This is a genomic window from Devosia sp. P2_G7, assembly GCF_056403495.1.
Genome location: NZ_JBFUFI010000007.1, coordinates 1 through 227,200 on the forward strand (window position 1 = coordinate 1; position 227,200 = coordinate 227,200).

Annotated in this window: 207 protein-coding genes, 4 tRNA genes, 2 pseudogenes and 1 riboswitch (1 of these 214 cut by a window edge); of the genes and pseudogenes, 109 read left to right on the plus strand and 104 right to left on the minus strand. The window is 65.4% G+C overall.

The annotated features are described in order from the left end of the window. Window positions 1-319: 319 nt before the first annotated feature. Window positions 320-1,531 (minus strand): O-succinylhomoserine sulfhydrylase, encoded by a 1,212-nt coding sequence (gene metZ, locus AC1DWU_RS12715; RefSeq protein ID WP_477150359.1) that lies wholly within the window; start codon window positions 1,529-1,531, stop codon window positions 320-322. Window positions 1,532-1,570: 39 nt separating this feature from the next. Further along, window positions 1,571-1,649, minus strand: a riboswitch (SAM riboswitch). A gap of 118 nt (window positions 1,650-1,767) precedes the next feature. On the opposite strand from metZ, the gene AC1DWU_RS12720 reads away from it, so the two are divergent. Beyond that, window positions 1,768-2,877, plus strand: a complete 1,110-nt coding sequence (locus tag AC1DWU_RS12720; RefSeq protein ID WP_477150360.1) for a 2'-deoxycytidine 5'-triphosphate deaminase — start codon at window positions 1,768-1,770, stop codon at window positions 2,875-2,877. On the opposite strand, the gene AC1DWU_RS12725 is transcribed toward AC1DWU_RS12720, so the two are convergent. From AC1DWU_RS12725 to AC1DWU_RS12745, 5 genes and pseudogenes are all read right to left on the minus strand, one after another. Continuing rightward, a complete protein-coding gene (locus AC1DWU_RS12725) occupies window positions 2,874-3,179 on the minus strand; it encodes a UBP-type zinc finger domain-containing protein (protein WP_477150361.1) in 306 nt (101 codons plus the stop codon). The genes AC1DWU_RS12720 and AC1DWU_RS12725 overlap by 4 nt on opposite strands. Beyond that, window positions 3,172-4,614 (minus strand): sensor histidine kinase, encoded by a 1,443-nt coding sequence (locus AC1DWU_RS12730; protein WP_477150362.1) that lies wholly within the window; start codon window positions 4,612-4,614, stop codon window positions 3,172-3,174. Before AC1DWU_RS12730 ends, AC1DWU_RS12725 begins: the two co-directional genes overlap by 8 nt. 3 nt (window positions 4,615-4,617) lie before the next feature. Continuing rightward, window positions 4,618-6,309 (minus strand): FAD-dependent oxidoreductase, encoded by a 1,692-nt coding sequence (locus AC1DWU_RS12735; protein ID WP_477150363.1) that lies wholly within the window; start codon window positions 6,307-6,309, stop codon window positions 4,618-4,620. Window positions 6,310-6,312: 3 nt separating this feature from the next. Then, on the minus strand, window positions 6,313-9,429 hold the full coding sequence (locus AC1DWU_RS12740) for an ATP-binding protein (protein ID WP_477150601.1): 3,117 nt from the start codon (window positions 9,427-9,429) through the stop codon (window positions 6,313-6,315). Between the two features lie 51 nt (window positions 9,430-9,480). Beyond that, window positions 9,481-9,555 (minus strand): annotated as a pseudogene (locus AC1DWU_RS12745) (zinc-ribbon domain-containing protein); the annotation flags it as partial. A 364-nt stretch (window positions 9,556-9,919) separates the two neighbouring features. On the opposite strand from AC1DWU_RS12745, the gene AC1DWU_RS12750 reads away from it, so the two are divergent. Genes AC1DWU_RS12750 through AC1DWU_RS12770 form a run of 5 tightly spaced genes read left to right on the plus strand, consistent with a single transcriptional unit; the run spans window position 9,920 to window position 14,398 of the window. Continuing rightward, complete coding sequence (locus AC1DWU_RS12750) at window positions 9,920-10,741, plus strand: cytochrome c oxidase subunit II (protein WP_477150364.1); 822 nt, start codon at window positions 9,920-9,922, stop codon at window positions 10,739-10,741. 55 nt (window positions 10,742-10,796) lie between these two features. Then, window positions 10,797-12,566, plus strand: a complete 1,770-nt coding sequence (locus AC1DWU_RS12755) for a cytochrome c oxidase subunit I (RefSeq protein ID WP_477150365.1) — start codon at window positions 10,797-10,799, stop codon at window positions 12,564-12,566. After that, on the plus strand, window positions 12,563-13,267 hold the full coding sequence (locus tag AC1DWU_RS12760; RefSeq protein ID WP_477150366.1) for a cytochrome c oxidase subunit 3: 705 nt from the start codon (window positions 12,563-12,565) through the stop codon (window positions 13,265-13,267). Before AC1DWU_RS12755 ends, AC1DWU_RS12760 begins: the two co-directional genes overlap by 4 nt. Before the next feature lie 18 nt (window positions 13,268-13,285). Continuing rightward, window positions 13,286-13,999 carry a heme-copper oxidase subunit III family protein gene (locus AC1DWU_RS12765; protein ID WP_477150367.1) on the plus strand — a complete coding sequence of 238 codons (714 nt, stop codon included), beginning with the start codon at window positions 13,286-13,288 and terminating at the stop codon, window positions 13,997-13,999. A 9-nt stretch (window positions 14,000-14,008) separates the two neighbouring features. Further along, entirely contained in the window at window positions 14,009-14,398 is a 390-nt protein-coding gene (locus tag AC1DWU_RS12770) for a cytochrome C oxidase subunit IV family protein (protein ID WP_477150368.1), read from the plus strand. A 16-nt stretch (window positions 14,399-14,414) separates the two neighbouring features. Here AC1DWU_RS12770 and AC1DWU_RS12775 read toward each other — a convergent pair whose 3' ends face one another. Continuing rightward, window positions 14,415-14,822, minus strand: coding sequence for a c-type cytochrome (locus AC1DWU_RS12775; RefSeq protein WP_477150369.1), 408 nt, complete (start codon window positions 14,820-14,822; stop codon window positions 14,415-14,417). A gap of 191 nt (window positions 14,823-15,013) precedes the next feature. Between AC1DWU_RS12775 and AC1DWU_RS12780 the strand changes: the two genes are divergently transcribed. Both AC1DWU_RS12780 and AC1DWU_RS12785 read left to right on the plus strand, forming a co-directional pair. Beyond that, window positions 15,014-15,087: transfer RNA gene (locus tag AC1DWU_RS12780), tRNA-Gly, on the plus strand. Between the two features lie 198 nt (window positions 15,088-15,285). Further along, window positions 15,286-16,581, plus strand: a complete 1,296-nt coding sequence (locus AC1DWU_RS12785) for a glycosyltransferase (RefSeq protein WP_477150370.1) — start codon at window positions 15,286-15,288, stop codon at window positions 16,579-16,581. On the opposite strand, the gene AC1DWU_RS12790 is transcribed toward AC1DWU_RS12785, so the two are convergent. The 3 genes from AC1DWU_RS12790 to AC1DWU_RS12800 form a co-directional block, all read right to left on the minus strand. After that, window positions 16,578-17,669: a glycosyltransferase family 4 protein gene (locus tag AC1DWU_RS12790; RefSeq protein ID WP_477150371.1), complete on the minus strand. Its 1,092-nt coding sequence runs from the start codon at window positions 17,667-17,669 to the stop codon at window positions 16,578-16,580. The two genes, AC1DWU_RS12785 and AC1DWU_RS12790, sit on opposite strands and share 4 nt — an antisense overlap. Window positions 17,670-17,735: 66 nt before the next feature. Next, on the minus strand, window positions 17,736-18,728 hold the full coding sequence (locus AC1DWU_RS12795) for a GHMP family kinase ATP-binding protein (RefSeq protein WP_477150372.1): 993 nt from the start codon (window positions 18,726-18,728) through the stop codon (window positions 17,736-17,738). Between the two features lie 9 nt (window positions 18,729-18,737). Further along, window positions 18,738-19,676 carry an NAD-dependent epimerase/dehydratase family protein gene (locus AC1DWU_RS12800; protein ID WP_477150373.1) on the minus strand — a complete coding sequence of 313 codons (939 nt, stop codon included), beginning with the start codon at window positions 19,674-19,676 and terminating at the stop codon, window positions 18,738-18,740. Window positions 19,677-19,850: 174 nt separating this feature from the next. On the opposite strand from AC1DWU_RS12800, the gene AC1DWU_RS12805 reads away from it, so the two are divergent. Beyond that, window positions 19,851-20,423 carry a D-sedoheptulose-7-phosphate isomerase gene (locus tag AC1DWU_RS12805; RefSeq protein WP_477150374.1) on the plus strand — a complete coding sequence of 191 codons (573 nt, stop codon included), beginning with the start codon at window positions 19,851-19,853 and terminating at the stop codon, window positions 20,421-20,423. Next, window positions 20,420-21,142 carry a sugar phosphate nucleotidyltransferase gene (locus AC1DWU_RS12810; protein ID WP_477150375.1) on the plus strand — a complete coding sequence of 241 codons (723 nt, stop codon included), beginning with the start codon at window positions 20,420-20,422 and terminating at the stop codon, window positions 21,140-21,142. The genes AC1DWU_RS12805 and AC1DWU_RS12810 overlap by 4 nt, the downstream gene beginning before the upstream one ends. On the opposite strand, the gene AC1DWU_RS12815 is transcribed toward AC1DWU_RS12810, so the two are convergent. Further along, on the minus strand, window positions 21,126-21,791 hold the full coding sequence (locus tag AC1DWU_RS12815) for a D-glycero-alpha-D-manno-heptose-1,7-bisphosphate 7-phosphatase (RefSeq protein ID WP_477150376.1): 666 nt from the start codon (window positions 21,789-21,791) through the stop codon (window positions 21,126-21,128). The genes AC1DWU_RS12810 and AC1DWU_RS12815 overlap by 17 nt on opposite strands. Further along, complete coding sequence (gene lhgO, locus AC1DWU_RS12820) at window positions 21,791-22,987, minus strand: L-2-hydroxyglutarate oxidase (RefSeq protein ID WP_477150377.1); 1,197 nt, start codon at window positions 22,985-22,987, stop codon at window positions 21,791-21,793. Before lhgO ends, AC1DWU_RS12815 begins: the two co-directional genes overlap by 1 nt. A 100-nt stretch (window positions 22,988-23,087) precedes the next feature. On the opposite strand from lhgO, the gene AC1DWU_RS12825 reads away from it, so the two are divergent. Next, complete coding sequence (locus tag AC1DWU_RS12825; RefSeq protein WP_477150378.1) at window positions 23,088-24,209, plus strand: glycosyltransferase family 4 protein; 1,122 nt, start codon at window positions 23,088-23,090, stop codon at window positions 24,207-24,209. A 137-nt stretch (window positions 24,210-24,346) separates the two neighbouring features. Here AC1DWU_RS12825 and AC1DWU_RS12830 read toward each other — a convergent pair whose 3' ends face one another. The 7 genes from AC1DWU_RS12830 to AC1DWU_RS12860 all read right to left on the minus strand — a co-directional run bounded on the left by AC1DWU_RS12830 (window position 24,347) and on the right by AC1DWU_RS12860 (window position 34,395). Further along, window positions 24,347-25,510, minus strand: coding sequence for a polysaccharide pyruvyl transferase family protein (locus AC1DWU_RS12830; protein ID WP_477150379.1), 1,164 nt, complete (start codon window positions 25,508-25,510; stop codon window positions 24,347-24,349). 36 nt (window positions 25,511-25,546) lie between these two features. Next, a complete protein-coding gene (locus AC1DWU_RS12835) occupies window positions 25,547-27,991 on the minus strand; it encodes a glycosyltransferase (RefSeq protein WP_477150380.1) in 2,445 nt (814 codons plus the stop codon). An 85-nt stretch (window positions 27,992-28,076) separates the two neighbouring features. Continuing rightward, window positions 28,077-29,048, minus strand: coding sequence for an NAD-dependent epimerase/dehydratase family protein (locus AC1DWU_RS12840; RefSeq protein ID WP_477150381.1), 972 nt, complete (start codon window positions 29,046-29,048; stop codon window positions 28,077-28,079). Continuing rightward, window positions 29,048-30,037, minus strand: a complete 990-nt coding sequence (gene gmd, locus AC1DWU_RS12845; protein ID WP_477150382.1) for a GDP-mannose 4,6-dehydratase — start codon at window positions 30,035-30,037, stop codon at window positions 29,048-29,050. Before gmd ends, AC1DWU_RS12840 begins: the two co-directional genes overlap by 1 nt. Window positions 30,038-30,061: 24 nt before the next feature. After that, the gene (locus tag AC1DWU_RS12850; RefSeq protein WP_477150383.1) at window positions 30,062-30,970 is read right to left on the minus strand and encodes an NAD-dependent epimerase/dehydratase family protein; all 909 of its coding nucleotides are present in this window, start codon (window positions 30,968-30,970) and stop codon (window positions 30,062-30,064) included. After that, window positions 30,967-32,172 carry a methyltransferase domain-containing protein gene (locus AC1DWU_RS12855; RefSeq protein WP_477150384.1) on the minus strand — a complete coding sequence of 402 codons (1,206 nt, stop codon included), beginning with the start codon at window positions 32,170-32,172 and terminating at the stop codon, window positions 30,967-30,969. Before AC1DWU_RS12855 ends, AC1DWU_RS12850 begins: the two co-directional genes overlap by 4 nt. A 690-nt stretch (window positions 32,173-32,862) precedes the next feature. Continuing rightward, window positions 32,863-34,395 carry a hypothetical protein gene (locus AC1DWU_RS12860; protein WP_477150385.1) on the minus strand — a complete coding sequence of 511 codons (1,533 nt, stop codon included), beginning with the start codon at window positions 34,393-34,395 and terminating at the stop codon, window positions 32,863-32,865. 147 nt (window positions 34,396-34,542) lie between these two features. Between AC1DWU_RS12860 and AC1DWU_RS12865 the strand changes: the two genes are divergently transcribed. After that, window positions 34,543-35,799, plus strand: coding sequence for a D-amino acid dehydrogenase (locus AC1DWU_RS12865; protein ID WP_477150386.1), 1,257 nt, complete (start codon window positions 34,543-34,545; stop codon window positions 35,797-35,799). Here the strand turns inward: AC1DWU_RS12865 and AC1DWU_RS12870 are convergent. Beyond that, window positions 35,787-37,556, minus strand: a complete 1,770-nt coding sequence (locus AC1DWU_RS12870) for a glycosyltransferase family 2 protein (protein ID WP_477150387.1) — start codon at window positions 37,554-37,556, stop codon at window positions 35,787-35,789. The two genes, AC1DWU_RS12865 and AC1DWU_RS12870, sit on opposite strands and share 13 nt — an antisense overlap. A 232-nt stretch (window positions 37,557-37,788) precedes the next feature. Between AC1DWU_RS12870 and AC1DWU_RS12875 the strand changes: the two genes are divergently transcribed. Continuing rightward, the gene (locus AC1DWU_RS12875) at window positions 37,789-38,601 is read left to right on the plus strand and encodes a transporter substrate-binding domain-containing protein (RefSeq protein WP_477150388.1); all 813 of its coding nucleotides are present in this window, start codon (window positions 37,789-37,791) and stop codon (window positions 38,599-38,601) included. Here AC1DWU_RS12875 and AC1DWU_RS12880 read toward each other — a convergent pair. Further along, window positions 38,598-39,002, minus strand: coding sequence for a tellurite resistance TerB family protein (locus tag AC1DWU_RS12880; RefSeq protein ID WP_477150389.1), 405 nt, complete (start codon window positions 39,000-39,002; stop codon window positions 38,598-38,600). The two genes, AC1DWU_RS12875 and AC1DWU_RS12880, sit on opposite strands and share 4 nt — an antisense overlap. Before the next feature lie 201 nt (window positions 39,003-39,203). Between AC1DWU_RS12880 and AC1DWU_RS12885 the strand changes: the two genes are divergently transcribed. Then, window positions 39,204-40,814, plus strand: a complete 1,611-nt coding sequence (locus tag AC1DWU_RS12885) for a lysine--tRNA ligase (RefSeq protein WP_477150390.1) — start codon at window positions 39,204-39,206, stop codon at window positions 40,812-40,814. 61 nt (window positions 40,815-40,875) lie between these two features. On the opposite strand, the gene AC1DWU_RS12890 is transcribed toward AC1DWU_RS12885, so the two are convergent. After that, on the minus strand, window positions 40,876-41,520 hold the full coding sequence (locus AC1DWU_RS12890) for a S24 family peptidase (RefSeq protein WP_477150391.1): 645 nt from the start codon (window positions 41,518-41,520) through the stop codon (window positions 40,876-40,878). 110 nt (window positions 41,521-41,630) lie between these two features. Here AC1DWU_RS12890 and AC1DWU_RS12895 point away from each other — a divergent pair, with 110 nt between their 5' ends. The 3 genes from AC1DWU_RS12895 to AC1DWU_RS12905 are packed head-to-tail and all read left to right on the plus strand — an operon-like array spanning window position 41,631 to window position 44,387. Then, complete coding sequence (locus AC1DWU_RS12895; RefSeq protein WP_477150392.1) at window positions 41,631-42,878, plus strand: MgtC/SapB family protein; 1,248 nt, start codon at window positions 41,631-41,633, stop codon at window positions 42,876-42,878. 49 nt (window positions 42,879-42,927) lie between these two features. Further along, a complete protein-coding gene (locus AC1DWU_RS12900; RefSeq protein WP_477150393.1) occupies window positions 42,928-43,281 on the plus strand; it encodes a DUF952 domain-containing protein in 354 nt (117 codons plus the stop codon). 29 nt (window positions 43,282-43,310) lie between these two features. Then, window positions 43,311-44,387, plus strand: a complete 1,077-nt coding sequence (locus tag AC1DWU_RS12905) for a quinone-dependent dihydroorotate dehydrogenase (protein ID WP_477150602.1) — start codon at window positions 43,311-43,313, stop codon at window positions 44,385-44,387. A 143-nt stretch (window positions 44,388-44,530) separates the two neighbouring features. On the opposite strand, the gene AC1DWU_RS12910 is transcribed toward AC1DWU_RS12905, so the two are convergent. Together AC1DWU_RS12910 and AC1DWU_RS12915 are read right to left on the minus strand one after the other, a co-directional pair. Next, a complete protein-coding gene (locus tag AC1DWU_RS12910; RefSeq protein ID WP_477150394.1) occupies window positions 44,531-45,871 on the minus strand; it encodes an MATE family efflux transporter in 1,341 nt (446 codons plus the stop codon). A gap of 2 nt (window positions 45,872-45,873) precedes the next feature. Continuing rightward, window positions 45,874-46,554, minus strand: a complete 681-nt coding sequence (locus AC1DWU_RS12915; RefSeq protein ID WP_477150395.1) for a nucleoside/nucleotide kinase family protein — start codon at window positions 46,552-46,554, stop codon at window positions 45,874-45,876. Window positions 46,555-46,634: 80 nt separating this feature from the next. Here AC1DWU_RS12915 and AC1DWU_RS12920 point away from each other — a divergent pair, with 80 nt between their 5' ends. From AC1DWU_RS12920 to AC1DWU_RS12930, 3 genes are all read left to right on the plus strand, one after another. Next, a complete protein-coding gene (locus AC1DWU_RS12920; protein ID WP_477150603.1) occupies window positions 46,635-49,169 on the plus strand; it encodes a ligase-associated DNA damage response DEXH box helicase in 2,535 nt (844 codons plus the stop codon). After that, window positions 49,166-49,897 carry a ligase-associated DNA damage response endonuclease PdeM gene (gene pdeM, locus AC1DWU_RS12925; RefSeq protein WP_477150396.1) on the plus strand — a complete coding sequence of 244 codons (732 nt, stop codon included), beginning with the start codon at window positions 49,166-49,168 and terminating at the stop codon, window positions 49,895-49,897. Before AC1DWU_RS12920 ends, pdeM begins: the two co-directional genes overlap by 4 nt. 137 nt (window positions 49,898-50,034) lie before the next feature. Continuing rightward, on the plus strand, window positions 50,035-50,745 hold the full coding sequence (locus AC1DWU_RS12930; protein ID WP_477150397.1) for a head GIN domain-containing protein: 711 nt from the start codon (window positions 50,035-50,037) through the stop codon (window positions 50,743-50,745). Window positions 50,746-50,754: 9 nt separating this feature from the next. Here the strand turns inward: AC1DWU_RS12930 and AC1DWU_RS12935 are convergent, their stop codons facing one another. The 3 genes from AC1DWU_RS12935 to AC1DWU_RS12945 all read right to left on the minus strand — a co-directional run bounded on the left by AC1DWU_RS12935 (window position 50,755) and on the right by AC1DWU_RS12945 (window position 53,571). Further along, window positions 50,755-51,513 (minus strand): TIGR02186 family protein, encoded by a 759-nt coding sequence (locus tag AC1DWU_RS12935; RefSeq protein WP_477150398.1) that lies wholly within the window; start codon window positions 51,511-51,513, stop codon window positions 50,755-50,757. Beyond that, entirely contained in the window at window positions 51,513-52,445 is a 933-nt protein-coding gene (locus AC1DWU_RS12940) for a sulfite exporter TauE/SafE family protein (protein WP_477150399.1), read from the minus strand. Before AC1DWU_RS12940 ends, AC1DWU_RS12935 begins: the two co-directional genes overlap by 1 nt. A gap of 154 nt (window positions 52,446-52,599) precedes the next feature. Next, the gene (locus AC1DWU_RS12945) at window positions 52,600-53,571 is read right to left on the minus strand and encodes a GlxA family transcriptional regulator (RefSeq protein WP_477150400.1); all 972 of its coding nucleotides are present in this window, start codon (window positions 53,569-53,571) and stop codon (window positions 52,600-52,602) included. A 120-nt stretch (window positions 53,572-53,691) separates the two neighbouring features. On the opposite strand from AC1DWU_RS12945, the gene AC1DWU_RS12950 reads away from it, so the two are divergent. Beyond that, complete coding sequence (locus AC1DWU_RS12950) at window positions 53,692-54,489, plus strand: alpha/beta hydrolase (RefSeq protein WP_477150401.1); 798 nt, start codon at window positions 53,692-53,694, stop codon at window positions 54,487-54,489. A gap of 129 nt (window positions 54,490-54,618) precedes the next feature. Here AC1DWU_RS12950 and AC1DWU_RS12955 read toward each other — a convergent pair whose 3' ends face one another. Then, complete coding sequence (locus tag AC1DWU_RS12955) at window positions 54,619-58,434, minus strand: peptidoglycan-binding protein (protein ID WP_477150402.1); 3,816 nt, start codon at window positions 58,432-58,434, stop codon at window positions 54,619-54,621. A gap of 262 nt (window positions 58,435-58,696) precedes the next feature. On the opposite strand from AC1DWU_RS12955, the gene AC1DWU_RS12960 reads away from it, so the two are divergent. Next, on the plus strand, window positions 58,697-59,356 hold the full coding sequence (locus AC1DWU_RS12960) for a response regulator (RefSeq protein WP_477150403.1): 660 nt from the start codon (window positions 58,697-58,699) through the stop codon (window positions 59,354-59,356). Window positions 59,357-59,457: 101 nt separating this feature from the next. Here the strand turns inward: AC1DWU_RS12960 and AC1DWU_RS12965 are convergent, their stop codons facing one another. After that, entirely contained in the window at window positions 59,458-59,985 is a 528-nt protein-coding gene (locus AC1DWU_RS12965) for a hypothetical protein (protein WP_477150404.1), read from the minus strand. A 334-nt stretch (window positions 59,986-60,319) separates the two neighbouring features. Continuing rightward, window positions 60,320-61,936 (minus strand): hybrid sensor histidine kinase/response regulator, encoded by a 1,617-nt coding sequence (locus AC1DWU_RS12970; RefSeq protein WP_477150405.1) that lies wholly within the window; start codon window positions 61,934-61,936, stop codon window positions 60,320-60,322. A 416-nt stretch (window positions 61,937-62,352) separates the two neighbouring features. Here AC1DWU_RS12970 and mscL point away from each other — a divergent pair, with 416 nt between their 5' ends. Further along, window positions 62,353-62,781, plus strand: a complete 429-nt coding sequence (mscL, locus tag AC1DWU_RS12975) for a large conductance mechanosensitive channel protein MscL (protein ID WP_477150406.1) — start codon at window positions 62,353-62,355, stop codon at window positions 62,779-62,781. A gap of 295 nt (window positions 62,782-63,076) precedes the next feature. Further along, complete coding sequence (locus AC1DWU_RS12980; protein WP_477150407.1) at window positions 63,077-63,715, plus strand: response regulator transcription factor; 639 nt, start codon at window positions 63,077-63,079, stop codon at window positions 63,713-63,715. A gap of 184 nt (window positions 63,716-63,899) precedes the next feature. Here the strand turns inward: AC1DWU_RS12980 and maiA are convergent, their stop codons facing one another. Next, on the minus strand, window positions 63,900-64,535 hold the full coding sequence (gene maiA, locus AC1DWU_RS12985) for a maleylacetoacetate isomerase (RefSeq protein WP_477150408.1): 636 nt from the start codon (window positions 64,533-64,535) through the stop codon (window positions 63,900-63,902). 213 nt (window positions 64,536-64,748) lie between these two features. Between maiA and AC1DWU_RS12990 the strand changes: the two genes are divergently transcribed. Both AC1DWU_RS12990 and AC1DWU_RS12995 read left to right on the plus strand, forming a co-directional pair. Next, entirely contained in the window at window positions 64,749-65,465 is a 717-nt protein-coding gene (locus AC1DWU_RS12990; RefSeq protein WP_477150409.1) for a glyoxalase superfamily protein, read from the plus strand. A gap of 175 nt (window positions 65,466-65,640) precedes the next feature. Further along, window positions 65,641-66,240, plus strand: coding sequence for a glyoxalase superfamily protein (locus AC1DWU_RS12995; protein WP_477150410.1), 600 nt, complete (start codon window positions 65,641-65,643; stop codon window positions 66,238-66,240). Window positions 66,241-66,291: 51 nt separating this feature from the next. Here AC1DWU_RS12995 and hemA read toward each other — a convergent pair whose 3' ends face one another. Then, window positions 66,292-67,572 (minus strand): 5-aminolevulinate synthase, encoded by a 1,281-nt coding sequence (gene hemA / locus AC1DWU_RS13000; RefSeq protein WP_477150411.1) that lies wholly within the window; start codon window positions 67,570-67,572, stop codon window positions 66,292-66,294. 382 nt (window positions 67,573-67,954) lie between these two features. Between hemA and AC1DWU_RS13005 the strand changes: the two genes are divergently transcribed. Next, window positions 67,955-69,280, plus strand: a complete 1,326-nt coding sequence (locus tag AC1DWU_RS13005; RefSeq protein WP_477150412.1) for a WS/DGAT domain-containing protein — start codon at window positions 67,955-67,957, stop codon at window positions 69,278-69,280. 215 nt (window positions 69,281-69,495) lie between these two features. Here the strand turns inward: AC1DWU_RS13005 and AC1DWU_RS13010 are convergent, their stop codons facing one another. Then, complete coding sequence (locus tag AC1DWU_RS13010; RefSeq protein WP_477150413.1) at window positions 69,496-70,503, minus strand: endonuclease/exonuclease/phosphatase family protein; 1,008 nt, start codon at window positions 70,501-70,503, stop codon at window positions 69,496-69,498. A 164-nt stretch (window positions 70,504-70,667) separates the two neighbouring features. On the opposite strand from AC1DWU_RS13010, the gene AC1DWU_RS13015 reads away from it, so the two are divergent. Together AC1DWU_RS13015 and AC1DWU_RS13020 are read left to right on the plus strand one after the other, a co-directional pair. Further along, window positions 70,668-71,438 (plus strand): SDR family NAD(P)-dependent oxidoreductase, encoded by a 771-nt coding sequence (locus tag AC1DWU_RS13015; RefSeq protein ID WP_477150414.1) that lies wholly within the window; start codon window positions 70,668-70,670, stop codon window positions 71,436-71,438. A gap of 132 nt (window positions 71,439-71,570) precedes the next feature. Beyond that, window positions 71,571-72,236 carry a YiaD family glycine zipper/OmpA-like lipoprotein gene (locus tag AC1DWU_RS13020; RefSeq protein WP_477150415.1) on the plus strand — a complete coding sequence of 222 codons (666 nt, stop codon included), beginning with the start codon at window positions 71,571-71,573 and terminating at the stop codon, window positions 72,234-72,236. 48 nt (window positions 72,237-72,284) lie between these two features. Here AC1DWU_RS13020 and AC1DWU_RS13025 read toward each other — a convergent pair whose 3' ends face one another. After that, on the minus strand, window positions 72,285-72,560 hold the full coding sequence (locus AC1DWU_RS13025; protein WP_477150416.1) for a hypothetical protein: 276 nt from the start codon (window positions 72,558-72,560) through the stop codon (window positions 72,285-72,287). A gap of 134 nt (window positions 72,561-72,694) precedes the next feature. Between AC1DWU_RS13025 and AC1DWU_RS13030 the strand changes: the two genes are divergently transcribed. Further along, on the plus strand, window positions 72,695-72,919 hold the full coding sequence (locus AC1DWU_RS13030) for a hypothetical protein (protein ID WP_477150417.1): 225 nt from the start codon (window positions 72,695-72,697) through the stop codon (window positions 72,917-72,919). Here the strand turns inward: AC1DWU_RS13030 and AC1DWU_RS13035 are convergent, their stop codons facing one another. From AC1DWU_RS13035 to AC1DWU_RS13050, 4 genes are all read right to left on the minus strand, one after another. After that, window positions 72,920-73,615: a L,D-transpeptidase gene (locus AC1DWU_RS13035; protein WP_477150418.1), complete on the minus strand. Its 696-nt coding sequence runs from the start codon at window positions 73,613-73,615 to the stop codon at window positions 72,920-72,922. 88 nt (window positions 73,616-73,703) lie between these two features. Beyond that, window positions 73,704-74,537, minus strand: coding sequence for a sugar phosphate isomerase/epimerase (locus AC1DWU_RS13040; protein ID WP_477150419.1), 834 nt, complete (start codon window positions 74,535-74,537; stop codon window positions 73,704-73,706). An 11-nt stretch (window positions 74,538-74,548) separates the two neighbouring features. Further along, on the minus strand, window positions 74,549-74,923 hold the full coding sequence (locus tag AC1DWU_RS13045) for a cupin domain-containing protein (protein WP_477150420.1): 375 nt from the start codon (window positions 74,921-74,923) through the stop codon (window positions 74,549-74,551). 208 nt (window positions 74,924-75,131) lie between these two features. Then, complete coding sequence (locus AC1DWU_RS13050; protein WP_477150421.1) at window positions 75,132-76,091, minus strand: S1C family serine protease; 960 nt, start codon at window positions 76,089-76,091, stop codon at window positions 75,132-75,134. Between the two features lie 132 nt (window positions 76,092-76,223). Here AC1DWU_RS13050 and AC1DWU_RS13055 point away from each other — a divergent pair, with 132 nt between their 5' ends. Next, entirely contained in the window at window positions 76,224-77,087 is an 864-nt protein-coding gene (locus AC1DWU_RS13055) for a S1C family serine protease (protein WP_477150422.1), read from the plus strand. Continuing rightward, complete coding sequence (locus tag AC1DWU_RS13060) at window positions 77,035-77,640, plus strand: helix-turn-helix transcriptional regulator (RefSeq protein ID WP_477150423.1); 606 nt, start codon at window positions 77,035-77,037, stop codon at window positions 77,638-77,640. Before AC1DWU_RS13055 ends, AC1DWU_RS13060 begins: the two co-directional genes overlap by 53 nt. Before the next feature lie 10 nt (window positions 77,641-77,650). On the opposite strand, the gene AC1DWU_RS13065 is transcribed toward AC1DWU_RS13060, so the two are convergent. The 3 genes from AC1DWU_RS13065 to coaBC form a co-directional block, all read right to left on the minus strand. Continuing rightward, entirely contained in the window at window positions 77,651-78,097 is a 447-nt protein-coding gene (locus AC1DWU_RS13065; RefSeq protein WP_477150424.1) for a cyclic nucleotide-binding domain-containing protein, read from the minus strand. Window positions 78,098-78,169: 72 nt separating this feature from the next. Next, a complete protein-coding gene (gene coaA, locus AC1DWU_RS13070; protein WP_477150425.1) occupies window positions 78,170-79,117 on the minus strand; it encodes a type I pantothenate kinase in 948 nt (315 codons plus the stop codon). Next, window positions 79,114-80,325: a bifunctional phosphopantothenoylcysteine decarboxylase/phosphopantothenate--cysteine ligase CoaBC gene (coaBC, locus tag AC1DWU_RS13075; protein WP_477150426.1), complete on the minus strand. Its 1,212-nt coding sequence runs from the start codon at window positions 80,323-80,325 to the stop codon at window positions 79,114-79,116. The genes coaA and coaBC overlap by 4 nt, the downstream gene beginning before the upstream one ends. A 215-nt stretch (window positions 80,326-80,540) precedes the next feature. On the opposite strand from coaBC, the gene AC1DWU_RS13080 reads away from it, so the two are divergent. Further along, entirely contained in the window at window positions 80,541-80,741 is a 201-nt protein-coding gene (locus AC1DWU_RS13080) for a hypothetical protein (RefSeq protein WP_477150427.1), read from the plus strand. Between the two features lie 227 nt (window positions 80,742-80,968). Here AC1DWU_RS13080 and AC1DWU_RS13085 read toward each other — a convergent pair. Together AC1DWU_RS13085 and AC1DWU_RS13090 are read right to left on the minus strand one after the other, a co-directional pair. Continuing rightward, window positions 80,969-81,044, minus strand: a tRNA-Phe gene (locus tag AC1DWU_RS13085). Window positions 81,045-81,176: 132 nt separating this feature from the next. Then, complete coding sequence (locus tag AC1DWU_RS13090; RefSeq protein WP_477150428.1) at window positions 81,177-83,012, minus strand: MFS transporter; 1,836 nt, start codon at window positions 83,010-83,012, stop codon at window positions 81,177-81,179. 192 nt (window positions 83,013-83,204) lie between these two features. On the opposite strand from AC1DWU_RS13090, the gene AC1DWU_RS13095 reads away from it, so the two are divergent. After that, window positions 83,205-83,966: an SDR family NAD(P)-dependent oxidoreductase gene (locus tag AC1DWU_RS13095; RefSeq protein ID WP_477150429.1), complete on the plus strand. Its 762-nt coding sequence runs from the start codon at window positions 83,205-83,207 to the stop codon at window positions 83,964-83,966. A 115-nt stretch (window positions 83,967-84,081) separates the two neighbouring features. Beyond that, window positions 84,082-84,438: an endonuclease domain-containing protein gene (locus AC1DWU_RS13100; RefSeq protein ID WP_477150430.1), complete on the plus strand. Its 357-nt coding sequence runs from the start codon at window positions 84,082-84,084 to the stop codon at window positions 84,436-84,438. Between the two features lie 224 nt (window positions 84,439-84,662). Here AC1DWU_RS13100 and yacG read toward each other — a convergent pair whose 3' ends face one another. The 8 genes from yacG to murA form a co-directional block, all read right to left on the minus strand. Continuing rightward, window positions 84,663-84,875 (minus strand): DNA gyrase inhibitor YacG, encoded by a 213-nt coding sequence (yacG, locus tag AC1DWU_RS13105; protein ID WP_477150431.1) that lies wholly within the window; start codon window positions 84,873-84,875, stop codon window positions 84,663-84,665. Between the two features lies 1 nt (window position 84,876). Further along, window positions 84,877-85,515 carry a Maf-like protein gene (locus tag AC1DWU_RS13110; RefSeq protein ID WP_477150432.1) on the minus strand — a complete coding sequence of 213 codons (639 nt, stop codon included), beginning with the start codon at window positions 85,513-85,515 and terminating at the stop codon, window positions 84,877-84,879. Between the two features lie 8 nt (window positions 85,516-85,523). Continuing rightward, complete coding sequence (gene infA, locus AC1DWU_RS13115) at window positions 85,524-85,742, minus strand: translation initiation factor IF-1 (protein ID WP_035082742.1); 219 nt, start codon at window positions 85,740-85,742, stop codon at window positions 85,524-85,526. Window positions 85,743-85,791: 49 nt separating this feature from the next. Then, window positions 85,792-86,010, minus strand: coding sequence for a translation initiation factor IF-1 (infA, locus tag AC1DWU_RS13120; protein WP_055048078.1), 219 nt, complete (start codon window positions 86,008-86,010; stop codon window positions 85,792-85,794). Between the two features lie 200 nt (window positions 86,011-86,210). Next, complete coding sequence (locus tag AC1DWU_RS13125) at window positions 86,211-87,176, minus strand: UPF0262 family protein (RefSeq protein WP_477150433.1); 966 nt, start codon at window positions 87,174-87,176, stop codon at window positions 86,211-86,213. Further along, a complete protein-coding gene (gene hisD / locus AC1DWU_RS13130; RefSeq protein WP_477150434.1) occupies window positions 87,177-88,469 on the minus strand; it encodes a histidinol dehydrogenase in 1,293 nt (430 codons plus the stop codon). It lies immediately after the preceding gene. Further along, window positions 88,469-88,897: a DUF2948 family protein gene (locus tag AC1DWU_RS13135; protein ID WP_477150435.1), complete on the minus strand. Its 429-nt coding sequence runs from the start codon at window positions 88,895-88,897 to the stop codon at window positions 88,469-88,471. The genes hisD and AC1DWU_RS13135 overlap by 1 nt, the downstream gene beginning before the upstream one ends. 119 nt (window positions 88,898-89,016) lie before the next feature. Beyond that, entirely contained in the window at window positions 89,017-90,303 is a 1,287-nt protein-coding gene (gene murA, locus AC1DWU_RS13140; RefSeq protein WP_477150436.1) for a UDP-N-acetylglucosamine 1-carboxyvinyltransferase, read from the minus strand. A gap of 428 nt (window positions 90,304-90,731) precedes the next feature. Between murA and AC1DWU_RS13145 the strand changes: the two genes are divergently transcribed. Continuing rightward, a tRNA-Thr gene (locus AC1DWU_RS13145) sits at window positions 90,732-90,806 on the plus strand. Window positions 90,807-90,928: 122 nt separating this feature from the next. On the opposite strand, the gene AC1DWU_RS13150 is transcribed toward AC1DWU_RS13145, so the two are convergent. Then, window positions 90,929-91,897 (minus strand): response regulator, encoded by a 969-nt coding sequence (locus AC1DWU_RS13150; protein WP_477150437.1) that lies wholly within the window; start codon window positions 91,895-91,897, stop codon window positions 90,929-90,931. Between the two features lie 404 nt (window positions 91,898-92,301). Between AC1DWU_RS13150 and AC1DWU_RS13155 the strand changes: the two genes are divergently transcribed. The 5 genes from AC1DWU_RS13155 (at window position 92,302) to AC1DWU_RS13175 (ending at window position 98,594) form a co-directional block, all read left to right on the plus strand. Beyond that, window positions 92,302-94,350, plus strand: a complete 2,049-nt coding sequence (locus tag AC1DWU_RS13155; RefSeq protein WP_477150438.1) for a hypothetical protein — start codon at window positions 92,302-92,304, stop codon at window positions 94,348-94,350. A 68-nt stretch (window positions 94,351-94,418) separates the two neighbouring features. Continuing rightward, window positions 94,419-96,137, plus strand: a complete 1,719-nt coding sequence (locus tag AC1DWU_RS13160; RefSeq protein ID WP_477150439.1) for a type I secretion system permease/ATPase — start codon at window positions 94,419-94,421, stop codon at window positions 96,135-96,137. Next, a complete protein-coding gene (locus AC1DWU_RS13165) occupies window positions 96,137-97,471 on the plus strand; it encodes an HlyD family type I secretion periplasmic adaptor subunit (protein ID WP_477150440.1) in 1,335 nt (444 codons plus the stop codon). Before AC1DWU_RS13160 ends, AC1DWU_RS13165 begins: the two co-directional genes overlap by 1 nt. Before the next feature lie 300 nt (window positions 97,472-97,771). Next, window positions 97,772-98,233, plus strand: a complete 462-nt coding sequence (locus AC1DWU_RS13170; protein WP_477150441.1) for a YbhB/YbcL family Raf kinase inhibitor-like protein — start codon at window positions 97,772-97,774, stop codon at window positions 98,231-98,233. Window positions 98,234-98,342: 109 nt separating this feature from the next. Then, window positions 98,343-98,594, plus strand: coding sequence for a hypothetical protein (locus tag AC1DWU_RS13175; RefSeq protein ID WP_477150442.1), 252 nt, complete (start codon window positions 98,343-98,345; stop codon window positions 98,592-98,594). Window positions 98,595-98,611: 17 nt separating this feature from the next. Here the strand turns inward: AC1DWU_RS13175 and AC1DWU_RS13180 are convergent, their stop codons facing one another. Then, window positions 98,612-99,619: an N-acetylglucosamine kinase gene (locus AC1DWU_RS13180; RefSeq protein ID WP_477150443.1), complete on the minus strand. Its 1,008-nt coding sequence runs from the start codon at window positions 99,617-99,619 to the stop codon at window positions 98,612-98,614. A 109-nt stretch (window positions 99,620-99,728) separates the two neighbouring features. Between AC1DWU_RS13180 and AC1DWU_RS13185 the strand changes: the two genes are divergently transcribed. From AC1DWU_RS13185 to AC1DWU_RS13200, 4 genes are all read left to right on the plus strand, one after another. Continuing rightward, a complete protein-coding gene (locus tag AC1DWU_RS13185; protein WP_477150444.1) occupies window positions 99,729-100,667 on the plus strand; it encodes a MurR/RpiR family transcriptional regulator in 939 nt (312 codons plus the stop codon). A 13-nt stretch (window positions 100,668-100,680) separates the two neighbouring features. Further along, entirely contained in the window at window positions 100,681-101,430 is a 750-nt protein-coding gene (locus AC1DWU_RS13190) for a sugar isomerase domain-containing protein (RefSeq protein WP_477150445.1), read from the plus strand. A gap of 64 nt (window positions 101,431-101,494) precedes the next feature. Further along, window positions 101,495-102,868 carry an N-acetylglucosamine/diacetylchitobiose ABC transporter substrate-binding protein gene (gene ngcE / locus AC1DWU_RS13195; RefSeq protein ID WP_477150446.1) on the plus strand — a complete coding sequence of 458 codons (1,374 nt, stop codon included), beginning with the start codon at window positions 101,495-101,497 and terminating at the stop codon, window positions 102,866-102,868. Between the two features lie 11 nt (window positions 102,869-102,879). After that, a complete protein-coding gene (locus tag AC1DWU_RS13200; RefSeq protein WP_477150447.1) occupies window positions 102,880-104,772 on the plus strand; it encodes an ABC transporter permease in 1,893 nt (630 codons plus the stop codon). A 69-nt stretch (window positions 104,773-104,841) separates the two neighbouring features. Here the strand turns inward: AC1DWU_RS13200 and AC1DWU_RS13205 are convergent, their stop codons facing one another. Continuing rightward, window positions 104,842-105,846 carry a LacI family DNA-binding transcriptional regulator gene (locus AC1DWU_RS13205; protein WP_477150448.1) on the minus strand — a complete coding sequence of 335 codons (1,005 nt, stop codon included), beginning with the start codon at window positions 105,844-105,846 and terminating at the stop codon, window positions 104,842-104,844. Between the two features lie 225 nt (window positions 105,847-106,071). On the opposite strand from AC1DWU_RS13205, the gene AC1DWU_RS13210 reads away from it, so the two are divergent. From AC1DWU_RS13210 to AC1DWU_RS13230, 5 genes are all read left to right on the plus strand, one after another. Next, the gene (locus tag AC1DWU_RS13210) at window positions 106,072-107,394 is read left to right on the plus strand and encodes an alpha-L-fucosidase (protein WP_477150449.1); all 1,323 of its coding nucleotides are present in this window, start codon (window positions 106,072-106,074) and stop codon (window positions 107,392-107,394) included. Window positions 107,395-107,404: 10 nt separating this feature from the next. Beyond that, on the plus strand, window positions 107,405-108,181 hold the full coding sequence (locus AC1DWU_RS13215) for a DUF4037 domain-containing protein (protein ID WP_477150450.1): 777 nt from the start codon (window positions 107,405-107,407) through the stop codon (window positions 108,179-108,181). 101 nt (window positions 108,182-108,282) lie between these two features. Next, a complete protein-coding gene (locus AC1DWU_RS13220; RefSeq protein WP_477150451.1) occupies window positions 108,283-109,500 on the plus strand; it encodes an ABC transporter substrate-binding protein in 1,218 nt (405 codons plus the stop codon). An 86-nt stretch (window positions 109,501-109,586) separates the two neighbouring features. Beyond that, complete coding sequence (locus AC1DWU_RS13225) at window positions 109,587-110,522, plus strand: carbohydrate ABC transporter permease (RefSeq protein WP_477150452.1); 936 nt, start codon at window positions 109,587-109,589, stop codon at window positions 110,520-110,522. After that, window positions 110,512-111,360 (plus strand): carbohydrate ABC transporter permease, encoded by an 849-nt coding sequence (locus tag AC1DWU_RS13230; RefSeq protein ID WP_477150453.1) that lies wholly within the window; start codon window positions 110,512-110,514, stop codon window positions 111,358-111,360. The genes AC1DWU_RS13225 and AC1DWU_RS13230 overlap by 11 nt, the downstream gene beginning before the upstream one ends. Window positions 111,361-111,375: 15 nt before the next feature. On the opposite strand, the gene AC1DWU_RS13235 is transcribed toward AC1DWU_RS13230, so the two are convergent. Next, a complete protein-coding gene (locus AC1DWU_RS13235) occupies window positions 111,376-112,257 on the minus strand; it encodes an SMP-30/gluconolactonase/LRE family protein (protein WP_477150454.1) in 882 nt (293 codons plus the stop codon). Further along, on the minus strand, window positions 112,254-112,979 hold the full coding sequence (locus AC1DWU_RS13240; protein ID WP_477150455.1) for a FadR/GntR family transcriptional regulator: 726 nt from the start codon (window positions 112,977-112,979) through the stop codon (window positions 112,254-112,256). Before AC1DWU_RS13240 ends, AC1DWU_RS13235 begins: the two co-directional genes overlap by 4 nt. A gap of 150 nt (window positions 112,980-113,129) precedes the next feature. Here AC1DWU_RS13240 and AC1DWU_RS13245 point away from each other — a divergent pair, with 150 nt between their 5' ends. Further along, window positions 113,130-114,140 carry a mannonate dehydratase gene (locus tag AC1DWU_RS13245; protein ID WP_477150456.1) on the plus strand — a complete coding sequence of 337 codons (1,011 nt, stop codon included), beginning with the start codon at window positions 113,130-113,132 and terminating at the stop codon, window positions 114,138-114,140. Window positions 114,141-114,211: 71 nt separating this feature from the next. Here the strand turns inward: AC1DWU_RS13245 and kdgD are convergent, their stop codons facing one another. After that, complete coding sequence (gene kdgD, locus AC1DWU_RS13250) at window positions 114,212-115,117, minus strand: 5-dehydro-4-deoxyglucarate dehydratase (RefSeq protein ID WP_477150457.1); 906 nt, start codon at window positions 115,115-115,117, stop codon at window positions 114,212-114,214. A gap of 220 nt (window positions 115,118-115,337) precedes the next feature. Between kdgD and AC1DWU_RS13255 the strand changes: the two genes are divergently transcribed. From AC1DWU_RS13255 to AC1DWU_RS13275, 5 genes are read left to right on the plus strand one after another with little or no spacing between them, the layout of a single operon-like run. Beyond that, window positions 115,338-117,248 carry an ABC transporter substrate-binding protein gene (locus AC1DWU_RS13255; protein ID WP_477150458.1) on the plus strand — a complete coding sequence of 637 codons (1,911 nt, stop codon included), beginning with the start codon at window positions 115,338-115,340 and terminating at the stop codon, window positions 117,246-117,248. A gap of 60 nt (window positions 117,249-117,308) precedes the next feature. Beyond that, a complete protein-coding gene (locus AC1DWU_RS13260; RefSeq protein WP_477150459.1) occupies window positions 117,309-118,295 on the plus strand; it encodes an ABC transporter permease in 987 nt (328 codons plus the stop codon). Continuing rightward, on the plus strand, window positions 118,292-119,449 hold the full coding sequence (locus tag AC1DWU_RS13265; RefSeq protein WP_477150460.1) for an ABC transporter permease: 1,158 nt from the start codon (window positions 118,292-118,294) through the stop codon (window positions 119,447-119,449). The genes AC1DWU_RS13260 and AC1DWU_RS13265 overlap by 4 nt, the downstream gene beginning before the upstream one ends. After that, on the plus strand, window positions 119,439-121,130 hold the full coding sequence (locus AC1DWU_RS13270; RefSeq protein ID WP_477150461.1) for an ABC transporter ATP-binding protein: 1,692 nt from the start codon (window positions 119,439-119,441) through the stop codon (window positions 121,128-121,130). Before AC1DWU_RS13265 ends, AC1DWU_RS13270 begins: the two co-directional genes overlap by 11 nt. A gap of 8 nt (window positions 121,131-121,138) precedes the next feature. Next, the gene (locus AC1DWU_RS13275) at window positions 121,139-121,924 is read left to right on the plus strand and encodes an NAD-dependent epimerase/dehydratase family protein (protein ID WP_477150462.1); all 786 of its coding nucleotides are present in this window, start codon (window positions 121,139-121,141) and stop codon (window positions 121,922-121,924) included. A gap of 3 nt (window positions 121,925-121,927) precedes the next feature. Here AC1DWU_RS13275 and AC1DWU_RS13280 read toward each other — a convergent pair whose 3' ends face one another. The 14 genes from AC1DWU_RS13280 to AC1DWU_RS13345 form a co-directional block, all read right to left on the minus strand. Next, complete coding sequence (locus AC1DWU_RS13280; protein ID WP_477150463.1) at window positions 121,928-122,770, minus strand: carbohydrate ABC transporter permease; 843 nt, start codon at window positions 122,768-122,770, stop codon at window positions 121,928-121,930. Continuing rightward, complete coding sequence (locus AC1DWU_RS13285; RefSeq protein ID WP_477150464.1) at window positions 122,760-123,686, minus strand: carbohydrate ABC transporter permease; 927 nt, start codon at window positions 123,684-123,686, stop codon at window positions 122,760-122,762. Before AC1DWU_RS13285 ends, AC1DWU_RS13280 begins: the two co-directional genes overlap by 11 nt. A 48-nt stretch (window positions 123,687-123,734) precedes the next feature. Beyond that, the gene (locus AC1DWU_RS13290) at window positions 123,735-124,988 is read right to left on the minus strand and encodes an ABC transporter substrate-binding protein (protein ID WP_477150465.1); all 1,254 of its coding nucleotides are present in this window, start codon (window positions 124,986-124,988) and stop codon (window positions 123,735-123,737) included. Window positions 124,989-125,035: 47 nt separating this feature from the next. Further along, the gene (locus tag AC1DWU_RS13295) at window positions 125,036-126,646 is read right to left on the minus strand and encodes an FAD-dependent oxidoreductase (RefSeq protein ID WP_477150466.1); all 1,611 of its coding nucleotides are present in this window, start codon (window positions 126,644-126,646) and stop codon (window positions 125,036-125,038) included. Further along, window positions 126,643-127,683 (minus strand): LacI family DNA-binding transcriptional regulator, encoded by a 1,041-nt coding sequence (locus tag AC1DWU_RS13300; protein WP_477150467.1) that lies wholly within the window; start codon window positions 127,681-127,683, stop codon window positions 126,643-126,645. The genes AC1DWU_RS13295 and AC1DWU_RS13300 overlap by 4 nt, the downstream gene beginning before the upstream one ends. Before the next feature lie 109 nt (window positions 127,684-127,792). Next, on the minus strand, window positions 127,793-128,512 hold the full coding sequence (locus AC1DWU_RS13305; protein ID WP_477150468.1) for an ABC transporter ATP-binding protein: 720 nt from the start codon (window positions 128,510-128,512) through the stop codon (window positions 127,793-127,795). Between the two features lie 3 nt (window positions 128,513-128,515). Beyond that, window positions 128,516-129,358, minus strand: coding sequence for an ABC transporter ATP-binding protein (locus AC1DWU_RS13310; protein ID WP_477150469.1), 843 nt, complete (start codon window positions 129,356-129,358; stop codon window positions 128,516-128,518). After that, the gene (locus AC1DWU_RS13315) at window positions 129,355-130,257 is read right to left on the minus strand and encodes an ABC transporter permease (RefSeq protein WP_477150470.1); all 903 of its coding nucleotides are present in this window, start codon (window positions 130,255-130,257) and stop codon (window positions 129,355-129,357) included. The genes AC1DWU_RS13310 and AC1DWU_RS13315 overlap by 4 nt, the downstream gene beginning before the upstream one ends. Beyond that, the gene (locus tag AC1DWU_RS13320; protein ID WP_477150471.1) at window positions 130,254-131,288 is read right to left on the minus strand and encodes an ABC transporter permease; all 1,035 of its coding nucleotides are present in this window, start codon (window positions 131,286-131,288) and stop codon (window positions 130,254-130,256) included. Before AC1DWU_RS13320 ends, AC1DWU_RS13315 begins: the two co-directional genes overlap by 4 nt. Before the next feature lie 113 nt (window positions 131,289-131,401). After that, complete coding sequence (locus AC1DWU_RS13325) at window positions 131,402-133,012, minus strand: ABC transporter substrate-binding protein (RefSeq protein ID WP_477150472.1); 1,611 nt, start codon at window positions 133,010-133,012, stop codon at window positions 131,402-131,404. Window positions 133,013-133,097: 85 nt separating this feature from the next. Then, window positions 133,098-133,613, minus strand: coding sequence for a GAF domain-containing protein (locus tag AC1DWU_RS13330; protein WP_477150473.1), 516 nt, complete (start codon window positions 133,611-133,613; stop codon window positions 133,098-133,100). Beyond that, complete coding sequence (locus tag AC1DWU_RS13335) at window positions 133,610-134,218, minus strand: helix-turn-helix domain-containing protein (RefSeq protein WP_477150474.1); 609 nt, start codon at window positions 134,216-134,218, stop codon at window positions 133,610-133,612. Before AC1DWU_RS13335 ends, AC1DWU_RS13330 begins: the two co-directional genes overlap by 4 nt. An 82-nt stretch (window positions 134,219-134,300) precedes the next feature. Further along, window positions 134,301-135,269 (minus strand): NAD-dependent epimerase/dehydratase family protein, encoded by a 969-nt coding sequence (locus AC1DWU_RS13340; RefSeq protein WP_477150475.1) that lies wholly within the window; start codon window positions 135,267-135,269, stop codon window positions 134,301-134,303. A 97-nt stretch (window positions 135,270-135,366) separates the two neighbouring features. Then, entirely contained in the window at window positions 135,367-136,566 is a 1,200-nt protein-coding gene (locus AC1DWU_RS13345; RefSeq protein ID WP_477150476.1) for an ROK family protein, read from the minus strand. A 166-nt stretch (window positions 136,567-136,732) separates the two neighbouring features. Here AC1DWU_RS13345 and AC1DWU_RS13350 point away from each other — a divergent pair, with 166 nt between their 5' ends. From AC1DWU_RS13350 to AC1DWU_RS13385, 8 genes are all read left to right on the plus strand, one after another. After that, window positions 136,733-138,007: an ABC transporter substrate-binding protein gene (locus AC1DWU_RS13350; protein WP_477150477.1), complete on the plus strand. Its 1,275-nt coding sequence runs from the start codon at window positions 136,733-136,735 to the stop codon at window positions 138,005-138,007. A 118-nt stretch (window positions 138,008-138,125) separates the two neighbouring features. Beyond that, the gene (locus AC1DWU_RS13355; protein ID WP_477150478.1) at window positions 138,126-139,013 is read left to right on the plus strand and encodes a carbohydrate ABC transporter permease; all 888 of its coding nucleotides are present in this window, start codon (window positions 138,126-138,128) and stop codon (window positions 139,011-139,013) included. Next, on the plus strand, window positions 139,006-139,914 hold the full coding sequence (locus AC1DWU_RS13360; RefSeq protein WP_477150479.1) for a carbohydrate ABC transporter permease: 909 nt from the start codon (window positions 139,006-139,008) through the stop codon (window positions 139,912-139,914). Before AC1DWU_RS13355 ends, AC1DWU_RS13360 begins: the two co-directional genes overlap by 8 nt. Next, on the plus strand, window positions 139,915-141,021 hold the full coding sequence (locus tag AC1DWU_RS13365) for an ABC transporter ATP-binding protein (RefSeq protein ID WP_477150480.1): 1,107 nt from the start codon (window positions 139,915-139,917) through the stop codon (window positions 141,019-141,021). Between the two features lie 215 nt (window positions 141,022-141,236). Continuing rightward, a complete protein-coding gene (locus AC1DWU_RS13370; RefSeq protein WP_477150481.1) occupies window positions 141,237-141,947 on the plus strand; it encodes an SDR family NAD(P)-dependent oxidoreductase in 711 nt (236 codons plus the stop codon). Between the two features lie 110 nt (window positions 141,948-142,057). Continuing rightward, window positions 142,058-143,041, plus strand: a complete 984-nt coding sequence (locus tag AC1DWU_RS13375; protein WP_477150482.1) for a sugar phosphate isomerase/epimerase family protein — start codon at window positions 142,058-142,060, stop codon at window positions 143,039-143,041. A 12-nt stretch (window positions 143,042-143,053) separates the two neighbouring features. Next, the gene (locus AC1DWU_RS13380) at window positions 143,054-143,866 is read left to right on the plus strand and encodes an SDR family NAD(P)-dependent oxidoreductase (RefSeq protein ID WP_477150483.1); all 813 of its coding nucleotides are present in this window, start codon (window positions 143,054-143,056) and stop codon (window positions 143,864-143,866) included. A 217-nt stretch (window positions 143,867-144,083) separates the two neighbouring features. Then, a complete protein-coding gene (locus tag AC1DWU_RS13385; RefSeq protein ID WP_477150484.1) occupies window positions 144,084-145,121 on the plus strand; it encodes an MraY family glycosyltransferase in 1,038 nt (345 codons plus the stop codon). Here the strand turns inward: AC1DWU_RS13385 and AC1DWU_RS13390 are convergent. Continuing rightward, entirely contained in the window at window positions 145,083-145,241 is a 159-nt protein-coding gene (locus tag AC1DWU_RS13390) for a hypothetical protein (RefSeq protein WP_477150485.1), read from the minus strand. The genes AC1DWU_RS13385 and AC1DWU_RS13390 overlap by 39 nt on opposite strands. Window positions 145,242-145,442: 201 nt before the next feature. Here AC1DWU_RS13390 and AC1DWU_RS13395 point away from each other — a divergent pair, with 201 nt between their 5' ends. From AC1DWU_RS13395 to AC1DWU_RS13405, 3 genes are all read left to right on the plus strand, one after another. After that, complete coding sequence (locus AC1DWU_RS13395; RefSeq protein ID WP_477150486.1) at window positions 145,443-145,970, plus strand: CAP domain-containing protein; 528 nt, start codon at window positions 145,443-145,445, stop codon at window positions 145,968-145,970. Between the two features lie 329 nt (window positions 145,971-146,299). Continuing rightward, window positions 146,300-147,418: an epoxide hydrolase family protein gene (locus AC1DWU_RS13400; RefSeq protein WP_477150487.1), complete on the plus strand. Its 1,119-nt coding sequence runs from the start codon at window positions 146,300-146,302 to the stop codon at window positions 147,416-147,418. A gap of 284 nt (window positions 147,419-147,702) precedes the next feature. Continuing rightward, window positions 147,703-148,398, plus strand: coding sequence for a L,D-transpeptidase (locus AC1DWU_RS13405; RefSeq protein ID WP_477150488.1), 696 nt, complete (start codon window positions 147,703-147,705; stop codon window positions 148,396-148,398). 28 nt (window positions 148,399-148,426) lie between these two features. On the opposite strand, the gene glpK is transcribed toward AC1DWU_RS13405, so the two are convergent. The 4 genes from glpK to AC1DWU_RS13425 form a co-directional block, all read right to left on the minus strand. Then, window positions 148,427-149,917 (minus strand): glycerol kinase GlpK, encoded by a 1,491-nt coding sequence (gene glpK / locus AC1DWU_RS13410; RefSeq protein ID WP_477150489.1) that lies wholly within the window; start codon window positions 149,915-149,917, stop codon window positions 148,427-148,429. After that, a complete protein-coding gene (glpD, locus tag AC1DWU_RS13415; RefSeq protein WP_477150490.1) occupies window positions 149,914-151,443 on the minus strand; it encodes a glycerol-3-phosphate dehydrogenase in 1,530 nt (509 codons plus the stop codon). The genes glpK and glpD overlap by 4 nt, the downstream gene beginning before the upstream one ends. Further along, window positions 151,440-152,222: a DeoR/GlpR family DNA-binding transcription regulator gene (locus AC1DWU_RS13420; RefSeq protein WP_477150491.1), complete on the minus strand. Its 783-nt coding sequence runs from the start codon at window positions 152,220-152,222 to the stop codon at window positions 151,440-151,442. Before AC1DWU_RS13420 ends, glpD begins: the two co-directional genes overlap by 4 nt. Window positions 152,223-152,372: 150 nt before the next feature. After that, a complete protein-coding gene (locus AC1DWU_RS13425) occupies window positions 152,373-153,029 on the minus strand; it encodes an outer membrane protein (protein WP_477150492.1) in 657 nt (218 codons plus the stop codon). A gap of 176 nt (window positions 153,030-153,205) precedes the next feature. Between AC1DWU_RS13425 and AC1DWU_RS13430 the strand changes: the two genes are divergently transcribed. Further along, window positions 153,206-154,141, plus strand: a complete 936-nt coding sequence (locus AC1DWU_RS13430) for an AEC family transporter (protein WP_477150493.1) — start codon at window positions 153,206-153,208, stop codon at window positions 154,139-154,141. A gap of 156 nt (window positions 154,142-154,297) precedes the next feature. On the opposite strand, the gene AC1DWU_RS13435 is transcribed toward AC1DWU_RS13430, so the two are convergent. From AC1DWU_RS13435 to AC1DWU_RS13445, 3 genes are read right to left on the minus strand one after another with little or no spacing between them, the layout of a single operon-like run. Next, window positions 154,298-155,110 (minus strand): transglutaminase family protein, encoded by an 813-nt coding sequence (locus tag AC1DWU_RS13435; protein WP_477150494.1) that lies wholly within the window; start codon window positions 155,108-155,110, stop codon window positions 154,298-154,300. Further along, window positions 155,110-156,054, minus strand: a complete 945-nt coding sequence (locus tag AC1DWU_RS13440) for an alpha-E domain-containing protein (protein ID WP_477150495.1) — start codon at window positions 156,052-156,054, stop codon at window positions 155,110-155,112. The genes AC1DWU_RS13435 and AC1DWU_RS13440 overlap by 1 nt, the downstream gene beginning before the upstream one ends. A gap of 2 nt (window positions 156,055-156,056) precedes the next feature. After that, entirely contained in the window at window positions 156,057-157,475 is a 1,419-nt protein-coding gene (locus AC1DWU_RS13445; RefSeq protein ID WP_477150496.1) for a circularly permuted type 2 ATP-grasp protein, read from the minus strand. 329 nt (window positions 157,476-157,804) lie between these two features. On the opposite strand from AC1DWU_RS13445, the gene AC1DWU_RS13450 reads away from it, so the two are divergent. Together AC1DWU_RS13450 and AC1DWU_RS13455 are read left to right on the plus strand one after the other, a co-directional pair. Further along, window positions 157,805-158,734 (plus strand): 2-hydroxyacid dehydrogenase, encoded by a 930-nt coding sequence (locus tag AC1DWU_RS13450; RefSeq protein WP_477150497.1) that lies wholly within the window; start codon window positions 157,805-157,807, stop codon window positions 158,732-158,734. 2 nt (window positions 158,735-158,736) lie between these two features. Next, complete coding sequence (locus AC1DWU_RS13455) at window positions 158,737-159,519, plus strand: SDR family NAD(P)-dependent oxidoreductase (protein ID WP_477150498.1); 783 nt, start codon at window positions 158,737-158,739, stop codon at window positions 159,517-159,519. A gap of 56 nt (window positions 159,520-159,575) precedes the next feature. On the opposite strand, the gene AC1DWU_RS13460 is transcribed toward AC1DWU_RS13455, so the two are convergent. Both AC1DWU_RS13460 and AC1DWU_RS13465 read right to left on the minus strand, forming a co-directional pair. Continuing rightward, window positions 159,576-159,878, minus strand: a complete 303-nt coding sequence (locus AC1DWU_RS13460; protein WP_477150499.1) for a DUF4242 domain-containing protein — start codon at window positions 159,876-159,878, stop codon at window positions 159,576-159,578. A 118-nt stretch (window positions 159,879-159,996) separates the two neighbouring features. Beyond that, complete coding sequence (locus tag AC1DWU_RS13465; RefSeq protein ID WP_477150500.1) at window positions 159,997-160,971, minus strand: LuxR family transcriptional regulator; 975 nt, start codon at window positions 160,969-160,971, stop codon at window positions 159,997-159,999. 139 nt (window positions 160,972-161,110) lie between these two features. Here AC1DWU_RS13465 and AC1DWU_RS13470 point away from each other — a divergent pair, with 139 nt between their 5' ends. Then, window positions 161,111-161,518: a cyclic nucleotide-binding domain-containing protein gene (locus tag AC1DWU_RS13470; protein ID WP_477150501.1), complete on the plus strand. Its 408-nt coding sequence runs from the start codon at window positions 161,111-161,113 to the stop codon at window positions 161,516-161,518. Window positions 161,519-161,730: 212 nt separating this feature from the next. Here the strand turns inward: AC1DWU_RS13470 and AC1DWU_RS13475 are convergent, their stop codons facing one another. Further along, the gene (locus AC1DWU_RS13475; RefSeq protein WP_477150502.1) at window positions 161,731-162,132 is read right to left on the minus strand and encodes a DUF1761 domain-containing protein; all 402 of its coding nucleotides are present in this window, start codon (window positions 162,130-162,132) and stop codon (window positions 161,731-161,733) included. Window positions 162,133-162,287: 155 nt separating this feature from the next. On the opposite strand from AC1DWU_RS13475, the gene AC1DWU_RS13480 reads away from it, so the two are divergent. Continuing rightward, window positions 162,288-163,934: an alpha-amylase family glycosyl hydrolase gene (locus tag AC1DWU_RS13480; RefSeq protein ID WP_477150503.1), complete on the plus strand. Its 1,647-nt coding sequence runs from the start codon at window positions 162,288-162,290 to the stop codon at window positions 163,932-163,934. A 219-nt stretch (window positions 163,935-164,153) separates the two neighbouring features. Here AC1DWU_RS13480 and AC1DWU_RS13485 read toward each other — a convergent pair whose 3' ends face one another. The 3 genes from AC1DWU_RS13485 to AC1DWU_RS13495 form a co-directional block, all read right to left on the minus strand. Further along, entirely contained in the window at window positions 164,154-164,468 is a 315-nt protein-coding gene (locus tag AC1DWU_RS13485) for a hypothetical protein (RefSeq protein ID WP_477150504.1), read from the minus strand. Window positions 164,469-164,521: 53 nt separating this feature from the next. Beyond that, window positions 164,522-165,574: an AbrB family transcriptional regulator gene (locus AC1DWU_RS13490; RefSeq protein ID WP_477150505.1), complete on the minus strand. Its 1,053-nt coding sequence runs from the start codon at window positions 165,572-165,574 to the stop codon at window positions 164,522-164,524. Between the two features lie 104 nt (window positions 165,575-165,678). Beyond that, window positions 165,679-166,839 carry a M20 aminoacylase family protein gene (locus tag AC1DWU_RS13495; RefSeq protein WP_477150506.1) on the minus strand — a complete coding sequence of 387 codons (1,161 nt, stop codon included), beginning with the start codon at window positions 166,837-166,839 and terminating at the stop codon, window positions 165,679-165,681. 353 nt (window positions 166,840-167,192) lie between these two features. On the opposite strand from AC1DWU_RS13495, the gene AC1DWU_RS13500 reads away from it, so the two are divergent. The 7 genes from AC1DWU_RS13500 to AC1DWU_RS13530 all read left to right on the plus strand — a co-directional run bounded on the left by AC1DWU_RS13500 (window position 167,193) and on the right by AC1DWU_RS13530 (window position 174,225). Further along, entirely contained in the window at window positions 167,193-167,951 is a 759-nt protein-coding gene (locus AC1DWU_RS13500) for an electron transfer flavoprotein subunit beta/FixA family protein (protein ID WP_477150507.1), read from the plus strand. Continuing rightward, window positions 167,951-168,877 carry an electron transfer flavoprotein subunit alpha/FixB family protein gene (locus AC1DWU_RS13505; protein WP_477150508.1) on the plus strand — a complete coding sequence of 309 codons (927 nt, stop codon included), beginning with the start codon at window positions 167,951-167,953 and terminating at the stop codon, window positions 168,875-168,877. The genes AC1DWU_RS13500 and AC1DWU_RS13505 overlap by 1 nt, the downstream gene beginning before the upstream one ends. 216 nt (window positions 168,878-169,093) lie before the next feature. Further along, window positions 169,094-170,278, plus strand: coding sequence for an amino acid aminotransferase (locus tag AC1DWU_RS13510; protein ID WP_477150509.1), 1,185 nt, complete (start codon window positions 169,094-169,096; stop codon window positions 170,276-170,278). 82 nt (window positions 170,279-170,360) lie between these two features. Further along, window positions 170,361-171,014: a fructose-6-phosphate aldolase gene (gene fsa, locus AC1DWU_RS13515; protein WP_477150510.1), complete on the plus strand. Its 654-nt coding sequence runs from the start codon at window positions 170,361-170,363 to the stop codon at window positions 171,012-171,014. 222 nt (window positions 171,015-171,236) lie between these two features. Next, window positions 171,237-172,316: an Mrp/NBP35 family ATP-binding protein gene (locus AC1DWU_RS13520; protein WP_477150511.1), complete on the plus strand. Its 1,080-nt coding sequence runs from the start codon at window positions 171,237-171,239 to the stop codon at window positions 172,314-172,316. Between the two features lie 3 nt (window positions 172,317-172,319). Further along, entirely contained in the window at window positions 172,320-172,745 is a 426-nt protein-coding gene (locus AC1DWU_RS13525; protein ID WP_477150512.1) for a GNAT family N-acetyltransferase, read from the plus strand. Window positions 172,746-172,920: 175 nt separating this feature from the next. Next, window positions 172,921-174,225 (plus strand): GH1 family beta-glucosidase, encoded by a 1,305-nt coding sequence (locus AC1DWU_RS13530; protein WP_477150513.1) that lies wholly within the window; start codon window positions 172,921-172,923, stop codon window positions 174,223-174,225. Between the two features lie 544 nt (window positions 174,226-174,769). Here AC1DWU_RS13530 and AC1DWU_RS13535 read toward each other — a convergent pair. Then, complete coding sequence (locus AC1DWU_RS13535; protein ID WP_477150514.1) at window positions 174,770-175,576, minus strand: lysozyme inhibitor LprI family protein; 807 nt, start codon at window positions 175,574-175,576, stop codon at window positions 174,770-174,772. A gap of 174 nt (window positions 175,577-175,750) precedes the next feature. Between AC1DWU_RS13535 and AC1DWU_RS13540 the strand changes: the two genes are divergently transcribed. Next, window positions 175,751-176,527, plus strand: coding sequence for a glycosyltransferase family 25 protein (locus tag AC1DWU_RS13540; protein WP_477150515.1), 777 nt, complete (start codon window positions 175,751-175,753; stop codon window positions 176,525-176,527). Here the strand turns inward: AC1DWU_RS13540 and AC1DWU_RS13545 are convergent. Genes AC1DWU_RS13545 through hisS form a run of 4 tightly spaced genes read right to left on the minus strand, consistent with a single transcriptional unit; the run spans window position 176,524 to window position 180,606 of the window. After that, a complete protein-coding gene (locus AC1DWU_RS13545; protein ID WP_477150516.1) occupies window positions 176,524-177,276 on the minus strand; it encodes a TSUP family transporter in 753 nt (250 codons plus the stop codon). The genes AC1DWU_RS13540 and AC1DWU_RS13545 overlap by 4 nt on opposite strands. Continuing rightward, window positions 177,273-178,007 (minus strand): ATP phosphoribosyltransferase, encoded by a 735-nt coding sequence (gene hisG / locus AC1DWU_RS13550; protein ID WP_055884785.1) that lies wholly within the window; start codon window positions 178,005-178,007, stop codon window positions 177,273-177,275. Before hisG ends, AC1DWU_RS13545 begins: the two co-directional genes overlap by 4 nt. Then, window positions 178,004-179,089, minus strand: coding sequence for an ATP phosphoribosyltransferase regulatory subunit (locus AC1DWU_RS13555; protein WP_477150517.1), 1,086 nt, complete (start codon window positions 179,087-179,089; stop codon window positions 178,004-178,006). The genes hisG and AC1DWU_RS13555 overlap by 4 nt, the downstream gene beginning before the upstream one ends. After that, a complete protein-coding gene (gene hisS, locus AC1DWU_RS13560; protein ID WP_477150518.1) occupies window positions 179,086-180,606 on the minus strand; it encodes a histidine--tRNA ligase in 1,521 nt (506 codons plus the stop codon). The genes AC1DWU_RS13555 and hisS overlap by 4 nt, the downstream gene beginning before the upstream one ends. A gap of 423 nt (window positions 180,607-181,029) precedes the next feature. On the opposite strand from hisS, the gene AC1DWU_RS13565 reads away from it, so the two are divergent. Further along, window positions 181,030-181,272, plus strand: coding sequence for a hypothetical protein (locus AC1DWU_RS13565; RefSeq protein ID WP_477150519.1), 243 nt, complete (start codon window positions 181,030-181,032; stop codon window positions 181,270-181,272). 92 nt (window positions 181,273-181,364) lie between these two features. Next, the gene (locus tag AC1DWU_RS13570; RefSeq protein ID WP_477150520.1) at window positions 181,365-181,589 is read left to right on the plus strand and encodes a hypothetical protein; all 225 of its coding nucleotides are present in this window, start codon (window positions 181,365-181,367) and stop codon (window positions 181,587-181,589) included. A gap of 388 nt (window positions 181,590-181,977) precedes the next feature. On the opposite strand, the gene AC1DWU_RS13575 is transcribed toward AC1DWU_RS13570, so the two are convergent. Next, window positions 181,978-182,580, minus strand: a complete 603-nt coding sequence (locus AC1DWU_RS13575; RefSeq protein WP_477150521.1) for a DNA-3-methyladenine glycosylase I — start codon at window positions 182,578-182,580, stop codon at window positions 181,978-181,980. A 57-nt stretch (window positions 182,581-182,637) separates the two neighbouring features. On the opposite strand from AC1DWU_RS13575, the gene AC1DWU_RS13580 reads away from it, so the two are divergent. From AC1DWU_RS13580 to AC1DWU_RS13595, 4 genes are all read left to right on the plus strand, one after another. Next, on the plus strand, window positions 182,638-183,072 hold the full coding sequence (locus AC1DWU_RS13580; RefSeq protein WP_477150522.1) for a response regulator: 435 nt from the start codon (window positions 182,638-182,640) through the stop codon (window positions 183,070-183,072). A 94-nt stretch (window positions 183,073-183,166) separates the two neighbouring features. Next, on the plus strand, window positions 183,167-183,646 hold the full coding sequence (locus AC1DWU_RS13585; RefSeq protein WP_477150523.1) for an SRPBCC family protein: 480 nt from the start codon (window positions 183,167-183,169) through the stop codon (window positions 183,644-183,646). A 365-nt stretch (window positions 183,647-184,011) separates the two neighbouring features. Next, on the plus strand, window positions 184,012-184,635 hold the full coding sequence (locus AC1DWU_RS13590) for a L,D-transpeptidase (protein ID WP_477150524.1): 624 nt from the start codon (window positions 184,012-184,014) through the stop codon (window positions 184,633-184,635). Between the two features lie 51 nt (window positions 184,636-184,686). Continuing rightward, a complete protein-coding gene (locus tag AC1DWU_RS13595) occupies window positions 184,687-186,570 on the plus strand; it encodes a ubiquitin-activating E1 FCCH domain-containing protein (protein ID WP_477150525.1) in 1,884 nt (627 codons plus the stop codon). Between the two features lie 3 nt (window positions 186,571-186,573). Here AC1DWU_RS13595 and AC1DWU_RS13600 read toward each other — a convergent pair whose 3' ends face one another. The 4 genes from AC1DWU_RS13600 to AC1DWU_RS13615 all read right to left on the minus strand — a co-directional run bounded on the left by AC1DWU_RS13600 (window position 186,574) and on the right by AC1DWU_RS13615 (window position 188,090). Further along, the gene (locus AC1DWU_RS13600) at window positions 186,574-186,873 is read right to left on the minus strand and encodes a hypothetical protein (RefSeq protein WP_477150526.1); all 300 of its coding nucleotides are present in this window, start codon (window positions 186,871-186,873) and stop codon (window positions 186,574-186,576) included. A gap of 7 nt (window positions 186,874-186,880) precedes the next feature. Continuing rightward, window positions 186,881-187,270, minus strand: coding sequence for a DUF2147 domain-containing protein (locus tag AC1DWU_RS13605; protein WP_477150527.1), 390 nt, complete (start codon window positions 187,268-187,270; stop codon window positions 186,881-186,883). 81 nt (window positions 187,271-187,351) lie between these two features. Continuing rightward, complete coding sequence (locus AC1DWU_RS13610; protein ID WP_477150604.1) at window positions 187,352-187,915, minus strand: AAA family ATPase; 564 nt, start codon at window positions 187,913-187,915, stop codon at window positions 187,352-187,354. A gap of 98 nt (window positions 187,916-188,013) precedes the next feature. After that, window positions 188,014-188,090, minus strand: a tRNA-His gene (locus AC1DWU_RS13615). A 226-nt stretch (window positions 188,091-188,316) separates the two neighbouring features. On the opposite strand from AC1DWU_RS13615, the gene AC1DWU_RS13620 reads away from it, so the two are divergent. The 8 genes and pseudogenes from AC1DWU_RS13620 to AC1DWU_RS13655 all read left to right on the plus strand — a co-directional run. Next, complete coding sequence (locus AC1DWU_RS13620; RefSeq protein ID WP_477150528.1) at window positions 188,317-191,136, plus strand: sensor histidine kinase; 2,820 nt, start codon at window positions 188,317-188,319, stop codon at window positions 191,134-191,136. After that, entirely contained in the window at window positions 191,133-191,825 is a 693-nt protein-coding gene (locus tag AC1DWU_RS13625; protein WP_477150529.1) for a molybdate ABC transporter substrate-binding protein, read from the plus strand. Before AC1DWU_RS13620 ends, AC1DWU_RS13625 begins: the two co-directional genes overlap by 4 nt. Before the next feature lie 85 nt (window positions 191,826-191,910). Next, window positions 191,911-192,951, plus strand: coding sequence for an extracellular solute-binding protein (locus AC1DWU_RS13630; protein ID WP_477150530.1), 1,041 nt, complete (start codon window positions 191,911-191,913; stop codon window positions 192,949-192,951). 208 nt (window positions 192,952-193,159) lie between these two features. Next, window positions 193,160-194,206 carry an extracellular solute-binding protein gene (locus AC1DWU_RS13635; RefSeq protein ID WP_477150531.1) on the plus strand — a complete coding sequence of 349 codons (1,047 nt, stop codon included), beginning with the start codon at window positions 193,160-193,162 and terminating at the stop codon, window positions 194,204-194,206. A 43-nt stretch (window positions 194,207-194,249) separates the two neighbouring features. Next, the gene (locus tag AC1DWU_RS13640; protein ID WP_477150532.1) at window positions 194,250-195,869 is read left to right on the plus strand and encodes an ABC transporter permease; all 1,620 of its coding nucleotides are present in this window, start codon (window positions 194,250-194,252) and stop codon (window positions 195,867-195,869) included. Window positions 195,870-195,958: 89 nt separating this feature from the next. Then, window positions 195,959-196,813 carry an ABC transporter permease subunit gene (locus AC1DWU_RS13645; RefSeq protein WP_477150533.1) on the plus strand — a complete coding sequence of 285 codons (855 nt, stop codon included), beginning with the start codon at window positions 195,959-195,961 and terminating at the stop codon, window positions 196,811-196,813. Further along, window positions 196,810-197,628 (plus strand): ABC transporter permease, encoded by an 819-nt coding sequence (locus tag AC1DWU_RS13650; protein ID WP_477150534.1) that lies wholly within the window; start codon window positions 196,810-196,812, stop codon window positions 197,626-197,628. Before AC1DWU_RS13645 ends, AC1DWU_RS13650 begins: the two co-directional genes overlap by 4 nt. 526 nt (window positions 197,629-198,154) lie before the next feature. After that, window positions 198,155-198,703, plus strand: a pseudogene (locus AC1DWU_RS13655) (ATP-binding cassette domain-containing protein); the annotation flags it as partial. Window positions 198,704-199,033: 330 nt separating this feature from the next. Here the strand turns inward: AC1DWU_RS13655 and bglA are convergent. From bglA to AC1DWU_RS13670, 3 genes are all read right to left on the minus strand, one after another. Beyond that, window positions 199,034-200,692 carry a beta-galactosidase BglA gene (bglA, locus tag AC1DWU_RS13660; protein WP_477150605.1) on the minus strand — a complete coding sequence of 553 codons (1,659 nt, stop codon included), beginning with the start codon at window positions 200,690-200,692 and terminating at the stop codon, window positions 199,034-199,036. A gap of 211 nt (window positions 200,693-200,903) precedes the next feature. Continuing rightward, window positions 200,904-202,544 carry a chaperonin GroEL gene (groL, locus tag AC1DWU_RS13665; protein ID WP_477150535.1) on the minus strand — a complete coding sequence of 547 codons (1,641 nt, stop codon included), beginning with the start codon at window positions 202,542-202,544 and terminating at the stop codon, window positions 200,904-200,906. Between the two features lie 56 nt (window positions 202,545-202,600). Further along, window positions 202,601-202,888 (minus strand): co-chaperone GroES, encoded by a 288-nt coding sequence (locus tag AC1DWU_RS13670; protein WP_055884854.1) that lies wholly within the window; start codon window positions 202,886-202,888, stop codon window positions 202,601-202,603. 274 nt (window positions 202,889-203,162) lie between these two features. Between AC1DWU_RS13670 and AC1DWU_RS13675 the strand changes: the two genes are divergently transcribed. After that, complete coding sequence (locus tag AC1DWU_RS13675; RefSeq protein ID WP_477150536.1) at window positions 203,163-204,314, plus strand: glycosyltransferase; 1,152 nt, start codon at window positions 203,163-203,165, stop codon at window positions 204,312-204,314. Beyond that, the gene (locus tag AC1DWU_RS13680) at window positions 204,305-204,490 is read left to right on the plus strand and encodes a hypothetical protein (RefSeq protein WP_477150537.1); all 186 of its coding nucleotides are present in this window, start codon (window positions 204,305-204,307) and stop codon (window positions 204,488-204,490) included. The genes AC1DWU_RS13675 and AC1DWU_RS13680 overlap by 10 nt, the downstream gene beginning before the upstream one ends. Before the next feature lie 6 nt (window positions 204,491-204,496). Here AC1DWU_RS13680 and AC1DWU_RS13685 read toward each other — a convergent pair whose 3' ends face one another. Beyond that, the gene (locus AC1DWU_RS13685; protein WP_477150538.1) at window positions 204,497-205,927 is read right to left on the minus strand and encodes a sigma-54-dependent transcriptional regulator; all 1,431 of its coding nucleotides are present in this window, start codon (window positions 205,925-205,927) and stop codon (window positions 204,497-204,499) included. Window positions 205,928-206,133: 206 nt separating this feature from the next. Here AC1DWU_RS13685 and AC1DWU_RS13690 point away from each other — a divergent pair, with 206 nt between their 5' ends. The 9 genes from AC1DWU_RS13690 (at window position 206,134) to AC1DWU_RS13730 (ending at window position 217,184) form a co-directional block, all read left to right on the plus strand. Then, window positions 206,134-207,366, plus strand: a complete 1,233-nt coding sequence (locus tag AC1DWU_RS13690) for an EAL domain-containing protein (RefSeq protein ID WP_477150539.1) — start codon at window positions 206,134-206,136, stop codon at window positions 207,364-207,366. 15 nt (window positions 207,367-207,381) lie between these two features. Next, the gene (locus tag AC1DWU_RS13695; protein WP_477150540.1) at window positions 207,382-208,236 is read left to right on the plus strand and encodes a TIGR01459 family HAD-type hydrolase; all 855 of its coding nucleotides are present in this window, start codon (window positions 207,382-207,384) and stop codon (window positions 208,234-208,236) included. 146 nt (window positions 208,237-208,382) lie between these two features. Further along, the gene (locus AC1DWU_RS13700) at window positions 208,383-209,357 is read left to right on the plus strand and encodes a bifunctional riboflavin kinase/FAD synthetase (RefSeq protein WP_477150541.1); all 975 of its coding nucleotides are present in this window, start codon (window positions 208,383-208,385) and stop codon (window positions 209,355-209,357) included. A gap of 207 nt (window positions 209,358-209,564) precedes the next feature. Then, complete coding sequence (gene ileS, locus AC1DWU_RS13705; RefSeq protein ID WP_477150542.1) at window positions 209,565-212,570, plus strand: isoleucine--tRNA ligase; 3,006 nt, start codon at window positions 209,565-209,567, stop codon at window positions 212,568-212,570. Window positions 212,571-212,766: 196 nt separating this feature from the next. Next, window positions 212,767-213,312, plus strand: a complete 546-nt coding sequence (gene lspA / locus AC1DWU_RS13710) for a signal peptidase II (protein ID WP_477150543.1) — start codon at window positions 212,767-212,769, stop codon at window positions 213,310-213,312. A gap of 144 nt (window positions 213,313-213,456) precedes the next feature. Continuing rightward, window positions 213,457-214,083, plus strand: a complete 627-nt coding sequence (locus AC1DWU_RS13715; RefSeq protein WP_477150544.1) for a hypothetical protein — start codon at window positions 213,457-213,459, stop codon at window positions 214,081-214,083. A gap of 87 nt (window positions 214,084-214,170) precedes the next feature. Further along, window positions 214,171-216,183: a pseudouridine synthase gene (locus AC1DWU_RS13720; protein WP_477150545.1), complete on the plus strand. Its 2,013-nt coding sequence runs from the start codon at window positions 214,171-214,173 to the stop codon at window positions 216,181-216,183. A 3-nt stretch (window positions 216,184-216,186) separates the two neighbouring features. Continuing rightward, on the plus strand, window positions 216,187-216,741 hold the full coding sequence (gene rsmD, locus AC1DWU_RS13725; protein WP_477150546.1) for a 16S rRNA (guanine(966)-N(2))-methyltransferase RsmD: 555 nt from the start codon (window positions 216,187-216,189) through the stop codon (window positions 216,739-216,741). An 8-nt stretch (window positions 216,742-216,749) separates the two neighbouring features. Next, entirely contained in the window at window positions 216,750-217,184 is a 435-nt protein-coding gene (locus tag AC1DWU_RS13730; RefSeq protein ID WP_477150547.1) for a YdeI/OmpD-associated family protein, read from the plus strand. A 2-nt stretch (window positions 217,185-217,186) separates the two neighbouring features. Here the strand turns inward: AC1DWU_RS13730 and mutL are convergent, their stop codons facing one another. Next, window positions 217,187-218,992, minus strand: coding sequence for a DNA mismatch repair endonuclease MutL (gene mutL / locus AC1DWU_RS13735; RefSeq protein WP_477150548.1), 1,806 nt, complete (start codon window positions 218,990-218,992; stop codon window positions 217,187-217,189). A gap of 290 nt (window positions 218,993-219,282) precedes the next feature. Between mutL and AC1DWU_RS13740 the strand changes: the two genes are divergently transcribed. After that, complete coding sequence (locus AC1DWU_RS13740; protein WP_477150549.1) at window positions 219,283-219,711, plus strand: nucleoside deaminase; 429 nt, start codon at window positions 219,283-219,285, stop codon at window positions 219,709-219,711. Window positions 219,712-219,740: 29 nt separating this feature from the next. Here AC1DWU_RS13740 and AC1DWU_RS13745 read toward each other — a convergent pair whose 3' ends face one another. Both AC1DWU_RS13745 and purD read right to left on the minus strand, forming a co-directional pair. Further along, the gene (locus tag AC1DWU_RS13745; protein ID WP_477150550.1) at window positions 219,741-220,715 is read right to left on the minus strand and encodes a patatin-like phospholipase family protein; all 975 of its coding nucleotides are present in this window, start codon (window positions 220,713-220,715) and stop codon (window positions 219,741-219,743) included. A gap of 52 nt (window positions 220,716-220,767) precedes the next feature. Continuing rightward, window positions 220,768-222,048 carry a phosphoribosylamine--glycine ligase gene (gene purD / locus AC1DWU_RS13750; RefSeq protein ID WP_477150551.1) on the minus strand — a complete coding sequence of 427 codons (1,281 nt, stop codon included), beginning with the start codon at window positions 222,046-222,048 and terminating at the stop codon, window positions 220,768-220,770. Window positions 222,049-222,230: 182 nt separating this feature from the next. On the opposite strand from purD, the gene xseA reads away from it, so the two are divergent. Continuing rightward, entirely contained in the window at window positions 222,231-223,643 is a 1,413-nt protein-coding gene (gene xseA / locus AC1DWU_RS13755) for an exodeoxyribonuclease VII large subunit (protein ID WP_477150552.1), read from the plus strand. 162 nt (window positions 223,644-223,805) lie between these two features. Here the strand turns inward: xseA and AC1DWU_RS13760 are convergent, their stop codons facing one another. Beyond that, a complete protein-coding gene (locus AC1DWU_RS13760) occupies window positions 223,806-224,723 on the minus strand; it encodes a DUF8189 domain-containing protein (RefSeq protein WP_477150553.1) in 918 nt (305 codons plus the stop codon). 172 nt (window positions 224,724-224,895) lie between these two features. Between AC1DWU_RS13760 and AC1DWU_RS13765 the strand changes: the two genes are divergently transcribed. Continuing rightward, window positions 224,896-225,120: a DUF2093 domain-containing protein gene (locus AC1DWU_RS13765; RefSeq protein ID WP_477150554.1), complete on the plus strand. Its 225-nt coding sequence runs from the start codon at window positions 224,896-224,898 to the stop codon at window positions 225,118-225,120. Here the strand turns inward: AC1DWU_RS13765 and AC1DWU_RS13770 are convergent. Further along, the gene (locus AC1DWU_RS13770) at window positions 225,117-226,649 is read right to left on the minus strand and encodes an ArnT family glycosyltransferase (RefSeq protein ID WP_477150555.1); all 1,533 of its coding nucleotides are present in this window, start codon (window positions 226,647-226,649) and stop codon (window positions 225,117-225,119) included. The genes AC1DWU_RS13765 and AC1DWU_RS13770 overlap by 4 nt on opposite strands. 312 nt (window positions 226,650-226,961) lie before the next feature. Here AC1DWU_RS13770 and AC1DWU_RS13775 point away from each other — a divergent pair, with 312 nt between their 5' ends. Continuing rightward, window positions 226,962-227,200: the beginning of an ArnT family glycosyltransferase gene (locus AC1DWU_RS13775; RefSeq protein WP_477150556.1), read on the plus strand. It continues 1,309 nt past the right edge of the window; the window shows 239 of its 1,548 coding nt (coding positions 1-239); it begins with the start codon at window positions 226,962-226,964; the stop codon falls past the right edge of the window.

The following is a 227,200-nucleotide window of genomic DNA, read 5'->3' on the forward strand; positions in this document are numbered from 1 at the left end:
AGCGGCTTGACCGGCGAACCGGTCCTTGCCGTGATGGTTTCCGCCTGAACTGCAGCGACCCGCAGCCCACCCGGTCTCCCCCGCACCAACCACTCGTCATGATCTCGCTTCGGTGCAGCGGATGGGGGGAGAATCGCATGGGTGGGGAGTGAGGGGGATAGGTCGGCGCAAGATTCTCGCAACGCCTTGCCCGGCCTCGTGATTGTGGCTCCGCTCACCCCCTCCCATCCTCCCCCGTCAGAGGGGGAGGTGCCGCATCGAGTTTGGAGGACCATCGAGCCAACCTCGGTGGGTGGGCACCATTCGTGCAGGGCCCCCGCTAGACCTGGCTGAGGCCGTAGTCCAGGTCTCTGATCAGGTCGTCCGCGTCCTCGAGACCGATCGACAGCCTGAGCAGCCCCGGCGTGATACCGGATTCCAGCCGCACTTCCTCGGTGAAGCGGGCATGTGTGGTCGTGCCCGGGTGGGTGATCAGCGATTTGGCGTCGCCGAGGTTGTTCGAGATCAGGATCACCGCCAGCGAATCCGACAGCGTGAATGCCGCATCGCGCCCGCCCTTCACGGTGAATGCGACCAGGGTCGAGCCGCTCTTCATCTGGCGCTTCGCCAGCTCATGCTGGGGATGCGACGGATGGAACGGATAGGAGATCTGCTCGATCTTGGGATGGTTGGCGAGGAAGTCGGCTACCTTGGCGGCGCTTTCGGTCATCTGCTTGACGCGGAGAGGCAGCGTTTCGATGCCTTTGAGCAGCACCCAGGCATTGAACGGCGACAGCGATGGGCCGGTCTGACGGAGCAGCGTGTGGACGTCCCCCTCGATCAACGCCTTGCTGCCGAGCACGATCCCACCAAGCGTGCGACCTTGTCCGTCGATGTGCTTGGTCGCCGAGTAGGTGACGAGGTCGGCCCCGAGCTGCAGCGGCTTCTGGAACATGGGCGTGGCGAACACGTTATCGACGATCAGCTTGGCGCCATGCGCCTTGGCGATCTTGGCCACCGCCGCGATATCGACCAGCTCGAGCGTCGGGTTCGTCGGCGTCTCGATGAACACCACCTTGGTGTTCTTCTGCATCGCCCGCTCGAAATTCTCGGGGTCGCGGCCATCGACCAGCGTCGAAGGCACGCCGAACCGTGGCATCAGATCCTCGACCACATAACGGCAGCCGCCGAACAGCGCCCGCGCTGCGACGATATGGTCACCGGCCCGCACTTGGCTCATCACTGCATTGGTGACTGCCGACATGCCGGTGGAAAACGCGCGAGCCGCCTCGGCGCCTTCGAGCAGCGCCATCCGGTCCTGGAACATCTCCATGGTCGGGTTGGAGAAGCGCGAGTAGTTGTGCGCCGGCTTGTTGATCTTGTTGAGGAACAGGTCCTCGGCATATTGCGAGCTCGGGTAGGAGTAACCCGAGTTCATGAAGATCGCTTCCGAGGTCTCGTTGAACTGGCTGCGCTGCGTGCCGCCATGAACGAGCATCGTAGCCGCCGCGCGGCTCTTGGGGTCATTCAGCGGGTTCTTCGATTTCGACATATCTCGCCTCGAAAACAACAAAGCCGGCACGCGTTCGGGCGGCCGGCTCAACGGGTCTCTTTAGCGACTTGTTTTAGGTGGCTGCAATCAGACCGGCCAAATCACCACCATGTGCCTGAGCGTCACCGCAAAGGCGCATAGCGTCGATATACGACCCGAAGGTAGCGTGCGTCAATTCGGCTTGGCGTCAATCGCTGAGGTTGATAGGGGATGTGCCTAGGGTACGGGGTAGACCATTGGATAGCGAGCTTTGGGCCAAGGGCGTGTTTCCCGCCCGTTTCATCGAGCGACTGGCGGCACGCGGCGGCATCGTCAGCGATCGCCCGTTCGACGCTGACCAGGTCCAGCCGGCGAGTCTCGACCTGCGCCTCGGCAAGGTCGCCTACCGCATTCGCTCGAGCTTCTTGCCCGGTCCCGAGCACACCGTCGCCGAGCGCATCGAGACACTGAAGCTGCACGAGCTCGACCTGACCAACAGCGCCGTGCTCGAGCGCGGCTGCGTCTACCTGGTTCCGCTGCAGGAAAGCCTCAGCCTCCCCGACACCGTCTCCGCCGGCGCCAACCCCAAGAGCTCCACCGGTCGGCTCGACGTGTTCACCCGCGTCATCGGCGACCATGCTCGCGGCTTCGACACGCTGCCGCACGGCTACAAGGGCCCGCTCTATCTCGAGATCAGCCCGCGCACCTTCCCGGTCCGCGTACGCACCGGCTCGCGCCTGAGCCAGATGCGGTTCCGCGTCGGCGACAGCCGGCTGACCGTGTTCGAGCACAAGTCGCTGCACAATGTCGAAACCCTGGTGTTCGACGCCAATGCTGAAGTCGGAGAGGGCGTGCTGCTGTCGATCGACCTGAAGGGCGAGGATCGTAACGGCCTCATCGGCTTCCGCTCGAAGCGCCATACGCCGGTCATCGACATGGACATCAAGGACAACCTCGATGTGCTCGATTACTGGGAGCCGCTGGTCAAGCGCGGCACCGACGAGTTCATCCTCGATCCCGATGAGTTCTACATCCTCGTGAGCCGCGAGAGCGTCCACGTGCCGCCCGCCTATGCCGCCGAGATGGTGCCGTTCGATCCGCTGGTCGGCGAGTTCCGCGTCCATTATGCCGGCTTCTTCGACCCTGGCTTCGGCCACTCCGCTGCCGGCGGCACCGGCAGCCGCGCCGTGCTCGAAGTCCGCAGCCGCGAAGTGCCGTTCCTGCTCGGCCACGGCCAGACCATCGGGCGGCTGATCTACGAGCGCCTCGCCGAGTCGCCCGACAGGCTCTACGGCACCGGCCTCGGCTCGAACTACCAGGCCCAGACGCTGAAGCTGAGCAAGCACTTCAAGCCCTTCGCGCTCTAGCGCAGGCGCATCGGCTTGCCGGGCGGCAACTCGGTGTCGTCGATGAAGCAGTAGCGCCAGTTCTCGCCGATCTCGTAGGACTGGATCACCGGGTGACCGGTGGCGTGGAAGTGGCGGCGGGCGTGGCGGTTCGGCGATTCGTCGCAGCAGCCGACATGACCGCAGACGAGGCACACCCGCAGGTGCACCCAGCCGTCGCCGCGCGCGACGCATTCGGGGCAGCTGTCGCGGGAGCTCGGCACGATGTCGCGGATCAGGCTGGCGTGAGCGCAGCCCCAGCTTTCATCGACACTGTCACTCATCGTGGGCCGGCTCCGTCACTGCCGGGCGGCTGAGCCGTAGCGGCAGCACGATGCGGAACTCCGTCCGCCCAGGCCGCGAAACGTAGCTGATGCGGCCGTGGTGGCGGTTGACCACGATGTTATGTGCGATGTGGAGGCCCAGCCCAGTGCCGACGCCCTGCGCCTTGGTGGTGAAGAACGGCTCGAAGATGCGCCGCCCGACGTCGTCGGGGATGCCCGGTCCGCTATCGGCGATAAGCACTTCGACCTCCTCGCCCAGCCGCTTGGCGCCCACCTCCAGCCGGCCCTCGCCGCCCATCGCCTGCACCGCGTTGTCGATGAGGTTGGTCCACACCTGGTTGAGCTCGCCGGCATAGGCCTCGATGCGGGGCAGGGCCGGCTCGTACATCCTCGTGACCGCAACGCCGTGCTTCAGCTTGTGGTTGAGGATCATCAGCGTGTCGTCGAGGCTCATGGCGAGGTCGACGTCCTGCACCGGCGCCTGGTCGAGATAGGCGTAGGATTTCACCGAGCGCACGATGCCGGAAATGGCCTTCGATGCAACTTCGATCTCCTCCATCAGCAGTTGTGCGGCGAGGCCCGACCCCAGCCATTGCAGCACCGGGGCCGCATGCGGCTGGGTGAAGGTGGCGAGCAGCGGCTCCAGTCGCTCGACCGACCAGCCATAGGCCGCCATCGCCGGCGCGATCTCCCAGGCGTCGGCGATACCAAGCGCCTCGAGCCGGTGGCTGAGCCGGGACTCCTGCTTCCGCGCTTCCGCGTCCGAACAGCGGGTCGCGCGGCAATCGGCGATGCTCCCCTCGAGCTCGACCAGCCCCTGCCGTTCTTCCGGCGTCATCTCCAGCATGGAGAGCTCGACCGTGCGGCGGCGCCAGGCCTCGAACGCCTCGCTGAGATATCCGGTCGAGCGCTGGATGGCGGCCGCTGGATTGTTGAGTTCGTGCGCCAGCCCGGCGGCAAGCGTGCCGAGTGCGGCGAGCTTGTCCGACTGCACCAGGGAGGCCTCGGTGCTCCGCAGCCGCGACGTGACGGTGCGCAGCAGCGTCGCCGCCGCCTCGGGCCGGCGCGCCAGGAGCTGGCGGAAAGCCTCCTGGCCGATGGCCAAGAGTTCGCTCGGCTCGGTGGCGCGCACCGATGCCGTGCGCGGCGCCTGTTCGAGCAGCGACATCTCCCCCAGGAACTCTCCTGGTCCACGCGTCGCCAGGGTAACGTCGTGTTCGCCCTCGCGCTTGGTCACCTCCACGGCGCCCTTGAGGATGATGAACAGCGTGTCCCCATACGCGCCTTCCTCGATGAACACCTCACCGGGCCCCACGCCGACGCGGTGCCCCGCGTTCCAAAGTTCGCCCGCTTCCGCGTCGGTCAGCTCCGCGAATAGTGGCACCTGCCGGATCAGGTCGTTGGAACGCTCCGCGGTGGCGGCATCGGCGGGCATCGGTCAGCCGCCTTTCGGTCGCTGCGCCGGGGCAGGGCCGCGCAGATGCTGGTGCACGAAGGTCACCGCCATGGCGCCTTCGCCGACCGCCGAAGCGATGCGCTTGGTCGATTGCCGCCGCACGTCGCCGGCGACGAAGATGCCGGGCACGCTGGTCTCGAGCCAGAACGGTTCGCGCTCCGCCAGCCAGCCATTCGGCTTGCGGCCGGGTTCGCGCATCAGGTCCGCTCCGGAGAGGATGAAGCCCTGCTGGTCGAGCTGCAGCTTGTCCTTCAGCCAGTCGGTGCGCGGCGAGGCGCCGATGAACACGAATACGGCCCGCGCCGGCACCTCGGTCACCGCGCCGCTCGCACTATCGAGGACGGCCACTGCCTCGAGGCTCTCCTCTCCGATCAGCGCGTTGATCGAGGCGCCGGTCTGCACCGCCACGTTCTCGGCCTCGTCGATGCGCTCGACCAGGTATTGCGACATGCTCTCGGCCAGCGATTTGCCGCGCACCAGCAGCGTCACCGACCGGGCGTAGCGCGCGAGGTGCAGCGCCGCCTGGCCGGCGGAGTTGCCGGCCCCGACCACGAACACGTCCTGGTCCTTCACCCCCATCGCCTCAGTCATCGCCGCGCCATAGTAGAGCCCCGCGCCCGAGAGGCGCTCCGCGCCCGGGACGTCCAGCAGTCGGTACGAGACGCCGGTCGCGACAATCAGCGCCTGTGCGGCGACCTTGCTGCCGTCGCTCAGCGTCAGGATGTGGTAGCCGTCCTGCGTTTCGAGGTTGACCGCCTCCACCGGGGTCAGGATTTCCGCCCCGAAGCGCCGGGCCTGTTGCACCCCGCGACGCGTCAGGTCGGCGCCGCTGAGCCCGACCGGAAAGCCTAGATAGTTCTCGATCCGCGAACTGGTGCCCGCCTGGCCCCCCGGCGCCTCGCGCTCGATCAACAGTGTCCGCAACCCTTCCGACGCGCCATACACGGCTGCCGCCAACCCAGCCGGCCCGGTGCCGACTACCACCAGATCGTACGTCTCGGACACCGCATGGGTGTGCAGCCCGACCTTCTCGGCAAGTGCGGCGATGGTCGGCCGCGACAGCGCTGTGCCGTCTGCGAGGATCACCAGCGGCAAAGGCTCCGCCGCGGCGCCCGCGAGTTCGCGCAGCGTCGTCGCTTCCGCGTCGGTCTCGATATCGAGCCAGCGATAGGGGATAAGGTTGCGGGCAAGGAAATCGCGCACCCGGTGTCCGTCCGCCAGCCAGCGGTGGCCCACCACGCGCACCCCCTCGAACACCGGCTGGTAGTTGGCGCGCCAGTCGTCGAGCAGGTCGTCGAGCACGGGATAGAGCTGATCCTCCGGCGGGTGCCACGGTTTCATCAGGTAGTGGTCAAGCTTCACCTCGTTGATGGCCTTGATCGCCGCGTCGGTGTCGGCATAGGCGGTGAGCAGCACTCGCCGCGCGTCGGGGTAGAGCTCCATCGCCTTGGCGAGGAACTCGACGCCGCTCATTTCCGGCATCCGCTGGTCGGCCACGAACAGCGCCACCACCCGGTTGGCGAGCTTCAGTTCGCCGAGCAACTCCATCGCCTCGGCCCCGGATGCGGCGCGCTCCACGTCATAGGTCGCGGCGTAGTGCCGCCGCAGGTCACGCGTCACCGCGGCGAGAACCGAAGGCTCGTCGTCGACTGCAAGGATCACCGGTTTTTCCATCGGCTACGCCTGCATGACGTGCGGCTGGGGCGCAGTGGGCGGTGGTAGCCGGATCTCGTCGCGCAGGCTCGCCGCCTCTTCGCGTGCCTCCGCTGCTGCAGCTTGGTCGTGCAGCGCCTCGGCGATGTCGCCGAGAACGCTCAGCGCGTTGGCGAGGTAAGGTTTGAGATCCATGCGGCGGAAATAGACGATCGCGGCGTCGATCGCCTCGCGCGCCTCTTGCGGCCGGTCGAGCCGCAGCAGCGCCCGGCCGAACGGCATGGCGAGGGCCGCCACGACGAAATCGTCGTCGGTCAACCGGGCATTGTCGATCGCGTTGCGGATCTTGTCGACGGACTCCGCTGAACTGCCCTTCTCGAACTCGGCCTCGGCGACGCCGGCGCGGATCAGGTTGATGTAGTAGTCCATGCCCACGGCGTCGGCGATCTTCAGCGAGCGGCGGAACTGCGTCAGCGCATCGTCGATCCGGTGCTTGTCGAGTTCGCCGCGGCCGACCCCGAAATAGCCGGCGCAGGCGCATTCGAGCCCGTTGGCCGACATCGCCAGGTCCGCCCCGATCTTGGCGTGCTCGAGCCCCTTCTCGACCTCGCCCATGTCGTAGTAGGCCATGCTTGCGCCGATATGGACGTCCGCCCGCTTCACCGGCGAGCCGATAGTCGACACCATCGCCAGCGCCTCGTCGATCAGTGCGTTGGCTTCGTCGAACTCTCCCAGCCGCGCCAGCGCCATCGCCCGATAGGTGAGAGCGTGGCCCAGCACGTCCGGCGCATCCTGCTTGCGCGCCATGTCGATCACCTCGGCAAGCTTCTCCTCGCCCGACCGGGCGTCGCGCTCGACCAGCGACCACGTGGCGATGAACAGCGGCAACAGCAGCACCTGGTCGTCGCCGGTCTCCGCTGCCAGGTCCTGTGCCTCCTGCAGGTACGGAAAGCCCTTGGACGGGAAGCCCGTGACCATGTGGACGTTGCCGTTCCAGGCCAGCGCCAGTCCCAGCCGCCGCTTGTCGCCCAGTTCCCGGGCGATCTGCACGGCCTGTTCGATCTTTTCCAGCACCCCCTCGAACTGGCCGCGCCGATTGCGCACCCAGGCCCATTCGAGGATCGCGTCGACGATGTCGGCCGGCATGGCGCCCGGCATCTTTTCGAGCGTGGCGAGAATCCGGTCGCGATGCTCCAGCTCCTCTCGCACGGCATATAGGCGCCGGGCTGTTTCCGCGGCGATCCGCGCGTATTTCAGCGTTCGCTCGAGATCGCCCGCCTCTTCGAAATGGTGCGCCAGCATCGCGGCGAACTCATCGCGCCGCTCGGCAAACAGCAATTCCAGCGCGCCGCCGCAGCGCGCGTGCAGGTCCTTCCGGCGCGACCGCAACAGCAGATCGTAGGCCGCCTCGCAGGTCAGCGCGTGCTTGAAGATGTACTCCCGCTCGGGCTCGCGCGCCTTCTCGCGCACCAGTTGCTCGTAGGAGAGGGTGGCGAGGTGCGGCTCGACATGCTCGATCCGCTCCGCTTCCGGACCGCCATGCAGCACCGTCTCCAGCACCCGGTGCTGGAACACCCTGCCGATCACCGCCGCTGTCTGCGCCACCCGCTTGGTGGCATCGGGCAGCCGGTCGATGCGCGAGCTGAGCACACCCGCGAGCGTGTCCGGGATCGTCGCCTCGAGGATCGCCCGCGTCGCCCGCCAGTGCTCGCCCTCGTGCACCACCTGACCGCCGTCGATCAGCGAGCGCAGCACCTCCTCGAGATAGAAGGGGTTCCCCTCCGACCGCTCGAGGATCTGCAGCCGGATGCTCTCCGGAAGGTCTTCGATATGGAGGAGGTTCCCCAGCAGTTCGCCCGACGCCGAGGCATCGAGCGGTTCGAGGTCGATGCGCGCAAAGCTCGAGCCCAGGCTCCCCTGCAGCCGGTCGACCAATTGCCAGCTCGCCGCCTTTCGGTCGGGCCGGAGGATGACGACGAGCAGCATCGGCTCGAACGCGGTGAGCGTTGCCACCTGCGCGATCAGTTCCAGCGTCGCGCTGTCCGACCAGTGGAGGTCGTCCAGCACCATGATGTAGGGGTGCATGCCGCCATCGGCGCGCATCACCGTTTTGATGGCGTTGACGATCGCCGCGGCCACCCCGTTCACCACCTGGTCGCCACTCATCGCCGAGAGTGCGATACGGCTCGCCTCGCTTTCGACCGCCAGCATGGTCTCGTAGAACGGCACATCGCTCTGCCGGAGCCCCAGTCGCTCGGCCCAGCCGGCGATCTTCTCGCGCACCTTGGGCGCCGCATCCATGTCGTCCGCGCCAACGATCTGACGACCCAGCTGTCGCCAAGGGTAATAGGGGATCGACTGCCCGTAGGAGATCGCGCGGGTTTCGCGCCAGATCGGCTGCGGCTCGGGCTTGGCGTCACGCAAATGCCTGAGCTCGGCGATGAGCCGCGATTTGCCGAGCCCCGCCTCGCCCAGCACTGCGACGACCCCGCCGATGCCCCTGTCCAGGTCATCCAGCTTGTCCTTGAGCAACCCGAGCTCGTGCTCGCGTCCCACCAGCGGTGAGCTCAGGCCCTCGAGCCCGCGCGTCGGCCCCGGCGCTGCCTTTACGCCCGTTACCTCGAAGCTCTCGACCGCCGCGGTCTTCCCCTTCATCTCGATCAGCCCGCGCGGACGGAAATCGAACAGAGCATGCACCAGCTTGTGCGTATCGACGCTGATCAGCACCGTGCCCGGCTCGGCTGCCGATTGCAGGCGCGCCGCGACATTCGCCGCGTCGCCCAGCGCCGTGTACTCGGTCTTGATCGCATCGCCGACAAAGGCCAGCACCGCCATGCCGGTATTGATCCCGACGCGCAGGTCGAAGTCGATGCCGTAGCGCTGCTTGATCCCCTCCGCGTAGCTCATCGCCGCATTCTGGATTTCGAGCCCGGCCCGCACGGCGCGCTCGGCATCGTCCTCATGCGCAACGGGAGCGCCGAACAGCGCCAGCACGGCATCGCCCATCAGTCGCGAGACCGTGCCGCCATAGCGCGAGACCGCCGCGTTCATGAAGCCGAAGGCGCCGTTCATGATCTGCGCCCAGTCTTCCGGGTCGAGCTGTTCGGCGATCGAAGTCGAGCGCGCCACGTCGGCGAACAACACTGTCGCAAAGCGGCGCTCGCCTTCAATCGGCCGCGCCGCCTCCAGGGGGGATCCACAGTTGCTGCAGAAGCGTGCGCCTTCGGGATTACCGAATCCGCATTTCGAGCAAGTCAGCATTGCCATCTCGTTTCGGGCTCGAGATGTGTCACAGCGGCCGGAATTCTCGAGCGCAACCGGCCGAGATACTTGCGAGCATGATGCTAGCGCTCAACACCGGGCGGCACAAGCGGTGCGGGAATTCGCCGCAATTGACAAGACCGTGTTCGGGTGTATCGTTGCAGGCTAAGTATCGGTGGCTAAAGCAAATATGCCGCCGAATCGCGCTGACGTCTGACTATTCGGGCTATATTCGGTCCTGCGGAATGCAGGGCGTGTGGCCGGAGACGGACAAGACACACGCCGCCGCATCTCTCGGTACATGGCCCGGACGCATGGGTTGTTGCCTTCTGTTTCATCGACGACCCAACCGGGTGAGGATGAACAAGAGATGGTCATAGCAGTCGTTCTCGTCCTGATCGTCGTCGGCTCGGTGGTGTTCCACTTCCTGAGCCCCTGGTGGTGGACGCCGATCGCCTCGAACTGGGGCTACATCGACAACACCATCATCATCACCTTCTGGATCACCGGCGCAGTGTTCGCCGCCGTCGTTCTGTTCGTTGCCTACTGTGTCTGGCGCTTCCGCCACAAGGAAGGGCAGAAGGCCGATTACGAACCCGAGAACAAGCGGCTCGAGAACTGGCTGATGGGCCTGACCGCAGTCGGCGTCGCGGCCATGCTGATCCCCGGCCTCTTCGTTTGGGGCCAGTTCATCAGCGTGCCCAAGGACGCCACCGAGGCCGAGGTGATGGGCGCACAATGGCAGTGGGCCTATCGGCTGCCGGGTGCGGACGGCAAGCTGGGGCTTTCCGATACCCGCCTGGTCGCCGCCGACAATCCCTATGGCATCAAGCCCGACGACCCCAACGGGCAGGACGACGTGCTGATCGAGGCCGACTACCTGCATCTGCCGATCGACAAGCCGGTGAAGATCCTGCTGCGCTCGGTCGATACCCTGCACGATTTCTACGTCGCCGAGTTCCGCTCCAAGATGGACATGATCCCCGGCGCCGTCACCTATTTCTGGTTCACCCCCACCCGAACCGGCCAGTTCGAAGTGCTCTGCGCCGAGCTCTGCGGCACGGGCCATCCCTACATGCGCGGCGGCGTGGTGGTCGACACCCAGGAAGACTACGACGCCTGGCTCGCCGGCCAGCAGACCTACGCCCAACTTTACGCTCCGGAGGTGCTCAAGACGGCCAATCTAGACTAAGGCCGCCGGCCTCCCGGGCGTTCCCCACATCAGACAAGTGCGAGGAGGCACTCTGATGGTCGACGCCACTCACGGGCCCGATGCCCACGCTGCCGAGTTTCCGGATGTCGAACTCTATCATCCGCGAAGCTGGTGGACGAAGTACGTCTTCTCGCAGGACGCCAAGATCATCGCGATCCAGTATGCGAGCACCGCGCTGGCCATCGGCATGCTGGCGCTGGTGCTGTCGTGGCTGATGCGGATGCAGCTGGCCTTCCCCGGCTTCCTCGAGTTCATCGACGCCGCGGCCTACTACCAGTTCATCACGATGCACGGCATGATCATGGTGATCTACCTGATCACCGCGCTGTTCCTCGGCGGCTTCGGCAACTACCTGATCCCGCTGATGCTGGGCGCCAGGGACATGGTGTTCCCCTACGTCAACATGCTGAGCTACTGGACCTACCTGCTCGCGGTGCTGGTGCTGGTGGCCAGCTGGTTCGCCCCCGGCGGACCGACCGGGGCAGGCTGGACGCTCTATCCACCGCAGGCAATCCTCTCCAACACGCCGGGGCAGGAGGCGGGCATCGTCCTGATGCTGGTGTCGCTCATCCTGTTCGTCATCGGCTTCACCATGGGTGGGCTCAACTACATCGTCACGGTGCTGCAGGGCCGCACGCGTGGCATGACGCTGATGCGCATGCCGCTGACGGTCTGGGGCATTTTCGTCGCCACCGTGATGGCCATGCTGGCCTTCCCGGCGCTGTTCGTCGCCTGCGTGATGATGCTGTTCGACAAGCTGCTCGGCACCAGCTTCTTCATGCCCGCGCTGGTCGAGATGGGCGCGCTGCTGCCGCACAATGGCGGCAGTCCGATCCTCTTCCAGCACCTGTTCTGGTTCTTCGGCCATCCCGAGGTCTACATCGTGGCGCTGCCCGCCTTCGGCATCGTCTCCGACCTGATCAGCACCCATGCGCGCAAGAACATCTTCGGCTATCGCATGATGGTCTGGGCCATCGTCATCATCGGTGCGCTGAGCTTCGTGGTCTGGGCCCACCACATGTATGTGAGCGGCATGAACCCCTATTTCGGGTTCTTCTTCGCCATCACCACGCTGATCATCGCGGTGCCCACCGCCATCAAGGTCTACAACTGGGTGCTGACCCTGTGGCGCGGTGACATCCACCTCAATCCGCCCATGCTGTTCGCGCTGGCCTTCATCGTCACCTTCGTCAATGGCGGGCTCACCGGGCTGTTCCTCGGCAACGTGGTGGTCGATGTGCCGCTGTCGGACACTATGTTCGTCGTGGCGCACTTCCACATGGTGATGGGCGTCGCGCCGATCCTCGTGATCTTTGGCGCCATCTACCACTGGTACCCCAAGATCACCGGCCGCATGCTCGACGACACGCTGGCCAAGCTCCATTTCTGGGTCACCTTCCTCGGCGCCTACCTGATCTTCTTCCCCATGCACTATCTGGGCATCATGGGCGTGCCGCGGCGCTACTTCGAGTCGGGCGACATCTCGTTCCAGCCGCCATCGGCGCACGATCTCAACGTCTTCATCACAGTGATGGCGCTGATCGTCGGGGCGGCGCAGCTGGTGTTCGTCTTCAACCTGATCTGGTCGATCCGGCACGGCAAACCCGCCGGCAGCAACCCCTGGCGGGCCACGACACTCGAGTGGCAGACGGCCGAGACACCTCCGACCCACGGTAATTTCGGGCGCGAACTGCCTGTCGTCTATCGCTGGGCCTATGACTACAGCGTGCCGGACGCGCCCGAGGATTTCATCCCGCAGAACCAGCCCGGCCCGACGCCCGCGCATCACGAGGGCAACAAATGACCGTGGTCATCATGCTGTTCGCGGGGTTTGCCGCGTTCGCCGGCTGGTGGCTGGCGCGGCAGCGGCTCACCGCCAAACCCTGGCTGGAGCATGGCGTCCTCGAAGGCGTGCCCGATTTTGAGGCCTCGCACGATCCGGCCAAGCGCGCCGGCCTCGGCTTCTTCCTCGCGATCGTGGGCTCGCTGTTCGCACTGCTGACTGGCGCTTACTTCATGCGCCGCGAGCTCGGCGACTGGCAGCCGCTGCCGGTGCCGGGCATCCTGTGGTTCAACACCGGGGCGCTGGTGCTGTCGAGCCTCGCGCTCGAATGGTGCCAGCGGGCGGTGCGTCGCGGCGATCAGTCTCAGCTTCGCACTGGACTCGCCGTGGCGGCGGCCTTTGCCGTGCTCTTCCTCGGTGGCCAGCTCATTGCGTGGCAGGAGCTTTCCGCCGCCGGCTACTACGTGTCCGGCAACCCCGCCAATAGCTTCTTCTACCTCGTCACCGGCCTCCACGGCCTCCACATCGTCGGCGGGCTGGTGGCGCTTGGCTGGGCCACGTTCAAGGCCTGGGGCAGGGGCCCCATCGCCAGCGTTCGCCTCAACGTCGAACTCTGCGCCACCTACTGGCTGTTCATGCTGTTCGTCTGGATGGTGCTGTTCAGCCTGCTGGCCGGTTGGGCCAGCGATTTCATCGAACTATGCCGCCAGCTGCTGAGCTGATCGAGGGGAATGTCGACCATGTCTGATCCAGCCCTGACCCAACACCCCGACCCGCAGCCCGGGCTCGCCGGCTTCGTCTCCGATTGGTCGTCGGACAAGACCGCCTTCAAGACCGCGTCTTGGGGCAAGGCGATGATCTGGATATTCCTGCTCTCGGACACCTTCATCTTCAGCTGTTTTCTCCTCGCCTACATGACCGTTCGCATGTCGACGGCGGAGCCGTGGCCCAATCCCAGCGAGGTGTTCGCGCTCGAGATCTTCGGGGTGCATATCCCGCTGATCCTGATCGCCATCATGACCTTCGTCCTCATCTCCTCGAGCGGCACCATGGCGATGGCCGTCAACTTCGCCTATCGCCGCGATCGCAAGAAGACCGCCATCCTGATGCTGGTGACTGCCGCCTTCGGCGCCACCTTCGTCGGCATGCAGGCCTTCGAGTGGACCAAGCTGATCAGCGAGGGTGTTCGGCCCTGGGAGAACCCGTGGGGTGCGCCGCAGTTCGGCTCGGTGTTCTTCATGATCACCGGCTTTCACGGCACCCACGTCACCATCGGCGTGATCTTCCTCCTGATCATCGCGCGAAAAGTCTGGCGCGGGGATTTCGACACCGAGAAGAAGGGCTTCTTCACCTCGCGCAAGGGCCGCTACGAGATCGTCGAGATCACCGGCCTCTACTGGCACTTCGTCGATCTGGTCTGGGTGTTCATCTTCGCGCTGTTCTATCTGTGGTGAGATCCAATCATGGCTGAAGCACACATGAGCTCGGAAACCCTCGCTGCCCCCGCGGCCCATGCCGAGGGCCAGCAGCATCCCATCCGCCTCTATCTCATCGTCTGGTTCTGGCTGTTCGTCCTCAGCGCCTGCTCGTACCTGGTCGACCTGCTGCAGTTCCAGGGCTATCTGCGCTGGGGCCTGATCCTGATGCTGATGCTGGGCAAGGCCGGGTTGATCATCGCGGTGTTCATGCACATGGCCTGGGAGCGGCTGGCGCTCATGTACGCCATCCTGGTCCCGCCAGTGCTGGTGCTGATCTTCGTGGTGATGATGGCCTTCGAGGCCGACTACACCTTCTTCACGCGCGCCGAGTTCTTCGGCGCGGGCCCATCTGTGCCCGCGCATGTTGTCGAGTGATGCTGGTGTGGACCGCCTACTGGGCGGGCGGCGCCGGCTTGAAGTCGGGCGAGAACGTTTGCAGATAGGCGATGACGTTGGCGATATCCTCGGGCTTGGCCAACCCCATGAAGCTCATCTTCGTGCCTTTGACGAAATCCTTTGGCTTGACCAGGAACTGTCCTACCGTTTCCGGCGTCCACACCAGTCCACCGGCTCCGGCATCCTTCATCGCCTGCGAGTAGTTGAAGCCTTCGAACGTCCCGGCGGTCCGCCCGAACACCCCGTTGAGCACAGGGCCAACCTTGCTCTTGGCACCTTCGCCAACCGAGTGGCACACGGTGCACTTCTTGAACACCTGCTCGCCGGCCGCCATGTCGCCCTGGGCCAAAGCCCCGCCGGCGCTCAGCAAGAGAGCGGCAATTGCAATCGCAGTCCGAACCATCTCACGACCTCCCTGCCTGTCCCCGCGAGGCGAGATCAGCTCCCGGATCGTCGGTCAGCGCGAGGAGTATAGCGCAAGCCGGTGTCCGACGCCAAAACACTGGAGCACGCCGGCATAACGGCTCCCGCAGTGGACGTGGCATAGGCCGCACCTTGACGACGCCATTCGCTTTCGGCACATACAACCCCGTCGCGGGTGTAGCTCAATGGTAGAGCAGAAGCTTCCCAAGCTTACGACGAGGGTTCGATTCCCTTCACCCGCTCCAGCTTCCTCCAGCAAATTAGAGCACCAGCGCATCAGGATGCGGAGATCTCTGCTCCCATGCCCGGCATGCGCCTCGCCCCGCAGATAGCGGCTCGCCCTTTGCAGGAGGAAGTGGCCCTGTTTGTGGTGAAAGGGCGACTGCAAGCACCTTTACCGTGCCCTCTTCCAACGGCGCCGATCTATCAGGCATAAGCAACGGATGAACCGATATTCCCGGCGGCTGCTGATCGCCGACCAGTCACTACGCGACCTTGATGGCCACCACTTCGAGTACGATTTCGCTGTCGCGGAGGCGGCCAAAACCCTTGGGCTTGAGCCCGTCATTCTCGCCAACCTTGGCTATCGGGCTGGCGATGCGCTTGGGGCGCCGGTTGTGCCGTGGTTCCGACAGGACTGGCTAGCCGCACGGCGGAGCCCAGCCACGCGTTATGTGCTCTATCTGCTTGCCCGGCTGCCGGTCGGCCTTCGTCGTCCGCTGATCGGAATCGGCGGCGGTGCCAAGCGCCTATTGGCGCGAAACAGCAGCCTTCGAAAGGCTCCGGCACTGCCGTCATTTGGGCGAGAGCTTCACGCGGGGCTCACTGCACAGGCAGCCGGCGCGGACGATCATGTCTTGGTCCACACCGTCGCCATCAGTGAATTGCACGCCATGGTCGAGGCGCTCGAGGGGCAGTCGGTGCTTCCTCATGTCCACGTCGTGCTGCGCCGCGATGCCGACGAGCCATTCGTGCGAGACGATCCGTGGGGCGGTGTCCGCGCAGCAATCCACCGTGCCAGGGCAACGCCAGAGTTGCGGCGCAAGATCCGTTTCTATTCCGACACGCAACAGCTTGCAGACCAGTACAATGACATCATCGGCGACAGCGACGTCGCCGTGTTGCCGGTTCCGCATGCCCTACCGCACTCGCCAGTTCCAGAACGGACCGCCCAGCCGCCGCTTCGCCTGGTCTACTTGGGCAACGCCCGGACCGAAAAGGGATTCCACCTGCTTGCCGCGGCAATGGACGAGCTGCGGGACACGCACCTCCGGTCGGGACGTATTCGGCTGATCGCCCAGGCAAATTCGCCCTCCAGCCTTGACCAAGAGCTGATCCTCAGCGCCCGGCGGCGATTGTCTTCGTACACCGACGAGCAGGTCCAACTGGTTGATGCGCAGCTTTCCATCGCGGATTTCCAGGATCTGCTGTTCAGCGCGGATATCGTTCTGCTCCCCTATGACGCGCAGCTCTACCGGCGGCGCAGCTCGGGCATCCTGGTCCAGGCGATGGTTGCAGGAAAGCCGGTCGTCGTACCGGCCGACAGCTGGCTGGCCTCGGAGGCGGGCCCGGCGGTGAGCACGCAATTCTCGCCTTCTGTCCCCCTTTCGGCTGCCATTGCCGAAGCGGTGGAAACGTTTGCCGAGCGTAGTGCGATGGCGCAGCGCGGGGCTGCGCAGGCCCGGGTGAAACATAGTGCGGAGGCTTTGGTGACGCAGCTAATCAGGGCCGCGCGCTAGCCTGAAAGGCGGTCGACAATCCGTCGGAGCAGCGTGCGCATCGAGCGCGACTCGGCAGTGGCGATGAGCCGCTCGCGGATCCCTTCGAGCAACTCGGGGTCGCGGGCCAGCCGTTCGATCGCCGTGGCGAGGGCGTGCACATCCTGCCCCGGCGCGAGAACACCCGTCTCGCCGTCTGTCACCTGCTCGACGATCCCCCCGACGGGAAACGCGATAACCGGCAGGCCTGCCGCAAATGCGAGCGCTGCGACGCCCGACTGGCTTGCTTCGCGATAGGGCAGCACGATCGCGTCATGGGTATCGAGGAGTTCAGTGATCTCGGTTTCGCTGAGCCATCTGTCGATGAGGCGCGTTCCGGTCGCTGCCACGAGGGAGGCGAGCGGTTTCGCATCACCTTGTCCCGCAATGGTAAGGCGTGCCACCGGGTCGCTCGTGCCGAGTGACAGCATGGCCTCGAGCAGGGTGTCGACGCCCTTGTAGGCGTGGATACGGCCCAGAAAGAGCAGCGCGAGGGGGCCGCTGCGAGGCGGCCGCTGACGTTTGCCCGATCTTGGCAGCACCTCCATGTCCGGATGGAAAAGCGCCAGAACTCGGTCGCCGGCCGCCCCGGCAGCAACCAGCGCGTCGGCCACGCTCCGGGACAAAGTGATCGTCAGATCTGCTGTGAAGGCCTCGGAACGAAGCCAGCGCGTCAGGCGAGCCGCCGGATCGCCAGGGTGCGGGGCCGCGTCGTGGATGATGGTCGCATAGCGGATGCCAAGCGCGCGGATCGGAGCGATGAGCAGGGGCGTCCAGACATGCGGCATGACCGTGAGCACGACGTCAGGTCTCTCGCGGCGAAGGTAAGCCAGCAGCTTCCGTCGAGCCGCCCAGAAATTGAGAATGGCGCCGATTGGCGCCTGTCGGCTGAACGTCCCGATCGTTTCAACCTTGGCGGCGAAGGGATCGAAGGCGTTGGGCAGTTCGTTCTGGGACGACAGCACCAGACGAACATCGAGGTCGTGCATGTCAGCAGCGGCCCGCAGCAAGCCAAGGCTGAGGTGCAGGGACGCTCCCCGTTTGCCGAGATTGAGGAGCACGAGTTTCACGACATCCTCCGCCTCACGCCTGAGCCCACCTGTGCCGTCACCTGCCTCCCGCCGTTCCTGCCGAACTCAGGCGTTGAGTACGACCGAACCCTGCGTGTCGAGGCCCAATCGGATGACCGAGTGGCCGCGTAGCGCCTCGGTGAAGCTGTCGAGGCGTTCTGCCGGCACAAGCATCAGCAGAAAACCGCCACCTCCGGCGCCACAGAGCTTGCCGCCGAGGGCGCCGGCCGCCCGGGCCGCGGCGTAGAGCTCGTCGATTTGTGGATTCGATACCTTGCTCGAGAGCTTCTTCTTGGTCTCCCAGCCGTCGTGCAGCATCTCGCCAAGATCGATGAGCATGCGGTCGGAACTGTCGCACTCGAGGACGTCCACTGCCTGGCTCGTGAGTGTCAGGAGGTGGCTGAGCTCGCGCTCCACCTTGTTCTCGCGGGTGGCCTTCAGCTGTTCGTTTACGGTGTCGGAGGCCGAGCGCTGCACGCCGGTGTAGACCAGGACCAGCGACGACATCAGACTCGCCTGGCAGTCCGAAGTCATTTGGATCGGAGAGATGCGGATGCGGTTGTCAGCGAAGTCGAAGCGATTGATGCCACCAAACGCCGCGTGCAATTGATCCTGCACGCCGACGTTCTCCTGAAGGATCTCGCGCTCCACCTTGATCGCCATCTTACCAAGGTCGAGACGGGTCAGCGAGAGCTTCTTCAGTGCCGCAATCACGTTGATGAGGCCGACCGTGAAGCTCGACGAGCTGCCCAGGCCGCTACGCGCGGGCAAATCTGCCATGACGTTGATATCAAGCGGCTCGGTAACGCCGAAATACTCAAGCGTACTGCGGACCACCGGGTGCTGGATCTCCGAAATGGAGTGCACCGTCTCAAGCCGGCTGTAGCTCACCCGGTAGTGGTAGTCGATCAGGTTGCCGAGCCTTAGCGCGCTGACATAGATATACTTGTCGATCGCCATGCCGACGACTGCGCCGGGATGCCGCTCAAAATACTCTGGATAGTCGGTACCGCCGCCAAACAGACTGACCCGGAGCGGCGTACGCGAAGTGAGGAGCATGGGCGCTGGTCAGACGTTGCCGAACTTGGCGTTTCGGATCATCCGATAGCCGCGTATCAGTTCCTGGATGCCGGCATCCAGCGAATGGTCCGGCCTGAAGCCAGTGGCTTCGATCTTGGCGTTGGAGACGATGTAGTCGCGCTTGTCCGGATCCTCGCCGATCGGCGCCTCGATCGGCACGAACTCCGGCACGTACTTCTGGATGCGCTGGCAGAGTTCGTTTTTGGAGAGGTTCGCGTCGGACAGTCCCACATTGTAGGCGTTGCCTCGCATCGTCTCGAAATTCGCGATGGTGTGAAGAAAGGCCTTCGTGACGTCGCGAACGTGGATGTAGTTGCGCTTGAAGTGACCTTCGAAGATCACCACGGCGCGGTCGGTGACGGCGCGATAGGTGAAATCGTTGACCAGCAGGTCGAGCCGCATCCGCGGCGCCATGCCGAAGACGGTGGCGAGGCGCAGGCTTGCGCCGTTCTCGCGCCCGAGCACGGCCTTCTCGGCCTCGACCTTGGTGACGCCATAGAGCGAGATCGGGTTGAGCGGCGTCTCCTCGGTGCAGTACTCTCCCTGCGTGCCGATGCCATAGCCCGAGTTGGTGGTCGGATAGAGGATCCGCTGCGCCGGGCTCATCATGCCGATGATGTCGACGATGGCGTCCTGGTTGATGGTCTGGGCGTTGAGCGGATCCTGCTTGCAGAGCGGCGCACCGACGAGGGCCGCCAAGGGGATCACGATATCTGCCTTGGCGACGAGGCGCTCGACCAGCGGCTTGTCGCGCGTGTCCCCGCGAATCGGTTCGAACGCCGGGTGGGCCGCGACCGCGTTCAGCGCGCCGTCATTGCGAGCAAATGTATCAAGGGCGGTGACGGAAAAGCCTTGCGCCAGCAGCTCCGGCACGAGGATGGAGCCAAGATAGCCCGCCGCGCCGGTGACCAATACCCTATCGCTCATTATGTGCTTGCCCGCCCCGAGGTTAGTAACCGGCGCATGCCTACAGAAAAAGCCTATGGGAGGCAACGTGGCCGATATGTTCGCTTGCCAGCTTCCGATGATGCGTGGCAATGCGATCACGCCTCTACGGCGATGTGACCTTGGCGTCCCGGGAGGGCGCTCGCGGGAGATCAAATGAGCATTTCCGACTATCTTGCGGGTTCGGCGAAGATACTCGACGAAGCTGCCAACTACGCTGGTTCGCGGCGGGTCGACGAGGCCGTGGCGGCGATGGTTGCTGCCGTTCGGGCCGGCGCACCGATCCTGGTTTGCGGCAATGGCGGCTCGGCCAGCGATGCCATGCACATCAGCGGCGAGCTGGTTGGGCGCTTCCTCAGGGAACGCCGCGCCATCAACTGCATCTGCCTGTCGTCAAACACGGCTGTGCTCACGGCCTGGTCGAACGACTACGCCTTCGAAACCGTCTTCGCGCGCCAGGTCGAGGCCTACGGCGCCGCGGGCGGCGTGCTGATCGGGTTGAGCACCTCGGGCAACTCAAGCAACATCATCGCGGCCTTCGAGGCGGCGTCCGCCGCCGGGATGACCACCGTTGCGTTCACCGGCCAGGGCGGCGGCAAGCTTGCGGCAGCTGCCGACGTGCTGATCGACGTTCCATCGCGTTCCACACCGATGATCCAGCAGGTGCACATCTGCCTTTATCACTACCTGTGCGAGCAGGTCGAAGCCGCGTTGTTTCCAGACGCATGACCGCGGGCGCAAATATCGACGTTTCGGTCCTCGTCCTCGCCGGGGGCAGGGGGACGCGCATCCAGGCGATTCATCCCGAGACGCCCAAACCGATGATCGCTGTGGCCGGCAAGCCATTTCTCCACTGGCTGACGATGTTTCTCGGCGGCTTCGGCCTCAGCCATTTCGTCTATTCCACCGGCTATCGCTCGGAAGCGATTGAGACCTGGTGCGCCGATGGTTCGCTCCCCGGGATCGACCGGGTCGCCTGCCGCGAGCCGGCCCCGCTCGGCACCGGGGGCGGCGTGCTCAACTGCCTGCACCTCTGCCGGGATTGGGTACTGGTCGCCAACGGCGACGGGCTCTGCATTGGCGGCATTCCGGAGCTATTGGCTCTGCGCGTGGAGCCGGGTCTTGCCGGGGGCATCATCGGCGTCGAAGTGCCGGATGCAGGCCGCTATGGCAGCCTGGCCTTCGACGGCAGAAATAGGCTGACCGCGTTCCGCGAGAAGGTGCCCGGGCACGGCTACATCAACAGTGGGCTCTACCTGTTCAGGCGGACGGCACTCGAAGCGCTGCGGCGTGACGGAGCCTGCAGCATGGAGCAGGATCTGGTGCCCGAATTGATCGCCGCCGGCGCCGACCTTCGTGTCGTGCCCCTCGGTGAGGCCGCCTTCATCGACATTGGCACGCCGGAAACGCTGGCCCAGGCGGAAGCTTTCGTCAGGCAGAACCTCTAGGCCGCTGGGCAGCCAGCCAATCGCCAATGGCCGTCACGGCATCGGCGCGAACCGTAGCCTCCGGCCAAGCCGCGAGCGCGCTTCCGTGCTCCACCAGGTGTTGCGCACCATGGCCGGTCGTAACCAGCGTCACGAGGCCAAGGCCAGCCCGTCTGCCAGCCTCGAGATCGGTAATGGTATCGCCGATCAGGCAGGAGGCTGCGAGGTCGACGCCCAGCATGTCGGCAGCCGCGACCAGCATGCCGGCCTGCGGCTTGCGCCAGGCGTGACCACTGATCCGGTAGGGCTCATGCCCTTCGCCGTGATAGGCGCAGGCGAACACGGCATCGAGGCGCGCGCCGCTGGCCGCGAGGTGGCGGGAGATCTCCGCCTGGACCGCTGCAAAGCCGCTCCAGTCATAGTAGCCGCGCGCGATTCCCGCCTGATTGGTCACCAGCACGACAGCGATGTGCCGGCGGTTGACCTCGGCGATGGCTTCGGCAACGCCCGGGATCATGACGACATCCTCGGCCCGACCCAGGTAGTGCGATTCCTCGACCACCACCCCATCGCGATCGAGGAACAATGCAGGAGCACCAGCATAGTCGATGGCCGACAGCCGCTCTGCCCAACAGCCCGGATCAATCAGTGGGTACGCGTGCTCCACCATCAGGCCACCCGCGCCGTCACCTTCTCGGCGATCATCTGGCCGATCGGCAGGGCCGACGTCGCGGCCGGCGATGGTGCGTTGCAGACGTGCAGCATCCGGTCGGTCTCCTTGATCAGGAAATCATGGAAGGCCTTGCCGTCCCTGGTGACGATCTGCGCCCTGATCCCCGCCTGATACGGCAGCAGGTCCTCGAGCTCGAGCGACGGGCAGTATTTGCGGCATTCCTCGAGGTAGGCGCGCTTCGAGAGCGAGCCCTTGAGCTCGTGCAAGGCATGCTTGCGGTTGGCAAAGATCAGCTTCCAGAAGCCAGGGAAGCTGGCGATGGTCCAGGCGTCGGACGGGTCGACCGAAAATTTCGGGTAGCCCTCGCGCGCTAGCCCGAGCACGGCGTTGGGACCCACCGTCACACTGCCATCGATCATCCGCGTCAGGTGGATGCCGAGGAACGGCAGCTCGGGATCGGGGGCCGGATAGATCAGGTGCTTGATGATCTCGCTCTTTTCCGGTTTGAGCCGGAAGTACTCACCGCGGAACGGCACGATCCGGAAGTCGATATCGAGGCCCGCGACGGTGGCCAGTCGATCAGCCTGGAGGCCGCCGCAGACGACCAGCCTGCGAGCAATCCAGAGGTCCCCACCGGCACCGATTTCAACGCTGTCTGGACCTTCCTTGATATGGTCCACTGCAACGCCGAAGCGTATTTCCGCACCGGCCAACCGTGCGGTCTCGGCCAGCTTCTCGCAGACCCGCGTATAGTCGACGATGCCGGTTTCGGGGCTGAGCAGCGCGGCGATGCCGGTGATATGCGGCTCGCGGTCGCGCAATTCGGCCTGGTCGATGCGGGTGATCGCAAGGCCGTTGGCCGCGGCGCGCGCGTATAGCGCGTCGATGCGCGCGACCTCGGCGGCATTGGTTGCGACGATCAGCTTGCCGCATTGCTCGAAGGGGATCTGATGCTCAGTGCAGAACGCTCGCGTCATATGCGCGCCGGCACGGCAGAGCTTGGCCTTCAGGCTTCCCGGCTCATAGTAAATTCCGGCATGGATGACGCCGCTATTGTGCCCGGTCTGGTGGACTGCAACCCGCTCCTCCTTGTCGAGCAGCAGCAGGCTGGCGCCTGGATTGGCCTCGAGGATCTTGTTGGCGGAGGCGAGGCCAACAATCCCTGCGCCGATGACGCAGTAGTCGAACCGCATGTGCGTGCATCCAGTTAGGTAGACTCGTCGGCCCGTCTACGCTATCCGAACCCACCGGTCTATCATCGTCGTGGTCGGCCTGAGGGAGTCAGAACCGATCGTGACGGCGCGCAAGAAGCTGGTGTTCCTGCTCACCGAGGACTGGTTCTTCTTGTCGCATTTCCTCGATCGGGCTCACGCCGCGCGCGGTGCCGGCTATGAGGTTGTGGTTGCGGCGCGAGACAATGGCGACGGCGCCACCATTCGGGAGCACGGCTACCGGTTCGTCGAGGTTCCCTTCCGCCGTGGCGGGCTCAATCCGCTGCGCGAGCTGCGGACGCTGCTGGCCATCTGGCGCCTCTATCGCTCCGAGCGCCCGGATATTGTCCATCACGTCGCCCTGAAGCCGATCATTTACGGTTCGCTCGCGGCCGGCAACACTGCGGTGGTGAATGCGCCGGTCGGCATGGGCTTCGTGTTCTCGTCGCAGGCGCCGCTCGCTCGGCTGCTCCGCCCCCTCATCCGCGCCGTGCTGCGCCGGCTGCTGAATCCTCCCCGCAGCCGGGTGGTGTTCGAGAACCCCGACGATCTGGCGACGGCAACAGCGGACGGTTCGGTCGACCCGGCCGAAGCCGTGCTGATCCGCGGGGCAGGGGTCGACATCGAAGCGATCAGGCCGTCGCCTGAGCCGCCGGCGCCGGTCCGGGTGGTCCTCGTCGCCCGCATGTTGAAGGACAAGGGCGTTGGCGAGTTCATCGAGGCGGCGCGCCTGCTCGCCACCAGCGGGCACGACATCCGCTTTACCCTGGTCGGCGCCCCCGATCCGCAGAATCCGTCCTCCATGACCGAGGCCGAGCTCAAGGCGCTCGACCAGGCGGGCATCGTCGAATGGCTCGGCTTTCGTCGCGATGTGCTGGAAATCCTGGCCCAGAGCCATATCGTGGCGCTGCCCTCATATCGGGAAGGTCTGCCCAAGACCCTGCTCGAGGCCATGGCAGCGGAACGCGCCATCGTCACCACTGACGTCCCGGGTTGCCGTGAGGTGGTGACCGACGAGGTAACCGGCCTGCTCGTTCCCCCCCGCGACGCCGAGGCGCTTGCCGCCGCCATCGTAAGGCTGGCTGAGGATCAACCGCTGCGCCGAGCAATTGCGCGGGCGGGAAGACGCAAGGCGGAGGCCGAATTCCCAACCACCGCGGTCGCCGCCGCAACCATCGCAGTCTATCGCAGCCTGGTTCCTTAGCGGCGCGGCCTGCTCTCACCTGTGCTGGGCACCTAGGCTCAGTCGTGGTGCCAAGCTTGCGCGATGTGAGCGGCGGTCGGTTCTTTGAACATGCCTTGAATCAGGGCGACCTGGCGACCGGGCTCATCTTGATGGCCTTACTCAGATCGCCTGTTCGCGGCGCTGCGCCAGGCGGTACGCGCCTTGGCCACCAGAAGATCGACGCGGTTGGGGTAGGCATAGTTGAGCAGGGGGCGATACGCTATGCGTTTTGCTCGCCTGGCGCGCCCCTCCGCCCCGGTTGTTAGCGACCGACTGCCAACGGCCAGTCCGCCTATCGACCGCGCCTCGTCGAACGACCGCCACAAAGAGCCTTGGTCAACAAGGGACTGGTGCTTTCCTTGATAGTAACTGTCTGGACCGGGCACGTATATGCCTCTCGCTCCAGCTCGAGCAAAGAGGAGATGGGCGTGAAAACGCGACGCGACCGCCAAGTCTCCTTCCGCAACAGCGTGGCCCCCCCGGGACATTTCCGCGAACGATCGCACCTCCACGCGCCCTTCGAATAGGGAAAGGTCCAGTCCCTCTCGAACGAGTTCAAGATCGTGGTTTCGCTCGCAGAATTCCCACAGCACGATCTTGTCAAAGGCTCGACGGTCACGCTCGATGGCGTCCTGCAACCACGCCAGCACCTCGCTCCGGTACGCGGGCGTCGCCTGGTCGAATGACAGCGCGATATTCAGGTCCGGTACCAGTTTGCGTTGCCTGCGCGATCGAGGCTCAAGAAAAGCGTCATCGACCCCGTTAATGACCTGCTTGGCACCATTCTCCCTTAGGCGTGCCGCCGATCCGTCTCGGCATTCGAAGACTTCGAACAGATTCGCAGCCTCGGCCAGCGCCTTGGCATCGTCTTCGATCAGGGGTTCGAGCCCGAGTCCGGTCGCAAATATCCTTGCGCCGGTCCTCCTATAGGCGTGCGCGACGCCAATGAGGTAGGCAGACGAGCGCCACATCGAATTGATGTACCCCCCGCCGTGCAAATGCACGACATCGATCCCCGCGATGCAGTCATGACCGCGTCCACCTGCTGCGATCGCGTCGCGCAGCGACGAGTACTCTCGTTTCTGCGCATCATCCCAAATCGATTGGGTGTGAGACGCAACGATGCCCCGCATCGCGAAGAAGCGCTGACTCTCTACCGGATTGAAGGAGTTAAGCAGAACTTCTGCGCCGACGGACAGCCAAAAGGCTGCGGTCGTGGCTGCGATGAGTTCATCCCCGTAGTTGGGATAGCCGCCGCCCCCTAACAGCAATACTCTCATGACCCCGAACCCTCAGAAATTGCCTGCTGTCGACCATCAAGCATTGCGACTGCGACCTTTCGCCGAACCGTCCCGCCCCGCTCCCTTGGGCAACGACGAAAGCACTTCTGGCCGTGTGTAGGGCGCGAATAGCGCTCGATAGTCGTAAGCGCCGCCGAAGGCCGCCGAACTGGCGCGCATGGCGCCGGCTTTTCTTGGGTCGTTCAGGAGTTCCAGTATCCGTTCGGGGTAGGATGAGAGATCGTCCTCGACCAGGCAGTGCTGACCGCTAACGACGTCTAGGCCCCGCATACCCACTCGCGTCGAAAGAATTAAGGCTCCTCGAGCAAGTGCTTCTATGCTCTTGATAGAGGTGCCCGTTCCTTCCGTTAGAGGAATGAGAACGATGTCTGCCTCTTCGTAGAGAGCTGACAAGACCTGCCGATCGACGATACCCAGAGATACAAAATTCTGCAGCCGATCGGGAGCCGTACAGCCTCCCGCAACCACGAAAAGGATGTCCTTCGCTCTCGGGTCATTGCGCATTTGGTCAGCCATGCCGCGAATAAAGGCAGCGGCCGCCTGGTTGGGACCATAGTTGCTGCCAACGAAGAAGCAGACACGCTGGTCTCGATTGCGCACATTCAAGACCCTCTCAAGGATCACCGTGCGCTCTTCGGGGCGGAGCGAGGAACGACCCTCATCCACATCGATGGGGTGTGGAATGAGCTCTGCTGGGATGCCCTCATTTAGCAGTACTTTTCGGTCCCCATCGCTGACGGCATAGAGGGCAGAAACCTGTCTCAATGAACCGAACTCCAGCGCTCGGGTAGCCCGACGAACGACTGGGACGTCGCCCGCCTGCTCGGAAACGATGTCATACTGCGTTACGTGGAGGCGCTTGCCCTCTCGTTCGCAGATGGATCGAAGAACGGGCGCGAAGTAGCTATACTCGCAGTAGACCTCATCAGCCCACTTCACCAGATCGCGGCACTTGTCACGGAAGCGCCGATCCAATCGTGGCCACAGGTGGTACCAGAGATGGAAACTCTCATCTCGCGTACCGCCAAGTAGACGTGAGGCGGCTCTAAGACCGAAGCGAAGTGCTTTTGATTGGTTATTGTAGTAGTGATACGCCTCAGCCTCTGAGCGGAGCCCAATCGGCCCGCTTACTTCACCGGAGGCCGCAAATAGAACTCGCACCTCACTAAAGTGCTGCTCCAGGTAGGTGACCATAAGTCGCAGCCGGCGGGCCGCTCCAGAATTTCCACCTAACGCATCGCCCCATGGAAAGAAGATGACGGCCCTCTTTCCCTCGGCGGCAGTAACGGGGCGGCCCGTGCGACCAATGAGATGTGCGACCAGATTCTCGGCGGAGTGAATAGGCGCCCAATATGCTGCTGCCGTGTGCGCGTTATCGGAGAAGTGCGCGTATCTCTGAAGAATGTCCCCGATAGCGCGACAGATCGCCTCTGGCGATCGGTCCTCAACGGCGATGCCACCACCGTGCTTGACGAGGAGATCGTGCATCCACGTGTCTTTGGTGCAGATAGTGAGCTTGCCGGCAAGAAGTGCCTCTAAGAAGACGCCGGATGTACGATCCCGATAGATGTTTCGGTGATACGGGGTGAGAACCACGTCCGCGTCGGCGAGCAGCTGGTAATATGCGTCGCTATCGAGCGCATCACTGATCAGTGTTACGCGAGGGTCGGCATCCTTTAGCAAGGCTGCCGCCACATCCTCGGCCTCATATGGTTCGTTGATTTGAATGCTGAAACGAACGTCGTTGGCCCACGGCTTGCTGGCACTTAGTCTGATAGCGGCGTGGATCTCACGGATGCCCTTCTCGCCACGCGCGTTGCCGAGGCTGACAAGATGCAGGGGTGGGGGCGTTCGTTCATCAGTGCGGCTGCGGCTCACATGATCCGTGTACGGTATGGGAACGACTGTGAACGGTATCGGGCAGAGGGCGGACAACTCATCTGCGAGGCGGTGACTGTCGGTGCATAAGAAAATCAGGCCTGAAGCCGCCGCTGCTTCCAGACGGCGAAAGGCCTCTTCTGCAACGCCCCCGAGGAAGAACCCGCTGGGGTACCTAAACATATAGCAGAGGCGGACGCCCTGCGAAGCATACTCCTCGGCCAGTAACGCCGCCGCCATCAAGTGCGGCTTGGCGATGTTCGGCATAAAAATGGTGTCGCCGGGCTTCGGTGGAAACCGCGTCAACAAGTTGCGGGTCTCCGCAACGAAGCGTTCGCTGACACCACGAAGATTCACTGGAGAGTCATACGTCTCACCGGGCAGCGTAGCCCAAACGTCGTCAGAGTATATCGGGTGCAGAGCGCCCAAGGCGAGTTTGCCGCCCACAGCCGTAGCGTGACAGCCGATGACGGTATCGATGCCTTCAAGAGCCGCAGCGGCTTGAATTGATCGCACATACTCGAAGTAGTGTCCGCCGACGCCCTTCAGGCCCTGATCGAGGATGTATAATGTTGTCCTCATTACGCGTATTCGCTATCCGGACGTTTGTGCGGCGGGTTGGAACTGCTGGCCGAGAGATAGCAGATGTCGTGGTACGGATGCCCACTCATTCGGTCATCGGTCCAGCTGACACAGCCGATCTCCATCCGGCGAGCACTTCTAACAGGGTTCGCCTAAAGTCCCGCACCGGCGTCCATCCAAATCGCAGCCTGAATTTGTTCGAGTCGCCTACGATTCGGGGAATTTCATCCGGTCGCATCCGAGATGGGTCCTGCTCAATCCTGATCGGGACCGCGCTCAGGCTGACCAAGTCGTGAAGCAGATCAGCGATGCGCCGCGGCTGACCGCTCGCAATGTTGAAGATCTCCCCAGACCTTACCACCTCCGAGTCGCGCACTGCGAGCGCATAGGCATCGGCGACATCTCGCACGTCGAGGAAGTCCCTCTCGGCGTTGAGAGTTCCCACCTTGATGACCGGTGAAGCCAGCCCTGCCTCGATGCGTGCGATCTGGGCGGCAAACGCTGGCAGGACGAAGTATTCGCTTTGGCCGGGGCCGCTGTGGTTGAACGGACGCAGGCGCAGGCACCGGAGATCTTTCTCAGCGAGCGCACCCAAGGCTGTGTCCGCCGCAGCCTTGCTGGCGGCGTAGTCGCCCACCGGCGCAAGAGGTGCGTCCTCAGCCAGCGGATAGCCGTTCCGTCCGGTTTCTCCATAGACGAGCCCGCTACTGACATGGATCAGGACGCACTCTGGGACACAGCTGACGATCGCGCGCGCCAGGTTCAGCGTCCCATCGACATGGACACGCCGGTAGGCCCCGGGATTCGCCTCCGGTCCAGTGGTTGCAATGCCGGCCAGATGCAGAACCTGTGTCGGCCTGTGCCGTTCTAGGGCGGCGCGAATGGAGCTTTCATCCGTCACATCGAGCGCATGGACGTGCCCGAGATCAGGGAGCGTTGTCGGCACACGTGAAGTAGCGACGATTACCGTGTCGGGATCAAGCGTGCGGCGAAGCGCGGCTATCGCATAGGGCCCGACGAAGCCGCTGGCTCCGGTGACCAGAACCGTCATCGCCATCAAAGGCGCTCGTGGCGTTTGATGCGCGCTATGTCAGCGTCGACCATTTCGGCGACCAGCTGTTCGAGGCTCGTCTTCGGCGTCCAGCCCAGCGCCTCTCGAGCCTTCGATGCATCGCCAAGCAAGACGTCGACCTCGGCCGGCCGCAGGAAGCGCGGATCGGTTTCGACATGCTCCTGCATATCCAGGCCGACATGGGCGAATGCCAACTCGCAGAAGGTTCTAACCGATGTGGTGCGACCGGTGGCGATCACGTAGTCCCCAGGCGTATCCTGCTGCAGCATCAGCCACATCGCCTCGACATAGTCGCGTGCATGTCCCCAGTCGCGCTTGGCGTCGAGGTTGCCGAGCACCAGTTTGTCGGTCTGTCCGAGCTTGATCCGCGCGACCCCATCTGTGATCTTACGCGTGACGAACTCGATGCCGCGCAGCGGTGATTCATGGTTGAAGAGAATGCCGCTCGAGGCGTGGATGCCGAAGCTCTCGCGGTAGTTCACGGTCATCCAGTGCGCATAGAGCTTGGCGGCGCCGTACGGAGACCGAGGGTAGAATGGCGTGGTCTCTGATTGCACTTCTTGCTGGATCAAACCGAACATTTCTGACGACGACGCCTGATAGAACCGTGCCTCGGGACAGGCGAGACGCATCGCCTCGAGGACGTTGGCCGCACCAAGCGCCGTAACCTGCCCCGTCAGCAAGGGCTGCGCCCACGATGACTTGACGAAGGATTGCGCCCCCAGGTTGTAGATTTCCGAGGGGCGAACCTCCTGGAGGATTCGGATGATGCTGGACAGGTCGATCAGGTTACCGTCGTGGAGGACGACGCGGTCTGCGATCCCTAGCCAGGTCAACCTGGCCCCGACGACATCCGCAGAAGCGCTGCGCCGCACCAGGCCATGGACCTCATATCCCTTGTCGAGAAGGACGCTCGACAGATATGCCCCATCTTGCCCCGTCACGCCGGTTATGAGGGCTCGTTTCGCTTCCATCCTGGGCCTTCCCGAAGTGACTGCTTAGTATGCCTTGGCACCGTAGAACCAGCGGATCGTGCTCTCGAGTCCTTCGTGCAGCGCCGTCAGTTCATACGGAACGGCCGCTTTGGCCTTGTCGACATTGAGGCATTTCGAGGTCGCGCCGACATAGCGGCTGGTATCATACTGGATCTTGCCGGCGTCGTAGCCGACGATAGTGGAGATCTGTTCGGCGAAAGTGCGGATCGAAAACTCCTGGCCGGCGCCGATGTTGAAGATGTCGTTGTCGAACTTGTCCGTCAGGGCCCAGAGAATGCGCACAAAATCGTCTACCAGCACGATCTCGCGCTTCTGGTGGCCATCACCCCACAGGACGACGGGTTCCCCGAACTCCTTGCCGCGGATGATCTTGCGGATCAGGTCGAAGATGAAGTGCATCTGCCGTCCGTCCGTATGGTATCCCGGCCCATAAAGGGTGGAGGGAACGGCGCAGAGGTAGCGCAGGCCAAACTGGCGGTGCAACGCGCGAGCGCCCTGGTAGAGCATGCGCTTGGTCATGGCGTAGGTGTAGAGGCTGTCGATCGGCTCACCCGCCATGTAGTCCGCTTCGCGCAGGTCCGATCCCGGCGCGTAGGCGCAACTGGTGCCCATGAAGACCAGCTTGGCTTGCGGCTGCTGGCTGGCCCAGAAATCCAGCACGTGCGTGTTGATCTTCTGGTTGATGATCCACTGCTCACCCGGATGCCGGAGGCAGAAGTCGCCGGCCTGCGTCCAGGCGGCGAGATGAAAGATCAAGTCGTAGCGGTCCGGCGCCGCCGCCGGCAGGCTGTCAGGCTGCGTCAGGTCGCAGTTGCGCGAATTGAGCCGCGTCAGCACCGCGCCCTGCCGCTCGAGGAAGGAGCAAAGCGCCGTTCCCAGGAATCCTGAGGCGCCCGTGACCAGAATATTCATGCACTTACCTTCGGGTCGACCGGAAAGTAGAACTCGACGCCGCTTTCAATCAGGTCACGGTTGTTGGCCAGGATCTCTTTTTTGAAGTTCCATGCCAGCACATAGTAGATGTCGGGCTGCTGCTCGAGCTCGCCTTCGATCTCGATCGGGATGTGCATGCCCGGCGAGTAGAGACCGCGCCGTAGCGTGTTCTTTTCCACCAGACACTGGATGCGCTCGGGCCCCACGCCGAAGTAGTTGAGCATGGTGTTGCCTTTCACTGGGGCGCCCATGCCGAAGACGCGCTTGCCGGCGGCGCGGGCGGTGTCGAGATAGGCGACATTGTCCTGCTTCATGCGCTTGATGCGCTCGTCGAGGAGCCGATAGGCCTCGATTGTGTTGCACTCGGACGTCTCTTCCTCCGCCCGCATCTGGGCGAGTCGCTCCGAAACGGGGCGTCCGCCGGCATGGCCGATGAAGCCGATGATCGAGCCGCCGTGGATGGGGGCGAGGCGCGCATCGAACATGGCCAAACCGTGCCGGTTCAGCAGCGTCTCGATCGTCTTGAGCGTGTAGTAGAGCAGGTGCTCGTGGTAAATCTGGTCGAACGCCAGATTCTCCATGATGCTCTTCATGTAGAGGAACTGGACGACGAACACTCCATCGTCCTTCAGCCCCTGTTTGATCGCCTCACAGACCGAATGCAGTTCTTCAAGGTGAAAGAACACGCCCGAGGCATTGAACGCATCGAACTTGTGGCCGATGCCGGCCATCGTCTCGCTGTTGAAAAAGGCATTGAGGGTCGGAACGCCTGCGTCGTTGGCGGCCTTCGCGGTCCCCTTGGATGATTCGACGCCGAGCACCTCATAGCCGAGCTTCTGGAAATGCTTGAGCTGAGTGCCGTCGTTGGAGCCGATATCAAGGATCGACTTTTCCGTCCGGCCCTGGAAGAAGCGCTCGTCCACTTCGCTCGCCACGCTAGCGAAGTGATCGGACAGGGCTTTCGTCACACCTGAAAGATAGGTGTGATCCCCGAACATGATTTCCTTCTTGACGGTGAAGTCGAGCTGCGCCGTCGAGCAGTCATGGCAATAGACGACACGCAGCGGATAGAAAGGTTCGGTGCCAACCTCTTCCTTGCGGAGGAAGTGATTGCACCAGGGCTGCTCACCCAGATCGACCACCGGCTCGAGCCGAAGTCCATCGCACACACGGCACTTCATGCCACTATCCTTCGACGCCATTGGGTCGTATCGCCTTGCTCAAATGTGTCGAGCGCCGCGACGCGCATACCGCGTGCCAGCAGCGCTGGAACAGGATCCTTGCTCGTGACAGACAGCCGGCCCGAAAGTATGGCGCCGATCCGCGGACATCCCCTTTACCTAGCCTAAGCCGCAATGGCAATATGCCTATCCAGCCGGCGGCGCCAAGTTCCGATCAGCACAACTTAGACAACATCTTTGCGAATACACACATAGGTGGTGAATCTTGGTAGTAACACCAATGCGGATATCAAGAGATATCAACGAAGCGGACGCGATGGATCAAAGATCAGTTCTGATCTATTGAGATAGCGGGAGCTGTCGTCGTTCATGCTCGATTTGGCGCAGGCAAACCGCGAGCAGGCGACCACTGTCTATTGCGCGCAGCAATAAGCTATATGAAGTTCTTGCCGGAGAATTCGATAACTGGCTGATTGCAGCAGATATGTTCACCGCGTCCGCGGCACATTGACCTGTGCCTGGCGCATCCGTTGTTCCGCCTTCGATCGCAGTCACGACACGAGGGGTTACGGCCGTTGTCGACCTGATGCCCACGTCTGGATGCCGACCGTCTGCCGGCAGTGCGAGGTTCTCGCGGCGGGGCGAGCGATGCTGAAATCCACTTCGAGGCGCCCCTCCGTCATCGCGAACCTAGCCTGCCGGCGCGGCTTCCGTGTCGGGCACCGTGACCCATGCGCGCGGCACGAAGCCGCGCTCGTCGACTGGCCAACGGGCGTCGGTGGGGAGCTGCGGTTGCCCATCGGCGCATGACCAGGTGCCGCTGGGTGCCATCAGCTGGTCGACATTGGGGTTCCGTTCGCAGAACTCGCGCATTTCGAGCACCGTGGGCGCCATGTCGCAGATCGGCCCGATATAGGACGTGCAAGCGAGCACCGTGCCGTTGAAGCAGCGCCAGTGGACGCGGTCGCGGGCCGAGCCCAGCGGGATCAGTAAGGCGCGGGTCATCGCCTCGGTAAAGGCGGGGCCCGCGTAGCGATAGTCGACAAAGTCGATCGTTCCGACCGCCCGGCAATAGCTCGATGGGTCGTCGTAGAGTTCGGGTGCTGGGGCGGCCGCGACGCGCAGCGGCACGGAGGAGGGGTCGGCGACCACGGCAGCCGGTGCCGCTGCTCCCGATGTGGCGGCCGGCGTTGCGGGTGGCGAGGCGGGAAGGCCGACTTTAGCCGGCTCCGTCGCCGACGCGGCTGCCGGCGCCGGGACGGCCGGCTTCGGTGTCTGCTCGGTTGCAGCCTCCTTGGCGACGGCGCTCGGGGCGGACGGTGATGCACTCGGCAGCGCGGTGAGATTTCCGTCGCGATAGAACAGATAGGCGCCCGCGCCCAGCACCAGGCCGAGCACCAGCACCGCGGCCACCGCTGCCATGGCGGCGATCAGCCCGCTGCCACGGCGTTCGCGCCGGGTTGGGGGCGCCCGCCGGGGACGGGGTTCGGGTTCAGGCTCAAGCTCGGGTTCGGCCCATGTTTCGGCTCGCCGCGCCTCGATCACCGGTTCGGGCTCGCGGCGAGGTCGGGGCGCATCCACTGCCGGCGGTGCCGGCTCGCGCCGGGCTTCGGCCCAGATATCAGGATCGCGGCCGCGTGGTCCCGGCGGCGCGTCGAGATCCTGCCAGCGCGGCGGCTCGGCAGCGGGTCGCGAGGTCACCGTCACGTCGCTGAGCGTCAGCGGGATCCCCCGCTTGGGCGTCGGCAGATCCTGCCGCGGCATCAGCAGTGGATCCGCCCGGTACGCCGCCTCGCGCTCGATCTCGTCATTGGCCGGTGCTGCCTCGACCGCAAGCCTGCGGCTGCGCCTTGCCACGCGTCGACGCCGGATCTGGAGCTCGCCGGCAAGGAACGCCACCGCCGCCGCCACCGCGGCAGCACCCGCCGGAGCGAGCAGGTGGTAGGTGAACAATTGCGGCACCGAAATGCCGATTCCGAGCCAGCCAACCGCAGCGCCTAGCAGCAGCAGCGCCGCAAAGCCCGGCGTTACCGTGGCCAGCAGGCCGCCCAGCATCGCCGCGCCGGCCAGTGCATACCAGCCGATCGTGCCGAGCAATCGTTCGCTGGTGCTGTTGGCCCAGAAATCGAGAAATGGCGATATCAGGTCGATGCGCAGCGCACTGGGCACCAGCAACACAAACAACCCGGCAATCAGCCCCAAGAACAGTGCCGCAATTCTCACCGTTGTTCCCCGACGGTCTATTCGCGCCCCGTGCCGATGAACATGCCCAGCGCCGGGCCGGAGTGCAAGTCACGTGTCAGCCGATCGCCGCAGTGCCATGCTGCTGTCCCGGCTTGCCTTTCGGCGCGCGCTCATGAACATGAGCGCATGAAAGTCCTCATCCTTGGTTCGGGTGTCATCGGTACCACCTCCGCCTACTACCTGGCGCGGGCGGGTCACGAGGTGACGGTGGTCGATCGCCAGCCGGGGGCAGGGCTCGAAACCAGCTATGCCAATGCCGGCGAGCTCTCCTACGGTTACGCCTCGCCCTGGGCCGGCCCGGGCATCCCGGTCAAGGCCATCAAGTGGCTGCTGATGACCGACGGCCCGCTGGTGCTCCGCCCCAAGCTCGATCCGCGCATGTGGATCTGGGGCCTGCAGCTGCTGATGAATTGCACCGAGCGTGCCTACGCGGTGAACAAGGGCCGCATGGTACGGCTGGCCGAATACTCGCGCGACATGATGATCGCGCTGCGCGCCGAGACCGGCCTCGCTTTCGACGGCCGGCAGCAGGGCACCGTGCAGCTGTTCCGCGAGCAGAAGCAGCTGGATCACGCCGCTGACGATATCGCGGTGCTCAAGCAGTATGGCGTGCCCTACGAGGTGCTCGACCCGAGAGGCTGCGTCGCTGCCGAACCCGGGCTGGCCACCGCCACCGTGCCCTTCGTCGGCGGGTTGCGCCTCGCCAATGACGACACCGGCGACTGCAAGATGTTCACCGAGGGGCTTGCTGCCCTCGCCGCCAGCCAGGGCGTCGGCTTCCGCTACGGCACCGGCATCGACCACATCATCACCTCGGGTGGTGTCGTGACCGGGGTGGCGACCGACAAGGGCGTGCTCACCGCCGATGCCTATATCGTGGCGCTCGGCAGCTACTCGCCAATGTTGCTGCGCCCGCTCGGCATCGGCCTGCCGGTCTATCCGATCAAGGGCTACTCGCTCACCGTGCCGATCACCGACGCTTCGGTGGCGCCGGTGTCCACCGTGATGGACGAGACCTACAAGGTGGCGACCACCCGCCTGGGCAATCGCATCCGCGTCGGCGGCACTGCCGAAATCGCCGGCTACGATACGAACCTCCACGCGTCGCGCCGCGGCCCGCTCGATCGTTCGCTGCGCGAGCTGTTCCCCAATGCCGGCGATGCCAGCAAGGCCAGCTTCTGGTGCGGTTTGCGCCCGATGACCCCCGATGGCACTCCGGTGCTCGGCCGCTCGAAGCTGCCCAACCTCTATCTGAACACCGGCCACGGCACGCTCGGCTGGACCATGGCGGCCGGTTCCGGCCGCGTGCTGGCCGACATCATCTCCGGCAGGTCACCGGACATCGAGGTCGGCGATTTGGGTCTGAGCCGCTACGCTTCCTGATCGCGCCGCTGCTCCAGGGTCGCCCGGCGCAGCCGCGTTTTGCCGTGGGCAGTCTTGGCCCAGAAGTGCGGCTGGCGAACCAGCTCGACCAACGCCAGCGCCACTGCTACCGAATGCAGCATCCAGTAGATCGGCAGCGCCAGTTGCTGCAGCATCAGGTCGTAGCGGCCGAGCCGCTTCAGGCCCATGAACACCAGCATCGCCGGCCCGGCATAGCCAACAACGAAGATGAAACCGGCGAGCCCGTCCCACGCGTCGAACGATGGCGCGCGGTATCCGGCGATGGCAGTCCACAACAGCGACAGCAGGAACATCGAGTGCAGCGGCGCCGATAGCACCATGCTGCCCACATAGATCTGGAACCCGAGGAAACCGCGCCAGCCGAGGTCGCGCAACAGCCCGCGGGGATCGCTGTTGTGGACGATCAGGGTTTGCATCCAGCCCTTCATCCATCGCGTTCGCTGCTTCAGCCAGGCGTCCGCAGTCAGCGGCGCCTCCTCGCCGGTCTGGCTGGCGATCGTCGCGGTTCCAAGTCCGCTGCGCGCCAGCCGCACGCCCAGATCGGCGTCCTCGGTGACGTTGAACGAGTCCCATCCGCCCAGTTGCCGGAGCGTCTCGGTACGAAAGTGATTGCTGGTGCCACCGAGCGGCATCGGCAGGCCGAGCCGCGCCAAGAGCGGCAGCATCAGCCCGAACTGGCCGGCGTACTCGCCGGCGAATTGTGCAGCGAGCAGGCTTTCACGGGCATTGTCGATCACCAGTTCGGCCTGCAGGCACTCGAGCTCAGGGTGCGCGGCAAAGGTGCTCGCGGCCAGCCGAAGCTGGCCCGGATCGGGAATGTCCTCGGCGTCGTACACCACGACGAACTGGCCGCTCACCAGCGGCATTGCGTAGTTCATCGCCTTTGGCTTGGTGCGGGGTAGGGCGTCCGGCACCACCAGGAGCTCGAAGCGCGGATCATAGAGCTCGTGCTGCACCGCGGTGATGGTCGCGGGGCTGCGCGATTCAACCACGAACCGCACATCCAGCTTTTCCGGCGGATAGTCGAGCGCCCGCATCCCCCGCGCCAGCTGTCCCACCATCTGTGCCTCGTCGCGTAGCGGCACCAGCACGGTGTAGACCGGCAGTTCGGCGTCGCTCAGCAGCCGCGGCGCCACCGGCATGCCGGCCGGCATGACCGACGCCCATAGCCGCAGCAGGGCGGGAATGATCAGGATGGCGCCGACGATCGGCAGGAACACCGGCCGCGAGATGCTCGGCGCTGCCACGGCAAACAGCATCAGCAGCGCCACTCCGACGGCGAACGCGATCCGCACCGGTTTGGGCGTGCCGAGGCTGACGCTGGCCCGCGGCCAGCTGCGCGCGAGCCGCTGCCGTGCTTCGACCAGCAGCGCCTCCGCGCTGGCCGCCGCCAGCTCGGCGCGCAGCGCCACCAAAGGCACGATGCAGAGGTTCCGCCGGATTTCCGGATGCCGCGCCGCATAGCGCCTGAGCTTGAGGAACGCCGCGAACCGCGGCGCGCAGTAGATCACCTCGCGCTCGAACAGCTTTGCGCGCACCGCGCGGACTTCGCCGAGCCGCTCGATGCGGGCGATGATCGGGCTCCCCGGCAGTGTGTTGGGGATGCGCTCTGAGAACACAAGGCCGGCCCACGCGGCGGCGCGCTCCATCACCATCGCCTCGCCGAGCCCGAAGCGATGCGCGCAATAGTCGAGCGGATCCACCTCGAGCGCCAGCGCGGCCTCCAGGTGAATCAAGGCTTCAGCCTCGCCGTTTACATGCCCGGCAAGTATTGCGTGAAGAAGCGCCCCCGCCTCCGACACTGCGCCCACCAAATGACGTGCAATAGAATTTAAGTCTGAGCCCGGGATTAGTTATCACGGCGGCGTTATCGTCAATCGAAATCGAGGCTTGGGAAGTCGGCCGGACAGGCCTCGCCTTTGCCCGCGAATTGGGCCATAAGCCGGGGAACGCCCGCCCCGGAACGCCATGCGCGCCTTACTGTTCGCCCTCGCTCTGCTGCTCGCCCCGTCGGCGCCGGTGATGGCGCAGGCCCTGCCGTATCATATCGATCCCGGCGCCCGCGAAATCGTCCCCAGCCTCGCCGCCGTGCCGTCGATCCGGTTCCTCACCACCGCGGATTTCCCGCCCTTCAACTTCCGCGACGACAAGGGCGAACTGGTCGGCTTCAACGTCGACTTGGCGCGGGCGCTGTGCGCCGATCTCGGCATCACCTGCACGGTGCAGGCCTGGCCCTGGGACCAGGCGGCCAAGGCGCTCGAGGACAAGCAGGGCGACGCGCTGATCGCCGGCCTGGCGCTCACTCCTGCCAATGGCGCGCTGTTCGATTTCTCGCAGATCTACCTGATGCTGCCGGGCCGCTTCGTTACGCCCGTTGCGGCCGCTCCCGGTTTCGATCCGGCGTCGCTGAACGGCAAGCGCGTCGCCGTGCGCCGGGGCTCCACTCATGCCGAGTTCATCCGCCGCTACCTGCCGGCTGCAGGACTGATCCAGTTCGACAGCGAGATCCTGGCGCTCGACGCGCTCTCGAAGGGGGAGGCCGATGCCTATTTCGGCGACGCCATGCGCGCCTCGTTCTGGCTCAACGAGAATGTCGGCTGCTGCGATTTCGCCGGCGAGCCGTATTTCCGTCCGGACCTGTTCGGCGATGGTCTCGCCGTAGCGGTCCCCGCCGGCCACGACGCGGTGCGGCAGGCGATCGACTATGGCCTCGCCCGGCTAAAGCGCTCGGGCGTCTACGACGAACTCTACCTCAGGTGGTTCCCGGTCAGCTTCTACTAGGCCGCGCGCATCCGGGCCCGGGCGCTGGCCTCGATCGCCGCCGTGACCAGCCGATCGACATCCAGCCGGTCGCGCACCATCTCGAGCAGCCGCAGCTCTTCCTGCGGCAGCTGTACGTCCACTACCGCGACCTCCACTGCCAGCGCATAGGCCGTGTCATGCAGCCGCTTCGGCACTGCCGCCACGGCATCGTCGAGCACGCTGTCGAGGCCGCTGCTGTTGGTCTTGTCGACGGCTTCATTGGCGACGGTCGAGAGCCGGTCCAGGTCGAAATCGGCGAACACCGGCGAGCGCACCACGAGGCCGGCGATCACGTCCAGTTCATGGTCCGAGATGCCCTCGTCGGACGAGGCGGTGACCACCATGATGTGGATGAGAGCGTCCTGCAGGGAGATGGCCATCGGGTCCTCTGGAGCGTGATCAGGAAAAGTTGCAGACTTTTCCGGTTCGATCTCGCGACAAGCAAGACCGGATACGAAAGTCCCGCATAACTAGGCACCGCGCCGCCGCTTGGCAAGGCGGAGCAGGGGCCGTTCCCATTGACGCCCGTGGCAGGCTGGTGCAATTGAGCGCCTTCTCCCATCCAGCATCTGAGGCCTGCCGTGCCCGCGCCGCTCCCGACCCTCGACCCCGCCTTCTTCGACGCCGCCCAGACGGCGCGTGCCTGGCCGTTCGAGGAAGCGCGGAAACTTGTCGCGCGGGTCGAGAAGCGCGGCCTCACCGAAGTGCTGTTCGAGACCGGCTACGGCCCCTCGGGCCTGCCGCATATCGGCACGTTCGGCGAAGTGGCGCGCACCACCATGGTTCGCACGGCCTTCCGGCTGCTCACGCGTGACGAGATTCCGACCCGGCTGCTCTGCTTCTCCGACGACATGGACGGGATGCGGAAGATCCCCGAGAACGTTCCGGACCGCGCCGCGCTCGAGCCCTACGTGCAAATGCCGCTGACGTCAGTGCCGAACCCATTCGGCGGCGACTACAAGAGTTTTGGCGACCACAACAACACCATGCTGCGGCGCTTCCTCGATACCTTCGAGTTCAACTACGAGTTCGCCAGCGCTACCGAATACTACAAGGCCGGCAAGTTCGACGAAGTGCTGCTGCGCGCCGCCGAGCGCTACGACGACATCATGAAGGTGATGCTGCCCTCGCTCGGCGAAGAGCGTCAGGCGACCTACTCGCCCTTCCTGCCGATCTCGCCGCAGTCGGGCCGCGTGCTCTATGTGCCGATGAAGCACGTCGATGCGAAGGCCGGCACCGTCACCTTCAACGACGAGGATGGCACCGAGACCACGCTGCCGGTCACCGGCGGCCATGTGAAGCTGCAGTGGAAGCCGGATTTCGGCATGCGCTGGGCCGCGCTCGGCGTCGACTACGAGATGTTCGGCAAGGACCACCAGACCAACCAGGGGATTTACGACCGTATCTGCGCCATCCTCGGCGGCATCCCGCCCGAGCATTATACATTCGAGCTGTTCCTCGACGAAAACGGTCAGAAGATCTCGAAGTCGAAGGGCAACGGGCTGACCATCGACGAGTGGCTGACCTATGCAGGTACCGAGAGTCTCGCGCTCTACATGTTCCAGAAGCCGCGGGTGGCCAAGCGCCTCTACTTCGACGTGATCCCGCGCGCCGTCGACGAGTACTACCAGTATATCGCGGCCTATAACGGACAGGACGCTGCTGCGGCGCTCGAGAACCCGGCCTTCCACATCCATTCGGGCAAGGTGCCGGTGGTCGACATGCCGGTCACCTTCGGCCTGTTGCTCAACCTCGCCTCGGCCGCCAACGCCCACGAGAAGTCGGCGCTGTGGAACTACATCTCCCGCCGTCTGCCCGGCGAGACGCCGATGACTAACCCCGAGCTCGACCGGCTCGCGGGCTATGCGGTGCGCTACTTCAACGACGAGGTAAAGCCCACCAAGACGTTCCGCGCCCCGACCGACAAGGAGCGCGCGGCGCTGGCCGACCTCGCCGAGCAACTCGCCGGCAAGGACACGCTAGACGCCAAGGAGCTGCAGGACATCGTCTATTCGGTTGGCAACGCTCACACGTTCGACCCGCTGCGCGACTGGTTTGGCGCCATCTACCAGGTACTCCTTGGCGCCGACCAGGGCCCCCGCTTCGGCTCGTTCATTGCGCTGTACGGCGTAGAAGAGACGCGGAAGCTCATCGCCGATGCGCTGGCAGGGAAACTGGTGACGGCCGCCTGAGATCCATCAGTCGGTGCCTTCTCCCATTGTGGGAGAAGGTGAGTTGAGAGAGCAGGCCAGCCTACTGGCTCGCCCACACGATCCGGCCCATGCCCTCGACGTCCTTCATCTCGACCACCCTCGGGCCGTGCGCGGGGTTGAGCGAGTGCAGCTCCAAGAGTTTCGGTGTTTGGCGGTGCAGGATCTTCACCAGCACTTCGCCATCCTTGGTCCTGACCACCACGCGATCACCGCGCCGCATCTGCACGGTGGGCGAAACCACGATGATGTCCCCATCGCGATAGAGCGGCTGCATCGAGTCGCCCGCCACTTCCAGCGCGTAGCTTCCATCCTCGGGCGCCGAGGGGAACGCTACCTCGTCCCAGCCTTGTCCCTGCGGGAATCCAGCCGAGTCGAAAAACCCACCCGAGCCGGCCTGCCCGAGGCCCAGCAGCGGCACGAACGAGCGCACCACGTTCGTTGCCTGCATCTGCACATAGGCGCCGCCGCCGCTGAGGAACGCGTCGAAACTCTCGTTCGTCGCCTCGAGGATCTTCGCAACGCTCTCGGTCGACGGCCAGCGCTCGCGCCCGTCCTTGCTCACCCGCTTCGATTTGTTGAACGCCGTCGCATCCAGCCCGGCAAGCCGAGCCAGCCCGGACGCCGAGAGTCCGTGCCGTTCAGCAATCGCATCGATCGCGTTCCAGATGTCGCCGTGTGACAGCACGTGCCCAGCCGCTTACGAGGAAACTTGTCCCATGAGGAAACTAGTCCTATTGTACGGATCGCTGTCCGGCTTGTAAAGCCGGAGCGCCAGCGGGAGGGAGTGCGACGGGTATGATGGATCTCGTAACCCGCCTCGCCGTCGCCCTGGCCATCGGCCTGCTGGTCGGGCTGGAGCGGGGCTGGAAAACCCGCGAGGAGGAGGGCGGCCTGCGTGCCGCCGGGTTCCGCACTTTCGCGCTGTCGGGGCTTTTGGGCGGCATCGCCGCAGCCCTCTCTGCGGTCAGCGATCCGATCGTCCTCGCTGCCATCTTCCTCGGCTATCTGGCCGTCTTCGCCGCCTTCCACTGGCTGGAGGCGAAAGCCGAGAAGAGCTTCAGCGTCACCTCCGTCGTCGCCGGTGCGCTCACTTTCGCGCTTGGCGCCTATGCCGTGCTCGGCGAGTTGACCGTGGCGATTGGCGCCGCCGTGGCCATGACCCTGCTGCTGGCGCTGCGCACCCAGCTGCACGAGTGGGTCGCTTCCCTCAAGTGGGAGGAGTTGCGCTCCGTCCTGATCCTCTTGGCCATGACCTTCCTGCTGCTGCCATTCCTGCCGCAGAAGCCGGTCGATCCCTGGGGCGTGCTCAACCTGTTCGAAATCTGGCTGTTCGCGATCATGATCGCCGCCATCTCGTTCGGCGGCTACATCGCGGTGCGCATTTTCGGCGATCGGCTCGGCGTGCTGATGGCGGCCGCCGCCGGCGGACTTGCTTCGTCTACCGCGGCGACGCTCTCGCTCGCCCGGCTCGGCAAGGCGCATCCGGAATCCGCCAAGCTCCTCTCGTCTGGCATCCTCATTGCTGGGCTGGTCATGGCGCTGCGCGTCGGCGTCCTCGCGGCACTGCTCAACCCGGCGCTGGTCGTGCCGCTCGCCGCTCCCATTGGCGCGCTGGCCCTCGGTCTTGGCGCTGCCGCAGCGTTCCTGCTGCTCACCGGCAACCGCGAGAAGCGCTCGCCAAAACTCGAGATCACCAACCCCCTCGAGATCGGCACGGCCCTGAAGCTCGCGGCGTTCATCGCCATCGTCACCATCGCCGCCGAGTTCGCCCGCCGGTTGATCGGCGCCGGTGCGGTGCTCGCCGTGGCGGCGATCTCGGGCATAGCCGATGTCGATGCGGTCACCGTGTCGATGGCGCGCCAGGCAGGCAATCTGGGGCTCGACGTCGCGACCCTCGCCATCATTATTGCGGTAGGGGTCAACACGATCTCCAAGGCCGTCATCGCCGCCGTGACGGGCGGCCGCGCCATCGGGCTTTACGTCGGCGCCGCCAGCACAGTGGGCCTTATTGCAGCTGGGCTCGGCTGGTTTTTCTTCCGCTGAGCTTGCCATCGCCGCCTCGCTCGCCCAAAAGGCTGGCATGATGAGCCCGATGCAAACCCCCGAATTCATCTACAAGGTCGCGAGCCGCGAGATCTATGACGCCTCGCTCGCCGCCGGCCATTTCGTCGGCCAGCCGATCGACCTGAAGGACGGCTACATCCACTTTTCCAGCGCCCCGCAGCTGGCCGAAACCATCCGGCTCTACTTCGCCGGTCTCAGCGACCAGGTGTTGTTCCAGGTCCCGTGCGCGCCACTCGGCGACGCGCTGAAATGGGAAGCCTCGCGGGGCGGCGACCTGTTCCCGCATCTCTTCGCCACGCTGGCGATGTCCGCTGTCTCCAACATGACGCCCCTCGACGTTCCCGCCGATGGTCGCGTCAAGCCGCCGGATTGGGTCAAATGATCTTCACGCGCCTCTCGCCGCTGCTCCGCATGCCGCTGCTCGCGGGCCTCACCCGCGACGCGCTGCTGAAGATGGACCCCGAGATCGCCCACGGCGCCACCATCAGCGCCCTGCGCCTCGGCCTCGCGCCCGAGCAGGAGGGCGTCGACCCGCCGGAGCTTCGCATCACCCTTTGCGGCCTCGATCTCAAGAACCCGGTCGGCATGGCCGCCGGCTTCGACAAGAACGCCGAGGTCCCCAAGCCGCTCGCCCGCATGGGCTTCGGCATGGTCGAAGTCGGCACCGTCACCCCGCGCCCGCAGGTCGGCAACCCGAAGCCCCGGCTGTTCCGCGTCGGCCCCGCCGAAGGCGTGATCAACCGCATGGGCTTCAACAACGAGGGGCATGAGGCCGCCTTCGCGCGCCTCAAGGGCGCCCATGTCGGCGCCATCCTCGGGGTGAACATCGGGGCCAACAAGGACAGCGAGGATTTCGTCGCCGACTACGTCAAGGGCGTCACCCGCTTCGCCGAAGTCGCCGATTACCTGACGGTCAACATCTCGTCGCCCAACACGCCGGGGCTGCGGAACCTGCAGGCCGATGAAGCCCTGACCCGCCTGTTGGCGGCGGTGCTGAAGGCCCGCTCCAAGGCCTCGGTCCGCGTCCCGGTGCTGCTGAAGATCGCCCCCGATCTGGACGAGAAGGCCCTCGACGGCATCGCCAAGGTGGTGCTCGCCACCGATCTCGACGGGCTCATCGTCTCCAACACCACGCTGTCGCGCGACCCGGTGCTCGGGATGGAAAACGCCACCGAAACCGGCGGGCTGAGTGGCAAACCGCTGTTCAACCTCTCCACGCAGAAGCTGGCGCAGGTCCGCCAGCGCGTCGGCAAGCTGCCGATCATCGGGGTAGGGGGCATCCATTCGCCGGAGAGCGCGGTGGCGAAGTTCGAAGCCGGCGCGGACGCGATCCAGCTTTACTCGGCGCTGGTGTTTGGTGGGCTCGATATGCTCGACCGGCTGAAGCGCGGGCTGAGTGCGGCGGTGCGCAGCAAGGGACTGAAGTCGGTGTCGGAACTGACGGGCCGGACGACGGCGGAGTGGGCTTCGGGAAAGGCTAGCCTCTAGCATCGAGCATAGAAGATACCCACCCTGTCCCTCCCGCCAGGGGGAGGAGACGCTCTCACCGACGTCAGTGTTTTGGTCTCCCTCCCCCTTGCGGGGAGGGGACAGGGGTGGGGGTGCGTTTCCCGCACCAGCCCTTTGGCAAGCTAGGCCGAAAACAACCCCGCCTTCTTCCGCTCCAGCGCCCACCAGTAGAACCCAGCGCGGAAGAGGAAGAACAGGTGGATCGACGCCCACAGCCCGGTATTCCCGAACGCCCCCTGCAGCACCACCGCGGCGACCAGGAACAGTGCCAGCGCCAGCACCATGCCGTTGCGCATCACGGCGTTGAGGGTCACGCCGACCAGTATTCCATCGAACACGAAGGCCGGCATGCCGGTGAGCGATGACAGCGCCGCGATCCACAGGAACATCCGGGCATATTCCCGCACCGGCTCGCTCGTCGTCATGAAGTCGATCAGGTACCAGCCGCCCGCGAACCACACGATCGCCAGCCCCACCGCGATGACGGTCCCCCACCGGAACCCGAGCGCGTAGGCCCGGTCGAACGCCGGCCGCCAGTTCGCCCCCACCGCCTTGCCGCACAGCTGCTCCGCCGCCTGCGCGATGCCGTCGAGGAAAAAGCCCGAGATCATCAGGAAGTTGAGGAGGATCGCATTGGCCGCGAGCGGCACCTCGCCCAGCCGCGAGCCCTGCGCCGCGAAATAGCCATAGGCCCCCATCAGCGCGATCGAGCGGATCATCAGGTCGCGGCTCAGCCCGAACATCCGCTTGAGCGCGTGGCCATGAAACAGATCGTCGGGCCCGATCAGCGCCGCGACCTTGGCGAACCCGCCGAAATGCCGGATCATCAGCACCAGCCCGAGCAGGCACGCCACGGCCTGCCCGATCACCGTCGCCAGGGCCGCGCCGTGGGGTCCCCAGCCGAGGTTCATCACGAAGAGGATCGACAGCGGGATATCGAGCCCGTGGATCACCATTTGCAGCATCATGCCGGTCTTGGCCCGGGCCCGCCCGTAGAACCAGCCGAGCAGCGCGTAGTTGATCAGCGAGAACGGCGCCGCCCAGATGCGCACCTCGAAATACTGCTTCATCGCCTCAGCAACGCCCGGCGTCGGCGCCATCGCCAGGTTGGCGAGCCCCAGCAGCGGCACCTGCAGCGCAATCATCAGCGCGGCGGCGATCACCCCGATGCCGATCGCCCGCGCCAAGTGCAGCAAGCCGTCGCGCGGATCGCGCGCGCCGATCGCCTGCGCCGTCAGCCCGGCCGTGCCGGTCCGCAGGAAATACGCCATCGAGAAGATGAAATCGAACACCAGCGCGCCCAGCACCACGCCGCCAAGCATCGCCGCGTCGCCCTGCCGGCCGATCACTGTGATGTCGACCAGCCCGGCCAGCGGCTCGGTGATGAAGGCGAGGGAAGCGGGCAGCGCAATGGCCCAGACGTCGCGCGAGCGCACGTCGAAAGGATAGCTCGGTCGGGTCAAGTTCAGTGCTCGGTGAGAAGGTCTATGGCGATATCGGCACGGCCACGCGACCGTTTCACCAGGTCGTAATTGGCGAGGTCCACGCGCTCGACATGCTGGCGGTTGCGCTCTGCGGTGAACAGCCCGTGCTCGGCATGCCGCGCCAGCAGCCGCGCCTTCACCGTAGCGCGCGGCAGGTCGATGAACACAGCGAGATCGAGCAGCGGCCGCACCTGCCACCACGGCGCGTTGGCGAGCAGGAGGTAATTGCCCTCGACCACCAGCACCCGTACCCCGGCCGGCACGATGAACGCGTCGATCACCACGTCCTCGATCTCGCGCGAATAGCCTGGGCCGCTCACCTGCATCGTAGCCGCCTTCACCCCGGCGAGAAACTCGGCAAATGCCGCCCCCTCGAAGGTGTGCGGCGCACCCTTGTCCTTCACGGTGCCGAGGCTTTCGAGCTTGGCGTGGCGCATATGGAAGCCGTCCATCGGCACATAGGCGGCAAGGCCGGGAGTGCCTGCGTTCAGCGCCTCCACCAGCTTCACCGCCAGCGTCGATTTGCCGACGCCCGGCCCACCGGCAAGCCCGATGGCGATGCGCCCGTCATAGGTCGACAGCATCCGCTGCGCCCGTTCCACAAGTAACGCGAGCGCCGCCTCCGGCTTCAGCTGCAACACCTGCTGTTCGTTGTCGTTCACGGCGAGTCCTCCCGGCGGCACCTTCACTATCGGATTCCGCGGCGGGCAGACACCCCTTGCCGCCCAAACGGCGCGCCCCCATACTGTGCACAAACCGGGAACGTCCCTTGCCCCTCCACCGTGAGATCACCGACTGGTTCGCCGGCAAGGGCTGGGCCCCGCGCGCCCATCAGCTGAGCGTGCTGGAGGCCACCGAGGCCGGCGACTCCGCGCTGCTGATCGCCCCCACCGGCGCCGGCAAGACGCTGGCGGGGTTCCTCCCCACCATCAACGACCTGATCGAGAACCCGCGCCCCGGCCTCCACACGCTCTACCTCTCGCCGCTGAAGGCGCTGGCGGTCGACGTGCAGCGCAACCTGATGACGCCGATCAGCGAGATGGGCTTGCCGATCAAGGTCGAGGCCCGCACCGGCGATACCCCTTCGCACCGGCGCCAGCGCCAGCGCTACGACCCGCCGCAGATCCTTCTCACCACGCCCGAGCAGTTGGCCCTGCTGCTCAGCCACGGCGACGCCGACAAGATGTTTGGCAGCCTGAAGCGCGTCGTGCTCGACGAGCTGCACGCGATGGTCACCAACAAGCGCGGCGAGCTGATGTCGCTCGGCATCGCGCGGCTCGGCACCATCGCTCCGCAGCTGCGGATCACCGCGCTGAGCGCCACCGTCGCCCGCCCCGACCTGCTGCGCGACTGGATCGCGACCCCGGTGCCCGGCGCCGATGCGCGGCTGCTGATGGGGCAGGGCGGCGCCAAGCCGCATATCCAAATCCTCAAGTCCGAGCAGGTGATCCCCTGGGCCGGCCACTCCTCGCTCTACGCCATCCCTGACCTCTACCGCACCATCAAGGACCACAAAACCACGCTGCTGTTCGTCAACACGCGCAGCCAGGCCGAAATGCTGTTCCAGGAGCTGTGGCAGGCCAACGAGGACATGCTGCCCATCGCCATGCACCACGGCTCGCTCGCCGTCGAACAGCGCCGGAAGGTCGAGGCGGCGATGTCGGAGGGGCGGCTGCGGGCGGTGGTGTGCACCTCCACCCTCGATCTCGGCATCGACTGGGGCGATGTCGATCTGGTGGTGCAGGTCGGCGCCCCCAAGGGCTCGTCCCGCATGCTGCAGCGCATCGGCCGCGCCAACCACCGGCTCGATGAGCCCAGTAAGGCCCTGTTCGTCCCCTCCAACCGCTTCGAGGTGCTGGAGTGCGAGGCTGCACTTGAAGCAGTCGAGAACAATCATCAGGACAGCGAAGACCCGGTATCGGGCGGCCTCGATGTCCTCGCCCAGCACATCCTCGGCACCGCCTGCGCCAACCCCTTCGATCCGGTCGAGCTCCATGCCGAGATCCGCCGCGCCTGGCCCTATCGCGATCTCAGCTGGGAGCAGTTCGAGCGCACCGTCGATTTCGTCGCCACCGGCGGCTATGCGCTGCGCGCCTACGAGCGCTATGCCAAGCTCAGGAAGACCGCCGACGGCAAGTTCCGCATCTCCAACCCCGGCATCGCCCAGCAGTACCGGCTCAACGTCGGCACCATCGTCGAGGAGCCAATGGTGAAAGTGCGGCTGGTCAAGGGCCGCGGCTTCACCCGTGGCGCTACCACCGGCCCGATCGGCCGCTTCGGCAGGGTGCTAGGGGAGATGGAGGAGTATTTCTTCACCACCCTCACCAGGGGGGACACCTTCCTGTTCGGCTCCGAAATCGTCGCCTACGAGGGGATGTTCGAGAGCGAGGCCTATGTCTCGCGCTCGCAGGGCAAGGACCCGAAAATCCCCTCCTACATGGGCGGCAAGTTCCCGCTCTCCACCTTTCTTGCGGATGGGGTGCGAAAGCTCCTCGCGCATCCCGACGAATGGCACCTGCTGCCCGACCAGGTTTCGGACTGGCTTCGCCTCCAGCAGGAGGCCTCGATCCTGCCGCAGCCGGATAGCCTGCTGGTCGAAACCTTCCCCCGCGGCGCGCAGAACTACCTTGTCTGCTACCCCTTCGAGGGCCGGCTCGCGCACCAAACCCTCGGTATGCTGCTGACGCGCCGGCTGGAACGCGCCCGCGCCCGCCCGCTCGGCTTCGTCGCTTCCGACTATTCCCTCGCCGTCTGGGGCCTCGGCGATTTCTCCGGCCTGATCCGCACCGGCCGCCTCTCGCTCGACGAACTGTTCGACGAAGACATGCTGGGTGACGACCTCGAGGAATGGCTCGACGAAAGCCAGCTGATGCGCCGTACCTTCCGCAACTGCGCCATCATCGCCGGGCTGATCGAGCGCCGGCATCCGGGCCAGAAGGAAAAGACCGGCCGCCAGATCACGGTGTCCTCCGACATCATCTACGACGTGCTCTACCAGCACGAGCCCGACCACATCCTGATCCAGGCCACCCGCCGCGACGCGGCACGCGGCCTGCTCGATATCGAGCGGCTCGGCCACATGCTCGCCCGCATCAAGCGTCACATCGTACACAAGCCGCTCGACCGAATCTCGCCATTGGCGGTACCGGTATTGCTCGATATCGGCAAAGTTCCCGTCGTCGGCGAGGCCCGCGAGAGCACCATGGCCGAAGCCGCTGAGGAACTGATCGCCGAGGCCATGGGCGTGAGCCCGGAAATGAGGAAGCGGGCGAATTGACTTCAGCCTGGGCGGCGCGCACCGCCCCGATCGACGACAAAGGCGACCCCGTGCACCTGCACTTCGCCGGTCATAGCTTTGAACCGCTCCCCTCTGGCGCCCTCTGGTGGGCCGCCGAGAACGCGCTGCTGGTCGCCGATCTGCACCTCGAAAAGCTGTCGTCCTACGCCAAGCGCGGCAGTCTTCTCCCGCCCTACGACACTGGCCTCACCCTCCGCCGTCTGGAAGCCGACCTCGCCCAGACCGGCGCCACCGAAGTCATCGCGCTGGGCGACAGCTTCCACCGCGACGAAGGCAGCTCGACCCTGCTCGATGCCGACCGCCTTCGCCTAGCCAGCCTCATGGGCAAGGCCCGCTGGACCTGGATCTCCGGCAACCACGATCCCGCCCCGCACAGCCTCGGCGGCACCTGCGTCACCGGCCTTACCCGCGCCGGCCTGACGCTGACGCACGAACCGAAGCCGGGGCAGGGCCTCATCGCCGGCCACCTCCACCCGGCCGCGCACGTCGCGATGAACGGCCGCTCCGTCCGACGCCCGTGCTTCGTCCACGATGGCCGCCTGATGGTGCTCCCCGCCTACGGCTCCGCCACCGGCAGCCTCAACATCCTCAGCCCGGCGTTTGTCGGGCTGCTGCACTGGCCGACGCTGGAGGTGGCGATGATCGGGCGTGGGAGGGTATATCCGGTGAGCCCGAGGCGGCTGGTGCCGGGGTACGACGCCTGGTGAGGGCGTCGGCCTCTCGGACTCGTGGAGGGGGCCGTCTGCTTCAGTCATCCCCCCGAAAATATTCCGCTCCCGAGCCCTTGTTCTGCATGTAACACACCACCCACGTGTCAGCCTCAAACGGGAATGGGAACCTCGACATGCATGGGATCACGAAGCTCGCCGCCGCCTCCGCGGCTCTGCTGCTCCTCGCGGCGCCGGCCCTGGCCGAGACGCGCACCATCGAGCTGCCGGCCTTCACGGCACTCGACATCTCATCGGGCATCGATGCGGTCGTCACCGTCGGCGGCACGCAGTCGATCACCGCTGAGGCCACCGATAAGCGCCTGCTCGATGATCTGAAGCTCAAGGTCGAGGGCAATACTCTCAAGGCCTACTACGACTGGAGCTTCTTCGACCTTTTCGCCTTCGGCAACCGTGACCAGATCAAGCTCACCATCGTCGCCCCGGCCCTCACCAAGGTCGAAGCCAGCGCCGGCTCCGATGTCGAGGCGACCGGCGTCACAGGTGACGCGCTTGAGTTCAACTCGTCGAGCGGCGCCGATCTCTCGTTGAAGGCTGTCGCCGGCAAGTCGATCGACCTCAACGCCTCGTCTGGTGCCGGCCTGGAGATCGAAGGCACCTGCGAGACCGGCACAGCCAATGCCTCCTCCGGCTCCGACCTCGAAGCCGACGACCTGCTCTGCGTCACGATGGACGCAAACGCCTCGAGCGGCTCGGACCTCGACGCCTATGCCAGTAAATCGGTCAAGGCAAACGCCTCCTCCGGGTCCGACCTCACCATCCACGGCAACCCCGCCGAAGTGGAGCAGGAATCGAGCAGCGGCAGCGACGTCAAGATCGAGAAGTGATCGAGGCGCCTACCGCTTGAACACGACGCCGCCGAGCCACCCGGTGAACAGCGCCAGCGCCACGCAGACCAGCCCGTAAAGCAACGGCTGCGTTCGCGCCGATTGCCCCAGGAACCGCTCGAAGCCAATCTTGCGCACCGAGAACCCGTCCGATTTCTCGGCGATGACGGCGCCGTTCTTGAACAGATAGGTGTGCGCCAGATACGGCCCCGGCGGGGCATCGGACGGCAGTGCCACCTGTGCGAAGTAGAACGTGTCCGAGCGGAACACCACGCCGTTCTCGTTGAGCTTGAACAGGCCCTTGTCCTGCATCAGCCGGGTCAGTTCGCCGCCAAACACCGTCGCATCCCACCAGCCGGCCTTCGCGGTGTAGCGCGCCTGGCTGTCGAGCGGGATTTCCTTCTCGGCAAGCGTGATTGGGTCGGTGATGTTGCTCAACTGCGCGTCGCTCAGCACCTGGTAGAACGACGGAAACCGCTCGAACTCCGCCTGTGCGGAGTTGAGCCAGATGCCGAACTGGTTGGTCTTCCGCCGTGCCACCCGGTTCTGCAACGGCCCGGTGATGGTGATGATGATGTGATACGGCCCCTCGACGAAGCGCTGCTCTGCCCCGGCCTCGGGCTCGACCGAGCCGAACAGCGTCAGGGTCTGGCCCGCGAAGCTCGAGGTGATCGACACTTCGTCCTGGCTCACCTGCGTCACCAGCCGCTCCGCCCCCGCGGGCGAGGCCGCGAGGACCAGCGCCAGTGCGAGCAGCAGCCGGCGCATCAGATCACCCCCGACGCGCCGATCACGGCGGTCGAATAGACGTCGTTGGGCGCCATGATCAGGCTGATGCCGAAGCGGATGGCGACCGCAAGGACGAGGATGGCAAGCAGCGCGCGCAGCTGTTCGCCGCGCAGGTATTTGCCCGCCGAAGCGCCGAACTGCGCCCCCACCGTGCCGCCGACCATCAGGCAGAAGGCGAGGAGGATATCGACGCTCTGGCTCGACACGGCGTGGAGGATGGTGGTTGCCGCCATCATCGCCACCACCTGCAGCAGCGAGGTGCCGATCACCATGTTGCCCGGCATGCGGAGGATATAAACCAATGCCGGCACGAGGATGAACCCGCCGCCGATACCCAGCAGCGAGCCGACAAAGCCGATGGCGACGCCCAGCGCCAGCACCGGGATCACCGAGATATAGAGCCGCGATTTCTTGAACCGCACGCGCCACGGCAACCCGTGGAACCAGTTGTGCTGGTTGGGCAGCTTCTCGCGGACGACGATACCCGCACGCCGCTTCATGATCGCCCGCGCCGCCTCGAACAGCATCAGCGTGCCGACGAAGCCTAGGAGGATCAGGAACCCGAGCGAGATGACGAGATCGAGCTGCCCTGCCGCCCGCAGCACCTGGAACGTCGCGACGCCGCCGAACGCCCCGAGCACGCCCGACAACACCAGGTACATCGCCATGTGCAGGTCGATCTGCCCGCGCCGGTAGTAGCTCAACGCTCCTGAGGTCGAAGCCGCCACCACCTGTCCGGTGACCGAAGCCACGGCAACGGAGGAGGGGACGCCCGAAAAGATCAGCAGCGGTGTCAACAGGAACCCGCCACCCACTCCGAACAGCCCGGAGAGGAACCCGACCGCGCCCCCGATCCCCACTAGGAAGAACAGGTTCATCGAAAGCTCGGCGATCGGCAGATAGACCTGCACGGGAGGGCGTCCAATAGCTCTAGGGCATTCCCGAGGCTCTAGCGTGAGGCCGCGACGGAAATGCGACGACTTTTCGCGAAATGCTACCGAGCACTAGCAGCAAAATACGAAGGCGAGGTTAGCCTACCGGACGGGTCGGGAATATGGACGGAGACTACGCTCGCACCGCGGCGCCAAAGCGGTCCCGGTAGGCACTGGCGGAAAGGCCGGTCACCTTCTGGAATACGCGCCGGAAGGCGGACGGATCCTTGTAGCCGACGTTCCAGGCGATCCGCTCGACCGTGTCGCGGCTGAACTCGAGCCGCTCGCGGGCGAGTGCGATCCGCAACGCCTGCACGTATTCCGTCGGCCTCAACCCTGTGGCCCGCTGGAAGCGCCGGAGGAACGTGCGCGTCTCGAGCCCCGCTCGCTCGGCCAGATCCGGGACATTGATCTCCTCACTGCGATGCGCCTGCAGCCAGTGCTGCACTTTCAGCACGGCGTCGTCGCCGTGCGACAGGCGCGGCGCGAAGGTCGAGTAGTTCCGCTGCTCTCGCCCCGCCGGATCGACCAGCAGGAATTTCGCCGTGTCGGCCATCACCGTGGAGCCGAGCACGCGGTGGACGAGGCGAAGGCCGAGATCGGTCCAGGCCAGCATGCCGCCCGCAGTGATGATGTCGCCGTCCTCCACGATGATGTCGCCGGCGGTGACCTCGACATCGGGAAAGGCCGCCTCGAAGGCATCGGCATAGAGCCAATGCGTCGTCGCGCGCCGGCCCGACAGCAGTCCGGCATGCCCGAGCATGAAGGCGCCGCCGCAGATCGAGGCGATCGTGGCGCCAGTGCCGTGGCGCTGGCGCAGCCAGCCGACGAAATCGGCTGCCTCGTCCGAAGTCAGAGGATCGGCCAGCCGGCCGGGGATGACGATGTACTCGGGCTGCCCGCCGCCATCGGGAGCGCTGTCGTAGCTGCGCTCGAAGCCGTTCTCACCAACTCGCCAGTGGCTGGTCCGGATGCGATCCGCGCCGCCGTGCTGGCGCGCATAGTCGTTCGCCACCTGGAACGCATCGGTGAGGCCATGCACCGATGCCATCGCGCAGCCGGGATACATGAGCAGGCCGATTTCGGTGTGTCTGAGTGCGTCCATCGTCTTTGTCACTTCTGGCCCCGACAATGTCAGTTGCGGCAATCGTCGCCCGTCGGGGCTCAGCTTAGGGTCGTCACATCGCGGCGGACAAGGGTTCGCCCAAACAAGGAGAGACCCAAAATGACCAAGACAATCGTTCTGATCCACGGCGCCTGGCTCAACAGCCTGTCCTGGGAAAACGTGAAGGCTCGCTACGAAGCTAAGGGCTACACCGTGATCGCGCCCGACTGGCCGTTCGATGATCACGCCCCGTCGGTCCTCCGGGCCAACCCGGCTCCGGAACTGGCGAAGATCGGCCAGCGCGGCATTGTCGACCACTTCGACAAGATCATCCGCGCCCTGCCGGAACAGCCGATCCTGATCGGGCACTCGTTCGGCGGCGTCATCGTGCAGCAGCTGCTGGCCCGCGGCCTCGGTGTTTCTGGTGCAGCCATCAACCCCGCCCCGACCCCCGGCGTACCGCTTGGGCCCCAGGCCATCGTCTCGGCGCTGCCGGTGTTCGGCGACCTGTTCAGCTGGAAGAAGGCCAAGACCATGTCGCTCAAGTTCTTCTCGACGCGTTTTGCTCAGACGGAACCCAATCCGGAAGCCAAGTATGACCGCTACGTCATCCCGACCGCCGGCCGGGTCTACTGGGACGGCGTCATCAACCCGATGAAGATCGACTGGGCCGGCCAGAACCGCGCTCCGCTCCTCCTCATCGGCGGCGGCAAGGACCTGATCGCCGACGCCTCGATGACCGAAGCGATCTACCGCCAGCAGAAGAAGGCCGCCTCGACCACCGAGCTGAAGATTTTCGACGATCGCTCGCACTGGACGCTGATGGACAAGGGCTGGGAAGCCGTCGCGGACTTGGCTCTGAACTGGGCCGTCGAGCACGCCACCGACAAGCGGCCCGCGTTGCGGCTCGCGGCATGAATGGCCGGTCCGCCGGTCCCGACCGCAAGGCCGCGATCGGGATCGGCTGCTCCGGCTGCATCGCCTGCGAGGAAGGTCTAGATTCACAAAGTCCGCTTCAGCCCGAAGCGGACTTTGCTGTTGCAGGGGCTAAACCGGCTGGCTCCCCAGCACCGCTAGCAGCCGCGGGTTGATCTCGCCGCTTTCGCTCATCCCCGTCGAGCGCTCGAAGCTCTTGATCGCTTCGGCGGTCTTCGGGCCGGCGACGCCGTCGGGCGTGCCGATGTCGAAGCCGAGCTGGGTCAGCGCCCGCTGCACGCCGGTCACCACCTTGATGTTGGTGATCGCCGCGCCAGGGTCGAACTTGGCGCTCCAAGTGCCGATGGGGGCGAAGTTGGCGACAAAGTCGATCGGCTCCGGCTTGAACGCTGCAACCTCGGCGATCACCTTCTGCACCGTCGCCGCGTCGAGCGAGGCCGCGATGTCGTCGCGCGACTTGGCCGCGTCCTTGTCGCCCTTGTTGGCGGCCAGCGAGAACCACTTGAACGAAGCCGCGAGATCCTGCTTCACGCCCAGTCCGCGGGCATAGAGCATGCCCAGGTTGAACTGGCTGTCCTTCATGCCGCGGCTCGCCGCTTCCTCGAACCACTTGGCCGCCGCGTCGAACTGCTGGTTACCCAACCCGCCGCCGGCATAGAGCGCCGCGAGATTGTGCATCGCCATGCGGTTGCCGGCTTCCGCCGCCTGCTGATACCAGAGCCGCGCCTGGGCGAGATCCTTTTCCACCCCGCGGCCGTTCTCGTAGAGGTTGCCGAGCCGGTACTGCGCCGGGGCAAAGCCCTGGCCCGCCGCCCGCTCGTACCACATCGCCGCGGCCTTCAGGTCTTCCGGCACGGCACGGCCTTCGGTGTAGATCGCCGCCACCTCGAACTGTGCCCGCGCATCGCCATCGCCGGCAGCCGCCAGCAGCGGCTCGGGGCCGACTTCGGCCGGCGGCCGGTCGACCTTCACCGGGCTTTCCATCTTGTCGAGCAGCGGCTCGACCTTGGAACTTAGGCTCGCGACCTCGGTCGCATCACCGGCAGCGGCGGCGCTGGCGGCTTCGAAGGCCGCCGGCATCTTCGGCATTTCGGCCGAGGCGACGAACTTCTGCGGCGTCGCTCCGCCGATCGAGGCGGTGGTCAGCTTGTCGACCGTCGGGATCACCCGTGGCGCGGCCTTGGCATCCGTGCGCGCTTCAAACCCCTGCTGGGCCAGCGGCACCGGCGTCAGTGCGGCATCGCCGACATTCTGTGCCGCCGTGGTCGAAGTCTCGGCCGGCTTCGTCCTCTGGTTGATCAGGTTGATGGTCAGGCACGCCAATGCCACGACGCTCGCTGCGAGCAGGATCGGCTGCTTGTGGCGCAGCAGGAAGCTCTGCCGCTTGGGCGCAGCATCGTCGGCCGGCGGGCTGGTTTCCTCGGCGCCAAGCGCCACGAGGCTTGGCTCGGGCGCCACCGGCAGCACGCGCGGCGCGGGCTCGTCCGGTTGCCACTGGCTCGCCGGCTCCTTGTCGCCCGCCAACTGGCGCGGCGCCTTCGATTTGAACAGCCCGAACGGCCCGGACTTGGCGCTTTCGTCCTTTGCCGGCTTCGCGGGTCTCGCCTCTTTGACGATCTTCTCGGCCTTCACCGGCTTCTGCTTTTCCACCGCCGGCTTGACCGGCAACGACACCGATGGAGCTTCGGCCACGGCAGCGGCCTCATTGCGCGTCGCCTGGAAGCGGGCGAATGCCTTGCCGATCAGCGAGCCGCTGGCGGCCGAGATCGGCTCGGCCCTGCCGGCAGCGGCCTGGCGCGCCGCGCGGCGATGCGCCTCGATGAAGGTATTGCGGCTCGGCATTGGCGGCTCGTCGGCCATCGGCGCGACAGCCGTGACTTCGGGCCCTGGCGTTGCGACGAACACATCCTCGGCGGGCAGGTCGAGCGTCGATTTGGGCTGCGGCGGGCGCTCGGCTAGGCTGGGGTCGAATACCGGCCTCGTCGGCGCTTCGGGGATTTCGAACGCCGATGTCGGCGCCGGCGGTAGCTCCGGCTCGGCGGCCGATGCACGCCGGCGCGGCCCGTTTTTGGCCTCGAGCGCCGTGCGCAGCGGGTTGGGATCGTCGCCGAACGGCTTGTCGACCAGCGGCGCCTCGGCGATCGGGTCGCTCGGCATGCTGTCGCCGAGCTCGACGCGCTGCGGCCGCGACACCGGCTCGTCCTCGAACGACAGTTCCTCGATCAGCGGCGCGACGGGGCTGTTCTTCGGTTCCACCGCCGGGGGCGGGGTAAGCTTCGCCTCCGGCTGCGGCGCTGGCGTCTCGGGTATCGCGGCAAAGCTGATCGGCGTGGCCAACGGCGCCGGCTCGGCCTTCTGCCCCAGCGACATCTCGAGCCGCTTCAGCCGCTCGTTCACTTCGCGAATCGTCGCGTCGAGCGCCGTGGTGTCCTCGGCCGGCTTGTCCTTCGCGGCCGCCTTCATCACCTTGCTGACGCGCTTTTCGATTTCGGCATAACCGGCCTCATCGAGCCCGGCCTTGCCCGGCGCATCGAGTTGCCGCATCGCATCGGACGTGCGGGCCGCCACCATTTCCGCCAGCTGGTCGAAATCCGGCGCCTCGGCTGCGGCCGGCGTCGAGTACATCTTGGCGAGGCCGGTCAGCTGCTCGCCGGTCTGGTCCATCCGCGCCACCAGCTGGCGCACCTGCGCCTCGAGCTGGCTGACGCTGAGGTCCGCCGGGCGATCGCTCACCTTGTCGCTCAGCACCTCGAGCTGCTGCTCCAGCGCCGCAAAGCGCGGCTCCAGCGCGCTCACCACCGTGCTGCGCAGCGCTTCCATGTCGAGCTTCAGCCCACCGACTTCGGCACTCCGCCCCTCGACGTCCGAAATCCGATCGTTGAGAGCGTCGATCAGCTCGATCAGCCCCTGCGGCTGCTGCGGCGATTTCATCGCCTGCGCCACGCGGCCCAGTTCAGCCGTGATCTTCTCGAGCTCGGCCGGCGGCATCGCCATGGCCCGCTCGATCGAGTCGACCCGGTCATAGATATTGCGAACGCCGTCCTCGATCGCCGCCATGGCCTCCTTGAGGCCATCCTTCGGGCTCTCGACCCGGTTGGCATACTGCACCTGGAGGTCGGCGAGCCGCCCCACCGTCGCGCTCACATCGTCGAGCCGCGCCGTCATGCCGCTCATGTCGGAGCGGTCGGCATAGTGCTTCTGGAGCTCCGCGAGCTTTCCCACCGTGAGCGCCACGTCGTCGAGCCGCTTATTCAGCGCCGCCATATCGACCTTCGGGCCCTCGGCGATCAGCTTGGCGAGGCCAGCGATATGGCCCTCGAGCCGCTTGACCTGTCCGGTCTCGCCCACCGCGCCGGCCAAGAGCTCCACCACATGGCTGAGCTGGCTCACCTGTTCGGCGATCTCGCGCACATTGGTGGTCTGGCCCTTGGCCTGCACCCTGAGCTCGCCCTCGAGCCGCTCGAGGCGCGTGGAGATGCCGCCCACAGCTTCAGCCAGCTCGTCGAAATGCGGCGAGGCCTGCAACGGCATTTGCTGCTGCGGCATCTGCATTTGCATCTGCGGGGCAGGGGCGGCCGCGGCCCCGAAATGCCGCGAGCGAATCTGCTGGATCGCCGCCTCGAGCGTATCGCGCGGGTTGGCATGCTGCAGCGGCTCGTCGCGATCGGAAAATTTCTCGATCGCCCGTTGTACCGAGCGCAGCGCTTCACGATGGCGCGTGTCGGGCTCGGCTTCCGTCACCTGGTGGCGCAGGTCGCGCATCCGCTCGGCGAGGCCCTGATAGGTCGGCTCGGGCCGCGCCGTGCGCGCCACCTGGGTTTCCACCTGGTCGAGCAGGGCCACCAGTTCGCCACGCAGCTCCTGCCATTCGCCGGAGGCTGGCTGGCCGTAGTCTTGCGGTTGGAACGTGGAAGTCGCGCGGGCCATCGGTCGATCCCAAGCACCTGTAACGGAACACCTCAGACCCAGTTCGGGCCATGAGCATCCGGTTACTCTTCGGAAAACATGGTAAAGATCGCGTTAAGCTTCGTCGCATTTTGCGAATCGAACGCGACTGAGCTGTGGAAGAAAACCGGCGGGCTTCAGGCCTTCGATCCCCGCGCGAAATCAGAATCCCACGCCCACCTTAAGTGGGATACAAAAGCCTGATCTCGCTTGCTAGTTAGGGCCCCCAGGAGTCCGCGCGTTCATGACCACCCGTCGCATCATCATCGTCGACGACCATCCGCTGTTCCGCGCCGCGCTGCGCCAGACGCTGGCCGGCGGCGATCCCTCGATCTCGGTCGAGGAGGCGGGCGACCTCCCGGCCCTCAGCGCCGCGCTCGAAGCCGACCGCGATTGCGACCTGGTGCTGCTCGATCTCAACATGCCCGGCGTGCGCGGCTTTTCCGGCCTCTTGCTGCTGCGCGCCCAGTATCCCGAGATCCCGGTGATGATCGTCACCGCCGTCGAGGATGGCGGTATCGTCCGCCGCGCTTTCGAACTCGGCGCCTCGGGTTACCTCCACAAGTCGGTCGGTCCCGCCGACATCCGCCGCGCCATCGAAACGGTGCTGTCGGGCGAAGTGTACGTGCCGGAGGGCATGGAGTTCCCCGCCGAGGATTCCCAGTCAGCCCTGATGCGGCGTCTCGCAACGCTGACCCCGCAGCAGGTCCGCGTGCTGATGATGCTCAGCGATGGCCTGATGAACAAGCAGATCGCCTATGAGCTGTCGATCTCCGAAGCGACGGTGAAGGCGCACGTCTCGGCGATCCTCCAGAAGCTCGACGTCGACAGCCGCACCCAGGCGGTGATCGCGGCATCGAAGATCGAGGACGGCCAGTTCGACGAGTTGCTGAGCGGGGCCTGAGTACGCCGGAAGGCGGTGGAGCCTGTGTCGGCGCCGTTGGGTCCATCACGGAGAACAGGCAGGCCAACCTCGATGAGCGGCCTGCCTATGTTGTTTGCAGATCAGTCAGCGAGCAGGGCGTCGATGTATGCCTTGACCGCCGGATCGTCCGACTTGGTGATAGCAGCCAGTGCGGCGTCGCGATCGGCGGTCGCGCCCGCCAGAGCGTCCTGCGCCGCGGCTAAAGCCACGCCCTCGGGGCTGGCAAGGGCGGCAGCCTGCTCCCCTGGTGTCAGCGTGTCGAAGGTCGGATACAGCGCGTCAAAAGTGGTTTGCGCCGTGTCTACTGCCAGTTGCAGCTCTCCCGACGCCAGCGTGGCGTCCAGTGTTGCGTACTCGCGTACCTTTCCGACCATGGATTTGTCGCTCGCATGAGCGAGACCTTGTTCCGACGCGTGGGCTGCGTTCCCGCCGCCCACCAGTGAGGCGATGTTGGCGTTGTCGCTGCCTGCATTTTCGTGAGCGGCTTCCGAGTTACCCTGGCTGTCGGGACGACCGGCAGCAAGCGCCTGGTCCATGCCCAGCATCGACGGCACAGCCGGCGAAATAGCGACAAGCCCCAGCAGGGCAATCCTGGATAGAGTCTTCATTTTGTGGCCTCCATGGTCGCCGCCCTCAAGTGCATGCTTGCTGCTTGAAGGAACGGATCGACGATTTTAGACATGCGGCACCCAAATGGGGCCAGACGTGCAGCTAACGCGTTTCGCTGTTGTCTGGCTGAGCGCCAATGTCAACGAATTGCAGGACCCGGAGTCTCGCGGTTTTCCTCAACAGCCCGATTAGGACGGACCTGACCGAACAGCGCAGCCATTCGACTCCGAGCACTCCGGAACCCTGCACTGTGCGGCGGCGACCGCCTAGGCGGACCAAAGTCCGTATCGCTCGGGCGAGCCGGAAGCAGCCCGGACCGAGCTGGCGTGCCGCCTAGACCTCCACCCGCTTCCGCCCGCGCTGCCCGGCAAGCTGGCTGATCGTGGCCCTGAGCGCCGCCGGCTTCACCGGTTTCGTCACCACCGTGATGCCGCGATCCTCGGCGAGCGCCCGCACTGCCGGGCTGCGGTCGGCCGTCACCAGTGCCGCCGGCAGGTGCCCGCCCACATTGTGCCGCAGCCACTCGATCGCATCGAGGCCGGAGGTCTGGTCGAGGTGGTAGTCCATCAGCACCAGGTCGGGCAGCCAGCCGAGCAGCAGCCCGTCCTTGTCGATATCCTTGAGCGAGCGCGCCGAGCGCACATCGCACCCCCAGCCGCCAAGCAGCCCCTCCATCGCATCGAGGATCGCCCGCTCATTGTCGACGCAGAGGATCCTCAACCCGCTGAGGTTCGATGTCGGCTCGCGTTCCGGGCTCGCCTCCGGCACCACCTTGGGCGAGCGGTGGTGCGGCAGGTAAAGCGAGAAGCGTGAACCACGGGCTTCCTTGCTCTCGAGCTCCATCGTCAGCCCCAGCGCCGTCACCAGCCGCTTGACGATCGATAGCCCCAGCCCCAGCCCCTGCGCCATCCGCGCGCCGTGCTCCAGCCGGCTGAACTCGGCGAAGATCAGCGCATGCTGGTCCTTGTTGAACCCGATGCCGGTATCGATCACGTCGAACCGCACGCGTCCGCCCTTGAGCCGCGCCCCCACCAGCACCCGGCCGCCGGGCCGCGTGTACTTGATGGCGTTGGAAACGAGGTTCTGGATGACGCGCGCCGTCAGCGCCCGATCGCCAACCACCGCGAGCGACGTATCCACCAGCCTGAGGTCGATCTCCTTTTTCAGGGCCAGCGGCGCGAACTCGACATCGACCTTCTTCAGCAGGTCGCGCACCTGGAACGGCGTCGCCGCCGGCTTCACGGCGCCCGCATCGATCCGCGAGATATCGAGCAGCGCCGCCATGATCTCCTCGACCGCCGTCAGCGAGGCCTCGATCGAGTGCGCCAGCTCGTCGAGCCCGGTGCCGCCGGCCCGTTCCACCAGCGTCGAGGTGTAGAGCCGCGCCGCGTTCAGCGGCTGCAGCAGGTCATGGCTCGCGGCCGCAAAGAACCGCGTCTTGTCGCGATTGGCCGCATCCGCCTTGGCCCGCGCCACTTCGAGCTCGGAGTTCACCCGGATCAGCGCCGCGGTGCGTTCCTCGACGCGCCCCTCGAGGGTCTGGTTCATGCCCGCGAGTTCGGTCTCCGCATCCACCCGCGCCGTCACGTCCGCAAAACTGATCACCAGCCCGCCATCCGGCAGCCGCGCCGAGTGGAACTCCAGCACCTGGCCCTTGGCCCCGAGCCGCTGGCTCACCGTGGTGTGCGATTGCGTCAGCGTCTGCACGCGCTGCACCGCCAGCGAGATGGCATCGCCGGCCCCCAGGTCGCCGCGCCGCGCCACGAACAGCGCCATGTCGTAAAGCGGTATCCCCGGCCGCAGCAACTCCTGCGGCACTGCCAGCAATTCGCCATAGCGCGCGTTGCAGGTGACCAGCCGCAGGTCGCGGTCGAACACCGCCACACCCTGCGGGATGTAGTCGATCGCCTGTCGCAGCGAATCCTGTAGGTCGGTCAGCGTCTCGATCATCTCTTTTTTTCGCCCGTCCCAAGTATCTGCCCCGCGTCATCCCCTCGCAAGGCCGCACAAAGTCGTGGCTGTTGAAGGACACCGGCGGCGCGAGTGCCTTCTCCCCTTGTGGAAGGTGCCCGAAGGGCGGATGAAGGGTTGGCTCCACCCCCTCCGACACCGTCGCTCACGCTCCGATCGCGCAACCTGCGGTTGCGGCCCCCTTCATCCGGCGCTTCGCGCCACCTTCTCCCACAAGGGGAGAAGGCAAGGGCGGTGGTTGCTGCTGCCGCCTCCGTCCCCCCACAGCGCCACCTCCAACTCAACAGTTGAGTTGCTTTGTCGATAAGAAGCGGAAAAACTCCGGTGAGGGCGCGGCTTGGGGTCATTTGCCGCAACGGGAGGGCCGGTCGGCGCCGCCAACCAAGGGGACTGACATGTTCAAGGAATTTCGCGATTTTGCCTTGAAGGGCAACGTCATGGATCTGGCCATCGGCGTGATCATCGGCGCGGCGTTCGGTGCCATCGTCTCGTCCATCGTCGATGACCTGTTCATGCCGATCATTGGCCTGATCCTGAACGGGATCGACTTCTCGAACCTGTTCTTCGTCATCTCCAACCCCAACAACCTGCCGGTGCCCTCTGTCGCCGCCGCCAAGGCGGCCGGCGTCGCCACCATCAACTACGGCCTGTTCATCAACGCTGTGGTGAAGTTCACCATCATCGCCTTCGTCCTGTTCCTCGTGGTCAAGGGCATCAACCGCCTCCGCCGGCAGGAAGCCGCCGCCCCCGCCGCCCCACCGGCCCCGACGACGGAAGAAAAGCTGCTGACGGAGATCCGCGACGCGATCAAGGCGCAGAAGTAAGCGCCAGCTCGCCCGCCAGTTCTGCTATCAGATAGGACAATAGTCCTTGACATGCGCCACACAGGCATTTATCCCTATCGTCATTAAGGGCTCCCGCATACGTAGTTCTTCTAATCGGAGTGTGCGGGCAGTTGTTGCATGGTGCGCGACGATAGTTCGTTGCGTTGGTGTGGGCTGAATACTCGTAAGAACAGCGTCTTGTATCGTGCGTCCCGGCGTCCACGCAGAGCTTCCGGCTCGCGTTGAGCCAGAGCGCGCAATCTCGTCTTTACGTCGTTTGTTGCCGGAGGACGTCGTGACTGAGTCATTTTACTATCCGTCATTTCTGCACCGGGATCGCTTGATCCACATCCTCGATGCCGACGCCTCCACCTGTGAGGCGTTGAGCGTCCTGTTCCGGCTCGAGGGCTTCCAGACCGCATTTTCGGTCGATGCCGCGCATTTCCTGAGCGGCGTGGAACGCCGCCGGCCCGACGTCGCCATCATCAATATCCGCATCGGCAACGAGGACGGTTTGGCGATCCTCAAGCGCGTCAAAACCCTGCGCACGGGGACGCCGGTGTTCATCCTGGAGGATCGGCCGGAGGTCGATTCCGCCGTGCTCGCGATGAAAGCCGGCGCCACCGATGTCTTCACCAAGCCGATCGATTCCGAGCGCCTGGTCCGCGCCGTGCGCGAGGCGCTGAGGCAGGACATCCAGCTCGGCGCCGTCGTTGCGGGCGGCCGCCGCCACATCGAGGTGCGCGGCTTCGATCAGCTTACTCCGCGCGAGCGCGAAGTGCTTCAGCTCATCACCAACGGCCAGTCCAACAAGGAAGCCGGCCGCGAACTCGGCATCTCCCCCCGCACCATCGAGGTGCACCGCGCCCGCGTCATGGAAAAGCTCGGCGCCCGCAACACGGCTGATCTGATGCGCATCGTGCTGACGAGCTGAGGCGCCGGCGGGTGCAGGGCTTCGGTCGGCGGTAGCCGACCCCCACCCCTGTCCCCTCCCCTGAACAGGGGGAGGGAGCCGATAACCTCGATGTCAGTGCCAGGCGTCTCCTTCCCCATACTTAGGGAGAAGGGGACAGGGGGGCGGCTCGCGCCAGCGTTCGGATCCGCCGAGATCGTAGCGCCTACCCCGGAAAGTCCACCTGTGTCTCCGGGCGCGCGGCCACGAACTCGGGCAGATCGCGACAAGCCGCGTCGAGCGCCTGGAGCAGCGGATACGGCGCCAGATCACACCCAAACCGCCGGGCATTGGCCATCTGCGGCACGAGGCAGGCCTCAGCCAACCCGGGCGCATCGGTGAACCCATAGCGCGTCGACCGTGTCCGCCGCGCCAGTGCCGTGTCGAGGCTCTCGAACGCCGTCGCCACCCAGTGCCGATACCAGCCGTCCACCTGCGCCTCGCTCGCGCCCATCGGTCCGGCCAGGTACTTCCGCACCCGGTTATTGTTGATCGGATGCAGATCCGCTGCGATCAGCAGCGCAAAGGCCCGTGCCTCCGCCCGCTCGATCGGATCGTTCGGTAGCAATGGGGGCTCCGGATAGAGCTCCTCCAGCAGCCCGATGATCGCCATCGACTGCGCCACGATCCGCCCGTCGATCTCCAGCGCCGGCATCAGCCCCTGCGGGTTGATGGCGCGATATTCGGGCGAACTGGCGGAAGGCACCGGCACGTACTCGTAGCCGATGCCCTTGAGGTTCAGCACGATACGAACGCGCTGTCCGGCCGAGTTCTGGTAGCGGGAGTGGAGACGAAGCTGCATACCCCAACCTTCCCCCGCCGCGCTGTCACAGTCCAGCATTTGACAGCAGCACCGCCATCGCTATCCTGAGCGCCAGGGCGGGTGCAGCCTGCCGCTCGCGCCCGCAAGGGAAGGGTGAATGCACCACTGATCTACCGGGTTTGAGCCCTCAACGGACGGCCCGTCGGCAATGCGAGCACTGACCTTGCGTGCTGTCCGACAGAGGATCAGACCATGCATTCCTTTCTCGACTCGAAGGCTATGGCTAAGGCCTTGCGCCATGCCCTCGCCGAACGCGGCCAGGAGATTTCGCACTCCGACGCGCTCGAACTCGTCGCCCGCCAGTTCGGCCTCGCCAACTGGAACATGCTTTCGGCGCGCATCGAGGCCGCCCAACTCGCCCCGCTCGAGCTGCCGCCCGGCTGGCACGTCGCCAGCCATACCGACCAGCGGAACTACCGTCTCGGCATCGATCCGAAGGCCCTGGGCACCGCGCTGATCGAAAGCCGCCCCGACCGCGACGAGGCAATCGGCCGTGTTGCCGGTGAAACTGCCGTGCTGATGCAGTCGGTGCTGGTTGACAACTTCCGCGGCAAGCGGGTCCGTCTCGCCGCCGAGCTTCGTACCGAGTACGCCGATCTCGCCACCATCTGGCTACGCGCCGACTCGACGACTGGCCAACCGCTCTGTTTCGACAACATGCTGAAGCGCCGGACCGATGGCCCGCTCACCGGCACGACCGGCTGGTCCGAACGCCACATCGTGCTCTACATTCCGGTAGCCGCCACCAGCCTCCATTTCGGCTTCTTCCTGAAAGGCGCTGGCAAAGCTTGGGCTCGCGGCTTCAGCCTCGAAACGGTTGGCGAGCACGTGCCGACCACCGAGCCGGAGCCCCGCTACCTGAGCCGTCCCACAAACCTCGATTTCGGCGGTGAGCGGCCCACCGCGTGACGCCGTTGACTCCGAGCGCGCGAAGGTGACATTGAGCTGCAGGCCCGTGCAGCCTGCCGCTCGCACCCCTCGGGGACGGTGAACCGCGCGACTTCATCTTTGTGGTTTGACCTCGGGCAAGCCGTCAGCAACGCGAGCACTGACCCTCATCGCTGCCCGGTGAAAGGTTCAGACCATGCAGACTTTCCTTGATGCCAAGCAGATGGCCCGCGCGCTCCGCCAGGGCCTCGCTGATAAGAAGCTCGAGCTCGGCCACTCCGATTGCCTCGAACTGGTGGCGCTGCAGTTCGGCTTTGCCGACTGGAACACGCTCGCCGCCCGCATCCGCCTCGAAGAGTCCCCACCAACCCTGCCGGCCGGCTGGACCCTCACCGGCATCGGCCGTGGCAACGCCTATCGCGCCGGCCTCGATCCCGACATTCCGGACGCCATGCGCGTCGCCTCTACCAGCCCCAACGGCATCGTCGATGTCGACGAGTTCGGCGGCCTGATGCGAACCATCCCGGCCGACACCTGGCGCGGCAAGACAGTGCGGCTCGGCGCCGAACTGATGGGCAAGGCGGTCGAGCGAGGCGCCATTTGGCTGAAGCTCGACGCCGCTGACGGCCGCCCGATCAACGTGGCGAACACGCCGGCACGGGGCGATTTCGGCTGGACCGGCCGAGAGGTGGTGATGGCGGTGCCGGAAACCGCGGCGCTGATCCGCTATGGGCTGCAACTGGCAGGGAGCGGGGAGATCTGGGCACGGGGGTTCAGGCTGGAAGAGGCGGTTTAGGCGTAATGGTTCGGTGATCGCCTTCTCCCACAAGGGGAGAAGGCGATTATCTCAGCCGCCAGCGCCCGTCAGCGTCAGATCCCCACCCATCAGCTTGTTCGAGCTGACCTTCTCGGTCGGCCGCTCGCGCGGCAGCTCGAGGCTGGCCCAGACGCTCACCAGCGCGTGGCGCAGCTCGATGATCATCTCGTCGGTGTGGAGCGGCGTCGGCGTGATGCGCAGCCGCTCGGTGCCCTTGGGCACGGTGGGGTAGTTGATCGGCTGGATGTAGATGTTGTGCTTTTCGAGCAGCATGTCGCTCGCCGCTTTGCACAGCCGCGCATCGCCGACAATGATCGGCACGATATGCGTGTCGGTCTTCAGCACCGGCAGGCCGGCATCGCCGAGAATGTCCTTGGTCAGCTGCGCCTGGCGCTGCTGACCCTCGCGCTCCACCGACGATGTCTTCAGATGCTCGATCGAAGCCCGGGCCGCCGCGCAGAGCGCCGGCGGCAGGGCGGTGGTGAAGATGAACTCCGGTGCATAGGAGCGGATCGCGTCGATGATCGCCTGGTTGGCGGCCACATAGCCGCCCATCACGCCAAAGCCCTTGGCCAGCGTGCCTTCGATGATGTCGATGCGGCCCATCAGTCCCTCGCGCTCCGCAATGCCGCCACCGCGCGGGCCGTACATGCCGACGGCGTGCACTTCGTCGATATAGGTCAGCGCGCCGAATTCCTCGGCCAGGTCGCAGATCTCGGCGATCGGCGCCACATCGCCGTCCATTGAGTAGATCGACTCGAAGACGATCAGCTTGGGCCGCTTCTTGTCGACCGAGGCGAGCAACTCGCGCAGATGGCCCGCGTCGTTGTGCCGGAAGATCTTCTTTTCCATGCCCGACTGGCGCACGCCCTGGATCATCGAGGCGTGGTTGAGCTGGTCGGAAAAGATCACGCAATCCGGCAAGAGCCGCGCAATGGTGGCGATCGCGGCTTCGTTCGAAACGAAGCCCGAGGTGAACACCAGCGCCGATTCCTTGCGGTGGAGGTCCGCGAGCGAACGCTCGAGCTCGACCAGCGGGCGGTTGGTGCCCGAGATATTGCGGGTACCGCCAGCGCCGACGCCGAGCTTTGCCGCGGTGTCCTGCATCGCGGCAATGGTCACTGGGTGCTGGCCCATGCCCAGATAGTCGTTGGAGCACCAGATGGTGATCTCGCGCTGGTTGTCGGCATTGTCCCGGAAGATGGCCCGGGGGAAACGCCCGGCAATTCGTTCGAGGTCGGCGAAAACGCGGTAGCGCTTTTCCTGCCGCAAGGTGTCGACGGCGTCCTCGAAAAACCCGCGATAGTCCATTGTCCCACTCTCGAAGTGCAGGCTATGCGCCCTGTGGCGAACCCACCTGCGAACCGATAGCTAGTCCTGCGGCATCGGCATTGACATAGGTCAATTCGCCGCGCGGCGACCAATACAAGTCATTGGCCGGACTGAGCCTTGCCAGCGAACCTTGGAACCATCCTAAACAATGAGGGGCCGACTGCCAATCAAACAGATGTGCGCGGGGCGTCACAGGTGGCTCTCGAAGCGGGTGCTATGATCCGTTCAGAATGGGTTCAGCGCCGTCGTGTCAGTTGCGCCCTAACAGCCGTTCCAACCGGATTAACGGCCCTGATGCCTTTCCGTTGACCCGGCCTTGGCGTCCGATAGTATCAACCATACGGAAACAGGGGGATCCGCCATGAAGAGCTTCTCTTCGTCCAGCTTCGCCAACGACCACGCGGAGGTGCTCGATCTTGCACTGGCCGCCGTCAACAAGCATCCGCAGGCGCTGTTCACCGATTTCCAGTGGTTTCTCTACGAGGCGCGCGACACGGTGTTTTTCACCGCCGCCTCGAAGTCGCATTTCACCAAGGACTCGCTGGCCAATCTCGTCGCCGACATGGTGGCGCTGGCCCCGCAGCTGAGCCACGGCTTCGTCGGCGCCCGTCCCGGCCAGCCGTTCCCCAAGCACCTGCTCGATGCCATCACCCATGTCGAGGAAGTCGACGAGTTCGACGGCTACCCCGACAAGTGGGTGTCGAAGTCGCCCGATATCTTCGAGCGTGACGACCTGCCGCTGTTCCGCGTCTCCGCCGTCGTCCGCCGCGGCGGTCCCGACGCCGATGGCCGCGCCTCGATGATCCAAGTCCGCTCGAGCCACGCGCTGCTCGAGGGCTCCGACTCGGCGCTGCTCACCCGCTCGGCCTCCGCCGGCCACGGCGTCATGTCCGACAAGTCCAACAAGGTCGGCCTCGGCGCCCGCATCAAGGGCACGCTCCGCGGCTGGGGCATGACCTTCATGTACATCACCCTCGCCAACATTCTCGCTCCGGCCGAAAAGCCGTGGGGCTTCAAGACCCTGGCGCTGAAGCGTCATCGTCTGCGGCTGCTTGCCAACAAGCTCGGCGTGCGCCAGCGCTCGCTGATGTTCGCGCTCGTCACCCACGCCCTCAACGGCGAGGGCGAGGATCGGCACATGTCGAAAAAGGTGATCGGCGCCGCCTACACCATGCTCGATGGCAAGCGCCACGACGCCGATGACGATTTCTTCCGCGTCCGTGCGCTCGAGGCCAAGTTCGAGGTGATCGACGATTTCGTCGAGTACGTCCGCAAGGTCGACGACACCATCGACAAGATCGAGAAGAAAGACATCACCAAGTTCCAGGTGATGATGAACTCGATGTTCAAGTCGCTGCGCACGCTGAACCGGCTGGTCCCTGCGCTGCCCAACAAGCGCTTCTGGCGCTTCAACGGCGGCATCCACATTGTGCTCACCCTGGTCCCGCCGCACCGCACTTACGGTCCGATGACTCACGGCATGATGGAGCCGATCTATTGCGGCGCCTGGCACCCGGCGGCCAACATCTGCACCTTCTGTCCCGGCCGCGAGTACATCACGCTGAACTTCTCGATGGAGACGCGGCATATCGCCAATGTCGAGAAGATCGAGCAGCTGCTGCAGAAGGTCGAGGCCATGGACGTGGCGCCGACCGGCAAGGTGATCGTCGAGGACGACTCGGTCTGATTGAGGGCCACCGGCCTCATCTCCCCCTTGGCGGGGGAGAAAGCGAAAACTTGGGCTTAGCGTTTGCTAAGCCCTTAGTTTTCGCAAGAGAGGGGGCGCGGAGCCATCGTGCCTCCCATGATCCACCCTCTTGAGATTTCTACGACTTAGCAAACGCTAAGCCCAAGAAATCGCTTTCTCTCCCACAAGGGGAGAGATGGCCGAGACATCCAGTCTCAGCGAACGAACCCCGCCACCGTCGCCACGACCATGTCGTGATCCGACAGCACCTCGCCATCGGGCGCCACCGACGGCACGATGCGACTTTCCTCCACCACCAGCCCGCGCGTCAGTAACCAGTCGAGCTTCCACGTCCCGCGCGGGCCGCGGCTTACCCGGCTCGGTCGTGTCGTCGTTTGCCCGATCGGCCCGCCATGCCGTTCGAAGCCGCACCCATAGGCATGCGCGAACAGCGTCTCCTTCTCGAAGTCGCCGCCGTCCGCCAGCCCGGTATTGAGGTCGCCGCCGATGATGACAGGTGTGTCGCCCGCGAGTTGGTCGATGGCGTCGATCAGCCCGCGCACCTGCGCCTCGCGGTAGCCAGCGTCGCCGCGGTTCTCGAGATGCACCGACACCGCATAGAGCGGACCTTCGGTGGTCATCACGCTCGCCGCGATGGCACACCGCGTGCCCACCCGCCGCGCCGGGCTCTCGGGCGTGAACCAGTGCCCATGCGCTTCCAGCCGGATCATCACCGGCGCCTGCAGTGCCGTCCGGGCCAACAGCGCGTTGCCGTGAAAACCATGCCGGTTGAAGTTGTCCTTGCAGAACTCGAGTTCCACTTCGGCGCCAAGCTCCAGTTCCAGGAATTCCACCCCGAACGCGTAAGCCATATCCAGCTCCCCGGCGACATCGCGCGACGTGTGCCGCTGACCGGTCCGCGCCATGCCGTTGTCGACCTCCGACAGCAGCGCGATGCCAGCGCCCTCGCGCTTCAGCATCGCGGCGGATTGCTCCACCGCATAGCAGCGCTCGAGGTTCCAGGCAGCGACGGTCAGCGGAAACGCCAGCACCTCGCTACCGCCCGTCGCCGGTGCCTCCACCCGCTGCAGGCATTCGAGCCCGGCCATCGCCGCGGCATGGTTGGCCTCGGTGCGCTCCAGCGCATCGAGTCGATCCCGCTCCGCCTGCGGCGGACCATTGAGCAGGGCAATCTGGGCGGGCTTGACGAGATCGAGGGACATGGCGCGCGGACTTCATGAGGGGGAGGGAAGCGCTCCCTAGCCAGCGGATATGTCTTCCCGGTGACAAATCGTGCCTCCGCGTACCCTCGCGTACGGGTCTCCCTTGCCGCGCGCCGTCCCTCACGCTAAATCCCCCGCCAACAACAGTTCCCCGGGGGGGTTCCGTGTCCGACTACGCCATCTATCCCAGCCTCAAAGGCACGCCCGTCGTCGTCTCCGGCGGCGCCTCCGGTATCGGCGAGGGCGTGGTCCGCGCCTTTGCCGAGCAGGGTTCGAAGGTCGGTTTCGTTGATATCGCCGACGAGGCCGGCAACAAGCTCGCCGCTGAACTGAGCGCCGCCGGTGCCACGGTGAAGTTCACCCGCTGCGATATCACCGATATCGCCGCCTACCAGGCCGCTATCCGTGATTTCGAGGCGGCGCACGGCCCGGCCCTGGCGCTGGTCAACAACGCGGCCAACGACACGCGGCACACCATTGCCGAGATGACGCCCGAGGCCTGGGACCGCAACATGGCCGTCAACCTCAAGCACGCGTTCTTTGCCACGCAGGCGGTAGCGCCGGGGATGATCGCGGCGGGCAGGGGCTCGATCATCAATTTCGGTTCGGTCAGCTGGATGACCAACACCCCCGAGTTGACCGTCTACACCTCGGCCAAGGCGGGCGCCCACGGCATGTCGCGCTCGATGGCGCGCGAATACGGCAAGCACGGGATCCGCGCCAACACGCTCGTTCCGGGCTGGATCATGACGGAACGGCAGCTCAAGCTCTGGGCCACGCCCGAGGCGTTCGCCATGCTGGAGCAGGTCCAGCCGGTGAAGGGCCGGCTCTACCCTGACGATATCGCCCGCATGGTGCTGTTCCTCGCTGCCGACGATTCGAAGATGATCTCCGGCCAGGATTTCCTCGTCGACGGTGGCTGGGCGCACGGCTGATTCATCCGCAAAAGGACCGCTTCAACACAACGCGATCCTGATCTAACGTCGGCGCGGGCAAATGGCAGAAGGTGAACACCTTGCTGCCGCAATCGGTGGCGAGAACCAGCGCCACACCTACGGGGGACGTCCATGAAATCCAAGATTCTGATCGCCGGCCTCGCGGCCCTGTCGCTGAGCGCCTGTACTTCGATCAATCCCTATACCGGCCAGAGCCAGCTCTCGAACACCACCGGCGGCGCCCTGATCGGCGCGGGCGGCGGCGCAGTCGTCGGCGGCATCATCGGTGCTGCTACCGGCAATGACCCGCGCGTTGCGGCGCTGATCGGCGCGGGCGTCGGCGGCCTCACCGGCGCGGCCATCGGCAGCTACATGGACCAGCAGGAAGCCGAGCTCCGCGCTCAGCTGCAGGGCACCGGCGTGTCGGTCACCCGCGTCGGCCAGCAGATCATCCTCAACATGCCGTCCAACATCACCTTCGCCACTGACTCGGCGACGGTGCAGCCGCAGTTCAGCGAAACCCTGGTTTCGGTCGGCCTCGTGCTGAAGAAGTTCAACAAGACCGTCATCGACGTCTACGGCCACACCGACTCGCAGGGTTCGGACAGCTACAACCAGGAACTGAGCCAGCGCCGCGCCACCGCGGTCGCGACCATCCTCGCCAGCCAGGGCGTCGACCAGCGCCGCTTCTACATCACCGGCAAGGGCGAAGAGGATCCGATCGCCTCCAACGGCACCGAGTCCGGCCGCGCGCAGAACCGTCGCGTCGAAATCCAACTCTCGCCCATCCAGGGCTGAGTCTCACTTCGATCAAGTTCGAGGCCCGGGCACGTCCCGGGCCTCTTTTCATTGCGCGGTCGTCGTTGCCGCGGGTGCGGTCACCGGCGCGCGGGTATTGCTGGCGAGCAACTGGAACCCGAGCAGGATCACCACGACGATCCCCACCCCGATCAGCCCCATTTGCCACCAGTTGGTCGGCCCGGTCGCGCCGATCGTCTCCTCGACATCGCGGGTGACCTGCAGCGACGAGTCCTCGGGCAGCGAGATCGGCATCCCATTCTCGTCGATGACCTGGTCGACTTGCGCCGCCTTCGGCGTCCCTTTCGTCCTCACAGCAGCCATTCCATTCCCCTCCCGTGGCTAGTGTTCAATGGCCGTCCCGGCGCTTTGGTTCCTGCTGAATACCGCGCTCAGCCGACGTTCAGGCGTCGCGTCCCAGCATCACCGGCATAGAACCAGCCGAGAGGATCACGACCATGCTCCGCATCGTTCTGCTTTCCGCCGTTCTCGCTGCCACCCTGGGTGCCGGCCCCGCTTCCGCCGGGCGCAACAACAGCGACAGCATCCCGCCAAACTGCACCCTCGATCCGTTCACCGGCAAGATGACCTGTCACATCTGGCCGACCTGTACGCTCGATCCCTTCACCGGCAAGATGAACTGCCCGGTCCCCAAGGCGACGATGACGCGCCAAAGGGACTAGCTAGCCGTTGACGATGATCGGCGTGCCGACGGAAACCCGCGAGTAGAGATCGATCACGTCCTGGTTGATCAGCCGCACGCAGCCCGACGACACCGCCTTGCCGATGCTCCAGTACTCGCGCGTGCCGTGGATGCGGTAGATCGTGTCCACCCCGCCGCGATAGATGTACATCGCCCGCGCCCCCAGCGGGTTGTTCAGCCCGCCGGGCATGCCGCCCGCAAACTCCCGCGTCTCGGGCTGCCGCTGCATCATCGACGATGGCGGATACCACGTCGGCCACTGCGCCTTGCGCCCAATGCTGCCGCGCCCCGACCAGGTGAACCCGTCGCGCCCGATCCCGACGCCATAGCGGATGGCACGGCCACCGTCCTGCACCAGGTAGAGGTAGCGCTGCGAGGTCTCGACGACGATGGTGCCCGGCCGCTCACCCGTGGGGTCGTCCACCTCGGTCCGCAGGAATGCCTGATCCACCTTGTTGAGGTTGACCGCCGGCACCGGGTACCGCTCTTCCGGCATCGCGCCGTAGATCTGCAGGTAGTAGGGCGAGATCACCGCCGGCAGCAGATTGGGCAGCGTCATCTGCCGGCTGCCCACCATTGCCGAGCAGCCGCTCAGCGCGAGCCCGCCGAAACTCGCCGCACCCAGAAGAAACGCCCGCCGCGACGGGCCGTTATTGCCGATCGTCTTTGTCTGCACGGAACCCGCCCCCGTAAAAGGCTGCCCACCAGAACGTTCTACTACTTCAGCTTGCGCACCATTATGGCGCCGCGAAGTTGGCTGTCGATCAATTTATCGTTCGGCCCCACGCCGCCCGCGCCAGGTCGCGCAGCTGCAGCGACTCCGCCCAACGGTCGGTCAGGTCCGCCCCGTCCGCCCCGGCAATGGCGTAAGGCTGCGGCCCCAGCTCGCAGAGGAAGCTCAGTGCATCGTCCGGGCCAGCCCGGTTCTTCCAGTCGGCAAAGCCGTTCCGCCACCAAGTACCGAACTGCTCGAGCCATGGCGCGTGCTGCGGGAACGACAGCGGCAGCTGCACCTGCTCGCTGCTCGCCACCCGGCCGTGGAAGGCCCAGCAATGCTCCAGCACCGTCGCGATCTGTGCCTCGATCTCGTCGGACACGGGGAGGACGATCTCCCGACCGACCACATAGTGAGAGAGGTCGCCGAGCAGCTTCAGCTCGGGCAGGGCGGCGATCAGGTCGAGCGTGAAATGGAGGTCGTTGGTCATCCGGTCGCGATGCGTCTCGACATAGACCGGGAACGGCACCTGTTCGCTGATCTTCAGCCAGCCCTCGGCAATCCGCACCGCCTCGGCCAGCGTACGCGGCCGAAGGTTGGGCTGGATGTTGATATGGTGCACGCCGAACGCCGCGCCCCATTCAAGCGCCGGCAACAGACTCTCGACATCGGTGGGAAAGCACAGCCCCTCGACCACCAGTCCCGCCGATTTCGCCAGCCGCGCCGCGCGCTGCGCCTCGTCCGGGTCGACCCACAGTGTGCCGAACCCGTCGAACCCGGCATTGGCGATCATCTCGACATTGGCCTCGAGCGACCGCTCGGGCGGCGCGCCCTTGAGGCCGAGCATGGACCAGAGCGACTGGAGGATGAGCAGCTTCTGCATCGCGAGCGCTCCTAGATCAGCACCACGCTTTCCTGCTCGTTGGGGTCGGTTCGCGCGATCAGCGCTCGCGCCATCTTGCTGGTCGGGTTGAACGGCTGGTGCGGCACGCCGGCGGGGATGTAGACGTAGTCGCCCTCGTTGACCACATCGGTGAACTCGAGGTTCGGCCCATGCCGGAACGACGTCGAGCCCTCGATCTGGAAGATCGCCGTCTCGTGCGCCTCGTGATAGTGCGGCTTCGCCTCGGCCCCCGGCGGGAGCACGGCCATGTGCATGCAAATGCCCTTGGCGCCCGCCGACTCCGCCGAAACGCCGGCGAAGTAATCGAGCCCCTGCTTGCCGTGAAAGCCCAGGCCGCCACGAATAACCTTGCACTCAGCCGCCATTCTACTGTCCTCCGCCACTCCGCCCACCGTATTGAACGGTAGTCACAGCAGCAAGACGGTCGGGCTGGCGCTTGGTTCTTCCATCCCCACCCACCGCCGTCATCCCCGCGAAGGCGGGGACCCAGTGGGACGCCTCAGCTTCCACGGTTGTTGAGAGATCGCACTAGGTTCCCGCCTTCGCGGGAATGACGCCGGTGGAGGGGCGTCCCTACCGCGCCTCCGGCCCACTCGGCCGCTGCGTCAGCACGGCATCCAGTTCCAGCAGCCGCCCCTGCCGCAGCACCTGCAGCCGCACCCGCCGCCCGATAGCGTCCGCCGTCAGCATCCGCAGCAGCGGCCCCGGGCCTTCCACTGGCCGCCCATCGAGGCTCAAGAGCACATCGCCCTCGCGCACTCCGGCCCGCGCCGCCGGCCCGCCCTCGACAATCGAGTGCAGCACCGCGCCGGTGCGGCTGCCGACATGCGCCGCATCCGCAACTCGCCGCGGCAGGTTCACCGTATCGGCGGCAACGCCCAGATAAGCCCGCCGCACTTCGCCGTGCTGCAGCACTTCGCCTAGCACCAGCTTCACCGTGTTGCTCGCCACCGCAAAGCAGATGCCCTGCGCGCCAGCGATCATCGCAGTGCTGATGCCAACCACCTCGCCAAGGCTCGAGACCAGCGCGCCACCCGAGTTCCCCGGGTTCAGCGCCGCATCCGTCTGAATCACATCCTCGATCGGTCGCCCCGAGGGCGACCTCAAGCTCCGCCCCAGCGCCGAGATCACGCCCGCTGTAACGGTGGACTCGAATCCCAGCGGATTGCCGATGGCGATCGCGATGTGCCCGCGCTTCAGGCTGCCGCTATCCCCCAGCGCCGCGATCGGCAGAGCGCTGCCGTCGACTTTGAGGATAGCGAGATCGGTATCCGGATCCGCCCCCAGCACTCGCCCGGCCAGCCGGTGACCATCGGGCAGCGCGACGTGCACGTCCTTGTGGTTGCCCACCACGTGCGAGTTGGTCACCACCAGCCCGTCCTGCGACAGCACTACGCCCGAGCCATGTCCCTTGCCGTCGGTCGTCACCATGCCCACTGCCGGTCCGACCGCCTCGGCGACTTCGGACACAGTGAGCGAATAGACATCGAGCAGGCGCTGGTCGGGGGTGGGAAAGGGCAGGGCTTGCGGCATCGGAATACTCCGGATTTCGTCCCGCTAATGTGGGTTTCGCGAGCCAGCGCGGCGATCCTGCCCATATGGGGAGCTTTCGAGCCGGCCGGTCCGGGCGCAGATTTTCGGCAACATCGCAACAAGGCCACTCACATGTCCTTCCCCGAACTCCAGGCGCTTTCCGCCTCCCTTGCAGCTCTCACTGCGTCAATCGCTCCCCGTATCATCGCCATCCAGGGCCGCGATGGCCGCGAACTCTCGGGCTTCATCTGGCGCACCGGCCTCGCCATCACCGCCGACGAGGCGCTGGAAGCCGAGGACGAAGTCGCCGTTCTGAAGGCCGACGGCAGCGTCGTCTCGGCCCAGATCGCCGGCCGCGACGCCACCACCGACGTGGTGCTGCTGAAGTTCGAGACCGGTGAATTCCCCGACTGGACGCAGGCTGCGCAGCCCGAGCCCGGCTCGCTCGCCGTGCTCGTCGGCCGTGGCGAACACTCCGTCCTCTCCGGCCTTGCTTCCGTCACCGAGGTTGGCCCCGCCTGGCGCAGCATGCGCGGTGGCGACATCGATGCGCGCATCACTCTCGGTCTCCGCCTTTCGACCCGCAGCGAGGGCGGCGCGGTCGTCGCGCCGGATGGCAGCCTCATCGGCATGGCGGTCACCGGCGCCCGCCGCCGCACCCTTGCCATCCCCGCCGCGACCATCGCCCGTGCCGTCGCCACCCTCAGCGAAAAGGGCTATATCCCGCGCGGCTGGCTCGGCGTCAGCCTCCATCCGCTCGGCAAGGACGGCGGCGCCATCGTCGTCGGCCTCGAGCCGGATAGTCCTGCTGCACGCGGGGGCTTCCTTGTTGGCGACATAATCACCACATGGGGTGGTGACCAGGTGCATTCCGTCGGCGACGTCGCCGATCGTTTGAGCACCGGCACCGTCGGGACGAATATCAGCTTGGGAGTGCTACGCGGTGGCAGTGCATTGGAACTCGAGATCAACATCGGCGAGCGCCCTCGAAACTGAGGGCCCGGTCGCCCAGTCCGTCCTTGGCGGACTGGTCCTCGGCGTCGCGTTCGATCTCACCGATCCGGCCCTCGAACAGGTGCTTCGCACGCTGATCGCCGGTCGCCACGACCTATACGAAGCGGACGCGGTAGAGGCGGCCGTCACCATTACCGATCGCCCGACGTCGCTGGGCGGCGTCACCGGCCCGCATCGCGTGCTGCGCATTGGCGCAGACGAAGCGCGCCGCAACGCCATCGATAGCCTGGATCCCGGCCTGATCCTCGCCGCTGCAACCCTCATTGGCGCCGGTTATGCGCTGGAGCGCGAAACCGTCGAGCGTGCCGACAACCAGCGCCTTCCCGCCTCGCTGCTGCCGCGCCTCAGCCAGCGCGAGCGCCAGGTCGCTGAACTGCTGGTCGATGGCGCCTCGAACAAGGTCATCGCGCGCGCGCTCGATATCTCGGTGCACACGGCCAAGTTCCACGTCACCGCGATCCTTGAAAAGCTCCACGCCCGCAACCGCGCCGACGCGGTCTCGATCATCCTGCGCGAAGGCCTGGTCGCGATCTAGCGACCGGCCGTCAGTGCGGCTTGGGCGGCGCCATCAGCGTCGAGAAGATCCGCCCGATCAAGGTCTGTTCGCTCGGCTTGTCCGCGGTTTCGCCGTTGAGCTGCACCAGCAGTGCCGAAGTGGCATCGAGCCGCTGGCTCTGCAGCATGGCGATCCGCAGCGCCAGCTCAGGGTGCTTCTCGAGAATGCGCATCGCATCCCGCACCACCCGCACCTTGCTGTCGCGTTCGGCCCGCACCGTGGCGCTGTGGGGCCTACCGAGCAGCACCGACATCTCGCCGATCATCGCATCCGAGTGCTCGATCGTCGCGATCTCGACACCATCGCGCTCGACCACGAACTTGCCGCTTTCCAGTACATAGAGATCGCGCCCGGGCATGCCCTGGGTGACGAGCTCTTCACCGCGGGCAACATCGAGCGTCGGCGAGGAATAGGTGAGGGTAAGCAGGCTGGCCATTGTCATCCCCACGTGATCAGGGCAGCGGGAAGCCTAGCGCGTCCCGCTCGCGCCATGAAGTGCCATTGTGAGCTAGACCAACCGCAACCGCACGTCCTCCACCAGATGATCGCTGCCCTTGCGGAGGATCAGGTCGGCGCGCGATCGGGTCGGCTCGATATTCTCGACGAGGTTGGGCAGGTTGATCGAGCGCCAGTTGTCGAGCCCGAACTTGCCCGCTTCCTCTTCGCTCATGTCGGCATAGCGCTTGAAGAACGACGCCGGGTTGCGGAACGCGGTCTCCCTGAGCCGGAAGAACCGCTCAAGATACCAGGCCTCGAGGTCACCCGCGTCGGCGTCGATGTAGATCGAGAAATCTAGGAAATCCGATGCGTAGAGGATCGGCGCGCCGGCCTTTCCGGGCAGCCCCGGCTGCAGGATGTTGAGTCCCTCGACGATCAGGATATCGGGCTGGTCCACCACGATGTGCTCGCCCGGCACAACGTCATAGACGAGGTGCGAGTAGATCGGCACCTCGAGCGCAGGCGCACCGGATTTCACCTCCGCCAGGAAGGAGACCAGCCGTCCCCGATCGAAGCTTTCGGGAAACCCCTTGCGACGCATCAAGCCGCGTTCGTTCAGCACCGCATTGGGGTGCAGGAACCCGTCGGTGGTGACGAGATCAACCTTGGGGCTCGACGGCCAGCGCTGCAGCAGCGCGCGGAGGATGCGCGCCGTCGTCGATTTCCCCACCGCCACCGATCCGGCGACGCCGATGATGAACGGCACTTTGCGACCGTCCGTGTTGAGAAAGCGCGAGGATACTCGGTGCAGCCCCTGGATCGCCTCGACGTATAGCGACAGCAGTCGCGTCAGCGGCAGGTAGACCTGCTCTGCTTCCGCCAGCGAGATCGGGTCGGACAACGCCCTGAGCCGCACCACGTCGTCGGCGCTTAGCGTCATCGGCTCGCCGTCTCGCAGAGCAACCCATTCCGCCTTGGTGAAGTGATGATAGGGCGAGAGCTCGGCGGATTTGGTCATGCGCCCTTGAGCCGTTCGGCGATCACCTCTGCCAGGCGCTCCGCTACCTGCTGCTTGTCCATCTCCGGCCACGCCTCCGCGCCGTCGCTCGTCAGCAGCGTTACCCGGTTCCGGTCCCCGCCCATCGCGCCGCCGGCCGCCGAAACATCATTGGCAACGATGATGTCGGCGCCCTTGCGGCCGAGCTTCGCCAGTCCGTTCGCCACCACATCCTGCGTCTCGGCGGCAAACCCCACGACGACCGCCGGCCGGCGCACATGATGTCCGATCGTCGCGAGGATATCGGGGTTTTCCACCATGCTGAGGCTCGGCGCCCCACCGCCGCCCGGCTGCTTCTTGATCTTGTCCGTCGCAACGCTGTCGACCCGCCAGTCCGCCACCGCCGCAACGAACACCGCGCCATCGGCGGGCAGGGCGCTCTCCACCGCTGCCAGCATCTCGCGCGCCGTCTCGACATGCGTCGTGCTCACTCCGGCCGGATCAGCCACGGCCACCGGCCCACTCACCAGCCGCACCTCGGCCCCCAGCTTCGCCAGCGCCGCGGCAATCGCATGCCCCTGCTTCCCCGACGAGCGATTGGCGATGTAGCGCACCGGATCGATCGGCTCATGCGTCGGCCCCGACGTCACGATGAATTTCCGGCCCGCCAGTGGCCCCACACCCCCGAGCCGAGCCACCACCGCGGCGACGATCTCGTGCGGTTCAGCCATCCGCCCCTCGCCAGCTTCGCCGGCCTCCGCCATCGCCCCCGCATTAGGCCCGACAAACTCCACCCCATCCGCCAGCAGCGTCGCCCGGTTCCCCCGCGTCGCCGGATGCGCCCACATCCGCGGGTTCATCGCCGGCGCCATCAACACCGGCTTGTCCGACGCCAGCAGCACCGCGCTCGCCAGATCGCTCGCCGCGCCCGTCGCCAGCTTCGCCATTAGGTCCGCCGTCGCCGGTGCCACCACGATCAGGTCGGCCTCGCGCGACAACCGGATATGGCCGACATCGTGCTCGTCATTGCGGTCGAACAGATTGGAAAACACCCGGTCCGCGCTCAGCGTCCCCACCGACAGCGGCGTCACGAACTCGGCCGCCGCCGCGGTCATCACGCAGCGCACCCGCGCGCCCTCATCCCGCAACCGCCGGATGACCTCCAGCGCCTTGTAGGCCGCGATCCCGCCGCCGATCATCAGCAGCACCCGTCGATTCTGAAGCTTCATGGCCAAGCCACCGCATCATGAGACCGCTAGCCGTCTACACGATGTGACAGCGAACTCCTACCCGTCAAAGGACGAGGCTGGCATGCTTGCTTCAGGGGCGACCGGGCAATAAGAGCGGGAGTTCCACCGCGCCTTTCAACGGGCGGTATTCCGTGCTTTGATCCGGCCATTGGAGGCTCAGGACATGCTGCAAGGACGCTATAGGTGCGCTTAGAATGAAGATTATTATGGTTGTTTGCCTGACGGCTCTGGTCGCCGGCTGCGCGAGCACAGGCCAGGTCCTTACCAAGGAAGTCGCCTACCTCGATAAAGACGGCAAGGTGAAAACCAAGACCGTCGAGTACACCGTGCCGGCACCCAAGAAGGTGCCCATGGTTACCACGTACGGTAACCAGTCCCTCGCATTCGGCGGCTGACCCGCACGAGCCCGCTCGAGCGGTGATCCTCTACTCATCCGCTCCACGATCGGCAGCACCTCGGTGCCAAGCCTAGAGCGGACCCGCGTTCGCCGCTCGACCGGCTGTCTGTTTCCACATGGTGTGCGTCGGCACGAACAGTGCCCGGCCGCTTGCGATGTAGCTCGCCGGGTCGCGAGCCTTCGCTGCGGGCATCCCGCTGGAACGACAGAAATGGAATGGAAAAGTGGTGCCCGGGACCGGAATCGAACCAGTGACACGCGGATTTTCAATCCGCTGCTCTACCAACTGAGCTACCCGGGCAACCGTGGCGCCCGAGGGCGCTAAGTCGGGCGGTTTATAGGGGGCATTGCCGGGGTGTGCAAGCGGGTTTTGCCGGTTGCCCCGCAGCTTGTGGAAGGGCCCGCGCGGGGCCCTTCCGGATTGGCCTTGCCGCTACTCGGCGAGGTCGCGTCCCTTGGTGTCGCGGAGGAAAATCCCGCCCACTACCACCGTCATTAGCGCCACGACGATCGGGAACCACAGGCCGAAATAGATGTTGCCTGCGGCCGCCACCATCGCCGTTGCCACCAGCGGCAGCAGCCCGCCGAACCAGCCATTGCCGATGTGGTACGGCAGCGACATCGAGGTGTAGCGGATCTTGGTCGGGAACAGCTCTACCAGGTATGCGGCGATCGGCCCGTACACCATGGTCACGAAGATCACCATGATCCACAGCACCCCGATGGCCATCCACCAGTTGATGCGCGACGTATCCGCCGGCACCGTCGTGTACTCGATCACATCCACCGAGGTCGCAGCGGCGTCCACCGCCGGCACGGCCGTCACCGTGGCCAGCTTCTTGGCCGCCGGATCCGCCGCCATCCGTGCCGCATTGAGCGCAGCAATCGCATCAGCCGGCTTCTTGTCGGCCTGCGCCTGGGCAATGGCCGCTGCCTGCTCGGGCGAGATCGCGATCGTCGACGGTGTCGCCTTGAGGTTCGGATAGCCCGAGTCGATCAGCGCCTGGTTCCAGCTCGGCGCCGTGAACCCGGTCACCGTGGTGCCGTTGATCGTCAGCGTCGCGGGCGACCCTGCCGGCAGCGCCACCGAGTTGAAGCTCAGTCCACCCTTGGTGAGCAGGTCCTTGCCGCGGTCGCAATCGCCGAACACCGTGCCCGGGAACACGAACACGTTGAAGTGGCACTGCGCCGGGTCGGCCGCCACTTCGATCGTGGTCTTCTGCTGGTATTCGTAGAGCGCCGGGTTCACCGCCTGCGCCAGCCACCCGAACAGGGTGAAATAGCTCAGCGCCGCGATCAGGCACCCCGCGAGGATGATGTAGAGCCGCCCGATCCGGTCGCTGAGCGAGCCGAAGAACACGAAGAACGGCGTGCCGAGCAGCAGCGCGAGGCCGACCAGCATGTAGGTCGTGAGGTAGTCGACCTGCTGGGTGATGTTGATGAAGAACAGCGCGTAGAACTGCCCCGTATACCACACCACGCCCTGGCCGGCGGTTGCCCCCAGGAGCGCCAGCAGCACCAGCTTGTTGTTGGGATATTTGAGGAAGCTGTCGGTCAGGGGCGATTTCGAGCCTTTGCCCTCTTCCTTCATCTTCTTGAAGATCGGGGATTCGTTGAGCTTCAGCCGCACCCACACCGAATAGCCGAGCAGCACCACCGAAACGAGGAACGGGATACGCCAGCCCCAATCCGCGAATACCGCAGTGGGCATCGACGTGCGCGACAGCCCGATCACCAGCAGCGACAGGAAGAAGCCCAGCGTCGCCGTGGTCTGGATCCAGCTGGTCGCATAGCCGCGCCGGCCGGGCTGCGAGTGCTCGGCCACATAGGTCGCCGCCCCGCCATACTCGCCGCCAAGCGCCAGGCCCTGCAGCAGCCGCAGCAGCACGAGCAGGATCGGCGCCGCCCATCCAATGGTCGCGTAGGTCGGCAACAGGCCGACCGCGAAGGTGGAAATACCCATCACCAGCACGGTGATGAGGAAGGTGTACTTGCGGCCGACAAGGTCGCCGATCCGGCCGAAGAACAGCGCCCCGAACGGCCGGACCAGGAAGCCCGCCGCATAGGTTGCAAACGCCGACAACAGCGCTGCCGTTTCGTTGCCGGGTGGGAAGAACAGCGCCGCGAAGAACGGCGCCAGCGTGGCGTAGAGATAGAAGTCGTACCACTCGAAAATCGTGCCGGTCGACGACGCGACGATGACGAATCGTTCGTCCTTCGTCAGGCCGGACCCTCGGCCTGACGTTACGGCCGTGTCTGCAGTAGCCATTGGTTCCCCCTCAGGACCAGCAGGCCGGCCCCCCACGGACCGGTGCAGAGCGACTGTTGCGACGATTTGATGACAGTTACAGCAGCATCGCTGACGTGCCTGCGGTTTGGTGATGCGCAATGCACCGTTGTTTGCGGCCTTGCGCTCCGGCCGGTGATGCTTAGTCTCTCGCGACGTTTTTGGAGGAAGAAGATGCTGGAAGATCTCAAGGGGAAGCGCGTGCTGGTGACCGGCTCGTCGACGGGTATCGGCGCCGCGGTGGCGCGTGAGCTCGGCCGGCTGGGCGTCGCGGTGGCAGTGCATGGCAACAAGAACGCCGAAGCCGCCGAGGCCGTCGCCGCCGAAATCCGCGCTGCGGGCGGCAAGGCCGCGGTGGTCATCGGCGACGTCAGCAACTCCGCCTCCGCCGCAAAAATCGTCACCGATGCGGTCGCTGGGCTTGGCGGGCTCGATATCCTCATCAACAATGCAGGCGCCATCCTCGATCGCGTCACCAATGCCGGGTTCGATGAGACCATGTACGAGCAGGTGTATAACCTCAACGTGCGCTCGGTGCTGGCCGTGACGAAGGCGGCCTACCCGCATTTGAAGGCAGCCGGCGGCGGCTCCATCATCAACACCGGCTCGATCGCCGGCCGCTTCGGCGGCTTCGCCGGCTCGTCGGTCTATGCCTCGGCCAAGGCCGCCGTGCACTCCATCACCCGCAACGCCGCCCGCGAATTCGCCCCCGACCACATCCGCGTCAACGTCGTCGCCCCGGGCTTCATCATCACCCCGTTCCACGACAAGACCCCGCAATCGGTGAAAGACACCGCCGCCGCCCAAATCCCGATGCAACGGCTGGGCACCGCTGAGGACTGTGTGGGCGCGTACGTGTTCCTGGCCTCGGACTCGATGTCTGGCTACATCACGGGGCAGATCATCGACGTGAACGGCGGGCAACTGATGCCATAGGGCAGGACGCGCCGAACCATCAGTCGTCATCTCCCCCTTGGCGGGGGAGAAAGCGTTTCTAAGGTTTAGCCGTTTGGCTAAGCCTTAGAAATCGCAAGAGAGGGGGTCGTGAAGCATGCGCCAGCCAGTCCCACCTCCGCACCGCGCCTTCGCCAAATCCCTCCGCACCAACGGCACCGATGCCGAGCGCAAGCTCTGGTCGCTCCTCCGCGCCGGCCAACTCGATGGCCTCAAGTTCAAACGCCAGGTCCCCCTCGACGGCTACATCCTCGATTTCGTCTGTTTCGAGGCGCGCCTGATCATTGAACTCGACGGCAGCCAGCACGCCGGCTCCGCAACAGATCAACTCCGCGACGAACACTTCCGGACAACCGGCTTCCGGACCCTTCGCATCTGGAACAATGAAGTCCTGCAGAACCCCGAGGGCGTCTTCGAGAAACTGAGAATCGTGCTCGAGATGAGAGACCGCTGACCCCCTCTCTTGCGAAAACTAAGGACTTAGCTGCGCTAAGCCCAAGTTTTCGCTTTCTCCCCCGCCAAGGGGGAGAGTCCCGACTGATACTCCAACGCAGATGGAGGGCACTGTTCATCTCCCCCCTTTGCGGGGGAGAAAGCGATTTCTTGGGCTTAGCCCTTCGCTAAGCCTTAGAAATCGCAAGAGAGGGGATCGGGATGTCGAGGCCAGGCACCCAGCGCCTACTCCTCATCCCCATCATCCTGCGTCACCACCCCGTCCTCCTCATCCACCTCAACCGGCTCCGCCGGAATCACATAGCTCCCGCTGAGCCAGCGATTGAGGTCGATATCCTGGCAGCGCCCGGAACAGAACGGATGGTGCTGCTGGCTCGACGGCTTGCCGCAGATCGGGCAGGGCCGCGTCGGCTTCAGCTTGATGATTTCGGCGGTCATCTCAGACCGCCGTCAGGCTCGACTGGTTGAGCCAGTTGAAGTGCACCGGATAGCCCTCGCCCGCCAGCAGCCCCACCGTCTCGTTGAGCGGAAGGCCAACCACGGCCGAGTACGAACCCTGCAGCTTCAGCACGAACGCCCCGGCAATGCCCTGGATGGCGTATCCACCCGCCTTGTCGCGCCACTCGGCGCTTGCGAGGTAGCTTTCGATTTCGCGCGCCGACAGCCGCTTGAAGCGAATGCGCGTCTCGACCAGGCGTTTGCGCATCTGGCCCGACGGCGTCAGCATGGTGACGGCGGTGAACACCCGGTGCGAGCGGCCCGAAAGCACGCGCAGGCACTCGGAGGCTTCTTCCATCGTCTCGGCCTTGGGCAGGATACGGCGGCCCACGGCCACCACCGTGTCGGCAGCCAGCACCAGCGCATTGCCGGCGATTCCGGTGCTCTTGGCCTTATGCTGCGCGGTGATCGCCTTCTGGTCGGCGAGACGCTGCGCCAGCTTGCGGGGCAGCTCGCCCTTTTCGGGCGTCTCATCGATATGCGCCGGCACCAGATGCTCGGGCTCGATGCCGATCTGGTTCAGCAACGCTAGGCGTCGCGGCGATGCGGACGCGAGAATGAGCTCGGGACGGCTGGCCATGGAGTGCCCTATTTGAAGCGGTACGTGATCCGGCCCTTGGTCAGATCGTAAGGTGTCATTTCGCACAACACCTTGTCGCCCGCCAGCACGCGGATACGATTCTTGCGCATGCGGCCGGCAGTATGGGCGATGATCTCGTGCTCGTTTTCGAGTTTTACCCGAAAGGTCGCGTTGGGCAGCAGTTCCGTTACCACCCCCGGAAACTCGAGCACTTCTTCCTTGGCCATACTGTCTCCATCGGAGGCGCGCGATGGCTCTGCCGCCGCGCTCCCGAACTTACCTGAAGCGGTAGTTGATCCGGCCCTTGGTCAGGTCGTAGGGGGTCATTTCAACCAGCACTTTGTCGCCGGCAAGCACGCGGATGCGGTTCTTGCGCAGCCGCCCGGCCGTATGGGCGATGATCTCGTGCTCGTTCTCCAGCTTCACCCGAAAGGTCGCGTTGGGCAGCAGTTCCGTGATCACGCCCGGAAATTCGAGCACTTCTTCCTTAGCCATTCTCTCTCCTGAGACGGCCCCGCGAAACACGATACTGACAATGTCGGGGGCTTGAATTGGGCGCCACCTATACTGGATGCCGCCCGGTTTGTGAACCACCCGTGGGTGGCGATGCTATGTTCATATGGTGCAGCGCGCTGGATTTGAGAAGTAGGCCGCCTCCTACCTTCTCCCACAAGGGGAGAGGGCAAGGGCAGAGCTCAAGCCGCCTTGGTCGGCGCTGCCACCAGCTTCTCCAGCCGCTCCCGCACCCGCTGCTGTAGCGTATCCCTCAACGTGCGGTACGCACTCAGCACCGCCTCACGGTTCCCCTCCGTCTCCGTGGGGTCCGGCATCGGCCAATGCTCGATCGCACCCATCTCCAGCCCACGCCGCTCCACCGCTTCCGGCGCATCGTTGGACAGCGTGATCACCAGGTCGAAATGGTTGGCCACCAGCTCGTCCATGGTGTGCGGGGTGTGGACGCTCATGTCGACGCCGATCTCTTCCATCACCTCGTGCACGAACCCATCTGCCTTGCCCGAGCGAACGCCAGCTGAGCGCACGATCAGCCGCCCGGGGAAGAACCGCCGCGCCAGCGCCGCAGCGATCGGCGAGCGCACCGAGTTCATCGAGCAGACGAACAGCACCGTCGGCAGCGTCGACTCGCGCTCATCGATCCGGCTGGCAAACGGCTGCACCGCGCAGATCAGCGTGAAGAGGCGCCTTGCCGTGTTGAGGTCCATCTCCAGCTTGTTGTCGAGCCGGGTGCGCAGCAGCTCCGCCGCATCGTTGTGCAGTCCGCGCCGCGCCATGTCGACGGTTTCGATCTGGTAGGTCGAGCCAGTCTTGATCGCGTCGTAATAGCTCTCGCGGATGCGGAAATAGTCGCGGATCAGCCGGCGGAACGGCGTCAGCGACAAATAGTGCGCCGCGATCGGCTCGTAGGTGTCCGGGTTGCGCACATCGAGCACGATATAGTTGCTGACGATCGAGACGTGCAGCGCATATGGCCCCGTCGCCTTCACCCGCGCCGGGGCGAAGACGTTCTCCTCGACTAGGTCGTAGATGGCGATGCGCCATTCATGCACCTCGTCGGGATCGACCGAGGTGATCGTGTTGGGATCGAGGGTCACGGCGACGATACGATCGCTCTTGGGATCGAACTGTCGCGGCGAGAGCGCCATCTACCGATTGAGCCTTATCGATATCGAGCGCGCGTGCGCCTCGAGCCCTTCCGTCTGGGCCAGGGTCCGCGCCGCCGGCGCCAGTTCCGCCAACGAGGCCGGGTCGCATTGCAGCACCGACGTACGCTTCATGAAATCCAGCACCCCCAGCCCCGACGCATAGCGCGCCGAGCGGGCCGTCGGCAGCACGTGGTTCGAACCGCCCACATAATCGCCGATCGCCTCGGGCGTGTGATGCCCGAGAAAAATCGCACCAGCATTGCGAATCTTGGGCAGCAGCGCCTGCGGATCGTCGACCGCGAGCTCGACGTGCTCCGAGGCGATGCGGTTCGCCAGCTCCACCGCTTCCGCCATCGAGGCCACGGTGATCACCGCACCGAACTCTTCCCAGCCTGCGCGCGTGATCTCGGCCCGCGGTAGCAGTTCGATCTGGCGCCATACCTCGTCCTCGACCAGGTCCGCCAACTTGTGGTCGGTGGTAATGAGGATCGCCTGCGCCCCGCCGCCGTGTTCGGCCTGCGCCAGCATGTCCGCCGCCACCCAGGCCGGGTTGGCCGACGAGTCGGCAATGACCAACACTTCCGAGGGCCCGGCGATCATGTCGATGCCCACCGTGCCGAACACCTGGCGCTTTGCCGCCGCGACATACGCATTGCCCGGTCCGACGATCTTCGACACCGCCGGGATCGTCTCTGTGCCATACGCCAGTGCCCCGATCGCCTGCGCCCCGCCGATCCGGTAGATCTCGGTCACCCCGGCAATCTTCGCCGCCGCGAGCACCGCGTCGTTCGCCTCGCCGCCCGGCATCGGCACCACCATGGCGATGCGGCTCGCGCCGGCGACCTTGGCCGGCACCGCGTTCATCAGCACCGACGACGGATAGGCCGCCGTGCCGCCCGGCACATAGATGCCCACCGCTTCCACTGGCGTCCAGATCGTCCCCAGCGTCACCCCGAGGTGATCCTGGTAGATGTGGTCGAGTGGCTTCTGCTTTTCGTGGTGCGCGCGGATACGCTCATGCGCCACCGTCAGCGCCGACAGAACATCGGCAGAAGTTCGTGCACTAGCGTTGGCTATTTCCTCGTCCGTGACGCGGATAGACCATAGATTTGCAGCCGGTTTGTCGAACCGCTCGGTGTATTCGATCACCGCCGCATCGCCCCGCGCCTTCACATCGGCAAGGATCGCGGCAACCGCGCTACCCACTTCCTCCGAAGCTTCCCGCTTCGAATTCAGCAGCGTTTCAAAGGATTTAGCAAAGCCGGCATCGCGGCTATCAAGCCTTACCGGCATCAGGAAGCGTGCTCTGGCTTGGCCTTCGCCGCCCAGGCCGACCCCAGGTCCTGCAGCCGCGCCTCCAGCACCTCCACCTCCAGCCGAACCGTCCCGCCACCGGCAAAAGCCAAGTCAACCCAGCCACTTGGCGCTTCGCTTTCGGTGAACCGGATGGTCAGCAATTCCAGCGCGCCCTCGACCGAATTGGTATCGATCCCCGCCACCTTGACCCCGGTCACCCGGTCGAAATGCAGCGCCGCGCGCTTTCGCACCCCGGCCTTGGCACCAGCGCCGTCTTCCCAGGCGTAGCGGTTCATCAGCAGCGCGAAACGCTTGTCGGCCTTGGCGTAACCCATGTCGCCGACGCGCACGATGGCGTCCTGCGTGGTCGCCGAAATCACGTCGAGGTCTTCGCTATCAAGCGCCAGAAGCTTGAGATCGGTCATATCTAGGGGGTCCGGAAACGGTGAAGTTGACCAGCAAGTGGGGGCCCGGAAGACGATCTACAAGCTAAGCGGGCAGGGGGCAATGCAGCTTGCGCCGGATCGCCGCCCGAACCGCAAAATCAGCCGGTAACCCGCTCGATCTCCGCGCCCACGGCGCTCAGCTTGTCCTCGAGCCGCTCGAACCCGCGATCGAGGTGGTAGATCCGGTTCACCACCGTCTCGCCGCGCGCCGCCAGCCCCGCGATCACCAGCGACACCGAGGCGCGAAGGTCCGTCGCCATCACCTGAGCGCCCTTGAGCCGCGGCACGCCGGTCACCGTCGCCACCTGGCCATCGACCTTGATATCGGCGCCGAACCGCGCCAGCTCTGCCACATGCATGTAGCGGTTCTCGAAGATCGTCTCGCGGATCTGCGAGGTGCCGTCCGCCATGGTCATCAGCGCCATGAACTGCGCCTGGAGGTCAGTCGGAAAGCCCGGGAACGGCTGGGTCTCGGCATGCACCGCCTGGATCCCGTTGCCGTTGCGACGCACGCGGATGCCGTTCGCCTCTGATGAAATGTGCACCCCGGCCTGGCCCAGCGTATCGAGCGCTGCCTGCAGATGCTCGGCCCGCGCATGCTTCAGCAGCACGTCGCCGCCGGTCATCGCGGCCGCCATTGCATAGGTGCCGGTCTCGATCCGGTCTGCCACAACGGCGTGGGTCGCGCCATGCAGCTCACCCACGCCCTCGATGGTCAGCGTGCGCGTGCCGATCCCGGAAATCTTGGCGCCCATCTTCACGAGGCACTCGGCGAGATCGCTGATCTCAGGCTCCATCGCCGCGTTTTCGAGCACCGTCGTGCCCTTGGCCAGCGTCGCCGCCATCAGCAGCACGTGCGTTGCGCCCACAGTCACCTTGGGGAACACCACGCGCGCCCCGCGCAACCCGCCCTTCGGCGCCCGCGCGACGACGTAACCCTCGTCGATGTCGATCTCGGCCCCGAGTTCCTTGAGTCCTTGCAGGAACAGGTCCACCGGCCGCGTGCCAATGGCGCAACCACCGGGCAGCGACACCCGCGCCTCGTGCGCCCGCGCCAGCAGCGGCCCGATCACCCAGAAGCTCGCCCGCATGGTCGAAACCAGCTCGTACGGCGCCGTGGTGTCGACGATCTCGGCGGCCTGCAGCGTCATCCGCTGGCCATCCAGCGTCGGCGCCTTGCGGCCATGCACGGCGATATCGACGCCGTGGTTTTCGAGGATCTTCTCGAGCTGGTTGACGTCCGCCAGCCGCGGCACGTTCTCGAGTACCAGCGGGTCCTTGGTCAGCAGCGAGGCGATCATCAGCGGCAGGGCCGCGTTCTTTGCGCCCGAGATAGGGATTTCGCCCCTCAGCTCGTTGCCCCCGACCAGACGAATGCGATCCATGTGTACTTCCCGACTGCGAGGCGTTCTGCCCCTTGCCCTAGCTATCCGAGTCACGCCCCGGCTTCAACGCATCCCCCACCTCCGCGTCCTCAGGCGATGTCCTGACCGATTCCTGTCTACCGGCAGTTGCCGACCGAGCCCGCGCCTGTTCCTTCCGCCGCTTCAGGTTCTCCCGAAGCTTGGCGGCCGATCTCTGCTCCCGCCCCGTCCTGCTCTCCGACATGCAAGTCCTTGTTTCGTCGGCGCCCATATCCACCATCGGCGCGGCGAACCAGAAACGCCGTGTCGCACGGTGCACCAAATCTACCAGCAACCACCGATCAAGGCTGTACCCCGTTTGCAAGCTTTTTTGCGCTTGCGCGGTGCCAAGCCCTGTGGCAGTAACCGCCCCACGCCGCCGGGGGCCTCGCCACCCGGCCTCAGCGTTAGCTGCAGTAGCTCAGTGGTAGAGCACTCCCTTGGTAAGGGAGAGGTCGAGAGTTCAATCCTCTCTTGCAGCACCATCTTTCCAAGCATCAGTAGCACACCACTACGTCCGCTCTCCGGGGTTGTGCCCGCATCTGCCGCACGCTGTCCGAGGAGCGATGCGCAACGGTGAATCGGCCGCGCCGCGCCCAAGCTCCGACTAGCCGTGCGGGTGGTCGTTTCCTTTGCTGGCCTGTCCGCCGGCGAGGCTTAGTAGCTCGGAGCGCGAGCCGACGCCGAGCTTGCGGAAGATGTTGTGGAGGTGAACCTTGGCGGTTCCTTCCGAGACCTTGAGCCGGAACGCCAGGTTCTTGTTGCTTTCACCCGACAACACCAACTGGACGATCTCCATCTCGCGCGACGTCAGCAGCAGCGAGAGCTCTTTCCACACCTTTCGGCGCGTCGCCTCGCGCAGTGCCGCGGCGTCCGTACGCTCGACCGGCAGCCATCGGCCGCCGGCGGTAACGACATGAAGGCAGTGGAGCAGGCTTTCCGTTGCGCTTTCCTTGAAAACAAGGCCGGCGGCGCCGGCGGCCAACAGATCGTAGATTTCAGCATCACTCGCGGACGCCGCGAGGATCACTGCGCGGGTGGGCAATGCCCGCTCGCGCAACTCCTGGAGAACCTCGAGGCCCGAGCGCCCGGGCATGTTGAGATCCAGGACAGCGATATCGGGTGCGCTCGCGCCGATGGCTTCGAGCGCCAGCGCGCCGTCCGCGCAGGTTGCAACTACGCGAAAGTCAGCGTCCCCATCAATGAGTGCCGACAGGCCCTTGAGTACGATTGGGTGGTCGTCGGCGATGACCACTGTCGCTATCTTCGCGCCCGCTTCTGCGCCTGGTGGATCTAGTCCCTCGCGGAGGCTGGTGACGTAGTGGCGGAGCAGACCGTGTTGTTCGCGAAGAATGCCACGTGCGCGCTCGATCGCCGGCTTCGCGCCCGGCTCGGCGGCATCAAGCAGCACCTTCAACGCAAAGTCGGCAGCTGTAAGCTCCTGAAGGATGCCGTCGTGCAGCTCCGCGGCAATACGAAACCGCTCGGCGCGCGCCGACTTGTCTCGCGCAACCGCAGCGTGTTCCTGCCGCACCGGACTACGCTTGGCCCCACTCTGAAGGTCAAGACTAGTCAATATTACCTATCCACTCGTTCTACTTCTTGCAGTTGGCGCACCAAATGGGTGCCTGCTGGAGACCAAGGTAGCCTATCCGGCTACAGACGGAAACGTGGCCGTCGTCGAATAGTAAAGTTGTGATCAAGCTATGCCGGTCAATCCCGCCGCTAGGGCCTCGGATGACTTGTCCCGTCTTGGGGTGAGGGAGGGCTCTGCTGTCAGGGTCCTGATGGTTAACGGTTCGTATACCTGCAGGTATATGGATAACGCTTGGTGGATGCGCCATTCATAGCGGACCGACTAGACCCGCCCCGGCCGTGCGGCGGAGGCGGAAGGGTCTTCGGCACAACATGTTCGACAGTGGAGGGCCGCGCGCGGGGGCGCTGCGCACATCCACCGTCCTGAACGATGGGGAGTGTGCGATGACCGACCTGACCAGCCCTGGTTCTTCCGTGACGCTTGCGACCGTGAGCGGCGGCAATGCAATCTTCCAATATGACGTTCCCGTTGGTTCGGGAACCGGCATTTACAACACCTTCCTGGCGACGCAGTCGACCGACGGCACCGCTGAGGGCTACAATTCCAATGCTGGTGGCAACTATCTCGACACCAACTCGGCCAAGACCGAGAGCATCCAGCTCAGCAGCCTGCAGACGAGTGTAGTGGATGGTGTGACCTACTACATCTTCAGGCTCGACCTGAATGAGTCGCCCGATCTCGTGCAGCTCAACAAGCTCAAGGTGTTTGTTTCTCCGAACCAGGCGGCTGCCGGCGACTTCAACAACACCACCGACACGTTCGCCAACACCTCGCAGATCTATACGCCGATCTTCGACCTCGATCAGACCACCGACCAGACCCTGATCCTCACCGAACATTCGAGCGGCAGCGGCACGGACGACTATGCGCTGCTGATCCCGGTCGATGCGTTTCCTGCATCGGGTTACGTCACGATCTACACCAACTTCGGCGCGCCCAGCCACGGCAACGTGAATGACCCCAACGCCGAGGACGGCGGCTTCGACGAATGGGCCGCCTTCAGCAAGCCCAGCACCGATGACGGCGCCCCCGACATCAAGGTCGTGAAGACCCCGGACATCACCACGATTGCCGAGGGGACGACGAGCGACATCGTCTACACCTATGAAGTGACCAACGAGAGCACCTCGGACACCGATCCACTGACYRTCACCTCGCTGGTCGACGATGTGCTCGGTGACATCAGCGCCAACTACGTGAGCGGCGACGATGGCGACAATCTGCTGGAGAAGGGCGAGACCTGGATCTACACGGCGACCGCCAAGGACCAGACCGGCAATGTCGGCGACGACATCACCAACGTGGTGACGGTGACAGGGACCGATGACGAGGGCACCGAAGCGACCGAYGACGACACGGCGACGGTGACGATCACCGRCGTCGCGGCCTCGATTGCCATCGTCAAAACGGTCGACGCCAACGGCGACAACGTCTTCAACGACAAGGAGACAGTCCAGGCCGGCGGCGACTCGGTCACCTACATGTATCAGGTGACCAACACCAGCACGGCCAACATCGATCCGCTGACGCTGGACGACCTCGTGGACGACATGGGCAGCTTCGCCGACGTCAACCTGATGGTCAACGGCGCCTTGCAGGCCGGCGTGACCCTCGTGAAGTCCGGAGGCGATCAGGACAGCCTGCTCGAAACCGGCGAGACCTGGACGTTCAAGTACACGACCAATGTCAACATCGCCGGCGGCCAGACCCTCACCAACACGGCCACCGTCAGCGCTGTCGACGACGACGGCTCGACGGCGTCTGCATCCGATACAGCAGCGGTCGAGGCCGTTGCCGGCCCCGGCGTCCGCACTCCCGGTTTCTGGGGCAATCTGGGCAAGATGTTCTGGGACGGAACAGCGGGCAACGAGACGAAGTCCGGTTCGAACTTCGCTTCGGGCGAGCTGGTCTACAAGGTGGACTCGAACAACGACGGCGCCAAGGACAACACCGCCGGCCTGTTGATCGGCGACTACAACAAGGATGGCGTCACCAACAATGGTGAGGACACATTCTTCATCTCCCTGGCCGACGCCGTGAAGGTTATCAACTCGTCTACCAAGGACCAGCAGGACACCCGGTTCGTACTGGCGAGGGACGCTGTCGCGACCTGGCTCAACTACCTGGCCGGCAATCCGATCGGCGATGCCTCGGATCCGAACAGCCCGCACAAGTACCTCGACCAGGCAATCGACTGGCTGCAGGTCACCAATGGTGGCAATGCCGGCTCGAGTTGGGAGAACTGGGGCGGCGGTTCGGCCGTCAAGGCAGGTGGCGGGACCATCTGGAACAACGCGTCCAACACGGAGAACGCCACGGCCGGCAACGAGCTGTCGGGTGATACGATCCACTCCGAGCTCGATTTCTTCAACAATACCGGCATGACGTTCCTGGGCGTGAATACCTTCGTTTATGCCAATGACGGCGGTTGAGTGGGGCAACCGCTAGGAACAAGGCTGACTGCCCGCGCAAGTGGGCAGTCAGCCGGTGAACCGCGATCATGGCAACAAAACCAAAAAGCGATGAGATCCGCCGGGCAATGGCGGCGTGCCGCGGCTACTTCCAGGCCGCCGCCCTGTTCAGCCTCGCAACCAACGTGCTGTACCTAGCTGGCCCGATCTACATGTTGCAGGTCTATGACCGGGTCGTTTCCTCCGGCAGCGTGACGACGCTGGTCATGCTCACCGTCGCGCTGGCCCTGGCCTTCATCGCCCTCGCCGGACTGGACGTGGTTCGCGCTCGCATCCTGACCCGCGCGAGCGTGCGGCTCGACACCATGCTGGCGAGCCGGGTGGTCGCCGCCAGCGTCGACCTGCAGGGGGGCTCGGCATCCAGCAGCCAGCCGCTGCGGGACTTCGACAGCGTTCGCCAGTTCATAACCGGCAGTGGCATCCACGCGATCCTCGACGTGCCGTGGGCGCCCATCTACATCGCGGTCATCTTCTTGCTCCATCCATGGCTCGGCTTCTTCGCCCTGGGATCGGCGCTCGCTCTGATCGCGCTTGCTCTGGTGACGGAATGGCTGGTTCGCGCACCCATGAGCGAATCCAACGCGGCGGCGTCGAGAAACTACGCCTTCACCGAGATGAGCCTGCGCAACTCCGAAGTGGTTCGCGCCATGGGCATGATCGGTGGGCTCCTCAATCGCTGGAGCAGGGATCGCAACAGGGTACTCGACCGCCAGGTGACCGCCAGCGACCGCGCGGCCACCATGCAGAGCTTCGTCAAGTTCGTTCGCCTGTCGATGCAATCGGTAATCCTGGGACTGGGGGCCTATCTCGTCATCGAGCGGCTCGCCACGGCGGGCGTGATGTTCGCCGCCTCAATCCTGCTGAGCCGCGCGCTGCAGCCCGTAGAGCAGACGGTGGGCCAATGGCGCGGCCTCGTTTCTGCGCACGGCGCATGGCAGCGGGTGCGGGACCTGCTGATCGCGTACCCCGGCTCCGAGCGCACCACCGCCCTGCCTCGACCGCAGGGCAGGTTGGCCGTCGAGGGCCTGCTTTACATCCCACAGGGCAGTCCCCGGCCAATCCTGCGCAACGTCACTTTCAGTCTCGAGCCCGGCGAGTCCATCGGCATCATCGGTCCTTCCGGGGCCGGCAAGTCCACTCTGGCGCGCCAAATGGTTGGTGTGCTGCGTCCGAGTGCCGGCGCCGTCCGCCTCGACAGCGCCGATGTCACCACCTGGCTGGCGGGCCAGCACATTGGTTATCTGCCGCAGGACATCGAGCTGTTCTCCGACACCGTTGCCGCAAATATCGGACGTTTCGCCACTGAGGCGGACGACCGGATTGTCGAAGCGGCAAAGCTCGCCGGCGTACATGACATGATCCTGCGCCTGCCCGCTGGCTATGACACCGAGATTGGCGGAGGCGGCGTGGTGCTCTCGGGCGGCTTCCGGCAGCGGGTCGCCCTCGCTCGCGCTGTCTTTGGCAATCCGAGCCTGGTACTCCTCGACGAGCCCGGCTCCAACCTCGATACCGAGGGGGACCAGGCGCTGGCCGAATGCGTTGCCCAGCTCAAGCGGCGAGGCACGACCGTTGTCATCATCTCGCATCGTGCTGCCTCGCTCGCAACGGTCGACAAGATACTGGTCCTGCGCGATGGCGCCGTGGAGGTGTTCAGCGAACGAAGCGAATTCCTGCGTCGGCTGAACGTGCCAGCGACCACGGCACTGCCCAGGGAAGAGGGGGCTGCCGAGACGGCAGCGACCGGCTGATGTCGCAAGCTTTCGCCAGCCTCCCGCCGCCAGCTGCCATGCGCTCCAATCCGGGGCAAACCAGCGATTCCGCAGCCGGGCCGATCCGGGCGGGGTTTGTCATCCTGACGCTGTTCTTTGGCGGCCTGGGCGGCTGGGCCGCCCTTGCGCCGCTCAACGCAGCGGTGGTCGGCGAGGCGGTCGTCAAGGTCGAAGGCAACAGGAAAAGCGTGCAGCATCCAGATGGCGGCGTCGTCAAGGAACTGCGGTTTCGCGATGGCGACACCGTTGCGGCCGGCGACGTGCTGATCGTCCTCGATGACACGGCCACGCGCGCCGAGCTCGACATCCTGCAGCAGCAGACGATCAATCTGCGGGCCATGCAGTCCCGCCTCCTGGCCGAGCGGGACGCTGCACCGACAATCACCTTCCCGCCGGAACTCACCGAAGCAACCGCCGGCGCCGCGATGGACAACCAGCAGCGCGAGTTCGAGAGCCGCCGCGCCGCCATTGAGGGCCAGACACGCATACTCGGTGAACGCCGCTCGCAACTGAGCGCACAGATCACCGGCAGCGAGTCACAGGCGCAGGCGCTGCGCGACCAGCTGGACTCGGTAGTGACCGAACGCGCCAAGCTGCAGGAGCTTTACGACAACGGTCTCATCGAGCAGCCGCGCCTGTTGCAGCTCGATCGGACGGCCAAGGGCATCGAGGGACAGATCGCCTCCCTGGAAGCGACGGTCGCATCCAACCTGCGGGCGATCGAGGAGAATGCCCAGCAGGTCTCGCAACTCTCACGCGACCGGCTCGCCGAGGTCACCCAGCAGCTCTCCGAGGTGCAGTCCAAGCTTCTCGATCTCGCTCCTCGCCAGCACGCGGCCGCGACCGCGCTGGCAAGGACGCAGGTGCGTGCCCCCTATGCCGGTCGCATCGTCGACCTTGCCGTCTTCTCGGTAGGCGGGGTGATCGCCGCGGGCGAGCGCCTGCTCGATATCGTACCCGAAGAGCGATCGCTGATCCTCGAGGCGAAGATACGCGTCGAGGACATCGCCGACATCGCGCCCGGGATGCGCGCCGAAGTTCACTTCATCTCCTACAAGCAACGGATCACTCCACTGATCCACGGCAATGTCACTGACATCTCGGCCGACCGGCTGACCGATGCGCGGACCCAGGTGCCCTACTATGTCGCCCGCGTGGCGGTCGATGCGAACGAACTCGCCGAAAGCCCAGAGATTCAGCTCTATCCCGGCATGCCGGCAGCAGTGATGATTACCACCAAGGAGCGCACGGCGCTCGACTATATCGTGGGGCCACTATTTGCGTCGCTCGATCAGTCATTCCGCGAGCGCTAGCGCGCAACACAAGACGCGCCGGACAAAAAAGGGACGGCAGGAGAGGTTTGATTCTCCTGCCGCCTTGCAATTCTCCTGTGTCCTTTCGGACGAATTTGAACTGCAGCACCACAACGCGGCACGCCCCGGATGGTTCCTGCATTTTCGACGGGGGAACCCGCCCTCACGCCTTAGTGAACCGGTGAGGCTGCGATCGAGGGCACTAACTGCGGTACCGGAAAACCTGGAACGAATGCGTACACCGATCATTGCATTCGGTCATAGGAGCCGCGCCGGTTCCGCGGCCAGGGAGCACGCACCATGTCGCTCACCATCAGCAGTCCGGCCTTCACCGAAGGCGCGACCGTCCCCAGGAAATACACCCGCGACGGCGAGAACCAGTTGCCGCCGCTGACATGGACCGGCGCCCCGGAAAACACGCGCAGTTTCGCCCTCGTTGTCGAGGACCCGGATGCGCCGAGCGGCACATTCCGCCACTTCGCAGTCTACAACATCCCTGCCAACCAGGATCACCTGCCCGAGAGCATCGATGGCGGAACCGATCACGCCTTGCGCTACGGCCGGAACGATTTCGGCAATGCCGGCTACGACGGACCGGCGCCGCCGAAGGGGCACGGGGTGCATCACTATCATTTCCGACTCACCGCGCTCGATGTGCCCACCCTCGCCATTCCTGCCGATCTCGATGCCGAAGCAGTCTGGCGCGAGGCTCGCAAGCACGCCATCGAGGAAGCCGACCTCGTCGGCACCTACGAGCGCTGACATCTGCCGCGCTCTGTCCGATGCGTGGCTGATAATGCAGTTCATCCGGCCGAAAAGCGCAACCTAGCGCCCGCGCAGTCGTTGATTTTCATCAAGTCGGGAGAGCGAAATGGCCCAGTACCAACCTCAGGAACTCGCGAACAAGTTCGGCATCTCGCGCGCCAGGGCCGCAGCGATCATCGGCGAGGCCGGCGATAGCCGGGAACGCGCAGAGACCGGTGCGGAGATGCTTGCCGAGCAGATCGACGACAACCAGGACGATTTCGGCCGCGATCTCAACGATCACGGCAACCGCATCGGCGACAAGGCGACCGTCGACAAAACCGCCGAGGTCCGCCAGAAGCCGCAGCCGCATTCCTAGGCGCCCCGAGTCACCCGCTAGGACGCGACGGCCTTCGTGTTACGCGCCGCTATCGAGGCCGCGATGGCCTGCACCATGGCTTCGTCGACAGTGATGCCGATGGCACGTAGCGCGAGGACGATCGCGCCCACCGACCCGTCGCCGGCGAGGCGGATGTCGGGGACGTGCCCGGCGGCCCTGATCACCTCGCCGACTGCTGCGGGTAGCCCCTTGAGATGCGGAATGATGCCGCCGCCGAGCGCGACCGGCCCGGGCATTTGCGGATCGAATATCATCTTGAAGTCGGCGAGCAGGTAGCGTTCGGCCTGGGCGAGCAGCCGATCGGCGACCGCATCGCCACGGTGCGCGATGACCAGCGGAGCGAAGCGTGCCAATTCGATCGGCCTGATCGAGTAGACCGCGTCGATGAACAGCCGCAGTGGCACAGCCCGGCCGTCGGGCGCCTGCTCATCGGACCAGGGAATGTTGAACGCCTCGAGCATTGCGGCCGAAAGCGAGGTCTTTTCACCTCGACCCTCGAGCGCCGCGGCGACGGCAATGGCAGCATGGTGGCCGAGCCAGTACCCCGAGCCGAGATCACCCACCAGCCAGCCCGCTGCGTCGACCACCCCTTCGATGACGCCGCCGCGCAGCCGCACTCCACCGGCGCCCGTACCGCAGACGAGGCAATAGCCATCCGCCGCGGCGGTGACCGAGGCGAACATCGCTGCGAGGTCGGCCCCGAAAACCAGCGGACCACTCAGCCCCAGTCCCCAGAACGCCTCCTCGAGGCGGCTTTGCGCCACGCGGACGCGCGGACCAGCGAGTGCGATCAGTGCCACTGCGATGTCGAATGGGCCGTTCCCCGCATCGGCTACGGCCGCCTCGACGGCCGAAATGATGGCCGACGCCGCCTGTTCCGGCGTGTTCGAAGCCGGGTTACCCCCGAGATTGCGGCCTTGGCCGAGGCAGCGGCCGGTCTCGTCGACGAGGGAGGCGCGCGAGGTTGATCCACCGACATCGATGGCCAGCAAAACCTTGCTCATGGCGTCAACGGCCCGCTTGCAAACGCCAAACTTGCTGGATAAGAATTGTTTTCACTCACTCGCAGGCCTTCTTGAGAGCAATTTTCAGAGCAAGGGTTCGCTAGCATAGATGACCGCCGCCGCAAAGACGTTCAGCGTTCTGGATCGCATCGAGACCTTACAGTCTCAGATGCCGGCGACGATGACCAAAATCGCAGCTGTCCTCGCTGACGATCCGACCGCTCCGCTGAGCCTCTCGATCACCGAACTCGCCGAGCGCGCCGGCACCTCCGCCGCCAGCGTAACTCGGTTCTGCCGGACCATCGGCTATACCGGCTATGCCCAGTTGCGTGTCGCCATCGCCGAGGATGTCGGCCGTGGTGGGGCACAAGCCGCCTGGATCGCCGACATCGGTCGCTCCTTCGGCCCGCACGATGCCCCCGATGACATCCGGCGGGCGCTGCTCAACACCCACGTGCTGTCGCTGCAGACCACCTCCGGCCTCCTCGACATGCCCACCGCGATGCGCGTGGCCGACACCATCGTGAAGTCGCGCCATGTCGACGTCTATGGCGTCGGCGGTAGCGCGCTGACCGCGCTGGAGACGGAGTCGCGGCTCTATCGCATCGGCATCAACGTTCACGCCTGGGCCGAGGTGCACAACGGGCTGACCAGTGCCGCCATCCTCGACAAGAAATGCGTGGCGATCGGCATTTCCAATACCGGCCGCACCGAAGAGACCATCGAGATGCTGACGCTCGCCAAGGCCACGGGAGCCTATGCGGTGGCGATCACCGGCAACCCGGACTCGCCGCTGGCGCGCGTCGCCGATGAGGTGCTGATCGCTGCTTCGCCCGATGGCTACCTCCAGCCCGCCGACCTCTCGGCGCGGCACTGCCAGCTGTTCGTGGTGGATCTACTTTATCTGCTGATCGCGCAGTCCAACTTCGACCGCACTACGCGGCTTCTCGCCGCCTCTGGCGCTGCCGTTGCGCCCCGACGCCGCCCGCTGCGCGGGGCGCCTTCGTTCCGGCCGGCCACACGCGGCCCGGCCAACCAGTTGTCCTGAAACCGAGTTTATTATGACCGATTTAACGACCCAGTTCCTGCATGAAGTCACGAGCCGCCTCGAGCGCCTGGCGGCGGCCAAGGGGCCGATCGACGACGCGATCGCCCTGATCACCGACGCGGTGGCGGCCGGCGGCGTGGTGCAGGCTTTCGGCACCGGCCACTCGGAGGCCTTTGCGATGGAGATCGCCGGTCGCGCCGGCGGTCTGATCGCCGCCAACCGCATCCCGCTGCGCGCCCTGGTGCTGCGCGGCGGCAGGGACATCTCGATCCTCGGTGGCGCTGCGCTGGAGCGTGACCCCAACGTCGCCGAGAACCTCTTGTCGCTCTACGACATTGACCAGAATGACATCTTCATCATCGCCTCCAACTCGGGCGTCAACGGCTCGATCGTCGGCCTCGCGCTCGCTGCCAAGGCGCGCGGTCACAAGCTGATCGCCGTCACCAGCCTCGAGCACACCAACCGCGTCACGCCCAAGCATCCGAGCGGCAAGCGGCTCAGCGAAGTGGCCGACATCGTCATCGACAACCTGGCACCCTTCGGCGACAGTACCCTCGAATTGGAGGGTGGCATGGGCGCAGGCGCAGTCTCCTCGATCACGGCAGCCTTCATCGCGCAGCGCATCACCATCGGCGTGGCGCAGTCGCTGCAGCAGCGCGGCAAGAAGCCGCCTCTCTACATTTCGGCAAATATCCCCGGGGGCGACGAGCACAACCGCGCCCTCGAAGATCTTTACGGCAAGCGGATCCGCGGGGAATCCTGAGGGATTGCGGCTCGTTTGGCGTGAGGCCTAACGACTAAAATACTTGGAGAAGGGAAGGAACTAAATGTTCAAGAAAACTATCGATCGCCGTAGCTTTTTGCTCGGCACGACGGCCCTGGCGGCGGCAGCGCCGTTCGGCGGGCTGCTGGGTTCGACCAGCGCGCTCGCTCAGGATGCCGCCAACCCGTTCGGCCTGGCCGACGGCTCGGCCGTTGACGCCGTGATTTTCAACGGCGGCTACGGCATTGACTATGTCGAGTTCGCTGCCGCCCTCGTGCAGAAGAACCACCCGACCGTCACCGTGAAGGTGTCCCCGTCGACCCAGATCGCTCAGGAACTGCAGCCGCGCTTCCTTGGCGGCAACCCGCCTGACCTGATCGACAACTCCGGCGCTCAGGCCATCGGCTTTGCGGCCATCATCGACCAGCTCGAAGACATGAACTCGGTGCTCGACGCTCCGAGCCTCGAAGGCGTCAAGATCCGCGACACCCTGGTGGGTGGCGTCGAGAAGCCGGGCACCTTCGGCGACAAGTTCATCGCGCTCAACTACGTGATGACCGTCTACGGCATCTGGTATTCGGCTCAGCTGTTCGAAGACAATGGCTGGACCCCGCCGACCACCTGGGCCGAAGCCATCGAGCTCGGCAAGAAGGCCAAGGAAAAGAACCTCTACCTGTTCGGTTGGGGCAAGGAAGCCGCCACCTACTACCGCACGACCGCGGTCGCTTCGGCGATCAAGGCCGGCGGCGACGAGGTGCGTCTCGCCGTCGACAACTTCACTCCGGGCTTCTGGTCGCATCCGGCGTTCCAGTCGGTCTTCACCTCGCTCTATGAGATCATCCAGGGCGGCATGATGAAGCCGGGTGGCGCTGGTACCCAGTTCACCGCTGCCCAGGCGCAGTGGTCGAACGACCAGTCGTTCCTCCTCTACCCCTCGGGCTCGTGGATCGAGAACGAGATGAAGCCGGCGACCAAGGAAGGTTTCCGGATGACCGGTATGCCGGAACTGTCGATCGACGAGAACGACAAGCTGCCCAAGACGGCTCTCCACGCCACGGCGGGCGAGCCCTTCATCATCCCGCTCGGGGCTCTCAACCTTGCCGGTGGCAAGGAACTGCTCCGCACGATGCTCTCGAAGGAAGCCGCGACGAACTTTGCCAAGACCAAGCTCGCTCCGACCATCGTCAAGGACACCGTTCCTGCCGACGGTTTCGGTTCGACCGCTCTGGTCTCGCAGAGCAAGCTCCTGGCCGACGCCGGCAACGACGTCTTCACCTGGAACTCGTTCGATCTCTACGGCACGAACCAGGACGAACTCGTCGTCTGGAACAGCTTCCTCGATGGCAAGCTCGACGTGGCGGCCTTCACCGCTGCGTTGCAGGCGATCACTGACGCCGTGTACAATGATGCCTCTGTCACGAAAGTCGAAGTGAAGTGATGGAAGGCACGATGGCGAGCGCACCGGTCACGACGACAACCCGCCGGTGGAAACTACCAAGCCTCGAGAACAGCGGCTTCGCGCTGGTGTTCCTCGGACTTCCGCTGGCGATCTACGTGATCTTCGTGATCTCGCCATTCGTGCAGGCCTTCTACTACTCGATGACTGATTGGTCAGGCTTCTCGAAGAAGATGAACTTCGTGGGCCTGACCAACTATCTCACCTTGCTGAGCGACCCGGTTTTCACCAAGGCCGTCTACAACTCCATTGTGCTGGTCCTGGTCCTGCCGCCGCTCGTCATCATCCTGTCGGTGACGCTGGCCACGCTGGTGACCATTGGCGGCGTGACCCGCGGGCAAATCCAGGGTCTCAAGCATTCCGGCATCTACCGGGTCATTTCGTTCTTCCCCTACACCGTCCCGGCGATCGTCATCGGCATCCTCTGGGCGCAGATGTATGACCCCTCCAGCGGCCTCTTGAACGGCATTCTGACGGCGCTGGGGTTCGATTTCTTCAAGTCGTTCGCCTGGCTGGGCGACGAGCGGACCGCCATGGGCGCTTCGATCTTCGTCATCGCCTGGTCGATGGTCGGCTTCTACATGGTGCTGTTCATCGCAGCGATCAAAGGCATTCCGGCCGAGGTCTACGAGGCCGCGCGCGTCGATGGGGCAGGGCGCTTCCGCACCGCCATTTCCGTCACCGTGCCGATGATCCGCGACAACATCCGCACCGCCTATGTCTATCTCGGCATCCTCGCGCTCGACGCCTTCGTCTACATGCAGGCGCTGAACCCGTCGGGTGGCCCTGCCAACTCCACCGTCGTCATCTCGCAGCACCTGCTGAACACGGCCTTCAAGAAGGGCAAGTTCGGCTACGCGACGTCGATGGGCGCAACCCTGGCGATCATCACGCTGGTCTTCGCGGCGCTGGTATTCCTCGTCTTCTGGTGGACCGGTCGCCCGCCCAAATCGGAGCCGGTCGGCACTTCGGTCGCGCCGCTGGTTCGCGCAGCTCCCGTCGCGACGCAGGCAAAGCCGATTGGCCAGCTCGAGCATCCGGTGGCGAAGAAGACGATCTGGACGGACAAGACCGTCGCCACGATTTCGCACGTCGCCCTGATCGCCTGGGTCGTCATCATCTGCGCGCCCTTGCTCTGGGTGCTGATGAGCTCGTTCAAGACCACCCAGCAGATCTTCGGGTCGCCCTTCACGCTGCCCACCAGCTTCAACTTCGACAACTACGTGTCGGCGTGGACCACGGCGAGCATCGGTACCTATTTCGTCAACACGGTCATCGTCGTCGGCTGTGCGCTCGCCATCGTCATGCTGCTTGGCTCCATGTGCGCCTATTACCTGGCGCGCTACGAGTTCAAAGGCAGCAAGATCATCTACTACCTGATGCTGGCCGGGCTGACGTTCCCGATCTTCCTCGCCGTGGTGCCACTGTTCCAGACGCTCAGGAGCTTTGGCCTGCTGAACACCTTCCCCGGCCTGATCATCACCTATGTGGCGTTCGCGCTGCCGTTCACGGTGTTCTTCCTCTACGCCTTCTTCCGCACCTTGCCGCAGGAGATTGCCGAGGCGGCGATGATCGATGGCGCCGGTCCGTGGCGCATCTTCTTCACCATCATGCTGCCAATGGCGAAGCCAGGCATCGCGTCGGTGGCGATCTTCAACTTCCTCGGCCTTTGGAACCAGTTCCTGCTGCCGATCGCGCTCAACACCAACACCGCCAACTACGTGCTGAGCCAGGGCATGGCGTCGTTCGCCTCGCAGGCGGGCTACGCGGTCAACTTCGGAGCCCTGTTCGCCGCCGTCGTGATCACCGTGCTGCCGGTGCTGGTGACCTACATCATCTTCCAGCGCCAGCTGCAGGGTTCGGTGCAAACCGGCATGCTGAAATAGCTCAGCCCAAACGCTATTGCGCCGCGCATCCGTGCGCGGCGTGAGGGCTCGGTGGTTAAGCTCGTGCGATCACAGCCGCTTGCATGAGCTGCCCGGCACGAACTTCGGCGCCAGGACGAAGTCCTGAACCGGATCGGCGGCGCCTTCCGGGCTCATGCGATGGAGGATCCGGCGGGCGATGATGCCGCCCAGCTTCATCGTGTCCTGGATCACCATGGTGATCCGCGGGGTGATCACGCTGCTCCACTGCACGTCGTCGATCATCGCCAGCGAAATGTCGTCCGGGCAGTTGAAGCCAAGCTCCTGCATCGCCTGCAGCGCCGCGAGGGACACCGCATTGTTGGCGCCGATGATCGCGGTCGGCCGCTCCGGCTGGATCAAGAGGCGCATTGCGGCCTCATAGCCGGCACCGCGGGTGAACTGGCCATCCACCACGAGATTTGGGTTCACCTCGACGCCGGCGCTCGCCATGGTATCGGTGAAGCCGCGCAGCCGCTCTGAGGCGGTGTGCATGTGCTTTGGGCCGGCGATGAAGGCAATGCGCCGATGGCCAAGCTGCAGCAGGTGCTCGGTGAGCATGGCGCCGGCCAGGTGGTTGTCCGAACCGACGAAATCCCGCTCTATGCCGGCCACCTTCTGGTCGAAGCAGACCGTCGGGATCTTCAGCCCCTGGATGAAATCCACATACTCCCGGTCGTGTCCCGACGGCGCCAGCGCCAGCCCGGCGACCTTGAGGCCAGAGAGATGTTCCACCAATGCCCGCTCGCGGTCGGGCTTGCCGGACGAGTCCGTGATCAGCACGAAGTGGTTGTGCTCGATGGCATAGTTCTCGAGCTCGCGCCGGATATCGCCGAAGAACGGGTTACCGACATTGCCGACAACGAGGCCGATCAGGCGGCTGCGGCCTCGGGCAAGGCTCTGGGCCAGTGGATCGGCGACATAGCCCACCGCCTCGACGGCCGTGCGTATCCGCTCGAGTGTCTTCTGGCTGACGCGGCCCGGGTTGCTCAGGGCCAGCGAGACGGTCGAGACCGAAACGTCGGCCAGTCTCGCAACATCACGAATTGTGGCCATTGATTTTGTCGAACCGCTTCTATGGCTTAGCGGCACGAGCACCTAGGTGCCCGGCCCGCCCGGGAATGCCCAGATTGGTAGCATTCGCGTGCGGTTCTGCAAGGGAAATCTCAAATTCGGATAGCCGTTCGGAATGGGGTTGACTCCGCCACCATCCCAAATCAAGTTACCGATCGAACCGGTTCGATATGCATTCGATGCGAAGCCGGGATACGGGAGGAAAGATTGAATAGTACTGCGGCAACCAACGGTCGGGTCGGGTCCGAGGGCGGCAAAGCCTGGTTCACGGACGACCGTTTCGGCATGTTCATCCACTTCGGCCTGTACGCGATGGCCGCGCGGCACGAGTGGGTGCAGCACCGTGAGGAGATCCCCGCGGAGGACTACGCCAAGTACTTCGAGAACTTCGACCCCGATCTCTACGATCCGCGCGAATGGGCGCGGCGCGCCCGGGAAGCCGGGATGAAATACGTGGTGCTGACCGCCAAGCACCATGAAGGTTTCTGCCTGTGGGACAGCGCCTTCACCGACTACAAGGCGACCAATACCCCCTATGGCAGGGACCTCCTGAAGGCCTACGTCGAAGCGTTTCGCGCAGAGGGCCTCAAGGTCGGCTTCTACTATTCGCTGATCGACTGGCACCACCCGGAATTCCCGATCGACGGCATCCATCCCATGCGCAATCACCCCGATGCGCTGGAGATCAACAAGAGCCGCGATGTCCGGAAGTACGCAGCCTACATGCGCAACCAGGTCACCGAACTGCTGACCAATTTCGGCGAGATCTCCGTAATCTGGTTCGATTTCAGCTATCCCAAGCGCGAATATCGCGGCATGCCCGGCAAGGGCCGCAACGACTGGGAGAGCGAAGAGCTGATCGCGCTGGTGCGCCAGCTGCAGCCCAGCATCATCGTCGGCGACCGCCTCGACCTGCCGACGGACGGCAACCATCCCAAGGACCTCGCGACCCCCGAGCAGTATACCCCGCGCGTTGCGCCGACCTGGCAGGGCAAGCCCGTCCGCTGGGAAGTCTGCCACACCTTCAGCGGCTCGTGGGGCTACCACCGCGACGAGAGCACCTGGAAGGATCCGGGCCAGCTCATCAACCTCCTGATCGACTCCGTGGCCCTCGGCGGCAACCTCTTGATGAATGTCGGCCCCACCGCCCGCGGCACGTTCGACGTGCGAGCCGAGCAGGCGCTCGGCGTTTATCGCGACTGGATGCGGGTGAACGCCCGTTCGATCTACGGGGCAGGCCCCTCGGACTTCACCCCGCCCAATGGCTGCAAGTTCACGCAGGTTGGCGACCGGCTTTACGTCCACGTGCAGACCTGGCCGTTCCGCCACATCCATATCGATGGGCTGGGCGGCAAGGTGAAGTACGCCCAGTTCCTGCACGATGGCAGCGAGATCCACTGGCTCGACCCAAAGGCCGAGGTGGACTCCAACATCGGCGTCGCCGTCGGCAGCGGCATGCTGACGCTCGAGCTGCCGGTCATCAAGCCGGACGTCGTCGTGCCGGTGATCGAGCTGATCCTCAACACCTGAGGGCCGGCGGATGAGCTTGGAGGAAGAACTGTTCGCCACGATGACCCCGGTCATCGCGGAACTGGCGGAAAGCGGCGACGGCGCGGTGTCGCTCGGCGGATCGCGGGCCAAGCACCGCTCCGACTCGCAGTCGGACTACGACTTCCGGGTCTATGCCGATCGGTTCAAGGGCCCCGAACTGCGCCAGACCAAGGCCTGGAAGCAGTTCGACGAAGTGCTGCAGGGCTGGGAGGCCAAGGGACTGCGCCTCGACGGCGTCTGGGCCCGCAGTTACGCCGGCGTGCAGGCCGACCTCGACGCGTGGATCGCCGGCCGCGGCGCCACCAAGCACTATGAGTGGACGATCTGGGGCTACCACCTGCCCACCGATCTCGCCCACCAACAGATCATCGTCGACCCGCAGGGTATCCTGGCGGGCTGGAAGGCCCAGCTCGCCACCTACCCGGAAGCGCTGCGGGACTCGATCATCACCCAGCACCTCGAGGTGCTGCGCTACTGGGCCGCCGACTACCACTACGCCAGCAAGGTGACCCGGCGCGATCTGGTGTTCCTGGTCGGGCTCACCGGCAAGCTTGTGAATGCGATCAACCAGGTCGTGTTCGCCATCAACCGCACCTACTACCCGGGCGACGGCTGGAATCTGGCCATCGCCAAGGACTTCGCTCGGCTGCCGCCCGATTTCATCGCGCGAATGACGGCCATTCTTGAGCCGGGCGACGACTGGCAGCGCCAGCGTACCGAACTGATCGCCGTCATCGCCGATCTGGAGGTGCTGGTCGCCGAATAGGTCCGCCCCGCACGTCGCCGCGCCAAGTGAGGAGGGCGCCCTCGTGCAGGACCAAGACACACGTGCCTGAACAACCAACGACATCCCGAGGAGGAACTATCGTGAAGCTATCTCTGATCTTGGCAGCCGCCGCTCTGGTGGGCAGCTCGGCCTTCGCACTTGAGGTGCAGGCGCAGGACGCCCCCGTCAATCTCACCTGGCAGATGTGGGGTGACGAAAAGGACACCGCGCTATTCCAGAGCATCGCCGACCTCGTGACTGAGGAATATCCCAACATCAAGGTGACGCCGCAGTTCTCCGGCTGGACCGACTACTGGACCCGCCTGCCGGTGCTGGCCTCGTCCGGCCAGATCGCCGACCTCGTGGCCATGCAGTCGATGCGCATGCCGAGCTTCTATGGCGTCCTCGAGCCGCTCGATCCGTTCATCGCCGCGGACAACTTCGACAAGTCGGTGTTCGAATCTTCGATCATCAGCGGCCTGTCGCAGGATGGCGTGCAGTACGCCCTGCCTTACGACGTCGGCCCGTGGCTGGTGTTCTACAACCGCGACAAGTTCGCCGAGGCCGGGCTGGCCGAGCCCAAGCCCGACTGGACCTTCGACGACTTCAAGGCCGCCGCCGAGAAGCTCACCAGCGGCGACAATTACGGCTATGCGGTGCAGGCATTCGACTTCATTGCCCAGCCGGTCGCCCTTGGGGCCGAGTACTTCAACGATGGCAACCAGTTCGACCTGACCAACCCCGGCTACGCCGCCGCGGTGGGTAAGCTCGTCGACCTCGTAGCGGTGGCCAAGGCCTCGCCGGTCTTTGCCTCTGGCGCCGGCGCCCAGACTGGTAGCGGGCGCTTTGCCGCCGGCAACGCGGCCATGGTGATCGACGGCCCGTGGTCGCTGCTGACCACCCAGGCCTCGGTGGGCTTCAAGGTCGGTGTCGCACCGCTGCCGCGCGGCGAAGGCCCGTCGCGCTACATCACCGCCGGCTCGGGCTGGGGCATCTCGGCCGCCAGCCAGCACAAGGACGAAGCGTATAAGGCGCTCAAGGTGCTGACCGGTCCCAAGGCCGCGGAAATCCTCGCTTCGGCCGGCCGCGCGCTGCCCGGCCGCCTCGCCGAGCAGAAGTTCTGGTACGACGTGGCCGCCAAGGATATCGCCGGCGCACGCGAGACGCTGCAATATTCCTTCGAGCATTCGACCCCGTTCCGCATCAACGAAAGCTGGAACGAGTTCGAGAACCTGATGACCCAGTACATCCCGCTGGCCCTCAACGGTGACAACACCACGGACGCGGTTCTGGCCGATATCCAGAGCCAGCTGCCGTAAGCCCTGGCGCCCGGCCGGTCAGCAGCCGGCCGGGCGCCTCAGCCGTGCATCGGCGCCAACGCGGCGCCGCCAGGGAGGAGGTGCCCATGACGATCATTCAGGATACCGCGGTCGCCGCCAGTGCGCCCGCCGCCCGCCAGCGACGGCGCAGCGGACCGCGCGACGGCCGCACGGCCTTCTTCTTCCTCCTGCCCAGCCTCTTGGGCGTTATCCTCTTTCTCGTCGTGCCGATCATCGCCTCGCTGGCGCTGAGCTTCACCAACTGGAAGCTGCTCGGCAAACCCGCTTTCGTCGGCGTTGCCAACTATGTCCGGCTGTTCACCGCCGACCCGCAGTTCTGGACCGTGCTGCGCAACACCCTGTTCTTCACCGTCGATTACCTGGTGCTGAACATCATCATCTCGGTTGGGCTCGCCACCTGGATCGCGAGCCTCAAGCGAGGGCAACGGTGGTTCCGGGTGGTGTTTTTCCTCCCCACCTTCACGCCCGGAATCGCCGTTGCCATTGTCTGGATGCTGATCTTCGCGCCGGGCGGCTTTTTCGACTTCATCATGAAGTCGCTGTCGCTGGGCGTACCGAACCTCTTGACCGACCAGACGCTCGCCATGCAGGCGGTGATCATTGTCTCGCTCTGGGCCAATGTCGGCTACAACACGGTGCTGTTCAACGCCGCGCTCGACATGGTGCCGCCGAGCTACCTCGAGGCGGCAAAAATCGACGGCGCCAGCGCCTGGGACCGCTTCTGGAAAATCCGCCTGCCGCTGATCTCGCCGACGCTGTTCTTCGGCACGGTGATGACTGCAATCACCTCGCTGCAGGTGTTCGACCAGATCTACGTGATGACCCGCGGCGGTCCGGGCAACGCCACCGCTACGCTGGGCTATGCCATCTACCAGCGCGGCTTCCAGAACTTCCAGATGGGCTACGCCTCTTCGATCGCCTGGGTGATGTTTGCGCTGATCATGGCTCTGACCGCCCTCCAGTTCTGGCTGCAGCGCAAGTGGGTGCACTATGACAACTAAGGCCCGTTCCCGCGCCGCCCTGGCGCTCGATATCCTCAACCATGGCGCGCTCATCCTGGTGGCGCTGCTGTTCCTGTTCCCGTTCTTCTGGATGGTGTCGAACGCGGTGCGCTCCAACGCCGAGGTGCTGGCCATCCCGGTGCGCATCCTGCCGCACGAGTTCCAGTGGGACAATTTCGCCAAGGCCTGGTCGGAGCTGCCCTTTGGCCGGTTCTTCCTCAATTCGATGATCGTCGCCGGCAGCGTCACTGTGATCACCGTGGTGGTCTCGTGCCTTGCCGGCTACGCCTTTGCCCGCCTGAAATTCCCTGGCCGCGATGCCCTGCTGCTGGGCTATGTCGGCACGCTCATGGTGCCCTCGATCATGCTGATCATCCCGCTGTTCCTGATCGTCAACAGCCTCGGGATGGTCAACACCTTCCAGGGCGTCATCCTGCCGGTGGCCTTCGGCACCTTCGGGGCGTTCCTGCTACGCCAGTTCTTCCTCTCGATCCCCGACTCGCTCGAGGAAGCGGCGCTGATCGACGGGGCCTCGCGGCTGCGCATCCTCATCAGCATCATCGTGCCGCTGTCGATGCCGGCCATCGGGCTCCTCTCGCTCTTCACCTTCATCGCCCAGTGGAACAACTTCCTCTGGCCGCTGATCGTGATGACCGGCCAGGAAAACGCGACCCTGCCGGTCGGCCTCACCCACTTCCAGACCCAGCAGGGCACGCAGTGGAACTACATCATGGCGGGCGCCGCCCTCTCCATGCTCCCCGGCATCGTGCTGGCAATCCTGCTGCAGAAGCTGATCTACAACAGCATCGCCCTGAACGCCGGCATGGGCGGGCGGTAGCGCCCGTCCAACCCGCTAGATCGCAAACCTCGCGACAGCGACGCCCTTGGTTGCTGTTTCGAAGCTGACCATGGCGCCGCAAAGCGGCCAGCGGGCCAGGTCTTCCGCGGCAACCCCGACGCTGAGGCTGGTGACGAACAGCGTATCGAGGTCAGGGCCGCCGAAGCAGGGCATGGTGGGGCGCAGGTTCGGCAGGTCGATCCAGTCGAGCAGCACGCCGTCGGGTGAGAAGCGAGTGAGCCGGCCCGCCGAGGCGCCGCCCGACCAGTAGTTGCCGTCAACGTCGCAGGCGCCGCCGTCGGGGCGGCCGGTGGCTTCGTCGAGGTCGAGCCAGCGCCGGCGGTTGGTGGCCGCGCCAGTGGCCGGATCGAAATCGAGGATGTCGACCCAGATGCCACGCGAGTCCGAGTGGTACATGCGCGTCCCGGCCGCATCCCAGGCGAGTCCGTTCGATATTCTAAAACCCTCGGTGATCACCGCCACGCTGCCGTCGGGCGCGAAGCGATAGAGCGTGCCGGCCGGGTTGGCGTCGCCGCTCGCATCCATCGAGCCAACCCAGAACGCGCCATCCGGGCCGACCTTGCCGTCGTTGAGCCGCATCTCTGGCTTGGCGTGCGTAACCGACGCGAGCGCCTGCCGGCTGCCGTCGCGCGGGTCGAACAGGATCACCGTGTCGCGCAGTGCGACGACGAGTTGCCCCGATTGGCAGAGCCCCAGCGCACCCACCGGCTCGCCCATCTCCCAGCGCTGCCGCGCGCCGGTGAGCGGATCGATCCGATGGATGATGCCGGGATTGATGTCCACCCAGTAGAGCAGCCCGGTCCGATCGTCCCACAGCGGGCTCTCGCCGATCTCGCAGCGATCGGCGGCGACGGTGCTGATAGCCGGTGCGCTCATTCGTGGCTGTCCTGCGCGAGGCTCCACTCGCGATAGCGCCGGCGTCCACCCTCGAGGTGCTGCCGCATGGCCAGACGCGCCTCGTCGGGCTTCCGATCGCTGATGGCGTCGAAGATGCGCTGGTGCTCGGCGCGGATCACGTCGAGGAACTCGGACTTGCTCTTGTCGTCGGAGAAACTGGCCCCCAGCGCGCGGCGCGGGATCAGCCGCTCGCCCATCTCGTCGACGAACAGGCGGAAGCGCTTGTTGTTGGTGGCGTCGGCGATAGCGCGATGGAAGGCGCGGTCGGCGTCGGTGGCGAGCGTATTGTCGCTGAGGTGGCGGTTGAACTGGGTCATCGCCTGCTCCATGCGCAGGAGGTTCACTTCCGTCCGGCGCTCGGCGGCGAGGCCAGCCGCCTCGACCTCGACGCTGATGCGGAACTCGAGGAAGTCGAGCACGTCGCCGATCTCCTCGGGCGCTGCCATCAGCATGGAGAGGCCGCCGGCGGGCAACGGTGGCTTGCTGACATAGACGCCGCTGCCGCGCAGCGAGCGCAGCCGGCCCTCGGCCTTGAGGCTCGCGATCGCCTCGCGCACCACGGTGCGGCTGACCGAGAACTGCTCGCACAGCCGGTCGGCCGGCGGCAGCTTGTCACCGGGCTTCAGGTCGGTGGTTTCGATCAGCCGCAGCAGGTCGAGCTTGACCCGGTCGGTGAGGTGTATCGCTGGGCTGGATGACATTGTCGTTCTGGCGCCGTTTATCCGTCGTTCAGAGGCCATTCATAGGCGTGGCAAACCGGCGGCGAAAGAGGGGCGATGCTTTAGTCCCGGTTGCCCACATGATGAAACTATCATACTGCTTTGAAGAAGTCATATTTTTGGAGGGAAGGAATGTACGTAGGCACACAACTTGGCGGAGACCAGTTCGCCAAGGTCGGGGATCGCTACCTCAGGCAGCTGGCGCAGCTCGGCGTCCGGCATGTCTGCATCGACCCGGTTGGCGACCCGTGGCAGTGGAATCGCGACATCCTGATGCGCCACGCCGAGCATGTTTCGAAGTTCGGCCTCGTGCTCGACATGGTGCAGCTGCCGTTGCCCTCGTCCGGTATCGAGCGCAAGCATCAGTCGCCCGGCATCGTCCTGGGCAAGCCCGGTGAGCGGGACCGCGAGATCGACGGCATCTGCAAGATCATCGAGGCGCTGGCCGAGGCCGGCATCGGCGCAGCGAAGTACAACTTCAACGTGCTCGGCATCCCGCGCACCGAGTCCGAGACCGGCCGCGGCGGGCAGAAGCTCTCGACCTGGCGTGCCGACCAGGCTACCGACGGCGACACCTTGACCATTGCCGGCAAGGTTTCGGCCGAAGAGTTCTGGGAGCGCATCGAGTATTTCCTCGAGCGCGTGGTGCCGGTCGCCACGGCGAACAAGGTGCGCCTCGCCTGCCATCCGCATGACCCGATGACGCCGCCTGGCTATCGCGGCTTCGAGAGCCGTGTGCTGTCGAGCGTCGAGGGGCTGATGCGGTTCGTCCAGACCTGCGAGAGCCCCTATCACGGCCTCAATTTCTGCCAGGGCACGGTGGCTGAGGGCATGGAGAATCCGCGTGCGGAAATCGGCGAAGTGATCCGCTGGTTCGGCAGCCGGAAGAAGATCTTCAACGTCCATTTCCGCAACATCAAGGGCGGCCGCTACTCGTTCACCGAGGAGTTCCCGGACAATGGCGACATGGACATGCCGGCGGCGCTCAAGATCTACCACGAGGTCGGCTATGACGGCATGATCATGCCCGACCACGTGCCACACATCGATGCCGACAACTCGATGGAAACCGCCTTCGCGTTCTGCTTCGGCTACATCATCGGCCTGTTTCAGGCGAACGGCTGGGACCCCTACGGCGCCTGAGGTTTTCGCGCAAATGCAAAGGCCCGGATCGCGAGATCCGGGCCTTTTCGCCTCGGGCAGGGAGAGTGCCGTCAGGCGTTCGCTGAAATCAGATCCGCGAGGATCTTGCGCTCACTCGCATCGAGTTCGGTCAGCGGCGTGCGCACCTTGCCGGCGGAGCGGCCGACGAGCTCTGCACCGGCCTTGATCATCGAGACGGCGTAGCCGCGCTTACGGTCGCGCAACTCGATCAGCGGCAGGTAGAAGCTCTTCATTAGCCCGTCGATCACCTGCGTGTCGCGCTGCCGCACGGCGTTATAAAAGCGCAGCGCCAGCTCGGGCACGAAGTTGAACACCGCCGACGAATAGGTGGTGACGCCCATCTCGAGATAGGGCTGCGCGAACACCTCGGCGGTGGGCAGGCCTCCGATATGGACGACGCGATCGCCGAGCCGGTGGGCGACGCGCTGCATCAACTGCAGGTCGCCGATGCCGTCCTTGTAGCCGATGAAATTCGGGCAGGCTTCAGCCAGCTTCTCAAGCCCGGCGGGTGACAGCCGCGTGTTGTCTCGCGCGTAATAGATGACGCCGAGTCCGACGGCATTACATATCGCCTGCATGTGGGCGATGACGCCCTCTTCTTCGGCGAACATCAGGTAGTGCGGCAGCACCAGGATGCCGGCGGCACCCGCCGCCTCGGCGCGCTTCGCCAGATCCACTGCCATCCTCGTGCCATAGCCGACGCCGGCCAGCACCGGCACATCGGCAGCGCTGTTCTCGACCGCCGTGCGGATCACCGCGTCGTACTCGTCATAGCCGATGGAAAAGAACTCACCTGTGCCGCCCGCCGCGAACAGTCCCGCGGCGCCATAGGACGAGAGCCACTGCAGGCGCTTGGCGTATGAGGCCGCATCGAACTCGCCATCGGCGCCAAAATCGGTCACCGGGAAGGACAGCAGCCCGGAGCCGATCTTCGCTTTGATCTCGTCAAAAGTCACCAGGCGTCTCCATGGCGGTCAGAGAATTAGTACTATTTCTTTCTGCTACCACCCCAAAAACCCCGCTGTCAACGCAACCAAGGGTATGTCATCCACGCTCCACGTCAAAGAAGTATGATTTATCGTTTGACAGTGCGATTGCAGTCATACCACATTGCCACCACCGACGCTGAAGGAGAACGCTCCCGGCGGCCGGACGCAATTCTCACGGGAGGGTGAATTGAAGCATTTCCTTATGGCTTCGCTGGCCGGGGTATCGATGCTGGCATTGGCCGGCGCTGCGCTGGCAGCCGATTACAAACAGGCGCCGATGCTCGACGCGGCCGTTGCCGACGGCACGCTGCCGCCGGTAGCCGAACGTGTCGGCGCCGCGCCGCGCGTCATTACGCCGGTAAGCGAAATCGGCCAGTATGGCGGCATATTCCGCGGCGGCATGGTGGGCGGCAATGACCGCAACATGCTCTTCACCTACTTCGGCTACGAGCCGCTGCTGGCCTGGGACGCCGAGTGGACCGGCGAGGTCGTGCCCAACATCGCCAGCGCCTACAGCGTCAGCGAGGACAGCAAGTCCTTCACCTTCACGCTGCGCGAGGGGATGAAGTGGTCGGACGGTACGCCGTTCACCGCCGATGACGTGGCGTTTTTCATCCAGGACGTGCTGCCGGACGCGAAGCTGTTCCCGACCAAGCCGGGCTGGCTGACGGTCGAGGGCGAGCTGCCGACGATCTCCGTCGCTTCGCCCACCGAGTTCACCCTGTCGTGGACCAAACCGAACGGCCTCTTCATCCTCAATGCCGCCAGTGTCTATGGCGTGCAGCTGACGCTCTTGAGCAAGGCCTATTGCAGCCAGTTCCTGCCCAAGTACAACGCGGATGCCGATGCCCAGGCCAAGGCGGCAGGCGTCGCCGACTGGGCCGAGCAGATGGTCAACATGTGCGGCGTCGGCATCGAAAACATCCAGCGCTGGCGCAACCCGGATCGCCCGACGATCGAGGCGTGGCGGATCACTGAGCCATACGTTGCCGGCGCCACCCGCGTCGCGCTCGAGCGCAACCCGTATTACTGGAAGGTCGACACCGCCGGTAACCAGCTGCCCTATATCGACGGGCTCAGCATGTCGGTGAATGCCGAAGCGCAGACGCTGCTGCTCAGCGTGCTGGCCGGTGAGATCGACTACGAAGTTCGCCACACCGCCAACACCACCAACCTGCCGGTGCTGTCGGAGGGCCAGGAGGCCGGCAACTTCCGCCTCAGCCCGCGCGAGTCCCGCGTCGGCAACGCGCTGACCATCTCGGTGAACCTCAACTCGCATGATGCGGTGAAGGCGCCGATCTTCTCGAACAAGGACTTCCGTATCGCACTGTCGCATGCGCTCGACCGCCAGGCCATCATCGATACGGTCTATCTGGGTCAGGGGACGCCGCGACAGGTCGCGCCGCTTGAGGGCACGCCGTTCTACAACGAGAAGCTGGCGACCCAGTATCTCGAGTACAACGCCGACGAAGCCAACCGTCTGCTCGACTCCATCGGGCTCGACAAGCGCGGCGCTAACGGCCTGCGCCTTGCACCAGACGGCAGCCCGCTGGTGGTGAACGTCGCCGCGGTGACTGCGCTCGGCAACATGGCCGACGTCGCGGAACTCCTGGTGCAGTACTGGCAGGCGGTCGGGGTCGATGCCCGCTTCACCGCCATGGATCGCACCCGCTTCTACGAGGAAAAGACCGCCAGCCAGCACGACATCGTGGTGTGGGGCGCAACCTCGGGCGGCATCGACGTCTACATCGATCCGCGCGACTACTTCCCGTTCTCCACGGAGTCGAATTTCGCCGTCGACTGGGCCAAGTTCTACATCAAGGACGGTGGGGTCGAGCCGCCGGATTACGTGAAGCAGCAGTGGTCGCTCTACGACCAGATCAAGGCCACGTCGAACGTCGACGAACAGGCGAAGCTGGTGAGCCAGCTGCTCGATATCAGTGCCGAGCAGTTCTACCAGATCGGCGTCAGCTCGGCGATCCAGGGCTTCTCCGTGGTATCGAACAAGCTCGGCAACGTGCCGGACGATACCCCCACTGGCTGGATCCATCCGGACCCGGGTACGCTGAATACCGAGCAGTTCTACTTCAAGCAGTAGTCACCGAACGCGCGATCTGGCGGAGTCCATCCGCCGGATCGCCCAACGCACGGGCGGTTCATGCTCCTCTACATCCTCAAGCGAATAGCCGGTATGATCCCGGCGATGGTGGCGATCTCGATCCTCGCGTTCACCGTCATCCAACTGCCCCCGGGCGACTACGTCTCAACCTATGCCGCGCAGATCGCGCAGTCGGGCGAGACCGTCGACAGCGCCGTGCTCAACAGCCTCCGCGAGCGCTACGGGCTCGGCGAGAATGTCGTGGTCCAGTATTTCAAGTGGATCGGCGGCATCGTCCTGCGCGGCGATTTCGGCGACAGCTTCGAGTGGAACCAACCGGTCACCGAGCTGATCTGGGGCCGCATGGGAATGACGGCGCTGATCTCGGTGCTGACGCTGATGCTGATGTGGGCCTTCTCGCTGCCCATCGGCATCTATTCGGCGGTGCGGCAGTACTCGGTCACCGACTATGTGGCGACCGCCTTCGCCTTCCTTGCCATGGCGACTCCCAATTTCCTCCTCGCCATCGTTCTGCTCTATGCCACCACCATGTGGTTCGGCGTCTCGGTCGGCGGCCTGTTCTCGCCGGCCTTCGAGAACGCGCCGTTCTCGCTGGCCAAGGTGTGGGACTTCATCACCCACGCCTGGATCCCGATCTTCGTTCTCGGCACCGCCGGCACCGCCTCGCTCATCCGTGTGATGCGGGCGAATCTCCTCGATGAACTGCACAAGCCCTATGTCGAGGCGGCCCGTTCGAAGGGGCTGCCCGAGATGCGACTCATCCTAACCTATCCGGTGCGCGTGGCGCTCAACCCCTTCATCTCCACAGTCGGCTGGGTGCTGCCGGCGCTGATTTCGGGCGAGCTGGTGGTCTCTACTGTGCTCAACCTCCCCACCGCCGGCCCGCTATTGCTGCAGGCGCTCAAGAGCCAGGACATGTACCTCGCCGGTGCCTTCATCCTGTTGAGCGGCGGGCTCGTGCTCATCGGCACGCTGGTTTCCGACATCCTGCTCGCCATCTCCGACCCCAGGATCCGGCTGTCATGAGCGCGCCCACCGAAGCCACCGACATCGAAGCCGGTCTGCTCGATCAGCAGCTCACAGCCGGGCGCTTGCAGGCCGCCGGCCAGTGGACCCTGTTCTGGTACAAGTTCAAGAAGCACAAGCTGGCGCTGCTCTCGCTGTTCATCGTCGGGCTGATCTACTTCGTCGCGCTGTTCGCCGAGTTCCTCGCGCCGCAGGACCCGGCCAAGTTCGATCCGCGCTTCACCTACGTGCCGCCACAGACCATCGGCTGGTTCGTCGACGATGGCGCCGGCGGCTCGACCTTCCAGCCGCATGTCACCGGCTTCAATATCAAGGTCGATGCCAAGAGCTTCCGGCGCGTCTTCACGCCCAAGCCGACCGAGATCATCCCGATCGGCCTGTTCGTCCGCGGCCAGAGCTACAAGATGTGGGGGCTGTTCGACGCCGATCTCCACCTCATCGGCCCGCTCGAGAAGGGCAAACCGTTCTTCCTCGCCGGTGGCGATCGGTTGGGTCGTGACCTGCTCAGCCGCACCATCCACGGCACGCGCATCTCGATGTCGATCGGCCTTGTCGGGGTCAGCCTATCGCTGGTCATCGGCATGATCCTCGGCGGCATTTCGGGCTATCGCGGCGGCACGGTCGATCGCGTGATCCAGCGCGTCATCGAGTTCATCCGCTCGGTACCGACCATTCCACTGTGGCTCGGGTTGGCGGCCGCCATGCCGAAGGACTGGCCGCCGCTGCAGGTGTATTTCTCGATCCTCGTCATCCTGTCGCTGATCGGCTGGACCGAGATTGCCCGCGTGGTGCGCGGCCGCTTCCTCAGCCTTCGCACCGACGATTTCGTCATTGCGGCGCGGCTCGATGGGGTCAGCGAGTTCCGGCTGATCATGCGTCACATGATGCCGAGCCTCTACTCGCACATCATCGCCGCTGTCACCCTCGCCATCCCGCACATGATCCTTGCGGAAACCGCGCTCAGCTTCCTCGGCCTCGGGCTGCAGCCGCCGATCGTCAGCTGGGGCGTGCTGTTGCAGGACACGCAAAACCTCCGCGCCATCACCCAGGCGCCATGGCTGTTCGTCCCCGGCATCTGCGTGGTGGTGGCGGTGCTGTCGCTCAACTTCCTCGGAGACGGCGTCCGCGACGCTGCTGATCCCTATGCCAAGTAACGACACGCCCAACGCCAAACCGGTCCTCGTCGTCAAGGATCTCGCCGTCGAGTTCCCGGTGCACAAATCCGTGGTGCATGCGGTGCGGGGCGTCAGCTTCAGCCTGTCCCGCGGAGAAACGTTGTGCCTCGTCGGCGAAAGCGGCTCGGGCAAGAGCGTCACCGCCCGCGCCATCCTGCAACTCGTCGCCGCGCCCGGCCGCATCACCGCCGGAGAAATCCTGCTCGATACCGGCAGTGGCGAGGTCGACATCGTCAAGCTCGGCGCGCTCGGCCGCGGCATCCGCGAGGTGCGGGGCCGGCGCATCGCCATGATCTTTCAGGAGCCGATGTCTAGTCTGTCGCCGGTCCACACCATCGGCCACCAGATCATCGAAGCCATCCTCTTGCATGAGAAGATCAGCAAGGAAGAGGCGCGAAAGCGCGCCGCTGCACTGCTCGATCGCGTCCGTATTCCCAATCCGGAAGCGGCGCTCGATCGCTATTCCTTCGAGTTCTCCGGCGGCATGCGCCAGCGCGCCATGATCGCCATGGCGCTCTCCTGCAACCCGGAAATCCTGATCGCCGATGAGCCCACCACGGCGCTCGACGTCACCACTCAGGCCGAAATCCTGTCGCTGCTGCGCGAGTTGCAGCGCGATCGCGGCATGGCCGTGCTGTTTATCACTCACGATATGGGCGTCGTCGCGCAGATCGCCGACCGCGTTATGGTGATGTTCAAGGGCGAGATGGTGGAGCAGGCCGATGTCTTCGACCTGTTCGAGCGGCCGCAGCAGCCCTACACCAAAGCGCTGCTCGGCTCGGTGCTGAAGCTCGAAACGCCGGCGCCCCGCCCGCCGCGCCCAGCCGAGGAATCCCCGATCGCCGAGATCAGCGACCTCTCGCTGCATTTCCCGCTGAACCTCGGTATCCTCGGCAAGCCCACCGCCTATCTCAAGGCCATCGACGGCGTCAGCCTCACCATCAACAAGGGCGAGACCGTCGGCGTCGTCGGCGAGAGCGGCTCGGGCAAGACCACACTCGGCCGCACGCTGCTCCGCATCTACACGCCCACCGGCGGGCAAGTGAACTACTGGCGCGGCGATGGCGTCGAGGTCGATATCGCCCGCCTGTCGAAGCGCGAGATGAAGTCGCTCTACAGCGAAGTGCGCATGGTGTTCCAGGACCCGCACTCGTCGCTGAACCCGCGGATGACCGTCTACCAGATCATCTCCGAGCCGCTGCGCACCAACACCACCATGACCGAGCGCCAGATGCGCGACCGGGTGGCGGAACTGCTGATGCGCGTCGGTCTCCCCGCCGATGGTGGCGAGCGCTACCCGCACGCCTTCTCCGGCGGCCAGCGGCAGCGCATCTCCATCGCCCGCGCCATCGCGCTGCGGCCTCGCCTGATCATTGCCGACGAGCCCACTTCGGCATTGGACGTTTCGCTGCGCCACCAGGTGCTCGACCTGATGCGCGGGCTGCAGGACGAGTATGGCCTCTCCTACTTGTTCATCAGCCACGACATCTCGGTGATCCGCTATTTCTGCGACCGCGTCGCGGTGATGAAGAACGGCAAGATCGTCGAGATCGGCGACGTAGCGCAGATTTGCGAGCGGCCCGAGCATCCCTATACTCAAACCCTGATCCGCGCCGTCCCCCGCCCCGATCCGCGCCTGCGGCTCTCGGCTCCCGCCTGAGGAAACCTATGCCGCAAGTCCTGTTGACTGGAGCCGCCGGCAGGCTCGGCACCCATTTCCGGTCGAGGTTTGCCGAAGCGGGCAGGGCGTTCCTCGCCACCGATATCACAGCGCCTGTGGACGGTGGGACGGTGGTCCTCGCCGATCTGGCCGACCGGGCGGCGGTGGATGACCTGGTACGTCGGGACATCTCAGCAGTGGTGCATCTGGGCGGGATGTCCAAGGAGGCGCCGTGGCAGCAGATACTCGATACCAACATCGTCGGCACGTACAACATCTTCGACGCCGCCCGCAAAGCCGGTGTCCCCCGCGTCATCTACGCCTCGTCCTATCACGTGCTGGGCATGCATCCCGCCACCGAGGTGCCGCTCGATATCCACTCCGAGCTCCGACCTGACACGCTCTATGCCGTCAGTAAGCTGTTCGGCGAAAACCTCGGCCGGCTCTACCACGACAAGTTCGGCATCGGCTGCATGAGCATTCGCATCTGCGCTGCCAACCCGTCCAACACGCAGCGCGACCTGAAGCTCTTCGTCCACCGGGACGATCTGGTGGGCCTCGTCACCACTGCCCTCGACGCCCCCGACCTCGGCTATCGCACCGTCTTCGCCATCTCAGACAACGAGGGCGCCTGGTATCTCAACGATCCGGACCAGACCCTCGGCTGGCGTCCACAGCACTCGGCCAGCGAACAGCCGTTGCCCGAAGGCAAGACCGAGTGGCCGCAGCCGGACCCGGTCGTCACCCGCCTGCAAGGTGGCACCTTCGCCAACTGGGGTCATTTCGACGACTGACGGCTAGCCCTTGAGCCCGGTATGCGCGAGCCCCTCGATGAACTGGCGCTGCGCGAAGATGAAGACGATCAGCACCGGCAGCGCGGTCAGCGTCGCCGCCGCCAGCTGAATGTTCCACATCGGCCCCTGGTACACATCGACATACTGCGTCAGCGCCTGCGGCAGCGTGAAGTTACCCGGCGACGTCAGGAACACGATCGGCTCGAGATAGAGGTTCCACGAGTGGAGGAAGGTGAAGATCGCGACCGCCGCCAGCGCCGGCTTCGCCAAGGGTAGCGCGATCTGCCAGAAGATGCCGAACCGCCCGAGCCCATCGACCCGCGCCGCTTCTTCCAGCTCCACCGGCAGCGCGATGAAGAACTGCCGCATCACGAATGTCGCGAACACGCTCGGCGCCCCGAAGATCGGCACGAGGATCAGCGGCCAGTGCGTATTCACCATCCCCCATTTGAGGAACATCTGGAACAGCGGCACGATGGTCACTTCGCTCGGGATCAAGAGCCCCAGCAGCACCACCATGAACAGCACGTTCGCGCCCGGAAACTTGATGCGCGCGAAGGCATAGCCGGCGAGCGACGACACCAGCATCGTGCCAATCGTGACGATCGCCGCGATGTAGCAGGAGTTCCAGTATTGCTGCGCGAAGGGCTGCAGCCGGAACACCTCGGAATAGGTCGACCAGTCGAAGCTGCGCGGGATGATCTCCGGCGGGAACGCGAAGATGTCCGAGATCGGCTTCACCGAGCTCGTCACCATCCACCAGGTCGGAAACACGAACGGGATGGCGAGCACGCAGAGCAGCCCATAGAGCGCGACGCGGACCCGCGGTGAGAGGTCAGTTTTCATAGAAGACGATCCGTTTGCGCATCTGCCACTGCGCGAAGGTCAGCACCGCGACGATCAGGAACAGGACGATGGAGATGGTGGCGCCGTAGCCGAAGCGATGGAACTGGAACGCCTGCTGGTAGAGGTAGTAGACCAGCACCGTCGTCGACATCCCCGGCCCGCCCTGCGTGAGCACCGCGATCTGCGCGAACACCTGTAGCGAGCCCACGATGGTGATGATCATGGTGAGCAGCACGGTCGGCGAGATCAGCGGCAGCGTGATCGAATGGAACTGCGTCCACCGGCCTGCGCCGTCGATCCGTGCGGCTTCGTAGAGCTCGCGCGGTACGCCCTGCAGGGCCGCAAGGAACAGCGCCATGTTGAGGCCGACATTCTTGAACACCTGCACCACGATGACCGAGAGCATCGCGGTGGGCGGCGAACGCAGCCAGTTGGGGCCCTCGATACCGATAACCTGCAGCAACCCGTTGATGCCGCCATTGGCCTGAAGCAGGAAGCTCCAGACGATGGTCCAGGCGACCAGCGACACCACCACCGGCGAAAAGAAGATCGTCCGGAATACGGTGATCCCCTTGAGTTTCTGGTTCACCAGCACAGCCAACAGCAACGCCAGGCTCAGGTTGAACACCACCAGTCCGGCCGAAAAGATCGCCGTCGCGGTCAGCACCTCCGGCAGCGCCGGATCCGCCGCGAGCTTCTGGTAGTTCGCGTCGTTGACGAAGCGGAAGGTCCCGGCCAGCACGTTCCACTCGTGCAGCGAATACCAGAACACCAGCGCCAGCGGGATCAGCACGAAAACGACGATGCCGATCAGCTGCGGGGCGATGAACAGGTACCCGGCCAGCCTGTCCCGCCGGTCCGTCGTCCAGAACGGCCGCTTGCTCGTTCGGTCAGCTGTGGGCGCGGCGAAGGGCATGAGAAATCCTTGAAGGTGGCGAGGGCGCGGACGCCCTCGCCGGATAGGTTAGAGCATCGGTTGGATGCGGTCGCAGACCGACTTCAGCACGGCCGGGACGTCTGCTTCCGGCACCCACAGGGCATCAAGTGCCGCGCGGGCCGTCTGTTGGATCTCGGCGAAACCGGCATGACCGGGCTTCACTTTGCCGGTCGAGATGCCCTTGATCACCACGGCCTCGATCTGCTCGGCAGAGAGCTTCGGATTAGCGGCGCCCAGCACTTCGGCGGTCAGCAGGCTCGCCCGCGGCGGCGGGAAGAACTGTGCGAGCTTCTTGGCGTTCTCCGGGCTGGTGAAGAAGGCGAGGAAGTCGGCCGCCACCTGCGGGTTCTTGCCCGAGGCGAAGACCCCGATACCGGCCTGGCCGATCACCGCGTACTCACCTGCCGGACCAGCCGGGAGCGGCACGAGATCCCAGCTGAACGGGTTCTCCTTGGGCAGCAGCGAGGCGCGGCTGATCTGGGTGATGGTCATCGCCGCGTCGCCGGCAAAGAAGTCGGCGGTGACGCCAGGGCCGGGGATTGCCTTGTCGGTGAAGATGGCCTTGTGGATGAACGTCATCGCATCGACCATCGGCTGCTCGGTGAACGTGCAGGTCTTGCCGTCGGCGCTCCAGGGTGAGGCGCCCCAGCCGTTCCAGATGGCGGCCAGGTTGTCCCAGACTTTGTAGTCGAAATCGCGGACGATCAGCCCCTGCTTGCCCGCCGCGGAGACCGCCGTGTTGATAGCCTCGGCATTGTCCCAGGTCCACTCGCCCGCCGCGATCAGCTCGGCCGGTGTCTTCTGGCCGGTGGCCTTGATGACGTCGTTGTTGACGAACATGCCGAACGGCGAGGTGGAGAACGGGTATGCGTAGATCTCGCCGCCGGCCGTCCACAGTGCCAGCGCGCTTTCGGTCACATCGGCGAGGTTGTAGTCCGCCGCCCCCTCGAACGTTGCTTTCAGCGGCGACAGTGCCCCCGAACTGACGAAGTCGCCCGCCGTGGTCTCGAGGATCCAAGCGAGGTCCGGCGCATTGCCGCCGGCGATCTGCGTGGTCAGCGTCGTCGTGTAGCCGTCGAACGGCAGCGAGTCGAAGGTGATGTTCACCCCCGGATGCGCCGCCTCGTACTCATCGGCAATGCCGTTGAAGAGCGCCAGGTGTGCCTCGTTGGCACTCCAGATCGCCATGCGCAGGTCCTCCGCCATTGCCGGGGCGGCAAGGGCGGAAAGGGCGGTAGTGGTCATCGCCAGTCCGGCGAAAATGGTCCTCAGTCTCATCATGTTCCTCCTTGTGCAGTCTCGGTGCGGTTCTTGGTTGTGAGGTTCCGCTAGTAGCCGCGCACATCCGGCCAGCGGGTTTCGATCCCCTCGAGGGCGAGGCGGTCCTGGAAATCGCCCAGCTTCGCGTCATCGGCCTGCACCTGGTGCGGCGTCAGCCCCTCGTTGAGGCAATGCGCGGCGAGCAGCCCAGCGGCCTCGCCGATGTTCCATTCGATCGGGTGCAGCCGGTAGCAGCCGTTGGTGATGTGCGTGGTGCCGATGTTCTTGCTGGCCGGCAGCAGGTTGGTCATCCGCTGCGGCAGTAGTGCGCCGAGCGGGATCTCGAACGGGCACGAGGCGACGTCGATATAGTTGTCGCCGCCGGTCGAAGGGTGGAGATCGAGCCGGTACATGCCGATGCCGACGCTGTCGCGATAGTTCACCGCGCCCTGTTCGCCGCGCGTCGCATAGCTGAGGTCCTGCTCGACAATCGTGGTCACCGCCCGGATACGCCGGCTCTCGCGGATATAGGGCGCCATCGCCAGTCCGTGGCTGGTGCCGGTGACATCGCCGCGCAGCCGCAGGCCGGGGAAACCCTGGCCGCCATCCTCACGCGGCGCCTCGGTCTGCAGCCAGTAGAACACCGACATCGAGAGCTCGGCCGCCTCGGCAAGCCGAGCCTGGTAGACATCCTCGGGCACGTCGATGATCGGCGCCTCGAAATAGTCGAGCATCGGCCAGTTCACGAGGCAGATGTCCGATTGGTAGGCACCGGGCACGAAGTTGCCGCGCGCCGCGATGCGCCGGAAGGTCCAGAGGTTGCCGTCGCCCGGGTTCTTGCGCTGGTCCGCGTCGACCAGCGTCGGATCGTCGTCCGGGTTCGGTGTGAAGCTGCGCACGGTCGGCAGGAGGGTCCGCGGATGCGGCGCGCGAAAGCCGATCAGCGGCCCGCCCCAGAAGCTCGGCGTCAGGGCGCGCCACTTCTCGTAGTTCTTCGGCTTGTCGATCCGCTGGTCGCCGTCGACATGGTCGATGGCAAAGCAGATCGAGACCGCCTGCTGGTTGTCCGGCTGCGCCACACTCGGTGCTGAGGGTTCGCCCGTCTCCGCCTGCGACTCGAAGCCGTTGACGTACTCCGTACCGGTCATCGGCAGCAGGTCACCAAGTTCCGTCGCGTCGATGATGTACTTCGCCGACACCACGATCCGCTCGCCGCTGTCGCGATGCCGAAGCGTGACCGCCCGCACCCGGTCGCCATCGGTCTCCGCCGATACCGGCTTGTAAGGCTGCAGCACGGTGAGCTTGCCGCCGCCACGATAGGGCAGCAGCATCGCCTCCATCACCGCCAGCCCCACCCGCGGTTCGTGGCAGAGCCGCGACACGAAGCCACCGCCCGGGTTGAGATCGCCCCAGGCGCGGCTCTTTTCGGTCAGCGGAAAATGGTCGCGATAGTACTGGCGGATGCCGTTGCGCAGCGCGCGATAGCTGCGGGTGATACCGAACTGTTCGACCCAGCTGTGCTCGTCGGGCGGCACGGCCTGGCTGGTCATCTGCCCGCCGATCCAGTCGTATTCCTCCGTCATCACCACGGTGCGCCCGCCGCGCAGTGCCCCGAGCGCCGCCGCAACGCCGCCGAGGCCGCCGCCGATGATCGCGATATCTGCCGAAAACTCTTTCACTTGAAATCCGCCGCTAGGTTGGGAGTGCCGAGGGTTTCCCCTTCGACCGGTTCGCAGGCGAGCAGCACTTGCCCGCCCTCGGAATTGGCTTCGATCCGCTCGGCCAGCATCTGCGTGGCGCGCCGCGCCATCTCTTCGCGCGGGATCGAGAAAGTGGTGAACCGCGTCCCGGACTGCACCGGCCGGATATGGCTGCCGAGCACCACGATCGAGAGGTCGCCCGGCACCGACAGCATCTGCGAACGCGCCGCAGCTTCGACCACCACGGCGTCCGCCAGTTCGGTGAAGAACACCACCGTGGCGCCCGACTTGCGGATCGCCTCGAGCACCGGCAGGGCAGGGCCGCCGACCTCCGTGATGTGCAGCGCGAGTTCTGCATCCCCGAGCGCCGCACTGAACCCGGTCCAGCGATCGACCGACGATTCCGCACCCTTGCCGGGGCCGACATAGGCCAACCGCGTGTGCCCCTTCGCCTTGGCCCGGCGCACCATCTCCGCCGTGCCGGTGACATAGTCGGCGCCGACATAGGGCACCGGCGCACCAACGGGATCGCGGCGGCCCACGGCGACGAACGGATAGTCGCCTTGTACCAGCCGCTTCAGCTCAGCGCGGTCGAACTCACGCCCGAGGATCAGGCAGCCGTCGGCGAGGCGTAGCCGGTTGTTTTCGTGGAAGATCTTGCGCTTGCCACGCTGGCTCGGTGCCCCCGTGAGCAGCAGCAGGTCGTAGCCAAGCGTCTGCGCCGCTTCCTCGATGCCGAACAGGAACGGCGCGAAGAAGTCAGCCTGCGCACTGGGGAAAGCTGGCTCATAGGTGAAGACGCCGAGGATGCGGTTGAGGCCCTTGGCCATGCGGCGCGCGATCGGATCGGCGACATAGCCGGTCTCGCGGATCGCCTTCTGCACCCGCTCGCGCGTCTCGTCGGGAATGCGCCCTTCGGCCGCCTTGGCGTCGTTGAGCACCAGGGAAACCGTGGCCTGGCTGACCCCGGCAAGCCGGGCAATATCCCGCTGCGTAAGCCGTCCGCCCTTGGCCAACCGATCCTCCCAAAGTCGCTAATACGTATTAGCAGCTAATGCGTATTAGCAGCCATAGCGGCGGAGAGTCAACTGGAGGCCGGCCGGCTGTGGAGAAGGGAGCTGAGGGTCAGGCGGCGGCGATCAGCGCCTTGGTGTAGTCCGCGGCGATGGCGCCGGAGCGGAGTTGCTCGCGGGTCAGGGTCTCGACCGGCTGGGCGTTGCGCATCACCATCAGCCGCTCGCACATGTAGCTGATGACAGCGAGATCGTGGCTGACGATCACGAACGTGAGGCCGAGCTCTTTCCGTAAGCGGTTGAGCAGGTTGAGGATTTCGGCCTGGATCGAGACGTCGAGCGCCGAGGTCGGCTCGTCCAGCAGCAGCACTTTAGGGCTCAGCGCCAGGGCCCGGGCGATGGCGACGCGCTGGCGCTGGCCGCCGCTGAGCTCGTGCGGGAAGCGGAACTGGAACTTGGCGCCGAGGCCGATCAGCTCCAGAAGTTCGGCGGTGCGGCGCTCCGGGTTCGCTATCCCATTGATTTTCATGGGTTCTGCGATCTGCTGGCCGATGACGTAGCGCGGGTGCAGCGAGGAGTAGGGGTCCTGGAACACCATCTGGACCACCCTGGCGAGTTGTTTTCGCGGGGTTTTCCGGACGTCGAGGCCATCGACCGCGATGCTGCCAGTCCAGTTGGCGTTGAGGCCCATGATGGTGCGGAGGATCGTCGATTTGCCCGAGCCGGACTCGCCGACGAGGCCGAAGCTTTCGCCGGAATCGACTAGAAATCCAGTGTTTCGAACGGCCAAAGTGCCGCTGAAGTCTACACTTAGATCATGAACTTCCAGCATGCTTCAGGCCTCCGCCCAACTTGCGTCGCGATTGAGCACGGGCAGCGGTTCAAGCGTGCCGTCGATGGCGGGCAGACACGAAAGTAATCCACGCGTGTACGGGTGGGTGGCCTCGTGCAGGCGGTTGGCTTCGATGCTCTCGACGATGCGGCCCGCGTACATGACGATCACCCGGTCGCAGAACTTCGACACGAGGTTGAGGTCGTGGCTGATGAAGATCAGGCCCATACCGCGACGGGTCACCAGTTCGTCGAGGATGGACAGCACTTGGGTTCGCACCGTCACGTCGAGCGCCGAGGTGGGCTCGTCGGCGATCAGCAGGTCCGGCTCGCGCACCACCATCATGCCGATCATGACGCGCTGGCCCATGCCGCCCGAGAGTTCGTGCGGGTAGAGCTTGTACACCCGCTCCGGCTCGCGGATGTGCACCGCCTCGAGGATGCCGAGCGCCTTCTTCTTCGCCTCGCCGCCGGAGATGCGGCGATCGCCGATACGGATGGCCTCGACGATCTGCTTGCCGACGGTCATCACCGGGTTCAGCGAGAATTTCGGATCCTGCAGGATCATCCCCATGCGGCCACCACGCAGCGACCGGCGAAGCTTCGGGCTGGCCGACTTCAAGTCGATGCCGTCGAACATCATCTTGTCGACGCTGATCCGCGCATAAGGCGGCAGCACGCCAAGCAGGGCACGGCCGGTGAGGCTCTTGCCCGAGCCGCTCTCGCCGACGATGCCAAGCTTCTCGCGGCCGAGCGACAGCGAGACACCGCGCACCGCATCGTTGTAGCCGCCCTCGTCATTGCGGAAGGCGATGTGGAGGTTCTCGATCTCGACGAGGTTGCTCATTTACGCTGCCTCAGGTGCGGGTCGAGCAGGTCGCGCATCGCGTCGCCGAGCAGGTTGAAGCCGAGCGACACGGTAAAGATCGCGATGCCCGGCACCGTCGCCACCCACCACTGATCGAAGATGAACTTGCGGCCGGTGGAGATCATCGCGCCCCACTCGGGCAGCGGTGGCTGTGCGCCGAGCCCGATGAAGCCGAGGCCGGCGGCGGTGAGGATGATGCCCGCCATGTCGAAGGTCATGCGCACGATCACCGAGCTGAGGCACATCGGGATGACGTGGAACACGATGATGCGGAATTCGCTGGCACCGGCGAGGCGCACGGCGTTGACGTAGTCCGAGTTGCGCACCACCAGCGCTTCGGCGCGCGCGAGGCGCGCGTACGGCGGCCAGGCGGTGAGCGTGATGGCGAGCGCCGCGTTGGTGATGCCGGGCCCGAGCGCCGCGACGAACGCCAGCGCCAGGAGCAGCTTGGGGATGGCGAGGAACACGTCGGTGACGCGCATGAAAATCACGTCGACCCAGCCGCCGACCGTGCCGGAGACCGCGCCGATGATCAGCCCGATCGGCGCCGAAGTGACGATGACCAGCGCCACGATCAAGAGCGTCAGCCGCGAGCCGTAGATCACGCGCGAGTAGATGTCGCGGCCGAGCTCATCGGCACCAAGCCAGAAGGTGGTGCTGGGGGCGGCAAGCCTGTCGCCGAGGCTTGGCAGATACGGGTCGTGCGTCGCCAGCAGCGGCGCGAACGCGGCGCAGAGCAGCAGAAGCACGACAATGACCAGCCCGACCACGCCGAGCGGGTTGCGCATGAAGCGGCGGGTGAAGATCTTGAATTCGGCCCAGCGGGCGGCGCGCACCGCGCGCTTCGGATCGTCGACCAGATCGGGGGTGACGCTCATTTCGCGAACTCCCGCGAGCGCGGATCGAGTGCGCGGTACAGCACGTCGCTCAGCATGTTGAGAAGGACGAACACCACGCCGACCAAGAGTGTGCCACCCAGCACGGCGTTCATGTCGGCTGCGAACAGCGACGAGTAGATGTAGTTGCCGATGCCCGGCCACGAAAAGATCGTCTCGATCAGCACCGAGCCCTCGAGCAGTCCGCCATAGGAGAGCGCGATGACGGTGACGAGCGGGATAGCCGCATTGCGCAGCGCATGCCCGGCGACGGCGCGGAACTCGCTGGCGCCCTTCAGCCGTGCCGTCAGCACGTACTCGCGGCTCAACTGGTCGAGCATAACCGAGCGCGTCATGCGCGAGATATAGGCGAGGCTGTAATAGCCGAGCAGCAGCGCCGGCAGCGTCATGTGGCTGATGGCGTTGAGGAAGATCTCCCACTCACCGGCGATGGCGCTGTCGATCAGGATCGACCCGGTGATCCGGTCGACCACCCCGACATAGAACACATCGAGCTGGCCCGGGCCCGACACCCAGCCGAGCAGGTAATAGAAGACGAACAGCCCGACCAGTCCGAGCCAGAACACCGGCACCGAATAGCCGACGAGGCCGACGACGCGCAGCACGTGGTCCGGCCACTTCTCGTGCCAATAGGCCGAGGCGACGCCCATCGGCACGCCGAGCAGCACGCCGATGATCAGGCCGATGGTCGACAGTTCAAGCGTTGCCGGGAAGAAGTTCATGAGGTCGGTCAGAACCGGCCGTGAGGTCGAGAACGAGGTGCCGAAGTCGCCGCGCAGGAGCTTGCCCAGATAGTCCCAGAACTGCGCCCAGATCGGCTTGTCGAGCCCGAGCTCCAGATAAACCTTCTGGTACACTTCCGGCGTCGCCTTCTCGCCCACGATCGAGAGCACCGGATCGATCGGCAGCACGCGGCCGATGAAGAAGGTGAGGGCAGCAAGGCCGACGAGCGTAATCGCCACCGTGATCAGCCATGAGCCGATGTCGATGAAGAGGCGAAGGGGGCGGTTCATGCGAAGCACCCACGCACCCGGCTCATGTTCTCTGCAGTCGAATTCAAATGGGATCTCCAAGGCCAGTGGCCTCAGGTGGAAGAGGCCGGCGGCGGACCGCCGGCCCTTGTGAGTTATTCCTTCGTCACGCCGCCGTAGCGGTCGTCGGAGAACGTGATGCCGAGCACGACGCCCTTGACGTTCGAACGCATGGCAACCTTGCGGCTGTCCTGGAACATGAACACGAACGGCGAGGTGTCCGTGTGGAGGCGCTGGGCCTCGTCGTAGAGCGCCTTGCGCTTTTCGACGTCCTGCTCCTGCACGGCCTGGTTCACGAGCTCAGAGACCTTGCCCGAGTCCCAGCCGAAGCGATCGGCGAGGTTGCCCTTCTGGCCATCCGGATCCGACGGATCATGATTGCCGAAGGCCTTGGCGTTCGAGTGCGGATCGGGATAGTCCGGGCCCCACAGGCCGAACCAGATGTCGAGATCGTGCGAGCGGTAGCGGTCGAGCCATGGGCCGCCGTCCACCACCTGCAGGTCGAGATCGACGCCGATCTGCGACAGCGTGGCCTGCACGGCCTGGGCGTAGTCGGGGTAGGGCGGCACGTTCCAGACAACGGTCGCGAGCTTGATCGGCGTGGCAACGCCGGACTCGGCGATCAGCGCCTTGGCCTTCTCGATGTTGAGCGAGTAGGGGTTGTAGTTGATGCCACCGCCAAGGAACCCGTCCGGGATCATGGTCTGGTGCACCTTGATGGTGCCCTTGCCGATAGTATCGGCGATGCCCTGGTAGTCGACGGCCCACTTGATGGCTTCGACGACCTTCGGGTTGCTCAGCGCCGGGTTACGCACATTGAGGCCGAAATAGTACATCGTCGAGGACACGCCCTCGAGCACCTGCACGTCGGGGTTCGCCGACACGGCGCCGATATCGTCCGGGCCGAGCTTGTTGGCGATGTCGATGTCGCCCTTCTCGAGCGCGAGACGCTGCGTCGCCGACTCCGGCATGTGCTGCAGGAAGACGCGGTCGACGCCCGGGGCGGTGCCCCAGTAGTTCTCGTTGCGGCTGAGCAGGATGGAAACCTTCGGATCCCACTTGGTCAGCACGTAAGGGCCCGAGCCAGCCGAATTCTCGGACTTCAGCCATGCGTTGCCGTAGTCGTTGGAACCGTCTTCCTTGGTCCCCTCGTGCTGCTTGACGATGGTCGAGTCGACGATGCCGCCGGTGAAGGATGACAGCACGTAGAGCACGAAGCTCGGGGCGTACTTCTGGTCGACGATGAGCTGCAGGGTCTGCGGGTCGATCGCCTTGATGTTGTCCTTCACGTTGTCCTTGTTCAGGCCGAACTGCGTGAGGATGAACGAAATGCGGCTATCGAGCAGGATGACGCGCTGCAGCGAGTACTCGGCATCGGCCGCCGTCACCGGATTGCCCGAGGCGAACTTGGCCTTCGGGTTCATCTTGAAGGTGAAGGTCTTGCCGTCTTCCGACACCGACCAGCTCTCGGCGAGGACGCCGTTGATCTTGGTCGGATCGGCCGGATCGAAGCTGACCAGCGGCTGGTAGATCTGCTGGCTGGCAAGCACGCCGCCGACTTCCGACACTTCGGCCGGATCGAGCGTGATGATGTCGTCGATCGCGTCGGCGATGACGAGAGTATTCTTTGGTGTTTCGGCGATCGCTCCGGACGCGGTCATCACCGCGCCGACGGCAACCGCCATAAGCGTCTTGAACAAACGCATGACAGTCTCCCTGGTTGAAATCTTGAGGCTCCGGCTGATGAGGCCGGTTGTCGTCGTAGTCGTCATCTCTCGCTGATCTCCTGGGTCAGTTTACTGATCCCGCCTGGGTCAGTTTACTGATCCCCTGGAAGGTGAAGGTCAGCGCAGCGATGGGTAGAAGGGTGTTGATGGCGGCGAGTGCCGCCTGGGTGAAAATGCCGGCATCGCCGAGCAGCGCCACGACGCCGCGCGTCTCGCCGGCAATCACGATCGGGAAGCACGAGCAGGCGCCATAGCCCATGGCGACGAGGCCATCCGTCTCGGGCAGGAAGGCGGCCATGCCGGCGACGCTGTCGCCGATGAGGGGCTTCATCTGCTTGAGGACAGTGTTACTCCAGACGTCGTCGCCCACCGGGTCGACATTGCCGACGGGAAAATCCACCGGGTTCGAGGTGCCGATCCGGTGCGTGACGCTCTTGTCCGGCGCCGTCGCGATGAAGGTCGCGGTGCGGATGCCGGGGATGGAGGTGAACAGCTCCGACAGCACGGCAAACAGCTGCGTCGGACCAGCCGCGAGGGCTGTACCGAGCTTCTTCGCGATCACCGGGTCGACAACGCTCATTCGGGGAACAGCCTCATCGTTCCCACCCAGAGTTCGAGTGCCGTGCCGGTGCCGATATTGGTGCCGCGATGCGGCTTGCGGCTGTCGAAGTGCAGAGTGTCGCCGGGACCGAGGCGATATTCGATGCCATCGACCTCGTAGAGCATCTCGCCTGACACGAGATAGACGAAGTCCTCGCCCTCGTGGCTCATCATCTCGGACGCATGGCCGGGCGGCACGTGCGACAGGCAGGCGTTGAGCTTGGCATCGGGGAAGCCGCGCTCGAGGAACTCATAGAAGCGCGAGGTGCCGCCGACCTTGTAGGTCTGCCGCTTGCCGGAATGGCTGACCACGCTGTGCTTGCGCGCCGGGGCGGAGGACACGAACATGTCCACCGTGGTTTCGAGCGCCTTGGCCACGTTGTAGAGGGAGGCCAGCGACGGCGTGGAGATGCCGCGTTCGATCTGCGAGATGAAGCCGACCGTCAGCGAAGCTTCTTCGGCCACCTGCTGCTGCGTCTTGCCCAGTTCCTTGCGACGGTCGCGCAGGCGCTGGCCGAGGCTGGGGTCGATCGGAGTAACCGTCTCGGCCGGATCGGAACGTTTTTCGAACTTCAAGACTGGCACGGGCGCCCTCGCGATTTTAGTGACACTAAAGAAGCGCGCGCCCGAGTCAATCCCGGCAGAAAAAGGTCGGCTATCGGGATCGCTAGCTCTGTCTCAGCTCCCACTCGATGGTGCGGCGCAACGCTTGTTCCTCGGGAACGATTTCACTGTAGCCCAGTTCCGCCCGGATACGAGCGGAATCCAGCGTTAATGGGTAGCTGAGATCACTGGAATCCGCACGATCGGCCAGCGCTCCGCCGGCCTCGGCGTCGACCAGCACGATTTCGCTGTCGATACCCATCACCGTCAGGATGGTGCGGGCCCAGTCGGCTTGCGTGCGCACGAACGGCTGCGCGGCGTTGTAGATACGGCCGGCCGCCTCGGGCAGGGTGGCCGCCAGCGCCAGTGCCTCCGCCACATCGTCGATATAGGCATAGGAGTTGAGCCAGGCTGCACCCCGCCGGTCGAGGCGGAAGGGCTCGCCCGCCTTGGCGCCCTTGATGGCCCAGCCGAAGCGATGCTGCTTGTCGTCCGGCCCAAAGATCATCGGCAGCCGCATCACCGTTGCCTGCGGCGCCCCGTGCGCGAGTGCGAACTCCTCGATCGGGATCTTGTCGTAGTCCTCGAACAGGTCGTCCTCGACCCCCTGGGGCCGGCGCGAATTGCCGCGATAGGGGTAGCGCAGGGAGCGTAGCGGCGAGTCTTCAGTGGCCGGCTCCGGCCGGATTGCCGGGCTCTCCTTTTTCAAGAGGCCGCCATAGTTCGAGTAGACGTCGGTCGAGCTGACCATGATGTAGCGCGCCCCGGCCTTGGCCGTCGCCTCGATCACCGGCTGCGTGTTGCGCAGGCTGATAGTGAAGATGTCGATGACAGAGGTGACGCCGTTGGCCTGCAGCAGCTTGGCCAGCGCGTCGCCGTCCGTCCGGTCGGCCTTCTCGAATTTCACCCCGTCGGCTAGCGCCACCGGGCTCTGCCCGCGCGCCACGACCAGTACTTCGTGTCCGCGCTCCCTAAGCCGCTTCGCCGTAGCGGTGCCGAGAAATCCCGTGCCCCCGATGATTGCGATGGTCATGCCGCCGACTCCTTTTTTCGTCAAAGAGCCGGGAGATTGTTCGACAGGGGAGGGGCCGCGCAACCCCGAATGTCCCGGACGGGACATCCTGCCTCACCTAGTTCAGCAGCCGCCCGTGGTGGCGCAGCACCAGCCCGACCGCGCCCATGCAGGCGCCGTTGTCCGAGAACTGGCTGGGCCGGAGGATGGTGCGGGCCATGTCGGGAACGTCCCCATGCTTGACCAGCGTGTAGCGCTCAAAGCTCTCGGCCAGGGGCCGCATCAGGATGTCGCCGGCCATCGCCAGCCGGCCGCTGACCACCACCAGCGTCGGATTGAACACCGAACCGATCAGCCCGAGACCGTGCCCGCCGGCTTCCCCCGCCCGCGCGATCAGCCCGCGACAGGTGGCGTCGCCGGCAACGGCCAGGTCCACCACGTCGGTGAGGCGCATCGAGCGCCCGAAATGCCGTTCGGCCTCGGCCAGCGGCTCGCGGAAGCTGGCATAGACCTCGATGCAGCCGCGATTGCCGCAGCGGCAGAGCGGGCCGTGCGGATCGAGCACCACGTGGCCGAATTCACCGGCGCCGCCGGCGATGCCCCGCAGCACCCGGCCGCCCGAGACGATGGCGCCGCCGACCCCGAGATCGAGCGTATAGACCACGAAATCGTCGTGTCCCTGCGCCGCGCCCCAGGTCATTTCGGCGATGGCCGAGCAGTTGGATTCGTTGTCGCAGAAGATCGGCACGCCTTCGAAAATCGGGCCGAACAGCTCGCGCATGTCGACGCCGGCCCAGGTCGGCATGCCGCCGGCGCGCAGCACCTTGCCGGTCACCGGATTGACGGGGCCGCCCACCGCGATGCCCACTCCGAGCAGCCCATCGCGACCCTGCCACTGGCCCTCGTAGGCCTCGGCGATCAGCTGCCGGACGTGCTGGATCGCCGTTTCCGGCGAATAATCCAGCTCGAGATTGGCCGAACGGTCCGACAGCACGCTGTGGGAAACGTCGGCGAGGATCACCTGGATTTCGGTCTGCCCGATCAGGATGCCGATGCAGGTGCCGGCCCGCGGATTGAGCGTCAGCGCCGTCGCCGGCCGGCCGACGCCGCCGGCAGATTCGCTGCCGACCTCGACCACCATCTTCGTGCGACGAAGCTCGGTGAGGGCCGTGGAAACGGTCGATTTGGCTAACCCGGTCAACCGGGCAATCTGTGTTGCGCTTAGCGCGCCGCGCTCGCTCAGGGTGCGCACGATACGGCCGGACGGCGTGCCTAAAGCACTGTCAGCCAGTAGAGATTTGAGCTCGATCCGGTTCACGCTCTCCCCTCCCCAAGCGCGTTGACAAGCCGAATAAGTTCACCATAGAACTAATACGACGGTGCGCAGGAGGATGTGCACCGCCGGGAGAAAAGCGCAAGTAGCCACAGAGGTCGGCCATAAGAGCCGGGTGGGAGACGGGCGCTTTCAAGGGAGAGAGACACAAATGAACTTCAGGACCAAGGTCGCGGTTTCCGCGGCCACGCTGCTTACGGCTGCGCTGCTCTCGGGCACCGCAATGGCCGCCCCCAAGGTGCTCATGCTGCACCAGTGGGCATCCGGCAACGACGCTGCCTCCATTGCCAAGCTCGGTGAGATGTTCACTGCTGCCGGCGGCACCTGGGAGCAGACCGCCATCGCCGGTCACACCGCCAACACGCTGGCAAAGCTCCGCGCCGACGTGGTTGCCGGCAACGCCCCCGCTGCCGTGCAGCTGAAGGGCCCGGAAATCGCCGAGTGGAACGCCACTGGCGGCACCGCCGACATGGACGAGCTCGCCAAGGCCGAGAACTGGGATGCGGTCGTTGCGCCCGAACTGCTGCCGGTGATGAAGCCGGAAGGCAAGTGGGTCGCGGCCCCGATGAACATCCACCGGATCAACTGGATCTGGGGCAACAAGGCCGCCATGGAAGCTTCCGGCGTGACCGAACTGCCCAAGACCTGGGCTGACTTCAACGCCGCCTGCGACAAGGCTGTCGCCGCCGGCAAGGTCTGCCTCGCGCACCTTTCTGCCGACTGGACCGACGCCACCACCTTCGAGACCATCGTCTACGGCCAGGACCTGGAACTCTACAAGAAGGCCTTCGTCGAGGCCGATGTCGACGCCCTGCGCTCGCCTGGCATGATCAAGGCGTTCGACCAGATGCGCCTGATGGTTTCGAAGTACATGGACCCGGCCATCGCCGGCCGTGACTACGACACCGCCTCCAACATGATGGTCAACGGCGACGCGCTGTTCTTCATCATGGGTGACTGGGAACTGGGTGCGATCAAGTCGGTGGGCCATGAGCCCGGCGGCGACATCCTGTGCGGCCAGTCCCCGACCGATTGGGCCGGTGACGGCTTCATCCTGAACTCGGACTCGGTGGTGTTCTTCAAGCAGAAGGACCCCGACTACCAGGAAGGCCAGAAGCTGCTCGCCAGCCTGATCCTGTCGCCGGAATTCCAGAAGGTGTTCAACATCACCAAGGGCTCGATCCCGGCTCGCCTCGATGTCGACCTGAAGGACGGCTTCAACGTCTGCCAGCAGCAGAGCCAGGCTTCGCTCAAGGCTTCGATCGAAGGCGGCACGCTGGTCCGTTCGATGGCCCACAACATGACTGTGCTCCAGAAGTATCGCGGCGCGATGATGGACACGATCACCGAGTTCGTGAACACGCCTGAGATGACGTCGGAAGAAGCGGCCAACCTTATGGCCGACGCCGTCGAAGCTCAGATGTAACTAACCTCCCAGGACGGCCGGCCGCGGTGCTTCTAGCCCGCGGCCGGCACCCTTGGCGGCAGGTTGGGAGGGAAGTCAGTTGGCTATTGCAGGTCAGTCCGTTTCGGCTGGCACGAGTATGTGGGACCGCATCAAAAAGTGGACTCCCGTCTTCGTCATCGCGCCGTCTATCGTTGCATCTTTCGTCTACGTCTTCGTCTTCGCGGGCTGGACCTTTTACATCTCGCTGAGTGACTCGACCCTGCTTCCCAGCTACGGCTTCAAGGGCTTTGAGAACTACGTCTCGCTCTGGACCAACCGCCGCTGGAGCGTCGCCTACAACAACCTGCTGTTCTTCTCGCTCTTTTACGTCACCATCTCGATGGCATTCGGCTTGCTGCTGGCCATCCTGATCGACCAGCGGATCCGCGCCGAGTCATTCTGGCGCACGATTTTCCTCTACCCGCTCGCCGTCAGCTTCATCGCCACCGGTACCGTGTGGCAGTGGCTCTACAATCCCTCGAGCGGCATCCAGTTCCTGGTCAACGCGATGGGCTGGACCGACTTCCAGTTCGCGCTGACCACCGACCGCAAGAACGCTATCTGGGCGATCATCATCACCGGTATCTGGGGGTCCGCGGGCTTCTCGATGGCCCTCTTCCTCGCCGGCTTGAGGTCGGTCGACCCCGACATCATCAAGGCTGCACAGATCGATGGCGCCAGCTGGTTCCGCACCTACCGCAAGGTGATCCTGCCAACGATTGGGCCGATCTTCATCGCCGTCGCGGTGGTGCTGCTGCAGTTCGCCATCAAGACCTTTGACCTCGCCGTCGCCCTCACCAACTCGGGCCCAGGCATCTCCACCACCTTCCCGGCCACCTATGTCTACGACTTCATGTTCCAACGTGGAGAGATCGGGCAGGGCGCTGCCGCGGCAATGATGGTGTTGGCCGCCCTGGCCATCGTGCTGGTCCCGTACTCGATCTACCTGGTCTGGCGCCAGCGCAGGGAGGCGAACAATGGCTGACGCTGTTTTTGGTGCGGCCGCGGTTGAAGACCGCGAGGCGGGAATCGCCAGCCGCCGGCGCCTGATCTCCAGGCTCATTGTCTACGGTCTGCTGGGTCTGATCTCGATCGTTTACATCGTCCCGCTGGCGGTGGTGGTCCTGAACTCATTCCGGACCAACGCCGAGATTGGTGCCAACGGCCTCATCTCGCTGCCCAACAGCTTCCGGCTCGATGCTTGGCCACAGGCCTGGAGCGACTTCTGTATCGGCGGCCAGTGCAATGGCGTTGCCCGCTACTTCTGGAACTCGGTGGCGATGGTCGTGCCTGCGACCATCATCTCGACCGCCCTCGGCGCGATCAACGGCTACGTCCTTTCGAAGTGGAAGTTCCCGGGCTCTGAGATCGTCTTTGGCTTCATGCTGCTCGGCGTGTTCATGCCCGGACAGATCGCCCTGTTGCCGTGGGCGTTTACCCTCGGCCAGCTCGGGCTTTCGAACTCGGTCTACGGCCTGGTCCTCGTCCACTGCATCCAGGGGCTGTCGTTCACGACGCTGTTCTTCCGCAACTACTACGTGTCCATTCCGGACGACCTGCTGAAGGCGGCGCGGATCGACGGCGCGGGTTTCTGGCGCATCTTCTGGAAGATCATCATCCCGCTGTCGCCGCCGATCATGATCGTCACTGTGATCTGGCAGTTCACCGGCATCTGGAACGAATACCTGTTCGGCGTGGTGCTCAATTCGGGTTCCAACCAGCCCATCACCGCGGCGCTGGTCGCGCTCTCCATGAGCGGCACCACCGTCCGTACCTACGACGTGATGAGTGCGGCCGTGCTGATCGGCGCGCTGCCGCCTCTACTCGTCTATTTCTTCGGCGGAAAATACTTCGTCCGCGGACTTACCCAGGGAGCAATCAAATAAATGGCGTCCTTGACCATCAGGAACCTGCGTAAGAGCTTCGGCGCCGTCGAAGTGCTGAAGGGTGTCGACCTTGAGGCCAATACCGGCGAGTTCATCGCACTCGTCGGCCCCTCGGGCTGCGGCAAGTCGACCTTGCTCGCCATGATCGCCGGCCTCGAGACGGTGACCTCGGGCGAGATCTATATCGGCGACCGGTTGGTGAACTCGGTGCAGCCCAAGGATCGCGACATCGCCATGGTGTTCCAGTCCTACGCGCTCTACCCCACCATGACCGTCAAGGAGAACATGGCCTTCGGCATGGAAAGCCGGGGCGTGCCCAAGCCGGAGCAGGAGCAGACCATCGCCCGCGTGGCGGCGCTGCTCCAGATCGAGCCGTTCCTCAAGCGCAAGCCCGGCCAGCTTTCGGGCGGCCAGCGCCAGCGCGTCGCCATGGGCCGCGCACTCGTGCGCGATCCGGCGCTCTTCCTGTTCGACGAGCCGCTCAGCAACCTCGATGCCAAGCTCCGCGTCGACATGCGCACCGAGATCAAGAAGCTGCACCAGCGCATCGGCAAGACCACCATCTACGTCACGCACGACCAGGTGGAGGCCATGACGCTCGCCTCGCGCATTGCCGTGATGCACCAGGGTGAAGTGCAGCAGTTCGACGAGCCCGACACCATCTACAACCGTCCCGCCAACATCTTCGTCGCCGGCTTCATGGGCTCGCCCTCGATGAACTTCATCAGCGCCGAGATCAGCAGCAATGCCGGTGTTCCATCCGTCACCTTCCCGCTCGCCGACGGCGGCGTCGCCAACCTGCCGCTGCATAATGGCGTGGCACAGCGCGCCACCGACAAGAAGGTGGTGCTGGGTATCCGTCCGGAGCACCTGAGCCGGCAGAGCGCCAACACCACCAACAAGCCGGGCATCGCGACGATGAGCGCCCCGGTGGAAGTGGTGGAGCCGACAGGCGCCGAGACCATGGCCGTGCTGAGGTTCGGCGATCGCGAGGTCGTCGGCCGCTTCAGCCCGGACGAAGCGCCCAAGACCGGCGAGAACATGCCGCTTGCCGTCGACATGACGCGCGCCTGCCTGTTCGATCCGGCGACGCAGCGGCTGATCTAGTTATCGCAGATGGCCCGGAGCGCGCCGACCCCCACCCCTGTCCCCTCCCCCTCAGAAGGGGGAGGGAGACGAAAGCTCTAGCCTTAGTGGCAGCGTTTCCCTCCCCCTGTTCGGGGGGAGGGGACAGGGGTGGGGGCGGCACGCGCGAATGTTCAAAGAGTAGGTTCTGAGAAATTACCGAGTTTGCCAATTATCCCAGCCTTGCCGGGCGGGTCGTGTTCGTCACCGGCGGGGCCTCGGGGATCGGTGCCGATGTCGTCCGCGCCTTTACCCACTGCGGCGCCAAGGTGGCGTTCGTCGATATCCTCGAAGCCGAGGGCAGGGAACTGGTGGCGGAGACCGGCGCCACCTTCCTCGTCTGCGACATCACCGACATCCCCGGGCTGCGCGCCGCCATCGATGTGGTCAAGCATCGGCTCGGGCCGATCGGCGTCTTGGTCAACAACGCCGCCAATGACGACCGCCACGCCATCGACGACGTCACCGAGGAATACTGGGACCGCTCGACCGACATCAACCTGAAGCCGCAGTTCTTTGCGGCGCAGGCGGTGCGCTCGCATATGCAGGAGCTGGGTGGCGGCTCGATCATCAATTTCTCCTCGATCGCCTGGCGCGGCGGCGCCGACAACATGCCGGTCTATGCGACGGCCAAGGCCGCCGTGGTGGGCCTGACCCGCGCGCTTGGCCGCGGCTTCGGCAAGGACAATATCCGCGTCAACGCCATCGAGCCGGGCGCCGTGATCACCGAGCGGCAGCGGCGGCTGTGGTTCACCAACCAGGAATCGATCGACGCCGTGGTGTCGCGCCAGGCGCTGAAGCACGTGCTCCTCGGCGACGAGATCGCCCGCATGGTGCTGTTCCTCGCCTCCGACGACAGCCGCATGATCACCAAGCAATCCATCACCGTGGATGGGGGGTTGCGATAATACGAATTGATAGAGACGGCCCCCTCCCGGCCTCCCCCATAAAGGGGGAGGTGAAGAGTCGAGCTTGTGGTCTTGGCCTCAGTCATTCTTGAAGCAATTGCGGTGATCCGATGAAACTCACGACCGGCCTCAACCCCTATGGCCTCACCTATTATCTCGGCCTGCAGGGTGCGGGTACGCCGCGCCACAACCCCAACGGCGCCGGCCTCGAAGGCTTCATCAAGCTGACCGAGGAACTGGGCGGCAAGGCCATCGAGCTGTGGGAAGGCTGGCTGAAGGACATGTCCGAAGCCGAGCTCGCAGCGCTGAAGCAGCGGCTCGATACCCTCGGCTGGAAGCGCGTGCTGAGCTCGGGGCTGCAGCATGGCGACATGGACCTGCTGATCCGCTGCGCCAAGGCGCTCGACGCCCAGTTCATCCGCGTCGCGCTGACCCCGATCCTCTGCGGTGATCGCGCCGCCGCCGGCCCGAAGTGGCATGAGCTGGTCGCATCGGTGCACGAGAAGCTCCAGGCCGCCGTGCCCAAGCTGACCGCTGCGGGCGTCGTGCTGCTGATCGAGAACCACCAGGATTTCACCAGCCGCGAGCTGGTCAATTTCTGCGACGAATACGGCCCGAACGTCCGCATCGTCTTCGACATGGCCAACACCTTCCCGGTGGCGGAGTCGCCGCTTGATTTCACCCGGGTGATCGCGCCTTACGTGCGCCACTGCCACGTCAAGGACTACCGTGCCGTGATGGAGCCCGATGGCTTCCGCCTCGTGCGCTGTCCCTCGGGTGATGGCGCCGTGCCGCACAAGGAAATGTTCGACATCCTCGCCGAGCACAATGACGAGATGATCGCCTGCATCGAGATCGGCGCGCTGGACGACCGGCACGTCAAGCTGCTGACGTCAGAGTGGTGGCACGGCTATGCGCCCAAGCAGGCCGAGGACCTCGCCGCGTGCCTGCTCGCCGTGCAGAAGAACCGCTTCGAGCCGGGCGAGGAATGGCGCACCCCGTGGCAGCGCAACGCCGACCACGAATTGATCGACTACGAGCTCGGGCAGTACCGGAAGAGCGCCGCGAACCTCAAAGCGCTTGGACTTATGTGATTGGAGGCCGTTGTGGCAGGGAAAGATCTTTCAGGAAAAATCGCTTTCGTAACCGGCTCGGGCCGCGGTCTCGGCAGCGTCATGGCGCGGAAGCTCGCGGCGCGCGGCGCTGATGTGGTGGTGCATGACCTGACGTGGGACGCCGCCGCCAAGTACGGTGAGGCGGACAATCTCGGCGCCATGATCAAGACCATCGAGGGTCTGGGCGTGCGCTCGATGGGCGTCACCGGCAATATTGGCGATCGCGACGCGGTCAACAATATGAAGAAGGAGATCGAGGAGAAGTTCGGCCCGGTCGAAATCCTCGTCAACTGCGCCGGCGGCGATATCGGTGCCGCGGGCGGCAAGCCGGTGCCCAACAACATCCTCGGCATCACCTATGATGACCTGATCACGCTGACCAACAACAACCTGATCGGCACCATGCTGGTGACCCAGGCCTTCGTGCCGCAGATGGTCGAGCGCCAGCACGGCATCGTCGTCAACATCGCCTCCGTGGCGGCGCATATCGGCGTCTCGGGCGGCGGCATCTATGCCACGCTCAAGGCCGCCGTGACCCACTACACCCGCTGCCTCGCCGACGAGGTGCGCGAGCATGGCGTGCGCGTCAATGTGGTGAGCCCGGGGCCCGCCAAGACCGCCCGCTTCCAGGCCACCCGCACGGTCGACCCGGACAAGATGAACTCCAACAAGGTCTCGATGGACCGCTATGCGGAGCCGGAGGAAATCGCCGACGCGGTGGTGTTCCTGTGCTCGCCGGAGGCGAAGTTCATCCACGGGCAGTTGCTGCGCGTGGATGGCGGGCTGCAGCTTTACGCGGGGTGATTTGGCGGGACGCCGCAAGCTTTCGCCAGAGAGGGGGTGCGGAGCCACTGTGCCCACCAAGATCCCCTCTCTTGCGATTTCTAGGACTTAGCGAAGGGCTAAGCCCAAGAAATCGCTTTCTCTCCCGCAAGGGGAGAGATGAAGAGGCGTAAGATTTGGGGTTGCGGTGCTTCGGCTTGCGCCGCTACCGCTTTGGGATCTGTAACCCGGAGCGCCCATGCCCATTCTTGGCCTTGCCATTGCCGCCGCTGCGGCGCTCATTTCGTTCCTGACCGCCTGGTACGTGATGAGCCGTGCCGCTCGGCTCGGGCTGATGCAGGAGCCGAACGGACGCTCTTCGCATGTGAAGGCGACCCCCGGTGGTGGCGGCGTCGGCATCGTCGCGGGCGGTACCATTGCCGGGCTGCTGGTCGCACTTCTGGTGCCGTTCCTCGGCGTACCGGTGATCATGGCCGGCATCCTCCTCGCCTTCATCGGCTATTCCGACGACAAGCGCCCGATCGCGGCGCGCTGGCGGCTCGGCGCGCAGGTGCTGCTGATGGGCGCGGTCGTCGCCGTGCTACCGCTCGACCAGCTCGGCCTGCCGGTGCCGGAATCCGTGCTGCTGGTGATCCTCGCCCTTGGCGGTGCACTGTGGATCAACCTGTTCAACTTCATGGACGGCATCGATGGCCTCGCCGCCTCCGAAGCCATCTTCCTTCTCGCCGGCGCCGCGCTGCTGGCTTACCTGTTCGAGCCCGGCATCATCGACGATCCGCGGCTCTGGTGGATGCTAGGCCTCGCCGCCGCCTGTCTCGGCTTCCTGCTCCTCAACTGGCCGCCCGCGAAGGTCTTCATGGGCGACGCCGGCAGCACCTATCTCGGGCTGATGACCGCATTCTTCGCCTTCACTACCATGCTCAGCTTCTGGCTCAGCCTCTGGCAGTGGCTGATCCTTGCCGGCCTGTTCCTCGCCGACAGCCTGACCACGCTGGTTCGCCGGATGCTCCGCCGCGAGCGTTTCTGGGAGGGCCACAAGCGCCATGCCTACCAGGCGCTGCAACGCCGCTTCGGCTCGCACCTCAAGGCGACGTTGCTCTATGTCGGTATCAATGTCGTGGTGCTGCTGCCGCTCGCCTGGCTGGCCGGCGCCTATCGCGAATGGGGTTTGGCGATTGCGGCGCTGACCTATGTCGCGCTGGTCGCCGCGGCGCTGTGGGCCGGGGCAGGGGCGCCGCTACAGGAGCAGGCTGAGGAAGAAGGCGCCGGCGCCTAGGATGGCCAGCGACGCGGCGGTCGCCGCGAACAGCATGTTCCGCGCATAGTCCGCGTGCCGCGCCAGCTCGTAGCGGGTCGTGGCGCGGACGTCGAAATGTTCGAATTCCTGATCGAGCATGATGCGAGCCCCTCAGCTGCAGGACAGAGGGTGCGCGCATGCCGGGCGCCCGGCCAGCGCTATGCAAAATCATGCTTAATTAGCTTCAAATGCCTTGTAGTTCCGCCCCGCTCGCGCAACCGTGTGCTTGCCCGTGACACAACGCCACGCGGCTGCCACGATTATCGCGCTCTTGCCGCCGCTTCGCTCTGGAACTCGCTGATGACGCTTCTGCGCTGCGGACTTCTCCTTCTCGCCACCCTGACATTGCTGAGCGCCTGTTCCTCGATCGTGCCGCCGGCCAAGGGGCCGAGCGGCAGCAGCATGACCGGCATCACGCCGATCCAGCTGTCGCAGGGCAATATCCTCTCCGCCATCAACGGCACCCGCGCCGCCAACGGCAAGCCGCCGCTGCGCTACAACGTCAAGCTTGAGTCCGCGGCCCGCTCACAAGCCAACCTGATGGCCGCCAAGGATACGCTGTCGCACGACCTCGGCGTCACCCTGCGCCAGCGCGTCACCACCGCCGGCTATGACGGCGCCGTGGGTGAAAACGTCGCCGGCGGCCAGTCGACGCTCGACCAGGCGATCAGCGGCTGGCTGGCGAGCCCGGCACACCGGGACACGCTGCTATCGAGCAAGTTCCAGGAATTCGGACTGGCGGTGGCGACGGTGCCAGCGAACCGCACGAGCAAGTACCGGACCTATTGGGCGTTCATCGCCGGCGGGCCGTTCGAGGCCTGGCACTGAGGGCTACACTCTAGCGCGGTGCGAAAAGCCGCCCGAACATCGGCTTTCCAAGCGGACGTCCGCAGCTGACCGCTTCTGGCCCGAAGCGGCGTAGCCGAAGCTGCCTTTTTAGTCGCCCCCTCCGGTGACGCGCGCGAGCGGCTGTCGGTGCCAACCCGTGATTGTCGGATTTTTGCAATCTCCTCGCGGCCCCTCCTCGTAGCCTCATCCCATCAAACAACGCGTGGAGATGAGAGATGAACCGCCGTCAGTTTTCCCAGGCCCTCGCAGCCTCAGCCCTGCTCGCCGGCTTTACCGGCAGATCCGCCCTTTCACAGGAGACTTCGATCATGACGAACCCCGCCGCTTTCGAAATCGCTATCCCGGAATCGCAGCTCGCCGACCTCAAGTATCGGCTCCAGCACACCCGCTGGCCCGATCAGCCGGCCGATGCAGGCTGGGCCATCGGCACCAACCTCGAGTACCTCAAGGGCCTCACCGACTATTGGATCAACGGCTACGATTGGCGGAAGGCCGAGGCGAGCCTCAATGCGCTCGGGAACTTCAAGGTCAATCTGGACGGCATCGACATCCATTTCGTCCACCGCCCCTCGGCGAACCCGAACGCGGTTCCCCTCCTGCTGCTCCATGGCTGGCCGGACTCGTTCTACCGCTACCACCGGGTGATCGAGTCCCTGACCAAGGACTTCCACGTCGTCGTGCCCTCCATTCCCGGCACCGGGTTTTCGGGCAGGACGGCGCTGCCGATGGATCAGGTCGCCGATCTCTTCGCCCACCTCATGACCGAGACGCTGGGGTACAAGAAGTTCATCGCGGCTGGCGGCGATGGCGGCTCGATCATTTCGATGTCGCTGTCCCAGCGTCATCCGGAGGTGCTGCTCGGCTACCATGTGACCGACGTCGGCTATCCGGACCAGACCACCGACTTTTCGGTCCTGACCCCGCCGGAGCAGGCCTATGCCGGCGCGATCCAGCAGTGGTTCTTCGCCCACGGGGCGTTCAACCTGGTGCATGCGACCAAGCCGCAGAGCCTAGCCTTCGCGATGAACGACTCGCCGGTGGGTCTCGCGGCCTGGATCCTGAGCTTCATGGCCGGAATGGGCGTCGGCGACGAGGCGGATGCGCGGTTCGGCCGCGACGAGCTGATCACCAACATCATGATCTACTGGCTGACCGAGACGGCAGCGTCATCGTTCCGGATCTACAGCCAGAACGCGATGCAGCCGCCGACCATCAAGGGTACGAATACCGGCGTCCCGGTGGCGGTGGCGACCGAGGTTCCCATCCCGGGTGGCGTGCGCCTGCCGCGCGAATGGGCGGATCGCCAGACCGCCGGCAATGTGGTCCAGTTCCACGACATGGAGAGGGCCGGGCACTTCGCAGCCTGGGAGGACCCCGAGTTCTTCGTCGGCGACCTCCGCGAGTTCGCAGCGCTACTCAAGAGCTGATCGCAACAACAAGCTTGCGCAAGGGCGCCGGTCGACTTTCGGCCGGCGCTCAAGGCTTGAGCGCTCCGCCAAGGCGGTCTCTCATCGGTAACGCATTTCGGGTCGCGCGCCACGACGAGGGGAAGCCTCCCTTCACCCGCTCAGGGCCTCGCTGAGTGCACGATTACGCACCGTGGCGAAGCCCATCCTTGCCAAGTGAGCAGTGCCGGACCAGTCTAGCGTCAGAGCGTTCAGCGGGTGGGGGCCTGTTTTTTGGTCGGGCAACGGGGAGAGGGCCTCAAGTCATGATTGCAGAAGATAAGGTTGTTGCAGGCGAACCGGACGCGACTGGTCGGTCGGGGCTTTTCAGTCGCCGGTCGTTCATGTTCGGCTCCGCCGCCGGTCTCGGCGCGTTGGCGCTTGCTGGTTGCGCCCCGTCCGGCCTCATGAGCCTGGCGGAAGCGGAAAAGGTCTACGGGCCGGTGCCCGATGAGCGGTTCCCTATCCCCGCGGTCAACGTCAACAAGGTCGACCCGAAATACTTTCGCCGGACGGTGCGTTACGCCAGCAAGGAGGCAGTCGGAACGATCATCGTCGATCCCCGCAACCACTACGTGTACCGCATTGAAGGCGATGGAAACGCCACCCGCTATGGCGTCAGTGTTGGCCGCGCGGGCTTCTTGTGGAGCGGCGACGCCTATATCGGGCGCAAGGCCGAATGGCCGATATGGACGCCGCCCCAGGAGATGATCAAGCGGCAGCCGGAGGCGGCCAAATATGCCGGTGGCATGGCGCCGGGCCTGGACAATCCGCTCGGCGCCCGGGTGCTCTATCTCTATCAGAACGGCGTCTACACGCTTTACACGCTCTACAGCACAAGCCGTCCCGAAACGATTGGCAAGGGCATCTCAAGCGGCTGTATCGGCCTGCTCACACAGGACATGTTCGACCTCTACTCGAAGACGCCGGTCAATACGAAGGTGGTCGTTCTGAAGGCATAGGTGGTGGGTCGGCCGCGCCAGCCCTCACTCACGTACTACTCAGCGTCCGCCGCACTGCATCGCGCCAGCCCTTCAGCTTCCGCGTCCGCAGCGCCTCATCCATCCGCGGCTGGAACTGCCGGTCGAGCGCCCAGCGCTCCGCGAACCCCTTCTGGTCCGGCCACACCCCGGCCTTCCAGCCCGCCAGCCATGCGGCACCCAGCGCCGTCGTCTCCAAGATCGTCGGCCGGTCGACCGGTGTGTTCAGGATGTCGGCGAGGAACTGCATGGTGAAATCCGAGCCCACCATGCCGCCATCGACGCGTAGCACGGTGTCGTTGGCGCCCTTCCAGTCCTTGCGCATCGCGTCGATCAGGTCGCGCGTCTGGTAGCTGACGGATTCGAGCGCCGCCTGCGCCAGCTCCGCCGGCCCGGTATTGCGCGTCAGCCCGGTGAGCGAGCCGCGCGCTGCCGAATCCCACCACGGCGCCCCCAGCCCGACGAAGGCTGGCACCAGGTAGACATTCTGCGTCGGGTCGGCCTTCGATGCGAGCGCGCTCGCATCGGACGATTTCTCGAAGATCTTCAGCATGTCGCGCATCCACTGCACCGACGCGCCGGCGATGAAGATGGCGCCTTCGAGCGCATAGGTGGTCTCGCCGTTGAGCCGGTAGGCGATGGTGGTGAGCAGCCGGTTCTTCGAGCGCACCATGTCGCTGCCGGTGTTGAGCAGCGCGAAGCATCCAGTGCCGTAGGTGGATTTCATCATTCCCGGCTGGAAGCAGGCCTGCCCGATGGTCGCCGCCTGCTGGTCGCCGGCCGCGCCATAGATCGGGATCGAAACGCCGAACACCTCGGGGTCGGTCATGCCGAAATCGTCGGCATTGTCCTTCACCTCGGGCAGGATGGCGCGCGGGATGCGGAACAGCTTAAGCAGCTCGTCGTCCCATTCGCCGGTCTTGATGTTGAGCAGCAGGGTGCGGGAGGCGTTGCTCACGTCGGTGGCGTGGCTCCTGCCGCCGGTCAGCCGCCAGATCAGGTAGCAATCCACCGTGCCGAAGGCGAGTTCGCCCCTCTCAGCCCGCTTCCGTGCGCCTGGCACATTGTCGAGGATCCAGGCGAGCTTGGTGGCGCTGAAATAGGGGTCGAGCAGCAGGCCGGTCTTCTTGCTGACCAGCTTCTCATGTCCGTCCTTCTTCAGCTTCTCGCACTGCTTCATCGTCCGGCGGTCCTGCCAGACGATGGCATTGTGGATGGCCTTGCCGGTCTTGCGGTCCCAGACGATGGTGGTCTCGCGCTGGTTGGTGATGCCGATCGCCGCGATCTCCGACGGCTTGATATTGGCCTTCTTGATCGCCGTCTTGGTGCTCCACAGCGCCGTGGCCCAGATCTCCTCGGGCACGTGCTCGACCCAGCCATCCTGCGGGAAATGCTGGGTGAACTCCATCTTGCCCAGCCCGACGATCTTCTGCCGATCGTCGAAGATGATCGCCCGGCTCGACGTCGTGCCCTGGTCGATCGCGAGGATGTTCCCGCTCATTGTCTCGTCCCCATTCCAGCGAGGCGTTCAGCCATGTATTTGGCCAGTGCCGCCTTCTCGTGTTCCCTGAACTTTAGCCCCTGCTTCGAGCGACGCCATAGCACGTCGTCAGCCGTCCGCGCCCACTCCCGATCCATCAGGTAATCGACCTCGCGCGCATAAAGCGTCGTGCCGAAATGCTCCCCGAGTTCCGCGGTGGTCTGTGCATCGCCCAGCACCTCCGCCGCAAGCGTGCCGTAGGCTCGCACCAGACGCCGGATGAACGCCGCATCGAGGTTCTTCTTCTTTGCCGCGAGCTTCCGCACCTCGGCGTCGAACGCCGTAGGCGGAAAGTCGCCGCCCGGCAGGTGTGCCCCCCTGGTCCAGCGCGGTCCCTTGTTGCCGATGAGCCCGTCGATCTTGTCGACCACCTGCTCGCTGAGCCGCCGATGCGTCGTGAGCTTACCGCCGAAAATGTTGATCAGCGGCCCGTTGCCGGCCTCGCCCTCGGTCTTCAGCACATAGTCGCGCGTGGCCTCCTGCGCGGCGCTGGCGCCATCGTCGAACAGCGGCCGTACGCCCGAATAGGTCCAGACGATCTCGTCGCGCGTCACCGGCTTGATGAAGTACTCGCTGGCAGCCGCGCAGAGATAATCGATCTCCTCGTCGCTGATCTTCACCCCAGTCGGATCGCCCTCGTAGTCCATGTCGGTGGTGCCGATCAGCGTGTAATCGCCCTCGTAGGGAATGGCGAAGAAGATCCGGCCATCGGCGTTCTGGAAGAAGTAGCAACGGTCGTGCTCGAACAGCTTCTTCACGACGATGTGGCTGCCCTTCACGAGCCGCACGTGATGGGCCTCGTTACGCCCCACCGCCTCTCGGATTACCTTATCGACCCAAGGGCCGGCCGCGTTGACCAGCAGCCGCGCGTGGGCGGTGCTCCGCTTACCGCCCGGGCCTTCCATCTCGATGGTCCACAGCCCGTTCTCGCGTCGCGCCGACACGACCCGCGTCTGCGTCAGCACCGTTGCGCCCTTGTCGGCCGCATCGCGGGCGTTGAGTGCCACCAGCCGGGCGTCGTCCACCCAGCCGTCCGAATATTCGAACGCCACGGTATGCCCCGGCTTCAGCGGCCGGCCGGCTGGATCCTTGGTCAGGTCCAGCGTCTTGGTCGCCGGCAACAGCTTCCGGCCGCCGAGATGGTCGTAGACGAACAGCCCGAGCCGCAGCAGCCATGCCGGCCGCAGGTTCTTCTCGTAGGGGAGAACGAAGCGCAGCGGCCAGATGATGTGCGGCGCCGAGGACCACAGCACTTCGCGCTCGATCAGCGACTCGCGCACCAGCCGGAACTCGTAGTGCTCGAGATAGCGCAGGCCGCCATGCACCAGCTTGGTTGCGGCCGACGAGGTGCCCGAGGCGAGATCGTGCATCTCCGCCAGCATCACCGAGTGCCCACGGCCCACCGCGTCGCGGGCAATGCCGGTGCCATTCACCCCGCCGCCGATGACGAACACGTCGACCGCGTCGCTCGCTGCTGCGTCGTTCATTGATTCACTAGTCCTTCGCTTGCGATTTGGAGTTCCACGCCGGCCGCCGCGCAGATCGCGGCGATGGCGGGGGAGGGTGGTTGGTCGGTGACGAACACATCGATCTGCTCGAGATGGCCGATCCGCACCGGCGCAGTGCGTTCGAACTTCATCGCGTCGGCGACGAGGATGGTCTTGCGCGCCGTTTCGATGATCGCCTGCGCCACCTTCACCTCGCGAAAATCGAAATCCAGCAGCGTGCCGTCGGCATCGATCGCCGAGGCGCCGATCACCGCGTAATCGACCCGGAACTGCCGGATGAAATCCACCGCCGCCTCGCCCACGACGCCCCCATCGGCATGCCGCACCACGCCCCCTGCGATCACCACTTCGGCGCTCGGCACCTCGCGCAGGATATTGGCGGCGTTGATGTTATTGGTCACCACCATCAAGCCCGTGTGACGGCGCAGCGCCATCGCCACCTGCTCGGTCGTGGTGCCGATATTGAGGATGAGCGACGACTGGTCGGGGATCATCGCCGCGGCGGCAAGGCCGATCCGGCGCTTGCTCTCGGCCGCAAGGAGCCGGCGCGCCTCGTAGGCGTAGTTCGAGACGCCCGAGGGGTAGGCGGCGCCGCCGTGTAGCCGATTGAGGAGCTTACGGTCGCAAAGCTCGTTGAGGTCCTTGCGGATGGTCTGCGGCGTGACCGCGAACTGCAGCGCCAATGCCTCGACATCCACCCGCCCGTGCTGCCGGGCGAGTGCCATGATGTCATCCTGCCGCTGCGTCAGCGCGTCCACGTCGTCCCCCAGGTGCGGGTTCGCTTATACGCGGGCGAAGTTCGTTTCTATAGCGAAATGTTCGGGTGAGGTTCACTTCGGGTGACGGGGCGGAATGAAAAACCCCGCCGCCCAGATGGGCGACGGGGTGAGAATCGCGTGTTGCGTTGATCAGAACTGGAAGTTCAGGCCGCCCTTCACGATGTGCGCGGTGACACCGTACTCGCCGCTGAAGAGAGTGGAGTCGAAACCGCCGAGATCCACATAGTTGTATTCGGCCTTGGCCGTAATCTCGTCTGTGAGCGCGAACTCGACGCCAGCGCCCGCGGTCCAGCCGAACGACCAACTGGACTCGTCATACGCGCCGGGGCCAGCCGCTATCCCCGATATTCCAAGTTCACCAAAGGCCGCGCCCGCTTCCACGTAGAACAAGGCGCGGTCGGCGGCGATACCGGCTCGCGCGGTCAGCGTACCCAGCCAAGTAAGGTCGAAGTCGCCAATGAAGGGAGCGAAGCCCTGATAATCACCGGAGATGTTGGTCCAGGCAATGTCACCTTCGACGCCGAGGACGAACTGGTCCATCTGCCAATTGGCACCGGCTTCAACGCCAAGCAGCCAGCCTTCCACGTCTCCACCAAAGGCGAAGGGGAAATTTTCGATGGCGCCCTCGCCCCATCCATAGCCGCCGATGACACCGACATAGCCGCCGGACCAGTCGTAGGCGGCCGCTGCCGCCTCCGCGATCTCGGGTTCGACGATGAGATCAGCGGCCTGCACGGCGGAAACAAACGCCGTAGAGGCGAGAACTGCTGCGAGCAAGTACTTCATTGCAAGGTCCCAAACCAAAGAAATCTTGCTAACAATATCCGAGTCTGCCGTTACTGTCTGTGGCTTCCTGGCAACGTTGTGGCGACATCATGGCGTCATCTTGGACGCCTCAGTCAGGTCATTGACCCCCGCCCGCATCCCGTGCATCAGGAACCACCCCTCCCGACCGGGCGCCCATGCTCGCCATTCTCAACGTCATTCTGCCGGTCTTCGCCATCCTCGCGCTCGGCTATGGCGCCGTGCGGCTGCGCCTGTTCCCGTCCGAGGGCGTGCGTGGGCTGGTGGTGTTCGTGAACAACTTCGCGACCCCGTGCCTGCTGTTCAACGCCATGCTGCATTCGGACTTTTCGACGACCTTCAACTGGGGCGTCATCGTGCCGTTCTATGTCGGCGCGGTCACCGTATTCGTCATCGGTATTGTGTTGTCGGCCAAGCTCTTCCGCAACAAGCCGGGCGAAGCCGTCGCCTCGGGCTTTTCGGCCATGTTCACCAATACCGTGCTGGTCGGCATCCCCGTCGTGCAGCGGGCTTACGGGCAGGAAGCGCTCACCACCGCCTTCTCGATCATCGCCTTCCACGCCCCGGTGCTGATCACCGCCGGCATGCTGACCATGGAACTGCTGCGCCGTGACGGTGCGCCGCTGCTGAAGACGCTAGGCGTGGCTCTGATGCGCATCGTCGCCAACCCACTGCTCTGGGGCATCGCGCTCGGCGCCGCCGCCAACCTGCTGAACGTCAAGCTGATCGAGCCAGCCGAAGCCTTCATCGCCATGATGGCCGCCGCCGTCACCCCCGCCGCGCTGTTCGGCCTCGGTGGCGCGCTGAACGACTACAAGCTCAGTGACAGCTGGGGGCAGTCCCTCACCATGTCGCTGCTGAAGCTGATCGTGCAGCCGGCGATCGCTTGGGTGATCATGGTGCCGATCCTCCACATCGACCACGACCTGGCCCGCTACGGCGTGTTGCTCGCGGCGATGCCGGCCGGCATCAACGTCTACGTCTTCGCCACCTACTACAACCGCTCGGTCCACATCGCCGCCAACAGCATCCTGATCTCGACGGTGCTGAGCGTGCTGACCGTGAGTGGGTGGCTGTATCTGCTGGGGTTGTAGCCGCCGATCCGGTAGAGGGTGACCCCCACCCTTGATCCCTCCCCCAAGAATGGGGAGGGAGACCCTCACATTGGCACCGGTGTTTTCGTCTCCCTCCCCATGTTTAGGGGGAGGGGACAGGGGTGGGGGTCCACAGCCACCGGCCGCAAACGCAGCCTACTGCGCCGCTTCGACACTCATTGCCAGCACCTGCGGCTCGCCAACTGCCGGGATCGAGCGGATCGCCATGGTCGAGACCGCGTCGAGCCCCACGGCGACACGGACGTGCCGGTCGGTGGGGCAAAGCACCAGCATCGCGTCGAACCCGATCCAGCCCAGCCCGTCGTCGAACGCTTCGGCCCAGGCATGCAGCGTCGCCGGCGCCTCGTCGGAATGGAGGTATCCGGTGACATAGCGCGCCGGGATATCGAGTGCCCGCGCCGCGCCGATGAAGGCGTGCGCGTAGTCGGCTGCCGGCGGCCGCATCCCCGGATGCTCGGCTGCGCCCTGCGATTGGCTCTGGCTTTGCCCGTCCTGGGTCTGGCTCTGCTCGGATCCGCCCACCACCTCTGCCACCCGCGCCATCAGTCCGTGCAGCAGCGCGATGCGGTCCTGCCCGGTCTTGGGCAGCGTGCGGAACTTGCTCGTGATCGCCCCCGCCGCCTTGGTCGCTGGCGTTGGGCGGCGATAGAGCGCCGGCGGAATGTCGCCCTGCACCCGGCCGATTACCCCGTTGCGGTCCACTGTGTCGACCACGCCCGCCACATTGATCACCAGCTCGGCCTCGGGCTTGATCTGGCTCACCAACTGCGCCTTGTTGCCGAACGCGTCGACGAACTTCGCCGCCGCGGCAAAGCCGGGCATCTCGATGTTCCACTCGCGCACCGTCTGCGTCGGCCCGGTCGAGGGCGTCAGCAGCAGGTGCTGCACGCTGCGGTTGATGCCGGGGCCGAGCGCCAGGCTCATGGAATGTCGGATCGCGATCTTCATCAGTAGAAGTTGTAGCTTTCGGCGAGGGCGTCCGTCATCCGGTTGTTCCGGTCGATGAACTCCGTCAGGAACTCGTGGAGGCCATTTTCGAAGATCTGGTCGACGCTGGCGTTCATCAGCAGCGCCGTCACCGCGTCCGCGGCATCGTGCCCCGCAGTGCGCTCGCCATAGATCTCCTCGAGCATGTCGATGGTGCGGTTGATCCACTGCACGCAGAAGATCAGTGAGCGCGGCATCTCGGGCCTGAGGATCAGGTAGTCGGCAATGTTCCAGGCCTTGTAGCGGTCGTGGTAGACGTGCCGGTAGCTGCGATGCGCCGATGCTGCGCGGAGGATCATCGTCCACTGCTGGATATCGACATCGCCGCCCACCATCGTGGCGCGCGGCAGCAGCACGTAATACTTCATGTCGAGGATACGCGCCGTATTGTCGGCCCGCTCGACGAAGTTGCCGATCTGCGAAAAGGCGTAGCCTGCGTCGCGGAGGAACGTCGAGAGCAGGGCGCCGCGATAGCGATGGCTCACCTGCTTCACCCAGAACAGCAGCTCCTGGAGCTTCGCGCCCGAGATATCCCGCGGCCGAATGGCTGAATATTCCAGCCACGCGGCGTTGATCGATTCCCACATTTCGGTGGTCAGTGCCGTGCGCACCGAGCGCGCATTGGTGCGCGCCGCGAGCAGGCACGATCTCACCGAGGAATAGTTCTCCTCGTCGAACAGCATGTAGTGGGCGACGCTCGCGACATCGGCCTGCTTGTGCTTCTTGTTGAAGCCCTCGTCTGCCTCGGCCGCCTGCATCATCGAGACCAGGTGCTCCGAGGCCCCGCCCTCGCGCCGCGAGGTGAGGCTCATGCGATAGCCCACCTCGAACATCCGGGCCATGTTTTCGGCCCGCTCGATATAGCGGCTGAGCCAGAAGAGGTTTTGTGCGGTGCGTCCCAGCATGGTCAGTCCTCCAGCACCCAGGTGTCCTTGGTGCCGCCGCCCTGCGACGAATTCACCACCAGCGATCCCTTCTTCAGCGCCACGCGGGTGAGCCCGCCCGGCGTGATCCGGATGTCGTCGCCGCAGAGGACGTAAGGACGGAGGTCGACATGCCGCGGCGCGATGCCCTTCTCCACAAAGGTCGGGCAGGTCGAAAGCGCCAGCGTTGGCTGGACGATATAGTTGTCGGGCCGGGCGAGAATTTTCTTCCGGAACTCCTCGCGCATCGCCTTGGTCGAGGCCGGGCCTACCAGCATGCCGTAGCCGCCCGAGCCGTGCACCTCCTTCACCACCAGCTCCTCGAGATGCTCGAGCACATAGGCCCGCTCGTCGTCATTGGTGCAGTTGTAGGTGGGGACGTTCTTAAGCAGCGCCTTCTCGCCGAGATAGAACTCGATGATCTCCGGCACGTAGACGTACACCGCCTTGTCGTCGGCGATGCCGGTGCCCGGCGCGTTGACCAGCGTCACGTTGCCGGCGCGATAGGCATCGAACAGCCCCGGTACGCCCAGCATTGAATCCGGCCGGAAGGTCAGCGGGTCGAGGAAGTCGTCGTCGATGCGGCGGTAGATCACGTCGACCCGCTCGGGGCCTTTGGTGGTCCGCATGTAGACCTTGCCGCCATCGACGAACAGGTCCTGCCCTTCGCAGAGCTCGGCGCCCATCTGGTCGGCGAGGAACGAGTGCTCGAAATAGGCCGAGTTGTGGATGCCCGGCGTCAGCACCACGAGGTTGGGCGAGCCATGGATGCCGCCCGGCGCCACGCTCTCCATCGTCCGCCGCAGCGTCTCCGGATAGGTCTCGACCGGCGCCACCTTGTAGCGCTGGAACAGTTCCGGGGCGAGTTGCAGCATCGCCTCGCGGTTCTCCAGCATGTAGCTGACGCCCGAGGGGGTGCGGAGGTTGTCCTCTAGCACGTAGAAATCGTCGGGCCCGGTTCGCACGATGTCGACGCCGATGATGTGCGAATAGACCCCGCGCGCCGGATCGAGCCCCATCATCTCTGGGCAGAACGCCGAGTTGTTGAGGATCAGCTTTTCCGGCACCCGCCCGGCCTTCAAGATCTCCTGGCGGTGGTAGATGTCGTAGAGGAAGGCGTTGAGCGCCCGCACCCGCTGCTCGATGCCCTTCGACAGCCGCCGCCATTCCATCGCTGAAATGATGCGCGGGATGATGTCGAACGGGATGAGCTTTTCAGTGCCCTGGTCGCTGCCATAGACAGCGAAGGTGATGCCCAGCCGGCGAAACAGGCTCTCGGCGTCAGCCGACATCAGGCCCAGTGCTTGTGGCGGCTGCTCTTTCAGCCACTCTTCCAGGATGTGGTAGGGCGCGCGGACAGAGGCATCCGCATTGGTCATTTCGTCAAACGGCGTTGCGGACATCAACTCCCAAGGGCTTACGGCCTATCCCACTCGCGACTCATTGGTACACGTTTACTGAAGGGCCACAAGCCGGGTTCGATGGCCAAGGCGCTGGAATGACAGGGCGGTGCGGGAAGAATACCCCCCACTCTGTCCCTCCCCCGCAAAGGGGGAGGAGACCAAAACACCAGCACTAGTGTGAGCGTCTCCCTCCCCCTTGCGGGGAGGGGACAGGGGGAGGGGGTATTCTTTCCGCACCGGCTCATCGGCCTCCGGACCCATCCCACCAACGTCGCCTTCACCCCCGCGAAAAACTACCATACAACCGTCGCCCAAAGAGGGATGGACTGATGCCGGAAGAGATTCTTCAGACACATAAGCTGCTCGATCGCTGCGAACAGGCGCTGGCGGCGCGCTACACCGTGCACAAGCTGCATGAGGCGGCCGACAAGGACGGGTTGATCAAGGAAATCTCGCCGCGCATCCGCGCCATCGCTGGCGGCAACGTCGATGGCGCGCTGATGGACAGGCTCCCCAAGCTCGAGATCATTGCCAATTTCGGCGTCGGCTACGACTCGATCGACACCAAGGCGGCAAAGCAGCGCAACATCCGCGTCACCAACACCCCGAACGTCCTCAACGACGCCGTGGCTGAACTCACCCTCGGCCTGATGATCGGCCTCGCGCGCCGCATTCCGCAGGGCGACCAGTTCGTGCGCCAGGGCAAGTGGCCGAAAGGCGGCTTCCCGCTGCTCACCGAGCTCAACGGCAAGACCGTCGGCATTCTCGGGCTGGGCCGCATCGGCAAGGAAATCGCCACCCGCTGCCAGGCCATGAAGATGCGCGTCGTCTACCACGGCCGCTCCCGCCAGCACGACGAGCCCTACATTTTCTACGACAAGCTCGTCGACATGGCCCGCGACAGCGACTGGCTGGTGATCATTGCCCCAGGCGGCAAGGGCACCGAAAAGATCGTCTCGCGCGAAGTGCTCGAAGCGCTCGGCCCCGAGGGCTTCATCGTCAACATGGCCCGCGGCACGCTCATCGACGAAGCCGCCATGCTTGAGCTCCTGACATCGAAGAAGCTAGGCGGCGCCGCGCTCGACGTGTTCGAGAAGGAGCCGCAGGTGCCCGAGGGCTTCTTCAGCCTCGATAATGTCGTCCTCTCGCCCCATCAAGGCAGCGCCACGCACCAGACGCGCAACAAGATGGGCGATCTGGTGGTTGCCAACATCGTCGCGCATTTCGCCGGCGAACCTCTCCCGAGCGCGGTGGTCTGAACATGCTGATTGATCTCAAGAACAAAGTTGCCATCGTCACGGGCGCCGGCCGCGGCATTGGTCGCGTCATCGCCAAGACCCTCGCCGCCGAGGGTGTCACCGTCGCCATCGTCGATGCCCGTCAGGACCTGCTGGACGACGCAGCGATGGAGTGGACCGAGGCCGGCTGGCCTGGACTTCGCATCCTCTGCGACGTGCGCGAGGCAGCGCAGGTCACCGCCGCGGTGGGCGCCGTCGACAAGGCCTTCGGCCGCGTCGATATCCTCGTCAACAATGCCGGCGTCGCCGGCGGGGCCCGGGTCGACAAGCTGCCCGAGGAGGTCTGGGACCGCAACTTCGACATCAACACCAAGGGCACGTTCCTGGTGTGCCAGGCGGTGGCTCCGATCATGCAGCGCCAGAATTCCGGCCGCATCCTCAACGCCGCGTCGTTCGCCGCCATCATCCCCTCGATCGGCAGTGCCGCTTATGCGGCGTCCAAGTCCGCGGTGGTGCAGTTCACCCGCGTGCTCGCCGGCGAACTCGGCCCCTTCAACGTCACGGTGAACTCCTACGCACCGGGCATGATCCCCACCGACATGAACGGTTTCGCGGGCCTCCCCGACGCCCGCCAGCAGCGCCTGCTCGACACCCTGACGCTTCGCCGCTGGGGCGACCCGCAGGACGTCGCCAACCTCATCTGCTTCCTCGCCTCCGACCTCGCCGGCTACATCACCGGCGCCTCGATCGACGTCTCGGGTGGCAAGTACGCCACGCAGATGCCGTCGGTGGCATACGAGGGCTGAGCGGCTGAAGGCGGGACGGTTCGTTTCAGCCGACCTGGGCTGGCGGCCAGCCGCAATTAGGCAACGGCTTCGACGGCCACGGGATCTGGGCGGATGATCACCGTATCTGCGATCGGAAACAGTTCGTCTCCCGGCATACCGACCCGGCGGGCGTGCTCGCGGATCGATTCCGGATCGCGTGCCTCGTAGATGCAGACGGTGCCGAGTCTGCCGTCTGGCTCCTTAATCACATAGCTGCGTATCCAGCGGACGCGATCGGGCATCTCATCGTTGCCGATTCTGGTCGACTTGGCGGCGGCTGCCTGTAGCTCGCCGGCAGTGGCCCACGCGCTACGGCGGCGGATAGCATAAAGGTCCATGACGTCCTCCTCGAAGTTTGCCGCGGTCAAATCGCGCGGCACCGGACCAGGCTACGCCACGTCCGCGAAGCGGATTGTCATGAGTTCTTGCGACAAGCGGCGAAATAGTCGCGCTGGTTCAACCCAGCGGCCGCGCCACGCTCAGCATGGCCCGCACCAATGCGGGCTGAGAGCGAACTCCGGTTCGGTCGTACATGCGCTGCAGGTGGGTGCGTGCCGTGTTGACGCTGACCTCGAGCAGCTTGGCTGCCGTGACGATGTCATGGCCGCCAATGATCAGCTTTGCGAGCCGCAATTGGGCAGGGGTGATGCCGTAGACCAGCGATGCGGCCGTCAGACGCTGCTCCGTCATGGGCCGGTCGTTGATCGAGACGAGCACCAGGCCGCTTTCCCCGATAACCCAGCATACGTTGACCGGGGTGCCGTTGCCGCCGTTGAGCACGATCGGCACAGCTGCCCGCTCAGGATAGAGTTCGTCATCGAGGTGCGCTGCCCAGCGGACAGCCGCCTTCAGAAGCTGGTCCGCAGCCCGATCGACGGCGCGCAGGCGACCGGCTCGCTTTTCGATCACTTCGCTCGTGCCGACTTCGGATTCCGCGGCGGCGTTCATCCACATGATGCGTGCCTGCTCATCCACCCTGACAACCGCGGAACTGAGATGGTCCATCGAACGCTGCAAAAAGAACAGGCAGGCGATCTTCCATTCGCCGTCATGCTTTTCGAGGATTCGCATCTCATGGGTGAGACCTGGCACGTCCATGCCGTCGCCGGTACTCGGAGCATGCTGGTCGAAAGTCGCCCACGCCACGTCGCCGCCAACTCGGACGACGAGCTTTTTGCGGCGCACCGCCGCCGTGGACTCATTGCGAGCAGGGTTGGCCATCATCAACCGTCGCATACGGGCCGCATGGTCGTCCCATCCGTCGCGCACCGTTATGCCGCCGCGAGCCGCCCACCAGCCCCAGCGGCGAACATAGTCATCATGCACCCAGAACTGAGCCCAGGCGTCGAAGTCTTTGTTCCAGAACGCCGCCGTTTCAGACTCAATCAGGTGAATGATCGCGGCCCGATCCGTCTCTGACGCCTCTTTCATACCGGTCCCTCCGGTGGACAAGCATCATAGCACGGCACGGCCGGGCCGGGACTGCTGCCGGACCGCAGGGCGCAAGCGCGTTGACCTCTGAAGCAGAGCGGTATTTGCTACATGGTGACTTCCGTCAGGGAGCGCGCCGATGGAAATAGTCGATCTGTTGAAGCAGACGCCGCTCTTCAGCGAGATGAACGAAGCGGACCTCGAGGAACTGATCCCGTCCACGCGCGTCGAGACCTATGAGCCGGGGCGTGTGATCCTACGGGAGGGACGCGTCGGCGCGGCCTTCTTCCTCATCGTTTCCGGCAGCGTTGAAGTCATCAAGGCTCTAGGCAAGCCGGAGGAAAAGGTCGTCAATAAGCTGGGGGCCGGCGATTTCTTCGGCGAGATCGCGAACATGAAGCATTCGACGCGCGTGGCGAGCGTGAGGGCGCTCACCGACACGCAGTGCCTGATGATTCAACGGCTGCACCTTGATTCCTACATCGAGCGATTTCCCGTCGTCCTCGCCAAGGTTGAACAAGCGGTCGCCGTCCGCGGCAGCGACTGAGGCTCGCCCCGCACCTCCCGGGCATACTCCGTCGGCGCCCGGCCGACGATCTTTTTGAAATCATTGGTGAAATTCGCCTGGTACCTCGGCTTCGTACAGGTGCCCTCCGGCAGTTCCCAGCTCAACCGACGTCAGTGTGAGCGTCCCCTTGCGGGGGGAGGGACAGGGTGGGGGGATTCTTCCCGAACCAGCCTATCCTGCCGGCATCTCCCCTACCGCCAAACCGCCAGCAACGCCCCCATCAGCACCAGGGCGATCAGGTTGTTGCCGAGGTTGATGGCGATCAGCCTCAGCGAGCGGTTCTCATATCCCCACAGCGACACCATCAGTGTCGCCATGAAACCGAGCCACACCCAGAAGCCGGCCAGCGCGCCGTTGAGCCAATCGGTGATGCCGGCGCCGACGATGATGTTGGCCAGCGCGAACGACATGATCAGCGAGGCGATGACGTCCACCACCATCGCCTTGCCCAGTCCCGCCCGCATCGACTCCGGCGTCACCCCGGTCACCGCCTGCCAGGGCTTCAGGAACAGCGGCGGCGAATACCACGCAAATCCCACCGCCATGCGGATGATCGCGGCGACAAGCACGGCCAACCAGTTGATCGGAAGCATTTTTCGAACTCCCCACGGCGCCCCTCGCGCCGGGCTAAATTCTACTGCCGAAGCAAATCGCCCCGCAATTGCCGGGGAACCCATATGTCCTTTAAGCGATTGCCTTTCCGGCGGCCGCTCGCGACAGTGCTGGCCACGTTACGGCGGAGACTTCAATGACGGAATGGTGGCGCGGCGCGGTGATCTATCAGGTCTATCCGCGGTCGTTTCAGGACAGCAACGGCGACGGCATCGGCGACCTGCCGGGCATCATGCGACGGCTCGATCACATCGCCAGCCTCGGCGTCGATTGCATCTGGCTTTCGCCGATCAACCAGTCGCCGCAGCGCGACATGGGCTACGACGTCTCCGACTACAAGGATGTCGACCGCCTGTTCGGCAGCCTCGAAGACTTCGACGACCTGATCAAGCGCGCCCACGCGCTCGGCCTCAAGGTGATCATCGACCAGGTGCTGTCCCACTCGTCCGACCAGCACCCGTGGTTCCGCGAGAGCAAGCTCAACCGCACCAACACCAAGGCGGATTGGTACGTCTGGGCCGACCCCAAGCGCGACGGCTCGCCGCCGAACAACTGGCCGAGCGTCTTCGGCGGCCGCGCCTGGGAGTGGAACCCCAGCCGCGGGCAGTACTACTTCCACAATTTCCTGATCGAGCAGCCCGACCTCAACTTCCACAATCCGGATGTGCAGGATGCGGTGCTCGACGTCATGCGCTTCTGGCTCGAGCGCGGCGTCGACGGCTTCCGCCTCGACACCGTGAACTACTATTTCCAGGACAAGCAGCTCCGCAGCAATCCGCCCGCTCGCCGACCCAAGCACCTGCCTTACGCGGTCAATCCCTACGACATGCAGGACCACAAGTTCGGCAAGAGCCAGCCCGAGAACGTCGCGTTCCTGAAGCGGGTGCGGAAGCTGCTCGACCAGTACCCAGGCACCACCACGGTCGGCGAGGTGGGCGACAGCCATCGCGGCCTGCAACTGATGGAGGAATACACCTCCGGCGGCGACAAGCTGCACATGGCCTACACCTTCGACATGCTCGGGCCGGAGTTCACCGCCGAGCACTTCCGCACCAAGATGGCGAAGTTCTTTGCCGGAGCGCCGAACGGCTGGCCGTGCTGGAGCTTTTCGAACCACGACGTCAACCGCCACATGACCCGCTGGGCGCCGTACTCGGCGAACCCCGCTGATCTCGCCCGCCAGGCCGCCGCGATGCTGCTGAGCTTCAAAGGCTCCGTCTGCCTCTACCAGGGCGAGGAACTCGGCTTGCCCGAGGCCGACATCCTGTTCGAGGAACTCACCGATCCGCCCGGCATCCGTTTCTGGCCCGAATACAAGGGCCGCGACGGCGCCCGCACGCCCATGCCGTGGGAGGAGGGCGAGGCGCCGAACGGCTTTTCGAACGTGAAGCCGTGGCTGCCGGTGAAACCGAACCACTCGGCCCTCAACGTCGCTAGCCAGAACGCCGACCCCGACTCGACGCTCAACTTCTACCGAAAGGCGCTGGCCTTCCGCCGCAGCCACCCGGTTTTCGCCACCGGCGACATCGACTTCTTCAAGGTCGCCGAGCCGCTACTGGCCTTCCGCCGCACCGGCAAGGACGGCGCCATCACCTGCCTGTTCAACCTCTCGGCCGACCCGATCAATGCGACGCTGGATGGCGGCGAGGGGCTGGAGCCGCTGGAGCTGTCGCATGGCGCCGAACGGCGAAAGGGCAAGCTCAAGCTCGCGGCGAACGGGTTTGCTTTCTTCGGGACAGGCGAGATGAAAGTGGCGTTTGGGGGCAGAAGGAAGAAGGGCTGATCCAATCTCTCAGTCGGTGCCTTCTCCCCTTGTGGGAGAAGGTGCCAGAAGGGCGGATGAGGGGTCTCTCTCCGCGCACTCAATCGCTCGTCGCTTCGCGCCGATCGTGCAACCTCCGGTTACGGACCTCTCATCCGGCCTGTCGGCCACCTTCTCCCACAAGGGGAGAAGGCGCTCCCCTGAGGCATCGGGGGCCAGACGCAGAAGCCGGGAGCCCCCTCAGTCCACCTGTTCCCACGTATCGGGATCATAATAATCGCTGTGCCACGACCCGTCCGGGTACTGCACGAAGGCCTCGATGCAGCCGTCCGACGCCTTGCTGACCGAGCGGGCGATGACGCCGCGCTTGCGCAGTTCCATCATGGCGATGTCGTGGTCGAAGCTGTCGCCGCCCTTCTTGCCGCCGATCGAGAAGCCGAACTCCACCGTCAGCCCCGGCCGGCTGCCGTTCAGGTCGCAGTTCTCGCGTGCCAGTGCCGGGGTAACGGCCGCAACGGCGCAGGCAAGGGTGGCAATGATCAGCTGGCGCAACATCTGTTTCTCCATGAATGGCAGGCGCTTAGCCGCTGATTTTGGCAATTGCATGCCTAGGGTAGGTCTTTCTCGCGCACCAGCATCGCCACTACCGGGATGGCGAAGGTGAGCAGCAGCAGCCGGCTCACATGATGCGCCGCGATGAACGCCGTGTCGAACCCGAGCGCAATACCCAGCGCCCCCATGCCCTCGAGCGCCCCCGGCGACAGCCCCAGCCAGATCTGCCCGAACGGCATGTCGACGAACGGCGCCACGGCGAACGTCACCAGCGTGCAGATGCCCACGGTCAGCGCCGTGCCGGCCAACCCGCCGATCGCCGCCTGCTTGAACTCGTCGCGGGTGATGCCGTTGAAGCGCGAGCCGATCAGCGCGCCGATCAGGATGAACGTGCCGATCAGCACCGGCAGCGGCACCGCGCCCTCGAACCAGCCAGCGAACTTGGCGGTGATCGACGCCGCCATGGCGCCAAGCGCATAGCCGGCCGGGATCCTGAGCCTGGTGAAAATGAAGCCGGTAATGGCACACCCGACCGCCATGAGCGCCAGCGTGTCGTACCCCATCGGCGCCGCTCCCGGCCCGCCGCTATGCTGCCCGAGCGGCAGGAATAGCGCGCCGATCGGCACGCAGATCGTCAGCATCAGGATGCGGATCACCTGGATGATGATGATCTGCCGCGTATCGCCGACCCCCGCCGCGGCGATTGCCATCACGAAGCTCAGGTGCCCGGGGAACGAGCTGAGATAGGCGGTGCCGCGGTCGAGCCCGAAGAGCTTGCGCAGCAGATAGCCGGTGAGCGAGATGATCAGGATCAGCTCCACCACCAGCGCCGCCAGCGTCACCGGCCACTGCACCATCAGCGCCAGCGAATCGCGCGCTACGCTCGCGCCCATCGACAGCCCGGTGAACACGAATGCCGCGTCGCGCAGCCAGTTGGGCAGCATCACCTTGGCGCCCAGCAGCGCCGCGATCGCCACCGCCAGGGCCCCGCCCATAAGCCACGCGCCGGGCAGGCCGAGCGCCGCCGCGACGCCTCCGCCGGCTGCCGAGATCAGCAATGTCACGAACGTCCGGCGGGCAACCGTGCCAGCGGCAAGGGGGGCGGTCATATGGCGTGGGGAATCGAGATGGCTAGGACGCTAACTATCCACGAGTCGGCGGGGTGGGGAAAGCGATCCATTCGGAGGTAGGTGCGGACCCCACCCCTGTCCCGTCACCCCTGCGACGTGCCCTCGACCAGCTTCACCCAGTAGCTCACCCCCGCCGGAATGATCTCGTCGTTGAAGTCGTAGGTGTCGCTGTGCAGTTGCGAGGTTGGCCCGTTGCCGAGGAAGATGAAGGCCCCCGGCCGCGCCTGCAGCATATATGAGAAGTCCTCGCCGCCCATCGTCGGGTCGACGCCGGTGTTCACATTGTCGGCCCCGGCCACCGCGCCTGCCACCTCGGCGGCATAGGCGGTCTGGTCGGCCGCGTTCACCGTCACCGGATAGCCGCGCCGGTAGGTCACCTCGGCCTTGGCGCCAAAGGTCGCGGCGAGCTGCTGGCTCACCGATTTCAGCCGCGCTTCCATCAGGTCGCGCACCGCCTCGTCGAGCGTCCGCACCGTGCCGGTCAGTTGCACGCTCTGCGGGATGATGTTGAACGCCTCGCCGGCCCGCATCATGGTGACCGACAGCACCGCGGAACGCATCGGGTCGACGTTGCGCGAGACGATCGTCTGCAACGCGACAATCAGCTGCGCCGCGATCATCACTGGATCGACAGTGTTCTGCGGAAACGCCGCGTGGCCGCCCTGGCCCTCGACTGTGATCTTGAACTCGTCGCTCGCCGCCATGATGCCACCGGTGCGGATGGCGAAATGGCCGGCAGGCGTCCCCGGCATGTTGTGCATGCCATAGACCTCTTCGATGCCGAAGCGGTCCATCATCCCCTCCTGCACCATCATCCGGCCACCGGCGCCACCCTCTTCGGCCGGCTGGAAGATCACCACCGCGTTGCCGTCGAAATTGCGCGTCTCGGCGAGATATTTCGCCGCGCCCAGCAGCATCGCGGTGTGCCCGTCATGCCCGCAGGCATGCATGCGGCCCGATGTCCCGCTTGCATAGGGCTTATCGGTCCGCTCGGCGATCGGCAGCGCATCCATGTCGGCGCGCAGCCCGATGGTCTTGCCCGGTCCACGCCCCTTGATCACCCCGACCACACCGGTTTTCGCGATCCCGGTCACCACTTCGTCGACGCCGAACGAGCGCAACAGCTCGGCAACTTTCCCCGAGGTGCGGGGCAGGTCGTACAGAAGTTCGGGGTGAACGTGGAAGTCGCGGCGCCATTCGGCGACCTCGTCGGCGAATTCCGCGATACGGTTGATAACGGGCATGAAGAACCTGAACGCTAGTAAGGCGACAATGTGCGGGGACGAGGGTAGGGGCGTCAACCCGGCAGACGTCGCAAGGGCGCAATCGTCTGCCATAGGCACTGAGTTCCAAAGACACCCCCACCCCTGTCCCCTCTCCGCAAGGGGGACGGAGACGCCCGCACTGGCGTCGGTGTTTTGGTCTCCCTCCCCCTTGCGGGGAGGGGACAGGGGCGGGGGTACTCTTCCCGCACCGGCCTATCGGCGCAGAGGCACGCCATTCTCCCCAACCCCCTCCCTAGTAGTCAGAAATTCCCCGCCCGAACTTGCCCCTCCCCGCCATATTTGCCAAACACCCGGCAACACCGGAGGAACCGATGAAAATCCTCGTTGCCGTCAAGCGCGTTGTCGATCACGCGGTGCGTGTCCGCGTCCGCCCCGATGGGTCGGGCGTCGAGACCGAGAACGTGCGCATGTCGATGAACCCCTTCGACAAGCACGCCGTCGAGGCCGCCGTGCAACTTGCGGAAGCCGGGCACGCGACTGAAATCGTCGTCGTCTCCATCGGCCCCAAGCAGAGCAACGACGTCATCCTCACCGCCCTCGCCATGGGCGCTCATCGCGGTCTCCTGATCGAGGCTGATGGCCGGGTTGAAACCCTCGCGGTGGCGAAGCTGCTCAAGGCCGTCGTCGCGGAGGAAAAGCCCGATCTGGTGCTGCTCGGCAAGCAAGCCGTGGATGACGATTCCAACCAAGTCGGCCAAATGCTCGCCGGCCTGCTCGACTGGCCGCAGGCGACCTTCGCCTCCGAGATCAAGGTCGTGGGCGATGGTCTTGAAGTCACCCGCGAGGTCGACTACGGCCGCGCCACGGTGGGCGTCTCGCTCCCCGCCATCGTCACCGCCGATCTCCGCCTCAACACGCCGCGCAACGCCGCGCTGCCCATGGTGATGAAGGCGCGCTCGAAGCCGCTGGCGGTGCGCCCCGCCGCCGAGTTCGGCGTCGATCTTACGCCGCGCCTGAAGCTCGAAAAGGTCAGCCCGCCTGCCGAGCGGGTCGCCGGCCGCAAGATCGCTGACACTGCCGCGCTGACTGCCGCCATCAAGTCCGAATTGTCCGAGCTGGAGGCGCTCTGATGGCCGTACTGGTTCTCGCCGAACACGACCTCGGCACGCTCTCCGCCGCCACCGCCCGCATCGTCGCCGCCGCCGAAAAGCTCGGCCCGGTCGATGTTCTGGTGGCAGGGCAGGGGGTCTCCGCCGTTGCTGCCGAAGCGGCCAAGCTCGCCGGCGTCGAAAAGGTCCTCGTCGCCGATAGCGCGACGCTTGCCAGCCTCTCGCCCGAGGCCGTCGCCGCACTGCTCGCTCGCCTCGCCGAGCCCTACAGCCACATCGCAGCTGCCGCTGCCTCGACCGGCCGCGACGCCATCCCGCGCCTCGCCGCCAAGCTCGACCTTATGCCGGTCACCGACGTCGTCGCCATCCACGGCCCGACCCGCTTCGATCGTCCGATCTACGCCGGCAACGCCATCGAAACCGTCTCGTCCGGCCAAGCCAAGCACCTCCTCACCATCCGCGCCTCGGCCTTCCGCCCCGCCGCCTCGGGCAATAGCGCCCCGATCCACGCGGTCGACACCGATGTCGCCGCAGTCGCCCGTTTCATCGCCGCGCACCGCACCGAGAGCGACCTGCCCGACCTCTCGACCGCCCAGATCGTCGTCGCGGGCGGTGTCTCCTTCGGCTCGGCGGAAAAGTTCGCGCTGGTCTCCGATCTCGCGAAGGTCCTCGGCGCCGCTGTCGGCGCCACCCGCGCCGCGGTCGATGCCGGCTACGCCCCCAACGACTGGCAGGTCGGCCAGACTGGCAAGATCATCGCCCCCGACCTCTACATCGCCATCGGCATCTCGGGCGCCCTGCAGCACCTCGCCGGCATCCAGGGCGCCAAGAAGATCATCGCCATCAACAAGGACCCCGAGGCGCCGCTGATGAAGATCGCGGACATCGCGCTGGTCGGGGACCTGTTCGAGGTGGTGCCGCAGTTGATTGCGGGGTTGAAACGCTGACGAACAGGCCGGTGCGGGGAACATACCCCCACCCCTGTCCCCTCCCCGCAAGGGGGAGGGAGACCAAAACACCGGCGCCGGTGTGAGCGTCACCTCCCCCCTTGCGGGGGAGGGACAGGGTGGGGGGTACTCTTCCCGCTCAGACCATCCGCCCCGTTGCAATTCCCCCGCTACCGCCTATAAACACCCCGCCCTCGTTTTCCCCGGACATGACTGATGTTTGAGACCCTCAAGAAGGCCACGCTCGACAAGATTTTCGTGCTGATGGCCGAGTATGCCGCCGATCCCCGCGATGGAAAGATCGACCTCGGCGTCGGCGTCTACAAAGATCCCAAGGGTGTCACGCCCGTCATGTCGTCGGTGAAGAAGGCCGAGCAGCGCATCCTCGATAGCGCCAAGACCAAGACCTACAAGGGTGTGGTCGGCAACAAGGAATTCTCCGCCGCCATCGTCGATCTGGCGCTGGGTGGCGTGGTTGACCAGAAGCGCATCCGCTGCGTCAACGGTGCCGGCGGTACCGGTGCGCTGTCGATCCTGATGAACGTCCTCGGTCGCGCCCGGCCGAAGGGCCGTATCTTCATTTCCGATCCGAGCTGGCCGAACCATTGGCCGATGGCCGAGCTCGCCGGCCTTACCCCGGTCTACTACCCGTATTTCGACCACAAGACCCGCGTCGTCGATTTCCCGGCGATGCTGGCTGCGCTCGACACGCTGAACTCCGACGACATCGTGCTGCTGCACGGCTGCTGCCACAACCCGACGGGCGCCAGCCTCACCAATGCGCAGTGGGACCAGGTGGTCGAGAGCCTGAAGCGCACCGGCGCCTTCCCGCTGGTCGATCTCGCCTATCTCGGCTTCGGCGATGGCCTCGAGGCCGACGCCTATGGTGTGCGCAAGGTCGTGTCCTCGGTGCCCGAGTCGATGGTCGCCTTCTCGGCGAGCAAGAACTTCGGCCTCTACCGCGAGCGTGCCGGCGTCGCCATCGCCATTGCCAGGGACAGCGATAGCGCCGATGTCGTCTCCAGCCAGATGCAGAACGTCATCCGCGCCACCATCAGCCAGACCCCCGACCATGGTGCGGAAATCGTCCGCGTCATCCTCGAGGACAAGGAACTGCGCGCCGAGTGGGAAGCCGAACTGACCGAGATGCGGGAACGCATGAAGCGCCTGCGCGTCAAACTCGCCGACGCTATCCGCCAGCGGTCGAATTCGAAGGATTTCGATTTCATCGCCGAGCACACCGGGATGTTCTCGCTGCTCGGGCTGCCCGAGGATGTCGTCACCAAGCTCAAGCTCGACGACGGCATCTACATGATCAACGACAGTCGCATCAACGTCGCGGGAATCCCCGAGGATCGCATCGGCGAGTTGGCCGACAAGATGCTCGCCGCTATTCGCTGAAGACCTGCCGCGGCCTTGCTCCGCGCCGGAAATTGACTACCTATTAGGCAGACAAATAACGCTGTTTCCTGGAGGAAACCCAATGAAGTTCTTCGTCGATACCGCCGAGATCAAGGACATCCGCGATCTCTATGAAACCGGCCTTCTGGACGGGGTGACGACGAATCCCTCGCTGATCGCCAAGTCCGGCCGCCAGTTCAAGGACGTGATCAAGGAGATCTGCTCGATTGTCCCCGGCCCGGTCTCGGCCGAAGTCGCCGCCACCGACTATGACGGCATGATCGCCGAGGGCCATGTGCTGGCCAAGCTCGCCGAGAACGTCGTCGTGAAGGTCCCGCTGACCATCGATGGCCTCAAGGCCACCAAGACCTTCTCCAAGGAAGGCATCAAGACCAACGTCACGCTCTGCTTCTCGCCCAACCAGGCGCTGCTCGCAGCCAAGGTCGGCGCCACCTACATCTCGCCGTTCATCGGCCGCCTCGACGACATCAACGCCGACGGCGTCGAGCTGATCGAGAACATCCGCACGATCTACGACAACTACTCCTTCGCCACCGAGATCCTCGCGGCCTCGATCCGTACCCCGAACCACATCACCGAAGTGGCCCTCGCCGGTGCCGACGTCGCCACCATCCCGCCGGCGGTGATCTACAAGCTCGCCGACCACCCGCTGACCAAGTCGGGGCTCGAGGCGTTCGTGAAGGATTGGAAGAGCACGGGCCAGTCGATCCTCTAGGATCGACGGTGCAAACGGGCAGGGCACTGGCAGTCGCAGTGCCTTCTCCCCTTGCGGGAGAAGGTGCCCGAAGGGCGGATGAGGGGTATCTCTCCGCGCACTCGGACCGCTCCTCGTTTGCACTCGGATCGGCGACACTGTGTGTCGCGACCCCTCATCCGGCCTTCGGCCAGCTTCTCCCGCAAGGGGAGAAGGCCACCGCTGAAAGCCCGGAGCACTTGCATGGCCAATGAACTCATCGCGACCGCCGTCCGCAACGCCCTTGCCTCCGTGGAAATCCCCGGCGGCGGCGAACTCGCGGGCTATGGCGGGCTGAGCGAGATCATCGTCACCACCGGCGCCGTGGCCTTCGCCATCTCCGTCGCCCCGGGCATGGAGGCCGCCTTCGGTCCCGCCCGCGAGGCGGCTCAGCATGCCGCCGAGAAGGTCGCCGAGGGACGCAAGGTCATGGTGTCCTTGACCTCTGACCGCGCCCAGGCCGCCACCGGCCAGGCCAAGGCACAGGGCCGCCCCGGTCCGCCGCCGCGCGAAGCCGTGCCCGGCGTCCGCCACATCGTCGCCGTCGGCTCGGGCAAGGGCGGCGTCGGCAAGTCCACCGTAGCGGTCAACCTGGCGCTCGGCTTTGCCGCCGAGGGGCTCCGCACCGGCATCCTCGATGCCGATCTCTACGGCCCCTCGATTCCAAAACTCCTCGGCCTCGAAGGCAAGCCCGCGGTCCGCGACGACGGCATCTTCGCCCCGCACGAAGCCTATGGCCTCCGCGCCATGTCGATCGGCTCGATGCTCACCGCCAACCAGGCGGTGGTGTGGCGCGGCCCGATGGCCACCTCCGCGCTGCGCCAGCTGCTACGCGAGAGCGATTGGGGCGGCCTCGATGTACTCGTCGTCGACCTGCCGCCCGGCACCGGCGACATCCAGATTTCGCTGGTGCAGCAGGTGCCGCTGCTCGGCGCGGTCATCGTCTCCACCCCGCAGGACCTGGCGCTGATCGATGCCAAGAAGGCGATGGACATGCTGCTGCGCACCGGCGTGCCGATCCTCGGCCTCATCGAGAACATGAGCTACTTCGTCGCCCCGGACACCGGCAACCGCTACGACATCTTCGGCCACGGCGGCGCCAGAGCTGCCGCCGACACCTTCGATATTCCGTTCCTCGGCGAAATCCCGCTGGTGATGTCGATCCGTGAAAGCTCCGACGCCGGCAAGCCCGTCGTCGCCACAGACCCCGACGGTCCCGAGGGCCAGGCCTTCCGCGGTATCGTCCGCAACATCCTCGCCGCCAACCCGCAGCTCAGGCCTTGAGCCATGCTGTCGATCCGGCTCGCCACCGCAGCTGAGATCGACGCAGTGATCGGCATCGCACCCGCCGGCACCGAGCGCCGCGAAGCCATCGCGGAGTGGGTCCACGCCGGCGAAACCTACATCGCCTGGCGCGACGGTTTCGCCGCCGGCTACGTCGTCCTCACCCGCAGCTTCTTCCGCTCCCCATTCATCGAAATGCTGGTGGTTTCGCCCACCGCCCGCCGACAGGGCATCGGCCGCGCCCTGATCGAGCACTGCATCGCGCTCACCCCGCCCGATCTCAAGCTCTGGACCTCGACCAACGAGTCCAACAGCCCGATGCGCAACCTCCTGCCGCAACTCGATTTCACCCAGGCTGGTATGGTCGAACACCTCGATCCCGGCGACCCCGAGCTGATCTTCCTGCGCTGGCCGCAAGCTCACCCCTGATTGAGAAGCCGGTGCGGGACGATACCACGATGAGAGAGGCGCTCACCCTCCCCATGGTGACACATCCCCTCCGCGCTGTTATGCAATCGATTACATTGATCCGCTATGTCGAGAATCGGCCCTGCGGGACGACCACAACGAGCGCTGAAGCGCCGCCCTGTTGAGGAGAGACTTCTTGTTTTCGATTTCGCGTGACGAACTCGGCCCGAACTTCACTTTCGGCGCCGCCACCGCTGCCTACCAGATCGAGGGCGGCCAGACAGATGGCCGCGGCACCTCCATCTGGGACACCTTCTCGGCCACCCCCGGCAACGTGAAGAACCTCGATAGCGGCGCCATCGCCTGCGACCACTACAACCGCTGGCCCGGCGACCTCGACCTGATCCGAGACGGCGGCTTCGACGCCTACCGCTTCTCCTTCGCCTGGCCGCGCCTGATCCCCGAGGGCATCGGCGCCGTGAACCAGCAGGGCCTCGATTTCTACGATCGCCTCATCGATGGCATGCTCGAACGCGGCATCAAGCCCTACGCCACGCTCTACCACTGGGACCTCCCCAGCACCCTGCAGGACAAGGGCGGTTGGATGAACCGCGACATCGCCAGCTGGTTCGCCGAGTACGCTGCGCTGGTCGGCCACCACTTCGGCGATCGCCTGCACGCCACCGCCACCATCAACGAGCCGTGGTGCGTCGCCTTCCTCAGCCACATGCTCGGCATCCACGCCCCCGGCTATCGCGACCTCCGCGCCGCTGCCCGTGCCATGCACCACGTGCTGTTCGCCCACGGCACCGCGATCGACGCGCTGCGCGGCGAAGGCGTGAAGAACCTCGGCATCGTGCTCAACCTCGAAAAGGCCGAAGCCGCCTCCGACAAGCCCGAGGACCTCGAGGCGCAGAACCTCGGCGACGCCACCTTCAACCGCTGGTACCTCGATGGCGTGTTCAAGGGCCGCTACCCGGAGGAACTGACCAGCCGCCTCGCGCCCTACCTGCCGGTGGGTTTCGAGAAGGACATGGAAGTCGTCTCCCGCCCGCTCGATTGGCTGGGCATCAACTACTACACGCGCGGCATCTACGCGGCCGGCCCCAAGGGCCTGTTCGGCGCCGAACGCCGCTCCGGCGATCTCGAGCGCAGCGATCTCGGCTGGGAAATCTACCCCAAGGGCCTCGAAGACCTGCTGGTGCGCGTCAACCGCGACTACACCAAGCTGCCGCTCTACGTCACCGAGACTGGCATGAGCGAGACGAACGACGAGCGCCGGGTGAAGTTCTACGACGATCACCTGCGCGCCGTCGCCAACGCGCAGGGGCAGGGCGCCGACGTCAGGGGCTTCTTCGCCTGGTCATTGCTCGACAACTACGAGTGGGCCGAAGGCTACACCTCGCGTTTCGGCATCGTTCACGTCGACTACGAGACCCAGGTACGGACACCCAAGGGCAGCTACCGGGCCTTCCAGGGCATGCTGCACAACACGCGCTGATCTAGAGGCGCCGCACTCTCAGTGATCCTCCCCCGCGTGGCGGGGGAGGGGAACCACCCGAAGGGTGGCGGAGGGGGCGGACAAAGCCGCGGCGCTATTAGTCGGCGCCTCGTAATCATGAGCACAGCAAGGGTTGCCGACTTGCCCGAGAATTGAGTTGCGATCTACCTTTGCTACTGGCGAACTGCCCAAGACGGCTCAAGATAGAGAACTGACCTGGCAATGAAGTATCAGATCGATCCGGCCTTCTTGTGGGTCCCCTGGGTCGTGATCGCGTGCTTCTTGGTTGGCTTCGCCCTAGCCGGATGGGGCCTCCTGCGGTTTCAGGGGATGTTACCGCCCGATCAGGGGGCGTGGACCATTGAGAGACGGAAGGAGGCAGCGTGGGCCCTGTTGGGCCGCGTGCTGGGCGGGGATGCGGCCTTAAGAACGGAGCGCACGCTCCTCTACTGGGGATTCGGCCTCATGTTTGGTTCCGTGGTTATCGGGATGATGGTCCTCTTCCTCGTGTCATCGCCGATTGGATAGTCGAACCAAGCGCCCCCTACATCGCCGGCGCCGGCTGCGCCGCATACGTCACCGCGTGCTTCCCATCCACCCAGGCGTAACTCGCCCAGCATGCGTCCTCAGCGGCGGCCTTCGGGCAGTTGCTGGCGTCCACCCACACCTTGGCAACCGTTCCGGCCTCCGACTGCACCAGCGTCGGCATGCCGCCCATTGCCTCGATCGGCTCGGCGAACCCATCCCGAGACACCGCGATATCGATCTGGCATCCGCCATTGCCGCAGAACGCCGTCGCAGCGGTGCTGCACTGCAGGTTCTGCGGGTTGAGCAGATAGTCGGCAATCCCGTCACCATCGAGGTCGGTGCTCATCATCAGCGGCCGGTTGGCCCCGGCGGCCAGCGAGCCGCCAAGCTTGGTGCATTGGTCGGCATAGCCGGCAATGATCGTCTCGATGCCCGGAGGCACGGGAACGGTCACCGGCGGGGTGTTGTTCTGCAGGTCGAAGAACTGCTTCATCGACACCTCGATGCTCTCCCTCAGCGTCGCGATGCGCGCCGTGTAGACCTTGCGCAGGCAGGTGAGATCGGCGCCGCATTTGCCGCGCTCGGCGAGGAATGCCTCGGCATCGTCGTGCCGCGCCCCGCTCGATCCCATCAGCATCGGCACCCTGTCGTAGGCAAAGAACAATCCGGCCATCTCGCTGTCGAGCGCCGAGGTTACGCCATCCTGGCACACCGCCTTCTCGTCGGGCGCCGTCGCCTTGCTGCAATCGAAGCTCGCCGCCTGTGCCGGTGCGGCAACGAGCAGCAGAAACACCATCCCCATCAGGCCCAGAAATGCGCGCATAATTTCACCTGCCGAATGTAAGTTATTCGAGATACTAACGTTTTCAGCCGCCACCGGCGACGCAACTCTCCGTGCGTCCTCAACGAAGCCTGAAGCGCCGGCTACGGCGCTTGCCATCACGACCGGCATTGGCCAAGAAGCTCAGCGTCAATCCTGACCACCCTGCGGTGTCGAATGCATGTCTATGTGATCAATCTGGCGCGCCGCCCCGACCGCAGGGCGTTCATGCAGGAACAGGCCGATCGGCTGGGGCTGGAGTTCGACTATATCGACGCGGTGGACGCGCAGTCGGCCTCCGAGGATTTCGACGAGATCGAAGTCCGCGGCGGTCCCCATGGCCGCATCTCAAAGGGCGATCTCGCCTGCACGCTCAGTCACCGCAAGTTCTGGCGGCTCTTCCTCGAGAGCGGGGCGCCCCATGCCGTCGTGCTCGAGGACGACGCGATCCTCTCCGACGATTGCGGGCAGTTCTTCGCTGACGGCAGCTGGATCCCGCCGGGCGCCGATGTGGTGAAGCTCGAGCGCTACGGCCGGCTCCGCCCGATGTTCATGGATCGCGACCCCCTGCCGGCTCACGGCCGGCGCGTCGGCCGCTTCTACGGCAAGTGCGCCGGGACCGCCGGCTATGTCGTCTCGGTCGCCGGCGCCCGCATGCTGCTCGCCGCCACCGCCTCCGTGGATGATCCGATCGACCAGATGATGTTCAATCCCGGCCGCTCGAAGCTGTTCGACCGCCTCGCGCCGTACATCCTGGAGCCCGCCATCTGCGAGCAGGAGCAGGTCGCCGTCCCCTCCGATATCCGCGGCAAGCGCCAGTCGAGCCGCAGCGGTCTGCAGGGGGCGATCAACGAACTGCGCGCCGTCCCGCGCCAGCTCGCCCACGCGCTGAGCCTCATCCCGCCGCTACTGCAGGGCCGGATCGAGCGGCGCGTGCTGCGCTTCCGCCGTTAGCGGAACGCCAGCAGCTTCACCGCCAGCGCGACCGAGATCACCACCACCAGCGGCCGGATCAGTTTCGCGCCGAAGCGGATGCCGGTGAGCGCCCCGAGATAGCCGCCGGCGATCTGCCCGATGATCATCACTGCCGCCACCGGCCACACCACGTTCCCCGACGGGATGAACAGCGCCAGCGCCCCGATGTTCGAGGTGAGGTTCAGCACCTTGGTATGCCCCGCCGCCCGTGTCACGCCGAGCCCGAACAGCGTCACGAAGCCGAGCGTCAGGAACGATCCGGTGCCGGGCCCGAGGATGCCGTCATAGAAGCCGATCGCGAACCCCATCAGCGGCACGAAGACCGCGACGCTGAGCCGGGCGTGGCTATCCTCGTCGGTGAGCTTTGGAGCAAAGGCGAAATAGAGCGCGACGGCAATCAGCGCCACAGGCACGGCGTATTGCAGCACGGTCGTGTCGACCGATTTGACTGCCAGCGCCCCGAGGAACGAGCCGATGAACGTCAGCGGGATCGCCAGCGCCAGCAGTTGCAGCGACACGAACCCCTTGCGCCAGTAGGTGAAGGCGGCGATTGCCGTCCCTACCACCGATTGCAGCTTGTTGGTGCCGAACGCCGTGACCGGCGGGATACCCACAGACAGCAGCACTGGCAGCGCGATCAGCCCGCCGCCACCAGCAATGGCGTCGACAAAACCGGCAAGCAGCCCGACGAAGCCGAGCGCGACGAGGATCGTCAGGTCGAAGGTCACAGCAGGGTGGAGATCCCCGGCGGCACGCCACCCATGATCGACAGCAGTGCCTCGAGCTGCGCCTTGCGGAGCGGCGTCCAGTCGGCGGTGCGCGAGACGATCAGGTTCGCCTCGGACTTCATGATCAGCCCGTCTTCCAGCACCCGCAGCTGGTTCGCGGCGAGCGTCGAGCCGGTCGAGGTGATGTCGACGATCAGGTCGGCGGAACCTGCGGCAGGAGCAGACTCAGTCGCGCCGGCGCTTTCGACGATGCGGTATTCGGCAATGCCGTATTTGGCAAAATGCCGCCGCGTCAGGTTCACGTACTTCGTCGCCACCCGCAGCCAGCGGCCATGGCGCGAGCGGAAGTCCGACGCGACGTCCGCGAGGTCGGTCATCTGCTGCACGTCGATCCAGCTGTCGGGGATCGCCACCACCACATTGGCCTCGCCGAACCCCAGCCCACGCACGAACAGCACGTTCTCTTCGCCGTTCTCGCTGGCCTCGTGGATCAGGTCCGAACCGGTCACGCCGATATCGACGCCGCCGAGGATCAGCTCTCGCGCAATCTCGGCCGCCGGGTAGAATCGCACCGTCACCTGCGGCTGGTTCTTGATCGAGCCGACGTAGGAGCGCGCGCCGCCGGGGCGGGCGATGTTCATCCGCGCCGTCGAGAACGCCTTGCGGGTCAGCTCTTCGAGCCGGCCCTTGCTGGGAATGGCGAGCGTCAGGCCGCCGGGCAAAGTGCTCATTGTTCGGCCTCCCTCTCCAGCCGGTCGACCCACAGCGCGCAGCCCGATGCCTTCACCGGCTCCCCGGCGCCCAGCCGCTCCAGCATGCGATCGTATTCGCCGCCCGAGGCCAGCACCTCGCCGTCCGCCCCGGTCATCTCGAAGACGATGCCGGTGTAGTAGTCGAGCCGCGGCGAGAAGCTCGCGTCGAAGATCACGTCGGCGTTCGGCGACAGCGCAGCGAGAGCCGCAGCGTGGTTGCGTACCTGGTACAGCGGCTCGTCGAAATCGAACCCGGCTTCCTTGCACATCTCCGAAATCCGCTCGAACGCGGTCTCCGTGCTCTCGGCCACCGACAGGTAGTTCTGCAGTAGCGCCACGGTTTCGGGCGGGATCGGCGCCGATTCCAGCGCCTGCTTTTCGAGATAGCGGTCGGCGATTTCTTCCGGTGTGCGGCTGCCGATGAGGCTCAGTCCGCCCGACAGCATCGCATCGGTCACGATCTCGATCACCGTGTCGCGGCTGTCCGGAGCGGGGGCCTCAACCCGCTGCTCGGGGTTGGCCAGCCGGTCCATCAGCCGCTCCAGCGCCTCGGGGTGGCCGAAGCGGTGGCGGATGCGGCTCCGCCACGCGGTGGGGATCTGCGCCGCTTCGAGGAACGCCTCGAACAGCCCGACGCCGCCCAGCCGCACATTCGGCGCGGTGATGTCGTAGATCGCCAGCGCCCACCGCGCGAAGGTCAGCACCTGGTCGAGCGCATTGTCAGCGTCGGCCTGGCCCAAAAGTTCCAGCCCCGCCTGCTCGAACTCCACCGGGGTCGAGTTGTACTGGCGGAAGATCGGCCCGAGATAGGTATAGGCCGAGGGCGCGCCCAGCAGCCCGTCCTCGAGATATTGCTGCGCGATCGGCAGGGTGAAATCCGGCCTGAGGCAGTACTCGACGCCGTTATTGGTGGTAGTGAGCAAGAGGTTACGGCCGAACTCCTCGCCCGCGAGGTCGAAATATGGCCCCGCCGGCAGCAGCAGCGCCGGGGTGGCGCGCGTCACGGTGCGCGACTCGACCAGCCGCACCAGCGCTGCGTATCTCTCCGACGCTGTCTTCACTTATTGGCTTCCAGGTAAGCGGCGACAGCGGGCAGCGCCGAAATCTTGGCGACGATGTCCTCGTCCTTGCATTCGAACTGGCCCGGCCGCTCGGCCTTCCACTCGGCATTGTCGGAAATGGCTTTCGCCGCTTCCTTGCCGGCAATCAGGTCCTTGATCTGCACTATGCCCTGCTCGCGCTCCTGCGTGCCCTCGATGATCACCGCGGGCGCGTTGCGCTTGTCGGCATAGGCGACCTGCTTGCCGAAATTCTTGGTGTTGCCCATGAACATCTCAGCCCGGATCCCCGCCCGGCGCAGCCGCGAGGTGATCTCCTGGTAGCGCGCCGTCTGCTCGCGATCCATCACCAGCACCACCACCGGCCCGACCGGCTCCTCGGCCGGGAGATTGCCGGTGAGCTTCAGCGCATGCGCGAGGCGAGAGACACCGATCGAGAACCCCGTCGCCGGCACGGGCTCGGAGCGGAAGCGCGACACGAGCCCGTCGTAACGGCCACCGCCGCCGACCGAGCCGAACACCACGTCCTGCCCCTTCTCGTTCTGCACCTTGAAGGTGAGTTCGATCTCGAACACGGGGCCGGTGTAGTACTCAAGACCACGGACGACCGATGGGTCGATCTTGATGCGTTCGTTTCCCGCGTCTGCATAGCCGGCCACGTCGAATAGGCTACTCATGGCCTCCAGCTCATAGCACCCTGCCATCAGGGTGGCGTTGCCTTCGTTGCCGTCACGCATGTTCCAGATTGTTATGCCATTCGCTACGCCGGAGGCGCCAGAACCCCGCTCTTTCCAACCGGTCAGGTTGAGTATTCTGTCGATCTGAGAGGGATCGAGTTGAGCGCCTTCGGTAAAGTCGCCGCTCTCATCTTTCCGGCCCTTGCCCAACAGTGCGTGGACGCCCTCCAATCCTAGGCGATCAAGCTTGTCGATGGCGCGCATCACCACGAGCCAGCGCTGCTCGTCATCGATGGCCAAGAGCTCCCGAAGGCCATCGAACACCCTCCGATTATTCACCTTCACCACGTACTGGCCGGCTAAGCCCAGTGCATCCATCGTGTCGGCCATCATCATGCACATCTCGGCATCGGCCTCCGGCCCCGCCGCGCCGACCGTATCGGCGTCGAACTGCATGAACTGGCGGAATCGCCCCGGCCCCGGCTTCTCGTTGCGGAACACATACCCCGCCCGATAGCTGCGATAGGGTTTGGCGAGCTTGTCGAAATTCTCGGCAAAGTGCCGGGCCAGCGGCGCCGTCAGATCGTAGCGGAGGCTCATCCACTGCTCGTCGTCGTCCTGCAGCGAGAACACGCCGGCGTTCGGCCGGTCGGTGTCGGGCAGGAACTTGCCGAGCGTGTCGGTATATTCGAGCAGCGGCGTCTCCACCGGGTCGAACCCATAGCGCTCGTACACCGCGCGTATCTTCGCCGTCATGGCGTTGACGGCGGAAATATCGACCGGCAAACGGTCCTCGAAGCCGCGCGGCAGCCGCGGCGCGATGAGCTTCTTCTTGTCGGTCATGGTGTTTGCTGTTCGGAGCCCGGAATCTGAGGCTGGTTCCTAACGGAAAGCCCCCGTCGACTCAAGGAATGCACCTGTGTCTTTCCAGCAACAGGAACATCCGTGGTGCGGCAGGCTGTCGCATCGGGGGTTGGCATTGGTTTCGAGTCGGCGTACCAACCGCGTCGTTCAACGCCAACCAAAGAGGAGGCGACGCATGATTCATTCGATGTTCGTCTCCGGTCCTGGCGTTCTCCCAGCTGGTTGCTATCGCGCCTAACTCGCGCCGACCCCTCCCCGGGGTCCTTCCCACCGGCTCTTTCTAGCCTCGACTGAACCCCAGTAACCGGCATCGCCATTCGGCGTCTTCGCGCGTCCGGATTCCGTCGCCACCACCATTGTCTTCAACCAGAGGACCGGGCCGCATTGCGCCCGGATGATGCCATGACTCTCGAACTCCAAACCCGTGCCCCGGCACGTACGAACCGCGCTCAGGCGCACACCCATGTCGGCGTCGCCGGCGCAGTGGTTTCTGCTGTCGTCACGATGCTTGCCAACGCCCAGCTGGCCCGCGCGGCGAGACGCTACAAGTCTCGCGGCTCGCCACCTGTGCCAAGCCATCTCCGTCGCGATCTCGGGCTGATGCCCGAGGTGATGGAGCCGAAAAGCCACTGGGACTACCGATAAGCGATCGGCTGCGGACTTGGGGTTCGCAGCCAACCGCTCCGGCCGTCCCTCTGCTTTCACCAGAGGACCGGGCTTCGGCCCGGACGAGCCAAATGGTTCTCATTGTCAGGGACCGCGCCACTGCGCGCATCCTCTCCACGCCCGGGCTTGACCTCGGGCAACTCGGCCTCGTCGGGCGCCTGCGTCTGTTCATCGCCCGGCGTCGTGCCGATGCGATGCTCCGGCGCCTGCTGAAGCCCCGCAGCGTCGGCCGCATCGCAGACCTGCCGCCCTATCTGCGCAAGGACATCGGGCTGCCGCCCGACTTCCGGCTGTAACGGGCAACGACTGGGGGCCGGCGCGAGCCGACCCCCAACAGACAGATTGATCATTTCAGGGAGCCGGCGCTACCACGCCGGACGATACCAATGTTCTTCCCACGCAAACCCGGCCTCCGCCGCAACGCGCAAAAGCCCCGGGAATCTGCCAACCATGATGGCGAGCTGAGGCCCAAGTTCAACCTGAGCAAGCTCGAACACGGCGCTGCTGCTGATGAGGTAGCGAACGCCGGTTCGGGCCGACCCCCACCCCTAACCCTCTCCCTCAACAGGGGGAGGGAGACGAGAGCACCGGCACCAGTGTGAGGGTCTCCCTCCCCATTCTTAGGGGGAGGGCAGGGTGGGCGTCGGCTCGCACCAGCCCTGGTGACTGGAGCGACGCAGCCCCCTACTTCGGCCGCTTCAGTGCCGTCCGCTCTGCCGCCGCCTCGGCCCGGCAGAAGCACCCATCCACGTGATCGTTCACCAGCCCCATCGCCTGCATGAACGCATAGCTCGTCGTCGGCCCCACGAACGAGAACCCGCGCTTCCGCAGATCCTTGCTCATCGCCTTCGACGCCTCGGTCTCCGCCGGAATGCTCCCGGCAACGATCGGCCCCTTCACCGGCTCCGGCTCGAACCGCCAGACATAGGCTGCGAGCGAGCCGAACTCGCGCTGGATCTCCAGCGTCCGCTTGGCATTGTTGATGGTCGAGGCAATCTTGCCCCGATGCCGGATGATGCCGGCATCCCCGAGCAGCCTTTCGATGTCGGCCTCCCCCATCGCCGCCACCTTCTCGATGTCGAAGCCATGGAATGCCGCGCGGAAGTTCTCGCGCTTCCGGAGGATGGTGATCCAGGCCAGCCCCGACTGGAATCCCTCGAGGCAGAGCTTCTCGAACAGCCGCGTATCGTCCGTCACCGGCCGCCCCCATTCGCGGTCGTGATAGTGCTGGTAGAGCGGGTCGCTCCCGGCCCAGCCGCAGCGGCTCACCTCGGTCGGCGTTGACATGGTTAACTCCCGGTAAATAGATGTGGCCATCGGCGAATCGGCTGGGGGGCCACGCCAATGATCCTGCCGCAAGATCTCAAGGCGCTCGTCGTCGACGACAATGCCTATGCGCGCTCCGCCGTTGCCGCAACCCTGCGCAAGCTGGGCCTCGTCGCTATCGATGAACTCGCCGGCGCCGCCCCGGCCGTGGGCGCTATCCAGGCAACGCGCTACGATATCGTGTTCATGGATTGGTACATGCCGGAAATGAATGGCGCGGCGTTGCTCGAGGTAATCCGCGATCCGCGCTTTTCCGCCAACGGGCAGGTGCCCGTGGTGATGATCACCGCCTATCCCAACCGCGAGACCATCGCCCGCGCCCGGGAACTGGGCGCCAGCGAAGTCCTCACCAAACCCTTCAGCCTGGCCCACGCCGCCGCCGCGCTCGGGCGCTTGTTGCCCGACGGCTGGCAGATCCCGGAAGAGCCGGATGCGGGGCGGATACTGCTGTAGGGCAGGGCGCGCGCCACGAAGTCAAGGTAACCCTTGACCGTACATAACCGAAACGTTATAGAACATTCAGGTTATGAAAAGTGGAGCCCCCATCATGTCGACGCCCGTGAACGTCACCCACCCGACCGACCGCGCCGTCACCGTCACGCGCAGCTTCGATGCTCCGGCCGATCTGGTGTTCGCCTGCCACACGCAGCCCCAACTGGTGCAGAAATGGATGATCGGCTCGCCCGGCTGGAGCATGCCGGTCTGCGAGATCGACCTCAAGGTCGGCGGCACCTACCGCTACATCTGGCGCAACGACACCGATGCCTCCGAATTCGGCTTCACCGGTCGCTACCGCGAGATCGTCGTGCCTGCGCGCCTCGTCCACACCGAGAGCATGATCGACCAGCCGGGTGAGGCGCTGGTCACCACCACGTTCCAGCAAACCGGCAACCGCACCACCCTCAGCATCACCATGAGCTTCGAGTCGCGAACCATGCGCGACCAGGTCCTCGCGACCGGCATGACCGACGGCATGGCGTTGAGCTACGACCAGCTCGATGACCTGCTGGCCGAGAAGGTGGCATAGGCACTAAGGCCGAACAGGTAGCAACAGCCACCGGTTCGCCTTCTCCCCTTGCGGGAGAAGGTGGCGCGTAGCGCCGGATGAGGGGTCCCGCGACACGACGTGTCGTGAGACCGGAGCGCACCGACGGGCTGCGAGTACGCGGAGAGATACCCCTCATCCGCCCTTCGGGCACCTTCTCCCGCAAGGGGAGAAGGCGAACGGGTGGTTGCCCACGGTCTCATAGTCACCGCAGCATCTACGTACGCCTCCGTCCCGCCAACCCTCCCTTAACCATCCCGCTTCATTGGCCATTCGGCATTCTCGTCAATACTTCGCCGCGCTCGATCTGCCTCGGGCGTTGCATTTCGTAACGAAGAGTATGTGCCATGCTGCGTTCGTCCCGGGCGGTGCTCGCCGCCGCTGCCTGCCTCGTTTCCTTCTCGCTGTTCGCCGATGCGGCCCACGCCGCGCAGGGCTTCTTCATGTTCGATCCGCCGCCCGGCATGTCGCTGAGCGATGGCAAGCCGCGCCACGGGCTGCAGCTGAAGAGCAACAAGGTCCGCCTCGCGCCGCAGTTCCGCCGCCAGGTCGTTGCCTACAAATCCAACCAGAAAGCCGGCACTATCATCGTCAATACCGGCGAGAAGCACCTCTATCTGGTGCTCGGCAACGGCAAGGCGCTGCGCTACGGGATCGGCACGGCCAAGTCTGGCTTCGAGTGGAGCGGCACGCACCGCGTTTCCAACAAGCGCGAATGGCCAGGCTGGACCCCGCCCGCCGAGATGAAGAAGCGTCGCCCCGAGCTGCCCGACTACATGCCCGGCGGCATCAACAACCCGCTCGGCGCCCGCGCCATCTATATCGGCTCGACGCTCTACCGCATCCACGGCACCAACGAGCCCTGGACCATCGGCCAGGACGTGTCCTCGGGCTGCATCCGCATGGTCAATGATGATGTCGAGGACCTATACGCCCGAGTCAAAATTGGCGCGAAGGTGATTGTTCTTTAGTTAGGATTTTCAGCGACACTGACGCCGGAATTCTGGGGGTTTTCCGGCGCCATGCGCGGCATTTTCAAGCTTCTGAACCGGTTCCGCGCCGATGAGCGCGGCGTTTTCGCCGTCATCTTCGGCCTCATGGCTATTGTTCTCGTCGCCATGGCAGGCGCCGTGGTGGATTACACCTCGCTGGAAGCGGCCCGCGCCAAGGCGCAGATCGCGTTCGATTCCGCGGCTCTCGGACTTGCCCCGAAGATCCATGACGACACCGAAGAGGAGCTTCGTGTACAGGCGCAGGACCTGGTCGTCGAACGTCTGAACGATAGCAGCCTGACCGCTACTGTCGATGTCGCCGACGCCACCACCGCTACCGGCACCCTGGAGCTCAGGGGTACGCTTACCGTCCCCATGGCCTTCGTCCAGTTGGTCGGCATTTCCAGCATGACCACCAGCATCAAGTCCGAGGCGACGCGTGGCTCGATCAATCTCGAAGTCGCGGTGGCGCTCGACACCACCGGCTCGATGGGCACGACCGGTATTACTCAGTTGCAGACCGCGCTGGCGACGCTGATCCCGCTCGTGGTCAAGGACGTGCAGACGCCGACATACTCCAAGATGGCGCTGGTTCCCTTTTCCACCGCAGTCAGCGTCGGCACCGCCTATGCGGTTGAGGCGCGGGGCAGCATCATCGGCTCAACCGCCGTCACGGCAGCGGACTGGAAAAATGGCGCGTCGAAGTCGATTACTGGCATCACCAGGGCCAATCCGGGCGTCGTCACGACCTCCGTCGACCATGGCTTCTCGAGCGGTGACTACGTCTACATTTCCGGCGTCGTCGGCATGACGCAGGTCAACGGCAAAATATACAAAGTCGTCCCGGTCACCGGGCAGACAAAGAAGTTCTCCTTGCAGAATGTGTCTGGAGGAAACGTAAACACCAGTGGTGGTTCATACTCGAACTACACCAGCGGCGGCACCGTACAACGGTGCCACAACGCCACGTGCGACATCGCGGTAACGTCGGCAGCCCACGGGCACGCGACGAATGACTATGTCGTATTCACTGGTGTCGGTGGAATGACGCAGTTGAATTTCAACAAGTCGACAAATTCGCGAATTTTCCAGGTGACGAAGCTGACGAACGACATGTTCATCATCAACAGCTCGCCACTCGGGGTTTGGGGCGGCACCACGTTCAGCGCCTATACGTCGGGCGGCGCGTCCTTCTGCATGAAGTATGGCTGCTCGTACTACCGGCTGGGCTCAAGCCGAACCTATGTGCCCACGGCCAGTTGTGTCACCGAGCGCAGCACGAACAGCTTCATTGATACGGCGCCGAGCACGACGGCGCTCGCGATCCACTACACCGATACGGGTACCTGTGGCAGCGCCGCCAAAATGCAGCCGCTGACCTCCGACAAGAGCAAGCTCACGGCCTACACTGTGGCCAATGCGCTCCTGCCGAGTGGCGCGACTGCGGGACAGATCGGCAGCGCCTGGGCCTGGTACCTGGTTTCCCCAAATTTCGCCGAACTGTTCGATGATCCGGCGGCAACGGTGGGTGGAGATTTCGAGTCGAGGCCTGCCTCTTACGATGAGCCCAACACGCTCAAGATCGTCATCATCATGACCGACGGCATCTACAATACTGAGTATTGCAAGGGTGTGAACCCCAGCTACTCCGGTTGCAGTGCACCGAACGGGACCACCGGCATCATGGCGGGGCCCATGGGGCAGGCGGAGGACCTCTGCCACAACATGAAGGAGGAGAACGTCGTGGTTTACACCGTCGGCTTCAACCTCCCCGAGACGGGTGATGAGGTGGACATGCTCACCGCTTGCGCCAGCGATCCCTCCAAGGCCTACAGCGCGGACGGGGGCGATGAACTGAATGAAGCCTTCCGGAAGATCGGCGAGAATATCTCCGACCTTCGCCTGTCGCAGTAGCGTTCAGCCCTGCAGCACGAACCGCTTGCCGCCTGGGAAGGCGGCGAGCGCGGCGCGCTGCTCGGCCTCGGTCAGGCCTTCGAAGCTGACGACCATCGGCAGTTCCGGCGCGGTGATCGGGGCGATCGGGTTGGTGGGGCGCAGGCGCACGTCGTTCGAGGCGGCCAACCAGAGCTTGGCCCTGCGGCTGGCAGCCGGTGAGGTCAGTCTAAGGTGGCGGCGTTCCATTTCGAATACTCCGTCGACGCGTGGCACTTCAGTAACGTCCGGATAGTAGGGCAGGTTGCGGCGGTTCCGGGTCATTTTGCGGTCAAATCCGCGTCAGTTCGAACTTCTGGCACAAGGCGCCCTTGCAGCCGTTGATGGTAATGGTGTTGCCGTCGACCAGCGTCAGCGTACCCTTCACCACTTCGCCCATATACTCAGCGCTGCCGCGCCACTTGTTCTCGAGCGCCCGCTTGGCGCCCTTCAATACATACGAGTTGAGATAGCTGAGGTTCTCGGCGGTGCGCGCATCGTCGCGCAGCCACACGAGCCTCGCGCACACCTCGGTGCCGTCGCCGCACAACGTCACCTCGAAGCGCGACTCGCCGGTAACCGTCTGCCAGGTGCCCGCCGGCGACTGCGCAGCGAAGGCCGGCGCGATCGACAGCGCGGCAGCCACGATGGCGGTAGCGAAGAACTTGAGCGTGTTGGACATGCGGAGCCCCGGGCGACATGGTGAATGGAGTGTTGCACCCTGTTTGCCGCCCGGCGCTTGAACCTGCCTCCAACGCGCCGTTCAGAACCGGTTCATCGCCGGGGCAATCCCGAGGCCGATCTGTGACCGCACGAGGGCCATTCGCTCCTCGATCGGCCCCGGCGGCACCCGCACCAGCTCGAACCCGAACCGCTCGTACGCCGCGATATGGAACCGCTCGAACCGCCGCGAATCCTCCAAACTGATCCGCCGCGCCTCCGTCCTGGTGATGAACCCGAGCAGCTCCACGAACAGCACCCGCCGCTCGAACTGCCCCGCAGCGACCATCGAGCCTATTGATTCGACGAGCATTTCCGGCACCGGATGACCCAGGTATTCCGCCAGCGCCAGCGTGCAGATCAGCGACCGGTCCGATACCCGCACCGCCCCAACCGCTGGCCTCGCCGCCCGTTGCAGCTGCAGCCGCGCGATCTGCTCGATGAACGCCGGTCCCTTCCAGGCCTCGCCCTCGCCGCGACCGTGTTCCAACGCGATCACATCGGTTGCGGCCTCTTCGACCACATCGATCCCATCGGCCTCAAGTGCCCGTAGAATAACGGTTTTTCCGGCGCCAGGGGCACCGGTCAGGATGAATTCGCGGGCCATCGCCACGCTCCATGTCAGAGCCACGCCAGACCCGGATGGGTCAGCGTTCGGTCAGTTCGGTGGGGGATTTTTGCTTGGTGCCGGAGCCAGTGCGGGAGTGGTACCGCCTCCCCGGATCGAACGGGGGACCTCTAGATCCACAATCTAGCGCTCTAACCAACTGAGCTAAGGCGGCCCGGCAAGCGCGGCGGACCATAGTTTCACTTCTTGCCGCTGGCAAGCGCCGATTTGGCCCTGTTTTCACTGCCTGTTGACGGAGCCCGGCTTAACCATCGGGACCGAATGCCAGCCCCTTATGTCCGGGCGATATAGACCCCGTCAAAGCCCCGGGATATTTAGAGAAGATTAAATTCCGAGTTCGCTTTGTGTCGAATTGGCACGAGGCAGGAAAAGAGTAATGCGTGCGCGCTGAGTGGATCAAATCGCCGACGGCCCGGCTGGTGCTGCTGCACTGGGCTGATGCGCGCCCCGCCTGGCTGTGGTCGCAGGACGGCGAAACCCTGCTCTGGCGCAACGACGCGGCACGCTACTTCCACGGCAAGATCAAGAAGCACGGGCTGAAACTCGCGCCCGAAGCCGTGCCGATCAAGGGCCAGATCGCCCGGCTTATCCGCCTCGGCTCGATGGGCCGCGCCAGCCTCAGCCGCATCCAGTTCCTCGCCGGCGAGCGCCCGATCTCCACCACCTGCACCTGCACCCCGCTCGAACTGGAGAGCGGCGACACGGGCCTCCTCATCGTTGGCGTCGATCCGATCGAACCCGAACTGCTCGAGGCGAACGACTCGATGCAGGTCGACGTGCTGACCGCGCGCCTGTTGCCTCCTGGCGCCGAGTTCCTGCTGATCAGCGAGGACAGCCAGATCACCGGCGGCAGCCGCCACGCGCTGGAGCATTTCGGCCCGATCATCGAGAGCGAGGGCCTGCCGCACGAGGCCGAGAGCGCCGATGTCGAACTGGCCGGCGAAGCGCTGCAGCTGACGCGCTTCAAGGCCAGCCCGCATGACGCCATGCTGCTGCTGTTCGAGCGCTCCCCTGATGCGGCGCCTGCCCGAGCCATCGCCGACGTCCGGGCGGAGGAGGGCGTTATCGACCGCGAGGACGCGCCTGCCGCGCCACCCACCATAGAGCCCGAATCCGAGCCGCTGCTGCCCCTGGGCCTGCCGCCGGCCGAACATGCCGACGACGAGCCGGTAGTCGCCGAGGAGGACAATTGGGTCGAGCCGATTCCCGCGGCCCCCGAAGCACCGGGCACGCTCGCCTCGCTTTTCGACCGCCTGGCGGACGACAGCGGCCTCTATACCGCCCTCAACCCTGCCGACGATCACTTCGAGGGTCCGCCGCCGGAGCCGGTCGAAGCGCCACTGGTTCCCGAGCCGATCGTGGAACCCGAGCCTGTCGAGCCCGAACCGGTTGCCGCGCCCGCGGAGCCCGTCGCGGAGCCTATTGAGGTTGTCGCCGAAGCGGTCGAGCCAGAGCCCGTTGCCGAGGCATCCAAGCCTGTCGAAGCCCCCGAGCCCGATGTCATCGGCGCGCTGATCGATTTTGCCGACGACGATGAAGACGAGCCGGAGCCGGTCGAGGCCACCGTCTGGCGCGTCATCGGCCGTGGCTTTGCCGCGTTGACGCCTGACCTCCCGGCCGAGGAAGAGCCGGTCGAGGACACGCCGATCCCGGACGCCGAAACCGTCGAGCGCGTCTCGCGCTACAATTTCGATGAGCTGAGCCGCATCCTCACCGATCGCGTCAGCGCCCAGTCGCCGGCGCAGCCCGAGGAGACGGCGCCGCCGACGGCCGCCAACGATGGCGCGCTGATCAATCTCACCGGCGAGACCTTCATCCTCAACCGGCTGCCGCTCGGCATCCTGGTGTTCCGCGATCAGCAGGTGCTGTTCGCCAACCGTGCGCTCACCGATCTCACGGGTTACGAGTCGATCGAGAGCCTGCGGGCCGCCGGCCTCACCGCCATCTTCCCATCAGAGGACAGCGCCGTGTCGGGCCCGGTGACGCAGCTGGTACGCCGCGACGGCTCACTGGCCACCGTCAACGCGCGGCTGCAGTCGATCACCTGGCATGGCCGCCCGGCGCTGATGCTGTCGGCCGGCGTCGCCGAGAACCGTATCGGCCACGAAGCCGCCGTCCGCACCTTCGCCGAACTCGCCGCCGAAACCACCGATGACGGCTTCCTCGCCGCCGACCGGTCCGGCATGGTCACCTCGGTGTCGCTCAACGGCCGCATCGTCATCGGCCACATCGAGGAAGATATCGTCGGCAAGCCGCTCGCCAGCTTCGTCGAACCATCCGAACTCGGCGAGTTGAAGCGTTTCCTCGAGCGTCCGGCCCGTTTCGCCGAGACGTCGCGCCCGGCGATCGTGCTGACCGGCTCGGTGCCCAACACCCGCATCACGCTCTTCGCCGAAGGCCAGGCGGGGATCGTCGCCGGCTACTACGCCTTCCTCAGGAAGACCGTGACCTGGGCCGCGCCGACCCCCGTCACCCCGCCGGTGCCCGACGAGGTCGAACCCTCGATGCTCACCCGCATCAGCCGTGGCGTGCGCCGGCCGCTCAACACCGTCATCGGCTTTGCCGACCTGATCCGCTCGGCCGCGTTCGGCTCGATCGAGAACCAGCGCTATCTGGAATACGCGCAGGACATCAAGACCGCCGGGCAGGAGATCGCCACCCTCTTCGACGAGCTCGATGACTATGCCCGGCTGCGCGAAGGCCGCTATCCGGCGACCGCCACCGATATCGATCTCGCAGCGCTGCTCGAAAGCTGCCTGATGCGCGTCCGCGGCCAGGCCGGCGAGGCGCGTGTCCTGGTGCGGAGCGCCGTCTCCGAAAGCCTGCCGCGCATCTCCGCCGACACTGCCTCGCTCACCCAGGCCATCCTCAACCTCTTGGCCAGCGCCATCGACCAGACCCCCATTGGCGGCTCGGTCATCCTGTCGGCGCAGCGCGAGGACGATGGCGCGGTGATCGTCAACGTTCGCGATGGCGGCGAGGCCCGCCGCGACCTCGGAGAGCGCTTCGTGGTGTTCCGCGACGGCATCGGCAAGGATGGCGAAACCCTCCAGCCGGTCCGTTCCAGCGTCGGCCTGGCGCTCACCCGCTCGCTGCTGGCGGTCAACGCCCTGTCGCTCTCCGTCGATCCGGCGGTCGGCGTCGGCACCATGTTCTCGCTGCTGATCCCGGCGGATCTGGTTCGCGAGGCCGGGGCGTGAAGCGGGAGATCCGGCTTCTTGGCGCTATCGCGATCCGCCCCGCCATCCTGGCGCTGATACCCGAGTTCGAAGCTGCCACCGGACTGACGGTCGCGGCGAAGTGGGAGCTCAATCCGGCGGTCAACAAGCAGATCGAAGCCGGGGAACCCTTCGATCTCGTCATCATCAATCCGAACCTGGTTCAGGACCTGGCCGACCTGGGGAAGGTCGAAGCGGGAAGCCAGGCCGCATTTGGTCGAATAGCCATGGGCCTTGCCGCCAGGTCGGGCAGCCAGCCGCTCGATATCGGGTCGGTGGACGCATTCGCACAGGCGTTGAAGAACGCCCGATCAATCGCCTACGCCAGCGAAGGAACCAGCGGGGCATACTTCTCCGCCTTGCTGGAGCGCCTGGGGTTGGCGGATGAGGTGAAGCCCAAGCTGGTGGCCACAGAGGGCGGGCATACCGCGACTGCCGTTGCGCGGGGCGAGGCCGAGTTTGCGGCTATCCCCGTGACGTCGATCCTCGCTGCCGCTCCCGAGGTCATGCTTGTCGGTCGGTTTCCCTCGCAACTCCAAAGCTACATCGACTTCGCCATTGGCATCAGCGCCAAGGCAGGGGACGCAAGCGCTGCGCAGCTGCTGTCGAAATTCCTGTTGTCGCCCGCATCTGACGACGTCCTCGCGGCTGCCGGTCTGGAGCGTCGTTAGCCGTTCACGATCCGGTTTGTTGACTTCCCCGGTCAGAAAAAGCAAAACGCGCCCGAGCGGGAGCTCCCGCGATCGGGATTTGACGATGACTTGGATTTCGCGTTTCGGCACCGCACTCATTCTCACGCTGGCCGTAGGTGCCACGCAGCCCGTCCTGGCGCAGAGCGGCGAGGTCAATGTCTACTCCTACCGTGAGCCCGGCCTGATCCAGCCGCTGCTCGACAAGTTCACCGCCGAAACCGGTATCAAGACCAACGTGCTGTTCGCCGGCGACGGCCTGCTCGAACGCGTCCAGGCCGAGGGCGAGCTGTCGCCCGCCGACGTAGTGCTGACCGTCGATATCGGCAATCTCGCCAACGCCAAGGATTTCGGCATCACCCAGGCCATCCCGGCCGAGGCGCAGGCCCGCGTGCCCGCCGCCTACCAGGACCCGGACGGCCAGTGGATCGCCCTGTCGCTCCGCGCCCGCGTCTTCTATGCCAGCAAGGATCGCGTCCCCGAGACGGCGCTGACCTACGAGGATATCGCCAAGCCCGAGTGGAAAGGGCGCCTCTGCACCCGCTCCGGCCAGCACGTCTACAATATCGGGCTGATCGCCACCCGCATCTCGCACTGGGGCGTCGACAAGACCCGCGGCTGGCTCACCAAGGTGCGCGACAACCTCAATGGCCCGGTCTCCGGCGCCGACCGCGATCAGGTGAAAAAGATCCTCGATGGCAGCTGCGACCTCGCCATCGGCAACACCTATTACATGGGCCTGATGCTCAACAACGACGCCGAGCCCGAGCAGAAGACCTGGGCCGCCGCCGCCCGCATCATCTACCCCGATCCCGATGGCGACGGCACGCAGGTGAACGTCTCGGGCGCGGTGATCGCCAAATACGCGCCCAACCAGGCCAACGCCCAGAAGCTGGTCGAATTCCTGCTGTCGGACGAAGCCCAGCACCTATATGCCAGCGGCAACTACGAATTCCCCGTGGTCGCCGGCGTCGCCCCGTCCGATCTCGTCGCCAGCTGGGGCGAACTCAAGGCGGATAGAACTCCGCTCACCGAGATCGCCGCCCACCGCAAGGAAGCCAGCGCCCTCGTCGACGAACTCCGCTTCGACGAAGGCCCGCAGAACTAGCGCGGACACGTTGCCGCAGCGACCCACGCCGCCGGCAACCCCGAAACCGGCGGCTCTGCTGGCGACTCCAGCGCCGCCCTGGAACCGTTCTAAAAGACGGTCACAAACCGGCAACAATCCGCCGCGCCGGATTGTTGACTTTACGTGTCAGAATTCGTGTTTGCCCCTGTCACCGGCGCCTCACGGGCGCCGATCACAGGAGATTCTGATGACCATGACGATGCGACTGTCGGCTGCGCTGCTTGGCGCCGCGATGATTGCCGGCACCGCCGCGCCAAGCTTTGCCCAGAGCGGCGAAGTCAATATCTACAGCTACCGCGAGCCTGGGCTGATCCAGCCGCTGCTCGACAAATTCTCCGCCGCCACCGGCGTCAAGGCCACCGTGCTCTACGCCGGTGACGGCCTGCTCGAGCGCGTCGCCGCCGAAGGCGAACTGTCGCCGGTCGACGTCGTGCTCACCGTTGATATCGGCAACCTCGTCGGCGCCAAGACGCAGGGCCTGACCCAACCGATCACCACCCCGGCGCTGACCGAACGCCTGTCGCCGGAGTTCCGCGACGCCGACGGCCACTGGGCCGCGCTGTCGCTGCGCGCCCGTGTCTTCTACGTCAGCAAGGATCGCGTCGATGCCACCGCGCTGACCTATGAGGACATCGCCAAGCCCGAGTGGAAGGGGCGCCTGTGCACCCGTCCGGGCGACCACGCCTACAATATCGGCCTCGTCGCCAGCCGCATCGCCGCCTGGGGCGAGGACAAGACCCGAATTTGGCTGACCGCCGTGCGCGACAACATGTCGGCTCCGCCGGCCGGCAACGACCGCGCTCAGGTCAAGGCCATCCTCGAGGGTTCGTGCGATCTCGCCATCGCCAACACCTACTACATGGGCCTGATGCTCACCAACGACGCCGAGCCCGAGCAGAAGGACTGGGCCGCCTCCGCCCGCATCGTCTATCCGGACGCCGAGACCGACGGCACCCAGGTGAACGCCGCCGGCGCCTTTATCGCCAAATACGCGCCGAACGCCGACAACGCCAACAAGCTGATCGAATTCCTGCTCTCCGACGAGGCGCAGCAGCTTTACGCCGATGCCAACTACGAGTATCCGGCGGTAACGAGCGTCAAGCCGGCTGAACTGACCCAGAGCTGGGGCACGCTCAACCCCTCGAAGGTCTCTCTCACCGCCACTGCCGATTTCCGCGACGAAGCGGCGGCGCTGGTCGATGAGCTGAAATTCAACGAAGGTGCGCAGAACTAACCAGAGGCGGAGGCTGAGCATCAGCCGAACGACTGCAGCACCGATGAGATCCGGAACCGGCGAGGGCAAGCTCCCGCCGGTTTCGGCCATTGTGCTGCTGGCCCTGATGGGCCTGCCGATCCTCTGGCTGGCCATCGCCGCGCTCGACACCACCGGCGCGGGCGGCCTCGCAGCCGCCATGCTGCCGACGGCCTTGCGCGAAACCGCGACGCTGATGGCCTGGGTCGGCGCCATTACCGGCGTCCTCGGCCTCGTCTCGGCCTGGCTGGTGACGCATTTCGATTTCCCCGGCCGCCGCATCTTCGAGTGGGCGCTGGTGCTGCCGCTGGCCATCCCGACCTATCTGGCGGCTTATTCCTACGTCGAGTTCCTCGATTTCACCGGCCCGATCCAACAGGCGCTGCGCGCCGTCATCGGCGGCGAAACCATCAAGGATTACTGGTTCCCCCAGATCAAGAGCCCCACGGGCGCCGCTTTCGTCCTCTCGATGGTGCTCTACCCTTATGTCTATGCCTCCTGCCGCGCCTTCTTCGTCATGCAGTCGGGGTCCATCTCCGCCGCCGCGCGCACCCTGGGAGCAGGGGGCTTTCGCGCCTTCTTCTCCGTCACCCTGCCGCTGAGCCGCCCGGCCCTCGTCGTCGGCATCACCCTCGCCATGATGGAGGTGGTGAACGACCTCGGCGCCGTGCAGTATTTCGGCGTCAACAGCCTCACCGCGGTGATCTACTCCACCTGGATCAACCGCTCGAACTTCGGCGGCGCCGCACAACTGGCGGTGATGATCGTCCTGATCATCGGCCTCCTGATCCTCCTCGAGCAGTGGGCCCGCCGCGACCGCGTCTATGCGCTGCATCGCGACAGCCGCGTTGCCCCGCCGCGCGAACAGCTGGTCGGCACGGAGCGCGCCCTCGCCATCGGCTTCTGCACCATCCTGCTGCTGCTCGGCTTCGGCGTGCCGGTGGGCGAGCTGCTGGTGCTCGCACTGCGCAATCTCGGCCCCGACGCCTTCGGCCTCACCGTCAACGCCGGCGTCACCACCATCACCCTCGCCGCGCTGGGCGCGCTGATCACCGTCATCATCGGCCTCACCGCCGCCCGTATCGGCAAGTCGCGCGCCGCCCACGGCATCATCCGCATCGCCACCCTCGGCTACGCCATCCCGGGCACCGTCCTGGCGCTGGGCCTGCTGCAGCCGCTCGGCCAGGCCGACCTGTGGTTCAACCGCCTGACCATGGCGCTGGCCGATTGGCGCCCCGGCCTGATCCTCTCCGGCTCCATCGCCGCGCTGCTCTATGTCTACGCCATCCGTTTCCTCGCGGTGTCGCACTCCACCATCGATGCAGCGATGAAGAAGCGCGGCGACACCATGCTCGATGCCGGTCGCGTGCTCGGCGTCACCGGCTGGCGACTGTTGTTGCGCGTCGATCTGCCGACCCTGTCGCCCGCTCTGCTGACGGCGGCGACGCTGGTCTTCGTCGAGATCGTCAAGGAACTGCCGGCGACGCTGTTGCTGCGTCCGCTCGGCGTCGAAACACTGGCGACTGTGGTCTACGCCCGCGCCAATGTCAGCCTATTCACCGAAGCGGCGCTTCCGGCGCTGACGATCGTCTTGGTGGGTCTGGTGCCCGTCATTCTTTCCACCCGCTTCAGCGATCGGCGCTGACGCGATACATTGGAAATTAACCTCTCATTGACTAAGCATTAGCCGGTTGGGTCTTTCCTTCATTTGATCGGTTCTTGGGGCGCCGGGGCATGAGAGATTTCGTCCTCACGCGGCTCGCGGTTTTCGTCGGGGCAGTTGTCGGTGCGGCCGTCGTGCTGTTCCTGCTCCTCGACGTCTTGCCGGACGCGGGTGGCGTCGATCGTCCCGTCTGGGCGCGGTTCCTCGGCCTCTTCATCGGTGACACCGGCGCCGGCCCTAACGGCTTCGGCGAACGCCTTGCAGTGACTTTGCCGCTGGTGCTGCTGGCGCTGCTGGTCACCGGGGCATTCGGCATTGGGCTCGGCCTCGCCGCCGGCCGCTATCGCGGTACGCTCGTCGATCGCCTGGTGCGCGCGCTGTCGGCCGTCCTCACGCTCGTGCCGCCATTCTGGCTCGGCATGTTGCTGGCGCTGGTCTTCGCTGGCCTGCTCCGCCTGCTGCCCGCCAGCGGTTTCGTGCCCTGGGGCAACAACATCTCCGGCGCACTCGCCTCGCTGCTGCTGCCGGCCCTCGCGCTCGGCCTGCCCTATGCCGGCCAGCTGGCGCTGCGTGTCCGCCGCGATCTCGCTGATACGCCGCCCGCCGATATCCTCCGCCTCCGCGCCAGTGGCGTTCCCGAGCGGCAGGCCACCTGGCAGATCGGGCTCGCCCGAGCGCTGCCCGAGTTCCCGGAAATCCTCGGCCGCACCTTTGGCGCGCTGCTGATCGGCGCGGCGCTGGTCGAGAGTGTGTTCTACCTGCCGGGTCTCGGCCGCCAGATCCTCGGCGCCGCCGAGCAGCACGACCTCGCGCTGCTGCGTGGCGCGCTGTTCCTGCTGATCCTCGTCGCCGCCTTCGGCATGCTGCTGTTCGCTTTGCTGCGCGTGCTCGTCGATCCCGCACTTCGTCCGGCGGTGCGGCAATGACCGCCGAAGCTGCACCCGCTGCGCGCCGCGGCGTCAATCTGAGCGTCGTCCTCGGTGGGGCGCTGGCGGTAGTCATCGCGATCCTCGCGCTGGTCTCCCTCGCCTGGACCCCGCACGGCTCGGCCTTGTTGACACCACTCGCCGAGCCCGATGCGGTGCACTGGATCGGCACCGACGCCGCCGGCCGCGACGGCGCATCCGTCCTCATGGCCGCAACGCTCGCAACGCTCCTGCTCGCCTGGTTCGCCACCCTCGTCAGCCTGCTCGTCGGCGTGCCCATCGGCGCCGCACTGGCGCTGTTGCGCGGCCCCGCCACCTTCATCGCCCATGCCATCGCCATGCTGCCGCCCGCCCTCTTGATCGGCATGGTGTTCGCCGGCCTGGCCGCCCCCGCCAACCTCACCATTTTCCTCGCTATCGCCCTACCGGGGGTCGTCGTCGCGGCGGCCATCACGCGCGAGGTGCTGGCCCCGCTGTGGCAGCGTGATTTCGTCGCCGCGGCGCGCCTCGCCGGCCTGCGCCCACTGGCGGCGGCACAGCGCCACGTGCTGCCGCGCCTGCTGCCGCAACTCGGTGCCCTAGGCTTCGAACTGCTGGCGGTAGCCATTCTCATCGAGGTCAGCCTGTCCTTCGCCGGCCTCGGCGTGCTGCCGCCCGGCGTCAGCCTCGGGCTGATGCTGCGCGACGCCCAGCAGTTCATGATGGTCCGTCCCTTGCTGATGATCGTGCCGGGCGCGGTCGCCGTCGTCACGGCGCTGGCGCTGATGCTGGCGGCCAGCGGTTTGCGGGGAGCGCGCCATGGCGCTGCTGCTTGAGCTCGCCGGCCTCGCCATCACCGTAGCCGGCCGGCGCCCACTTGCCGGCATCGACCTCGCTCTCGACGACGGCGCCGTACTTGCCATCGTCGGCCGCGCTGGCAGCGGCAAGACCCTGCTTGCACTTGCGATCGCTGGCCTGCTTCCCTCGGGCGCAGTCGTCGAAGGCACCGGCTTGCCGGCTGCTCACACCGCCCTCGTCGGCCCCGATGCGGACGCCGCCGAGCTCACCCGCCAACTCGATCACAGCCCGCGGCTGCTCGTCTGCGACGAGCCGGGCAGGGCGCTCACTCCTGCCGGTCAGCGCGAATTGCTGACCGCACTGCTCACCGCCAACCGCGATCGCGGCATCGCCGTGCTGATCCTCACCCGTGATTTCCGCCTGCCGCTCGCCATGGAGCTCGAAACCGCAATCCTGAGCGACGGCAAGCTCATCGAGCGCGCCCCGGCTGCTGCCCTGCAGGAGCATCCCCAGCACGCCGCAGCGCGCGAGCTGATCGGCGCCGGCAAACCCCGTACCCGCACCATGGCGCGTCCGCCGATCGGCGAGCCGCTGCTCGAACTACACGGCGTCAGCAGGCGCTTTTCCGATCCGGCCTCGCGCCTGTGGAACCGCAAGCCGCCGCGCACCGCCCTCGACAACATTACCTTGTCGGTCCGCCGTGGCGAGGCCGTCGGCCTGCTCGGCGGCGCCGGCGCCGGCAAGTCGGTGCTGCTGCAGTTGGTCGCGGGGCTCGGGCGCGCCAGCTCCGGCCAGCTGGGGTTCGATCGAGCGCCATATCGCGGCAGCGATCTCGCCCACGAGGCCCGCGCCCGCATCAGCTTCATGTTCCCCGACCCGCACGCCGCCTTCAATCCGGACCTGCCGGTGGGCCTGTCACTCACCGAGCCGTTGCGGGTCGAAGAGCAATTGCTGATCGACGAGCAGGCCGATCGGCTGGTCGAGGCCGTGCGCGTTGTCGGCGTTGCGCCCGATGTGCTCGACCGCCTGCCGGGTCAGTTCACCGCCATGGAACTGCAGCGCCTGGCTCTGGCGCGTGCTCTGGTCAGCCGCCCGAGCCTGATCGTCCTCGACGAGCCGACCGCCCGTCTCGATCCGGTCGAGCAGGCCGAGTTCCTGGTGCTGTTCAACCGTGTCCGCTCGGACTACGGCCTCACGGTGCTCTGCGGCAGCCGCGACTTCGACGTGCTGCGCCTCATCGCCGACCGCATCCTGGTGCTGGAGGCCGGTCATATCGTCGAAGGCGGCAAGCCCGCCGAACTGACCGAAGCCGCGGAGCATCCCGCGACGCAGGCGTTGCTCGCCGCCCGGTATCCCGGGCCGCTGCCGCCGGCGTCAGTACCCGAGCCGCCACCGGCAGCCCCTGAGCCCCCTCCGCCGGTCGAAGAGCCACCGGCTCCCGCGCTAGATGACAGCCCCGACAAATCCACCGAAAGCCGGCAGATCGAGCCCGCCGTCGCCGGCGGGAGCGGGGACGGAGCCGGGAGCGTCGATCCCCCTGACCCCGAGCCCGTCGGGCAGGCCGACGACGATCGGGCCGCCAGTCATGTTGAAGGCGCAAAGTAACGTCTCGCCATCTGCCGTGCGGGTGAACATCAGCACCCCCTCCGGCGCGTCGAGCGTCTTGATCGTCCCCTTCACCAGCGCCTTGTGCTCCTTCCGGAGTTTCAGCGTCGCCCGGTAGTGGTGCAGCAGCGAGTCGTTCTGCTTTTCCTGCAGGTCCGGCGCCTTCAGCAGGTGATCGCCCGGCACCGGCAGCCACGCCCGCGGCGCGGTCGAGAAGCCACCCAGATGTGCCGACGATTGCCACACCATCGGCGTGCGGCATCCGTCGCGGCCCTTGAACTGCGGCCAGAACTCGATGCCGTAGGGGTCCACCAGGTCCTCGAACGACAACTCCGCCTCGGTCAGCCCCAGTTCCTCGCCCTGGTACAGGCACACCGAGCCGCGCATCGTCAGCAGCATCGTTGCCGTCAGCTTGCCGAAGGCCTCGCGGTCGCCATGGCTCATCCACCGGCTCACATGCCGCACCACGTCGTGGTTCGAGAACGCGAGGCAGATCCAGCCTTCCGGCGCGTCCTTCTCGGTCAGGTCGATCGACTTCCTGAAATGCCCGGCGTCGAACGCCCCGCCCAGATAGTCGAACGTGTAGGCCATGTGCAGCTTGTCGGTCCCCGACGTATACGCCGCCATCACCTCGAGCTGGTGCTGGCTGTCCCCGATCTCGCCCACCGAAGTCCGGCCCGGATACTCGTCGAGCAGCGCACGGATGCGGGTGAGGAACTCGAGGTTCTCCGGCCGGCTCTTGTCGTAGAGGTGTTCCTGGAAATTGTAGGGGTTCACCGCGGGTGCGGTGGACGCGTTGAAATCCTCCGGTTTCACCACCGGGTTCGACTCGAGCCCCAGCGAGGCGAAATAGAAGTTCACCGTGTCGAGCCGGAACCCATCCACCCCGCGCTCCAGCCAGAACCGCATGTCGCCGAGCACCGCGTCCTGCACGTCCGCGTTGTGGAAGTTGAGGTCCGGCTGCGAGGTGAGGAAGTTGTGCATGTAGTACTGCATGCGCCGGCTGTCCCAGGTCCAGGCCGAGCCGCCGAAGATCGAGAGCCAGTTGTTGGGCGGCGTGCCGTCCGGGTTCGGATCGGCCCACACATACCAGTCGTGCCGCGGATTGGTCCGGTTCTGCCGGCTCTCGGCGAACCACGGATGCTTGTCCGAGGTGTGCGAGATCACCTGGTCGATGATCACCTTCAGCCCGCGCGAATGCGCCTTCTCCAGCAGCCGGTCGAAATCCCCGAGCGTGCCGAAGATCGGATCGACATCGCGGTAGTTGGAGACGTCGTAGCCAAAGTCCTTCATTGGCGAGGTGAAGAACGGGCTAAGCCAGATCGCATCCACCCCGAGATCGGCAACATAGTCCAGCCGCTCGGTGATCCCCACCAGGTCGCCAACCCCATCGCCGTTATGGTCCTGAAACGAGCGCGGATAGATCTGATAGATCACCGCCCCACGCCACCAATCCTTGTCGAGCGGCTGGTCGGGCACGGACTTCTGCTCCGTCATCGGCGGAACGGCCATCATCGGCGGCACAACGCTCATGGGTTACTCCTGGGTGGGCGGCGGGTGCGCAACGTGTGGCGCGGGGCGCGGGGCGGAGTCAATCGCGCGGATATGCGCAGCGGCCCTGCGCAAACCTCAAAACGAAAGGGCGGCCCATGCGGACCGCCCTCCCGTTCGTGACCTTTGGGAAAAGGTCGGATGTCGTTGCGTGGACTTAGAAGTCCATGCCACCCATGCCGCCCATGCCGCCGCCGCCCGGCATCGCCGGGGCCGCGTCCTTCGGCACTTCGGCGATCATTGCCTCGGTGGTGATGAGGAGCGAAGCAACCGAAGCCGCGTCCTGCAGGGCGGTGCGAACCACCTTCACCGGGTCGACCACGCCCATGGCAACCATGTCGCCATATTCGCCGGTCTGGGCGTTGTAGCCAAAGTTCGGGTTGGTGCTTTCGAGGATCTTGCCGACCACGACCGAGCCTTCATCGCCAGCATTGTTGGCGATCTGACGGACCGGCTCCTGGAGAGCGCGACGGACGAGAGCAATACCGGCCTGCTGGTCGGAATTCGCACCCTTGGCAGTGATGGCGTTCGAAGCGCGCAGCAGCGCGACGCCGCCGCCCGGCACGATGCCTTCTTCAACCGCGGCGCGGGTCGCGTTCAGCGCGTCGTCGACGCGGTCCTTGCGCTCCTTGACCTCGATTTCGGTCGAACCGCCGACCTTGATCACCGCAACACCGCCGGCGAGCTTGGCCAGACGTTCCTGCAGCTTTTCCTTGTCGTAGTCCGAAGTGGTCTCTTCGATCTGCGCCTTGATCTGGGCCACGCGGCCTTCGATGTCGGACTTCTGACCGGAGCCGTCGACGATCGTGGTGTTCTCCTTGGAGATTTCCACGCGCTTGGCAGTGCCGAGCATGTCGAGAGTGACGTTCTCGAGCTTGATGCCGAGATCTTCCGAGATCACCTGGCCGCCGGTGAGGACGGCGATGTCTTCGAGCATGGCCTTGCGGCGATCGCCGAACCCAGGAGCCTTGACGGCAGCGACCTTGAGGCCGCCGCGGAGGCGGTTGACGACGAGCGTGGCCAGGGCCTCGCCCTCGATGTCCTCGGCAACGATCAGCAGCGGACGCTGCGACTGCACCACGGCTTCGAGGATCGGCAGCATGGCCTGCAGGTTCGAGAGCTTCTTCTCGTGCAGCAGGATCACCGGATCCTCGAGCACCGCAACCATCTTCTCGGCATTGGTGACGAAGTACGGCGAGAGGTACCCGCGGTCGAACTGCATGCCCTCGACGACGTCGAGTTCAGTCTCGGCGGTCTTGGCTTCCTCGACGGTGATGACACCCTCGTTGCCGACCTTCTGCATCGCATTGGCAATCATCTCGCCGATGGCGGTTTCGCCGTTGGCGGAAATGGTGCCGACCTGCGCGACTTCGGCGTTCGAAGAAATGGTCTTCTTGGCCTTGCCGAGGTTGTCGACGACTTCCAGCACGGCCAGATCGATGCCGCGCTTCAGGTCCATCGGGTTCATGCCGGCAGCGACGAGCTTGACGCCCTCGTTGACGATGGCCTGGGCCAGCACGGTCGCGGTGGTGGTGCCGTCACCGGCAATGTCGTTGGTCTTCGAGGCAACAGCGCGCACCATCTGGGCGCCCATGTTCTCGAACTTGTCCTCGAGCTCGATTTCCTTGGCGACGGTGACGCCGTCCTTGGTGATGCGCGGGGCACCGAACGACTTGTCGATCACGACGTTACGGCCCTTCGGACCGAGCGTGACCTTCACTGCATTGGCGAGGATGTTGACGCCGCGGACCATCTTGTCGCGGGCATCGGTGGAGAACTTTACGTCTTTCGCAGCCATTGGAGGCGCTCCTTACGAGTTGAAAAGGGAGTGGTCGAAACCGGCGAAGCGCCTGGTTACGAGATCACGCCCATGATGTCGGATTCCTTCATGATCAGAAGGTCCTTGCCGTCGAGCTTCACCTCGGTGCCGCTCCACTTGCCGAACAGGATTCGGTCGCCGGCCTTGACGTCCAGCGCCACGACCTTGCCGCTCTCGTCACGGGCGCCGGGGCCGACGGCCTCGACGATACCCTCGGAGGGCTTTTCCTTGGCGGTATCGGGGATGATGATGCCGCCAGCCGATTTCTCTTCGCTGTCGACGCGCCGGACGACCACGCGGTCGTGCAGGGGACGGAAAGCCATTTTTGCTCCTATCAGCCTCTAAATGATTTCGCACCTGTTAGCACTCGTGATCGAGGAGTGCTAACGGCTGGCTGGGGATATAGGAGGGGCCCCGAAACGAGTCAAGGACGAGCGCAGCCATACGCTGGCGATGTGGCGACTATGCGACAAGCGCATGAAACAGGAGGCTTGCCGATGCGTTTGGGTGCGGACAGAAACCGTAAACCCGACCGATGGTAAGTTGCAAAGCGCCCGGCTTGGCGGTACCTGAGGCTGAAATTACCCCGGAGCAGACGTGACCGTCGTCCAATTCGATAGCCATACCCGCAAATCCCCGGAAGCCTGGGTCGCCCCACAACTGGCCGTCATCGTGCCCAGCTACAACGAGCGCGAGAACATTGCGCTGCTGTACGAGAAGGTCACTGCGGCGCTCGGCTCCATACCGTTCGAGTTCATCGTCGTCGACGACAACTCGCCCGACGGCACCCATGACCTGGTACGAGACATGGCGCGGCGGCACCCTAACGTGCGCGGCATCCATCGCCTCGGCCGGCGCGGCCTGAGTTCGGCCGTCATCGAGGGCATCCTCGCAAGTGCTGCGCCGTATTTCGCCGTCATCGACGCCGACCTCCAGCACGACGAGCGCATCCTGCCGCAGATGCTGGAGAAGGCCATTGCCGGCGACCACATCGTCGTCGGAACCCGGTATGACGGCCAGGGCAGCGTCGGTGAGGGACTTTCCAAGACTCGCGAGGCCGGCAGCCGCTTCGCCACCAAGCTCTCGAACGTGTTGACCGGCGAAACGCTCAGCGACCCGATGAGCGGCTTCTTCCTGATGCGCCGCGAGGTGTTCGACGAGGTGGCCCCTGCGCTCAGCGATGACGGATTCAAGATTCTGCTCGATATCATCGTCTCGGCGGGCCGGTTCCACGCTCTCCATGGCAAGCAGCTCAGGATAGGCGAGGTGCCCTATACCTTCCGCCCGCGCCATGCCGGCGAGAGCAAGATGAGCCCGATCATCGTCGTCCAGTTCCTGGGCCTGATCGTTTCGAAGCTCACCCGCGGCCTGTTGCCCACCAGCTTCCTGCTGTTCGGTCTCGTCGGCGGCTTCGGCGTCATCGTCCACATGGGGACGCTGTGGCTGACACACGAGCGGCTGGGTTTCAATTTCGTCTGGGCGCAGACAGCCGCGACCATCCTCGCCATGACCTTCAACTTCGTGCTCAACAACGAGCTGACCTACGCCAGCAAGAAGCTGCGCGGCTGGCGCTATCTCACCGGCATGCTGACCTTCTACGCCGTCTGTTCCATCGGCGCCCTGGCCAACGTCTCCGTCGCCAGCTGGATCTATGCCTATGACGGCTCGTTCTACCTCGCGGGCCTGCTCGGCGTGCTGATGAGCGTGGTCTTCAACTACTCTGTCACAAAGGTGTTCACATGGCGGTAAGCGCAGAACTCGAAATCAAGCTCCGCCGCACCGGTGGCGTCGGCCCCAATACCAAATGGACGTGGGAACTGATCGGCGCCGACGGCAAGGTGGCAAAGACCGGCACCGCGCTCGGCGAAGAGCACAAGGCCTTCGCGACCGCCAAGAAGTTCCGGGACAAGCTGACGAAGGCTTGAAGCGGGCTAAGCCGCGCCCTTCTTGCCTTCCAGTTCCGCCCACGCTTGTCGCTTGCGGTAGATCGTCGAGGGGCTGAGTTCGAGCGCCTGGGCGGCCAGCGCGATGTTGCCGCCGAAATTTTCGATCGCTTCCTCGATGATCCGCTGCTCCTGTTGCCACATCGGCAGCACGGTCTGCCGGCGCGGCAACAGCGCTGGCTGCTGCTGAGGGGTGGCTACCGGCCCGTCGAGGTCGGCCTGCGCGAGCATCTCGGCGTCGATCTCGCCGCCGTCGAACATCACGACCAGCCGGTGGATCAGCGTTTCGAGCTGCCGTACGTTGCCCGGCCACTCCTGGGCCATCAACTGCGCCGCCGCCTCCGTCGTGAAGCCGGCGAAGCTCTTGCGCTCCTCGGCCGCGAAGCGGTCGAGGAAGTGTCGCGCCAGCACGGCGACATCCGATGCGCGCTGTCGCAATGGCGGCAGGTGGATCGGCAGAACGTGCAGCCGGTAGAACAGGTCCTCGCGGAACTTGCGCTCGGCGATCAGCTGCATCGGGTTGCGATGCGTGGCACAGATCAGCCTTACGTCCAGCCGGCGCACGCCGCTTTCGCCCAGCCGGCTGATCGTGCCGGTCTGCAGGAACCGCATCAGCTTGCCCTGGAGACTGAGGTCGATCTCGCCGATCTCGTCGAGGAACAGCGTCCCGCCATCGGCGAGCTCCGCCGCACCCTTGTGCTCGTCCGCGCCGGCCATGGCGCCGCCGACTACGCCGAACAGCTCGGCTTCCATCATGTCCTGCGGGATAGCCGCGCAATCGACTGCAACGAAACGCCGGTGTGCACGGCTGCTGCGTTCATGCAGCGCTTCGGCGCAAAGGTCCTTGCCGGTGCCGCTCTCGCCCGTGATGAACACCGGAGCGGCTGAGTCGGCCACCCGCTCGATCTGCTCGTACACCACCTGCATCTGCGTCGAGGCGCCGACGAACCCGCCATAGCGTCCCGTCCGCTCGGCGCCGCGCGGATCGAGCGACAGCGCGTGCGTCTTGCCGTGCCGCTGCGCCAGCTCGCCCACCCGCGCTGCAAAGGCGCGCCCGCCGAGCGGCCGCGCAATATGATCATGGGCGCCAGCCCTGAGCGCCGACAGCGTCGCGCTCACCGAAGCCCCGTCCGACAGCGCGATCACCAGTGCGCCCTGCGACAGCCGCACCAGGCGCGTCACCGCCTCCTCGGCTTCCGCCGACAGGTCGTCGAGGCTCATCAGGTCGACCAGCAGCACATCGTAGCGTTCAGCGCGCAGCCGATCCGCCGCCTGCCGTCCGTTGCGGGCTTCGGCAATAGCCGGCGCCACCACGAGGCAGCCATTCAGCGTTTCGATCAATGCGCTGCAACCCGCCGCGTCGCGATCGACGAGCAGAATGCGGGCGGCAGTTTCCTGGCCGAAGCCGGGAGCGGGCATGGCGACAAGTCCTCGGGCACGTGGCTGTGCTGAATGGAGTGTTGACGAACTGGGTAAATAAAGCGTTCCAGGCGATCGGTGCGAAAACGCGCCAAAGCGCGTGGTTAGCCACACCTGCCTCTCTCCCGCGCCTTTCAGCGCCACGCGCCCGATGCTATGACGGGATGCGTCGAATTGTGTTGGCCATCCTGGGAGCCTGAGCGTACGTGCAAGGCCTCGTCTACATTTTCATCGCGCTGGCCACGCTCGGCGTAGCGGCCGCAGCGTATTTCGGGCTGACCTTTTCGCCCATCGAAGCCTTCGTCACCGCCATGGCCTTCGGCGCCATCGCCGTCGTGCTGATGGAACGTCGCCTGCGCCAGCGCTCCGAAGCGCGGCTCGAGCGCGCCGTCGAGGACCTGGCGCGCCTGCTCTCCACTGACGCCAAGGCCGGGCAAGTGCTGAGCCAGCGCGTCAACGCCATCGCCGACACCAATGCCGGCAACCGCCTTGATGGCATCGAAGCCGATATCTCGGTGCTCGGCACCGTCACCCGCCAGCTCGCCGAGGCGCTCGCCGAGTTCGAGGAAGCCCGCCGCGCCGATGGCGGTTCGGTCCGCGGCGCCTTGGTCGAGGAGCCGCCGCCGGCTGATGACGACATCTTCCTCGATCCGCTGATCCCCGAGGCCGAACTTCGCGCAGCGCTCGATGCCAACCGCCTGGTGTTCCACATCGAGCCGATCGTCATCCTGCCGGCCCGCAAGCCACTCGGCTACGACCTCGTGCCGCGCCTGATGCAGGACGCCGGGGGCCTCGCCGATGCCCCCGATTTCATGCCACGCCGCGGCGGCGAGGACCTGATCCGCCGTATCGAGGCAATGGCGCTCGAGGAAGCCGTCACCATTGCCCGCCGCGCCAAGACCGCCGGCCAGCCGATCCGGCTTTTCCTGCCGCTCAGCCGTGCCACCATCCTCGACAAGAAGGCGCTGGAGCAGGTTACCGCGACCCTGGTCGCCAACCAGGCCATCACCTCGTCGCTGAACTTCGCCATCCGCCAGACCGAATGGAAGCCGCTCGGCCCGTCGGAGAAGCGCGCGCTCTACGAGTTCAGGAAGGCCGGCGCCGGGTTCGTCCTCACCGATGCCACCTCGTTGCGCTTCGACTTCGCCGAGCTCGAGGGCCTCGGCTTCGGCTCGGTCCGCTTCGATGCCACCCGCTTCCTCGGCCAGCCGCAGACCTTCACCGATTTCCACACCGCCGACATCGCGCCCTACGCCAAGCGCTTCGAAATCGAGCTCTGCGGCACCGGGGTGATCGACGAGCAGCAGTTGCTCAGCCTGTTCGAAGATGGCATCAGCCTGGTGCAGGGCCCCCACATCGGCCGGCCCGGCCCGGTGCGACCCGACCTTGTGGTCGAGCGCCCGCGCGATGCCGGGCGCCGCGTCGAGGCGCAAGCCTAACAGACTGGATCTACAATGCAGGCACTTGATGGACTGAGCGAGATCGCCCCTCGCTACGATGTGGTGTTGAGCGACATCTGGGGCGTCGTGCACAACGGCGTCGCTGCCCATCCTACGGCCGTTGAGGCGTTGGTGAACTACCGCCGTGGCGGAGGCCGTGTCGTCCTCATCAGCAATGCCCCGCGCCCCTCCGGCCCCATCATCGAGATGATGGATGGCTTCGGCGTCTCGCACGAAGCCTATGACGACGTGGTGACCTCCGGCGACGCCACCCGCGTGATCCTCGAGGGCTATCGCGGCAAGACCGTCCACTATGTCGGCCCACCCAAGGAGAACGACAGCCTGTTCGAGGGTCTCGACATCACCATCGGCGCCGCGGAGTCGGCGAAGGCCGTGGTCGTCACCGACCTCGACACCGACGACGACACGCCGGACATGTACAACGATCGCATTACCCTCTGGCTCAGCCGCAACCTGCCGCTGATCGCCGCCAATCCCGACCGGGTGGTGGAACACGGCGACCGGCTCATCTATTGCGGCGGCGCCCTGGCCGATCTCTACGAGGCCCGCGGCGGCATGATCGTCATGGTCGGCAAGCCCTACAAGCCGATCTACTCCGAAGCGCTGCGCCTCGCGGAGAAAGCAGCCGGCCAGCCGGTCGACCGCTCCCGCATCCTCGCCATCGGCGACTCGGTCCGCACCGACGCCATCGGCGCCGCCGGGGCAGGGCTCGACCTGCTGTTCATCACCGGCTCGATCCACGCGGCCGAACTCGACGCCTTCGGCAAGGCCGACCCTGCAGCTATCCGCGCGCTCGTCGAACCCAGCGGCGCCAACGTAGCGGGCTTCATGCCGAAGCTGAGCTGGTAGCAGCAGGACCATCAGTCGGGATGCCTTCTCCCACAAGGGGAGAAGGCAGAAGGCCCACGCCCCGCATACCAGCCTCCAACCTTAGCCGCCTTGCAACCCATCCGGTTTCTTGCCATATCGCCATCACTTTCAGGGCGGGTACGAATTTGAGCGGCTTCATCAGGCTCGCTGGCCTCGACCAGGTTCCGGCGTCGCTCCGCGGCGCCATGGTCGCGATCGGCAATTTCGACGGCTGCCATCGCGGTCACCAGCACGTGTTCCGGGCAATGAAGGCTCGCGCCGCAGCGCTTGGCGTGCCGGCGCTCGTGCTCACTTTCGAGCCTCACCCGCGCGACGTCTTCGCGCCGGCCCCATTCATGTTCCGCCTCACCTATGCCGACCAGAAGGCCGAGATCGCCCAGGCGCTCGGGCTCGACGGCATCGTGGTGATGCCGTTCTCGCTCGAGTTCTCGCACATCGAGGCCGAGGATTTCGTCACCCGCTTCCTCGTCGGAGCGCTTGGTGTGCGCGGTGTCTCGGTCGGCGCCGATTTCCACTTCGGCTACAAGCGCCAGGGCACCCCGGATTTCCTCCGCGATGCGGGCGTCCGCCACGGCTTCGAGGTCGAAATCCTCGACATGCTCGATGAAGGCGACGACCACATCTCGTCCTCCCGTATCCGTGCGTTGCTCGGCGAGGGCGATGTCGCCGCCGCCGCACAGCTGCTCGGCTACCACTGGTTCCTCTCTGGCGAAGTGGTGAAGGGCGACCAGCGGGGCAGGGAACTCGGCTTCCCCACCGCCAATGTCGCGAGCCCCACCGGCTTCGGCCTCTTGCAGGGCGTTTACGCCGTCCGCGCCAAACTCGGCAACCGCCTGCTCGATGGCGTCGCCAGCTACGGCAAGCCGATGTTCAACAACGAGCGGCCACCGTTCGAGACCTGGATCTTCGATTTCGACGAGGACATTTACGGCCAGACGCTGGAAGTCGCGCTCCTGGGCAGTGTTCGCGGCCAGGTGAAGTTCGCAGGTCTCGACGAACTGATCGCCGCGGTGAACAACGACGCCGCCCAGGCACGGCATCTACTGCAAGCGACGCTGCCGGTGTCGGAGCTGGACGAGAAGCTCGGGTTCTTTCGCTAGGCGCTAGCATCGAGGCTGTGGCCACCCCCACCCTCAGTCCCTCCCCACAAGGGGGAGGGAGGCGCAAGAACCGATGCCTCAGTCGTCTCCCTCCCCCTTGTGGGGAGGGATCAAGGGTGGGGGTGGCCCACGCTCCGCTGCTGGCATTTGCACTGGCACCCTGCGTCCCCGCTTGCTAAAAGCCCGCAGCTTCCAAGGTACCTTCCGATGAACGATACTGCGACCAGCGGCGCCGAGACCGACTATTCTGCGACGCTCTTCCTGCCCGAAACCGAGTTTCCGATGCGCGCCGGGCTGCCCGCCCGCGAGCCCGAGTGGCTCAAGCGCTGGGAAGACATGGACATTTACGCTCGCCAGCGCGCCGCTGCTCAGGGCAAGCCCCTGTTCACGCTGCATGACGGCCCGCCCTACGCCAACGGCAACATCCATATCGGTCACGCGCTCAACAAGATCCTCAAGGACCTCGTTTCGCGTTCGAAGACCATGCTCGGCTACAACTCGGCCTATGTGCCGGGCTGGGACTGCCATGGCCTGCCCATCGAGTGGAAGGTCGAGGAGCAGTATCGCGCCAAGGGCAAGAACAAGGACGACGTCGAGATCAACGAGTTCCGCAACGAGTGCCGGAGCTTCGCGCAGTACTGGGTCGATACCCAGCGCGAGGAGTTCAAGCGGCTCGGCGTGGTCGGCGACTGGTCCAACCCCTACCTCACCATGAGCTTCGATGCCGAAGCGCAGATCGCTCGCGAACTGATGAAGGTCGCCGCTTCCGGCCAGCTCTATCGTGGTTCGAAGCCCGTCATGTGGTCGGTGGTCGAGCGCACCGCGCTGGCCGAGGCTGAGATCGAGTATCAGGACTACGAGAGCGACGCGATCTGGGTGAAGTTCCCGATCCACTCGGCCAACGGCGCCTTCGGCACCGGCTCGTTCGAGGATTTCGGCTCGTCCTACGTCGTCATCTGGACCACCACGCCGTGGACCATCCCAGCCAACCGCGCCATCAGCTTTTCATCGAAGATCAGCTACGGCCTCTACGAGGTCACCGGCGCGCCGGAAGGCAACTGGGCCTCGAAGGGCGAGAAATACGTCCTCGCCGACAAGCTCGCCGAAGAGACGCTGGCAAAGGCCAAGGTCGATACCTTCATCCGGCTGCACGACGTCGATTGCTCGAAAATCGTCTCCTGCTCGCATCCGCTGCGCGGGCTCGGCGGCGGCTATGATTTCGAAGTGCCGTTGCTCGATGGCGAACACGTCACCGACGACACCGGCACCGGGTTCGTCCACACCGCGCCGGGCCACGGCCTTGACGACTTCGGCATCTGGATGGATTCCGGCCGCAAGCTCGCCGAGCACGGCATCGACACCACCATCCCCTATGTCGTCGACGACGCCGGCTTCTACACCGCCGCCGCGCCCGGCTTCGAGGGCGCGCGCGTCATCGACGATACCGGCAAGAAGGGCGACGCCAACAACCGTGTCATCGCCGCCCTCGCCGAGCGCAACGCCATGGTCGCCCGCGGCCGGGTGAAGCACCAGTATCCGCATTCGTGGCGCTCGAAGAAGCCGATCATCTTCCGCAACACCCCGCAGTGGTTCGTCTACATGGACCGCCCGTATGCGGCAGAAAAGATCGCGACGCTGAAGCTGTTCTCGGACCATCCGGAGCGGGTGAAGGTCCAGCCGGGCGATACCGTCCGCAGCATCGCCCTCACTGCGATCGAGAACACCAAGTTCTACCCGCAGGCCGGGCAGAACCGCCTCCGCTCGATGATCGCCGATCGCCCCGATTGGGTGCTTAGCCGCCAGCGCGCCTGGGGCGTGCCGATCGCCGTCTTCTACAACGAGAAAACGGACACCATCCTCGTCGACGAAATGGTGAACCAGCGTATCGGCCTCGCCTTCGATGAGGAGGGCGCCGACGCCTGGTTCAAGCCGGGCGCCAAGGAGCGTTTTCTCGGCAATGCCGTGCCCGATCCCGACAACTGGACCAAGGTCGACGACATCCTCGACGTCTGGTTCGAGTCTGGCACCACGCACTCCTGGGTGCTGCGCAACTCGCAGAAGTGGCCGGACATGCAGTTCCCGGCCGGCATGTATCTTGAGGGCTCCGACCAGCACCGCGGCTGGTTCCACTCCTCGCTGCTCGAAAGCAGCGCCACCAACGGCTACGCCCCCTATGCGAGCGTGCTGACACACGGCTTCACCCTCGATGGCGAGGGCAAGAAGATGTCGAAATCGCTGGGCAACACCACCGCCCCGCAGGACGTCATCAAGCAGTACGGCGCCGATATCCTCCGCCTCTGGGTGGCCCAGTCCGACTATTCGGACGACCTGCGCATCGGCAAGGAGATCATCAACTCCACCGTCGACAACTATCGCAAGCTCCGCAACTCGATCCGCTGGCTGATCGGCAACCTCGCCCACCGCAAGGCCGACGAGACCGTCGACTACCGCGACATGCCCGAACTCGAGCAGCTGATCCTGAGTAAGCTGAAGGACCTCGATGTGCTCGTCCGCGAGTCCTACGAGAGCTACGACTACAAGCGCATCGTGGCTGCGCTGTCGAACTTCATGAACATCGACCTCTCGGCGTTCTACTTCGACATCCGCAAGGATGCGCTCTACTGCGACCCGATCTCTTCGGTCCGCCGCCGCGCCACCCTCACCGTGCTCGATCACGTCTTCGACGCGCTCACGGCTTGGCTCGCCCCGATCCTGGTGTTCACCATGGAAGAGGCGTGGCTGGAGCGTCACCCCGGCGCCGATTCGTCGGTGCACCTCAGGCAGTTCCCGAACCTCCCGGCCGAGTGGACCGACGCAAAGCTCGACGAGAAGTGGGAGGCGATCCGCGAAGTCCGCAAGGTCGTCACCGGCGCCCTCGAAATCCAGCGCCGCGACAAGGTGATCGGCGCCTCCCTCGAAGCAGCGCCCAAGGTGTACATCACCGACGACAAGCTCGCCGCCGCCGTCCGCGGCACCGACATGGCCGAAATCTCCATCACCTCGGACATTGAAGTGATCGAGGGCGAGGGCCCGTCCGACGCGTTCCGTCTCGATGAAGTTCGTGGTGTTGCGGTGGTATTCGCCAAAGCCGAAGGCCAGCGCTGCGCGCGTTCGTGGCGGATCTTGCCGGAGGTGGGCAGCGACGCGGAGTACCCGGACTTGTCGCTCCGCGATGCGCAGGCGATGCGTGAACTGAAGGCGGCGGGGCTCTGAGCTTGGCACCGACCTCACAGTCGGATTGCCTTCTCCCCTTGTGGGAGAAGGTGGCCGAAGGCCGGATGAGGGGTCCCGCAACCAAGGGTTGCGCGATCGGAGCGAAGCGACGGGCGACAGCGTGCGCGGAGAGATACCCCTCATCCGCCCTGCGGGCACCTTCTCCCACAAGGGGAGAAGGCAACAGAGGCTCCGCATGCTAACCCGCCCCCACCTCCTCCTCTCGCTCCTTGCCGGCGTAGCCGCCTTCGCCCTCGATCGTGGCCACAAGTTCCTGCAGGTCAGCTCCGATTGCGTCGGCGCCGCCTCCACCGTCTGCATCGAGCATCTCGGCTTCTTCACCCCCACCGCGCCGTTCGGCTGGCGCGGCGGCGAGATCGTCCCCGTCACCAGCTTCTTCGACTACGTGCTGGTCTGGAACACCGGCGTCTCCTATGGCCTGCTCGGCGATCTGCCGGTCTGGGCGCTCGGCGCCGTTGCGGTGGTGGCCATCGTCGCGCTGTTCGTCTGGTGGTCGCGCACCTCCGACGTCCTCGTCCGCTATGGCCTGATGCTGGCCATCGGCGGCGCGGTGTCCAACGCGCTCGATCGGGTGCTTTACGGCGCCGTTGCGGATTTCTTTCACTTTCATTGGCAGGATTGGTCGTTCTACATCTTCAATATCGCCGACGTGGCGATCACATTGGGGGTGTTGCTGCTACTCCTCGACTTCGTCGGGATCGGCCGCAGGAAGCCTGCCTGAACGCAAAGGCGCCTCAATCTGGCCTTAGGGCCCGGTTGCGTGGGCAACGAAAGCGATAACAATTCCGAGCGAATTGTTCGTGGGCCTATGATGGTCTATAAGGCCCGCGCGGGGCGCGCACGGGCCGGGGAAAAGGGAAGTTTCATGCTGAGTGATTTGACCGGGCGGCGGCCCACTTTCAAAGCCGTGACCCGGGGCGGATTGCTGACCGTTGGGCTGGTGCTCGGCCTCGGCCTGAGCGCCTGCACCACGACCGAAGGCACCAATGCCCTCAGCGACGTCGGCACCTTCGAGCGCGAAGTGCTGACCGAGACCATGAAGGGCATGGGCGTGATGGAGCGCGAGGAGAAGCCGGAGAACGCGGAACGCCGCGGCCCGCTGGTCCTGCCTAAGTCCGCCGCGCTGCCGGCGCCACAGGCGGAAAGCAAGACCGCCGAACTGCTGCCCCAGGATTCGAGCAACGTCCAGATCGACACCTCCAACCTCTCGGAGGCCGACCTGAAGCGGCTGCGTAACGCCCGCGTCGTCGACCTGCGCACCCTCAACGGGCGCCCGCTCACCGACGTCGAAGCCAAGCAGCTGACTGCCCGCATGACCGCGGCAAAGCTGAAGGGCGGCCCGCGTCCGCTCTATCTGCCGCCGGAAGAATACTACACCACGGTCAAGGGGCAGGACCTGGTGTGTCTCGCGCCCAACGGCGACCTCGTGCCGCTCACTGACAAGTCGTGCCCGCCGGAAGTCCGCAAGGCCCTGACCGCGCAGGCTAATTAGCCGGTAGGGGACGTCTCGAAGAGACTGACCCTACCCCCTCAACTCGAAAGATGCGCCGCCCGTAACGGGTCCCGCAGGAGTTATCATATGTCGAATGTTTCAGCCGTCCCGACGGACGGCGACCGCTTGGCCAAGGTCATCGCGCGGTCAGGTCTGTGCTCCCGCCGCGATGCCGAGGGCTGGATCAAGGACGGTCGAGTGACCGTCAACGGCAAGAAGGTCCTCACCCCGGCCTTCAACGTTTCCGAAAAGGACAAGATCAAGGTCGATGGCGAGCCGCTGGCCGCCCGCCAGGGCACCCGCGTCTGGCTCTACCACAAGCCCGCCGGCCTCGTGGTCACCGAGAAGGACCCGGAAGGCCGCCCCACCGTCTTCGAGGCGCTGGAAGAAAAAGACCTGCCGCGCGTCGTCTCCATCGGCCGGCTCGACATCAACACCGAAGGCCTGCTGCTGGTCACCAATGATGGTGGGCTGAAGCGCGTGCTCGAGCTGCCGGCCACCGGCTGGCTCCGCCGCTACCGCGTCCGCGCCTTCGGCTCCGTCACCCAGGCGCAGCTCGATACGCTGAAGGACGGCATCGAGATCGAAGGCATCCAGTATGGCCCGATCGAGGCCATTCTCGAGCGCGCCCAGGGCTCCAACAGCTGGCTGGTCCTGAGCCTGCGCGAAGGCAAGAACCGCGAGGTCAAGAACGTCCTCGGTGCGCTCGGCCTCCAGGTCAACCGCCTGATCCGCGTCAGCTACGGCCCGTTCCAGCTCGGCGACCTGCCCGAGGGCGAAGTCGAGGTCGTGGCCGCACGCGTGCTGCGCGAGCAGCTCGGAAAGCGCCTCGCTGCCGAGGCCAACACCGATTTCGAGAGCGAAATGCCGGAGACGGCGCCGAAGAAGAAGCCAGCCACCAATCCCAAGCTCCGCGCCGCCGCCCCTGGCAAAGCGCTGCCCAAGGATTCGCCGCACAAGTCGCGCGAGAACAAGTTCCGCTTCGAGGACGACCAGACCGAGGCTGCGGCTGCGGCTGCCTTCGCCGAACGTCCGCGCCAGGATCGCCCTGGCCGCTTCGACAAGCGCCCGGTCAAGGCCCCGAGCCGGCCGCGTGAGGTCGATCCGCGTGATATCCGCACCATCCATTTCGAGGATGGCCGCGAAGCCGAAATTCATGTCAAACCGCCGCGCCGCGAAGGCCCGGCAGGCGAAGCTCGCAAGGGCTGGAACGACCCCGAGGACAGCTCGGCCAAGAACTTCGGCCGCCCCGCCCACCACGAGGATCGCCCGGCCCGCGCCCCGCGCCCCGAGGGCAGTGACCGCCCGAAACGCGCCTACGGTGACAAGCCGGCGGGCAAGCGCCCGTACGGCGACAAGCCGCGAGGCGACGGCGACCGTCCCGCCCGTGCTTACGGCGACAAGTCCCGTTCGGCCCGCCCGGCTGGCGACCGTCCCTACGGCGATAAGAAGCCCTACGCTCCGCGTGGTGATGGTCCTGTCCGTTCCTACGAGGGCAAGAAGCCCTACGCCCCCCGCACCGACGCCAGCGACCGTCCGGCCCGCGCCTATGGCGACAAGCCACGCGGCTTTGGTGACAAGAAGCCGTACTCGCCCCGCGGCGATGCCGGCCCCCGTTCGTACGGTGACAAAAAGCCCTCCGGCGCCCGTCCGCCCCGCGGCGATCGCTCTTTTGGCGATCGTCCGCGCGACGGCGCCGACCGTCCCCCCCGCGCCGAGGAGCGCCCCTACGCACCGCGCAACTCGACGCCCCGCGAGCGCACCAGCAGCCGCCCGCTGGGCGACAAGAAGCCCTACGCGGCGCGTGGCGATGCTGCCCCGCGTTCGTTCGGCGACAAGAAGCCGTACGGCACTCGTCCGCCCCGCGAAGGTGGCGACCGTCCGGCCCGCTCGTACGGCGACAAGCCGCGCAGCTTCGGTGACAAGAAGCCGCACTCCGGCAAGCCCGGCGGCGGTGGCGGTAAGCCGCCCTACGCCGGCAAGCCGTCCGGTGGCCGTCCGTCCGGCGGGCGCCCGTCAGGCGGTGCTGGTCGCCCCCAAGGCGGCGCTGGCCGTCCTTCGGGTGACCGTCCGCGCGGACCCAAGAAGCCGCGCGAGTAAGCGATGCGTATCGTCGCCGGCAAGTTTCGCGGCAAGGCGCTGCTGTCGCCGTCTGACGACAGCATCCGCCCCACTTCGGACCGGGCCCGCGAATCGGTGTTCAACATCCTCGCGAGCCGCATCGGCGTGCACCTCGACGGCCTCAAGGTCCTCGACCTCTTCGCCGGCACCGGCGCGCTGGGCCTCGAAGCCCTCTCCCGCGGCGCCTCGGGCGCGGTATTCGTCGACACCGGTGCCGAATCGCGCGGCCTGATCCGCGACCACATCGAAGCCTTCGGCATCGCCGGCATCGCCAAGCTCCTCCGCCGCGACGCCACCGCGCTGGGCCCCGCCGGCACCATGGGCCCCTTCGACCTGGTGTTCCTAGACCCGCCCTACGGGAAGGGGCTGGGGGAACTGGCACTGGTGTCGCTGAAGGCCGGCAACTGGCTCGCCAAGGACGCAACGATCGTGCTGGAGGAGAGCTCCGAGGTCGAACTCGCGCTCCCCGAGGGCTTCACCATCGAGGATCGCCGCGAGTATGGTGCGGCCGCGGTGCATTTCATCCGCGCGCACTGAGGCGAGCCATGCAGTTCCGCGCCGTCGTTATCCCCTCTGGCAACGCCACAGCCGTCGAAGTGCCCGGTGCGGTCATGCAATCCCTCGGCCCCGAGGCGCGCCCGCCGGTGGTGATCACCATCAGCGGCCACAGCTGGCGCAGCCGGGTGGCGATCAAGAACGGCCAGCGCCTCGTCGGCATCAGCGCCGCCCACCGCGAAGCCGCCGGCATCTCCGCGGGCCAGGCGATCGACCTCGACATCAGCCTCGATACCGCCCCGCGCGAAGTCGAGGAGCCCGACGACCTCAAGTCCGCCCTCGACGCCAACCCATCCGCCCGCGCCGCCTTCGACAAGCTGCCGTTCGGCCTCAAGGCCAAGCATGTCCGCGATATCGAAGCGGCGACGAAGCCGGAAGTCCGCGCCCGCCGCGTCGCCAAGCTGGCGGAAACCCTGGGTGCCTGACGCTACCGCGTCCGCCCGAACAACCGCTCGATATCCGCCTTCTTCAGCTCAACATAAGTCGGCCGCCCGTGGATGCACTGGCCCGAATGCGGCGTCGCCTCCATCTCGCGCAGCAGCGCGTTCATTTCCTCGACCCGCAGCCGCCGCCCCGACCGCACCGAGCCGTGGCAGGCCATCCGCCCGATGATCGCTTCCAGCCGGTCGGCCAGCGCCGCCGAGCTGTCCCATTCCGCCAATCCATCGGCCAAGTCCCGCACCAGCCCGTCGATATCGGCCTGCCCGAGCAGCGCCGGCGTCTCGCGCACCGCCACCGCCCGCGGGCCGAACCGCTCCAGGTACAGGCCCAGCCGCTCCAGCGTCGGCGCCGCTTCCTCGAGCCGCCCGCAATCGTCCTCGCTGAGTTCGATCACCACCGGGATCAGCTGCATCTGGCTCGCCACCGGCCCCGCCGCCATCTGCGCCTTGAACCGCTCGTAGACCAGCCGCTCATGCGCCGCATGCTGGTCCACCAGCAGCAGGCTGTCGCCGTTCTGCGCCACGATGAAATTGTCGAACATCTGCGCCCGTGCCGACCCCAGTGGATACTCCACCGGCTCCGCAACAGGTGCGGGTTCATCGTACCGCGCACTCGGCTCCGCAAAATCCGCAAACCGCACCGACGGCGCGGTCAGTGATCCTCCCCCGCGTGGCGGGGGAGGGGGGCCGCCATAGGCGGTGGCGGGGGCGGCCCAACGCTCCGTCGGGCGGACTGTCTCATACTCCGGCACCCGGAACGCCCCGGCGATATCGTCCGCCACCGTGCTCGCCGCCCGATGCCCCGCCGCCTCCAGCGCCTCGCCGATCGCCCGGATCACCGCCCCGCGCACCGCACCCGGATCGCGGAACCGCAACTCCGCCTTTGTGGGATGCACATTCACATCCACATCTGCCGGATCGACAGCGAGGAAGATCGCCACCACCGGAAACCGATCGCGGAACACGAAATCCGCATAGGCCGCACGGATCGCCCCCACCAGCACCTTGTCGCGCACCGAGCGGCCATTGACGAAGAAATACTGGCTCAGCGAATTGGCCCGCGTGTAGGTCGGCAGCCCGGCGAGCCCCGTCACCACCATGCCGTGCCGCATCGTCGCCAGCGTCACCGCGTTGTCGCCGAAATCCCCTCCCATCACGTCGCCGAGCCGTGCCCTGAGCGCCCCGTCGCCCTCGCGCCCCGGCCAGTTCGACGTGGTCCTATCAGCCCCCTCGAGCACGAACTGCACATGCGGATTGGCCATCGCCAGCCGCTTCACCATGTCGGTGATCGCCCCGGCCTCGGCCCGCTCCGACTTCAGGAATTTCCGCCGCGCCGGCACATTGCCGAACAGCTCGCGCACCTCGACGACAGTGCCCCGGTTCATCGCCACCGGCACCGGTCGCGACTTCACCCCGTGCCTGACCGCGATCCGCAACCCGCTCGCATCCTCGGCCCGCCGCGACGCGATACCCAGCTCCGCCACCGCCCCGATCGACGCCAGTGCCTCCCCGCGAAACCCCAGCGTCCGGATATCCTCGAGCCCGTCATCGGCCAGCTTCGAGGTCGCGTGCCGCTCCACCGAGAGCACCAGGTCTGCCTCGTCCATGCCCACGCCGTCATCCTCGATCCGGATCAGGCTCTGCCCACCGCCCGCCGTGGTGATGCTGACGCGGCTGGCGCCCGCATCGATGGCGTTCTCCACCAGCTCCTTCACCACGCTCGCCGGCCGCTCCACCACCTCGCCCGCGGCGATGCGGTTGATCAGATCCTCGGGCAGCTGACGAATGGGCAAAGGCGATTCTCCTGAGCGGAGAATGTAGCGGTCCAGCCCCGATGGTGCCACCACGCCTCTCCCCCTTGGCGGGGGAGAAAGCGAAAACTTGGGCTTAGCGCAGCTAAGTCCTTAGTTTTCGCAAGAGAGGGGGCAATGGAGGGCACTGTGGCTCCGCACCCCCTCTCTTGAATTTCTAAGGCTTAGCGAAGGGCTAAGCCCAAGAAATTCCATTCTCCCCCGCCAAGGGGGAGATGGCGCGTGTGGCACGGTCTGTGTCCCAATGCTAAACACCGCCCATGCTCACCCCTATGGACAAAGCCCTCGCCCTCGCCGAAGCCGCCGCTGCTGCCGGCGAGGCCCCGGTCGGCGCCGTCATCGTCGAGGGTGATCGCGTCCTCGCCGCCGAGCGCAACCGCATGCGCGAGCTGAACGACCCCACCGCCCACGCCGAATTCCTCGCCATCCGCACGGCGCTCGCCGCGCGCGGTACCGGCCGCCTCGATGGCTGCGATCTCTATGTGACGCTCGAACCGTGCGCCATGTGCGCCGGCGCCATCGCCCACACCCGCCTACGCCGCGTCTACTACGGCGCGGAAGACTTGAAGGCCGGCGCCGTCGACAACGGCGTCCGCCTGTTCGAAAGCCCCAACTGCCACCATAGGCCGGAGGTCATCGGTGGGCTGGGCGCGAAGCGATCAGCGGAGCTGATGCGGGCGTTCTTCCAAGGTTTGCGGTAGCAACGTTCGGGCACCGGACTAGCGTTGACCTACCGCGCCTCGGCCCGCATCGATTCCTGCTGCTTGGTCAGGAACGACTCGATCCGCCCATCCAGCGCGCGCTTGAAGTTGTCCTTGTCCTTTTCGACATGGGCAACGATCTCGCGCACGCGCCAGAACTCCAGCGCGCCGAACGCGCTGAGGTGCGGACGCACGTACACGTCGGGCGGGTAGGCGGCCATCATGTGCGCGGTCAGCGAGTGCATCATGATCTGCGCCGCGCCGAACCACACGTCGAGCGCCTTGTGGTTGATCTTGTTGAGCTGCTCCGACGGGTCGCCGTTGACGTCGATGCCGACGAGGATGTCGGTGTCGGCCGCTGCCTGGTCGAGCGGCAGCGGGTTCACCACGCCCCCATCGACAAGCAGGTGATTGGCGAACGGCACCGGCTTGAACAGGCTCGGGATGGCGATCGAACCGGCAATCGCCTCGCGCACCGGCCCTTCCGAGAACACCGCCTGGTGCCACGACTGGAAGTCCGTTGCCACGACGTAGAACTTGGTCCGCAAGTCCTTGAACTCGAGCGGGAAGTTGTCGGGCAGAAAGGCGTCCACCACTTGCACCGCGTCGAGTTGCACGTTGAAGCCGGATTGAAAGAAGTTGCCGAGGTTGCGCACCTGCGCGCCCCATAGCCGCCCGGCGATGATCCGCATCGTGCCGAGCACCGAGAACGAATGATCGCGAAGCTCCGCGCCGCTCATGCCGCTGGCCCAGCCCGCGCCGATCAGCGCACCGATCGAGGTGCCCGAGATCACATGGGGCCGTAAGCCCATCTCGTCCATCGCTTCGATATAGGGGATGTGGGTCAGCCCACGTGCCGAACCGCCACCCAGCGCCACGCCGATGCGGGGCTCGATTGTCGAGAGGGCGTGGCCATGGGCGTTTTCGCGGAACTCACCGCGCAGGCGGTCGACAATTTCCTGCCCCCGCCGCTGCAGCGGCGTCGGATCGACCGGCGCTGTCATCTCATGGGTCACGATAAGGACGTAGGATACGCTCTGCCGGTTTATAAGATGTTCAGGCCGGTTTGAGTTCCCTTTCGACAGCACGCCAGCCGATGTCGCGCCGGCAGAAGCCTTCCGGCCAGTCGATCAGGTCCACCGCGGCGTAGGCGCGGTCGCGCGCTTCGCCCACCGTCCGCCCGAGCGCCGTCACGTTCAGTACCCGTCCGCCATTGGCTAGCAGCTTGCCATCGCGGCGGAGCGTGCCGGCGTGGAACACCATCAGCCCGTCACCTTCGAGGCCGTCGACGCCCCTGATCTCGCTGCCCTTTTCGGGGTTCACCGGGTAGCCCTTTGCGGCCAGCACCACGGTCAGCGCCACGTCATCGCTGAACAGCGGCTTCGCCGTCTTCAACGTGCCGCGCGCCGTCGCTTCCAACAGGTCCAGCACGTCCGACTGCAGCCGCAGCATCAGCACCTGGCACTCGGGGTCACCGAACCGCACGTTGTACTCGATCAGCTTGGGCCCCTTGGCCGTCACCATGATCCCGGCAAACAGCACCCCGCAGAACGGCGTGCCGCGCTCCGCCATACGGCGCACCGATGGCAGGATGATCTCGTTCTCCACCCGTGCCGTCATTTCCGGCGTCATCACCGGGGCAGGGGAGTAGGCGCCCATTCCACCGGTGTTCGGGCCGCGATCGCCGTCCCATACCCGTTTGTGGTCCTGAGCGCTGGGCAGCATCACCACGCTCTCGCCGTCGCAGAGGGCGAAGATGCTTGCCTCCTCGCCCTCGAGATATTCCTCGATCACCACGGTAGAGCCGGATTCCCCGAACGCGCCCGAGAAGCAGTCGCGCACCGCGTCCACCGCCTCTTCCATGGTCATCGCCACGGTCACGCCCTTGCCCGCCGCCAGCCCGTCCGCCTTGATCACGATCGGCGCGCCTTGGTCATGCACATAGGCCAGCGCATCGCTCTCGTTGTCGAACCGGCCGTAAGCCGCCGTCGGCACGCCCGCTTCATCGCAGATCAGCTTGGTGAAAGCCTTTGACCCCTCGAGCTGCGCCGCGGCCTTCGATGGCCCAAAGCACAGCAGCCCCGCCGCCCGCACATCGTCGCCCAGCCCCGCCACCGCCGGCGCGTCGGGCCCGATCACCACGAAGTCCACCTTGCTGCCGAGCGCGAACCCAACCACCGCCGCATGGTCGGTAATGTCGATGGCGACGTTCTCGGCGATTTCGCCGGTCCCGCCATTGCCCGGCATCACGAACAGCTTCTCGCACCGCGGCGACATGGCGATCGCCCACGCCAACGCATGCTCACGCCCACCCGACCCAATCACCAGAATGCGCATCAGCCGTAAGCTCCCGATGTTGCCGTTGATCCTCCCCCGCGTGGCGGGGAAGGGGGACCACCCGCAGGGTGGTGGAGGGGGCAGCCAAGCGCGCGGCGCGTGGCCATTCGGCGCCCATCTAGCATCTGCTCGATTATGCCGCCACCCTTGACGGACTCGTCCCTTTCCCGCACCTCTCACCCATGTCCGCTCCGCTGACCAACGCTGCCGAGTTCACCGTCTCCGAAATCGCCCAGGCGGTGAAGCGCACCGTCGAAGACGAGTTCGGCCACGTCCGCGTGCGCGGCGAGATTTCCGGCTTCCGCGGCGTCCACTCCTCCGGCCATGCCTATTTCACGCTGAAGGACGAGAACGCCTCGATCGACGCGGTGGTGTGGAAGACCAACTACCCGCGCCTCCAGTTCAAGCCTGCCGAAGGCATGGAGGTGATCGTCACAGGACGGCTCACCACCTTCCCGCGTTCGTCGAAGTACCAGATCGTCATCGAGCAGATGGAACCGGCCGGCGCCGGCGCGCTGATGGCGCTGCTCGAGGATCGCCGCAGGAAGCTCGCCGCCGAGGGCCTTTTCGCCTCCGAGCGCAAGCGCGAACTGCCTTACCTGCCGCGCGTCATCGGCGTCATCACCTCGCCCACCGGCGCGGTGATCCGCGATATCCTGCACCGCATCTCCGACCGCTTCCCCAGCCACGTCGTCGTCTGGCCGGTGCGCGTCCAGGGCGAAACCGCCGCAGCCGAAGTCACCGCCGCCATCGAAGGCTTCAACCGCTTCGCCGCCGACGGCCCGATCTCGCGACCCGACGTGCTGATCGTCGCCCGCGGCGGTGGCTCCATCGAGGACCTCTGGGGCTTCAACGAAGAGATCGTCGTCCGCGCCGTCGCCGCGAGCCGCATCCCTGTCATCACCGCCGTCGGCCACGAGACCGACACCACGCTCGTCGACTACGCCTCCGACCACCGTGCCCCCACCCCCACCGCCGCCGCCGAAGCCGCCGTGCCGGTGCGCGCCGACCTCATCGGCTACATCGACGAAATCGGTGGCCGCCAGCGCCATGCGATGCGCCGCACCGCCTCGAACTACCGCGATCGCCTGCGCGCCGCCGCTGCCGGCCTGCCGCGCCCGCTCGATCTGGTGGCCTCGGCTCGCCAGCGCCTCGATCACGCCGCCTCGAACCTTGTCGCCGCGCTCCGCCACACGGGGCAGCGCAAGCGCATCGCGTTCGAGCGGCTGTCCGGCAAGCTGTCGCCCAACACGCTGCGCGGCGAGGTCAGGAACCTCGCGAGCCGCCTCACCACGGCGTCGATTCGCCTGCCGCCCACGGTCCTCCGGATCGTTGCCCAGCGGCGCCAGGAGCTCGATGCGGTGAGCAAGCTCATCGATGCGGTGAGCTACCGCAACATCCTCGACCGCGGTTTTGCGATCGTCACGGATTCGGAGGACCGGATCGTCAAGCGCGCCGATCAGGTGCGACCCGGCGAGGAGCTCACCATCGAGGTGTCGGTCGGCAAGATCGGTGTCGCCGTTGGCGGCGCGCCCCGCACCCAACGGCGCGTCAAACCGCCGCCGGGCGAGGGCAACCAGGGCAGCCTGTTCTAGCAGCGGGCACCAAGGCGGAGCCGGTGCAAACCGACCCCATCCTTGATCCCTCCCCCTCAACCGGGGGAGGGAGACGATGGCCTCGATTGCAGTGGGAGCGTCTCCCTCCCCATTCTTAGGGGGAGGGGACAGGGGTGGGGGTCGGCTTGCACCAGCGGGCGGCTACATCTCAGCTTCGCTCACCAGCACCATCTTCACCTTGCCGTCGTCCTGCACGCTGGCGCACCACGCATCGCCACCCGTCTTGCGGATGGCGCAGCCGGGGGCGGAGTGGATGGTGACGGGCAGCTGCGACCACTCATTCCACTGTCCGTCCCATTTCTTGAACCACAGCCGGTGCCCCGGCCCGTTGACGAACACCCGCAGCGTGTCGCCGTTCATGCCGCTGGCGACAGCCGAGACCTTGCCCTCGATTGCGCCGCCGAGATGATCGACGAAGATGTCGCTGCCGGAGGTACGGGTGAGATCGGAAAGCTGCTCGGCACTGCCCGAACTGGTGTCGTAGCAATGCGCGCCGACGACGAGGATGTCGGAGCAGGCAACTGCCCCGCCGACCTTGACGTCGAGGCTCTGCCAGTCGCTCCAGCCCTTGCCGTCGAACGTATCGATGAACAGCAGGTTGTCGGGTCCCGACACGAACGCGTTGAGCGTGGTCTTGCCATCCTCGCTGGTGCGGGCAAGCCCCGGCGCCCCGGTGGCAAAACCGCCCAGGTTCTCCCAATCCGTCCACTGGTGCTTCTTGGCGTCGTAGCGGACGTGGAAGACGTTGTTGTTCTTGCCCACCGCGACGCAGTCGATGAGGCTGGTGCTGGTCGCGACACAGGCCGGGTCGGACTTGAGGATCTCGGCCCCGATCGCCGCCCAGCCGGTCCAGCCACCACCCTCGCCGTCGCCGACCTGGGCGTACATCAAGCCGTCCTTGCCGCGCACGAACACGGCGATCGCGTCCTTGCCGGCGAACTTGTACCACACCGTGCTCGGACTGCCGGCCGCGGCGCCGCCGAGATCGAACATGTCGATGGCCGAAGCAGTCCCGGTCATGGAGAGGATCGCGCCGAGCGCGAGGAGAGTTGATTTCATCTGAGCCCCCTGGTTGCGCGAGGGCGTGCTTTCGCCCCAGCATTGCCACTCTGGGGCCGTATCGATGAACTTGTGCGGACGGCGCCGTTCAGACTCCGGTCAGAAAGCGGCGGTTTGCAACGGTTTGCAAGTCAGCCAATCTGACCTATATTTCGCCAATGCGAGCGACACGATGAACATCTTCGACAAGAGCTTCAGCCCCTCCGAGGCGCAGGTCCGGTACCTCGATGCCGACTATGTCGTTCTGCGGCCCGGCAGTTTCGTCCGCTGCGCCATCACCGGCGTCCCCATCGCGCTCGACGAGCTGACCTACTGGAACGTCGACCGGCAAGAGCCCTACGCCAACGCCGAAGCCGCCCATGAAGCCTACAAGCGCTACGGCCTCTCCAGCCGCTAAGGCTTGAATCCAGTAGCGATTCTGAGCTGCAGCGGCACCACCACGCGCCCTGCCTTGCTGAGGCTCACCTCCTCCACCGGCCCCAGCGTCTCGAACCGCGGACCCAGCGCAGTATCGTTGCCGACGTTCTCCGGCAGCCCGATCAGGATCGCCGTCCACCCAGCGAGCGCTGCCGGCGGCGTGAGATAGGCGAAGTGCCGCGCGTCGTCGCAGAGGCAAATCACCGGCACATCGCGGCCGAACAGCGCATTGATCTCGCCGGCGCGAATCCAGTTGAACGTCCCGATGAAGGTCCGGTCGTCCGCCGGCAACCCGCGCTCCGCCAGCGCCGGCTTCAGAGCCTCCCAGGACAGCAGCGCGTCGGTCGGATCGGTGCCGCCAAACAGCGCCCGCGTCGGCTCGTCGAAACTCCCCCATCGCGCCTGCATCGTCACCACGGTCCCCAGCCCCGCGAGCAGCACTGCCGTCACTACGGCGGTGCCAATCGCAATTCGCCGCATGGTCCGCCCAGCCGTGGCCAGCGCTTCGCCGAGCAGGGGAATCGTGAACAGCCACCCCGGCATCTGCCAATGCGGCAGACCGCGGCTCAGCAGCGTCAGCCCGGTGAAAATGACGATCGGCAGCACCGCAAGGCAAACCAGCAGCCAGCGGCGGGCATTGCCCGGCCCGCCCGCGACGGCGCGTACCAGAACCAGCGCCAACGGCACGGCAATCCACGGCAGCAGGTACCCCGCCTGGAACAGCAGCGATTCAAGCGGCCCCAGCGCCCGGAGATTGCCGCTGCCGAACCGCCCGCGCGCCGATTGAAATGCAAACGACACCCAGTCGTGCTGCGCGTTCCAGATGATCACCGGCACGAAGCACACCGCCGCAATCGCTACTGCCAGCCACGGCCCCGGCCGCAGCAGCCAGCGTCGCCCCTCGCGCGTACTGAGCAGGAACAGCCCTACGCCGCCGATCAGCAGCACACCGTGATATTTCGACAGCAGCGCCAGTCCGCCCATCAGTCCGGCCAGCGCCCAAAGCCCCAGTCGTTCCCCTTCTGCCGGCGCCAGCACGATCCGCGCGACGACCAGCGCCATCGCCAACCCTGCCGCGAGTAGAGGCCCATCGGGGAAGATCAGTCCCGCATGCGCCAGCCCGAATACTGGAGCGAGGTTGAAGATCACCGCCGACCATAACCCGGCGGTCGTCCCGAACAGCCGTGCGCCCAGCGCGTAGATCAGCCACGACGACAGCGCCCCGAGCAGCACGAACGGCAACCGCATCAGCACCAGGTTCTCGCTGCCCCAGAGCTTGGCCCACGATCCCAATAGCCACAGATGCAGCGGCGGGTGATCGAAATAGCTCAGCGAAAACTGCCGCGAGATGCCGATGCTGTACGCCTCGTCCACCCCGACCGGCAGCACGGCGGCGATCCCCAGCCGCACGATGGTCGCCACGGCGATGAGGGCAAACACCCACCGGTGCGCACTACGTGCCTCGAGGCCCGTCGCGGACTCACTGTAGGGAAGGGCGGAAGTGTGCATGGACGGATGGGTCCCTGACCTGCCGCTTGCGTCGTCTGCGGTTTGGCTAGCGACTATCTAGCCCCAAGTCAAATTACGGTTCGCCTAAGAAAGTCGAACGCATCGGTAGCTGGCGCCGATATCCACGATATACAGAATATCCACTTCCGCGACGCGACCGATGACCCAGCAAATGCGGGTCGGCGGAGCCGTTTCGATCCACCCCACGGATGGGTCATGCTGCCGCGGCAACCGTCAAGATCGTTCCGAAGCGAGCCGATCCGTGGTTTAGCTGCGTCCTCAATTCCGACCCAGCGTCCTCCGGTTACCTCCATGGCCTCGACCACCGAAACCAACATCCCCTTCGAGACGCCCGTTCGCGCCGGGCTGACCGGTGTCGAGGTCTTTGCGCTCCTGGTGGTCGTGGTCACCTTCGCGGCAAAGCTGTTCGTCTCCGTCGCCGTTGGTCTCGACGGCGACGAAGCTTACTACGCCATGTGGTCGGCCTACCTCGCCCCGGGCTATTTCGATCATCCTCCCGGCGTCGCCTTGATGACCGCCCTGGGGCGCCA

Bases quoted from the DNA above. Each gene is read 5' to 3' on its own strand.
- AC1DWU_RS13460 (WP_477150499.1), bottom strand. From the start codon at position 159,878: ATGGACCTTTATGCTATCCGCCGCCGTAGCGCGTGGGCCACTGCCGGC.
- AC1DWU_RS12785 (WP_477150370.1), top strand. From the start codon at position 15,286: ATGAACCGATATTCCCGGCGGCTGCTGATCGCCGACCAGTCACTACGC.
- AC1DWU_RS12795 (WP_477150372.1), bottom strand. From the start codon at position 18,728: ATGCTCCTCACTTCGCGTACGCCGCTCCGGGTCAGTCTGTTTGGCGGC.
- AC1DWU_RS12835 (WP_477150380.1), bottom strand. From the start codon at position 27,991: ATGAGGACAACATTATACATCCTCGATCAGGGCCTGAAGGGCGTCGGC.
- AC1DWU_RS13185 (WP_477150444.1), top strand. From the start codon at position 99,729: ATGACCGCCGCCGCAAAGACGTTCAGCGTTCTGGATCGCATCGAGACC.
- AC1DWU_RS13170 (WP_477150441.1), top strand. From the start codon at position 97,772: ATGTCGCTCACCATCAGCAGTCCGGCCTTCACCGAAGGCGCGACCGTC.
- AC1DWU_RS12905 (WP_477150602.1), top strand. From the start codon at position 43,311: ATGCCGCTGCTCGCGGGCCTCACCCGCGACGCGCTGCTGAAGATGGAC.
- AC1DWU_RS13695 (WP_477150540.1), top strand. From the start codon at position 207,382: ATGCAGGCACTTGATGGACTGAGCGAGATCGCCCCTCGCTACGATGTG.
- coaBC (WP_477150426.1), bottom strand. From the start codon at position 80,325: ATGAAGCTTCAGAATCGACGGGTGCTGCTGATGATCGGCGGCGGGATC.
- AC1DWU_RS12750 (WP_477150364.1), top strand. From the start codon at position 9,920: ATGGTCATAGCAGTCGTTCTCGTCCTGATCGTCGTCGGCTCGGTGGTG.
- AC1DWU_RS12950 (WP_477150401.1), top strand. From the start codon at position 53,692: ATGACCAAGACAATCGTTCTGATCCACGGCGCCTGGCTCAACAGCCTG.
- xseA (WP_477150552.1), top strand. From the start codon at position 222,231: ATGTCCGCTCCGCTGACCAACGCTGCCGAGTTCACCGTCTCCGAAATC.
- rsmD (WP_477150546.1), top strand. From the start codon at position 216,187: ATGCGTATCGTCGCCGGCAAGTTTCGCGGCAAGGCGCTGCTGTCGCCG.
- AC1DWU_RS13310 (WP_477150469.1), bottom strand. From the start codon at position 129,358: ATGAGCAACCTCGTCGAGATCGAGAACCTCCACATCGCCTTCCGCAAT.
- AC1DWU_RS13590 (WP_477150524.1), top strand. From the start codon at position 184,012: ATGCTGCGTTCGTCCCGGGCGGTGCTCGCCGCCGCTGCCTGCCTCGTT.
- AC1DWU_RS13715 (WP_477150544.1), top strand. From the start codon at position 213,457: ATGCTGAGTGATTTGACCGGGCGGCGGCCCACTTTCAAAGCCGTGACC.
- AC1DWU_RS12995 (WP_477150410.1), top strand. From the start codon at position 65,641: ATGCAGACTTTCCTTGATGCCAAGCAGATGGCCCGCGCGCTCCGCCAG.
- AC1DWU_RS13565 (WP_477150519.1), top strand. From the start codon at position 181,030: ATGACTCTCGAACTCCAAACCCGTGCCCCGGCACGTACGAACCGCGCT.
- AC1DWU_RS13340 (WP_477150475.1), bottom strand. From the start codon at position 135,269: ATGACCATCGCAATCATCGGGGGCACGGGATTTCTCGGCACCGCTACG.
- AC1DWU_RS13365 (WP_477150480.1), top strand. From the start codon at position 139,915: ATGGCGTCCTTGACCATCAGGAACCTGCGTAAGAGCTTCGGCGCCGTC.
- AC1DWU_RS13405 (WP_477150488.1), top strand. From the start codon at position 147,703: ATGATTGCAGAAGATAAGGTTGTTGCAGGCGAACCGGACGCGACTGGT.
- AC1DWU_RS13245 (WP_477150456.1), top strand. From the start codon at position 113,130: ATGTACGTAGGCACACAACTTGGCGGAGACCAGTTCGCCAAGGTCGGG.
- AC1DWU_RS12945 (WP_477150400.1), bottom strand. From the start codon at position 53,571: ATGGACGCACTCAGACACACCGAAATCGGCCTGCTCATGTATCCCGGC.
- fsa (WP_477150510.1), top strand. From the start codon at position 170,361: ATGAAGTTCTTCGTCGATACCGCCGAGATCAAGGACATCCGCGATCTC.
- AC1DWU_RS13500 (WP_477150507.1), top strand. From the start codon at position 167,193: ATGAAAATCCTCGTTGCCGTCAAGCGCGTTGTCGATCACGCGGTGCGT.
- AC1DWU_RS13290 (WP_477150465.1), bottom strand. From the start codon at position 124,988: ATGATGAGACTGAGGACCATTTTCGCCGGACTGGCGATGACCACTACC.
- AC1DWU_RS13635 (WP_477150531.1), top strand. From the start codon at position 193,160: ATGACCATGACGATGCGACTGTCGGCTGCGCTGCTTGGCGCCGCGATG.
- AC1DWU_RS13065 (WP_477150424.1), bottom strand. From the start codon at position 78,097: ATGGCCAGCCTGCTTACCCTCACCTATTCCTCGCCGACGCTCGATGTT.
- AC1DWU_RS13325 (WP_477150472.1), bottom strand. From the start codon at position 133,012: ATGCGTTTGTTCAAGACGCTTATGGCGGTTGCCGTCGGCGCGGTGATG.
- AC1DWU_RS13330 (WP_477150473.1), bottom strand. From the start codon at position 133,613: ATGAGCGTTGTCGACCCGGTGATCGCGAAGAAGCTCGGTACAGCCCTC.
- AC1DWU_RS13225 (WP_477150452.1), top strand. From the start codon at position 109,587: ATGACGATCATTCAGGATACCGCGGTCGCCGCCAGTGCGCCCGCCGCC.
- murA (WP_477150436.1), bottom strand. From the start codon at position 90,303: ATGGATCGCATTCGTCTGGTCGGGGGCAACGAGCTGAGGGGCGAAATC.
- AC1DWU_RS12900 (WP_477150393.1), top strand. From the start codon at position 42,928: ATGCAAACCCCCGAATTCATCTACAAGGTCGCGAGCCGCGAGATCTAT.
- AC1DWU_RS12810 (WP_477150375.1), top strand. From the start codon at position 20,420: ATGACCGCGGGCGCAAATATCGACGTTTCGGTCCTCGTCCTCGCCGGG.
- AC1DWU_RS13450 (WP_477150497.1), top strand. From the start codon at position 157,805: ATGCCGGAAGAGATTCTTCAGACACATAAGCTGCTCGATCGCTGCGAA.
- AC1DWU_RS13630 (WP_477150530.1), top strand. From the start codon at position 191,911: ATGACTTGGATTTCGCGTTTCGGCACCGCACTCATTCTCACGCTGGCC.
- coaA (WP_477150425.1), bottom strand. From the start codon at position 79,117: ATGACCAAATCCGCCGAGCTCTCGCCCTATCATCACTTCACCAAGGCG.
- AC1DWU_RS13540 (WP_477150515.1), top strand. From the start codon at position 175,751: ATGCATGTCTATGTGATCAATCTGGCGCGCCGCCCCGACCGCAGGGCG.
- AC1DWU_RS13265 (WP_477150460.1), top strand. From the start codon at position 118,292: ATGAGCGCGCCCACCGAAGCCACCGACATCGAAGCCGGTCTGCTCGAT.
- AC1DWU_RS13240 (WP_477150455.1), bottom strand. From the start codon at position 112,979: ATGTCATCCAGCCCAGCGATACACCTCACCGACCGGGTCAAGCTCGAC.
- AC1DWU_RS12855 (WP_477150384.1), bottom strand. From the start codon at position 32,172: ATGAAGTGCCGTGTGTGCGATGGACTTCGGCTCGAGCCGGTGGTCGAT.
- AC1DWU_RS13770 (WP_477150555.1), bottom strand. From the start codon at position 226,649: ATGCACACTTCCGCCCTTCCCTACAGTGAGTCCGCGACGGGCCTCGAG.
- AC1DWU_RS12960 (WP_477150403.1), top strand. From the start codon at position 58,697: ATGACCACCCGTCGCATCATCATCGTCGACGACCATCCGCTGTTCCGC.
- AC1DWU_RS13760 (WP_477150553.1), bottom strand. From the start codon at position 224,723: ATGAAATCAACTCTCCTCGCGCTCGGCGCGATCCTCTCCATGACCGGG.
- AC1DWU_RS12805 (WP_477150374.1), top strand. From the start codon at position 19,851: ATGAGCATTTCCGACTATCTTGCGGGTTCGGCGAAGATACTCGACGAA.
- mscL (WP_477150406.1), top strand. From the start codon at position 62,353: ATGTTCAAGGAATTTCGCGATTTTGCCTTGAAGGGCAACGTCATGGAT.
- AC1DWU_RS12865 (WP_477150386.1), top strand. From the start codon at position 34,543: ATGAAAGTCCTCATCCTTGGTTCGGGTGTCATCGGTACCACCTCCGCC.
- AC1DWU_RS13270 (WP_477150461.1), top strand. From the start codon at position 119,439: ATGCCAAGTAACGACACGCCCAACGCCAAACCGGTCCTCGTCGTCAAG.
- ngcE (WP_477150446.1), top strand. From the start codon at position 101,495: ATGTTCAAGAAAACTATCGATCGCCGTAGCTTTTTGCTCGGCACGACG.
- AC1DWU_RS13355 (WP_477150478.1), top strand. From the start codon at position 138,126: ATGTGGGACCGCATCAAAAAGTGGACTCCCGTCTTCGTCATCGCGCCG.
- AC1DWU_RS13640 (WP_477150532.1), top strand. From the start codon at position 194,250: ATGAGATCCGGAACCGGCGAGGGCAAGCTCCCGCCGGTTTCGGCCATT.
- AC1DWU_RS13235 (WP_477150454.1), bottom strand. From the start codon at position 112,257: ATGAGCGCACCGGCTATCAGCACCGTCGCCGCCGATCGCTGCGAGATC.
- AC1DWU_RS13535 (WP_477150514.1), bottom strand. From the start codon at position 175,576: ATGCGCGCATTTCTGGGCCTGATGGGGATGGTGTTTCTGCTGCTCGTT.
- AC1DWU_RS13765 (WP_477150554.1), top strand. From the start codon at position 224,896: ATGAACATCTTCGACAAGAGCTTCAGCCCCTCCGAGGCGCAGGTCCGG.
- AC1DWU_RS13385 (WP_477150484.1), top strand. From the start codon at position 144,084: ATGCCCATTCTTGGCCTTGCCATTGCCGCCGCTGCGGCGCTCATTTCG.
- AC1DWU_RS13180 (WP_477150443.1), bottom strand. From the start codon at position 99,619: ATGAGCAAGGTTTTGCTGGCCATCGATGTCGGTGGATCAACCTCGCGC.
- AC1DWU_RS12725 (WP_477150361.1), bottom strand. From the start codon at position 3,179: ATGAGTGACAGTGTCGATGAAAGCTGGGGCTGCGCTCACGCCAGCCTG.
- AC1DWU_RS13200 (WP_477150447.1), top strand. From the start codon at position 102,880: ATGGCGAGCGCACCGGTCACGACGACAACCCGCCGGTGGAAACTACCA.
- AC1DWU_RS12895 (WP_477150392.1), top strand. From the start codon at position 41,631: ATGATGGATCTCGTAACCCGCCTCGCCGTCGCCCTGGCCATCGGCCTG.
- AC1DWU_RS13315 (WP_477150470.1), bottom strand. From the start codon at position 130,257: ATGAGCGTCACCCCCGATCTGGTCGACGATCCGAAGCGCGCGGTGCGC.
- AC1DWU_RS12880 (WP_477150389.1), bottom strand. From the start codon at position 39,002: ATGGCCATCTCCCTGCAGGACGCTCTCATCCACATCATGGTGGTCACC.
- AC1DWU_RS13025 (WP_477150416.1), bottom strand. From the start codon at position 72,560: ATGGCTGCTGTGAGGACGAAAGGGACGCCGAAGGCGGCGCAAGTCGAC.
- hemA (WP_477150411.1), bottom strand. From the start codon at position 67,572: ATGGACTATCGCGGGTTTTTCGAGGACGCCGTCGACACCTTGCGGCAG.
- AC1DWU_RS12955 (WP_477150402.1), bottom strand. From the start codon at position 58,434: ATGGCCCGCGCGACTTCCACGTTCCAACCGCAAGACTACGGCCAGCCA.
- AC1DWU_RS12990 (WP_477150409.1), top strand. From the start codon at position 64,749: ATGCATTCCTTTCTCGACTCGAAGGCTATGGCTAAGGCCTTGCGCCAT.
- AC1DWU_RS13440 (WP_477150495.1), bottom strand. From the start codon at position 156,054: ATGCTGGGACGCACCGCACAAAACCTCTTCTGGCTCAGCCGCTATATC.
- AC1DWU_RS13525 (WP_477150512.1), top strand. From the start codon at position 172,320: ATGCTGTCGATCCGGCTCGCCACCGCAGCTGAGATCGACGCAGTGATC.
- AC1DWU_RS12755 (WP_477150365.1), top strand. From the start codon at position 10,797: ATGGTCGACGCCACTCACGGGCCCGATGCCCACGCTGCCGAGTTTCCG.
- AC1DWU_RS13445 (WP_477150496.1), bottom strand. From the start codon at position 157,475: ATGTCCGCAACGCCGTTTGACGAAATGACCAATGCGGATGCCTCTGTC.
- AC1DWU_RS13320 (WP_477150471.1), bottom strand. From the start codon at position 131,288: ATGAACCGCCCCCTTCGCCTCTTCATCGACATCGGCTCATGGCTGATC.
- AC1DWU_RS13730 (WP_477150547.1), top strand. From the start codon at position 216,750: ATGCAGTTCCGCGCCGTCGTTATCCCCTCTGGCAACGCCACAGCCGTC.
- AC1DWU_RS12770 (WP_477150368.1), top strand. From the start codon at position 14,009: ATGGCTGAAGCACACATGAGCTCGGAAACCCTCGCTGCCCCCGCGGCC.
- AC1DWU_RS13390 (WP_477150485.1), bottom strand. From the start codon at position 145,241: ATGCTCGATCAGGAATTCGAACATTTCGACGTCCGCGCCACGACCCGC.
- AC1DWU_RS12730 (WP_477150362.1), bottom strand. From the start codon at position 4,614: ATGCCCGCCGATGCCGCCACCGCGGAGCGTTCCAACGACCTGATCCGG.
- AC1DWU_RS12760 (WP_477150366.1), top strand. From the start codon at position 12,563: ATGACCGTGGTCATCATGCTGTTCGCGGGGTTTGCCGCGTTCGCCGGC.
- AC1DWU_RS13040 (WP_477150419.1), bottom strand. From the start codon at position 74,537: ATGCAGAAGCTGCTCATCCTCCAGTCGCTCTGGTCCATGCTCGGCCTC.
- AC1DWU_RS12935 (WP_477150398.1), bottom strand. From the start codon at position 51,513: ATGCGCCGGCTGCTGCTCGCACTGGCGCTGGTCCTCGCGGCCTCGCCC.
- AC1DWU_RS13125 (WP_477150433.1), bottom strand. From the start codon at position 87,176: ATGGCGCTCTCGCCGCGACAGTTCGATCCCAAGAGCGATCGTATCGTC.
- AC1DWU_RS13030 (WP_477150417.1), top strand. From the start codon at position 72,695: ATGCTCCGCATCGTTCTGCTTTCCGCCGTTCTCGCTGCCACCCTGGGT.
- AC1DWU_RS13045 (WP_477150420.1), bottom strand. From the start codon at position 74,923: ATGGCGGCTGAGTGCAAGGTTATTCGTGGCGGCCTGGGCTTTCACGGC.
- AC1DWU_RS12815 (WP_477150376.1), bottom strand. From the start codon at position 21,791: ATGGTGGAGCACGCGTACCCACTGATTGATCCGGGCTGTTGGGCAGAG.
- AC1DWU_RS13425 (WP_477150492.1), bottom strand. From the start codon at position 153,029: ATGAAGTACTTGCTCGCAGCAGTTCTCGCCTCTACGGCGTTTGTTTCC.
- AC1DWU_RS13650 (WP_477150534.1), top strand. From the start codon at position 196,810: ATGACCGCCGAAGCTGCACCCGCTGCGCGCCGCGGCGTCAATCTGAGC.
- hisG (WP_055884785.1), bottom strand. From the start codon at position 178,007: ATGAGCACTTTGCCCGGCGGCCTGACGCTCGCCATTCCCAGCAAGGGC.
- AC1DWU_RS13375 (WP_477150482.1), top strand. From the start codon at position 142,058: ATGAAACTCACGACCGGCCTCAACCCCTATGGCCTCACCTATTATCTC.
- AC1DWU_RS13215 (WP_477150450.1), top strand. From the start codon at position 107,405: ATGAGCTTGGAGGAAGAACTGTTCGCCACGATGACCCCGGTCATCGCG.
- AC1DWU_RS13395 (WP_477150486.1), top strand. From the start codon at position 145,443: ATGACGCTTCTGCGCTGCGGACTTCTCCTTCTCGCCACCCTGACATTG.
- gmd (WP_477150382.1), bottom strand. From the start codon at position 30,037: ATGGAAGCGAAACGAGCCCTCATAACCGGCGTGACGGGGCAAGATGGG.
- AC1DWU_RS13520 (WP_477150511.1), top strand. From the start codon at position 171,237: ATGGCCAATGAACTCATCGCGACCGCCGTCCGCAACGCCCTTGCCTCC.
- metZ (WP_477150359.1), bottom strand. From the start codon at position 1,531: ATGTCGAAATCGAAGAACCCGCTGAATGACCCCAAGAGCCGCGCGGCG.
- AC1DWU_RS13175 (WP_477150442.1), top strand. From the start codon at position 98,343: ATGGCCCAGTACCAACCTCAGGAACTCGCGAACAAGTTCGGCATCTCG.
- AC1DWU_RS13165 (WP_477150440.1), top strand. From the start codon at position 96,137: ATGTCGCAAGCTTTCGCCAGCCTCCCGCCGCCAGCTGCCATGCGCTCC.
- AC1DWU_RS12930 (WP_477150397.1), top strand. From the start codon at position 50,035: ATGCATGGGATCACGAAGCTCGCCGCCGCCTCCGCGGCTCTGCTGCTC.
- AC1DWU_RS13600 (WP_477150526.1), bottom strand. From the start codon at position 186,873: ATGACCCGGAACCGCCGCAACCTGCCCTACTATCCGGACGTTACTGAA.
- AC1DWU_RS13685 (WP_477150538.1), bottom strand. From the start codon at position 205,927: ATGCCCGCTCCCGGCTTCGGCCAGGAAACTGCCGCCCGCATTCTGCTC.
- AC1DWU_RS13645 (WP_477150533.1), top strand. From the start codon at position 195,959: ATGAGAGATTTCGTCCTCACGCGGCTCGCGGTTTTCGTCGGGGCAGTT.
- glpD (WP_477150490.1), bottom strand. From the start codon at position 151,443: ATGAACGACGCAGCAGCGAGCGACGCGGTCGACGTGTTCGTCATCGGC.
- AC1DWU_RS13205 (WP_477150448.1), bottom strand. From the start codon at position 105,846: ATGGCCACAATTCGTGATGTTGCGAGACTGGCCGACGTTTCGGTCTCG.
- AC1DWU_RS13100 (WP_477150430.1), top strand. From the start codon at position 84,082: ATGCGCCAGCCAGTCCCACCTCCGCACCGCGCCTTCGCCAAATCCCTC.
- AC1DWU_RS13260 (WP_477150459.1), top strand. From the start codon at position 117,309: ATGCTCCTCTACATCCTCAAGCGAATAGCCGGTATGATCCCGGCGATG.
- AC1DWU_RS12800 (WP_477150373.1), bottom strand. From the start codon at position 19,676: ATGAGCGATAGGGTATTGGTCACCGGCGCGGCGGGCTATCTTGGCTCC.
- AC1DWU_RS13400 (WP_477150487.1), top strand. From the start codon at position 146,300: ATGACGAACCCCGCCGCTTTCGAAATCGCTATCCCGGAATCGCAGCTC.
- AC1DWU_RS13610 (WP_477150604.1), bottom strand. From the start codon at position 187,915: ATGGCCCGCGAATTCATCCTGACCGGTGCCCCTGGCGCCGGAAAAACC.
- AC1DWU_RS13670 (WP_055884854.1), bottom strand. From the start codon at position 202,888: ATGGCTTTCCGTCCCCTGCACGACCGCGTGGTCGTCCGGCGCGTCGAC.
- AC1DWU_RS13190 (WP_477150445.1), top strand. From the start codon at position 100,681: ATGACCGATTTAACGACCCAGTTCCTGCATGAAGTCACGAGCCGCCTC.
- AC1DWU_RS13360 (WP_477150479.1), top strand. From the start codon at position 139,006: ATGGCTGACGCTGTTTTTGGTGCGGCCGCGGTTGAAGACCGCGAGGCG.
- AC1DWU_RS13110 (WP_477150432.1), bottom strand. From the start codon at position 85,515: ATGGCCAGCCGTCCCGAGCTCATTCTCGCGTCCGCATCGCCGCGACGC.
- AC1DWU_RS13050 (WP_477150421.1), bottom strand. From the start codon at position 76,091: ATGCCGCAAGCCCTGCCCTTTCCCACCCCCGACCAGCGCCTGCTCGAT.
- hisD (WP_477150434.1), bottom strand. From the start codon at position 88,469: ATGCCGGTAAGGCTTGATAGCCGCGATGCCGGCTTTGCTAAATCCTTT.
- AC1DWU_RS13305 (WP_477150468.1), bottom strand. From the start codon at position 128,512: ATGCTGGAAGTTCATGATCTAAGTGTAGACTTCAGCGGCACTTTGGCC.
- AC1DWU_RS12850 (WP_477150383.1), bottom strand. From the start codon at position 30,970: ATGAATATTCTGGTCACGGGCGCCTCAGGATTCCTGGGAACGGCGCTT.
- AC1DWU_RS13010 (WP_477150413.1), bottom strand. From the start codon at position 70,503: ATGTCCCTCGATCTCGTCAAGCCCGCCCAGATTGCCCTGCTCAATGGT.
- ileS (WP_477150542.1), top strand. From the start codon at position 209,565: ATGAACGATACTGCGACCAGCGGCGCCGAGACCGACTATTCTGCGACG.
- AC1DWU_RS13285 (WP_477150464.1), bottom strand. From the start codon at position 123,686: ATGCCCTTCGCCGCGCCCACAGCTGACCGAACGAGCAAGCGGCCGTTC.
- AC1DWU_RS13020 (WP_477150415.1), top strand. From the start codon at position 71,571: ATGAAATCCAAGATTCTGATCGCCGGCCTCGCGGCCCTGTCGCTGAGC.
- hisS (WP_477150518.1), bottom strand. From the start codon at position 180,606: ATGACCGACAAGAAGAAGCTCATCGCGCCGCGGCTGCCGCGCGGCTTC.
- AC1DWU_RS12735 (WP_477150363.1), bottom strand. From the start codon at position 6,309: ATGGAAAAACCGGTGATCCTTGCAGTCGACGACGAGCCTTCGGTTCTC.
- AC1DWU_RS13485 (WP_477150504.1), bottom strand. From the start codon at position 164,468: ATGTTGCGCCAGCTGATCATTGCCACCCTTGCCTGCGCCGTTGCGGCC.
- glpK (WP_477150489.1), bottom strand. From the start codon at position 149,917: ATGAGCGGGAACATCCTCGCGATCGACCAGGGCACGACGTCGAGCCGG.
- bglA (WP_477150605.1), bottom strand. From the start codon at position 200,692: ATGACGGAGCAGAAGTCCGTGCCCGACCAGCCGCTCGACAAGGATTGG.
- AC1DWU_RS12830 (WP_477150379.1), bottom strand. From the start codon at position 25,510: ATGAGAGTATTGCTGTTAGGGGGCGGCGGCTATCCCAACTACGGGGAT.
- AC1DWU_RS13230 (WP_477150453.1), top strand. From the start codon at position 110,512: ATGACAACTAAGGCCCGTTCCCGCGCCGCCCTGGCGCTCGATATCCTC.
- AC1DWU_RS12965 (WP_477150404.1), bottom strand. From the start codon at position 59,985: ATGAAGACTCTATCCAGGATTGCCCTGCTGGGGCTTGTCGCTATTTCG.
- AC1DWU_RS13465 (WP_477150500.1), bottom strand. From the start codon at position 160,971: ATGAAAGAGGCGTCAGAGACGGATCGGGCCGCGATCATTCACCTGATT.
- AC1DWU_RS13275 (WP_477150462.1), top strand. From the start codon at position 121,139: ATGCCGCAAGTCCTGTTGACTGGAGCCGCCGGCAGGCTCGGCACCCAT.
- AC1DWU_RS13570 (WP_477150520.1), top strand. From the start codon at position 181,365: ATGGTTCTCATTGTCAGGGACCGCGCCACTGCGCGCATCCTCTCCACG.
- AC1DWU_RS12765 (WP_477150367.1), top strand. From the start codon at position 13,286: ATGTCTGATCCAGCCCTGACCCAACACCCCGACCCGCAGCCCGGGCTC.
- AC1DWU_RS13080 (WP_477150427.1), top strand. From the start codon at position 80,541: ATGAAGATTATTATGGTTGTTTGCCTGACGGCTCTGGTCGCCGGCTGC.
- AC1DWU_RS13280 (WP_477150463.1), bottom strand. From the start codon at position 122,770: ATGAAAACTGACCTCTCACCGCGGGTCCGCGTCGCGCTCTATGGGCTG.
- AC1DWU_RS13740 (WP_477150549.1), top strand. From the start codon at position 219,283: ATGGACAAAGCCCTCGCCCTCGCCGAAGCCGCCGCTGCTGCCGGCGAG.
- AC1DWU_RS13490 (WP_477150505.1), bottom strand. From the start codon at position 165,574: ATGACCGCCCCCCTTGCCGCTGGCACGGTTGCCCGCCGGACGTTCGTG.
- AC1DWU_RS13745 (WP_477150550.1), bottom strand. From the start codon at position 220,715: ATGACAGCGCCGGTCGATCCGACGCCGCTGCAGCGGCGGGGGCAGGAA.
- maiA (WP_477150408.1), bottom strand. From the start codon at position 64,535: ATGCAGCTTCGTCTCCACTCCCGCTACCAGAACTCGGCCGGACAGCGC.
- infA (WP_055048078.1), bottom strand. From the start codon at position 86,010: ATGGCTAAGGAAGAAGTGCTCGAATTTCCGGGCGTGATCACGGAACTG.
- AC1DWU_RS13090 (WP_477150428.1), bottom strand. From the start codon at position 83,012: ATGGCTACTGCAGACACGGCCGTAACGTCAGGCCGAGGGTCCGGCCTG.
- AC1DWU_RS12875 (WP_477150388.1), top strand. From the start codon at position 37,789: ATGCGCGCCTTACTGTTCGCCCTCGCTCTGCTGCTCGCCCCGTCGGCG.
- infA (WP_035082742.1), bottom strand. From the start codon at position 85,742: ATGGCCAAGGAAGAAGTGCTCGAGTTTCCGGGGGTGGTAACGGAACTG.
- AC1DWU_RS13160 (WP_477150439.1), top strand. From the start codon at position 94,419: ATGGCAACAAAACCAAAAAGCGATGAGATCCGCCGGGCAATGGCGGCG.
- lhgO (WP_477150377.1), bottom strand. From the start codon at position 22,987: ATGCGGTTCGACTACTGCGTCATCGGCGCAGGGATTGTTGGCCTCGCC.
- yacG (WP_477150431.1), bottom strand. From the start codon at position 84,875: ATGACCGCCGAAATCATCAAGCTGAAGCCGACGCGGCCCTGCCCGATC.
- AC1DWU_RS13435 (WP_477150494.1), bottom strand. From the start codon at position 155,110: ATGAAGATCGCGATCCGACATTCCATGAGCCTGGCGCTCGGCCCCGGC.
- AC1DWU_RS13720 (WP_477150545.1), top strand. From the start codon at position 214,171: ATGTCGAATGTTTCAGCCGTCCCGACGGACGGCGACCGCTTGGCCAAG.
- purD (WP_477150551.1), bottom strand. From the start codon at position 222,048: ATGCGCATTCTGGTGATTGGGTCGGGTGGGCGTGAGCATGCGTTGGCG.
- AC1DWU_RS13475 (WP_477150502.1), bottom strand. From the start codon at position 162,132: ATGCTTCCGATCAACTGGTTGGCCGTGCTTGTCGCCGCGATCATCCGC.
- AC1DWU_RS13605 (WP_477150527.1), bottom strand. From the start codon at position 187,270: ATGTCCAACACGCTCAAGTTCTTCGCTACCGCCATCGTGGCTGCCGCG.
- AC1DWU_RS13135 (WP_477150435.1), bottom strand. From the start codon at position 88,897: ATGACCGATCTCAAGCTTCTGGCGCTTGATAGCGAAGACCTCGACGTG.
- AC1DWU_RS13430 (WP_477150493.1), top strand. From the start codon at position 153,206: ATGCTCGCCATTCTCAACGTCATTCTGCCGGTCTTCGCCATCCTCGCG.
- AC1DWU_RS13595 (WP_477150525.1), top strand. From the start codon at position 184,687: ATGCGCGGCATTTTCAAGCTTCTGAACCGGTTCCGCGCCGATGAGCGC.
- AC1DWU_RS13005 (WP_477150412.1), top strand. From the start codon at position 67,955: ATGAAGAGCTTCTCTTCGTCCAGCTTCGCCAACGACCACGCGGAGGTG.
- AC1DWU_RS12775 (WP_477150369.1), bottom strand. From the start codon at position 14,822: ATGGTTCGGACTGCGATTGCAATTGCCGCTCTCTTGCTGAGCGCCGGC.
- AC1DWU_RS13495 (WP_477150506.1), bottom strand. From the start codon at position 166,839: ATGCCCGTTATCAACCGTATCGCGGAATTCGCCGACGAGGTCGCCGAA.
- AC1DWU_RS13470 (WP_477150501.1), top strand. From the start codon at position 161,111: ATGGAAATAGTCGATCTGTTGAAGCAGACGCCGCTCTTCAGCGAGATG.
- AC1DWU_RS13095 (WP_477150429.1), top strand. From the start codon at position 83,205: ATGCTGGAAGATCTCAAGGGGAAGCGCGTGCTGGTGACCGGCTCGTCG.
- lspA (WP_477150543.1), top strand. From the start codon at position 212,767: ATGCTAACCCGCCCCCACCTCCTCCTCTCGCTCCTTGCCGGCGTAGCC.
- AC1DWU_RS13585 (WP_477150523.1), top strand. From the start codon at position 183,167: ATGTCGACGCCCGTGAACGTCACCCACCCGACCGACCGCGCCGTCACC.
- AC1DWU_RS13510 (WP_477150509.1), top strand. From the start codon at position 169,094: ATGTTTGAGACCCTCAAGAAGGCCACGCTCGACAAGATTTTCGTGCTG.
- AC1DWU_RS13455 (WP_477150498.1), top strand. From the start codon at position 158,737: ATGCTGATTGATCTCAAGAACAAAGTTGCCATCGTCACGGGCGCCGGC.
- AC1DWU_RS13480 (WP_477150503.1), top strand. From the start codon at position 162,288: ATGACGGAATGGTGGCGCGGCGCGGTGATCTATCAGGTCTATCCGCGG.
- AC1DWU_RS13350 (WP_477150477.1), top strand. From the start codon at position 136,733: ATGAACTTCAGGACCAAGGTCGCGGTTTCCGCGGCCACGCTGCTTACG.
- AC1DWU_RS13680 (WP_477150537.1), top strand. From the start codon at position 204,305: ATGGCGGTAAGCGCAGAACTCGAAATCAAGCTCCGCCGCACCGGTGGC.
- groL (WP_477150535.1), bottom strand. From the start codon at position 202,544: ATGGCTGCGAAAGACGTAAAGTTCTCCACCGATGCCCGCGACAAGATG.
- AC1DWU_RS13575 (WP_477150521.1), bottom strand. From the start codon at position 182,580: ATGTCAACGCCGACCGAGGTGAGCCGCTGCGGCTGGGCCGGGAGCGAC.
- AC1DWU_RS13580 (WP_477150522.1), top strand. From the start codon at position 182,638: ATGATCCTGCCGCAAGATCTCAAGGCGCTCGTCGTCGACGACAATGCC.
- AC1DWU_RS12840 (WP_477150381.1), bottom strand. From the start codon at position 29,048: ATGGCGATGACGGTTCTGGTCACCGGAGCCAGCGGCTTCGTCGGGCCC.
- AC1DWU_RS13505 (WP_477150508.1), top strand. From the start codon at position 167,951: ATGGCCGTACTGGTTCTCGCCGAACACGACCTCGGCACGCTCTCCGCC.
- AC1DWU_RS12970 (WP_477150405.1), bottom strand. From the start codon at position 61,936: ATGATCGAGACGCTGACCGACCTACAGGATTCGCTGCGACAGGCGATC.
- AC1DWU_RS13055 (WP_477150422.1), top strand. From the start codon at position 76,224: ATGTCCTTCCCCGAACTCCAGGCGCTTTCCGCCTCCCTTGCAGCTCTC.